Origin of the sequence: Sphingomonas citricola (assembly GCF_019429535.1) — a bacterium.
GTDB lineage: Bacteria > Pseudomonadota > Alphaproteobacteria > Sphingomonadales > Sphingomonadaceae > Sphingomonas > Sphingomonas citricola.
On the sequence record NZ_JAHXZM010000002.1, the window covers coordinates 1 to 230,686 of the forward strand.

General features: G+C 68.1%; 185 protein-coding genes, 1 tRNA gene, 1 pseudogene and 1 riboswitch (1 of these 188 cut by a window edge). Of the genes and pseudogenes, 92 read left to right on the forward strand and 95 right to left on the reverse strand.

Annotated features, from left to right (window positions below):
- Window positions 1-306 precede the first annotated feature (306 nt).
- On the forward strand, window positions 307-1,872 hold the full coding sequence (locus tag KZ810_RS04025; RefSeq protein ID WP_219767748.1) for a serine hydrolase domain-containing protein: 1,566 nt from the start codon (window positions 307-309) through the stop codon (window positions 1,870-1,872).
- 49 nt (window positions 1,873-1,921) lie between these two features.
- Entirely contained in the window at window positions 1,922-2,818 is an 897-nt protein-coding gene (locus KZ810_RS04030) for a crotonase/enoyl-CoA hydratase family protein (RefSeq protein WP_219767749.1), read from the forward strand.
- Here KZ810_RS04030 and KZ810_RS04035 read toward each other — a convergent pair.
- The 8 genes from KZ810_RS04035 to KZ810_RS04070 form a co-directional block, all read right to left on the reverse strand.
- A complete protein-coding gene (locus KZ810_RS04035) occupies window positions 2,815-4,347 on the reverse strand; it encodes a class I adenylate-forming enzyme family protein (RefSeq protein WP_219767750.1) in 1,533 nt (510 codons plus the stop codon). The genes KZ810_RS04030 and KZ810_RS04035 overlap by 4 nt on opposite strands.
- Window positions 4,348-4,363: 16 nt before the next feature.
- A complete protein-coding gene (locus KZ810_RS04040; RefSeq protein ID WP_219767751.1) occupies window positions 4,364-5,527 on the reverse strand; it encodes a thiolase C-terminal domain-containing protein in 1,164 nt (387 codons plus the stop codon).
- Window positions 5,524-5,988, reverse strand: coding sequence for a Zn-ribbon domain-containing OB-fold protein (locus KZ810_RS04045; RefSeq protein ID WP_219767752.1), 465 nt, complete (start codon window positions 5,986-5,988; stop codon window positions 5,524-5,526). Before KZ810_RS04045 ends, KZ810_RS04040 begins: the two co-directional genes overlap by 4 nt.
- Window positions 5,989-6,088: 100 nt before the next feature.
- Window positions 6,089-7,522 carry an NAD-dependent succinate-semialdehyde dehydrogenase gene (locus tag KZ810_RS04050; RefSeq protein ID WP_219767753.1) on the reverse strand — a complete coding sequence of 478 codons (1,434 nt, stop codon included), beginning with the start codon at window positions 7,520-7,522 and terminating at the stop codon, window positions 6,089-6,091.
- A 25-nt stretch (window positions 7,523-7,547) separates the two neighbouring features.
- Window positions 7,548-8,204 (reverse strand): 3-oxoacid CoA-transferase subunit B, encoded by a 657-nt coding sequence (locus KZ810_RS04055; RefSeq protein ID WP_219767754.1) that lies wholly within the window; start codon window positions 8,202-8,204, stop codon window positions 7,548-7,550.
- Entirely contained in the window at window positions 8,201-8,911 is a 711-nt protein-coding gene (locus KZ810_RS04060) for a CoA transferase subunit A (RefSeq protein WP_219767755.1), read from the reverse strand. The genes KZ810_RS04055 and KZ810_RS04060 overlap by 4 nt, the downstream gene beginning before the upstream one ends.
- Complete coding sequence (locus KZ810_RS04065; protein ID WP_219768337.1) at window positions 8,908-10,485, reverse strand: spinster family MFS transporter; 1,578 nt, start codon at window positions 10,483-10,485, stop codon at window positions 8,908-8,910. The genes KZ810_RS04060 and KZ810_RS04065 overlap by 4 nt, the downstream gene beginning before the upstream one ends.
- A gap of 10 nt (window positions 10,486-10,495) precedes the next feature.
- Window positions 10,496-10,666: a tautomerase family protein gene (locus KZ810_RS04070; RefSeq protein WP_219767756.1), complete on the reverse strand. Its 171-nt coding sequence runs from the start codon at window positions 10,664-10,666 to the stop codon at window positions 10,496-10,498.
- Window positions 10,667-10,930: 264 nt separating this feature from the next.
- Here KZ810_RS04070 and KZ810_RS04075 point away from each other — a divergent pair, with 264 nt between their 5' ends.
- Window positions 10,931-12,160 carry a cytochrome P450 gene (locus KZ810_RS04075; RefSeq protein ID WP_219767757.1) on the forward strand — a complete coding sequence of 410 codons (1,230 nt, stop codon included), beginning with the start codon at window positions 10,931-10,933 and terminating at the stop codon, window positions 12,158-12,160.
- 127 nt (window positions 12,161-12,287) lie between these two features.
- The gene (locus tag KZ810_RS04080; protein ID WP_258044420.1) at window positions 12,288-13,961 is read left to right on the forward strand and encodes a GMC family oxidoreductase; all 1,674 of its coding nucleotides are present in this window, start codon (window positions 12,288-12,290) and stop codon (window positions 13,959-13,961) included.
- Between the two features lie 47 nt (window positions 13,962-14,008).
- On the opposite strand, the gene KZ810_RS04085 is transcribed toward KZ810_RS04080, so the two are convergent.
- Both KZ810_RS04085 and KZ810_RS04090 read right to left on the reverse strand, forming a co-directional pair.
- Window positions 14,009-15,229, reverse strand: a complete 1,221-nt coding sequence (locus KZ810_RS04085) for an aromatic ring-hydroxylating oxygenase subunit alpha (protein ID WP_219767758.1) — start codon at window positions 15,227-15,229, stop codon at window positions 14,009-14,011.
- 392 nt (window positions 15,230-15,621) lie between these two features.
- Entirely contained in the window at window positions 15,622-17,205 is a 1,584-nt protein-coding gene (locus KZ810_RS04090; RefSeq protein ID WP_219767759.1) for a serine hydrolase domain-containing protein, read from the reverse strand.
- Here KZ810_RS04090 and KZ810_RS04095 point away from each other — a divergent pair.
- Window positions 17,198-18,823 (forward strand): TLP1 C-terminal extension domain-containing protein, encoded by a 1,626-nt coding sequence (locus tag KZ810_RS04095; RefSeq protein ID WP_219767760.1) that lies wholly within the window; start codon window positions 17,198-17,200, stop codon window positions 18,821-18,823. The two genes, KZ810_RS04090 and KZ810_RS04095, sit on opposite strands and share 8 nt — an antisense overlap.
- Window positions 18,824-18,832: 9 nt before the next feature.
- Here KZ810_RS04095 and KZ810_RS04100 read toward each other — a convergent pair whose 3' ends face one another.
- The 4 genes from KZ810_RS04100 to KZ810_RS04115 all read right to left on the reverse strand — a co-directional run bounded on the left by KZ810_RS04100 (window position 18,833) and on the right by KZ810_RS04115 (window position 25,869).
- On the reverse strand, window positions 18,833-19,642 hold the full coding sequence (locus tag KZ810_RS04100; protein WP_258044421.1) for an enoyl-CoA hydratase-related protein: 810 nt from the start codon (window positions 19,640-19,642) through the stop codon (window positions 18,833-18,835).
- Between the two features lie 14 nt (window positions 19,643-19,656).
- Window positions 19,657-22,119, reverse strand: a complete 2,463-nt coding sequence (locus KZ810_RS04105; protein WP_219767762.1) for a TonB-dependent receptor — start codon at window positions 22,117-22,119, stop codon at window positions 19,657-19,659.
- Window positions 22,120-22,148: 29 nt separating this feature from the next.
- Window positions 22,149-24,287, reverse strand: coding sequence for an acetate--CoA ligase family protein (locus tag KZ810_RS04110; RefSeq protein WP_219767763.1), 2,139 nt, complete (start codon window positions 24,285-24,287; stop codon window positions 22,149-22,151).
- Window positions 24,288-24,405: 118 nt separating this feature from the next.
- On the reverse strand, window positions 24,406-25,869 hold the full coding sequence (locus KZ810_RS04115) for an aldehyde dehydrogenase family protein (protein WP_219767764.1): 1,464 nt from the start codon (window positions 25,867-25,869) through the stop codon (window positions 24,406-24,408).
- 149 nt (window positions 25,870-26,018) lie between these two features.
- On the opposite strand from KZ810_RS04115, the gene KZ810_RS04120 reads away from it, so the two are divergent.
- The 9 genes from KZ810_RS04120 to KZ810_RS04160 all read left to right on the forward strand — a co-directional run bounded on the left by KZ810_RS04120 (window position 26,019) and on the right by KZ810_RS04160 (window position 35,653).
- Complete coding sequence (locus KZ810_RS04120; RefSeq protein ID WP_219767765.1) at window positions 26,019-27,512, forward strand: aldehyde dehydrogenase; 1,494 nt, start codon at window positions 26,019-26,021, stop codon at window positions 27,510-27,512.
- Window positions 27,509-27,823 carry a 2Fe-2S iron-sulfur cluster-binding protein gene (locus KZ810_RS04125; RefSeq protein WP_219767766.1) on the forward strand — a complete coding sequence of 105 codons (315 nt, stop codon included), beginning with the start codon at window positions 27,509-27,511 and terminating at the stop codon, window positions 27,821-27,823. Before KZ810_RS04120 ends, KZ810_RS04125 begins: the two co-directional genes overlap by 4 nt.
- Before the next feature lie 9 nt (window positions 27,824-27,832).
- Window positions 27,833-28,687, forward strand: coding sequence for an IclR family transcriptional regulator (locus tag KZ810_RS04130; RefSeq protein ID WP_219767767.1), 855 nt, complete (start codon window positions 27,833-27,835; stop codon window positions 28,685-28,687).
- Window positions 28,688-28,856: 169 nt separating this feature from the next.
- On the forward strand, window positions 28,857-29,603 hold the full coding sequence (locus KZ810_RS04135; RefSeq protein WP_258044422.1) for an SDR family NAD(P)-dependent oxidoreductase: 747 nt from the start codon (window positions 28,857-28,859) through the stop codon (window positions 29,601-29,603).
- 59 nt (window positions 29,604-29,662) lie between these two features.
- Complete coding sequence (locus KZ810_RS04140) at window positions 29,663-30,835, forward strand: acyl-CoA dehydrogenase family protein (protein ID WP_308461511.1); 1,173 nt, start codon at window positions 29,663-29,665, stop codon at window positions 30,833-30,835.
- Entirely contained in the window at window positions 30,832-31,914 is a 1,083-nt protein-coding gene (locus KZ810_RS04145; RefSeq protein ID WP_219767770.1) for a phosphotransferase family protein, read from the forward strand. Before KZ810_RS04140 ends, KZ810_RS04145 begins: the two co-directional genes overlap by 4 nt.
- Window positions 31,907-33,169, forward strand: coding sequence for an NAD(P)/FAD-dependent oxidoreductase (locus KZ810_RS04150; RefSeq protein WP_219767771.1), 1,263 nt, complete (start codon window positions 31,907-31,909; stop codon window positions 33,167-33,169). The genes KZ810_RS04145 and KZ810_RS04150 overlap by 8 nt, the downstream gene beginning before the upstream one ends.
- A gap of 45 nt (window positions 33,170-33,214) precedes the next feature.
- Window positions 33,215-34,879: a GMC family oxidoreductase gene (locus tag KZ810_RS04155; protein WP_219767772.1), complete on the forward strand. Its 1,665-nt coding sequence runs from the start codon at window positions 33,215-33,217 to the stop codon at window positions 34,877-34,879.
- 57 nt (window positions 34,880-34,936) lie between these two features.
- Window positions 34,937-35,653, forward strand: a complete 717-nt coding sequence (locus KZ810_RS04160) for an IS6 family transposase (RefSeq protein WP_219767773.1) — start codon at window positions 34,937-34,939, stop codon at window positions 35,651-35,653.
- Between the two features lie 48 nt (window positions 35,654-35,701).
- Here KZ810_RS04160 and KZ810_RS04165 read toward each other — a convergent pair whose 3' ends face one another.
- Together KZ810_RS04165 and KZ810_RS04170 are read right to left on the reverse strand one after the other, a co-directional pair.
- Window positions 35,702-36,673, reverse strand: a complete 972-nt coding sequence (locus tag KZ810_RS04165) for an alpha/beta hydrolase (RefSeq protein WP_308461482.1) — start codon at window positions 36,671-36,673, stop codon at window positions 35,702-35,704.
- Window positions 36,664-38,880 carry a beta-glucosidase family protein gene (locus KZ810_RS04170; protein WP_219767774.1) on the reverse strand — a complete coding sequence of 739 codons (2,217 nt, stop codon included), beginning with the start codon at window positions 38,878-38,880 and terminating at the stop codon, window positions 36,664-36,666. The genes KZ810_RS04165 and KZ810_RS04170 overlap by 10 nt, the downstream gene beginning before the upstream one ends.
- A 326-nt stretch (window positions 38,881-39,206) precedes the next feature.
- Between KZ810_RS04170 and KZ810_RS04175 the strand changes: the two genes are divergently transcribed.
- The 7 genes from KZ810_RS04175 to KZ810_RS04205 all read left to right on the forward strand — a co-directional run bounded on the left by KZ810_RS04175 (window position 39,207) and on the right by KZ810_RS04205 (window position 48,119).
- Window positions 39,207-41,390, forward strand: a complete 2,184-nt coding sequence (locus tag KZ810_RS04175) for a TonB-dependent receptor (RefSeq protein WP_219767775.1) — start codon at window positions 39,207-39,209, stop codon at window positions 41,388-41,390.
- 73 nt (window positions 41,391-41,463) lie between these two features.
- On the forward strand, window positions 41,464-42,084 hold the full coding sequence (locus KZ810_RS04180) for a TetR/AcrR family transcriptional regulator (protein WP_219767776.1): 621 nt from the start codon (window positions 41,464-41,466) through the stop codon (window positions 42,082-42,084).
- A 568-nt stretch (window positions 42,085-42,652) separates the two neighbouring features.
- Window positions 42,653-43,528 carry a cytochrome c oxidase subunit II gene (gene coxB, locus KZ810_RS04185; protein WP_258044423.1) on the forward strand — a complete coding sequence of 292 codons (876 nt, stop codon included), beginning with the start codon at window positions 42,653-42,655 and terminating at the stop codon, window positions 43,526-43,528.
- 22 nt (window positions 43,529-43,550) lie between these two features.
- Window positions 43,551-46,073: a cytochrome c oxidase subunit I gene (ctaD, locus tag KZ810_RS04190; protein ID WP_219767778.1), complete on the forward strand. Its 2,523-nt coding sequence runs from the start codon at window positions 43,551-43,553 to the stop codon at window positions 46,071-46,073.
- Entirely contained in the window at window positions 46,070-46,462 is a 393-nt protein-coding gene (locus tag KZ810_RS04195) for a hypothetical protein (protein ID WP_219767779.1), read from the forward strand. The genes ctaD and KZ810_RS04195 overlap by 4 nt, the downstream gene beginning before the upstream one ends.
- 5 nt (window positions 46,463-46,467) lie before the next feature.
- On the forward strand, window positions 46,468-47,049 hold the full coding sequence (locus tag KZ810_RS04200) for a cytochrome c oxidase assembly protein (protein ID WP_258044426.1): 582 nt from the start codon (window positions 46,468-46,470) through the stop codon (window positions 47,047-47,049).
- The gene (locus KZ810_RS04205; RefSeq protein ID WP_219767780.1) at window positions 47,046-48,119 is read left to right on the forward strand and encodes a c-type cytochrome; all 1,074 of its coding nucleotides are present in this window, start codon (window positions 47,046-47,048) and stop codon (window positions 48,117-48,119) included. Before KZ810_RS04200 ends, KZ810_RS04205 begins: the two co-directional genes overlap by 4 nt.
- Before the next feature lie 440 nt (window positions 48,120-48,559).
- On the opposite strand, the gene KZ810_RS04210 is transcribed toward KZ810_RS04205, so the two are convergent.
- From KZ810_RS04210 to uxaC, 4 genes are all read right to left on the reverse strand, one after another.
- Window positions 48,560-49,153, reverse strand: a complete 594-nt coding sequence (locus tag KZ810_RS04210) for a response regulator transcription factor (protein ID WP_373369138.1) — start codon at window positions 49,151-49,153, stop codon at window positions 48,560-48,562.
- A gap of 5 nt (window positions 49,154-49,158) precedes the next feature.
- The gene (locus tag KZ810_RS04215) at window positions 49,159-50,778 is read right to left on the reverse strand and encodes an ATP-binding protein (protein WP_219767782.1); all 1,620 of its coding nucleotides are present in this window, start codon (window positions 50,776-50,778) and stop codon (window positions 49,159-49,161) included.
- Between the two features lie 458 nt (window positions 50,779-51,236).
- Window positions 51,237-52,631: a mannitol dehydrogenase family protein gene (locus tag KZ810_RS04220; RefSeq protein WP_219767783.1), complete on the reverse strand. Its 1,395-nt coding sequence runs from the start codon at window positions 52,629-52,631 to the stop codon at window positions 51,237-51,239.
- Entirely contained in the window at window positions 52,628-54,040 is a 1,413-nt protein-coding gene (gene uxaC, locus KZ810_RS04225; RefSeq protein ID WP_219767784.1) for a glucuronate isomerase, read from the reverse strand. Before uxaC ends, KZ810_RS04220 begins: the two co-directional genes overlap by 4 nt.
- Window positions 54,041-54,170: 130 nt before the next feature.
- Here uxaC and KZ810_RS04230 point away from each other — a divergent pair, with 130 nt between their 5' ends.
- From KZ810_RS04230 to KZ810_RS04240, 3 genes are all read left to right on the forward strand, one after another.
- Window positions 54,171-55,106, forward strand: a complete 936-nt coding sequence (locus tag KZ810_RS04230; RefSeq protein ID WP_219767785.1) for a sugar kinase — start codon at window positions 54,171-54,173, stop codon at window positions 55,104-55,106.
- A 71-nt stretch (window positions 55,107-55,177) separates the two neighbouring features.
- Complete coding sequence (locus KZ810_RS04235) at window positions 55,178-56,455, forward strand: MFS transporter (protein WP_258044428.1); 1,278 nt, start codon at window positions 55,178-55,180, stop codon at window positions 56,453-56,455.
- Window positions 56,452-58,854, forward strand: a complete 2,403-nt coding sequence (locus KZ810_RS04240; RefSeq protein ID WP_219767786.1) for a glycoside hydrolase family 31 protein — start codon at window positions 56,452-56,454, stop codon at window positions 58,852-58,854. The genes KZ810_RS04235 and KZ810_RS04240 overlap by 4 nt, the downstream gene beginning before the upstream one ends.
- 12 nt (window positions 58,855-58,866) lie before the next feature.
- Here KZ810_RS04240 and KZ810_RS04245 read toward each other — a convergent pair whose 3' ends face one another.
- The gene (locus KZ810_RS04245; RefSeq protein WP_258044429.1) at window positions 58,867-59,652 is read right to left on the reverse strand and encodes a FadR/GntR family transcriptional regulator; all 786 of its coding nucleotides are present in this window, start codon (window positions 59,650-59,652) and stop codon (window positions 58,867-58,869) included.
- A 190-nt stretch (window positions 59,653-59,842) separates the two neighbouring features.
- Between KZ810_RS04245 and KZ810_RS04250 the strand changes: the two genes are divergently transcribed.
- The 5 genes from KZ810_RS04250 (at window position 59,843) to KZ810_RS04270 (ending at window position 67,930) form a co-directional block, all read left to right on the forward strand.
- Window positions 59,843-62,167, forward strand: coding sequence for a TonB-dependent receptor (locus KZ810_RS04250; RefSeq protein ID WP_219767787.1), 2,325 nt, complete (start codon window positions 59,843-59,845; stop codon window positions 62,165-62,167).
- Window positions 62,168-62,199: 32 nt separating this feature from the next.
- Window positions 62,200-63,567 carry an alpha/beta hydrolase family protein gene (locus KZ810_RS04255; protein WP_219767788.1) on the forward strand — a complete coding sequence of 456 codons (1,368 nt, stop codon included), beginning with the start codon at window positions 62,200-62,202 and terminating at the stop codon, window positions 63,565-63,567.
- Window positions 63,564-64,757 carry a mannonate dehydratase gene (gene uxuA / locus KZ810_RS04260; RefSeq protein ID WP_308461484.1) on the forward strand — a complete coding sequence of 398 codons (1,194 nt, stop codon included), beginning with the start codon at window positions 63,564-63,566 and terminating at the stop codon, window positions 64,755-64,757. The genes KZ810_RS04255 and uxuA overlap by 4 nt, the downstream gene beginning before the upstream one ends.
- A gap of 55 nt (window positions 64,758-64,812) precedes the next feature.
- On the forward strand, window positions 64,813-66,813 hold the full coding sequence (locus tag KZ810_RS04265) for a glycoside hydrolase family 2 protein (protein ID WP_258044430.1): 2,001 nt from the start codon (window positions 64,813-64,815) through the stop codon (window positions 66,811-66,813).
- A gap of 286 nt (window positions 66,814-67,099) precedes the next feature.
- Complete coding sequence (locus KZ810_RS04270; RefSeq protein ID WP_308461485.1) at window positions 67,100-67,930, forward strand: response regulator; 831 nt, start codon at window positions 67,100-67,102, stop codon at window positions 67,928-67,930.
- A 47-nt stretch (window positions 67,931-67,977) separates the two neighbouring features.
- On the opposite strand, the gene KZ810_RS04275 is transcribed toward KZ810_RS04270, so the two are convergent.
- A complete protein-coding gene (locus KZ810_RS04275; RefSeq protein ID WP_219767789.1) occupies window positions 67,978-70,800 on the reverse strand; it encodes a TonB-dependent receptor domain-containing protein in 2,823 nt (940 codons plus the stop codon).
- A 209-nt stretch (window positions 70,801-71,009) separates the two neighbouring features.
- Window positions 71,010-73,568, reverse strand: a complete 2,559-nt coding sequence (gene bamA / locus KZ810_RS04280) for an outer membrane protein assembly factor BamA (RefSeq protein ID WP_373369139.1) — start codon at window positions 73,566-73,568, stop codon at window positions 71,010-71,012.
- Between the two features lie 315 nt (window positions 73,569-73,883).
- Between bamA and KZ810_RS04285 the strand changes: the two genes are divergently transcribed.
- On the forward strand, window positions 73,884-74,213 hold the full coding sequence (locus KZ810_RS04285) for a hypothetical protein (RefSeq protein WP_219767790.1): 330 nt from the start codon (window positions 73,884-73,886) through the stop codon (window positions 74,211-74,213).
- 297 nt (window positions 74,214-74,510) lie between these two features.
- On the opposite strand, the gene KZ810_RS04290 is transcribed toward KZ810_RS04285, so the two are convergent.
- Window positions 74,511-76,157 (reverse strand): Na+/H+ antiporter, encoded by a 1,647-nt coding sequence (locus tag KZ810_RS04290; protein WP_219767791.1) that lies wholly within the window; start codon window positions 76,155-76,157, stop codon window positions 74,511-74,513.
- A 193-nt stretch (window positions 76,158-76,350) separates the two neighbouring features.
- Between KZ810_RS04290 and KZ810_RS04295 the strand changes: the two genes are divergently transcribed.
- The gene (locus tag KZ810_RS04295; RefSeq protein ID WP_219767792.1) at window positions 76,351-77,616 is read left to right on the forward strand and encodes a hypothetical protein; all 1,266 of its coding nucleotides are present in this window, start codon (window positions 76,351-76,353) and stop codon (window positions 77,614-77,616) included.
- Between the two features lie 105 nt (window positions 77,617-77,721).
- Here the strand turns inward: KZ810_RS04295 and KZ810_RS04300 are convergent, their stop codons facing one another.
- The 3 genes from KZ810_RS04300 to KZ810_RS04310 are packed head-to-tail and all read right to left on the reverse strand — an operon-like array spanning window position 77,722 to window position 78,576.
- A complete protein-coding gene (locus tag KZ810_RS04300; protein ID WP_219767793.1) occupies window positions 77,722-78,072 on the reverse strand; it encodes a DUF3147 family protein in 351 nt (116 codons plus the stop codon).
- The gene (locus KZ810_RS04305) at window positions 78,069-78,266 is read right to left on the reverse strand and encodes a DUF1289 domain-containing protein (RefSeq protein WP_219767794.1); all 198 of its coding nucleotides are present in this window, start codon (window positions 78,264-78,266) and stop codon (window positions 78,069-78,071) included. The genes KZ810_RS04300 and KZ810_RS04305 overlap by 4 nt, the downstream gene beginning before the upstream one ends.
- Before the next feature lie 34 nt (window positions 78,267-78,300).
- Window positions 78,301-78,576: a metal/formaldehyde-sensitive transcriptional repressor gene (locus tag KZ810_RS04310; protein WP_219767795.1), complete on the reverse strand. Its 276-nt coding sequence runs from the start codon at window positions 78,574-78,576 to the stop codon at window positions 78,301-78,303.
- Between the two features lie 267 nt (window positions 78,577-78,843).
- Here KZ810_RS04310 and KZ810_RS04315 point away from each other — a divergent pair, with 267 nt between their 5' ends.
- On the forward strand, window positions 78,844-79,419 hold the full coding sequence (locus tag KZ810_RS04315; RefSeq protein WP_219767796.1) for a manganese efflux pump MntP: 576 nt from the start codon (window positions 78,844-78,846) through the stop codon (window positions 79,417-79,419).
- A gap of 15 nt (window positions 79,420-79,434) precedes the next feature.
- Here the strand turns inward: KZ810_RS04315 and KZ810_RS04320 are convergent, their stop codons facing one another.
- The 4 genes from KZ810_RS04320 to KZ810_RS04335 form a co-directional block, all read right to left on the reverse strand.
- Window positions 79,435-80,757: a sensor histidine kinase gene (locus KZ810_RS04320; protein WP_219767797.1), complete on the reverse strand. Its 1,323-nt coding sequence runs from the start codon at window positions 80,755-80,757 to the stop codon at window positions 79,435-79,437.
- Between the two features lie 117 nt (window positions 80,758-80,874).
- A complete protein-coding gene (locus tag KZ810_RS04325) occupies window positions 80,875-82,383 on the reverse strand; it encodes an ABC1 kinase family protein (protein ID WP_219767798.1) in 1,509 nt (502 codons plus the stop codon).
- A 133-nt stretch (window positions 82,384-82,516) separates the two neighbouring features.
- Window positions 82,517-84,568, reverse strand: coding sequence for a TonB-dependent receptor (locus tag KZ810_RS04330; protein ID WP_219767799.1), 2,052 nt, complete (start codon window positions 84,566-84,568; stop codon window positions 82,517-82,519).
- A gap of 86 nt (window positions 84,569-84,654) precedes the next feature.
- The gene (locus KZ810_RS04335) at window positions 84,655-85,065 is read right to left on the reverse strand and encodes a hypothetical protein (RefSeq protein WP_219767800.1); all 411 of its coding nucleotides are present in this window, start codon (window positions 85,063-85,065) and stop codon (window positions 84,655-84,657) included.
- Between the two features lie 155 nt (window positions 85,066-85,220).
- On the opposite strand from KZ810_RS04335, the gene KZ810_RS04340 reads away from it, so the two are divergent.
- A complete protein-coding gene (locus tag KZ810_RS04340) occupies window positions 85,221-86,015 on the forward strand; it encodes a hypothetical protein (RefSeq protein ID WP_219767801.1) in 795 nt (264 codons plus the stop codon).
- A 188-nt stretch (window positions 86,016-86,203) separates the two neighbouring features.
- Here the strand turns inward: KZ810_RS04340 and KZ810_RS04345 are convergent, their stop codons facing one another.
- Together KZ810_RS04345 and KZ810_RS04350 are read right to left on the reverse strand one after the other, a co-directional pair.
- Window positions 86,204-86,407, reverse strand: a complete 204-nt coding sequence (locus tag KZ810_RS04345) for a helix-turn-helix transcriptional regulator (protein ID WP_219767802.1) — start codon at window positions 86,405-86,407, stop codon at window positions 86,204-86,206.
- Complete coding sequence (locus KZ810_RS04350; protein WP_219767803.1) at window positions 86,400-86,834, reverse strand: hypothetical protein; 435 nt, start codon at window positions 86,832-86,834, stop codon at window positions 86,400-86,402. Before KZ810_RS04350 ends, KZ810_RS04345 begins: the two co-directional genes overlap by 8 nt.
- A gap of 140 nt (window positions 86,835-86,974) precedes the next feature.
- Between KZ810_RS04350 and KZ810_RS04355 the strand changes: the two genes are divergently transcribed.
- From KZ810_RS04355 to KZ810_RS04375, 5 genes are all read left to right on the forward strand, one after another.
- Window positions 86,975-88,060, forward strand: coding sequence for a serine hydrolase domain-containing protein (locus KZ810_RS04355; RefSeq protein WP_219767804.1), 1,086 nt, complete (start codon window positions 86,975-86,977; stop codon window positions 88,058-88,060).
- Between the two features lie 101 nt (window positions 88,061-88,161).
- Window positions 88,162-88,524 carry a response regulator gene (locus KZ810_RS04360; RefSeq protein ID WP_219767805.1) on the forward strand — a complete coding sequence of 121 codons (363 nt, stop codon included), beginning with the start codon at window positions 88,162-88,164 and terminating at the stop codon, window positions 88,522-88,524.
- A 342-nt stretch (window positions 88,525-88,866) separates the two neighbouring features.
- Complete coding sequence (locus KZ810_RS04365; protein ID WP_258044433.1) at window positions 88,867-89,652, forward strand: response regulator; 786 nt, start codon at window positions 88,867-88,869, stop codon at window positions 89,650-89,652.
- A complete protein-coding gene (locus KZ810_RS04370; RefSeq protein WP_219767806.1) occupies window positions 89,636-90,928 on the forward strand; it encodes a sensor histidine kinase in 1,293 nt (430 codons plus the stop codon). The genes KZ810_RS04365 and KZ810_RS04370 overlap by 17 nt, the downstream gene beginning before the upstream one ends.
- Before the next feature lie 139 nt (window positions 90,929-91,067).
- A complete protein-coding gene (locus tag KZ810_RS04375) occupies window positions 91,068-91,739 on the forward strand; it encodes a peptidase associated/transthyretin-like domain-containing protein (RefSeq protein ID WP_219767807.1) in 672 nt (223 codons plus the stop codon).
- A gap of 39 nt (window positions 91,740-91,778) precedes the next feature.
- On the opposite strand, the gene KZ810_RS04380 is transcribed toward KZ810_RS04375, so the two are convergent.
- Both KZ810_RS04380 and KZ810_RS04385 read right to left on the reverse strand, forming a co-directional pair.
- Window positions 91,779-93,236 (reverse strand): carboxylesterase/lipase family protein, encoded by a 1,458-nt coding sequence (locus KZ810_RS04380; protein ID WP_219767808.1) that lies wholly within the window; start codon window positions 93,234-93,236, stop codon window positions 91,779-91,781.
- On the reverse strand, window positions 93,233-94,012 hold the full coding sequence (locus tag KZ810_RS04385) for an SGNH/GDSL hydrolase family protein (RefSeq protein WP_219767809.1): 780 nt from the start codon (window positions 94,010-94,012) through the stop codon (window positions 93,233-93,235). The genes KZ810_RS04380 and KZ810_RS04385 overlap by 4 nt, the downstream gene beginning before the upstream one ends.
- Window positions 94,013-94,259: 247 nt before the next feature.
- On the opposite strand from KZ810_RS04385, the gene KZ810_RS04390 reads away from it, so the two are divergent.
- From KZ810_RS04390 to KZ810_RS04445, 12 genes are all read left to right on the forward strand, one after another.
- Window positions 94,260-97,313, forward strand: a complete 3,054-nt coding sequence (locus KZ810_RS04390; protein ID WP_258044434.1) for a TonB-dependent receptor — start codon at window positions 94,260-94,262, stop codon at window positions 97,311-97,313.
- A 114-nt stretch (window positions 97,314-97,427) separates the two neighbouring features.
- Entirely contained in the window at window positions 97,428-98,933 is a 1,506-nt protein-coding gene (locus KZ810_RS04395; RefSeq protein WP_219767810.1) for a tryptophan halogenase family protein, read from the forward strand.
- A gap of 78 nt (window positions 98,934-99,011) precedes the next feature.
- Window positions 99,012-100,229: an ROK family transcriptional regulator gene (locus KZ810_RS04400; protein WP_219767811.1), complete on the forward strand. Its 1,218-nt coding sequence runs from the start codon at window positions 99,012-99,014 to the stop codon at window positions 100,227-100,229.
- Window positions 100,230-100,270: 41 nt separating this feature from the next.
- Window positions 100,271-101,215 (forward strand): ROK family protein, encoded by a 945-nt coding sequence (locus KZ810_RS04405; RefSeq protein WP_219767812.1) that lies wholly within the window; start codon window positions 100,271-100,273, stop codon window positions 101,213-101,215.
- Between the two features lie 52 nt (window positions 101,216-101,267).
- Window positions 101,268-104,678, forward strand: coding sequence for a glycosyl hydrolase 2 galactose-binding domain-containing protein (locus tag KZ810_RS04410; protein WP_258044435.1), 3,411 nt, complete (start codon window positions 101,268-101,270; stop codon window positions 104,676-104,678).
- A complete protein-coding gene (locus KZ810_RS04415) occupies window positions 104,675-106,129 on the forward strand; it encodes a sugar porter family MFS transporter (protein WP_219767813.1) in 1,455 nt (484 codons plus the stop codon). Before KZ810_RS04410 ends, KZ810_RS04415 begins: the two co-directional genes overlap by 4 nt.
- A 25-nt stretch (window positions 106,130-106,154) precedes the next feature.
- On the forward strand, window positions 106,155-108,164 hold the full coding sequence (locus KZ810_RS04420; RefSeq protein WP_219767814.1) for an HAD-IIB family hydrolase: 2,010 nt from the start codon (window positions 106,155-106,157) through the stop codon (window positions 108,162-108,164).
- Entirely contained in the window at window positions 108,161-109,309 is a 1,149-nt protein-coding gene (locus tag KZ810_RS17345; protein ID WP_219767815.1) for a glycosyltransferase, read from the forward strand. Before KZ810_RS04420 ends, KZ810_RS17345 begins: the two co-directional genes overlap by 4 nt.
- A 13-nt stretch (window positions 109,310-109,322) precedes the next feature.
- Entirely contained in the window at window positions 109,323-110,264 is a 942-nt protein-coding gene (locus KZ810_RS04430) for a galactosyltransferase-related protein (protein WP_258044436.1), read from the forward strand.
- A 10-nt stretch (window positions 110,265-110,274) separates the two neighbouring features.
- Complete coding sequence (locus KZ810_RS04435; protein WP_219767817.1) at window positions 110,275-111,345, forward strand: glycosyltransferase; 1,071 nt, start codon at window positions 110,275-110,277, stop codon at window positions 111,343-111,345.
- Window positions 111,342-112,256 (forward strand): polysaccharide pyruvyl transferase family protein, encoded by a 915-nt coding sequence (locus KZ810_RS04440; protein WP_308461486.1) that lies wholly within the window; start codon window positions 111,342-111,344, stop codon window positions 112,254-112,256. The genes KZ810_RS04435 and KZ810_RS04440 overlap by 4 nt, the downstream gene beginning before the upstream one ends.
- Window positions 112,211-113,188 (forward strand): glycosyltransferase family 2 protein, encoded by a 978-nt coding sequence (locus KZ810_RS04445; protein ID WP_308461487.1) that lies wholly within the window; start codon window positions 112,211-112,213, stop codon window positions 113,186-113,188. Before KZ810_RS04440 ends, KZ810_RS04445 begins: the two co-directional genes overlap by 46 nt.
- Before the next feature lie 53 nt (window positions 113,189-113,241).
- Here the strand turns inward: KZ810_RS04445 and KZ810_RS04450 are convergent, their stop codons facing one another.
- From KZ810_RS04450 to epsC, 5 genes are all read right to left on the reverse strand, one after another.
- Window positions 113,242-114,552: a dicarboxylate/amino acid:cation symporter gene (locus KZ810_RS04450; protein WP_219767818.1), complete on the reverse strand. Its 1,311-nt coding sequence runs from the start codon at window positions 114,550-114,552 to the stop codon at window positions 113,242-113,244.
- Window positions 114,553-114,637: 85 nt separating this feature from the next.
- Window positions 114,638-117,148, reverse strand: coding sequence for a TonB-dependent receptor plug domain-containing protein (locus KZ810_RS04455; protein WP_219767819.1), 2,511 nt, complete (start codon window positions 117,146-117,148; stop codon window positions 114,638-114,640).
- A gap of 193 nt (window positions 117,149-117,341) precedes the next feature.
- Window positions 117,342-117,599, reverse strand: coding sequence for a hypothetical protein (locus tag KZ810_RS04460; protein ID WP_219767820.1), 258 nt, complete (start codon window positions 117,597-117,599; stop codon window positions 117,342-117,344).
- Window positions 117,600-117,618: 19 nt separating this feature from the next.
- Window positions 117,619-118,401, reverse strand: coding sequence for a gamma-glutamyl-gamma-aminobutyrate hydrolase family protein (locus tag KZ810_RS04465; RefSeq protein WP_219767821.1), 783 nt, complete (start codon window positions 118,399-118,401; stop codon window positions 117,619-117,621).
- A 2-nt stretch (window positions 118,402-118,403) separates the two neighbouring features.
- Window positions 118,404-119,360: a serine O-acetyltransferase EpsC gene (gene epsC / locus KZ810_RS04470; RefSeq protein ID WP_219767822.1), complete on the reverse strand. Its 957-nt coding sequence runs from the start codon at window positions 119,358-119,360 to the stop codon at window positions 118,404-118,406.
- A gap of 281 nt (window positions 119,361-119,641) precedes the next feature.
- Between epsC and KZ810_RS04475 the strand changes: the two genes are divergently transcribed.
- The 3 genes from KZ810_RS04475 to KZ810_RS04485 are packed head-to-tail and all read left to right on the forward strand — an operon-like array spanning window position 119,642 to window position 122,804.
- Window positions 119,642-120,556 carry an ATP-grasp domain-containing protein gene (locus KZ810_RS04475; RefSeq protein WP_219767823.1) on the forward strand — a complete coding sequence of 305 codons (915 nt, stop codon included), beginning with the start codon at window positions 119,642-119,644 and terminating at the stop codon, window positions 120,554-120,556.
- Complete coding sequence (locus tag KZ810_RS04480; RefSeq protein WP_219767824.1) at window positions 120,553-121,587, forward strand: LLM class flavin-dependent oxidoreductase; 1,035 nt, start codon at window positions 120,553-120,555, stop codon at window positions 121,585-121,587. The genes KZ810_RS04475 and KZ810_RS04480 overlap by 4 nt, the downstream gene beginning before the upstream one ends.
- Window positions 121,584-122,804, forward strand: a complete 1,221-nt coding sequence (locus KZ810_RS04485; protein WP_219767825.1) for a dicarboxylate/amino acid:cation symporter — start codon at window positions 121,584-121,586, stop codon at window positions 122,802-122,804. The genes KZ810_RS04480 and KZ810_RS04485 overlap by 4 nt, the downstream gene beginning before the upstream one ends.
- An 84-nt stretch (window positions 122,805-122,888) precedes the next feature.
- Here KZ810_RS04485 and KZ810_RS04490 read toward each other — a convergent pair whose 3' ends face one another.
- The 4 genes from KZ810_RS04490 to KZ810_RS04505 all read right to left on the reverse strand — a co-directional run bounded on the left by KZ810_RS04490 (window position 122,889) and on the right by KZ810_RS04505 (window position 131,584).
- Window positions 122,889-125,972 carry a discoidin domain-containing protein gene (locus KZ810_RS04490; RefSeq protein ID WP_219767826.1) on the reverse strand — a complete coding sequence of 1,028 codons (3,084 nt, stop codon included), beginning with the start codon at window positions 125,970-125,972 and terminating at the stop codon, window positions 122,889-122,891.
- Window positions 125,960-127,381 carry a glucoamylase family protein gene (locus KZ810_RS04495; RefSeq protein ID WP_219767827.1) on the reverse strand — a complete coding sequence of 474 codons (1,422 nt, stop codon included), beginning with the start codon at window positions 127,379-127,381 and terminating at the stop codon, window positions 125,960-125,962. The genes KZ810_RS04490 and KZ810_RS04495 overlap by 13 nt, the downstream gene beginning before the upstream one ends.
- Window positions 127,382-127,442: 61 nt before the next feature.
- A complete protein-coding gene (locus KZ810_RS04500; RefSeq protein WP_258044437.1) occupies window positions 127,443-130,538 on the reverse strand; it encodes a TonB-dependent receptor domain-containing protein in 3,096 nt (1,031 codons plus the stop codon).
- The gene (locus tag KZ810_RS04505) at window positions 130,535-131,584 is read right to left on the reverse strand and encodes a LacI family DNA-binding transcriptional regulator (RefSeq protein ID WP_219767828.1); all 1,050 of its coding nucleotides are present in this window, start codon (window positions 131,582-131,584) and stop codon (window positions 130,535-130,537) included. Before KZ810_RS04505 ends, KZ810_RS04500 begins: the two co-directional genes overlap by 4 nt.
- A gap of 141 nt (window positions 131,585-131,725) precedes the next feature.
- Here KZ810_RS04505 and KZ810_RS04510 point away from each other — a divergent pair, with 141 nt between their 5' ends.
- On the forward strand, window positions 131,726-134,008 hold the full coding sequence (locus tag KZ810_RS04510; RefSeq protein WP_219767829.1) for a glycoside hydrolase family 3 N-terminal domain-containing protein: 2,283 nt from the start codon (window positions 131,726-131,728) through the stop codon (window positions 134,006-134,008).
- Here KZ810_RS04510 and KZ810_RS04515 read toward each other — a convergent pair.
- Window positions 133,969-135,279, reverse strand: a complete 1,311-nt coding sequence (locus KZ810_RS04515) for an MFS transporter (RefSeq protein WP_219767830.1) — start codon at window positions 135,277-135,279, stop codon at window positions 133,969-133,971. The genes KZ810_RS04510 and KZ810_RS04515 overlap by 40 nt on opposite strands.
- Before the next feature lie 142 nt (window positions 135,280-135,421).
- A complete protein-coding gene (locus KZ810_RS04520) occupies window positions 135,422-138,370 on the reverse strand; it encodes a TonB-dependent receptor plug domain-containing protein (protein WP_219767831.1) in 2,949 nt (982 codons plus the stop codon).
- A 135-nt stretch (window positions 138,371-138,505) separates the two neighbouring features.
- Here KZ810_RS04520 and KZ810_RS04525 point away from each other — a divergent pair, with 135 nt between their 5' ends.
- Genes KZ810_RS04525 through KZ810_RS04535 form a run of 3 tightly spaced genes read left to right on the forward strand, consistent with a single transcriptional unit; the run spans window position 138,506 to window position 141,521 of the window.
- The gene (locus tag KZ810_RS04525) at window positions 138,506-139,783 is read left to right on the forward strand and encodes an extracellular solute-binding protein (protein WP_219767832.1); all 1,278 of its coding nucleotides are present in this window, start codon (window positions 138,506-138,508) and stop codon (window positions 139,781-139,783) included.
- A complete protein-coding gene (locus KZ810_RS04530) occupies window positions 139,780-140,661 on the forward strand; it encodes a carbohydrate ABC transporter permease (RefSeq protein ID WP_219767833.1) in 882 nt (293 codons plus the stop codon). Before KZ810_RS04525 ends, KZ810_RS04530 begins: the two co-directional genes overlap by 4 nt.
- Window positions 140,652-141,521, forward strand: coding sequence for a carbohydrate ABC transporter permease (locus KZ810_RS04535; protein ID WP_258044439.1), 870 nt, complete (start codon window positions 140,652-140,654; stop codon window positions 141,519-141,521). The genes KZ810_RS04530 and KZ810_RS04535 overlap by 10 nt, the downstream gene beginning before the upstream one ends.
- Before the next feature lie 6 nt (window positions 141,522-141,527).
- On the opposite strand, the gene KZ810_RS17425 is transcribed toward KZ810_RS04535, so the two are convergent.
- Complete coding sequence (locus tag KZ810_RS17425) at window positions 141,528-142,112, reverse strand: TOBE domain-containing protein (RefSeq protein ID WP_373369143.1); 585 nt, start codon at window positions 142,110-142,112, stop codon at window positions 141,528-141,530.
- A gap of 90 nt (window positions 142,113-142,202) precedes the next feature.
- Window positions 142,203-142,532: pseudogene (locus KZ810_RS17430) on the reverse strand (ABC transporter ATP-binding protein); the annotation flags it as partial.
- A gap of 310 nt (window positions 142,533-142,842) precedes the next feature.
- Here KZ810_RS17430 and KZ810_RS04545 point away from each other — a divergent pair.
- The 6 genes from KZ810_RS04545 to KZ810_RS04570 all read left to right on the forward strand — a co-directional run bounded on the left by KZ810_RS04545 (window position 142,843) and on the right by KZ810_RS04570 (window position 147,732).
- On the forward strand, window positions 142,843-143,091 hold the full coding sequence (locus KZ810_RS04545) for a glutaredoxin domain-containing protein (RefSeq protein WP_258044441.1): 249 nt from the start codon (window positions 142,843-142,845) through the stop codon (window positions 143,089-143,091).
- A 78-nt stretch (window positions 143,092-143,169) separates the two neighbouring features.
- Entirely contained in the window at window positions 143,170-143,532 is a 363-nt protein-coding gene (locus KZ810_RS04550; protein ID WP_219767835.1) for a thiol-disulfide oxidoreductase DCC family protein, read from the forward strand.
- Window positions 143,529-144,023 (forward strand): DUF427 domain-containing protein, encoded by a 495-nt coding sequence (locus KZ810_RS04555; protein WP_219767836.1) that lies wholly within the window; start codon window positions 143,529-143,531, stop codon window positions 144,021-144,023. Before KZ810_RS04550 ends, KZ810_RS04555 begins: the two co-directional genes overlap by 4 nt.
- Window positions 144,017-145,492, forward strand: coding sequence for a deoxyribodipyrimidine photo-lyase (locus KZ810_RS04560; protein WP_219767837.1), 1,476 nt, complete (start codon window positions 144,017-144,019; stop codon window positions 145,490-145,492). The genes KZ810_RS04555 and KZ810_RS04560 overlap by 7 nt, the downstream gene beginning before the upstream one ends.
- 127 nt (window positions 145,493-145,619) lie before the next feature.
- A complete protein-coding gene (locus tag KZ810_RS04565) occupies window positions 145,620-145,955 on the forward strand; it encodes a hypothetical protein (RefSeq protein WP_219767838.1) in 336 nt (111 codons plus the stop codon).
- Window positions 145,956-146,076: 121 nt separating this feature from the next.
- On the forward strand, window positions 146,077-147,732 hold the full coding sequence (locus tag KZ810_RS04570) for a M28 family peptidase (RefSeq protein ID WP_219767839.1): 1,656 nt from the start codon (window positions 146,077-146,079) through the stop codon (window positions 147,730-147,732).
- Window positions 147,733-147,736: 4 nt separating this feature from the next.
- On the opposite strand, the gene KZ810_RS04575 is transcribed toward KZ810_RS04570, so the two are convergent.
- Window positions 147,737-149,920 (reverse strand): penicillin acylase family protein, encoded by a 2,184-nt coding sequence (locus KZ810_RS04575; RefSeq protein WP_219767840.1) that lies wholly within the window; start codon window positions 149,918-149,920, stop codon window positions 147,737-147,739.
- A 35-nt stretch (window positions 149,921-149,955) separates the two neighbouring features.
- Between KZ810_RS04575 and KZ810_RS04580 the strand changes: the two genes are divergently transcribed.
- Together KZ810_RS04580 and KZ810_RS04585 are read left to right on the forward strand one after the other, a co-directional pair.
- Entirely contained in the window at window positions 149,956-151,227 is a 1,272-nt protein-coding gene (locus tag KZ810_RS04580) for a metal-dependent hydrolase family protein (protein WP_219768355.1), read from the forward strand.
- A 142-nt stretch (window positions 151,228-151,369) separates the two neighbouring features.
- Window positions 151,370-153,199: a DUF885 domain-containing protein gene (locus KZ810_RS04585; protein ID WP_219767841.1), complete on the forward strand. Its 1,830-nt coding sequence runs from the start codon at window positions 151,370-151,372 to the stop codon at window positions 153,197-153,199.
- Window positions 153,200-153,313: 114 nt separating this feature from the next.
- On the opposite strand, the gene KZ810_RS04590 is transcribed toward KZ810_RS04585, so the two are convergent.
- The gene (locus KZ810_RS04590) at window positions 153,314-154,015 is read right to left on the reverse strand and encodes an anti-sigma factor (protein ID WP_219767842.1); all 702 of its coding nucleotides are present in this window, start codon (window positions 154,013-154,015) and stop codon (window positions 153,314-153,316) included.
- On the reverse strand, window positions 154,005-154,487 hold the full coding sequence (locus tag KZ810_RS04595; RefSeq protein WP_373369140.1) for a sigma-70 family RNA polymerase sigma factor: 483 nt from the start codon (window positions 154,485-154,487) through the stop codon (window positions 154,005-154,007). Before KZ810_RS04595 ends, KZ810_RS04590 begins: the two co-directional genes overlap by 11 nt.
- Before the next feature lie 218 nt (window positions 154,488-154,705).
- Between KZ810_RS04595 and KZ810_RS04600 the strand changes: the two genes are divergently transcribed.
- The 4 genes from KZ810_RS04600 (at window position 154,706) to KZ810_RS04615 (ending at window position 159,060) form a co-directional block, all read left to right on the forward strand.
- On the forward strand, window positions 154,706-155,698 hold the full coding sequence (locus KZ810_RS04600) for a ferritin-like domain-containing protein (RefSeq protein ID WP_219767844.1): 993 nt from the start codon (window positions 154,706-154,708) through the stop codon (window positions 155,696-155,698).
- 52 nt (window positions 155,699-155,750) lie between these two features.
- A complete protein-coding gene (locus KZ810_RS04605) occupies window positions 155,751-156,794 on the forward strand; it encodes a ferritin-like domain-containing protein (RefSeq protein WP_219767845.1) in 1,044 nt (347 codons plus the stop codon).
- Between the two features lie 216 nt (window positions 156,795-157,010).
- Window positions 157,011-157,685, forward strand: coding sequence for a response regulator transcription factor (locus KZ810_RS04610; RefSeq protein WP_219767846.1), 675 nt, complete (start codon window positions 157,011-157,013; stop codon window positions 157,683-157,685).
- A gap of 1 nt (window position 157,686) precedes the next feature.
- Window positions 157,687-159,060 (forward strand): sensor histidine kinase, encoded by a 1,374-nt coding sequence (locus KZ810_RS04615; protein WP_308461488.1) that lies wholly within the window; start codon window positions 157,687-157,689, stop codon window positions 159,058-159,060.
- On the opposite strand, the gene KZ810_RS04620 is transcribed toward KZ810_RS04615, so the two are convergent.
- The 11 genes from KZ810_RS04620 to KZ810_RS04670 form a co-directional block, all read right to left on the reverse strand.
- Window positions 159,050-161,608, reverse strand: a complete 2,559-nt coding sequence (locus KZ810_RS04620) for a TonB-dependent receptor (RefSeq protein ID WP_219767847.1) — start codon at window positions 161,606-161,608, stop codon at window positions 159,050-159,052. The two genes, KZ810_RS04615 and KZ810_RS04620, sit on opposite strands and share 11 nt — an antisense overlap.
- Before the next feature lie 417 nt (window positions 161,609-162,025).
- A tRNA-Pro gene (locus KZ810_RS04625) sits at window positions 162,026-162,102 on the reverse strand.
- A 131-nt stretch (window positions 162,103-162,233) separates the two neighbouring features.
- Window positions 162,234-162,884 (reverse strand): TadE/TadG family type IV pilus assembly protein, encoded by a 651-nt coding sequence (locus KZ810_RS04630; RefSeq protein ID WP_219767848.1) that lies wholly within the window; start codon window positions 162,882-162,884, stop codon window positions 162,234-162,236.
- On the reverse strand, window positions 162,881-163,423 hold the full coding sequence (locus KZ810_RS04635; RefSeq protein ID WP_308461489.1) for a TadE family protein: 543 nt from the start codon (window positions 163,421-163,423) through the stop codon (window positions 162,881-162,883). The genes KZ810_RS04630 and KZ810_RS04635 overlap by 4 nt, the downstream gene beginning before the upstream one ends.
- A gap of 35 nt (window positions 163,424-163,458) precedes the next feature.
- Complete coding sequence (locus tag KZ810_RS04640; protein WP_219767850.1) at window positions 163,459-165,372, reverse strand: pilus assembly protein TadG-related protein; 1,914 nt, start codon at window positions 165,370-165,372, stop codon at window positions 163,459-163,461.
- 125 nt (window positions 165,373-165,497) lie between these two features.
- A complete protein-coding gene (locus KZ810_RS04645; RefSeq protein ID WP_219767851.1) occupies window positions 165,498-165,860 on the reverse strand; it encodes a hypothetical protein in 363 nt (120 codons plus the stop codon).
- A 273-nt stretch (window positions 165,861-166,133) separates the two neighbouring features.
- Window positions 166,134-167,486, reverse strand: a complete 1,353-nt coding sequence (locus tag KZ810_RS04650) for an MFS transporter (protein ID WP_219767852.1) — start codon at window positions 167,484-167,486, stop codon at window positions 166,134-166,136.
- Complete coding sequence (locus tag KZ810_RS04655) at window positions 167,483-168,370, reverse strand: ROK family protein (RefSeq protein WP_219767853.1); 888 nt, start codon at window positions 168,368-168,370, stop codon at window positions 167,483-167,485. The genes KZ810_RS04650 and KZ810_RS04655 overlap by 4 nt, the downstream gene beginning before the upstream one ends.
- Window positions 168,367-170,178: an alpha-amylase family glycosyl hydrolase gene (locus KZ810_RS04660; protein ID WP_219767854.1), complete on the reverse strand. Its 1,812-nt coding sequence runs from the start codon at window positions 170,176-170,178 to the stop codon at window positions 168,367-168,369. Before KZ810_RS04660 ends, KZ810_RS04655 begins: the two co-directional genes overlap by 4 nt.
- Before the next feature lie 43 nt (window positions 170,179-170,221).
- A complete protein-coding gene (locus tag KZ810_RS04665; RefSeq protein ID WP_219767855.1) occupies window positions 170,222-172,735 on the reverse strand; it encodes a TonB-dependent receptor domain-containing protein in 2,514 nt (837 codons plus the stop codon).
- Window positions 172,736-172,873: 138 nt separating this feature from the next.
- A complete protein-coding gene (locus KZ810_RS04670; RefSeq protein ID WP_308461490.1) occupies window positions 172,874-173,893 on the reverse strand; it encodes a LacI family DNA-binding transcriptional regulator in 1,020 nt (339 codons plus the stop codon).
- 219 nt (window positions 173,894-174,112) lie between these two features.
- On the opposite strand from KZ810_RS04670, the gene KZ810_RS04675 reads away from it, so the two are divergent.
- The 3 genes from KZ810_RS04675 to KZ810_RS04685 all read left to right on the forward strand — a co-directional run bounded on the left by KZ810_RS04675 (window position 174,113) and on the right by KZ810_RS04685 (window position 175,777).
- Entirely contained in the window at window positions 174,113-174,508 is a 396-nt protein-coding gene (locus KZ810_RS04675; RefSeq protein ID WP_219767856.1) for a hypothetical protein, read from the forward strand.
- Window positions 174,509-174,995: 487 nt separating this feature from the next.
- Complete coding sequence (locus KZ810_RS04680; protein WP_258044444.1) at window positions 174,996-175,517, forward strand: SAM-dependent methyltransferase; 522 nt, start codon at window positions 174,996-174,998, stop codon at window positions 175,515-175,517.
- Window positions 175,514-175,777 carry a hypothetical protein gene (locus tag KZ810_RS04685; protein WP_219767857.1) on the forward strand — a complete coding sequence of 88 codons (264 nt, stop codon included), beginning with the start codon at window positions 175,514-175,516 and terminating at the stop codon, window positions 175,775-175,777. Before KZ810_RS04680 ends, KZ810_RS04685 begins: the two co-directional genes overlap by 4 nt.
- A gap of 13 nt (window positions 175,778-175,790) precedes the next feature.
- Here the strand turns inward: KZ810_RS04685 and KZ810_RS04690 are convergent, their stop codons facing one another.
- Complete coding sequence (locus KZ810_RS04690; protein ID WP_219767858.1) at window positions 175,791-176,204, reverse strand: hypothetical protein; 414 nt, start codon at window positions 176,202-176,204, stop codon at window positions 175,791-175,793.
- A complete protein-coding gene (locus tag KZ810_RS04695) occupies window positions 176,201-176,617 on the reverse strand; it encodes a hypothetical protein (RefSeq protein WP_219767859.1) in 417 nt (138 codons plus the stop codon). Before KZ810_RS04695 ends, KZ810_RS04690 begins: the two co-directional genes overlap by 4 nt.
- A gap of 159 nt (window positions 176,618-176,776) precedes the next feature.
- Between KZ810_RS04695 and KZ810_RS04700 the strand changes: the two genes are divergently transcribed.
- Window positions 176,777-177,790: a DUF6624 domain-containing protein gene (locus KZ810_RS04700; RefSeq protein ID WP_219767860.1), complete on the forward strand. Its 1,014-nt coding sequence runs from the start codon at window positions 176,777-176,779 to the stop codon at window positions 177,788-177,790.
- Window positions 177,791-177,837: 47 nt separating this feature from the next.
- Here KZ810_RS04700 and KZ810_RS04705 read toward each other — a convergent pair whose 3' ends face one another.
- Genes KZ810_RS04705 through KZ810_RS04715 form a run of 3 tightly spaced genes read right to left on the reverse strand, consistent with a single transcriptional unit; the run spans window position 177,838 to window position 180,664 of the window.
- Window positions 177,838-178,626 (reverse strand): acyl-CoA thioesterase, encoded by a 789-nt coding sequence (locus KZ810_RS04705; protein ID WP_219767861.1) that lies wholly within the window; start codon window positions 178,624-178,626, stop codon window positions 177,838-177,840.
- Complete coding sequence (locus tag KZ810_RS04710; protein ID WP_219767862.1) at window positions 178,623-179,651, reverse strand: methionine synthase; 1,029 nt, start codon at window positions 179,649-179,651, stop codon at window positions 178,623-178,625. The genes KZ810_RS04705 and KZ810_RS04710 overlap by 4 nt, the downstream gene beginning before the upstream one ends.
- Window positions 179,652-179,680: 29 nt before the next feature.
- Complete coding sequence (locus KZ810_RS04715; RefSeq protein ID WP_219767863.1) at window positions 179,681-180,664, reverse strand: DUF1852 domain-containing protein; 984 nt, start codon at window positions 180,662-180,664, stop codon at window positions 179,681-179,683.
- A gap of 124 nt (window positions 180,665-180,788) precedes the next feature.
- A riboswitch (cobalamin riboswitch) is annotated at window positions 180,789-181,009 on the reverse strand.
- A 130-nt stretch (window positions 181,010-181,139) separates the two neighbouring features.
- Here KZ810_RS04715 and KZ810_RS04720 point away from each other — a divergent pair.
- The 7 genes from KZ810_RS04720 (at window position 181,140) to KZ810_RS04750 (ending at window position 188,992) form a co-directional block, all read left to right on the forward strand.
- Window positions 181,140-181,460 carry a hypothetical protein gene (locus KZ810_RS04720; RefSeq protein WP_219767864.1) on the forward strand — a complete coding sequence of 107 codons (321 nt, stop codon included), beginning with the start codon at window positions 181,140-181,142 and terminating at the stop codon, window positions 181,458-181,460.
- Between the two features lie 65 nt (window positions 181,461-181,525).
- Entirely contained in the window at window positions 181,526-182,350 is an 825-nt protein-coding gene (locus KZ810_RS04725) for a 23S rRNA (adenine(2030)-N(6))-methyltransferase RlmJ (RefSeq protein ID WP_219767865.1), read from the forward strand.
- 188 nt (window positions 182,351-182,538) lie between these two features.
- Complete coding sequence (locus KZ810_RS04730; protein ID WP_219767866.1) at window positions 182,539-183,642, forward strand: alkene reductase; 1,104 nt, start codon at window positions 182,539-182,541, stop codon at window positions 183,640-183,642.
- A gap of 598 nt (window positions 183,643-184,240) precedes the next feature.
- Window positions 184,241-185,746, forward strand: coding sequence for a TolC family protein (locus tag KZ810_RS04735; protein WP_219767867.1), 1,506 nt, complete (start codon window positions 184,241-184,243; stop codon window positions 185,744-185,746).
- The gene (locus tag KZ810_RS04740) at window positions 185,743-186,747 is read left to right on the forward strand and encodes an HlyD family secretion protein (RefSeq protein WP_219767868.1); all 1,005 of its coding nucleotides are present in this window, start codon (window positions 185,743-185,745) and stop codon (window positions 186,745-186,747) included. The genes KZ810_RS04735 and KZ810_RS04740 overlap by 4 nt, the downstream gene beginning before the upstream one ends.
- A complete protein-coding gene (locus KZ810_RS04745) occupies window positions 186,744-187,880 on the forward strand; it encodes an ABC transporter permease (protein ID WP_219767869.1) in 1,137 nt (378 codons plus the stop codon). The genes KZ810_RS04740 and KZ810_RS04745 overlap by 4 nt, the downstream gene beginning before the upstream one ends.
- Window positions 187,877-188,992, forward strand: coding sequence for an ABC transporter permease (locus tag KZ810_RS04750; protein WP_219767870.1), 1,116 nt, complete (start codon window positions 187,877-187,879; stop codon window positions 188,990-188,992). Before KZ810_RS04745 ends, KZ810_RS04750 begins: the two co-directional genes overlap by 4 nt.
- Window positions 188,993-189,010: 18 nt before the next feature.
- Here KZ810_RS04750 and KZ810_RS04755 read toward each other — a convergent pair whose 3' ends face one another.
- From KZ810_RS04755 to KZ810_RS04810, 12 genes are all read right to left on the reverse strand, one after another.
- Window positions 189,011-189,628 carry a class I SAM-dependent methyltransferase gene (locus tag KZ810_RS04755; RefSeq protein ID WP_219767871.1) on the reverse strand — a complete coding sequence of 206 codons (618 nt, stop codon included), beginning with the start codon at window positions 189,626-189,628 and terminating at the stop codon, window positions 189,011-189,013.
- Window positions 189,625-190,302 carry a tetratricopeptide repeat protein gene (locus KZ810_RS04760; protein WP_258044448.1) on the reverse strand — a complete coding sequence of 226 codons (678 nt, stop codon included), beginning with the start codon at window positions 190,300-190,302 and terminating at the stop codon, window positions 189,625-189,627. The genes KZ810_RS04755 and KZ810_RS04760 overlap by 4 nt, the downstream gene beginning before the upstream one ends.
- A 35-nt stretch (window positions 190,303-190,337) precedes the next feature.
- The gene (locus KZ810_RS04765; protein WP_219767872.1) at window positions 190,338-191,093 is read right to left on the reverse strand and encodes an SDR family NAD(P)-dependent oxidoreductase; all 756 of its coding nucleotides are present in this window, start codon (window positions 191,091-191,093) and stop codon (window positions 190,338-190,340) included.
- Window positions 191,080-193,170 (reverse strand): AMP-binding protein, encoded by a 2,091-nt coding sequence (locus KZ810_RS04770; protein WP_219767873.1) that lies wholly within the window; start codon window positions 193,168-193,170, stop codon window positions 191,080-191,082. The genes KZ810_RS04765 and KZ810_RS04770 overlap by 14 nt, the downstream gene beginning before the upstream one ends.
- A complete protein-coding gene (locus KZ810_RS04775; RefSeq protein WP_219767874.1) occupies window positions 193,167-193,703 on the reverse strand; it encodes a thermostable hemolysin in 537 nt (178 codons plus the stop codon). Before KZ810_RS04775 ends, KZ810_RS04770 begins: the two co-directional genes overlap by 4 nt.
- A gap of 69 nt (window positions 193,704-193,772) precedes the next feature.
- A complete protein-coding gene (locus KZ810_RS04780; RefSeq protein WP_219767875.1) occupies window positions 193,773-196,115 on the reverse strand; it encodes a TonB-dependent receptor in 2,343 nt (780 codons plus the stop codon).
- A complete protein-coding gene (locus tag KZ810_RS04785; RefSeq protein ID WP_219767876.1) occupies window positions 196,060-197,010 on the reverse strand; it encodes a FecR family protein in 951 nt (316 codons plus the stop codon). The genes KZ810_RS04780 and KZ810_RS04785 overlap by 56 nt, the downstream gene beginning before the upstream one ends.
- Entirely contained in the window at window positions 197,007-197,621 is a 615-nt protein-coding gene (locus KZ810_RS04790; protein WP_258044449.1) for an RNA polymerase sigma factor, read from the reverse strand. The genes KZ810_RS04785 and KZ810_RS04790 overlap by 4 nt, the downstream gene beginning before the upstream one ends.
- Window positions 197,622-197,699: 78 nt before the next feature.
- On the reverse strand, window positions 197,700-197,867 hold the full coding sequence (locus KZ810_RS04795) for a hypothetical protein (protein ID WP_219767877.1): 168 nt from the start codon (window positions 197,865-197,867) through the stop codon (window positions 197,700-197,702).
- A gap of 117 nt (window positions 197,868-197,984) precedes the next feature.
- Entirely contained in the window at window positions 197,985-198,554 is a 570-nt protein-coding gene (locus KZ810_RS04800) for a phosphatase PAP2 family protein (RefSeq protein ID WP_258044450.1), read from the reverse strand.
- Window positions 198,555-198,656: 102 nt separating this feature from the next.
- Window positions 198,657-199,604, reverse strand: a complete 948-nt coding sequence (dapF, locus tag KZ810_RS04805) for a diaminopimelate epimerase (protein ID WP_219767878.1) — start codon at window positions 199,602-199,604, stop codon at window positions 198,657-198,659.
- A 100-nt stretch (window positions 199,605-199,704) separates the two neighbouring features.
- Window positions 199,705-200,178: a DUF6456 domain-containing protein gene (locus tag KZ810_RS04810; protein ID WP_219767879.1), complete on the reverse strand. Its 474-nt coding sequence runs from the start codon at window positions 200,176-200,178 to the stop codon at window positions 199,705-199,707.
- Window positions 200,179-200,332: 154 nt separating this feature from the next.
- On the opposite strand from KZ810_RS04810, the gene KZ810_RS04815 reads away from it, so the two are divergent.
- A complete protein-coding gene (locus KZ810_RS04815; protein ID WP_258044451.1) occupies window positions 200,333-202,408 on the forward strand; it encodes a S9 family peptidase in 2,076 nt (691 codons plus the stop codon).
- A 16-nt stretch (window positions 202,409-202,424) separates the two neighbouring features.
- Here KZ810_RS04815 and ligD read toward each other — a convergent pair whose 3' ends face one another.
- Window positions 202,425-204,860 (reverse strand): DNA ligase D, encoded by a 2,436-nt coding sequence (gene ligD, locus KZ810_RS04820; RefSeq protein WP_219767881.1) that lies wholly within the window; start codon window positions 204,858-204,860, stop codon window positions 202,425-202,427.
- 7 nt (window positions 204,861-204,867) lie between these two features.
- Window positions 204,868-205,764: a non-homologous end joining protein Ku gene (ku, locus tag KZ810_RS04825; protein ID WP_219767882.1), complete on the reverse strand. Its 897-nt coding sequence runs from the start codon at window positions 205,762-205,764 to the stop codon at window positions 204,868-204,870.
- A 122-nt stretch (window positions 205,765-205,886) separates the two neighbouring features.
- Between ku and pdxH the strand changes: the two genes are divergently transcribed.
- From pdxH to KZ810_RS04840, 3 genes are all read left to right on the forward strand, one after another.
- Window positions 205,887-206,465 (forward strand): pyridoxamine 5'-phosphate oxidase, encoded by a 579-nt coding sequence (pdxH, locus tag KZ810_RS04830; protein ID WP_219767883.1) that lies wholly within the window; start codon window positions 205,887-205,889, stop codon window positions 206,463-206,465.
- Entirely contained in the window at window positions 206,462-207,409 is a 948-nt protein-coding gene (locus KZ810_RS04835; protein ID WP_219767884.1) for a cation diffusion facilitator family transporter, read from the forward strand. The genes pdxH and KZ810_RS04835 overlap by 4 nt, the downstream gene beginning before the upstream one ends.
- A 62-nt stretch (window positions 207,410-207,471) precedes the next feature.
- Window positions 207,472-208,275: a PhzF family phenazine biosynthesis protein gene (locus KZ810_RS04840; protein ID WP_219767885.1), complete on the forward strand. Its 804-nt coding sequence runs from the start codon at window positions 207,472-207,474 to the stop codon at window positions 208,273-208,275.
- A 25-nt stretch (window positions 208,276-208,300) separates the two neighbouring features.
- On the opposite strand, the gene KZ810_RS04845 is transcribed toward KZ810_RS04840, so the two are convergent.
- Window positions 208,301-209,191 carry a prephenate dehydratase gene (locus KZ810_RS04845; RefSeq protein WP_219767886.1) on the reverse strand — a complete coding sequence of 297 codons (891 nt, stop codon included), beginning with the start codon at window positions 209,189-209,191 and terminating at the stop codon, window positions 208,301-208,303.
- Window positions 209,192-209,296: 105 nt separating this feature from the next.
- On the opposite strand from KZ810_RS04845, the gene KZ810_RS04850 reads away from it, so the two are divergent.
- Both KZ810_RS04850 and KZ810_RS04855 read left to right on the forward strand, forming a co-directional pair.
- A complete protein-coding gene (locus KZ810_RS04850) occupies window positions 209,297-210,004 on the forward strand; it encodes a c-type cytochrome (RefSeq protein ID WP_219767887.1) in 708 nt (235 codons plus the stop codon).
- Window positions 210,005-210,011: 7 nt separating this feature from the next.
- On the forward strand, window positions 210,012-210,710 hold the full coding sequence (locus tag KZ810_RS04855) for a hypothetical protein (RefSeq protein ID WP_308461491.1): 699 nt from the start codon (window positions 210,012-210,014) through the stop codon (window positions 210,708-210,710).
- A gap of 48 nt (window positions 210,711-210,758) precedes the next feature.
- Here the strand turns inward: KZ810_RS04855 and KZ810_RS04860 are convergent, their stop codons facing one another.
- The gene (locus KZ810_RS04860) at window positions 210,759-211,646 is read right to left on the reverse strand and encodes an LOG family protein (protein ID WP_219767888.1); all 888 of its coding nucleotides are present in this window, start codon (window positions 211,644-211,646) and stop codon (window positions 210,759-210,761) included.
- Between the two features lie 37 nt (window positions 211,647-211,683).
- Window positions 211,684-212,301, reverse strand: coding sequence for an extensin family protein (locus tag KZ810_RS04865; protein WP_219767889.1), 618 nt, complete (start codon window positions 212,299-212,301; stop codon window positions 211,684-211,686).
- Window positions 212,302-212,619: 318 nt separating this feature from the next.
- Here KZ810_RS04865 and KZ810_RS04870 point away from each other — a divergent pair, with 318 nt between their 5' ends.
- From KZ810_RS04870 to KZ810_RS04885, 4 genes are all read left to right on the forward strand, one after another.
- The gene (locus KZ810_RS04870) at window positions 212,620-213,786 is read left to right on the forward strand and encodes a phosphoserine transaminase (RefSeq protein ID WP_219767890.1); all 1,167 of its coding nucleotides are present in this window, start codon (window positions 212,620-212,622) and stop codon (window positions 213,784-213,786) included.
- A gap of 204 nt (window positions 213,787-213,990) precedes the next feature.
- Entirely contained in the window at window positions 213,991-215,568 is a 1,578-nt protein-coding gene (serA, locus tag KZ810_RS04875) for a phosphoglycerate dehydrogenase (protein WP_219767891.1), read from the forward strand.
- Window positions 215,569-215,618: 50 nt separating this feature from the next.
- On the forward strand, window positions 215,619-216,005 hold the full coding sequence (locus KZ810_RS04880) for an endonuclease domain-containing protein (RefSeq protein WP_219767892.1): 387 nt from the start codon (window positions 215,619-215,621) through the stop codon (window positions 216,003-216,005).
- Complete coding sequence (locus tag KZ810_RS04885; protein ID WP_219767893.1) at window positions 216,002-217,099, forward strand: ATP phosphoribosyltransferase regulatory subunit; 1,098 nt, start codon at window positions 216,002-216,004, stop codon at window positions 217,097-217,099. The genes KZ810_RS04880 and KZ810_RS04885 overlap by 4 nt, the downstream gene beginning before the upstream one ends.
- A gap of 21 nt (window positions 217,100-217,120) precedes the next feature.
- Here the strand turns inward: KZ810_RS04885 and KZ810_RS04890 are convergent, their stop codons facing one another.
- A complete protein-coding gene (locus tag KZ810_RS04890; protein ID WP_219767894.1) occupies window positions 217,121-217,711 on the reverse strand; it encodes a hypothetical protein in 591 nt (196 codons plus the stop codon).
- A 308-nt stretch (window positions 217,712-218,019) separates the two neighbouring features.
- On the opposite strand from KZ810_RS04890, the gene KZ810_RS04895 reads away from it, so the two are divergent.
- Both KZ810_RS04895 and KZ810_RS04900 read left to right on the forward strand, forming a co-directional pair.
- Entirely contained in the window at window positions 218,020-219,309 is a 1,290-nt protein-coding gene (locus KZ810_RS04895) for an adenylosuccinate synthase (protein WP_219767895.1), read from the forward strand.
- A gap of 77 nt (window positions 219,310-219,386) precedes the next feature.
- Window positions 219,387-219,764 carry a hypothetical protein gene (locus tag KZ810_RS04900; RefSeq protein WP_219767896.1) on the forward strand — a complete coding sequence of 126 codons (378 nt, stop codon included), beginning with the start codon at window positions 219,387-219,389 and terminating at the stop codon, window positions 219,762-219,764.
- Between the two features lie 225 nt (window positions 219,765-219,989).
- Here KZ810_RS04900 and aroC read toward each other — a convergent pair whose 3' ends face one another.
- The 10 genes from aroC to KZ810_RS04950 form a co-directional block, all read right to left on the reverse strand.
- Entirely contained in the window at window positions 219,990-221,057 is a 1,068-nt protein-coding gene (gene aroC / locus KZ810_RS04905) for a chorismate synthase (RefSeq protein WP_219767897.1), read from the reverse strand.
- A complete protein-coding gene (locus KZ810_RS04910) occupies window positions 221,054-221,575 on the reverse strand; it encodes a GNAT family N-acetyltransferase (RefSeq protein ID WP_219767898.1) in 522 nt (173 codons plus the stop codon). The genes aroC and KZ810_RS04910 overlap by 4 nt, the downstream gene beginning before the upstream one ends.
- A gap of 10 nt (window positions 221,576-221,585) precedes the next feature.
- Window positions 221,586-222,389 (reverse strand): enoyl-ACP reductase FabI, encoded by an 804-nt coding sequence (gene fabI / locus KZ810_RS04915; protein ID WP_308461492.1) that lies wholly within the window; start codon window positions 222,387-222,389, stop codon window positions 221,586-221,588.
- Window positions 222,386-223,363 carry a YihY/virulence factor BrkB family protein gene (locus KZ810_RS04920; RefSeq protein ID WP_219767899.1) on the reverse strand — a complete coding sequence of 326 codons (978 nt, stop codon included), beginning with the start codon at window positions 223,361-223,363 and terminating at the stop codon, window positions 222,386-222,388. Before KZ810_RS04920 ends, fabI begins: the two co-directional genes overlap by 4 nt.
- A 6-nt stretch (window positions 223,364-223,369) precedes the next feature.
- Entirely contained in the window at window positions 223,370-224,317 is a 948-nt protein-coding gene (locus KZ810_RS04925; protein WP_219767900.1) for a DnaJ C-terminal domain-containing protein, read from the reverse strand.
- 66 nt (window positions 224,318-224,383) lie between these two features.
- Entirely contained in the window at window positions 224,384-225,271 is an 888-nt protein-coding gene (locus tag KZ810_RS04930; protein ID WP_219768364.1) for a transglutaminase family protein, read from the reverse strand.
- Window positions 225,272-225,279: 8 nt separating this feature from the next.
- Entirely contained in the window at window positions 225,280-227,751 is a 2,472-nt protein-coding gene (locus KZ810_RS04935; protein WP_219767901.1) for a circularly permuted type 2 ATP-grasp protein, read from the reverse strand.
- A 98-nt stretch (window positions 227,752-227,849) separates the two neighbouring features.
- Window positions 227,850-228,881, reverse strand: coding sequence for a glycosyltransferase family 2 protein (locus KZ810_RS04940; protein ID WP_219767902.1), 1,032 nt, complete (start codon window positions 228,879-228,881; stop codon window positions 227,850-227,852).
- A 129-nt stretch (window positions 228,882-229,010) separates the two neighbouring features.
- Window positions 229,011-230,459, reverse strand: coding sequence for a M48 family metalloprotease (locus tag KZ810_RS04945; protein WP_219767903.1), 1,449 nt, complete (start codon window positions 230,457-230,459; stop codon window positions 229,011-229,013).
- Between the two features lie 85 nt (window positions 230,460-230,544).
- Window positions 230,545-230,686 carry the 3' end of a DUF885 domain-containing protein gene (locus tag KZ810_RS04950; RefSeq protein WP_219767904.1) on the reverse strand. Its footprint extends 1,703 nt past the window's final position, so 142 of the gene's 1,845 nt are visible here — the last part of the coding sequence; the start codon falls outside the window, past its right edge; the stop codon is at window positions 230,545-230,547.

Below are 230,686 nucleotides of genomic sequence, written 5' to 3' on the forward strand. Positions count from 1 at the left end.
GCAGCGTGTGCGAGGAGCAGCGACTGCGTGTCGGTGAGCTTCATGGATCTGGTCTCCGGTAGGAGCGACACCAGCGTCGCTTCCACCAGCCACAGCCCCGATGATCAGGGTCGATCAGGGCTGTGCCGCACACTCACCAGCAGCAGGGCACGCCCATGCTGTTGCTCTGATTGCAGGTGAAGTCGAGCGAGTCTAAAGCACGTTTGCAAGAATAACGTTCTCAGTAGAGAAGAATCCTTGCAATCAGGTAGGTAGACGATCTACCTTCGTCATACTGCGCAGAGAGACGTGGAGAGGAGAGTGACCATGAGGATATGGCACAATCGTGCGCTCGTGCTTTCGGCAGCATCAATCATCGGCGTGATTGGCATTGCATCGGCATCTCTGCTCGAGCCGAGCGATGCCGGCTTTGACGATCACACCGTGACGGTCGTTCAGGGAGCCCAACAACTACAGGTTCCATCAAATCTGATGCCGTCATTTTCGCGGTTGGCGTTGTCGGTTCTACCCACGGGAAACGCAACTTCCTGCGTCACCCGCCCTCAGGACGAATATCTAACCACCTCAGCAGCAGCCGTCGGTGTCGATGGTGCAAAGCTGCAGGCAGCGCTTGATTATGCCGCAGCGAACGGCTCGAATTCGATCAAGGTTTTCCGTCACGGCTGCCTTATCGGTCAGGGTGTCCGCGACATCGCGACTGATCGGGTGCCCGAGCTGAATGCCGGGCAGACCAAGGCGGTTGTCGCGTTGGTTGCCGGCATCGTGGCGGATCGCGGATGGATCGATTTGGATGCTCCGATCGATGCCTATCTGCCATCCGACCTCGGCGACACGGAACATCGCGCGCGAACGCTTCGTCAGTTCATGCAGCTGACATCCGGTGTGCAGGTCAATCACGTGACCGGCCTTAATTTCTTCACCGACATATCGAGAGCGAGAGAGTATTTCAGCACGGCCCTCCCGCATGCGGCTGGCTCGTATTACGAGTTCGACGAGATCACCCCATCCGTCGTCGTCTACATACTCGATCGCATCATCAAGCAGCACGAATCCAACCGGGACTTCCAGGCCTTCGCTCAGGCCGAGCTGTTCAACAAGCTCGGCATTCCGGCGAGCGCGTATTTCTGGCAGAAGGATCGGGCGGGAACGACCACCGGTTATTCCGGGCTCTGGCTACGGCCGCTCGAATATGGCCGCTTGGGCGAGCTGCTGCGCACGGGAGGAACGTTTGACGGACGACGGGTCGTGTCCAAGCAGTTCATCACCCAGATGCGGGCAGGATCAAACGCCAATTGCGGTTTCGGCCTTTACGTCTGGCTCAACTCCTGTCGTTCCGGCGAGACGCAGGTAAACACCGACTATCCCTCACGCCGGACCTATCCAGGCGAGGCATGGATACAGAGTGCACCCAGCGATCTCTACTATTCGCTTGGTCTGGGTACGAATACCTTCGTTATACCGAGCCTCGACATCGTGGTCACGCGAGCCGGTTACCAGGAACTAGACACGGTAACCGGGCTCGCGAACCTCGATCTGCATGGTGCATTTCCCGGCAACGCCGGCGGCCCGGGCGATCACGAATTCTTCCGTCTGCTGATGGACGCGATCACGGACATGCCTGTCAGCGTGCGAGCGACGATACAGAACAGCGGGCCCTATGATCGTCCTGCATCGCTCCGCGTCGACGTTGCGCCGTTCCTGCTGCCCCTGACGGCTCCGCTCGGCAGCTACACGGCGCTTGGACCGAATGGTGCGGAAGGGTGTAACGCGCTCCGATGTCGCGCCGAGCCGAACGACGGCATCCTCTGGGTTCTGCAAGTGCCGCCGGCACTGCTCGGCGTCATCGGCCTGGAGCAGCGTCCCTCAGGGTGAGGTATCGTGGCATTCGAGACGTGACCGGACGGGGGGCGAGGATGCGCGGATGATCTACGAGACGTTGTCGACCAGCCTGGACAGGCGCGTTCTCGTCGTCACGTTGGACCGTCCGACGCGATTGAATGCCTTTACGACCACCATGGCCGACGAACTCGAACACCTGTTCCGCGGCGTGAACGACGATGATGCGGTCGGAGCGGTCATCGTCACGGGCGCGGGAAGGGCGTTCTGTGCCGGCATGGAACTGGAAGGCGAAGGCAACGTCTTCGGCTTGGACGAGACGCTTGCCCCAACGATGCGCGACATGCGCGAACGCCTCGACGAACCGGTCATCAGGGATGGCGTGCGCGACACCGGCGGGCGCGTGACGCTGGCGATCTTCGATTGTGTGAAGCCGGTGATCGCGGCGATCAACGGCGCCGCCGTCGGTATCGGCGCGACGATGACGCTTGCGATGGATTTCCGTCTCGGATGCGTGCAGACCAGAATGGGCTTCGTCTTCGGTCGCTTGGGCGTCGTCCCGGAAGCGTGCTCGAGCTGGTTCCTGCCGCGGCTGGTTGGGGAGCAGACCGCGCTGGAATGGGTGTTGTGTGCCGACATCCTCGATCACGCAACGCTGCGCGCCGCGGGGTTGCTACGATCGGTCCACCGGGATCGCGATGCGCTGATGACCGAGGCGAAGGCACTGGCTCATCGCATCATCGATGGACGATCACCGCTCGCGATCGCACTCTCCCGGCAGATGTTGAAGCGCAACCCCGCGCTCGATCATCCGCTTCAGGCGCATCTGATCGACTCGCTCGGCATGTTCTACACCAGTCTGGGTGACGGAAAGGAGGGGGTTGCGGCTTTTCTCGAAAAGCGTGCGCCGGTCTTCACAGCCGATGCCGCGAATCTGCAATCGATACCCGGCCTGCGCGATCTGTTTGCCCGCCCCGGTTAGAGCTTAGTGCGTGCTACGGGTTCCGGACGATTGGCTGCATCGGCGTAGTGATGCTTGAGCGCCCGCCGGTCGATTTTCTGGTTCGAGAGCCGTGGCAGCGGCGTGTCGAGCGTGATCACGTAGCGTGGCAGCTTGAAGCCGGCGAGCAGCGCGGCGCAATGCCGATGGATCGCGTCGGACCGCACCGCGTCATGCGTGACGACACAGGCGCAGGGCACCTCGGTAAACTTGTCGTCCGACACGCCGAACACGGCGCATTCCTCAACGCCGGGCATCCGCATCAGAACCGCCTCGATCTCGGTCGGCGAGACGTTGAAGCCGCCAGACTTGATCATCTCCTTTGATCGATCAAGAAAAGTGAAATAGCCTTCGTCGTCGACCGCGCCGATGTCGCCGGTGTGCATCCAGCCGTCACGCAACGCCGCGGCGGTGGCTTCGGGATCGCGCCAGTAGCCGGCCATCAGGCCGGGTCCCTGCAGCAGGATGTGGCCGGGCTCGTCCGGTGCGCAGGGGGTACCGTCGTCTCGCACGATGCGGAAGCGAGAGAAGGCGAGGCCACGCCCGCACGAGGTCGGCCGGGCGAGCGCCTCGTCCTCTGTCGCGATGATCGATCCGCCGCCCACCTCGGTCATGCCGTATAACTGTCGAACGATTACGCCCTTCGCCCGCCATGTCGCCAGCATGTCCGGGCTCGGCGTCGCACCACCGACCCGCGCAAAGGTCAACGCCGACAGATCGGCTTCGGGGAAACCCGGCTCACGCGCGATCTGGTCGTAGATCATCGGAACGCCGAGGAAGAAGTTGATCCTTTGGTCGCGCAGGGTCCGAAGCGTCTGCGCGGCCTGATACTTCGTCGTGGCGTAGAGTGTGCCGCCAAGCGTGGTCGTGAACAGGATCCCCCATGGTGTGCCGGGGGACGAGTGGAGCCCCAGGGGCATGAGCGATCGCGTGTCCGGCCCCAACCTCGGGTCGAGCAACCGCATCTCCATGTATTTGGCGAGGTAGTTGCCGTGGGTCATCATCGCGCCCTTGGGACGTGCCGTGGAGCCGCTGGTGAAGATGATCATCGCCACAGCTTCCGATTCTATGCGGACCGGGGTCCAGCCAGCGGGTCCGCCCCCGCGATCCGCATCCAGTTCTTCGAATGCGAGGAGTGGAACCGCAACTCCCTCCTGCCGCAGCAGGGCAGCGCGGGTGTCGTCGGCGACGATGACGCGCGGATCGCTGTAACCCGCCAGATAGGCTAATTCGTCGCCGACCAGGCGGTCGTTGAACGGAGTGATGATTCCTCCCGCCTTTAGGATCGCGATCGCGACCGCCGGCCAGGCCAGGCAATTCGCAGCCGCGACCCCGACGCGATCGCCGGGCGTGACACCCATCGATTGCAGGCGGCACGCTATGCCGTCGCTCCAGCGATCAAGCGTGCCGTAGTCGAGCGGAGGCTGGTCATCGATGACGATCGCGGGATGCCGTGGCCTGCGTCGCGCCCAATACGAGACGCCGTCGTGGAGCAGGCCGTTTGTCGTCATTTTGTGTCCCCCGATCCTAAAGCGTCGCTTCACTGCCGAAAAGCGCGGTGCTGGTGACCGAGTCACCCGGGCCACCCGCCATCATCGACAGTTTCGCCCCCGGCACCTGATTGGTCGAAGTACCACGGATTTGCCGGACCGCCTCCAGCACCAGCCCCATTCCGTGAATGAAGCCATCGGCGATGTTTCCACCAGACGTGTTGATCGGGATCCCGCCATCGGGCGCGACGAGATTGTCGAGCTGCAGTACGTCGCCTGCCGTCTCCGCCGTGCAGAAGCCGTGATCGATCATCGTCCCCACGGCCATGCCGGTGAAATTTTCGTAGATTTGCGCGACGTCGACGTCCTCCGGTCCGTAGCCGGACTCACGCCACATGCGCTTGGCCAGATCAATGAAGCCCACGCTGGTGTAGGGCTCGTGATTGTCCTCGCGCGACCCCATCGTTGCCGATGCGCCCATCGGGCATGAGAGGAGATAGGCAGGCGTCTGCTTCAGCGTCCGAGCCCGTTCCGCCGAGACGAGAATGACCGCGGCCGCACCGTCGTTTTCGCGCGAGCAGTCGAAGAGGTGATATGGTTCGGAGATATAGCGCGACGCCTCGTAGGCATCGTGCGACAAGGGAGTACCGTAACCGACCGCTTGCGGATTTTGCTGCGCGTGGTGATACCCCGCTTGGGCGATCGCCTCGAGCGTTTCGCGAGGTACGCCCTCATGCTCGATCATGCGCTGTGTCCGCATCGCCGAGCGCTGAAGTACCATGTCGATCCCGTTGGCCAGGAACTGAGCGGGGGTGTCGTCCTGCGTGACTGCGACCTGCAATCGCTGATTGCTGCCTTCCGCCATGGCGCGGTAGACCACGACGACATCGGCTTGGCCGGCATAGATTGCCATGGCTGCGAGACCAACCGCAGCCGGGATGCCGCCGCCGTGTGTCCAGGCGAGGCCGGCGAAACGCAGGGACCGGGTGCCGAGGCCGGGCATCAGCTTCTGCCCGGTGTTACGCTCGGAGCCGTAGGAGACGAACCCGTCGATCTCCGCGGGATCGAGCCCCGCGTCTTCCGCCGCCGCGACGATGGCGCGGAGCGCCAGCTTCATCTCGCTGTCCGGCGAGGTGCCGCGTTTGTAATAGGGTGTCTGGCCGATGCCCACGACGGCGGCGGCGCCGCGCAGGCCGCTCATGCTTCCGTCTCCCCGACGCGGGTGGCGGGCGCGCTGTCGTCCTCGATCTGCCAGACCATGGTGGCATAGCCGCGCGAGCGCTCCTCGGGCGGACGGATCGTGCCGCGCACGCGTGCGCCGATGCGCAGGTTCGGCGGATCACCGACGATTACACCGGGGAGGCGGGCGCCACCTGCTTGTGGGAGTTCCACGAGCGCCGTCACGTAGGGTAGGGCACCACGTCGTTCCTTGAGCACGTCCGACACGGCGTGGTTTCGGGTCCAAGCGTAAATGATACCGGTTGCGTCCACCTCGTCCCAGCCGATATCCCACGACCCGCACGTGCCGCATCGGAAATGTGCCGGCATCAACCACTCGTTGCATCCGCGGCAACGCGCTATCCGGAATTCGCCCGCGTCTAGTGCGTCCCAGAACGGACCGTCCGCACCAATGCCGCCCCTGATCCGTGCCGTGGCCGCCACTTCCGTCTCCTCGTCTGCGCCCGTGTCCGGCTGCTGCCAGCGACTTATACCCTATACAAAGCCTGTCAACATGGAGAAAGATATTCTCTATGGCGGAAATTTACATGGCGTGGACGGTTTTGGTGATCAGATGGGCGGCGACCCCCTCGGGCCCGTCCTCCGATCCGAACCCGCTGTCTTTGATCCCGCCGAACGGACTGTCGGACCAGCTCAGGCGCACGTTGTTGATGCCGATCATTCCCGCTTCGATCTCGTCTCCCAGCCAGTTCTGCCTTCGCCCGTTCTCCGTGAAACAGTAGGCGGCGAGACCGAACGGAAGTCGATTGGCATGCGCAATGGCTTCATCCTCGCTGCCGAACGGACTCAGAAGCGCCAACGGGCCGAAAGGCTCGTCGTTCATCGCTCGCGCACTCAGGGGTACGTCTGCCAGCACGGTGGGGGTGAAGAAGAAGCCTTCTCCTTTGATTGGCTCACCACCGGTCAGGACCCGTGCGCCCGCGGACCGTGCGTCGTCGACCAGGTCTGCGATCGCGGTCGGTCGACGCCTGTTCGCCATCGGCCCCATCTGGGTCGCCTCACTCAAGCCGCTTCCAACCCTGATGCGCCGCGTCCGCTCCGCGAACCCCGCAGCAAAGCGTTCGTAGACGCCCTCCTGCACGTAGAAGCGTGTGGGGGCGATGCAAACCTGTCCCGCATTCCTGAACTTGTTGGCGACCAACAAGTCCAGCGTCTTTTCGAGATCGCAGTCGTCGAAGACCAGCACCGGACCATGCCCGCCGAGTTCCATTGTTGTCTTCATCATGGTTTCGGCGGCGAGCTTCGCGAGATGCTTGCCGACGGGCACGGACCCGGTGAAACTCAGCTTGCGTGTAACCGGTGACGCAAGGAGGTGTCGCGAGATACGGTCGGGGACGCCGAAGACCATCTGCGCGACGTCGCCGGGCAGCCCAGCGTCCTGAAAGCATCGCATGACCTCCACCGCCGTGCCCGCCGTCTCCTCGCTCGGCTTGATGATGATCGAGCAGCCGGCAGCGATCGCCGGACCCAGCTTTCGCACGACGTTGAGCGCTGGGAAGTTCCATGCGCAGAACGCCGCGACCGGGCCGATCGGTTGATGCAGCACGAGACTGCGGGTGCCAGCCGGTCGCGGCAGGACGCGGCCGTAGATGCGGACCGCTTCACCGGCGTGGAAGTCGAGCAGCGTCGCTGCCAAGCCGATCTCGCCCTTGGCCTCTGCCAGCGGCTTGCCCTGTTCGAGGGTGGCGATGCGCGCGATCCGATCCGTCCGATCGCGCAGCAGGGCAGCCGCCCTCGCCAGCACATGCGCCCTGGCTTCCGGCGCGGTCGCCCGCCAGCGAACGAACCCCCGCGCACTCGCGTCGAGCGCGTCGTCGAGATCCGCGTCAGAGGCGAGCGGCAGCGCCGCGTGCGTCAGGCCGCTCGCGGGGTCGAGCACGTCGTGCGTGTCGCGCGTCGCGGTGTCGCGCCATTCGCCGCCGACATAAAGGCCGAGGTCGGTATCATAGGCGTTCATGAGGGGCTCCGATGTTTCGAAAGGATCAGGCGATGTGCGAGAGGCGAACCTCAAAGTCGGCTCCGGTTCGTTCGCGCACGGCGTGGAGCGAGACGTCAGGGGCCAATTCGGTGAGCGTCAGCCCGCCACCGCCATGCCGGTCGCAGGTGAAGACGCCGAGGTTGGTGATGACGAGATCGACCGCTGCGACGCCCGTTAGCGGCAGGGTGCAGACATCCACGAGCTTGGGTTCGCCCGAAGCGTTGTTGTGCTCCATCGTGACCACGACGCGGCGCACTCCCGCCACCAGGTCCATCGCGCCACCCATGCCCTTCAGCATCTTGCCCGGGATCGTCCAGTTGGCGATGTCGCCCGCGGCCGACACCTGCATGGCGCCGAGCACCGTCAGATCGATGTGGCCGCCGCGCACCATCGCGAAGCTGTCCGCCGAGGAAAAGAAGCTCGATGTCGGCAGTTGCGTGACTGTCTGTTTGCCGGCGTTGATCAGATCCGGATCGGCTTCGCCACGAAAGGGAAAAGGGCCGGTGCCGAGCATGCCGTTCTCCGAATGAAGGACGACGTGGAAATCATCGGGGATTTGGTTGGCGACCAGCGTCGGTATGCCGATCCCAAGATTGACGTAAAAGCCCGACCGAAGCTCCTTCGCGGCTCGCGCCGCCATCTGATCGCGGGTCCAGCTCATCCGACATTCTCCCGGTCGCGTTCGGTCAGCTTCTCGATACGCTTCTCGTTGATCGTCGCTAGGACCACGCGGTCGACGTAGATGCCGGGCGTGTGGATCGCGTCGGCGTCAAGCGCGCCTGCGGGCACGACCTCCTCCACTTCGGCTACCGTCACCGCGCCCGCCGTCGCCATCATCGGGTTGAAGTTCCGCGCGGTCTTCCGATAGACCAGATTGCCTTCGGAATCGGCCTTCCAAGCCTTCACGATCGACAGGTCGGCGCGCAGCCAACGCTCCATCACATAGTCCACGCCCTCGAACGTCTGCAGCGGCTTGCCCTCGGCGACCACCGTCCCGACGCCGGTGCGCGTGAAGAAGGCCGGTATGCCTGCACCCCCCGCACGAATACGTTCCGCCAGCGTGCCCTGCGGAGACAATTCGAGCTCCATCTCGCCTGACAGATAGAGCTGCTCGAAGAGTAGGTTCTCACCGACGTAGGAGGAAATCATTTTCCTGACCTGCCGCGCGTTCAGCAGCGACCAAAGGCCGAAGCCGTCGGCGCCTGCGTTGTTTGAGATCACGGTCAGGTTCCGGACGCCCGCGCGACGGATCACGTCGATGAGGCTCTCGGGATTGCCCGAGAGCCCGAAGCCTCCGGACATCAGGGTCATGCCGTCGCGCAGCAGGTCGCGCAATGCGGCATCCGGATCGGGAAAGATCTTCGTCAAATCGGTTCTCCGGCAGAACGAGCGCGCTCGATCACCGTCGCTTCGGCGGTGGGCAGCACGCGGAAGAGCAGCGCCAACGCGATCACCGTCAGCGGAACGACCGACACCAGCGCGAGGACGCCCCCGCCGACGCCGTCGAACACGGTCGCCAGTCGTCCGGCGGCATAGGGGCCGAGCGCCAAGCCGATCATGGTGATGGCAAGAAACAGCGTGGCCGTGGCGAGTCCTCTCATACGAGGCAGCACCAGATCCTGCGACGTCGCGGCATAGGCACCCAGCGCGCAGCTCGACAGCAGAATCATCGGTAGGTGGAGCGCGTAGAAGACTACGAGGCTGGAGGTGGTGAAGCTTACGATCTTCAAGGGCACCGCCGCGGTCGCCGCGAACAGCATGACCATGACCCGTCCGGCGGGATGCCGCAGTTTCAGTCGATCGCTCGCGCGCGCCCCGAGTATAAGGCCGAGGAAGCCACCCGCAGCTCCCGCTCCGCCGATCAGCAGCCCGGCTTCAGCCTTGCTCGCGCTGAACGCCGTCTCGACATAGGGGAGCGACCAGAATGAGACGGCGTAGTTGACGACCGATTGCAACCCCTGCGCCGCCAGCATCAGCAGGAATGCGGGGGTACCCCAGATGAGCGCGAACGCCGGCGGATCGCGGGTTCGAAGCGCGCTCGCCCAGCTGAACACGGCATAGGTGCCGACAGCCACTGCCGTCCATTGCAGCGCGTCACCGGTCGCGACCGTCAGAATCAGCGCCGTACCTGCAATCGTCAGCGCCGCGACGAGGTTCACGAGGAGCGCGCCGCGCCCTCGTCGTGCCGCACCGATGAACGTCAGCGGCGGCAGGACGATCATCAACTCGGCAAAGAACGCGTGAAAAGGGTAAGGCGAGGGCGGCGTGATCAATCCGTCGGACATGCCGCGCGGGGGTTCACGCAGCGTGGCGATCACCGCGGCAAGCAGGATGCCCGGTAGACCGACCGCGAGGAAAGCCGCCTGCCAGCCCACCAGCCCCAACCATCCGTTCGGATAGGCTGCATTCCAATGCTGTACCACCAATCCACCGGCGAACAGCGACAAGCCGGCGCCGAGATACATGCCGGTCGAATAGATCGCGAGCGCAGTGGCCCGCCTCTCGCGCGGGAAAAAGTCGGAGAGGAGCGAGTAGGCGCATGGGCTGGCGGTCGCCTCGCCGATCCCTACTCCCACTCTCGCCGCGGCGAGCTGACCGCCCGTCCGGGAGAGGCCCGACAACGCGGTCATCGCCGACCAGAGGGTCAGGTCTACCGTAATCAGGCGCACCCGGTTCCAGCTGTCGGCCAGTCTACCCATGGGAATGCCGAACAACGCGTAGAACACGCCGAACGCTGTGCCGTACAGGAAACCAAGATCGGCATCGCTCAAACCGAGGTCGTGCTTCAAGTCGACCGCCAGAACGCTGAGAATCTGACGATCGATGAAGTTAAGCGCATATACCGCTACGAGGAGGGTCAGGACGTAGTAGCGGTAAGCGGAAGTCGGCTTGATCTTCTGATCGAGGCTCGAGGCGGGGGTTAAAGGGACCGTGACCGCCATCATCGACGTGTCATCGATCGCTCAGCGGCACACCGGCGACGCCCCATCCGTCCGCTGGGATCTCGGTTACCAGTACGCGCACCGAAGCAGGGGGCACCGCGAGGCTCGAAGACAGCGCATGAGTGACCGAGGCGATCACGTCGCGCTTTTGCTTGGGGGTAATTCCCTGCAGCGTGGACACGTTTGCTAGCGGCATTATCCTCTCCCGTCATGCCATGTGGGTGAGCCACACTCGTTTCCAATGAGAATAGCTTTTTCTATGCAGAATAAAAGGGGGAGGCAACCGCCATCTCGCTTGACCAATCCCTTTTCTCTCGAGAGAACGTCATTCTGCTATGTTGACTTGCTGGAAGCTGTATGGAACACCTCCCTCGCGGACGAACCACGACGCCGTCGCGGCGGCTGACGATAATGTTCGACGCACTGGTGAGAGGAAGTCGCGGTAATGCATAATCCGAGCACGGCAGAGGTCGAGATTCCGCCCCACGTGCATGCCGACCAGGTTTACCGCTTCGACATCTACAGCGATGCACGGCTTCTGCGCGATCTGCACACCGGTTATCGGGAGATGCAGCTGGAGGCGCCGGATATCTTCTATACTCCGCGAAATGGCGGCCATTGGCTCGTCACGCGGTTTGACCTGATCGAGAAGGTTATCAAGGACGCCGCGAACTTCTCAAATGCCGAACTGGAGGTGCCCAAAACGCAGAGTCCGTTCAAGGCGATCCCCATCAATCTGGATCCGCCCGAGCACACCCCGTATCGAAAGATGCTGATGCGTCACTTTACGCCGCGCATGGTGGCCGGGCTTGAGACGCAGATGCAGGACTGGGCTCAACGGCTGGTGGACAAGGTCTATGCCGACGGAAGCTGCGACTTCGCCGAGCAGCTCGGCGCCTTGTATCCGGTGACGGTCTTCATGGAGCTGGCCGGGCTGCCGCTCGACCGCTACGTCGAGTTTCGACAGATCGTCACCGAGTTCTTCAGTCACATACCTGCTGAGCGACGGATCGAGCTTCAGCGCAAGATATTCTTCGAGCTGGAGACGGTCCTTCGCGCGCGCATGGATGAGCCACGCGACGATCTGTTCAGCCGTCTGGTCGCCGAAGAGGTCGATGGGCGCAAATTGACGATGGACGAACTGCTTTCGATCGCGTTCCTGCTCTTCGTCGCCGGCCTTGATACAGTTGCCAACGCACTGACGTTCGCCTTCCACTTTCTCGCGCGTCACCCTGAAATCCAGGATCGACTGATCGCGGAGCCGGACGTCATTCCCAGCTTCATCGACGAATCCATGCGGCGCTTTCCCGTGACGAACGGGGTGCGCCTGATCCGTCACGATATCGAATTCGCCGGCGCTCGGCTGCGCGCGGGCGAGATGATCGTTGCGCCAATGACGCTGGCAGGCATGGATGATCGGCGCAATCCGGATCCCGAGCGCTTCGACATCGACCGCAAGCGCCGTCAGCACGTCAGCTTCTCCACGGGGCCGCACCTGTGCCTTGGTCATTATCTCGCCAAGGCGGAGATGCGAATTTTCATTACGGAATTCCTGCGGCGTATCCCTCGTTTCCGGCTGGCGGACGGGTTCCAACCCGAGTTCCGCGCCGGTGTGGTGATGGCGCTGGAGCGTCTGCCGATCGTCTGGGATGTAAGGGAACAGGCCGCCGCCTGATCGTCACTCGGCAGACTGGAAGTTCGCGTGAGCGCGTCACTCGCCAATATTGTTGAAGCTTGAGGCCGTATGGATGGTGAAATGAACCGGCCCGCCGGTCTGACTGCCTGTGAGACGTCGAGCCTGCATGACGGTGGGTCGCTCACCGAACGTCGTCGACGTGCGGTTGCGTTGGCCGCTCGCTGACATGCTTTCCGACGCCAAGGCACCTTTCGACTACATCATTGTCGGCGCCGGCACCGCGGGATGTGTGCTGGCGGAGCGGCTGTCCGCAGATCCGCAGCGACGCGTCCTCCTGCTGGAAGCAGGTCCGGTTGACCGGCATCCGTTCATCCACATGCCGCGCGGCGTCGCGAAGGTGCTCGGGGACGCACGATACGTTTGGCCGTTCCGAGCGACCGCAGGGGAGGGCAGCAATCAGCCCCCGGCGACGTGGGTGCGCGGCCGTACGCTCGGAGGCTCTTCGTCGACGAACGGGATGATGTATGTTCGCGGTCAGCCTGCGGATTTCGACGACCTCGCCCGTGTCGCGGGGGAAGGGTGGAGCTGGCGTCACATCGCTCCGATCTATCGCCAGGTGGAAACGCACCCCTTGGGTGGGGACGAAACGCGTGGTGATCGCGGGCCACTCAGCGTTTCGTTGCCAAAGCACCACCCGCTTATGGACCGCGTCATCGCCGCCGGCGCGGCGCTGGGGCTCGATCCGCAGATCGACGTCAATACGCCCGACGATCGAGCGAAGATCGGCTATTGTCCGGCGACGATCTCACGCGGACGGCGTCAGAGCGCCGCCGTTGCCTTCCTCCGGCCGGCTCGGCACCGCGCGAACCTGACGGTCATGACCGGGGTGACGGTGGACAGGATCGCGTTTGACGGACGCCGGGTAAGTGGCGTCGACTGCCTCATCGAGGGCGCGCGCCGGACCTTCGCGGCACGTCGGGTGATCGTGGCCGGCGGCACGCTGGCGTCGCCCGCGCTTTTGCAACGCTCGGGGATCGGACCGGCCCCGCTGCTTCAGAAACTCGGCATCCCCGTTATCGCGGATCGTGGGGAGGTCGGTCAGAACCTACGTGAGCATTGCGCCCTCGCCATGCAGTGGCGCGTTCGCCCAGGCTTCTCGCTCAACGCCCAGTTCGGTGGCTGGCGGTTGCTGCGCAACACGGCACGCTACTATTTGGCGCATGACGGGCCGATGGCGAGCGCCGCATATGACGTGCTCGGCCTGATCCGAACGCGTCGCGACCTGACAAGGCCAGACGCGCAATTGATCGCTGCACCGTTCAGCATCGACAAGACGGCCACGACGCTGCGGATGGAACGAGAGCCCGGCATGCAGATCGCCGTCTATCCGCTACGTCCGCGCTCGACGGGGTCGGTAAGCATCGGATCCGCTGATCCGACCGTTCTGCCGATGGCCTCACTAGACTTCTTCCAGAGCGAAGACGATCGGCGCACCATGGTCGGGGCCGTGCGGTTCGTCCGTAAGATGATGGCGCGAACGCCGCTCGCCGAGGCAGTCATCGAAGAGATCCGCCCCGGTAGGAATGCGCTCGACGAAGATGCGATACTGGACGCCTATCGCGCGATGGGCACGACGGCCTATCACGCCGCGGGCACCTGCCGCATGGGCCTGGACGAGGATTCCGTGGTCGATGCGCAGACACGCGTGCGCGGGACCGAAGGGCTGCACGTGGTGGATCTCTCCATCATGCCGGAGATTCCCGCCGGCAATACCTTCGCGCCGGTGATGGCCGTCGCGTGGCGGGCCTCGGAGCTGATCGCGGCGCTTGACCGCACCTGACGGCACGACCGAGCCATCAGGTGGGATCGTCTGAACGGTGAGTAGGCTTACTCGTTGGTCAGAAAATGGCTTTCCAGCTGGTCATAATAGGTCGGTATGGTGTTCTCCATCCCGCCGTAGGTGACGGTCTTCAACCCTCCGGAGGCGAGGCCTTCCTGCGTGATACGGGCTGCACGAAAGTCCTCTTCGCCGAACACCCGGAGGATCAGTTCGTAAGACCTCGAGGCGATACTCTCGGCCTTCTCGTTGTCGGGCTTCTGCGGCAGGAGCATGTAGTAATCGACGTTCGTGCGATCGACCGCGATCGGCATCAGAACCATCATGCTGATGTAGTAGGGGCTCGTGATGACGGTTGCATTGGGGAACACCTGATAGGCGTGCGTCACCGTTTTGTGGATGTTTTCTCCCGGGATATCGAGGTCGGATGGCTTGAACTGGATCTTGCCCGCGACCTTGCGTTGGTGCGGTCCCAACTTTGTGCAGATGCTCGCCATGTCGGTGAACAGATCGCCGATCGATGACGCATGGAGCCGCGTGACGTGATAGCTTTCCATGAACGGTTCGAGCACCAGCTTCCAATTGGCGTCGATCTGGAAACGTCGGTGATTGTAGACGTGGGCGGTGGGAAGGCCGAGATGCGCCATGTCCTCGGCAAAGCCGTCGTCCATCCCGCTCCAGTCGGGTTCGACTTCGGGGTCGAGCACCGCCCAGATCATGCCGGCATACTCCCGCGTCGGAAGCGAGGACAATCGGTATTCGCTTTTGTCGAAGTCCGTGAACATCTCCGACCGCGCCGCGGCCAGCAGCCGCCCGTCCAGTCCGTAGGTCCAGCTATGATAGGGGCAGATCAGGCGGGCGGCCTTGTGCACCTCGCACGTCTCGACAAGTTTCGATCCCTTGTGCTGGCAAGCGTTGTGGAAGGTGCGGACGACGCCGTCGCGTCCGCGCGCGACGATCAGGGCGGGACCGTAGCCGTCGAATGCGACGACGTCGCCGGCTTCCGGCAGACGGGCGGCCGGCATCAACGGCACCGGCAGGCGGCGAAAGACCGACCGTTGCTCCAGGTCGAAGCGGGCCGGGTCGAGGAAGATCGACGCAGGACGCGTCTTCTTGATCACGGGATCGAGCCAATCGGCGATCGGCACCGGTTTCTGTCCGGAGTCGTGAGCCGGTATGCGCCGGATGGCCTCGATCTGGCTTGGGCTGAGGGTGTCGAGTGTCGGCTTCTTGCGTGCGCTCGGCGCGGCGGTGTCAGCGGCGGATGCCATCAAATCTCTCCGAATACTGAAAAAATATTCGCCCGGCATCACGCTTTGTCAAGATGGAGAACGCTATTCTTCATCGCGAACGACCGTCATGGCTTTGAGAAATTTGGCATGGAGCGGCTACGCTATCGGTCGCGGGCCAGGATGCCATACCCCCGCTGCGTTAATTGAGCGGCAATCTCCCTGTCGTCGTCGCCGCCGTCATCCGATCCATCCGCGATCAACGCGTTACGGAAGAACGACCAAGGTCCAAGATCGATCGGAAGGTTCGCGCCATCTTCGTCGTGACTGAACCCCCACCATCGCGGGCCTATAAATACGTAAGCGTGCATGGCGTACTCGGCTGCGTCGTTGCGTGGATCGGCCGGCGGCGAACCGCCGGCCGACCGGTCATATCAGGCGCCGCCGTCGGGCCTCTGTTCGAGGCCGACAGTGCCGGGCACGACACGAGGTGCGTCGAGGACGAGGCGTGCGATGCCGTCATTGTCCTCGTCGGCGCAGCCCAGCGGATCGCACTGACCGGGGAGCAGGAAGCCGGAATAGCTCTCAATCGGCGCTGACGGCTGGTTGATGAACTGCAGGAGGTCGACGCCTGTCACTTCCGGCGGCTGGGCGTAGGGACCCGAATTCGCGATCGTCGCACGCACGGCGGCGGGCATGTCAGTGACCGCTGCCATCAGCAGTCGGAAGAAGTCGTGCGTGCCGCGCGCACCCGGCCGTCCGGGCACGACGTTGTCGACGTCGAGCGAGGAAGCCGAAGGTGCAGCATCGAATTCCTGCTCGCCCGAACGCGTGATGACCATGTCGAGTTCGGGTATGACCCAGATGCGCGTGCCGACGCCGTCGGTGAAGATCATGTTCGCCGGCGCGCTCGCGACCCATGGACGTCCATCTACCTCCACCCGCGTCGGCACACCGACATTGACCCGGCGCTGGCCGCTTCGGCAAGCGTTCGAGAAGGCCAGGAATGTGTATCCGCAGTTGGTCGGCGCCTGGGTCGCGAACTCACGCATGTATGCCGCGGACACCACCTGTTTGCCTTGAAAGACACCATTGCCGCGGATCAGCTCGCCGAAACGTCCGAACTCGAGCGGGCGAAGAAAGAGTTGCGAATAGCCCGACGTGGTGCCGCTTCGATCCCGCTGCCAGAAGTAGGCGCTCTTCGGAATGCCCAGGTTGTCGAACAGGAAGGATTGCGCGAAATCCTGGTAGTCCATCGGCTGGCCCTTGGCGGCCAATGCGCGTTCGATGACGTAGACGATGACCGAGGTCGCGGTCTGGTCATAGAAATAGTACGTCCCCGGCGCTCGCGTGATAGGCTGCGCGAACCAATCGCGAACCCGACTCACGTCGCCGAAGAAATTAAGCCCACGCACCTGGTTGACCTCCGCGCCGGACGATGCCCAGAGCAGCTGGCGCAGGGTGACCGCGCGATGGGCCGCATCCCCGAGATTGTTGGGGAGATAGGTGCCGATGGGCGCATCGATGTCGACGAAGCCCCTGTCCTGCGCGATGCCGGTGAGCAGCGCGACGACCGTCTTCGTGTTGCCCCAATTGTTGGCAGGCGCGCGTTCGAACGCGGCGTCGCGCAGCCCTTCGCCGACCAGGCAGCCGTGACGGAACACCTTGATCGTGAACGATCCGTTGGCGGAGGCGTAGGCGAGCGCATCCGCGAGTTTCTGGGGATCGAGGCCGACCGCGGCGGGGTCGCTGCGCGGATACTCGCCTGTCCGCGTGATCGCGCAGTGATCCGGACCTCCCGTCTGCGCAAGGGCGGGCAGAAGGGAGCCGACTGACGACGTCAGCGTGCCGGACGCGCCGTCCACGACCGTCACGCCGGTGCTGGTGCCGGCGGATGACGAGCCGTCAAACAACCCGAGGACCGCAGCCGACGCTCCGGCGATCGACAGGAGGGCGGGTGCGGCGAGTAGCGCCAGACGGACGCGTTTCGTCCGGAGGCGTGGCGGCAGATTGATCATCGTTCCTCTCCTCATGTCCGGCTGGTCGCCGACGTTCGTCCGGCTGCCGCCGTTTTCGGCGGATTACTTTTGCTTGGAGAACGACATTCTGCATATAGAATCTCGTTGGGCTTGGCCAGAGGGTAAGGCGATGGTGAAAGATGCAAGGCAACCGGTCATCGTCGGGGTTGGTGAGATCGCCGATCGGCCGGTTCACGTCATGGATGCGCTGGATCCGGCTGGATTGATGACGGCCGCGCTCGAGGTCGCGGAACGCGATGCCGGTGCTGCACTTCTGCCGATGCTGGACCGGCTCGACATCATCAACGAGATATCCTGGCCCTATCCCGACCCATGCCGCGAGATCACGGATCGCCTAGGCGTGCGTTCCGTTGACGCGCGCTATCGCCCGGTCGGAGGGCAGACCCCGACCCTTGCGCTTCACGAGGCGGCGCTCGCGATCCAGTCGGGCGAAATAGAGGTTGCGGCGATCTGTGGCGGCGAGGCCGAGCATAGCGTCCGCCGGGCAGGGCGCGAGGGCGTGACGTTACCTTGGCCAGAGCAGATCGCGAATTTCAGGCCGATACGCGGTGGTGACTTCCAATCACCGCTGGCGCGCGCGCTGGAGCTCACCACACCGGTCAACGTTTATCCCCTCTACGAAAATGCGACCCGGGCCGCGTGGGGTCAGTCGCTCGCTGAGGGACAGAGGGAAAGTGCGACCATCTGGGCGAACAACGCTCGCATCGGCGCGGGACGCGACACGGCATGGATCAGGGATGAGGTGGATGCCGACGCGATCCTATCCGATGCCGGAGGTAATCGCCTGATCGCCTGGCCATACCGCAAGCTGATGGTCGCCAATCCGATCGTGAACCAAGGTGCGGCCGTTATCCTGACAAGCCTCGGACGAGCGAGGGAGGCGGGGATCCCGGAACATCGGCTCGTTTACGTGCACGGTGGGGCTGCCGCGGACGAACCGCGCGACATCCTGGCGCGGGAGCGCTACGACGGCTCGGTCGTCATGACGGCCGTGCTCGATGCTGCGCGACGCCTATCGGGCGGCAATTTCGATGCGGTCGAACTCTACAGTTGCTTTCCCTGCGTGCCCAAGATGGCGCGGCGTGCGCTGAGTCTCGGTGAGGATGCCGACCTGACGGTTACCGGTGGTCTCACCTTCTTCGGTGCGCCGCTGAACGACTACATGACCCACGCGATCGTGGCGATGGTTGGGCGGCTGCGCGACAGGTGCGGCCTCGGGCTGCTCTACGGTCAGGGAGAGTACGTCACCAAGCATCACGCGCTCGTGCTGGGGTCCTCACCGCCGGCGTCGCCACTCGCGGACCAGTTTCGCTTGGAGGAGGTAGAAGCACGTGCCGCCACAGCTGGCCCGCCGCTGGCGACGTCGTATCTCGGTCCCGCGACGCTCGAAGCCTTTACGATACCGTTCGACCGCGACGAACGGCCCCGCTTCGGCGTGATGATCGGACGCAATCCCGCGGGCGAACGGGTCGCTGCGCGGATCGACGCGGACGATCACGCGACCATGACGCTGCTCATGCGGGACCAGCCTGCGGTCGGTATCAACGGTATCGTGGTCGAAGGAGAGAATGATGTTCCGTGCTGGCGCGTCAGCTAGTCGCGGCTCTCATCGTCCCTGCCAGCGGGGCTGGCGCTTCTCGGCGAATGCCAAAGGGCCTTCACGGTAATCTTCGGACGCGAGCATCGCATGAAGCGCCGCCCCGCTGCGTTGGCTGGCGATGGCCTGCTCGAGTGATGGTTGCGACAGTCCGTCGCGCGCGATTTCCTTGGCTGCGCGGATCGCCAGCGGGCTACACTCGAGCATCAACGTCGCCCAGCGACGCGCTTCTGTCATCACGTCATCGCGCGGCACGACCGCGTTGACGAAGCCGAGCGAACGGCCCTCTTCGGGCGTCACTCGGCGGCCAGTGAGGATGATGCCCATCGCCTGCTGCCACCCGATGGTGCGTGGCAGCCTGTGCAAACCGCTAGCCAGCGCCGCCAGACCGACGCGCGGTTCCGGCATTGCGAATACGGCATCGTCGGCGGCGATGACGATGTCGCAGGACAAGGCAATCTCGAAACCGCCCCCCATGGCTGCACCGTTGACCGCGGCGATGATGGGCTTGTTGAGGTCGAACCGACTCGTCAGACCGCCGAAGCCCGAGGGCGGGCGCTCTAGGCTCCCGCCTTCGGCCATGTACCTCAGATCGTTACCCGCACAGAACGCCCGACCGGCGCCCGTGATGATGGCTACCCACTGCGCCGGATCTGCGGCGAAGTCGTCGAGCACCGCCGCGACCTCGTTGTGTGCGGCAGTATGGAGCGCATTCAGTCGATCCGGCCGGTCGAGTGTCACGATCGTCAGAGGCCCGCTCCGCTCGACTCGGACGTAGCGGTGAGCGGGCGGGTCGGGAACCACCGACGGCGACGTCATACTTCCTGTCTCCATCAGAAGCGGAACGTCGCGCGCGCGCCATACATCCGGGGCATGCCGGCGTAGCGCACCAGCGTCTCACTCTGCCGCTGAGCGCTCGTCCAGTAATAAGTGTTGGTCAGATTGGATACGTAGCCCTCCACGCCCCAGCTGTCGTCCGCCGCGTGGATGCCTACCTTCGCACCGAGCAGGCCGTAAGCCTTGATCCCGAAACCGGCCTCGTCGCCAAGCACGCTGCTTGAACGAGACTGATAGCTGCCGAACACCGAGGTGAAGAGCATCAGGTCGTTACCCACGGGCATGTCGTTAATGATCGAACCGTTCGCCTGAAACTTTGGCGAATAGGGCAGGCGCGCACCGGCGTAATCCACCCGAGCGGCTGCGACCTGGTTGTTGAAGCCGGTATATTCCTTGACCTCGGCGTGGAGGTAGGAGCCCGATGCCTGCACGCGCAGCGTCTGCGTCAGGCGCGCCGTCACGTCCAGTTCCGCACCGTATACCTCTGACTTCGGGATGTTGACGATGCGTTGCAGCGTGCCGAAGATCAGGTCGGGGATGCGGCCAAACACCTGACGGTTGATATAATCGTAGTAATAGCCCGTCGCGTTCAACTGCACCCGACGATCGAGCAGGTTCAGCTTGACCCCCGCCTCGTAGGCGGTGAGCTTCTCCTGCGTCACTGGCAGCAATTGGCTGGCGTTCGACGCGGCGAGCACGGGGAAGGCGCCGGCCTTATAGCCCCGACTAATGCTGCCATAGAGCAACACGGTGTCAGACGGCGTAAAATCGCCGCGCACGCGCCAGCTGAAGTTATGCTGCTTCTGGCCCTGTTCGGCGAGCGCGAACCTGCTGTTGTCCGCGGTCAGCGTATAGCAGCCGCCACGAGTGATCCCCTGAAGCCCTGGATTGCGCGTCAGGATGGGATAAAGGAAGTTCACCAACGTCACGTTGTTGCCGTTGACGTCGCGACCACAACCACTGCCGCGAAGGCGGTCTTCCGTGTATCGTCCGCCGGCCGACAGCTTGAACAGGTCGCCGAAACGATATTCTACGTTGGCGAAGCCGGCGAGCACGCGGTTGGTGTAGTCTCCCACACCGGAATAATTGCGAAAACTCGTCGCCAGCGCAGTTGGGTTGACCGGGTTGCCGAGCCGCGTGTTGATGCCCGCCGCAGCGGCGCGCAAACCGACGATGGTCGACAGTTCGTCGACGAAGCCCGACACGAACTCGTGCGTGGTGTCGCGGGCGTAATAACCACCGACGGACCAGTTCAGGGCTCCGGTGTCACCCAGAAAGCGTAGTTCCTGCGCGAACGATTTGATGAGGCCGGTCGACGTCGCCGTCTGGCTCTCCGTCTGCACGCCGTTCGCTTCCGATACCGTATTGAACGAAAGGCGATTGTAGCTTGTGAGCGACGACAAGGAGACGGTGTCGCTGAGCTCGAGATTGGCCTTGACCATTCCCGCGGCGAATTTCGAATTGAGATCGTAGAACGGGCGAATGATCCCGGTGATGTCGCGCCGCGGCTGGCGCCCGATAGGCGTCCAGTCGGCCTGTCGATTGTTCGATGGATTGGGGATCAGGCTGGCGGTCAGCAGCGGGTTCTGCAGCGCGGGATTGCCGACATAGGCGATCGCCTGTGGCGCCTGCGGTTCTCCGCGTAGTTCCCAGTATGTCCCGCTCGCCGTCACGCTGAAGCGATCGGTCGGATCCCATTGGACGGTGCCGCGGACCGACTGGCGGTAGCGTTGGCCTAGCCGATCGTTGGGGCGGGTGACGCTATACTGCCAGCCCTTCGCGCGGTTCTCGCTCTGAAACGCCAGGCGTGCCTTCAACGTGCTGGATACCGGTCCGCTGACGAAACCTTCGGCCAGGAAGCTGTCGTAATTGCCGTAGCCGAGCGTGAAACCGCCTTGCGCGGTCGCCGTCGGCTTCGCGGTGATGAAGTCGACGAGGCCGCCGGTGGAGTTTCGCCCGTAGAGCGTGCCCTGCGGGCCCTTCAGCACCTCGACGCGCTCCAGATCGAAGTTTGCGCCCAGCGACATGTAAGGGTAGGCGTAGGCGACCTCGTCGACGTAGGTGCCGACCGGTGCGGTGGACGAAGGGTTTGGCGTATCGAACCCGACGCCCCGAAGGATGTAGACCGGCGATCCCGACAGTCCCGCGGTGGTGGCCTGGAAACCGGGCACGACGCGGGCGAGGTCGAAGGTCTGACGGATTTCCTGCGATTGCAGTTGGTCCGACGTCACGACCGAAACCGGGATGCCGACGCGCGAAAGCGCCTCCTCGCGACGGTTCGCGGTGACGATGATCTCACCGCCCGCATTTTGCTGCGCAGTGGGCGTCGGGGTGGCGGTGTCGGCGGACGTGGCCGCATCCTGCGCGGGCGCGGGCGGACCGGCCTGGGCGGACGCGAAACCCGGCGTCAAAGCGGTCAGTGCGCATGATCCGAGCAGGGACAACATGGTCGTCTTCATTGATCGATCCTCTTCCTGTCTCGCCGCTCTCAGGCGGCTTTGCTGGACGGTGCGGCATTCCGCATCTCGTCGGTCGTTTTACTCTCGATGACGGCGTCGAGACCGGTCGCCCCCTGACCGGCGGGATGCACGATCAAGGGATTGATCTCGACGGACGAGAGGTGATCACGGTGCCGGGCGGCGAATTGCGACAGCGCCGAAATCGCCTGGGCCGCGGCATGGACATCGGCGGAACGGGCGCCGCGTGCTCCGTCCAGGAGCGGCCACGCCTTCAAAGACCGAAGCAGTGCGAGCGCCCCCGCTTCATCGATCGGCGCCAGGCCGATCGCAACGTCGCGGAAAATCTCCACGAACACCCCGCCGAGACCAACCGTCACGATCGGGCCGAACGCGGCGTCCACCCGACAGCCGACGAGCAGCTCGACACCTCGGGCAGCCATCGGGCTCGCGAGGAAGCCGCGGAGTTCGGCGGTGGGGGCGGCTGCAGCGCAGCGTGACCACATCTGCGCGGCCGCGTCGTGGATCGCGGTCGCACCTTGCAGGTTGAGCGCCACGCCGCCGATGTCCGACTTGTGTGCGATGTCGGGCGACAAGATTTTCAACGCGACCGGCGTGTCGAAGGCCGCCGCGGCGCGTGCGATCCCCTCCGGAGTCCGTGCGGTAACGGTACGTGTCATCGGGACGCCCGCTTCCGACAACAGATTGCACGCCTGCGCCTCGTCGAGCCGATGAAGCGCGAGAGACGTCGACGCCGGAAGCGTCGGTACAGGGACGTTCGAGCGTGCGAGCGTTTGCCCGAGGCGACGCGAGGCGGCGAGCGCGTCGATCGCATGGCTGGGATCATCGAAGACCAGCATTCCCGCCGCGTCGAACGACCGCCGCGTCTCGTCACCTGCGTTCATCGCGACGGCGACGATCCGATCTTCATGGCCCTTCATGCCCTCGGCGATGGCGGCGCGCAGCGGCGGTCCGAGCAGCGGACTGTCGGGCCAATTCATGAAGAAGGTCGCGACCGCGTCGTAGCCGCCCTCATCCAGCATCGCGCGCGTGGCGTCGCGCACCAGGGTCGCGTCGTTCATCGCCTGCGCCGTCGTGTCGATCGGGTTGACCGCCGATCCAAAGGGAACGCGACGAGCGAGGCGCGCCTGCGCATCCGCCGGCATCGGAGGCAATGCGAAGCCGGTCCGTGCCGCCGCGTCCGCCATCAGCACGCCGGCCCCGCCCGACACGGTCAGCACGCCCAGGCGCTCGCCCGCGACAGGCGGCTTGCGTGCGAGCGTGTAGAGCAGGTCGACGAACGCCTGCGTCGTGTCGACGCGTTCGACACCTGCGGCGCGGGCGACCGCGTCGAAGACGGCGTCGTCGCCGGCAAGGCTCGCGGTATGCGACTGCGCGGCCTTCCGACCATCCTCGCTGCGCCCAACCTTCAACATGACGATCGGCTTGCCTGCGGATCGTGCCGCTTCGACGGCCGTCAGGAAGGCGCGACCGTCGGCGATGCCTTCCGAATAGCAGCCGATCACGCTTACGGCGGGATCGATCGCCATGTGGGCGATACAGTCCGCGACCGTGATGTCAGCCTCGTTGCCGGTGGTCACGAACCGCGCGATGCCGACACCGCGTGCGCGGGCAAGCATCGCCAGGTGCGCGCCATAGGCACCCGATTGCGATACGATGCCGAGCGGGCCCATCGGCACGTCACGGCTCTCCAGCAGGCTGCTGAACGTAGCGCACATCCCGGAGCCGTTGGCGAACACGCCTAGGCTGTTGGGGCCCAGAAGCCGAATGTTGGCGGCCGCCGCGCCGGCGAGCATCGCCTGCTGCAGTTCCGCTCCGGCGGCACCGACCTCCGCGAAGCCGGAAGAGAGGATAACCGCTGCGCGGACACCCTTGCGGCCCGCGGCTCGAACGGCCTCGGGGACGAGCTCGGGTGCGATCGCGATCACGGCAAGATCGATAGTGTCTACGGGGACGTCGTCGACGGTGGCGAAGGCAGGGAGACCCTGCACTTCGCTGCGGCCGGGATTGATGGGGTAGAGTCCGCCCGCGAAGCCGTCACGGATGCAGTAGGAGAGCGGGCGCCCGCCGATGCGGGTGGGGTCGCCCGACGCGCCGATGAACGCAATCGAGCGTGGGCTGAACAGTGATGCAAGCGGACCAGTGTCCACGCCTATCCTCTCCTTTAGCGGCGCCGCTGTGACGCGGTTCTGCTCGCCGACCGATCATCACACATTCAGTATTCTATATCAAGAACGTTATTCTCCATTCGGGCAGATAGTACAGTGATCAGTGAAGCTCCAGCCAGATCGCCTTCGTCTTCATGTATTTCTCAAAGCCCGATCGCCCCATGTCCTTGCCGATCCCAGACCGCTTGTAGCCGCCGAACGGCGCCGTGAAGTCGGTGCGGCGGCCCCAATCGTTGATCCACACGGTGCCGCTCTCGATACGTCGAGCGGCGCGGAACGCGCGCGATACGTCGCTGGTGTGGATCGAAGCGGTGAGACCATAGTCAGGGTGGTTGGCGAGTCCGACGCCCTCGTCCTCGTCATCGAATTCCTGCACCGCGAGCACGGGGCCGAAGATCTCATCACGAAAGGCGCGATTGGCGGTGGTGACCCCGCGCAACACCGTGGGGGCGTAGAAGCCGGCGCGATCGGCGTCGATCCGCGTGGCGCCGCATAGCGCCTCGGCACCGTCGGAGATCGCATCCGCGACGATCGCGTCAATGCGGTCAAGCTGCCGCTGATTGATGATCGGGGGAATAGTCGTATCCTCGTCCCACGTCGTCCCCGTCCGCCCACCGCGCATCTGCGCGAGGACGCGATCGAGAAGGTCGTCGGCAATCGGGCGGGCGACCACGAGGCGAGAGCCCGCGAAGCAGACCTGTCCCGAATTGTAGGTGATGCCACGCGCGATCGTGGCGGCCAAACGGTCGAGGTCGGGGGCGTCGGCGAAGACAAGCTGCGGCCCCTTTCCACCCAATTCGAGGCTCACCGGCTTTATTCCCGACAGCGCGGCGTCCGCCATGATCCGCGCGCCCGTGGCGCTCGATCCGGTGAAGGTCACGTAGTCGACTTGAGGATGTTTCACGAGCGCGGCGCCGACCGCGCCGCCGCCCTGCACGACGTTGAACAACCCAGCGGGCAGTCCGGCCTCGACCGCGAGCTCGGCGATGCGCACCGCTGCGAACGGGGTCAGTTCGGATGGTTTGAGCACCACCGCATTGCCTGCGGCCAGGGCCGGCGCGAACTTCCATGCCGCCAGGATGATCGGGAAGTTCCACGGCGCGATAGCGGCGACGACGCCGTACGGTTCGTGAACGGTAAAGGAGAAGGAATTCTGCGGCGTGGGCGTCACCGTGCCGTCGATCTTGTCGGCATATTCGGCGAAATAGCGCAGGACGCCCGAGACGACCTTCGCATCCCTCGACATGACCTCGGGATAGATCCGCGCCGATACCACCGCCTCGAGCCCCGCGATCTCCTCCGCATGTGTATCGACGAGGTCGGCCCAGCGATGCAGGATCACCGCCCGTTCACGCGGTGCGGACGAGCCCCAGCCGCTTCGCGACCACGCCCGACGAGCGTCGGTGACCGCCCGGTCAACCAGATCCTCGCTTGCCCAATCGACGGAGAACGCGATGTCGCTGTCCGACGGGCTCGGCACCGCGTGTGCTTCGCCCTCGCGAACCTCCTGGCCGCCGATGAACTGACCCGACATCGGACGGATCGAACGCGGATCGAAATACATCGCAGTCTCCTCGACGGGTCTTCCGCCCGTGATCTGCTCAGTATCTTTCGACAGCGCGTGATCTGTCAACATGGAGAAAAGCGTTCTTGATAAAGAATGATGATCTGCGTAGAGCGTCGATCGACCATAAACAATCGATGGGAGGGGTGATGGCCAGCGGAGTGATCGAGTCGCCAATACGACATCCCGACCGCTTCTTCATCGATGGCGAGTGGGTGTCGCCATCGAGCGATGCGACGATAGCGGTCGTAGCGCCCGCGACGGAGCAAGTGTGGATGCGCGTCGCCGAGGCTCAGGAAGCGGATATAGAACGGGCGATCGCGGCCGCGCGCACCGCGTTCGACGCCGGTCCATGGCCGCGGATGACCCATCGCGAACGCGGCGCCTATCTGCATGCGATCGCGGATGCGCTGGCACGCCGGGCGGACGACGTCGGTGCGATCTGGCCCAACGAAATGGGCGTCCTGCACGCGACCGCCCGCGCATTCGCCGGCGGCGTCGGCGGCATGTACGCCTTCTACGGTCGGCTTGCGGACACTTTCGAATTCGAAGAGCGGCGCCACAGTCCCGCGGGTGCCGCGTGCGGGCTGCTGGTCCGCGAGCCGGTGGGGGTGGTCGGCGCGATCATACCCTGGAACGGTCCAATCTCTCTCATCGCGTTAAAGCTGGCGCCTGCACTGCTCGCCGGGTGCTGCGTGGTCATCAAGGCTTCTCCGGAAGCACCCGGCCATGCGTTGCTGATGGCGGAGATTGCACAAGAGGTCGGACTGCCGCCCGGCGTGGTCAACGTCGTCACGGCCGACCGCGCCGCGTCGGAGCTGCTGGTGCGCGACCCGCGCGTGGACAAGATCGCGTTCACCGGCTCGACCGACGCAGGGCGAAGGATCGGTGCAGTTCTGGGCGGCCGCATCGCGCGTCAGACGCTGGAGCTCGGCGGCAAGTCCGCGGCGATCATCCTGGATGATTACGATGCCGAGACGGCGGCTGCGGCGATCGCAGGCCGCGCCTGCGACCTGACGGGTCAGGTGTGTGCATCGCTGACCCGCGTGATCGTCAGCGCGGATCGTCACGACGCGGTGGTCGCGGCGCTGGCAGACCGATTGGGATCGGTCCGCGTCGGTGATCCTTTCGACGCCGCATCGCAGATGGGACCGCTGGCAACAGCGCGGCAGCGTGATCGCGTGGAGGGGCACATCGCCGCCGCGCGTGCCGACGGCTTCATGCTGGCGACGGGCGGGGGGCGACCCAAACATCTGGACCGAGGCTGGTTCGTAGAGCCGACCGTGTTCGGCAACGTGGACAATCGTTCGCGGCTGGCACGCGAGGAGGTGTTCGGTCCCGTGCTCGCGGTGATCGCCGCACGCGATGAACGTCATGTGGTCGAACTCGCGAACGACAGTCCGTTCGGGCTCGCCGGCACCGTGTTCACCAACGATCCGGATCGCGCTTATTCGGTCGCGCGCGATTTGCGGACGGGAACGATCAGCCACAACGTGCTGCGGCTCGACTTCTCGATCGCCTTTGGTGGCTTCAAGCAGTCGGGCGTCGGTCGCGAGGGTGGGGTCGAAGGTCTGCTGCCTTACCTCGAAACCAAGACGATCCTGCTCGACGGGGCTCCGTCCCACCTGGGCGTGGCGCAATGACCCGGATCACGGTGACCACGCGGGAAGGCGTGGAGCATAGGCTCGAAGCCGGCGATGGATCGCTGATGGAGGCGATACGCGCCGCGGGCATCGACGAGCTGCTCGCGATGTGCGGCGGATGCTGCAGTTGCGCCACGTGCCACGTCTGGATCGAGGACGAGTGGATCGATCAACTGCCGCCCGTCAGCGTGGACGAGGATGATCTGCTCGACAGTTCCGCGCATCGGGATCGACGGTCGCGTCTGTCGTGCCAAGTGCCGCTGTCCGACGTCCTTGACGGCTTGCGCGTCACCATCGCGCCTGAGGACTGAGCCGAGCCGATGCTTCTGGACCGTTCCTCAGCGACAGCTTCGTTGACCCTGTCAGGGCTTCTCAATAGCCCTGTGCGGATGACGGAAGACAATGAAGCGCCCGGCAAGGGCAAGCTCGTGGGTGCGGTCGTGCAGACCGTAAGGCTGTTGCGCGTTCTTGCCGACAGCGGGGCGCCGATGGGCGTCAGTGCCGCCGCACGCACCGCGAAGGTGAACACCTCGACTGCGTTCAACGTCCTGCGCACGCTGACGGCCGAGGGGCTCACGACCTTCGACGAGGCGACGAAGACCTACCGGCTCGGTGCGGGGCTGTTCGAACTCGCCAAGGGGCTGCTCAACAGCAACCTGGCCGATCTGATCCGGGAGGAACTTCCACGTCTCGCGATCGAGACCGGACGGCTCATCGCGTTATGGGAAATCGTGGACGATCGCGTCGTGCTGATCGATCGTGCGCTGGTCGACAGACCCGTCCGTCTGGACCTCGCAGTGACGCAGCGTATGCCGCTGATGCTCGGTGCGGTCGGACGCGCGGCGGCGGCACGGCTTGAGCTCAAGGACGCTGACTTGAAGCGGTACTTCAAACCGCTGCGGTGGGCAGGGCCGATCGACGCGGCGCGTTACATCGGCGAGGTGCGGGCGGCCGAGCGGAACGGCTACGGCGTCGACCGCGAGACGCTCTATCACGGCATTGTCGCCATCGCGGCGATCATCACCGACGAGCAGGGCCGACCCGCATTCGGCCTCTCGGCGATCGATCTCGCCAACCAGATCGACGACGAGGATATCGCAAGGGTCGGTGAGAAGCTGGCCGAAGCGGCGCGTCGCTTCTCGCTCGGTTCACGCGGGGGGCGAACGAACGAATGACATGGGAAGGGTGATGGATGAGCGAAGACAGCAGTTTCGTAGCAAGGTGCGGGCGGCGACGACGGCTCGCACGTGACTTGATACAAGTTCGTCCTTCGTCACTCGCGCCGCGAGAGGTCGCCGGGAACTTCCGATTTCATCGCGGCGCAACGGCGCGATGAGCGGGGTTTTGACGGGCCGCACGGTGCTGATCACGGGAGCATCGTCCGGCATCGGTGCACGCTTCGCCCGGATCGTTGCGGCCGCAGGCGGGAAGGTGGTCGTCGGAGCCCGGCGCACCGAAAGGCTGGACGAACTTGTCAGTGAGATCGAAGCGAACGGTGGAGAGGCGATGGCGGTCCCGCTGGACGTCGCCGTCGAGGCGTCCGTGGAGGCCGCCTACGACGCGGGCGAGGCGCGCTTCGGACCGATCACGGGGATCGTCGCAAACGCCGGGATTACCGCCGAGGGGCGCGCGATCGACCTGCCGATCGAAGAGTTCGACAGGGTGTTCGCAACCAACGTCCGGGGCGTGTTTCTCACCGCCCGCGTCGGCGCGAGACGGCTGCAGGTGGCGGGCCACGGCGCCGAGGGGCGCATCGTGCTGGTCTCGTCCATCACCGCGGCGATGCGGACCAACGGCCTCGTCGCTTACAGCGCGTCAAAGGCGGCGGTGACGCACATGGGTGCACTGCTCGCCAAGGAATGGGCGCGGTCCGGTCCGAACGTCGTGACCTTGTCGCCGGGCTATATCCGAAGCGAGCTGGCGGGTGACTGGTTCGATACCGAGGGCGGGCAGCGGCAGATGGCGCGCTGGCCTCGCCGTCGCCTATTGGAAGAGGATGCGCTTGACGCGATGCTGATCTACCTTCTCTCCGACGCCAGTGCCGGCGTTAACGGGTCCGACTTCACGATCGACGACGGACAGTCGTTGTGAGCGAAGCCGCCAGCACCTCCACCGGGCGAACCGACGCTCCCAGCCACCGGGCCGCCGAGATCGGTGCCGCGGTCGAGCGTTTCGTTCGCGACGTGGTGACGACGTTCGAACGCGATCCTCGTCGCGGCGCACACGGGCCGTCCGATGAACTGGTCGACGAATTGCGCGGGCTCGCGCGCGCAGCCGGCGTGCTCACGCCGCACATCCTGGCGGACGGAAGCCATCTGTCGCAGTCGGAGACCGCATACGTTCTGATCCGGTCCGGCCTGTCGCCGCTCGGACCGCTCGCGTGCAACACGATGGCGCCCGACGAGGGCAACATGTATCTGATCGGCAAGGCTGGATCGCAGGCGCAGAAGGACCGCTTCCTCGCGCCGATGATCGCGGGCACGGCGCGCTCCGCTTTCTTCATGACCGAACCCGCGATCGACGGCGGCGCGGGGTCCGACCCCTCAATGATGCTGACGACCGCACGGCTCGACGGCAACCACTGGGTCATCGACGGGCGCAAGGCCTTTATCACCGGTGCCGAAGGCGCGACGGTCGGCATCATCATGGCCCGCACCGATCAGGGTGACGGCAAGATCGCGGCGACCATGTTCCTGGTCGACCTGATCGAGGCGTATGAGACGGGCGCGATCCGGATCGAGCGCGTGCTCGACACGATCGACAGCTCGATGCCCGGCGGCCACGCGGTCGTGCGGATTGAAGAGCTGCGGGTGACCGCCGATGCGGTACTGGGTGCCCCGCACGAGGGCTTCCGGTACGCGCAGGTGCGTCTGTCGCCCGCGCGACTGTCGCACTGCATGCGTTGGCTGGGTTCGTGCCGGCGCGCGCACGAGATCGCGACCGATTACGCCAACCGCCGCCACGCCTTCGGCAAGCCGTTGATCGACCACGAGGGGGTCGGCTTCATGCTGGCGGAAAACCTGATCGACCTCAAACAGGCCGAGCTGATGATCGACTGGTGCGCCGATGTGCTCGACACCGGCGCGCTCGGCACCGCCGAAAGCTCGATGGCGAAGGTCGCGGTGTCGGAGGCGCTGATGCGCATCGCCGACCGCTGCGTGCAGGTGATGGGCGGCACCGGCGTCACCGGCGACACGATCGTCGAACAGGTGTTCCGCGAGGTGCGGGCCTTCCGCATCTACGACGGGCCGACCGAGGTGCACAAATGGAGCCTCGCGAAGAAGATCAAACGTGATTGGAAGGCCGCGGAGCCGGTCGCATGAGCGAAGCGCATTTCGCGGGGAGTGGTCCGGTGCGCGCGGCGCACGCGTTCGACGAGGCTCGGTTAGGAGACTGGATGGCCGCGAACGTCTCGGATTTCACGAGGCCGTTGCGCGTCGAGCAGTTCAAGGGCGGCCAGTCCAATCCGACCTACCGCCTGATGACGCCGTCCCGTAGCTACGTGCTGCGCCGCAAGCCGCCCGGCGCGCTATTGAAGGGCGCGCACGCAATCGAGCGTGAGGCAACCGTCATGCGCGGCGTTGCGCCCAGCGGCTTTCCCGTGCCGCACATATATGGACTGTGTGAAGACGCAGAGGTCACCGGCACGCCCTTCTACGTCATGGAGCTGGTCGAAGGACGAATTTTCTGGGATCCCGAGCTGCCGAACACCCCCCGCGAGGACCGCGCCGCGGTGTTCGATGCGATGAACGCCACGATCGCGCGCCTGCACATGATCGATCCGGCGGCCGCGGGATTGGGTGAGTTCGGCCGATCGGGGCACTACTTCGAAAGACAGATCGCGCGCTGGACGCGACAATACAGCGAGGACGAAAGCGCCGGGCGTGATCCAAACCTCGATCGACTGATCGACTGGCTGCCCGCGCACATTCCGGCGGGCGACGAGACGACGATCGTCCACGGGGACTTCCGGCTCGACAACATGATTTTCTCACCAAATACAACCGACATCCTCGCGGTGCTCGACTGGGAGCTGTCCACGCTCGGTCATCCGCTGGCGGATTTTGCCTATCACCTGATGATGTACCGCATGCCGCGATTGTCGATCCCCGGCCTGCTCGGCGCCGATCTCCACGCGCTGGGTATCCCGAGCGAGGCCGAATACGTCGCTGCCTATTGCGCACGGACGGGGCGGGCGGGCATTCCGGACCTGGATTTCTATCTCGCCTTCAACTTCTTCCGCTTCGCAGCGATCTGTCACGGGATCAAGGGGAGGCTTGCGCGCGGTACCGCCGCCAGCGATCATGCGTCGCGGCTCGTCGCGGACCTGCCCGTGATCGCGGACCTCGGTTGGGCACAGGCGAGCGGCGCTCTTTCGCAGCGAGAATCCACCTATGCCTGATCGCACCTTCCACGACATCTTGATCGTCGGCGCGGGACATGGCGGAGCGCAGGCCGCGATCGCGCTTCGTCAGCGCGGCTTCGCGGGCTCGCTGGCACTGCTGGGCGACGAACCCTCGCTGCCGTACGAGCGCCCGCCGTTGTCGAAGGAATATCTGTCGGGCGAGAAGCCGTTCGAGCGTATCCTGCTGCGTCCCGCCGCCTTCTGGGAAGCGCGCGAGGTCAGTTTGCTGCCGGGCCGCACCGTGGTCGAGGTCGATCCGGCCGGACACCGGGTCGTTACTGCGGGTGGCGAAGCGATCGGCTACGGTACGCTTATCTGGGCGACGGGTGGCGCGCCGCGCCGGTTGGGTTGCGCGGGCCACGACCTGCGCGGCGTACACGGCGTCCGCACGCGCGCCGACGTCGATCGCATGATCGCCGAACTGCCCGATGTCGAACGGGTGGTGGTCGTCGGCGGCGGCTATATCGGGCTTGAGGCGGCCGCGGTTCTGACCAAGCTCGGCAAGCACGTCACGGTGCTCGAGGCGCAGGACCGCGTGCTCGCGCGCGTCGCGGGCGAGACGCTGTCGCGCTTCTACGAGGCGGAGCACCGCAGGCACGGCGTCGACCTGCGCACGGGGGTCACGGTATTGTGCATCGAGGAGAGGGAGGGTTCGGTCAGCGGCGTGCGCCTGGCCGACGGCACGGTGCTTCCGTGCGAGATGGTGATCGTGGGCATCGGCATCGTTCCGGCGGTGGAGCCTTTGCTCGAAGCCAGTGCGGCGGGCGGTAACGGCGTGACGGTCGACGCCTGCTGCCGCACCTCATTGCCCGACATCTACGCGATTGGCGACTGTGCCGCGCACGCCAATTCGTTCGCCGATGGAGCGATGGTCCGGCTTGAATCAGTGCAGAATGCGAACGATCAGGCGACAACGGTCGCGAAAGCGCTGACCGGGACCGTGGAGCCCTACCATACGGTGCCGTGGTTCTGGTCGAACCAATATGATCTGAAGTTGCAGACCGTCGGACTGTCGACGGGGCACGACGCGGCGGTTCTTCGCGGCAACCTCGACGAACGCAGCTTCTCGCTCGTCTACCTGAAGGAAGGACGCGTCGTCGCGCTCGACTGCGTCAATCGTGCGCGCGACTATGTGCAGGGCCGCGCGCTGGTTGCCGAGCGCGCCCGGATCGATCCCGCGCTGCTTTCCGATGCGTCGATCGCGTTGAGGGATTTCGTCCCGGCGAAGGAGGCGGCGCCCTCGCCGGGATGAGCCGTGAAGCGGATCGTGGTGCGATGACGAGGTGAGGGGATTGTGATGGCGCGAACCGACGGCAGGCATGACGAAGTGGATGTCGACTATGTCGTGGTCGGTGCCGGCTCGGCAGGGTGCGTACTGGCCAACCGATTGACGGAGAACGGCCGCCACACCGTGTTGCTGATCGAGGCCGGGGGTGATGACCGGCCCGGGCGCGAGCCGGGGCAGTTCCGGTCCAACATGATGATCCACGTGCCGGTAGGCTATGCCGAGACGCTCAAGGATCCGAGGGTGAACTGGCTCTACGAGACCGAGCCGGATCCCGGCACCAACGGCCGCCGTCACGTCTGGCCTCGCGGAAAGGTTCTCGGCGGATCGTCCTCGATCAACGGTTTGCTCTACGTACGGGGGCAGCGGGCCGATTACGATGGGTGGCGTCAGATGGGCTGCACCGGGTGGAGCGCCGAGGAGGTGCTGCCCTATTTCCTTCGCAGCGAACATCGCGACGGTGCCGACGATATCACGCATGGCACCGCCGGGCCGTTGCACGTCACCGATCCAACGATGAGGCACCCGGTCTCCGAAGCCGTGATCGAGGCGTGGAAGCAGTTCGGCTTGCCGCAGCGAGACTATAACGGCCTCGATCAGGAGGGCGTCGATTGGTTTCAGCTCACCGTCAGAAACGGGCGACGGTGCTCGGCGGCGACCGCTTATCTCGATCCGGCTCGCGGACGCACAAACCTGCGAATTCTTACCCGTGCCCAGGTGACGAGGCTGTTGTTCGAGGGACGGCGTGCCGCGGGGGTCGCCTATGTTCGCGGGGGCGTGCCGGGCGTCGCACGGGCGCGGCGCGAGGTCATCGTGGCGAGCGGCGCGATCGGATCGCCGCAACTGCTCCAGCTCTCGGGCATCGGGCCTCGCGATCTGCTCGCTGATCACGGCATCGAGGTGCTGCAGGATCTGCCCGGCGTCGGGAGAAATCTGCAGGATCACTTCATCGCCAGCATGATGTTCCGGCTCAAGCCGAAGGTCCCGTCGATCAATGCGATGTCGCGCGGTATCCCGCTGGCCGGTCAGGTCGTCCGTTACGTGCTGCGACGTCGCGGTCTTCTTGCGTTATCTGCCGCGCACGTCGCCGCGTTCACGAGATCGCGCCCCGGCCTCGCGTCGCCCGATCTGCAGTTCCACATCCTCCCCGCGACGATGGATCTGGAGGCGTTTGCGGCGCGCGGTGTGATGGAACTCGAACGTTCGCCGGGCCTGACTTTCGCTGTATGTCAGCTACGTCCTGAGTCGCGAGGGGCCGTCGAGATCCGCTCGCCGAACGCGACCATCCCGCCCGGCATCCAGCCCAATTATCTCGCGGATGCGCTCGACCGCGAGGTTCTGGCCGCGGGACTGCGCCAGGCCCGCGACGTCGCGGCGGAGCCGGCGCTCGCGCATCTGATCGAAAGCGAGCTGCTGCCCGGGCAAGCTGCGGCGAACGACGACGCTCTGCTCGACTACGCCCGAGCGGCGGGCGGCACGATCTACCATCCGGTCGGCACCTGCGCGATGGGGATCGGTCCGATGGCGGTCGTCGATCCATCGCTGCGTGTTCGCGGCGTTGAGGGACTGCGAGTGGTTGATGCGAGCATCATGCCGCGGATCACTTCGGGAAACACGAATGCGCCCACGATCATGATTGCGGAGAAGGCTAGTGATCTAATTCGAGCAGAAGTCTAAAGGGCTTCGTCAAACCAAATGCACCTGCTGGTAACTGGGATGGGGTAGAGCAGGTGCATGCCTCGTGCCCGCAAGCCAGCTTCGCCGTTTCGCTACTTCAACTCGTCACCTGAAGTGATCCGGTTGGTGGTGCTCATGTACGTACGGTTTCCGCTTTCGTTGCGAAACGTAGAGGACCTACTGTTCGAGCGCGGGATCGACATCTGCCATGAGACGGTCAGGCTGTGGTGGAACAGGTTTGGTCCGCTGTTCGCAGGCGACATCCGGCGTCAGCGTGTCAGCCGCATGCGTGGCTTTCGTCACTGGCGCTGGCACCTGGACGAAATGTACGTGAAGCTGAACGGCGAGATGGTCTACCTGTGGCGAGCGGTCGACCACGAGGGTGAGGTGCTGGAAAGCTACGTCACCAGAACGCGTGACAAGGGTGCGGCACTTGCTTTCATGAAGAAGGCGCTGAAACGCCACGGCTCACCTGAGGTGATCACCACCGACGGCCTGCGCAGCTACGGTGCGGCGATGACCGAGCTTGGCAACCGCGACAAGCAGGAGGTCGAACGCTGGGCCAACAACAGGGTCGAGAATTCACACCTGCCATTCAGGCGACGAGAACGAGCGATGCTCCGGTTCAGGCAAATGAAGACGCTGCAGAAGTTCGCTTCCGTCCACGCCAACGTCCACAACCACTTCAATCTCGACCGCCACCTCGTTGACCGCCAGACCTTCAAGGAACACCGCTCAGCCGCCTTGGCTGAGTGGCAGGTGCTCGCAAGCTAGACGTACGCCCTCAAAGACCCGAATGCATCGTGCAGAGAGCATTTCGCGTTAGACTGACAGCACCCTTTTGAGCCATCCATGTGCATCAAGCCAGCCCTGCAGAGCGTTGGTCCATCCCGCACTGGTCGTCCCCGGCTTGCCCTCGAAGCCGAAGCCGTGGCCGCCATGTTCGTAGACGTGCAGCTCGACAGGCTTTCTTGCACGTCGCCAGCTGTCTGGCAGACCGTAGCCCTGCTGACCGAAAAGTTCGTCGTCACTGGCGACCGCAACGAACAATGGCGGTGCGTTGCCCGCGACCGCAGTCGTCGCCATCGACGGGTAAATTGCGGCAAGCAGGTCGGGCATGGTGCCGGGATTAGCGGCCTTCACCACGTCGAGCCCCATGATCGCGCCGGCGGAGAAGCCGAGATAGCCGACGCGCTTTGGATCGATCGCCCATTCCGCTGCTCGCGCGCGAACCAGCCGCATGGCCGCCTGCGCGTCGGCGAGCGCTACGGCAGGCGATCTGATGTCGGCGCCGCCTTTCGCACCCGCCGCTATCGCCGCGGCGAAGCGGGCGAGCGCAGCCTGCTTAAACGCATCCATGTCCGCCGGCGTGGCATCGAGCCGGTACTTGAGCACGAAGGCGGCAATGCCATGATCGGCGAGCCAGCGCGCCGGCTTCATCGCTTCGGCGTCGATCGACTCCATCACGAAGCCGCCGCCCGGCGCGACGATCATCGCCGCTCCCGTCGCTTTGCCCTTGGGCGGCAGTACCGGCGTCAACGTGGCGACGGAGACATTGCGCACGGTTGCACGGCCGTTGAGCAAGAACCAGCTTTCAGCCGGCATATCCGCCACGCCGCCAGTTCCTAGCGGAATTGCACCCGCCTGTGCTGGCGTCGCCATTGGTTCGACCTTGATCACCTGCGCCAGCGCGGGGATCGGCACCACCGCTGCGTGGGCCAAAGCGAATGCGGCGGTCAGCAAGCGCAGATAGTTCATGACAGCAAATCCTCTCGGCTCACAGATCAGCGCCACGCACGCGCGGGCAGGGACAGGGTGATGACATCGCTCAGGTCGGCCGCCGAGCGCCCGAGCGCAAAGCCGTAGCGGCCTGCGGGCATGGTCCAGCGACCGTCCTTGCTGGTCGCCAGCACGCGCGGATCGATTGCGATCTCAGCCTCCCTGGAGGCACCGGGCTGGAGCGTCACCTTCGCGAACCCGGCGAGCCGCAGCGTCTTTCCGGTCGGCGTGGAGACGAGGTAGAGTTGCGCGACGTCGCTGCCCGTGCGCGCGCCGGCGTTGAGAATCGTAACACTCGCCCTCGGCTGCGCACCCCCGCTCATGCGCAAACGTCCGTGGTCGAAGTGCGTGTAGGTCAGCCCGTATCCGAACGGGAAGAGCGGCGCAGCGCCCGTACGGGCAAACCAGCGATAGCCGACGTCTGCGCCCTCAATGTTGTAGTCGATCAGGTAATGCTTGCCCGCGGCAAGACCGGTGGCAAAATCCCTTTCGCTCAGTCCCGCGTACGGTAACGCCGGGCGCGGCAACTGATCGAGTGACGCCGGAAATGTGATCGGCAGCCGACCCGACGGATTGTTGTCGCCGAACAAGGTTGCGGCAATTGCGTCGCCGCCGTGCACGCCGCCGTACCACGCCTCGAGGACCGCTCCCGTGTCCTCTAGCCACGGCATCAGCACCGGTCCTCCGGTTTCCAGCACCACGATCGTGCGCGGATTGGCGGCGGTGACGGCGGCGATCAGCGCATCCTGCCCGTCGGGCAGAGATAGGTCGGGCACGTCGGCACCCTCGGCCATCCACTGCGTCGCGAACACGATTGCCACATCGGCCGCCTTTGCTGCGGCGACCGCATCGGTCAGGTACCGGCCGTTGCGAAAGGTGATGCTCGCCTTGGGCGCGATCGCGCGGATCGCAGCGAGTGGGGCGGTGCCGTGATAGGTCTGATTGTTGTACCTGGCGAGCGGGCCTTCGCCACCCATCGGAATCGAAGCGGCAGGACCGCCCAGCGGCTGCACCTGCGTCGATCCACCGCCCGACAGCACGCCTGCGTCGGCATAGCCACCGATCACCGCGATCGAGCGCACATCTTTCGACAAGGGCAGCAGTGCACGCTCGTTGCGCAAGAGGACGATACCCTGTTCGGCGACGCTCTGCGCCACGCGCGCATTGGCGGCGACGTCAATCGGCCCGCGTTTCGGCGGGTTGGTGTCGAGCCCGAGCGCGTAGATTGAGCGCAGCACGCGGCGGTTCATGTCGGAAACCCGCGCCGCGTAAGCGGGATCGCGCGCGGCGGCGGCGGCAAGCGGCACGCCGAAGAACACCTGCTTGTCGATCTGCTCGCCCGATTGCTGGTCAAGCCCAGCGAGTGCCTGATCGACGCTCGTTACCGCGCCCCAGTCCGACATGACGAAACCCGGATAGTTCCAGTCGCGCTTCAGCACCTGGTTGAGCAGGTATTCGCTGCCGCACGCCGCGGCGCCGTTGACGCGGTTGTACGCGCACATGACCGCGCCGGGCTGCCCGCGCTCGATCGCAATCTGGAATGCGAGCAGATCACTCATGCGGAACGCGTCGTCGGCGAGGAGGCCGTCGACCGCGTGACGGCCAGTCTCCTGTGCGTTGAGCGCGAAATGCTTGACGGTGGAGAGCACGTGCTGCGACTGGACGCCCGCGATCGCCGCGCCGCCCAGCAGCCCAGAATGAAGCGGGTCTTCACCGAAATACTCGAACGTGCGGCCGTTTCGGGGGTCGCGCATCAGGTTAATGCCGCCACCCAGCAGCACGTTGAACCCTTTGGCGCGCGCCTCGCCCGCAATCATCGCGCTGCCCTGACGGATCAGTTCGGGGTCCCAGGTCGAGCCCATGGCGGTGGCGGAGGGTAGAGCGGTGTCGCCATCCTTACGCAGCCCAGAGATGTACGACACGCCCAGGCTTGCATCGGTTTCGGTCAACGCTGGTACGCCCAGCCGCGGGATGCCGGCGACGTAGCCGGCCCCGGTGATCGCCTCGGCCGGGATCTTGACGTTGGGGATGATCGGGATCGCCCACAGTCCATGGGTGAGGGTGGTCCGCTCCTCAACACGCAACGCACGTTCGGTCTGAGCAGCACGCGCGTCGGCTTTGCCCGCTTGCGTGCGTTCGGGTGGACGCCGCTGCGCCGTTGCTGATGAATGAGCCGCTGCCGCAGTCACGGCCGCGGTGATCATCAATGTCTGCCGGATCATCCCGAACCCTCTCCCCATCAGCAGCACATATTAGCAACAAAATGATACGTGCGTGCTTGACAGTATGTTTGTTGGTTATCATGATCCATGTCAAGCGGCGAGACCGCGTGATCAGGTGAGGATGGTAGCTTATGCGCGGATTGGTCCTGCTGGCAGGCAGCAGCTTGATGGCGATCGGAAATGCAGCTGTAGCGCAGACGGTGCCGCCGCCTGAGACGCCCAGCGCCAGCTCGGAAACGGCGCCTGCGACAGGTCAGGCAACCAGCGAAGGTATCGATGCCGCCGGCGGTGACATCATCGTTACCGCGCAGCGCCGGGCCCAATCCTTGCGCGACGTTCCAATCGCGATCACCGTCGTGAACGGCCAATCGATCCGTGAAACAGGTGCCAATCAGCTCGCCGACATCACGCAGCGAGCACCCAGCCTCAACTTTACCGCCACGCCGGGAGTACCCAATTTTGCGATCCGTGGCGTCGGCACCAACTCATTTGATTACGGCATCGAGTCGGCTGTCGGCATCGCAGTGGACGACGTCAACATCACGCTGCCACGCTACGTGCCGCTGAATTCGCTTGCGGACGTCGAGCGGGTCGAGGTGCTGCGCGGACCGCAGGGGCTGCTGTTCGGCAAGAACACGACGGCGGGGCTGATCTCGATCTCGACCACACGCCCGCAATTGGGCGAGTTCAGCAGCAACGGTCGCGTCCAGGCCGGCGAGCGCGGTCAGGTGCAGACTCAGGCGGTGGTCAATCTGCCGCTTGGCAACAAGGCCGCGTTACGCGTGGTGGGGGGGTATCAGTACCAGAAGCCTTCGACCCAGCTTGTCGGCCCCGGCCGGCTCGATCCGGTGCGCCGTTACTTTGGCACAGGTAAGCTGTTGTGGGAGCCGACCGACCGGCTGAGCCTGTACGCGATCGTCGATTACCAGAACAACAGTGGGATCGAGGCCTATTCGACGATCCGCAAGTTCGGGGGCAACGATCCGACGCCGATCCCGCCGCAGCTGCGCCCGTTCGCCCCGGCCAATTTCGTACGTGCGCAAAACACCGCCTTGGGGGTCGTCGCCTCGCCAACCAACAATAAGACCGCGATCGGCAGCACGAACGTCCTACGTGACGAGCGCAGCTTTGGTGCGCAATTGTCGGCGAGCTATGATGCGGGGCCGCTGACCGTCACGTCGGTCACCGCCTACCGCGACCTGCACGCGCGCGCAAACAACGACGTCGACCAGACTCCGGTCGCGTTTTTCGACACCAACATCGCCAACTCGCAATCATACCAATTGTCGGAAGAGTTGCGCGTATCGAACAACGGCTCCAGCACGATCGATTATACCGCCGGGCTCTATTATTTCCGCCAGCACATCGACGCGCAAATCCTGCAGGCGGGTACCTTCGGCATCTTCCCGGCCTCGGTGCCAGTCCGGCTGTCGCCGGTGCAGGGCCAGTCGAACTTCGACTATGGCACCAACAGCTACGCCGCCTTCGCGCAGCTGACGTTCAACCTGACCTCGTCGCTCAGGCTGATCGCGGGCGGGCGCTACACGCGCGACGAGATCGATTCCACCACCACGGTGACGCAGGCGCCGGGCGTGTGCAATCTGATCGTCTTCGCACTGAGCGGTGGACAACGCTGCATCGGGACACTGCCCGCACCGATCAACCGTGACCGCAACGCCGACGGCTTCTCCGCGCGCGGCGGCATCGAATATGCGATTGCACCGACCGCCAATCTGTATGCGACCTACACGCGCGGCTACAAAGGACCGGCGGTCAGCTCGGCAGCGGGCGTCGCGTTCGACGTCGATCCTGAGAAGGTCGACGCGTACGAGGTCGGCGGCAAGTTCGACCTGCTCGATCGCCGCGTCAGCCTGAACCTTGCCGGTTTCATCAACAACTTCCGCGATTTTCAGGCGCAGGTGTTCGATCCGGCGCTGAACGGCGGACTGGGCTCGTTCCGCACCGGCAACGCCAGCACGCTCAAGACGCGCGGCGTCGAGGCCGAAGCGTCGGTCCGCCCGACGCGCGGCATCAGCCTGTCGGGTGGTGTCACCTATCTCGACACCGAGTACGGCAACTACAACGTTGCCTGCTATTTCGGGCAGACCGCGGCGCAGGGGTGTAATCTGCCGGGACCGAGCTTCAACGCGCGCGGAACGCCGCTCGTCGGTGCATCGAAATGGACGACCAGCCTTGCCGCCAATGTCGAGCAACCGATCGGCGGCGACTTGAAATTCTTCGTCAACGCCGACTGGCGCTACCGCAGCCGTTTCCTCTACGCGATCAACGATCCCAACACGACTCAAGCCGGTTACTCGCTCGTCAATGCGACGGTCGGGATCGGTGACATCGGCGACCATGCGCGTGTCAGCGTGTTCGTGCGCAACCTGTTCGACAAGCGCTATGCCGCGGCCATCTTCCCCGGCAATTTCTCTGCTGGACAGTACGTTCAAACGCTTCCGGACAATGCGTTCCGGCGGATCGGCGGCGCGTTCGAGTGGCGTTTCTGAACGTGCTGGCGGGCAGGGCCGTCCGGTCTTGCCCGCCGCCGGCCGATCGGCCAGTGTCACCATTTGGTCCGGCATGAGCGAGGTAAACGTCCTGCGACGCACCCAGGAACAACGAACCGCGGAAACGCGCGCCGCACTGTTCGAGGCGGCGGTCACGACGATCAGCCGGCTGGGCTACAATCGCGCCAGCAACGCGGAGATCGCAGACGAGGCGGGCGTTAGCCGGGGTGCGATCACGCATCATTTCGCCACGCGCGCCGCGTTTATTGCGGAAGTAGTCAGATGGGTGTTCGATCAGGAGGTCGCCGCCTATCGTGAAATCCAGCGTGAGCGTCAGATCGGCGCGCGTGTATCCGACTGGCCAGAAATATCGTGGGAAGTGCTGTCGCGCCCTTCCGGCATTGCCGTGCTGGAGATCTTCGTCGCGTCGCGCAGCGATCCCGAACTGGCGAGCCTGATCAAACCGGCGCAGAATGTGATCGAAGAGGCTGCCGCGACGGCCTTTTTCGACCGGATCGGCGCCACGGTTCGCGATCCTGCGGCGATCCGGCTCGTCGTTTGGGCGGTCCGCGGCATGGCGCTTGGCCGCGACTTCATCGATGATCCCGACAGCATGCAGGCATCGGTTGATCTGCTGAGCAGCATGTTTGAACGCTTGTCGCCGAGCGGTAGGCTCGAAGAGTTGGTGGGCTAATGCTGTTCGTTAGGCAGGATATGCGCTCGTCTGCTCAGCTCAACCGGTCGCCGGGATCTCGTGCGAACTAAATATACTAATTTCCTGCCTACCTACTGTCTTTTATGACTCTATAGATCCGTGCTTCAGTGAGTGCTTTTGGGTATAACGCGAAGCTCTTGAATTCTTTTTGACTTTTCGGTCATACAGGGATCGGGCGGGATCGTTTCAGCAGGAACACCGCCCGGATGTTGACGGTAAAAGAAACCCTAGTCATGTCAGGTCTCCAATTATGCTGCTGTCACAGGTTATTCCGTCGCGGCTTTGATCCCTAACAGGTATTTCTCAATGCAAACATCGTGGGCGAATCGCGACAGGCTTATTCTTGTAGAATAGGCTTGATCCGATTCGAACTTGCTCGCGACCGTGCTTTATAAATTGCGAAATCATTGGGCAGAGAAGCTTACATATCGATGTAACATTCTGTTGCGCGAACTATGCCCGCTTGCGTCGGGGGAAATTTGCGGGCTCCATTACCACGATGTCTCGCCAGTCCGCCTTTTCGACCTTCGGCGTTGAAGCCGCGAAAATGCGCGATTTGACCATTTTAATGACGGTGTCGGGCTTCGTTATTTTCGTTATCGTCGCCGTGTTGTTCACATTGGCGATCAGGGCGCGACGCGACACGATCGGGCATCGCGGAGGCATGCGGCTCGTGCTTTGGGCGGGCGCGATGATCCCCACGGTCGTGCTTGCAGCGCTGCTGATCGGCACCTTGCCCGCGATGCGCCCGATACAGGCGAACCGAGATGCGCTCATTGTTGACGTCGCTGGAGAGCAATTCTGGTGGCGCGTCGGCTACCGTACGCCCGATGGCGGCACGATCACGGCTGCGAATGAGGTGCGTATCCCCGTCGGACGGACCGTCGACTTTCGTCTCAGCGCGGGTGACGTGATCCACAGCTTCTGGATCCCCGGACTGGCGGGCAAGGTCGACATGATCCCAGGCCGAACCAATCGGCTGGTGGCCCGTGCGACGAAAGCCGGACGTTATCGCGGACAGTGCGCGGAATTCTGCGGACTAAGCCACGCTTTGATGGCGTTTGATGTTGTGGCGATGGATCCGGCCGCGTTTGATCGCTGGCTGCTCGCGCAGCGAAGCGCCGCGCCCGCACCTACCACGCCGATCGCGCAGCGCGGCGCTGCCCTGTTCGCCGACAATGGCTGTGGCGGCTGCCACGCGGTGGCGGGGACCGTGGCGGCGGGCAAGATCGGCCCCGACTTTTCGCATATCGCCACGCGCACGACGCTCGGCGCGGGGATCATTCCGATGAGCGAGGTCAATCTGAGCCGTTTCATCGCACACGCGCCGTCCGTGAAGCCTGGCGCGCGCATGCCCGCATATACGCATCTGGCGCCCGCCGACGTCGCGACGATCGCGCGCTATCTGGAAACCTTGAAATGACCTGTTGCGCCGGAGCGGTCGCGTGAGCCTTCACGCACAGGACGACGCCAACTTGCGGGCCGCGCAGGAGGAGCGGCTGCGTGCGGTGTGGAAACCGCCGTCGGGTTGGTTCTTCCGCTGGACCGACGTCAACAACAATCGTGTCGGCATGTGGTACACGCTGACGGCGTTCGGCTTCATGCTGTTCGCGGGCGTGCTGGCGCTGATCATGCGCGCGCAACTCGCCGTGCCCGCGAATGACCTCGTTACCGCCTCGACCTTCAACCAGCTGTTCACGCTGCACGGGTCGATGATGATGTTCCTGTTCGCGGTGCCGATGTTCGAGGCGGTGTCGATCATCCTGCTGCCGCAGCTGCTCGGCGCGCGCGACCTGCCGTTTCCGCGCTTGTCGGCGTTCGGTTACTGGAGTTTCCTGATCGGCGGCGTGTTCGTCGCTGGGTCCATTTTCTTCAATGTCGCACCCGACGGCGGCTGGTTCATGTACCCGCCGTTCACGACGCGGACCGACCTGGCAGGGCTCGGCGCCGACATCTGGATGTTGGGGCTGAGCTTCATCGAAGTGTCGTCGGTTGCCGCCGCGGTGGAATTGATCGTCGGCGTGCTCAAATGCCGTCCGCCCGGCATGCGATTGAACCTGATGCCGCTCTACGCCTGGTATATCCTGGTCGTGGCGGTGATGATCCTGTTCGCATTCCCGCCGCTGATCGCGGGCGATGTATTGTTCGAGCTGGAACGGTTGCTCGGCTGGCCGTTCTTCGATCCCGCGAAGGGTGGCGACCCGCTGCTCTGGCAGCACCTATTCTGGATCTTCGGTCACCCGGAAGTCTACATCGTCTTTTTGCCGTCGATTGCGCTGTTCGCGATGATCGTCCCGACCTTTTCGCAGCGACACATCTTGGGTTATCCGTGGATAGTTTTGGCGGCGGTCGGCACCGCATTCCTGAGCTTCGGTCTGTGGGTCCACCACATGTTCGCGACCGGGCTTCCCAAGATCAGCCTGGCATTTTTCTCGGCCGCTTCGGAGGCCGTGGCGATCCCCACTGGTGTGCAGATATTCGTCTTTATCGCCACGCTCTGGGCGGGGCGCGTCGTGTTCTCCACGCCGCTGCTCTATTGCCTGGGCGCGATCGCGATCTTCGTGATCGGAGGGCTGACCGGTGTGATGGTGGCGGTCGCGCCGTTCGACTGGCAGGCACATGACACCTATTTCATCGTCGCACACCTGCATTATGTCCTGATCGGCGGTACGCTAATGCCGCTGTTCGGAGGGCTGTATTATTACTGGCCTCTGATCACGGGGAAGAAGCTGTCCGACCGGATGGGGCGCACCGCCTTCTGGATCCTGTTCGTCGGCGCGAACCTGACCTTCTTCCCGATGCACATCACCGGGCTGCTCGGGATGCCGCGGCGCGTGTTCACCTATCCTGCCGAACTGGGGGTCGATGGGCTTAATCTAGCGTCGACGATCGGCAGCTACCTCTTCGCTGCCGGCGTGCTGGTGATCGTGATCGATCTGGCGCTCAGCCCCAAGCGCGCGAAGGCACCACGCAACCCGTGGAACGCGGGCACGCTCGAGTGGCTGGCGCACCCCGATGACGAGGACTGGGGCATTCGGTCGGTGCCACTGATCGAAAGCCGCTACCCGATCTGGGACCAGAGAGATTTCGTCGCCAAGGTCGATGAGGGGCGCTTCTTCCTGCCCGACGCGGAAGAGGGGCGACGTGAAACGATCATCACGACGACGCTCGATGCCCGTCCGGCGCAGGTGATCCGGCTTGGTACGCCCAGTGTGATCCCGATGATCACCGCAGTAGCACTCGGCAGCGTGTTCATCCTGACGACCTACCACCTTTACTGGCTGGCGCTGGGCGGTGCGGTGGCGACGCTCGCCGCGGTACTCGTGTGGCTCTGGTCGACCGCGGAGATCCCCGAGAAGCCGGAGAAGCCGATCGGCCACGGCATCGTTCTTCCGCTCTATCGATCGGGCCCGGCGGCCCCCGGCTGGTGGGCGATGTTCATCACCATGCTCGCGGATGCGACGGCATTCTCGGGACTGGTGTTCGGTTACTATTTCTTCTGGACCGTGCATCCGAATTTCCCACCATCGGGCCCCGGCATGGACGGGCCCGGCGCGTTCTGGCCGATGGTGGCGATGGCGCTGACGCTCGTGTCATGGGCGACCACCGTGGCGGCGCGCGAGCTGAACGCGCGCGGGCAGGTCGGCGCAGCGCGTGCGTTGCTCAGCTTGGGCCTTGCAGTGACCCTCGCTAGCCTGTTCGCAGGGCTAGCGGGGCCGTGGTTCTCCGATCTCGCGCCCAAGCTTCACGTCTACCCCGCGATCGTCTGGACGCTCGCGATCTGGACCGCGGCGCACGCCGGTGTCGGCGTGATATGCCAGGCCTATACGCTCGCACGGAGCCTTGCTGGACGGATGACATCCGAGCATGACGCGGACATCCGCAACATTACCGTCTATTTCCACTTCCTAGCGCTGACCGCGATCGTCACCTACGCGACGATCGGGCTGTTCCCGTCGGCGTCATGAGCGAGGAGCATCAAAATAATCTTGCCGCCCGGCTCCGGTCGCGCCGCGTCACCTTGTGGACATTGATCGTGCCGCCGACCGTTTGGGCGGTGCACTTCATGTTCTGTTATCTGTGGGTGGCGGTATCGTGCGCGAAGCTGGGCGGGTTCGCGCGGTTTCCGGTCGCCTTCGTCATCGGCACGATCGTCGCGCTGGCGATCATCATCGCCTCGGGTGCGGTCGCGTTCGTCCAAAGCCGGACACCGGGCGACCCGCCGCCGCACGACGAGAGTACCGAGATCGATCGCACCCGCTTCCTAGCGACCGCGACGCTGTTGCTCGCGGGGTTGAGCGTCGTTGGCGTACTGTTCACCGCCGCGCCCGCGCTGATGCTGACTGATTGTCGATGATGCGCATGGCGGGCCTGTGCGTTGCGGGCATCTCGGTCGCGCTATCGGTCACACATCTCGGAATGACCGGGCATATGCTCGGGCACATGCTCGCGGTCGCGGTTGCGGCACCTTTGTTAGCGTGGCGAAACGACACGAATGCGGTCGTAGGTGCGGGTAGGGCGATAGGACAAGGCACGCCACTACTGCTCGCCGCGGTGGAACTCGTTGTGGTGTGGAGCTGGCACCTCCCCGCCGCGCGGGCGGCGGCAGACGGCTCGATTTCAATTACGCTGATTGAGCAGGCGATGTTCCTGGGCGTCGGCTACGCCTTGTGGCGCAGCGCGCTGGTGCGCCCGGCGGGCGGCGTCGCGGCGCTGCTGCTTACGTCGATGCATATGACGCTGCTGGGCGTGTTGATCGGGCTCGCGCCGCGCGTCCTGTACCCCGGGATGGCGATGCATCCGGCATTCGGACTTGATCCGCTCGCCGATCAGCAGCTCGGCGGCGTGGTGATGCTCGTGATCGGCGGGGCGAGCTACTGTCTCGGCGGACTATGGATGTTGACCGGGCTGCTTCGGCAGCGAGCGGAGGGGGTGCGCGCGTGACGATCCGGCTGACGTGGAAGCGGGTGATCGTCTCGCTTTTGGGGCTTGCGGCTTTCGGTATGGCGTTCGCCTGGTCAGGCATCTTCAACGTCGCCGCATCGAGCGGGCATTGGGCGATCAGCAACTGGTTCCTCCACTGGGTGATGCGCAATTCGGTGCGCACGCACGCAGCGGTATCGACCCCAGAGACAGTGATCGACCGCGGCGGGATGGTGAGCGCGGCGGGGCATTTCTCGCAGGCGTGCGCCTCGTGCCACGGCGCGCCGGGCGTCCGGCCGCTACCGGTCATGCAGCGCGCGACGCCGCACGCTCCCGACCTGTCGGTCAACGCGCGCGAGTGGACCGATCGGCAGTTGTTCTGGATCCTGCGTCACGGCGTCAAATTCTCCGGAATGCCGGCTTGGGGCAGCGACGGGCGCGATGACGAGATACGGCGCATGGTTGCGTTCGTCCGATCGCTGCCGACCATGACCCCGGCGCAGTATCGGGCATTGGTCGTGACCCCTGCCGCGCCTGCCAGTCTACCAGCATCGGACGCCGTGGTGATCGCGCGCTGCACCGGTTGTCACGGCGCAAATGGGCAGGGACGTGGGCAGCGCGACATTCCGATTTTGGGCGCGCAGCGCGTCGCCGCGCTCGAGGCAGCGCTCCGGGCCTACCGCGCCAATACCCGACACAGCGCCGTCATGCAGCAGGCGGCCGCGACGCTCGACGATGTACAGATCGCGATGCTCGCACGTCATTTTGCCGCCATGCCCGGGCTCATCGACCGACCGGTGACGCGGCCCGCCACGTCGCTTGCCGCACGGCGAGCGCAGCAGATTGTCGAGCGCGGCCTGCCCCGCGTCCAATTGCCCGCCTGCGCCAGTTGTCATGGCCCGGGCAAGCCGCAGCCGATCTTGGCCGGGCAGCGCGCGGCCTATCTCGCGGCGCGTCTCAGGAATTGGAAAGGGGACGGCAAGGAAATCGATGCGCGCCAGTCACAGGCGATCATGCCGGTAATCGCGCGTCGCATCCCGGAGGATATGATCGAGCCGCTGGCGGCGTATCTGGCTGAGGGGAGGCGTTGAACAGCGGCTGGTGGTTGCTGGGCTAAGAGACGGTATGACCGGGTCACCGTCAAACCGCCTGCATCCGTGTGCAAATAAAGCCGATAGAACAGACGGACGCCTCCTGCGCGTAAGCACGCGCTGGCTGGGGACCAAGTGCTCGCAAGTCTGGCGCACCCTCTCAAAAGGCGCTGGTGCATCGTCCAGAGAGCACTTCGCGCCAGACTGACAGCACCGCCACCTGCTTTTTTGATCTCCCCCGTCTCTTTATCCCGGTTGCATCCGGTAAGGTATCTTCCTTCGTCGGGAGGACTTGCGTGATTGCTGTAAAGCCGCCGTGGCTACCAGGAAAGGATGGCCTCACTCGGTCCGCTCGTGTATCGGGCAGACCTGCTCGCTTATCCAACTACGCACGCCGACCCTGCGCCACCTAGCGACGCTCAGATCACCGCACTCCACCCCTACCGCGAGAGCGCGATGAGGCCCGCCAGGCCATTGGCGCCCGTCTTGGCGAGCACCGCCGCACGGTGATCCTCCACCGTCTTGGGCGAGAGGCCGAGGCGGTCGGCGACGACCTTGTTGGGATGGCCTTCGACCAGCAGGTCGAACACCTGGCGCTCGCGCGCCGTCAGGCGCGCGGTCCGGCCGAGCGCTGAGCGTCGCCGGATGCTCCACGAGACGCCTTCGGTGACCGCGCGGACGAGGCGATCCTCGTCGATCGGCTTCTCGAGATAGTCGAGCCCGCCGTAGCGCCGCACCGAGTCGACGGCGTTCGCGGTCGTGGGCCAGGCGGTCATGAAGATGATCGCCACGCCCGGATCGATCACCCGGACGCGATCGGCGAAGGCGAACCCGTCGATGTCGCCCATCATCACGTCGGTCACGATGCAATGTGCCGGGCAGGTCGGCACCACGTCCGCGTAGACCGCGAGCAGCGGGGCAGGGTCGAGAAACGGCTCGGCGGCGAAGCCGTGGCGGCGCAGCAGTCGCGCGACGCTGGCACCGAGGTCGTGATCGTCGTCAACGACATAGACCGTGGCCAGGGAAGCGGGCACCTCCGTCACGCTGCGGTCCCTATCGCGGGCAGACTGATCACGGCACGGACCATGTCCTCCGCGCGTAAGAGCGAGAGGGTGCCACCGTGCGCCTCGACGATCGCGCGTGCGACCAATACGCCGACCCCCATGCCGGCGCTCGGCGCGGCCGTGCGGGCGCATTTGTTGGACATGGCGATGCAAACGGCTTCTTCCTGAGCGTCGACGGTCAGCAGAATCTCCCCCCCTTTGCCGCACGCCTGCGCCGCGTTGCGGATCAGGTTCACCAGTGCCTGCGACAATTCGATCTCCTGCGCCATGACCGTCGCGGAAGGGGCGAGCGGCGCGATGGTCAAGGTGACGTCGGCGGCCTGCACCTCCGGCTTCGCGAGCGCGACCACGCTCTCGATCAGCGTCGCGATCGGTAGTGGCGACGGCTCGTCCACCGCACGTCCGCCGTAGCGCCGCAGCCGCCGGACGAGGCCTGACAGATGCGCGGCCTTGCGGTCGATGAGCGCGGCGGTGGTCGCCACCTCGTTCGATGCATCGACCGTCAACTCGTGCAGGTGCCGCGCCTCGATCGCGAGCGTGGAGAGCGGCTGAGAAATCTCATGGATCACCGCGACCGACATCGCGCGAAGTGTCTTGAGCCGCTCGGCCTGGAACAGCAGGCGGTCGCGCCGCTCGACCTCGGCGCGGGCCCGCGCCTGCGCGTCGTGAAAACTGCCCGCGAGATAACCCGCCATCACGACGCTCGCGAGCCCGAGGTGGAATTGCAGCCGCTCGATCGTGTTCACCGCGCCGGCGGTGCGGGGGAGCGTGATCGCGCAGACGATCACCAGCGCGCACCACGCCGGCACGCGGCCGAAGCGCAGCCCGATCCACGCGACGCCGATCAGCGCGGGCGCAGACTGCGATCCGAGCCCCAGCCAGCGCAGCATCTCGCCCGTCAGCGCGGCGAGGCCAAGCACGAGCGCGCCTTCGACGATTGCCATGCTACCTGGCCGCGGCAGGCCGGTTCGAGGCACCCCCGACAAGCGATCGGCTACCCAGAGCATCGGCGGCGCGATCAGCAGCGTGCCGAGGAGATCACCCACCGTGAACGCCGCGATCGACAGTGCGACATCCCGCGCGGTCTCGACCCCGGTCAGGTCTCCGCGCCACAGCGCCTGCGGCAAGGTGAGAAGCGCGGCGAGCACCGGCGCCGCGATGCTGACGAGCGCTAGCGGCATGGGCGGGGCCAGCAGCGTCACACCCGCCGCCCCTGGCCGGGACACCAATCGCCTGACGCCCCAGACCGCCAAGCCGTAGGCGAGCACCGGTCGAACCGCGCCGATCCAGGCGATCGGAGCATCGGGTCCTCCGAGGGGAATTGCACCGAGAATGAGATCGATCGCCAGCTCGACCAGCGCGATCGGCAGCGTCCAACGCGGCCCCTGGTGCCACAGCAGCGCCAGCCGCCATCCGGCGACGGGGAACCACAAAGAGTAGAAACCGGCCCCGCCCCAGGCGCGCGCGAGCTCGTGCAGCAGCGTGAAGCCGAGTGCGTAGAGCGCCAGCAGCGCCGCGGCAGGCGCGATCGATCCGCTCCGCACATTCGCGAATGCGCGGCCATTCGCGTGGGCGGGGACGGCAACGGTGGTCACGCCGACGCTTGTGCGCGTCGCGCCTGCGCAGACCAACCCGGAAAATTCCCGGAAAGAGACGTACGCTTCCGGGAAATTCCCGGATGGGCAGACGATCGCTCGATGTCCATTGCCGCGGTCGACGGCAGGAAAGGTTGGGGGGCAGCCCTTCCTGTCGTCTCGATGCTCACGGGCGCGTTGGTGGGGGTAGCCGTTCGGTCAGGCACATCGTCGTGCCGACGATCACGACGGGGGCGATTGCGGCCACGCATGGTTCAATCAACCAGATTCGGCGGCTGATGTCCTCATGGATAGCGCAGGCGCTTACCCCGCGCCGCTAACTCGTCTCGCGCCCTGAGCTAATCCGGTCGGCAAATAATCTGCGTTCACTACGAGCCTTACGCGCGTCGGCATCGGCCATCGCAACGAAGCTTGGCGAAAGAGCCTCGGATCGACGCTCCCCCGACGATCATCGACGATCAACCGGCCGAAATCCGCGATCGTACCATCTGCGTCAGGATCGTGCGCCGTGCGTGGTCGAGTGCGGTGGGCGCGGGAAGCAGGCCGTCACCCGCGAACAAGGCGTCCACGATATTGTCCGTCCCCGCCTGCCGCCACGTCGCTGCGAGCCTGTCGGCAAGCGGGTCGGCGACGATCCCGCGATCACCGCGCACGAACACGATCCAGGCGGCGAGCGCCTGCAGCGTCGCCTCGCATGGCGTGTCACGCCCGCGCGCGCTCGCCAGTCGCTCCAACCAGCGCGGCCCGATCTTCTGCGACCCGTCGGTCGCGATCTGGTCCAGCCGGTGCGCGAGCGCCGGGTTGGCGAAGCGGTGCAGCAGCGCATCGATGTAAGCGGGCAGGTCCTGCCCGGCCGCGGCCTCGATCGTCGGCGCGGCCTCGACCCGCATCAGTCGCTCGACCAGTGGCCGTATCGCGGGATCGGCTACCGCCTCGTGAACGAACGACAGCCCGCGCTCGAGCCCGAGATAGGCGAGCGCGGAATGCGCGCCGTTGAGCAGCCGGAGCTTCGCGGTCTCATACGGGCCGACATCGGCGACGAACTGCGCGCCGCCGGCTTCCCAGCGCGGCCGCGGTCCCGCGAAGCGATCCTCGATCACCCACTGATGGAACGGCTCGGTGAAGACCGCGGCCTCGTCGCACAGCCCGATCCGCTGCGCGAGCGCGTCGAGCTCGGCCGTGGTGACCGCGGGGACGATGCGATCGACCATCGTCGAGGGGCACGCGCACTCGGCCTCGAACCACGCGCGCAGATCGGGCGCGGTGGCGTCGAGGAATTCCGCGATCGACCGGTGCAGCGCGGAACCGTTGGCGCTGAGATTGTCGCACGACACCAACGTCAATCCGGCATGCCCGGCCGCCCGCCGTGCGGCAAAGGCATCGCCCAGATAATAATAGATCGTGCGTGCGCCGCTGGTCGTCACGGCGGGATCGAGCGTCCCGTCGGGCCGGCGGTGATAGCCCTTCTCGGTGATCGTCAGCGTGACGACGTGCGTGTCGCGCGCGGCGAGCGCGGAGACGACCGCGGCAGGATCGTGCGGCGCGACCAGCACGTCGCGGATCGCACCGATCACGCGCGTCCGCTCGGCCGATCCGTCACGTTCGGTCAGCGTATAGAGCCCGTCCTGCGGTGCGAGCGCGTCGTGCACCTGCGGTGAGCGTAGCGACACGCCGGTGATCGCCCAGTCGCGGTCGCCCGCCGCCATCGCGCGGTCGGTATAGGCGGCCTGGTGCGCGCGGTGGAACGCGCCGATGCCTAAGTGGACGATGCCGCGGCGCTGGTCGGTCCGGTCATAGTCGGGGCGTGCGACGTCACCGGGCAGGTGCGAGAGCGTCGCGGGCGACAGCCTCACAACCGGTACGCCCGGCGCGCGAGCCCGACCGTCAGTTCGTGCGCGAGGTCGGCGGCCTCCCAGTCTTCGAGCCGGTGCTCGGCGACCAGCCGGGCGAGAAACGCGCAATCGACGCGGCGCGCGACGTCGTGGCGCGCGGGGATCGACAGAAACGCGCGCGTGTCGTCGTTGAACCCGACCGTGTTGTAGAAGCCCGCGGTCTCGGTCGTCATCTCGCGGTAGCGCCGCATCCCCTCGGGTGAATCGTGGAACCACCACGCCGGACCGAGCCGCAGGCACGGGTAATGGCCGGCGAGCGGGGCGAGCTCGCGCGCGTAGGTCGATTCGTCGAGCGTGAAGAGGATCAGCGTGAAATCGCGCTCGTTGCCGACCACGTCGAGCAACGGCTTCAGCGCGGACACGTAATCGACCCGCATCGGAATGTCGGCACCCTTGTCGCGGCCGTGGCTGGCGAATAATGCCGCATTGTGGTTGCGGAACGAGCCCGGATGCAATTGCATCACCATGCCGTCCTCCACGCTCATCCGCGCCATCTCGGTCAGCATCTGCGCGCGGAACAGGTCGGCATCCTCGGGCGAGGGATCGGGCGCCGTCACGCGCGCGAACAGCGCTTCGGCCTCGTGCGGGGACAGGTTGGCGGTGCGCGCCGATGGGTGGCCGTGATCGCTCGCGGTCGCGCCGGCGGCACGGAAGTCGGCGCGGCGGCGGCGATGCGCGGCGAGATAGCCCTTCCACGACCACACGTCCTCGCCGGTCAATTCGGCGAAGCGCGCCATCGCGGGGGCGAACTGCTCGTGCTCGACGTCGATCACGCCATCGGGGCGATAGGTGGTGACGACGCGCCCGTTCCATCCCGACCCGCGGATCGCGTGATGCGCCGACAGATCGGCTTCCGCGCCCTCGGTGGTGGCGAGCAGCTCGATCCCGAACCGGTCGAACAGCGCGCGCGGGCGGAAGGAGGGCGACGCGAGCTTCTCGGCGATCGCGTCAAAATACAGGTCGGCGGTCGCCGCCTCCAGCTGCACGTCGAAGCCCATGATTTCGGCGAAGACATGGTCGAGCCACAGTCGCGACGGCGTGCCGCGGAACAGATGGTAATGGTCGGCAAAGGTCCGCCACGCCGCGCGCGGGTCGGTCGCGGGTGCACCTTCGCGCGACGGTACCCCCAACGCCTCGAGCGGCACGCCCTGGCTGTAGAGCATGCGAAAGATGTAGTGATCGGGTGTCAGCAGCAGCTCGGCCGCATTCTCCCACGGTGCATCGGTCGCGAACCATTGCGGGTCGGTGTGCCCGTGCGGCGAGACGATCGGCAGGTCGGCGACCGCGGCGTACAGGGTGCGCGCGATGTCGCGCTGCACCGGGTCGCTCGCGAACAGCCGGTCGGGGTGGAGGCGGAGCGGGCGGGTCATCGCCGCGGATCGAGCGTGATGATCGGGGTGCTTTCTCGCATATCCTCTCTCCTTCAACGTTGCCGCTTGCTAGCCAAGCCTGACTCATTTTACCAGAGCCGCAACATTGGTCAGGCAAGATAGGCGCGCAATGACGATCGTCGTAGTGGGGGAGGGGATGATCGAGCTGTCGCCCGCGGGTCAGCCGCGCGCGTGGACGCTCGCCTATGGTGGAGATACGCTCAACACCGCGATCCATCTCGCGCGGCTGGGGCACGACGTTGGCTTCCTGACCGCGCTGGGTTCCGATCCGTTCAGCGACGAACTGCGCACGGCGTGGGTCGGCGAAGGGTTGCGGCGCGAGTTCCTGTTGACCGACCCGGCGCGCCTCCCGGGGCTGTACGCGATCAGCAACGATCACCGCGGCGAGCGGCAGTTCACCTACTGGCGCAGCGACAGCGCGGCACGGCAGATGTTCGCGCTGCCGGGCAGCCCTGGCGCGATCGCCGCGGCGGCGCGGGCCGACCTGCTCGTGTTCTCGATGATCACGCTCGCGATCCTGCCGGTCGCGGGACGCGCGGCACTGCTCGATCTCGCGCGCGCGGTGCGAGGAAACGGGGGACGGGTCACGTTCGACACCAATTTCCGCCCCGCATTGTGGCCCGACATCGATGACGCGCGCGCGGCTTACCGCGACGCATTGGCGGTCGCCGACATCGGGTTGCCGACGCTGGAGGATGAGGAAGCGCTGACGGGAGCAGGGGCGGCGGAGGCGATCCTCGACGGCTGGGCGCGCGCCGGTGTCGACGAGGTGGCGCTGAAACGAGGTGCGGACGGCTGCCTGGTCGACGGGGCGCTGGTGCGACCCGCGGCGGTGCTGTCCCCGGTCGACACCAGCGGCGCGGGGGATGCCTTCAACGCGGGCTATCTCCACGCCCGTCTCGGCGGGCAGGCGCCGCACGCCGCCGCACGCGCGGGGCATGAAGTGGCGGGATGGGTAGTGATGCAGCGTGGCGCCATCCCCGAGCGAACGCCTGATGCGCCTTATGGGCGGATGATTGGCCCGACCAATATGGACAGGCCATAGCCGATGCGCTAGTCGATCCGGCGACGCCGAACTCGGCGCGGGCCCGGAACCGACGGGGGAGGAGACAGGCGTTGCGCGTACGGAACCTGCGCTGGTGGATCGTGGCGCTGATCTGCGCCGGCACGATGGCCAATTATCTCGCGCGCAACTCATTGGGCGTGCTCGCCCCCGAATTGAAATCCGCGCTGCACATGACGACGCAGCAATACAGCTATGTCGTCGGCGCGTTCCAGCTCGCCTATACGATCATGCAGCCGATCGCGGGCGCGCTGGTCGACCGCTTCGGGCTGCGCATCGGGTTCGCGATGTTCGGGCTCGCGTGGTCGGCCGCCAACATGCTCCACGCGCTCGCGTTCGGCTGGATCAGCCTCGCACTGTTTCGCGGGCTGCTCGGCATCTTCGAGGCCGCGGCGATCCCCTCGGGGATCAAGGCGGTGGCGGAATGGTTTCCGGCGCGCGAACGCTCGGTCGCGGTCGGCTGGTTCAACGCGGGCACCTCGCTCGGCGCGTTGATCGCGCCGCCGGTGGTCGCCGCGGTCGCAATCTGGGCCAATTGGCGCTGGGCGTTCATCGTCACGGGGGCGGTCGGCGTGATCTGGGCGATCGCCTGGTACGCCTGCTACCGCCCGCCCGAGCATCACAACGCCATCACCGCGGACGAGCGCGACATGATCGCCGCCGACCGGCCCGCCACTCCGGCGGCGCGCGCCCGCCCGCGCGAGATCCTGCGCAGCCAGCGTTTCTGGGTGATCGCGGTCCCGCGCTTCCTCGCCGAGCCGGCGTGGCAGACGTTCAGTTTCTGGATCCCGCTGTATCTCGCGACCGAGCGCGGCATGGACCTGAAACAGATCGCGCTGTTCGCGTGGCTGCCGTTCCTCGCGGCCGATTTCGGCGGCATTCTGGGCGGCTATCTGTCCCCCTTTCTGATGCGCCGCGGCGTCGCGCTGATCCCGTCGCGCGTCGCGGGCATCGCGCTCGGCGCGGTGCTGATGATCGCGCCGGGCTGTATCGGGCTTGCCGCGAGCCCGTATACCGCGATCCTGCTGTTCTCGATCGGTGGCTTCGCGCACCAGATGATCTCCGGGCTGATCAACACGCTGTCGGCGGACGTGTTCGCGCCCGGCGAGGTCGGCACCGCCAACGGCTTCATCGGGCAGGCGGGCTGGATCGGCGGGCTGATCTTCTCGCTGCTGATCGGGCAGTTCGCCGACACGGTCGGCTATGGTCCGCTGTTCGGCGTGCTCGCGGTGCTCGACCTGATCGGCGCGGCGATCTTCATCATCTTCATCGGCAAGCTGACGGCGCCGACCCCCGCCAAACCGAACCCATCCAAGGAACTTCCCGCATGAGGCGCGCGACGCTTTCCCGCCCCCCGGTCTTCGCGCTGTCGGCACGCGCGCCGGGGCGCGTCACGCTCACCGCCGATACGGGCGCGATCGCGCACGTCTTCGTGCTGGAGGACGACGTGATGCGGCTACTGCTGCTCGCCGAGGGGCGCGTCACCAGCCCGCCGAGCTGGGCGATCGCCCCCGGAGCAAGCGACCTCGCCGAGCCGGGTCGCGACCGGATGGACACCAGCGGTTTCGCCTTGCCTGATTTCACCTGCGAGGAGCAGGACGGCACATTGATCGTGGCGACCGCGCGTATCCGCGTGACGATCGCGCTGAATGGGCTGCACTGCGTCTGGGAGCAGCGGGCCGCGCAAGCCGGCGACTGGTGCCTGATGGCGGCGGATCGCCCGACGCAGGCCTACGACTTCGGCTGGTGGGACGGGCGCGCGCATCATTATGTCGCGAGGCAACCGGGCGAGCGTTTCTACGGCCTGGGCGACCGCACCGGCGACTGCGACCGCGCCGGGCGGCGCTTCCGGCTGACCAACGTCGACCCGATGGGGTTCGACGCCGAGCACAGCGACCCGATGTACAAGTCGATCCCGTACCTGCTCGTCGCCGATAGCGCGGGTCGCTGCCACGGCGCATTCTACGACAGTGTCGCCGACGTGACGGTCGATCTCGGGCGCGAGCTCGACAATTATCACGGCCTCTACCGCCACATCGTCGCCGACGCAGGGAACCTCGACCTGTGGATGATCGCGGGGCCGGATCCGCTCGCGGTGACGCGGCGCTTCACCTGGCTGACCGGGCGTCCGGCGATGATGCCGCGCTGGTCGCTCGGCTATTCGGGCTCGACGATGACCTATACCGATGCGCCCGACGCTGCGGTGCAGATGGCGGGTTTCCTCGACCAATGCGCCGAACACGATCTGGGGTGCACGTCGTTCCACCTGTCGTCGGGCTACACGTCGATCGGCGACAAAAGGTACGTGTTCCACTGGAACCGCGACAAGTTTCCCGACCCCGCCGCGTTCGTCGCCGGTTATGCCGCGGCGGGCGTGCGGCTCGTCCCCAACATCAAGCCCGCGCTTCTGCGCAGCCATCCGCGCTACGACGAGGTCGCGGCCGCAGGGCTGTTCGTCGCCGACGAGGACGGCACGCCGGTCGAGGCGCAATTCTGGGATGAGGTCGGCAGCTACCTCGATTTCACCAAGCCCGCGGCGGCGGACTGGTGGCGCTGCGAGGTCCGCCAGGCCCTGCTCGATCACGGCATCGAGGCGACGTGGAACGACAACAACGAATATGAGCTGTGGGATGCACGCGCGCGTTTCGCCGGCTTTGGCACCGCACAGGCTGCGGCGGCGATGCGCCCGGTGCAGCCGATGCTGATGACGCGTGCGTCGCGGCGCGCGCAGGTCGAGGCGCGGCCCGACCTGCGTCCCTACGTCGTCACCCGCTCGGGGATGGCGGGGCTGCACCGCTACGCGCAGACCTGGTCGGGCGACAACCGCACCGCGTGGAAGACGATCCGTTACAATGCGCGCCAGTCGATCGGGCTCGCTTTGTCGGGCGTGTCGAACAGCGGGCACGATGTCGGCGGCTTTTCCGGCCCGGCGCCGTCGCCCGAATTGCTGGTGCGCTGGGTACAGGCGGGCATCCTGATGCCGCGTTTCAGCATCCATAGCTGGAACGACGATCGCAGCGTCAACGAACCGTGGATGTACCCGGAGGTACTGCCCGCGATCCACCGGCTGATGGCGCTCAGGCAGACGCTGATCCCGTTCTTCTACGACCTGCTCCACCGCTACGCGCGCGACTACGAGCCGATGGTGCGCCCGGTATGGCTCGATTTCGCGGACGACGCGCGAAGCTGGGACGAGTGCGACGAGCATCTGCTCGGTTCCAATCTTCTCGCCGCGCCCGTGATGGAGCCGGGCGCGACGACGCGGCGCGTGCGTGCGCCCGCGGGCGCGGACTGGATCGACGTGTGGGGCGGGCAAGGGGTCGCGGGCGGCACGGAGGTGACGCTCGATGCCCCGCTCGACGGCGCTCCGCCGCTGCTCGCACGCGCAGGAACGGCGATGCTGGTCGATCTGGCGCGCGGGGGCTGGCGGCCCGAGCCTTATCGCCGCGGATTGTGGCTGTTCCCGCCGCGTGACGGCACGTTCGCCTGCAATGCGGTGGAGGATGCGGGTGACGGCGATGGGCCGATCGACCGCTGGCTCGTAACCGGCAGCGCCGACGCGGACAGCGTGTCGGTGCAGGTGCGCCGCAATGGTCCCGGCACGTTCGGCGGCTCGGATATCACGCTGCTGCTGCCGCCCGGCGACACGCGTCGGCTGATCGTGAACGACGGTGCGGGCAGCGCGGTTCGGCACGGCGGCCGCGCGGGGGTGGCGATCAGTCTGGTCTGACCACCGCCGATGTCACACTGAGACGCGGCGTGCCAGCGCGCTGCGTTTCTCCTCCAGTTCGGCGCGCGTGCGTTCCATCGTATCGATCTCGGTCGCCTCGAGCAGCCCGTCGATCACGCGCGCCAGATGGTCGCGCATCGCGGTGCGCGCGGCGGCCGGATCGCGGTTGCGCAGCGCCTGGATGATGACGAGATGCTCGTCGATGCGCGGTTGCACGCCGACCTTGCGCGCGCGCTCCAGCATCTCGGCGCATAGGGGCGAGCTGTAGCGCGCATCCCACAGCGACTCGATCACGCCGACGATCGCCGAATTCGCGGTTGCGCGCGCGATGACCAGGTGGAACTCGCGATCGGCCCGCTCGCCCCCGACCTGCTGCTGGTTCTCGCGCTCCATCTCGCCGATCAGTTCTTCCAGCCGTGCGAGATCGGCCTCGGTGATCGACAAGGCGGCTAGTGCGGCGGTCTCGCCCTCGAACAACCGGCGCGCCTCGGTCAGCTCGAACGCGCCGATATCGAGGCTGAGCGACAGCGCGTCGCTGCTGGGATTGTCGACGACGAAGATGCCCGATCCGTGGCGTGATCGGACTAGCCCCGTGACCTCGAGCGCGATCAACGCCTCGCGGATCGTCGGGCGGCTGACCTTGTGCTCCTCGGCGAGGTGGCGTTCCGACGGAATGCGCTGCCCGGGGCGATAGTCACCGCGCTGGATCGCGGCGGCGATCGCGGCGGCGGCCTGCTGGTACAATTTTCGGCCGTCGGGCTGGAGGAGCGACGGCGACGCGCGAAGTGGTCTTATCAATGCAACTCTTCCCGGATGGCTACGCAGCCTAGCGGGTTGGCTACACCGCTGCAACGCGTCGAAACTCGCCAGGGTCGACACTACTGTCTTACCAACCGTAAATGCCGCTTGCCAATGGTAAGGCCAATTGGTACGCCTCCATCATGTCCAGCCGACCAAAGAGCGGCGACACGTCAAAGGGAGGATTTCGATGAACCTGCGCACGTCCGCCGCGACCATCGCCATTTCGGTCGCACTCGCCACCGCTGCCGCCCCGGCCACGGCACAGACGCCAGTGCCCCCGACCCTCGACGCGACACCGACTGACACCGCATCCGCGCAACTGACGCAGGACGGGCAGGGCGCACCCGGCGGCCCGACCGCCGCGGTTCAGGGCGAGGCGACCGCGGGCGAGATCATCGTCACCGCCAACAAGCGGGCCGAGAACATCCAGCAGGTGCCGCTCGCGGTCGCGGTAGTGACCCCGGCACAGCTCGCCAGCGCGGGCGTCCGCAACTTCACCGACATCGGCAAGATCGCGCCCTCGCTCGTCGTGCGCCCGGCCGAACAGCCGCAGAATTCCAACATCTCGCTGCGCGGCGTCGGCACGTTCGCGTTCGGCATCGGCGTCGAATCGAGCGTCGCGGTGCTGGTCGACGAGGTGCCGCTCGCATTCCAGGCGCGCGCCTTCACCGACCTGCCCGACGTCGAGCGGATCGAGGTGCTACGTGGCCCGCAGAGCACGCTGTACGGCAAGTCGGCGTCCGCCGGTCTCGTCAATCTGATCACGCGCAGCCCGACCAGCACGCTGCGCGTGCGCGCGAACGGTGTGGCGACGACCGACGACGAATACGGCCTGAACTTCAGCATCTCGGGGCCCGCAGGCGACGGCCTCGGCTACGTCGTCTCCGCCGCGTACAACAATTGGGACGGCAACGTGAAGAACCGCTTCAACGGCAAGACCGTGAACGGCCGCGAGACGCTCAACCTGCGCGGCAAGGTTCGGTGGGAGCCGGTCGACGACGCGTCGCTGACGCTGTCGCTCAACTACGTCAACGGCAACACCGATGTCGGCCGCCCCTTCGTCCGCTTCGGCCCGAATGCGCGGCTGCGCGGTACCGCCGGCCTCACCCCGGCGGTCGTCCTGCCCGGTGTCAGCGTCGAAGAGTTCAACGACGAGATCAGCAACAATTACAATTCGCGCACCAAATACGAGGGCGGGGGCGGCTATCTGCGCGGCGAGGTCGCGCTGGGCGAGATGAACCTCGTCTCGATCACCTCCTATGATCGCTTCCACCTCGACGATTTTCTCGACCACGACGACACCTCGGCCGCGGGCGCGATCGGCAACAACACCCAGGTCGGGCAGTTCGACTCCGAGCAATATACGCAGGAAGTCCGGCTACAGTCGCCGGGCGACAAGCCGTTCCGCTATACGGTCGGCGTGTATCTGGCGAGCAATGCATTCGAGCGGCCGTTCCAGCGCGGCCCCGTCTTCTCGCTCGCCAATTGGTTCGCGACGTCGAAGTCGCGCCAGATCGCGGGCTTCGCGCAGGTCGACTGGACGCTGACCCCGGGGCTTACCCTCACCGGCGGCGGACGCGTGCAGAACGAGCGGGTCGCCTATACCTACCGCGACAATCTGACCAACCGCTTCTATTCGGGCGACGCGAGCGACACCGCGGGTACCTACCGTGCGAGCGTCAAATACGACCTGACGCGCGACATCAACGCGTTCTTCACCTACGCGACCGGGTACAAGGGGCAGACCTACGATCTGACCACCGGGTTCAACCAGAACCGCGCCGCGGCCGGCCCGATCCGCCCCGAACGCTCGCGCGACAAGGAGCTCGGCATCCGCAGCCAGTTCTTCGATCGGCGTTTGACCGCGAACGTCACGCTGTTCGACACCAATTACCGCAACCTGCAGGCGCAGACGATCGAGACGCTGGCGGACGGCACCTCGAACTACCGGCTGACCAACGTCGGCAAGCTGAACACCCGCGGCATCGAGTTCGAAGGATCGCTGCGCCTGTCCGACGACCTGAACCTGAACGGCGCAGTTACCTACCTCGACGCCACCTACAAATCGTTCCCGGTCGCGCAATGCTATCCGCTCCAGACGACGGCGCAGGGCTGCACCGGCACGCCCGCGAGCCAGAACCTGAACGGCGAGCGCGTCGCGCAGGCGCCGGAATGGAAGTTCAACGTCAGCGGCGATTACTCGCCCTCGCTGACCACCGGGCTGCGCGGCGTCGCGCAGTTCAACTGGCAATATCAGAGCAGCCTGTACTTCGCCCCGCGCGATCCGCAGCTGTTCCAGCCCGCGTTCCACATCGTCAACGTCGGGCTCGGCGTGCGCGACGAGGAACGCCGCTGGGAGCTGGTCGCCTTCGTCAACAACGTGTTCGACCAGCAATATTACGGCGCGCTGGTCAACACCGCGGGCAATTTCGGCAACAACATCGCGACCCAGGCCGTGCTGCCGCGCGATTTCAAGCGTTACGCCGGACTGCGCCTGGGCCTGAACTTCTAGGGGCACCGGCGGGATACGAACGGGGATTGGTGATGACGATGAAGAAGGTGGTGCTGGCGGGTGCGCTGCTGGCGGTCGCGACCGGCACCGCGATCGCCGCCGGGGTGCCGCACCCCGGAACACCGCGCCCCGCCATCCAGCCCGCGGATGATGCGCAGGCCCGCCCACCGGTCGACGCGCCCGAACTCGCGCGGCTCGGCGCATATCCGGTGGGGCTCGCGCGCGTCGAGCTGGTGCAGCCGGCGCAGGCCGACCCGTTGCAAGGCGCGGACCGGCCGCTGGTGACCGCGCGGCGGCTGCCGACGCTGGTCTGGTACCCGGCGGCTCGCGGGGGGGCACGCACCGGGACCGGCACCACCTACCATGCCGCGATGTCGGGCGCGGACGGGCGCGACGTTCCGTTCACGCTCGCCGGGCTGGCCACACCCGGCGCGCGCGCAGCGGCGGGGCGGTTTCCGCTGGTCATCCTCGCCCATGGGTACGGCAACGCGCCCGAGGCGCTCGCCTGGCTGGGCGAGAATCTGGCGAGCAAGGGTTATGTCGTCGTCGCCCCCGCGTTCGGCGATCCACCGATCAGCATCCGCACCGCCGCGGCGCGGTCGGGTCCGATCACGCGGCGTCCGCTCGACATCGCGTTCGTGGCCGCCGAGGCACAGCGCCGCGCCGCGCGGCGCGACGGCGTGTTCGCCGCCGCCGATGCATCACGCACGGTGCTGATCGGTTACTCGATGGGCGGCTACGGCGTGCTGACCGCCGCGGGCGCGCTGCTCAACCCGCAGATGGGGTCGCTGTCGCGCGGGATCCTCGCCGATTACGCCGCGGGTGGCGCGCGCGCGGCATCGCTCAAGGTCGCGAACGTGAAGGCGGTGGTCGCGATCGCGCCCGCCAGCCGCTTCGGCGAGACACCGGCCTGGTCAACCTCCGGGGCAGGCGTCGGCGCGATCACGGCACCGACCTTGTTCGTCGCGGGCGAGCACGATCACGCGGTCGGCTATGACGCGGTGCGCGACCTGTTCGCGCGGGAGCGGCGCGCGCCGCGCTACCTGCTGACCTTTAAGGGCGCGGGGCACAGCATCGCGCTCGCCGGCGCGCCCGCGGAAATGCGCGGCACCTTCTGGGACATGGACTGGTTCGAGGACGCGGTGTGGCGCAAGGATCGCCTGCTGCCGATCCAGATGCACTTCATCACCGCGTTCCTCGACCGGTTCGCGAAGGGCGAGACGGCCAAGGCGGCCTATCTCGACGGGCTGGTGAGCGATGCCGACGCGGGCAACTGGCCGAACGCGCCGATCGGGCGCTACGACGGGTTCAGCCCCGGTGCGCCGGTCGCAACCGTGTGGAAGGGGTTCCAGCCAAGCCGCGCCACCGGCCTGCGGTTCGAGGCGGAGCCGGCCTCGTGAGCGACGACGTGAGCGGCGATGCGCCGCGGATGACGCAGACGATGCGCTGGTTCGGCCCCGCCGATCCGGTCAGCCTCAGCGACATTCGCCAGTCCGGCGCGACCGAGGTGGTGACCGCGCTACACGACATCCCCAACGGCGAGGTCTGGCCGCTCGAGGCGATCAGGGCGCGCCGCGCGACGGTGCAGGCAGCCGGGCTCGACTGGACCGTGGTCGAGAGCCTGCCGGTGCACGAGGACATCAAGAAGCGTGGGCCTGACTGGGACCGGCTGATCGAGGCGTACCGGACCAGCCTGCGCCACTTGGCCGCCGCGGGCATCCGCGTGATCACCTACAATTTCATGCCGCTGCTCGACTGGACGCGCACCGATCTGGCGTGGCCGATGCCCGACGGCGCGCTGGCGCTCAGGTTCGAGCTCGAGATGGTCGCGGCGTTCGACCTGTTCATGCTCGCGCGGCCTGGCGCACGCGACGATTACGCGCCCGACACGCTCGCGGCGGCGGAGCGTCGGTATCACGCGATGGATGAGGCGGCGCGCCACCGGCTCGAGCGGACGATCATTGCCGGACTGCCGGGCAGCGAGGAGAGCTTCACCGCCGCGGCGTTTTTGGACGCCGTGCGCGGCTATGACGGGATCGACGCCGACACGCTGCGCGCGAACCACGTCGCATTCCTGCGCGCGGTCTGTCCGGTCGCCGACGAGGTCGGCGTGCAATTGGTCGTCCACCCCGACGACCCGCCGTTCCCAATCTTCGGCCTGCCGCGCGTCGTCAGCACCGAACGCGACGTAGCCGCCTTGTTCGACGCGGTGCCCAACCGGTCGAACGGGTTGTGCATGTGCACCGGATCGTTCGGCGTCCGCGCCGACAACGACCTCGCCGGAATGGTCGATCGCTTGGGCGCGCGGATCGGCTTCCTCCATCTGCGCTCGGTACAGCGCGAGGCGAACGGCGCGTTCCACGAGGCGCCACATCTGGCAGGCGACGCGGGCATGGCGGCGGTGGTCGCGGCGGTGCACCGGCTGCAGCGACGTGAAGCGCGCGCGATCCCGATGCGCCCGGACCACGGGCACCAGATGCTCGACGACCTGAGCAAGGTGACCAACCCGGGCTATTCGCTGCTCGGACGGATGCGCGGGCTCGCGGAGTTGCGCGGGCTGGAAGCGGGGATCGCGCACGCGACGACCTGAGACGAGAGATGCGGCGATGAACGACCGCGCGCAATGGAGAGGCGGGAGAGGCGATATGTCGAACAGGTTCACGCTGATGGGCGCGGGGTTGGTCGCCGCGCTGGCGATCGCTCCGATCATGGCGCAGCAGGCCCCGCCGCCAGCGCCGCTGCCCGCCGGGACATCGGCTCCCGCCGTGCCGGATATTTCGCTGCCCGCCCCGGCGCCGCTCCTTGTCGCTGCCGATCTGCGCGACGGCACCGACCTGTCTGGCCCGTGGCATTATTCGATCGACCCGTTCCGGTCGGGCATCGCGGGCTTCCACGGCGAAGCCCCCGACAGCGGGCAGCAGCGCTGGCGCGACGTCGACGTGCGCCAGGCGATGGCGAACGACAGTCGCACCTTGTACGAATTCGATCTCGCGCGCTCGCCGCTCGCGTCGCTGCCGTCGTCGTGGCTGACCCACGCGGCCGAGCTACGGCACTATGACGGGCTGATGTGGTACCAGCGGACGTTCACGCCGCCCGCGAAGCGGCAGGGGCGATATTTCCTGCGCTTCGGTGCGGCGAATTACGCGACGCGCGTGTACCTGAACGGACAGGAAGTAGGCCGGCACGAAGGCGGGTTCACGCCCTTCGCCTTCGACGTGACGCGGCTGCTGCGCGACGGCATCAACCAGTTGACCGTCGGCGTCGATTCGCAGGCGACCGAGGCTACGGTGCCGCCGCCCGTCACCGATTGGGAGAATTACGGCGGCATCACGCGCGCCGTACGCTTGATCGCCACGCCCGACACCTATGTCGACGACGCGTGGATCAGGCTGACGCGCGACGGACGGCTGGCGGCCGACGTCCATCTCGACGGGCCGCAGGCGGCGAACTGCGCGGTGCGGTTGCGGATCGCGGCGCTGGATCTCGACCAGACCGGACGCACCGACGCCGCGGGCAACTGGCGCGCGACGATGGCCGCCCCCGCCGCGCTGGTACGCTGGTCGCCCGAGCGCCCGCAATTGTACGACGTCAACGTCGAGGCGGGTGCCGACCATTGGCGCGACCGCATCGGGTTCCGCACGATCGAGGTGCGCGGCGCCGACATCCTGCTGAACGGCAGGCCCGTCTATCTGCGCGGCATCTCGATGCACGAGGAGGAACTGGGCGCCGAGCCGACGCGCGCGATGACCCCGGCGGCGAGCCGCGCGCTCCTGTCGGAGATCAAGGACGGCCTGCACGGCAATTTCGTGCGGTTGGCGCATTACCCGCATTCCGAGGTGACGCTGCGGCTCGCCGACGAACTGGGGCTGATCGTGTGGAGCGAAGTGCCCGTCTACTGGCGCGTCGCCTGGGGCAATCCCGACACGCTCAGGCGCGCGCGCACGATGCTGGCGGAGAACATCCTGCGCGATCGCAACCGCGCCGCGATCGCGATCTGGAGCGTCGCCAACGAAACGCCCGTCAACGATCAGCGCAATGCGTTCCTGCGCACCTTGGTCGCCGACGCGCGGCGGATGGACGACACGCGGCTGGTCAGCGCGGCCTTGCTGGTGGAGCGTGACCGAGCCGCGGACCATCCGGTGATGACGCTCGCCGATCCGCTCGCCCCCGCGCTCGATGTGCTGGCGATCAACACCTACAACGGCTGGTACACGCCCGACCGGCTGCGCGACCTTCCCGCCAGCGAATGGCGCGTGCCCGCGGACAAGCCGCTGATCTTCTCCGAATTCGGCGCGGATGCGCGCGCAGGCTTCCACGATCCCGCCAACAAGCAGAAATTCTCCGAGGATTATCAGGCCGATTACTACCGCGCGACGCTGGCGATGGCGGCGCGGTTGCCGACCCTGCGCGGCATGTCGCCGTGGATCCTGAAGGATTTCCGTTCGCCCAGGCGGCAGAATCCCGATTTCCAGCAGGGCTGGAACCGCAAGGGGCTGATCTCGGAAACGGGCGAGCGCAAGGAAGCGTTCGGCGTCCTCTCCGACTTCTATCACGCGCGATCTGTCAGCCCGTCGATCACCGATCGCGAACGCGTCGAACCGGCATCGGCACGACGAGCGCACCCGGTGACGGTTCGACAGCGCTAGGATAGCCCGTATGTCGCGCACGCCCGCGTCGCCGCGCCGCTATCCTCGCCCGGTTTCTCGGGGTGAGGGCGTATCGAGCTACGTCGGAGCAAGATGCTGCGAAACGTTGCCGGCGGCCCGCCGTGACATGCCTGTGCGCGGTCGTTGCAACATGGTGCAATCCGCCTGAAATCTGACGCTGACACGGCAGTCTTGCTGCCCGTTACGGGCCCGTCAGCAAGGAGACGCCCATGTCGTTCGCGCACCCGTCGGTACGCCCCTTCCCACATGATGTGACGGGCGGTGCGTGTTGAACGCCGCCTGTTCGACCGCCGCCTGCCTGCCCCCCGCCGACGTGACCGGCCCGGGCCTGTCAGCGACCACTCCCGACGACGGCGCGCCGGTGGCGCCGCGGATCGTCATCGTCGACGACGATCCCGGCATCCGCGAATTGTTGACCGATTACCTGACCAGCCACAGCCTCGGCGCGGAGGCGGTCGCGAGCGGGGCGGCGCTGCGCGAGCGGCTGTCGTATCGGCCGTGCGACCTGATCATCCTCGACATGATGATGCCGGGCGAGGATGGCCTATCGATCCTGCGGACGTTGACGAGCGCGGCCGATCATCCGGCGGTGATCATGTTCTCCGCGGTGACGAGCGAGGTCGACCGCGTCGTCGCGCTCGAACTGGGTGCCGACGATTACGTGTCGAAACCCAACAGCCCGCGCGAGATGCTGGCGCGTGTGCGCGCCGTGCTGCGGCGGCGCGGGCTGGCGAACGGCGGCGGCGAGAAGGAGGAGACGGGCAGCGGCACCGCGCCCGCGCTGTTGTTCACCTTCGCCGGCTGGCGGCTCGACCGGCTGTCGCGCCGCGTCGTCAATCCGGCGGGCGAACTGGTGCCGCTGTCCGACAGCGAATTCGAGATGATGCTCCTCTTCGTCGAGGAACCGCACGTCGTCCACTCGCGCGAGAAGCTCGCCGATCTGCTCCACAGTCGCGAAGGGGGGATCAACGACCGCACCATCGACGTGAAGGTCAGCCGCTTGCGTGCCAAGCTGATGGCGGGCGGCGGCGACGAGATGGTGCGCACCGTGCGCAGCCGCGGCTATCTGTTCCTGCCCCAGGTCCGCGCCGCCTGACGCGACAGGACGGGGCGGCACGCGCGACGTGCCGCCCCCCAATCAGATCAGAACCTCAGCTTCGTCGCGACGAAGAAGGCGCGACCATATGGGTCGTAGGTCGAGGGATAGGTGTTCGCCTGTTCCTGATTGTCGCCCAGGATCGGCGGCTGGCAGTTGAACACGTTGTTGACGCCGACCGACCAGGTGAAGCCGCCCTCGGTCTCGAACGCGGCCGACAGGTCGAAGTAATTGTACGCCTTGATGTGGTTGACCGAATAGTCGCCCGAATCGTCGTCGACCGGCGACAGGTAACGGTGCAGCACCGACAGCGTCACCGGGCCCGATGCCCAGGTCAGCCGGTTCGACAGCCGCCACTTCGCGTACGGATTGCCGCACGAATTGCCGAATTTGCCCGCGCAGTTGATCGTCAGATCGGGGATCGCCGACAACGGGTTGAAGTCGAACGAGATCAACCGCGTTCCGCTCGCGCGTAGCGTCAGCCGGCTGTCGCTCGCCCCGAACGCGCCGAAACCGAGCGGCATGCTGTAGCGCGCCTCGAAATCGACGCCCTTGGTGACGACGCCGCCGGTATTGGCGAGCGTGCTGACCGCGTCGGTGATCGTGTAACTGTTGCCGTCGCGCGGCAAGGAGGCGCAGTAGCTGGTGTCGAATGGCACGTAACCGTTGCCCGAATTGCCGTAGCAGGCGTTGATCAGGTTCGCGGTGCCCGGCGTAGCGATGTAATTGTCGATCTTGATGCGGTAATAATCGGCGGTGAACGAGAAGCCGGGCAGGAAGCGCGGCTGCAGCACCACGCCGCCGGTCCAGGTGTTGGCGGTCTCCTCGCGCAAACTTGCATTGCCGCCTTGGATCGTCTGGATCTGCGTGCTGCCGCCGTCATAGGCGGTGCCGATCAATGCCGCGGGCACCCCGGTCGACAGGCAACTGGCGTTGAGCGTCGCGTTGGTCAGCGCGACCGCGAGCGTGCACGGATCGGTCGCGGCGGGGAAGTTCTGCGTTGATCCGCTGAACAGGTCCGACACGGTCGGCGCGCGCACCGCGCGCGAATATTGCCCGCGCAGGCTGATGTCCTTGATCGGCGCCCAGACGAGCCCGCCCGAATAGGTGCTGACCGATTTCGCCGCGGTGGAATAATAACTGTAGCGATACGCGCCGTTCGCCTCCAACCGGTTAAAGAACGGCTTGTCGGCGATCAGCGGCACGTCGACTTCAGTGTAAAGCTCCTTCACGTCGTATGCGCCGCTCAAACCCTCGCCCGCGTTGAAGCCGACGACGTCGCCCGACGACAGCGAGAAGTCGGGATTGTAGCTGCCCGCCTCCTTGCGATATTCGGTGCCGAACACGATGCCCGCGGGACCTGCGCCCAGGTCGAACAGGTTCTTGTTGGTGATCGACGCGCTCGCCACCTGTTCGCTGATCGTGCTGCTGTTCTGCACCGGGATGGTGATGAACGCGGCCGCTGCCGAACTGATGTTGCCCGCACCGAAGATGTTGAGCGGAACGCATCCGTTGGCGGTGTTCGAGCAGACGAGGTTGCCGCTCGCGTCATAGGTCGTGCGCAGCGCCTGCAGCACGCGGCTGCGCGACACGTTGCCCGTCTGCGTTTCCTGCGACTTGGTGCGCGAATAGCTGTAAAAAGCGTCGTACGACCAGTCGCCGCCCAGATTGCCGCGCCCGCCCAGCACGACACGGTAAGCGTCGTTGTCGATCGAGGAGATGCGCGGGCCGACCTCGCTCAGCCGGCGGTAGATCGTCGAGGTGACGTAACCGTCGCCGTCGGTGTCGAGCGACCGCAGCAGCGACTGCGACGAAGCCGACAGGAACGAGGAATCGACGTCGAGCGCGACCGAGCCGGTGAACGGCGTCGGTGCGAGCTGGTTGCGCACGCGGTTGTTGATGAACTGCCCCTCGGCATAGACGGTCAGCCTGTCGCTCACGTCGTAATGCGCCTGCGCGCTCATCAGGAAACGTTCCTGCGGCACCTGCAGGTAATTGTCCGGCGCATAATTGTACGCGTCGGTCAGCGAACTGTAGCCCGAATAGCTGCCGTCCTGCTCGAACTTCCGGTTGACCCCGCCGACCACGAAGCGCGTGCCTGGGATCGACCCCGACCCGCCCGCGATCAGCCCGCCCGACCCGTCATCGACCAGCGCTTGCTGTGAATAGCTGCGCGCATTCTGCCGCACCGCGTCGCGCTTGGTATAATCGAAATAGATCGTCGCATTGCCGCGGCCTTCGTCGAAATTGCCGCCGAGCAGCAGGTTGGTGTTGAACGTGCCGCCGTCACCCGCCTGGTTGATGCGGTAGTTCGCACTCGCCTTCGCGCCGGTGAAATCCTGCTTGAGCACGAAATTGACCACGCCCGAGATCGCGTCGGAGCCGTACACCGCCGACTTGCCACCGGTGACGATGTCGACCCGCTCGATCAGCGCGGTCGGGATCGTGTTCAGATCGACCACCTGGTTAGCGTCGTATGAGACGTAACGCCGCCCGTTGACGAGCACGAGCGTGCGCGTCGGGCCAAGCCCGCGCAGGTCGGCGGTCGCGACGCCGCCGCCGGGGTTGTTCGACGCCCCCGTCGTGCTCGGGATCAGTTGCGGCAGGTCCTTCAGCACGTTCTCAACGTTGACCTGTCCCGACAGCGCGAATTCCTGCGCGGTGACGGTCGAGATCGGCGCCGCCTGCGTCAACTCGGGCCGGGCGAGGCGCGAGCCGGTGACGACGATGTCGCCTTGCGCGGCGGCATCGGACGACGTGCCATCGGCCGCGACCGCATCGCGCGCGGGGCCGGTCTGCGCGAGCGCGGGCGATGTGACGGTGGCGAGCAGCGTCGACGCCAGTAACAACCGGCGGTTGATAGAATACATTAATGAACTCCCCGAAGACCACTCCGTGTCGAGTGGTTAATCGATATGTCGCGCAGCAAATGTCTGCGGTTCGCATCGGAGCACTTCGGGTCGATCGTATCAACGCGTGATCAGCGGGCGCCGATAGGTTGACCGTTGCAGTGTTGTGACGGGCACGCTTTGTTGCGAAGAGCTACACGTCATGTACCAAGCGTTGCTGTGGCCGTGCGTCAGAACGTCGTGCCGATATTGAACGTGACGAGTTTGGTGTCGTCCCCCGGCTGCTTGAGCAGCGGCTTGGCGATATCGATCCGCAACGGTCCGAACGGCGAGGTCCAGTCGATGCCGAACCCGATCGACAGCCGCGGGCTCGCCGAATTGCCGTAGTAACGCTCCTGATAGGCGCTGAGCGAATAGGTGTAGGGCGTGCCGGTGCTGGTCGTGGTCGAGGCGCCGCTCGAATCGAGGTACAACAGGTCCCCCGACGAGTTGGTATATTGTCTGGTCGCCGTCGTGCACGCGGTGCTCGCCGCATTGGCGACGGCGCAGCTGTCGATCAGCGTCGGCGTCTTGCCGCCGAACACCGCGCCCACGTCCATGTAGATCGACGGCCGAAGCCCCAGTTCGCGCGCGCCCGCGCCCAGTGGCAGCGCCAGTTCGGCGCGCGCCATGTAATAGGCCGTCCCGCCCAGCGCCTCGCGCGTCTGGTAATCCGATCCGGTGTACAACGTCGCGGGCACGGTCGAGGTGTCGTAGGTCGTGCGCGTCACGCTCGGCCCAATGCCGCGAATGTCGAACCCGCGCAGTTGCGGCTGGCCGAGGAAGAAGCGATCGGTCAGGCGTACGCCCTGCCCCAGCCCGTCGATATAGCCGCCCTCCGCGTGCGCGGAAAAGACGAACTGCTTGCCCAGATCCCAGTATTTCGTCGCCTTGGCAGTGGTGCGCAGATAGCGCGTGTCGCCGCCCAGCCCGGCAAAATCCTGGCTGAACGAGAAGGTCGTGCCGCGCGTCGGGCGCGTGCGGCTGTTCGTCGTGTCGTAGATGAACGAATAGCCCGCCGACGACGTCCAGCGGTTGCCGACCGCCTCGCACAGATACGTGCCCGCCAGCGCGGGGTCGCAGACGCCGTTGGTGTAATAGGTGTCCGCGTCGAGCGAGACCTGATCGTAGATCAAGCCGTAGCGGATCGCGGTTGACCAATATTCGTTGACCGGCGTGCCCGCGCGGACCTGAAATCCGGTGCTGACCTGCTGGTAGGTGGTGTCTTTGCTGGTCGTGGTATTGTACGACTTGTAGTCGCGCCGGAAGACGTCGCCGCCCAGGGCGATGTTCTTGTCGAACAGATAGGGTTCGGTGAACCCCAGCTCGATCGACTTGGAATAGGTCGAGTAACTGCCGTTCAACCGAAGTTCCTGCCCCATGCCACGGAAATTGCGCTGCGTGATACCCGCCTGGACGATGAAGTTCTCGAGCGAAGAATAGCCCGCCGACAACGACAGCTCGCCGGTCGACTTCTCCTCCACGTTGGTTTGCAGCACCACCGCGTCGGGGTTCGACCCCGGCACCTGTTTCACCTCCAGCTTGTCCTGGAAATAGCCGAGCGAATTGATCCGGTCCTGGCTGCGCTGGACCTGGACGCTGTTGAACGCATCGCCTTCCGCCAGCCGCAACTCGCGGCGGATCACCTTGTCGCGCGTGCGCGTGTTGCCCGTGATCTCGATCCCCTCGACGTAGCTGCGGCGGCGCTCGCCGATGTGGAACGACACCGACATGGTGCGCGCCTCGCCGTCGCGCCGAAAATCGGGCGACACGTCGGCGAAGGCGTATCCGAACAGCCCCGCGGTCTGCTCCAGGCTCTCCACCGTGTCCTCGACCAGCTTGGCGTTGTACCAGTCGCCGCGTTTGAGCGGCAGCGTGGCGGCGAGTTTCGTGCCATCGAAATCGCGGATGTCGCTTTCCACCCCCACGTCGCCGAAACGGTAGCGCGGTCCTTCCTCCACCACATAGGTGATGACGAAGTCGCGCTTGTGGGGCGTCAATTCCGCCACCGCCGAGGTGACGCGGAAATCGGCGTAGCCCTGCGTCAGATGGAATTGCCGCAATTTCTGCTGATCATAGGCCAGCCGGTCGGCGTCGTAGGTCGTGCTCGACGACAGCAGCCGCCACGCGCGCGCCTGCTTGGTCGCCAGCTGCGCGCGCAAGGCGTCCTCGCCGAACTGGTGTGCGCCGAGGATGTTGATCTGGCGGACCTTCGACTTCGGCCCCTCGCTGATTACGAACACAATATCGACGCGGTTCTGGTCGAGCAGCACCATCTTGGGGTCGACGCTCGCCGCGAAACGTCCCTGGCGGCGGTACAGTTCGACGATCCGCGCCACGTCGGCGCGCACGTTGCTGCGCGAGAAGACCTGCCGCGGCGCGAGCTTCAGCTCCTTGGTGATCTTGTCGTCCTTCAACCGCTTGTTGCCTTCCAGCACGATGCGGTTGACGATCGGGTTCTCGCGCACGCGGATCGTGATCGCGCCGCTCGTCACGCCCTCGATCGTCACGTCGGCGAACAGGCCCGAGGCCTGGATGTCCTTCAGCGCCTGATCCAGCGTCTCGTTCGAATAAGGGATGCCGACGCGCAGCTTGGTATAGGCGATCACCGTCTCGGGCTCGATCCGCTGCATCCCCGCGACGGTCAGCGACGCGATCACCTTGGCGCTCGGCGCCGCGTCGGGGGCAGGGTCGGGGGTAGGGCGCGGCAGCGCGGCAGCGGCTGCGGCGACGAATAGAGTGGCTATCAACGCGAACGATTCCTGTGCTGGCCCTGTTGAAGCGCTTCCCCCGTCGTCGATGCCTGTGCGGCGGGCGCGTCGCCGCCGGATGTCGCCGCGTCTCCGCTTCGTTGCCGATGTCGACCAAATGTGATGACGCCTTCACATTCGCGTCGCTGCCACGCGCGTATGGCGCGGACGCCACCGGCACGCCGCGGGCGCGCGCGTCATGTGTCACGCCCGCGCAGGTCCGACACACGTGCCGACACACCCTGGAGACACGGCGGCGCGACACGGCGGCGGTCGCCTCCCCATTCGCCGGGCGACGCCAGAAGGAAGTCGCCGATGTTCATCACCAGCAAGCAGCCGTCACTCCCCGCGCCGATGCTGCCGACGCCGCCCCAGCCCGCGCTGATCGACAATCCGTTCGCGCCCGAGATCTACGCCAACGGCCTTGCGGGGTTCGCCAACATCGGCGGGCTGATCGCGATCACGTTAGAGAGCGGACGCTGCGACCATTCCCGCGCCCAGCCGGAGATGGAACGCGTCGTCGTCGGCCGCCTCGTCCTGCCGGTGTCGACCGCGCAGGCGCTGGTCGCGGCGCTCAACAACTTCCTCGAGCAGCAAGGGCTGAGCCCCTCGGCGGCGATCGCCGCGGGCGCGACGTTCCAGTAACCGCACGCCCCCGCGTCGATCGCAGGTCCGCGAGGGACGCGGGGCGGCAGTGCGGGCCGCGTGGCAGGCGCGCGCTTCGCGTCAGGCGAACCGCACCGCCACCGCGACCGCTCGGCGGTTCCGATCACGATCGCTACCGGGATGCTGCTTCGCTTCCGCGGTAGTTGGACGTGGGCTCTCCACGCAGGCGACGCGGCCGGCGGCATCGCACCGATCAGCAGTGCGGTGGCCGGCCGCCGAACCTTGCGCGGAGCGGCTGTCGCGATGTCGGAGTCCAGATTGATGATGCGCCATCGCTCAGATCCCCAGCCGCGTCAGACGCGCGTCGGCGAGGTCGAGCTCGCGGCCGAGCTGCTCGGCCAGCGTGATGCTGATCGCGCGCTCGCGCGCGAGCGCGAAGATCGCGTCGCGCTCGGCGCGGATGCCCGCCAGTCGCAACTGTCGCTCCAGCCGTGTCTCCTGCGCCTGCCGCGTGCGGTCATCCGCGTCGCCCGCGATGCTGTCGATCCGTTCGCGATACTGGTCCATGATCCGCGCGGCGATCTCGGTCGGGCGATCGGCGTCGCCCTGTTCCTCGGCCATCCGGTGCTGGACGCGCTCGATCTCGGCGATCGCGGCCTTCGCCCCCTTGATCCGCGCGCGGTCGCGCTCGTCGACGGCGCCCTCGTCGTGGGGCAGGTGGAGGCCGCGCAGCAGCAACGGCAGCCCCAGCGACGCGATCGCGAGCGAGGAGAGGATCACGCCCGAGGCGAGCAGGATCGCCAGATCGCGCGTCGGGAACGGTGTGCCGTCCCCCATCGCCATCGGCAGCGTCAGCGCACCCGCCAGCGTGATCGCGCCGCGCGCGCCTGCCACCGACATCGCGCCCACGATCCGGCGCGGCGGGCTTCCGGCATCCGCGCCGCGTCGGCGGGCGCGCAGCAGCGTGAAGCGCAGCGACACCCAGACCCAGGTGTAACGCAGCATTCCCAGCGCGGCAGTGATCGCCGCGACATAGAGCAGCAACCACCACATGCTGCTGTGCCCGGTCGTCTGGATCGTCGCGCGGGCACGTGCGAGCAGGTCGGGGAATTGCTCGCCCAGCAGCACGAAGATGACGCCGTTCAGCGTGAACTGGAGCATGTCCCACACCGCGCGGCGCCGGATGCGCGTCGCGGCCCCCAGCGACACGCCGCCGCCCGCGAACGTCATCGCGATCCCCGACGCCGCCGCCGCGAGCACGCCCGACGCGTGGACGTGCTCGGCGATCAGATAGGCACCGAACGGGATCAACAGGCTGACGAGGATGTTCGAGCCCGTGTCGTCGCCGAACCGCTCGGCGAACGCTGCCTTGCCGCGCACGATCGCCCAGGTCACGCCGACGCCGATCGCGACCCCGGCGAGCGCCATCCACGCGAAGGTCGAGATCGCGCTGCCGAGCGAGAAGGTACCGCTCAGCGCGGCGGCAATCGCAAAGCGCAGGCACACCAGACCCGAGGCGTCGTTAAGCAGCGATTCGCCTTCGAGGATGTGCATCATCCGCTTGGGGATCGACACCTTCTGCGCGACCGCGCCGACCGCGATCGGGTCGGTCGGCGACACGATGGCGGCGAGCGCGAACGCGACCGCCACCGGCATCGCGGGGATCAACCAATGAATGAACAATCCGACGCCCAAGACGGTCAGGAACACGAGCCCCAGCGCCAGTCCCAGGATCGCGCGGCTGTCGCGGAACAACTCGTCCTTGGGGATGCGCCAGCCGTCGAGGAACAGCAGCGGCGGCACCAACAACAGGAAGAACAGCTCGGGGTCGAGCTCGACGCGAACTCCCGCGAACAAACCGATCAGCGCGCCGAGGCCGATCTGGACGAGCGGGCGCGGCAGTGCGGACGGCAGGATGCGCGACACGATGCTGCTCGCAACGACCGCCAGCAGCAGGAAAAGACACAGGGTGACGACGTTCAATACAGGCTCCGGGTGGCTCAGCCACCGCTTGTACCGACTTCGCGCCCGGGGTCACCCCGTCATCGGCCACCGACAAATGGCACCGCGCGCCATTATCCGGTGCGCGCGCTATTGCTTCGCGCACGCGCCACGCCTTGCGTAACACTGGCATGCTGTTTGCTGATAGGGGATCAGCAAACAGGGGGTGGATATGATGAAGAACCATGTCGCGCGGTTGGCAGGCATCGCTGCGGGATTGTCCGCGTTGGCGGGCAGCGCGTCGGCGCAAGACGCGAATGCGCCGTTCGCGACCAGACTGGAACAGGCGCGCTCGACGTTGCAGGTCGGCGCCGACGGCACGCTCGCGGGCGGCGGCGCCGCGGTCATCGCAGATGCTGTGACGAAGGCCCGCTACGTGCTGCTCGGCGAGGATCACCTCTCGCGCGAGATCCCGCGCTTCGCGACGGGCATCTGCCGGATCATGGCGCCGGGCGGCCTCCACGCCTTCGCGGTCGAAACCGGGCCCGAGGTCACCAGGGTCGTCAACGCCAACCTGCGCCGCGCCGACCGCCGCGCCCGCATCGCCGCCTTCACCCGCGCCCACCCCGATGTCATGGCGTTCCAGAACGGGCGCGACGAGAGCGACATGGCCGCGTCATGCGCGCAGGCAGCGGGTCCGCGCTTCCAAATCTGGGGATTGGATCAGGAGTTCTTCGGCGCGACCGGCTATCTGCTCGAACAGATGCTGGCGGCCCGCCCCGGACCCGTCGCGCGCGCCGCGATCGCGGACCTCGCGACGCTCGACCGCGGATTTACGGCGGCGGCGGTGCGCTCGGGGTCGGTCGGCGATTTCTTCATATATCAGATCGGCGACGCGCGAATGGAGGCGGCACGCAGCGCGATCGCGAGGGACGGCGGCGCGCGGGCGAACGAATTGTTCGCCGCGCTCGCCGAGACACGCGCGATCTACCTCGGACAGCAGACGGGCGGCTATGCCTCCAACGGCCAGCGCGCGCGATTGATGAAGCGGACGCTCGTCGCTTATCTCGCCACCGCGCCCGCCGCGTCGCGCGTGCTGTTCAAGTTCGGCGACGTGCACATGGCGAAGGGCATCAACGACCTGCGCCAGCGCGACGTCGGCAATTTCGTCGCCGAACGCGCCGAGGGGGAGGGGGCGTCGTCGCTCCACATCGCGGTCTACGGCGCGAAGGGTCTGCGCGCGACCTACGGCGGGGTCGGCCGGCCGCTCGGCCAGACGCCGTTCGTCATGACCGAGGATGAGGACTATGCCTGGCTAAAGGATGCGCTCGCCGTGCACGGGCGCGGTGCAGGCGCCAGCGACTGGATGCTCGTCGACCTGCGACGCTTGCGCACGAACACGCCCGCCGACATGCCCGCGGCATGGCGCAAGCTGGTGCTCCAGTACGACATGGTCGTGGTGGCGCTCGAACTCACGCCCTCGACGCTGCTCGCTCCGTGACGTCGGGCGAGCATCAACCACGCCACTCCGACGTGATCGCGATCACGGCGTCGATGACCGCTCGTCGCGCGGAGCGTTCGTGCGCGAGCGAAACGCCGCCGCTCGTCACAGCCGCAGGCCGAACCTCGGTCCGACGAGCGTCATCGCGGTGTAGAGCGCGATCGTCAGCAGGCACCCCAGCGTCAGCGCGAGCCAGAAGGGAAGGCCGTGGCGCAGCATCGCGGGGATCGCTAGGAACATCGGCAGCGACGGCAAGACGTACCAGAACGTCGCGGCAGAATGCGCAGCCATGTTCTCCGCGTCGGGTTTCGCGTTCCACAACCAGATCATGCCTAGCACCGAAACGAGCGGCAGCGACGCGATCAGCGCGCCGAAACCGGGGTAGCGCTTCGCCAGTTCGGAAGCGGCGGCGATGAGGATCCCGGAGATCGCCGCCTTGAGAGCCAGATAAATCACGATTTACTTCCCCGAGCCGGCGCGCCCGTCTGCGCCAGTTTCGTCAGCCGGCGCGGCAATTCGTCGAGCACGCGGCGCGCATCGCCGGCGCGCAGATTGCGCCAGCGTCGCACTTCGTCGCGCGACCGGCCGCACCCCCGGTACCAGCCACTGCGACCGTCGAAGCCGCACAATTCGGCGCAGGGCGACTTCATCGTTCCGCCCGTTCGATCAGCGTCATCGGTCGCGCTACTTCGCGTAGCGGCGGATCACCGCCAGCAGTTCGTCGGCGCCCTCGGCGCGTTCCGCGTCGGTCAAGCCGGCACGCGCGACATGCGCTTCCAAATGCTCGGCGATGATCTCGTCCATCAATCCGTTCACTGCCCCGCGGACGGCGGCGACGAGGTGCAGGACCTTCGTGCAGGAGGCATCGGCGGTGAGTTCGCGTTCGACGGCGTTTACCTGCCCCGCGATGCGGCGGACGCGCGCGACGAGATCGGCGTTGGTTCCACTAAGGTGCGACATAGGCATACCCCCTATAACTATTTGTTAGTTGATACAATCGGACGGTATTGATCTGATTACCCCGTGCCGCTAGATGCGGCCCCGTTCCTTGGGGAGTAGCCACCCGCCGCGCGGGGTCCTCGTCAACATGATCGCCGGCGTCCTCGGATTGCCGTCGTGGCGTGGACAGCAAGCCGCCCGGCTTGCCCGGCAAGACCAACGACGCGTCGCCTCTACGTGGCCGGAGGTGGGCTCGTCGTTGTTCATCAGGCCCCCGAGAGACGTTCAATGACCGGTATCCTCACGCTCGGCGCGCTCGGCGCCAGCCTGTCCGTCGACGCGTTCGCCGCATCGCTCGGCAAGGGCGCGACCGAACAGCGCAGCGGGTGGTCGAACGCGATGCGCGTCGGCATCGTCTTCGGCTTCTTCGAGGCGCTGACGCCCGCGATCGGCTATCTCCTCGGCTATCTGCTCAACGACTGGATCGCGAGCTACGACCATTGGGTGGCCTTCGGTCTCCTGCTCGTGGTCGGCGCGTACATGATCCGCGAGGCGGTCCGGCACGACGACGGGGCCGTCGCGGAAGGACCGTCGCGTCCGGGGTTCTGGCGGCTGGCGGCGACCGCGGTCGCGACCAGCATCGACGCCGCGGCCGTCGGCGTGTCGCTCGCGCTCATGGACGTCAACCTGTGGATCGCCTGCGCGGTGATCGGCGGGATCACGACCGTGGTCGCGACGAGCGGCATGATCCTCGGCCGGCACGTCGGCCCGTACCTCGGCCGCTACGCCGGTATCCTGGGCGGTTTCGTCCTCGTCGCGATCGGCGGTTCGATCCTGTTCCAGCATCTCTCCGGCGCCGCGTAAGGGCCGGCGCAGGCGTCACGCGCGGCGGGGAATCCTGACGGTGAAGCACGCGCCGCCGTCGCGCTCGACCTGCAACTGTCCGTTCAACTGCTGCGTCAGGCTGCGCACCATCTTCATGCCGAGGCTGGTGCCGGCCCGCGCGCCCGTGCCGAAACCCTCGGGCAGGCCGACGCCCTGATCGCTGACGCTCAGCACGAGTTCGGCCGGCCCCACCGTCAGGGCGACCCGCACCACGCCGTCGCCGCCCGGATAGGCGTATTTGAACGCGTTGGTGACGAGCTCGGTCACCAGCAACCCGATCGTGATCGCGCGATCGGCATCGATGATCAGCTGCTCTGCCTCGCACACGGCGTCGACCCGCGCGCTCTGCGCCTGCAATCGCCGGCACAGGTCGCACAGATAGGTCGACAGCTCGATCGAACCGCTGGTGCTCGTCCGCCAGAGCTGATCGTGCGCCTCCGCGATCGTCACGACCCGCGCCGCGGCCTCGTCGAGCGCGTTGGTCACCTCGTCGGAGGCGGCGGAGCGCGCCTGGAGGTGGAGCAGGCTATACACCATCGTCAGACTGTTCTTCACGCGGTGGCTCGTCTCGCGCACCAAAAGCTTCTGATGCTCGATCGCGGCGACCAGCTTCTCTTCGGCGCGGTGCCGCTCGATCGCGACGCCCAGCAGGTTGGCGAACCCTTGCATGAACGCGATGTCGGCGACCTCGAACCGGCCCTCGTCCGGGCTGTCGACCTCCAGCACGCCCCACGGCAGGTCGTTCGCCATGATCAGGACGTTGATCGCGCGCTTCACGCCGTGTTCGACCATCAGCGCTGGCGTGCGGAACCGTTCCTCGTTTTCCAGGTGGTTGGAGATGACGGGCTTGCCGGTCTTGAGCGCGAACCCGGCGGGCGAGGCGAGATCGGCACCGACGCGCGCGACGCCGACGGTTCCCGGGTTCCAGCCGACCCCGGCCGCCACCACCAGCACGTCCGCCTCGGCTTCGTAGCGCAGCGCCTTGGCAAGGCGTGCCTGCATCCCCTGCGCACACAGCGCGCATGCTTTCTGGAGCAGCCCGTCCAGATCGCGCGATTGCAGCGCCTCCAGCCCAAAGTCCGACAGGATCGCCTGCTGGGTCAGGCGATATTGCACCAGCGGCGTCGGCGCCGCATCGGCGAGGCTGTCGGCCATCGTGCTGGCATCCCCGGCCGTCATGTCCGCCCCGTGCTCGGTCGGCCCGCGCCCGGTCGGCCCACGCCCGGTCGGCCCGCGCTCGATATGCGACGCGGTCGCGTCGATCGCGGGATCGGGCTTCGTCGCCGGGCCATGTTCGCGCCGACCATTTTCACGCATGACAGATGCCTTCAACGCCACTGGGATGGTTGAAACAGCGGACCGTTCCGGTCGTTTCCTAGCGGGAGCGAACCGGGCACGACAATGCCCCCGGCAATCCCACTTCGATGTTCACCATCAGCGCGCGATCAGCGCGATCGTAATCATCACGCAGCCGATCAGAATCGCCGCCGCGATCAGCCTCGCCGCGCGCATCATGTGGGTCGGCCCCTGCTCGACCGGCGCGGCAGGTTCCGCCTCCAGCCGGCGCACGGCGCTGCGCAGCAGGCGCGGCGCGTCGTCGCCCAGCCGCGCGATCTCGATCCCCAGCGCGCGGACGAGCGGCAGCCAGTGATCGGGTGCCAGCCGCAGGCCCGCAACGCGCACCATCGCCCGCCGCATCGCGCCCAACAGGTCGAATTCGGGCTCGATCGCGGACAGCACGCCGTCCATCGTCAGCAGCGCCTTGAACATCAGCATCAGGTCGGGCGGCATGATCAGCCCTTCCTCACGCATCAGCGTCAGGAACGAGCGGATCAACGGCCCGATCATCAGCCGCCCGCCATGCTCACCGATCAGCCGCTCGCTGGCGCGCGCCAGGCTCGCGCGCGAGACGCCGCCCCCGGTCGACCACGTGCCCAGCACGTCGGCGAGAAGCGCGGCATCGCCGGTCGTCACTGCCTGCCCGAAGGCGAGGAATTCGTCCTGCCGCCGCCGCGAGACGTGCCCGATCAGCCCAAGGTCGAGCAGCGCGATCCGGTTGCGCGGCAGGCACAGCAGGTTGCCCGGGTGCGGATCGCCGTGGAACCGCCCGTTGATGAGCACCATGTCGAGGACCATGTCCGCCCCCAGCAACGCGATCACGGCGGGGTCGAGACCGGCCGCGCGCAGCGTCTGCGCATCTCGCGGTACGGCGCCGTCGACGAAATCCATCACCAGCAATGTCGGCGACGTGAGCGCGGCGTGGATCGCGGGCACCACGATCCGCGGATCATCGGCGAAGTCGGCGCGCAGCAATTCGGCGTTGCGCGCCTCGTTGGTGAAGTCGAGCTCGGCGAGCAACCCGTCGGCGAGCTGCCGCACCAGCGTGACCGGCTGGTAGCGCGGCGCCGCCGCACTGGAACGCTCGATCACCGCGGCGAGCTGGGTCAGCAGGCGGATGTCGGCTTCCATCCGCGGGCGGATGCCGGGGCGCTGGATCTTCGCCACCACCGCGGTCCCGTCCATCAGCGTCGCGCGGTGGACCTGCGCCATCGAGGCGGCCGCGAGCGGTTCGACCTCGAAGCCGGCGAACGCCTCCTCGACCGCCATGCCGAGCGCTGCCTCCACGAGCGGGCGCAATTCTGAGAACGGCAGCGTCGGCGCGCGGCTGTGGAGCTGCTCCAGCTCCGTGATCCATTCGGGACCTAGCAGGTCGGCGCGGGTGGCGAGGATCTGCCCCAGCTTGACGAAGGTCGGGCCGAGCTCCTCCAGCGCCTGCCGCAGCCGGCGGGGCAGGGTGTGCTCGTCGGTCTCCGTATCGCCGGCTCCGTTCTCCAGCCCGACGCGGGCGAGCAGCACCCCGAGCCCGAAGCGCGACACCGCCGCGCTGATCTCCTGCAACCGCTCGCGGTCCCGCACGGCGACGGCGAGGGTCGAGATCAGCATGACGCACCATGTCCTGTCGGCAGCATCGGGACGCTATGCCACACAGCGAGGCCCTTGTGGCAAGCCGGGCGTGTGGCAAGCGGGGCGCGCGGCCGACCATCACCTGCCGGACGCCCGACCCCGCCCCGACCCGCTATCGATCACCGATCCTCACCCGCACACCGGCGACGGCGGTGAACGGCTTGCCGTAGAGCGGCGCGGTGAACCCGTCGTTGGTGCCGATGTAGCGGCGGTCGAACAGATTCTCGATCTGGCCGAAGACCTCGACGTCGCGCCCGGCAGCCACGCTCGCGCCCAGATCGGCGATGAAATGGGCGTCGGTCCGATAGATCGCGTCGGGGTCGCCGTTGGTGCGTGACAGGTAACGGACACGCGGGCTGATCGTGATGCCATAGGGCCCGGTCCAGTCGATGCTCGCGCTCGCGCGGTGCCGGGGGATGCCCGGCTGCTGCCTGCCGATGCTGGCGGGGTCTTCTGGGTTCCGCGTGACGATCGAATCGGCGTAGGTGTAGGCGAGCGTGCCGGTAAGCGTCTCGCTCCGCCGCCACGTCAGCTCCGCCTCGACGCCGCGGCTGCGCGCGCGGCCGGCGTTGATCAGGCGCGCGCCGATATCGAACCCCGCGGGCAGTGTCGCAGGGTCGAGATAGCGATAGGTCAGGAAATCGGCGATGCGGCTGGCATAGGCGGTCGCCTGGACGCGCACGGCACCGCGATCCACGTCGAACCCCGCCTCGACGCCCTCCAGCGTCTCGGGCTTCAATGCGGCATTGCCGTACAGGATGTAGCCGGGGACGGATGCTCCCCGGTACAGGTTGTCGAGCGTCGGCGCGCGGAACGCCCGGTAGATCGCACCGCGCAGCGCGACCCCCGCGGGAAGCTGATACCGGATCGACAGGCGCGGATCGACGTCACTGTCGTGGCGGCTCGCCACCCGGCCAAGCCCGCCCGGCGTGTCGTCGACACCGTCGTCGCTGTAGAAATCCTGATAGCGGACGCTCAGCAGCAGCTGCAGGCGATCGACGGGGCGGATGTCGGCCTGCGCGAAGCCGCCGATGAACCGCTGTCGGCCCGACCCCGTGTCGACGCGGACCAGCGCCCCGGTCTCATCGAGGATGCGCGCGCGGTCGCGGCCGTGGATGGCGTGATAATCCGCCCCCACCGATAGTGCGCGGATCGGACCCGCGAAGGTCTGCGTCCAGATCAGCGAAGCGCCCCAGTCGTTCGCGCGGGTGCGGTGGCTGTTCTGGACGAACTCGACGTCGTTCGGATCGGCCCCCTCGGGCGCGCCGGGATTGTTGGTCACGAACCGCTCGTCGTTGCCGAACGCGGTCAGCTCGACCGAGCCACCCGCGCGCGGCGTCCAGCCGAGCGTCCCGGTGTAGCGCCACGTGCGCTGATCGTTCGTGTTCGCGCGCGTCAGGAACGTCTGGTTGTTGTCGTAACGGCTGACGCGCGCCCGCACGGTGACGTCGGGTGAAAGATCGGCGTTACCCGAGACGGCCACCGTCCGCGCGGTGAACGAGGTCGGCACGCTGGCCGCGCCACGCGCCTGTTCCACCTGCTCGACATAGCCGTCGCTGTGATTGACCCCCGCGTCGATGCCGATGCCATAGCCCGCGCCGGCCAATGCGGCGTGGCCGTCCGCCCGGTAGCTGCCGCGACTGCCGCCCGCGGCCTCCGCCACCATTGCGGTCCGGTCGATCGGGCGGGTCAGGATGTTGATGACGCCGCCCATCGCGTAATTGCCCCACAGCGGCGCGCCCCCGCCGCGCACGACCTCCACCCGATCGATCGTCGCGAGCGGCACCTCGCTCCATTGGACGTAGCCGAAGAAGGGATCGTTGATCGGCACGCCGTCTAACAGGACGAGTGAACGGATGCCCGACAGGCCGCGCATCGACACGATCGTGTTGGTCGGGTGCTGCTCGTTGGTGCCGGCGATCGGCAGGTCGACCGAGGGCACGCGGCGCAGCACGTCGTCGATCGTGCGCGCGGGTGTTCCCTCGATCTGCTCGCTGGTGACGACGGAAACGCTCGCGGGCACGTCGGTCAGCGCGCGCGCCGAGCGGGTGGCGGTGACGACGATCTCGTCCGGGGCGGCGGGCACGGCGGCCTCGCCGAACGCGGGTGCAGCCGCGAGCAGACACGACAGCGCGCCCCCCGTCAGCAGGTAGGATCGGAACATGGCAATACCTTTGACCGGCCGCGCGTTCGGGACGCCGGCCGTGAAACATGAATGCGCGCCGGCAGGGCAGGCGCGCGGTGGTCACGTCAAAGGCGCGCGGGTGGCCCCCGCAGCGGTGGTCGCAGATACGCCGGGTCAGCCGTGGCCGGCGGTATCGCCCATGTCAGCATGATCGCCATCACGAACGCGATCAGCGCGGCGAGCTGGATCGGATCGATCGCGCCCGTCATCGCCGCCGACAGGCCGGAAAAGGCGCACGGCATCTCGGTCTGGCCGTGGTCCTTCGACTTGCCGTGATCCGGCATCTCGCCGTGCATCCCCGGCATGTCCATCGCTGCCGCGGCCGGCGCGACACCGGGGCACAAGGTGATCGCGATCTGACCACGGGTGGTATCGATCATGTACCCGGTCGGTATCAGCAACTTCAACAGCAGCGTCGCCGCGCAGATCAGCACGGCCAGACGGCGTTGCGCCAGAAGATGCCGGACGGACTGCACCGCGGCTCGATATCCGCTGCCGTGGGCCATGTCACCGGGACAATCCGTCCCACCCCGACCGCCTCGCCGTCACCCTCACGCGGTTGGGCCCATCTTCCCGCTTGGAGCCGGCGCCGCCATCGTCCAAGCTCGGCAGCAATTGTCGGGGGGGATACATGCACCGCGTGATCGATCGCTTCACCATCGTCGGGTGGGCGATGTTTCTGATGCCGGTTCTGACGATGTGGCACGAAATCGGCGGCCACGCCGCGGCGTGCGCGATCCCGGGCGGGCACGTCCGCGAGATCGGGGCCTTCTACGTCCAGTGCACCGGGCTGACGGGCGTCGCCGACGTTCTCGTCGCCTGCGCCGGCGCGGGCGTGAACGTCCTCCTCTCGCTCGTCGCCTTCGCGCTGTGGCGGCGCGCGACGGGTGATGCGACGCGCCTCGTCCTGTGGCTGGTATGGTTGACGCAAGCCTTCGTCGCGGCCGGTTATCCCGCCTTCTCGGGTATCACCGGGGCGGGCGATTTCGGGATCGGGCGGGGCGGCGCGCTCGCGAACCACGGTATCCCGGTCTATTTCGCCTATGTCGAGGCGGCGGTGGGGATCGCCGCCTACGCGTTCCTCATCCGGCTGGGTGCGCGAACGCTGTCGTCGATGCTCGGCGATGGCCCCGCCACCTTGCCCGCGCGCAGGGAAGTGACGCTGGGCTATTATCTCACCGCCGGCGTCGGCGCACTGATCGTCGGCCTGCTCAATCCGATCGGCGTGTTCGTGACGATCATGTCGGCCGCGGCCTCGACCTTCGGCGGGCTGGCCGGGCTGCTCCGCGTCGGCGCGAAGATCGACCCGTCGGGTACGCCGAAGCCGTTCGCGCTGCCGCCCAACCGTCAGATGCTGCTCGTCGGTGCCGCAACGCTCGCCGCCTTCGCGCTCGTGTTCGGGCCGGGGTGGCGACCGACGCCGTGATGCCGCCGCTTGCCGCAGCGCCGGCGCGCGCGCATCATCGATAGCTGAGGGGGCCGCGATGATGACCGAGCGCACGATGACGTGGCAGAGATGGGCGATCGGCCTGCTGGTCATGCTGCCGATGGCGCTGATCGGCCTGCGGTGGCTGCTGGCACTGCTGCGCTAGCCTGACCGCGGCGGCGTGCGCATCACGCCGCCAGCGTGAACAACGCCTCGACCGTGGTGTCGAGGCTGCGCGCGAGCTTGAGCGCGAGGATGGTCGACGGCACGAACACGCCGTTCTCCACCGTGTTGATCGTCTTGCGCGACACGCCGACCCGGTCGGCAAGCTCCTGCTGCGTCAACCCGGCCGCGGTCCGATGTTCCTTCAGATGCGCGACGAGTTCACCCATCCCGTCGCTCCAGCCACGCGAACACCAGCGCGGTGACGACGACCGTGCCGGTGGCGAGCGCCGGGGCCGCCCACGCCGGAAAAACCGTGCCCGTGAACGCCGCCGACGACAGGATCGCCAGACTGGCGATCGCGACGCCCAAACCCACGCGCGCGGCGGCGGCCTGATGCGCGCGCACGCGTTCGTCGTTGACGATCGACCGCTCGATCTTCGACCAGCGGAGGTAACCCGGGATCCCGAACACCCAGATCAGCGGCACCGCCATCCACACCGCCCACAGCAATGCGAAGATCGGATCGCGCCCCGGATGAACACCGGCCCGGCCGATCGCCACGGTGGAAAAGGCGGCCGCCGCGAGCGCGTTCAGGAACACGATGGTGCCGCGCCGCGCCGACATCTGATCCGGTGATTTGATCCCCGCCTTCATCCCCGCCTCCCGTCTTCTCGTGTGAAGTCACCTTCGGGTTACAAGTAACCTGTGGGTTACACAGCGTCAAGCAATGGTCGTCGGCCTTCGGCCGCGGCGAACGATGTTGTCATGCGCCCCTCGGCCGGTTACTGTCATACATGACCAACACAGCAATCCGCGCGCTGACGTACGCCACCTTGATCGCACTGGCCGCCGGCGGCGGCGGCGGCGCGGCGCAGGCGGCAACCGGCCGCACGCCGTCGGATATCGTCCGCATCCTGCGCGAGCAGCGCGTCGAGAGCGCGTCGATCGCCGTGATCCGCGGCGGCCGGATCGTCCGGGTGCAGGCCTGGGGCACCGCCGGTCCCGGCCGCGCCGCGACCGTTGCCACGCCGTACAACCTCGCCTCGCTGACCAAGCCGTTGACTGCGGAGGTCATCCTGCGGCTGGTGTCGGCGGGCAGGCTGTCGCTCGACGAACCGTTGGATCGCTACTGGAGCGATCCCGACCTCGCGCGCGATCCCCGGCGGCTGACGCTGACCGCCCGCATGGCGCTCAGTCACCGCACCGGTCTGCCCAACTGGCGCGGCGCGCACGGACTGGCGTTCGATCACGATCCGGGCACGACGACCGGCTATTCGGGCGAGGGCTATCAATATGCGGCCCGCTATGCCGAGCGCCGTACCCGCCAGCCGTTCACGGCGCTGGCGGGGCAATGGCTGTTCCGCCCGGCGCACATGCGCGCATCGGGGTACGTGTCGGCGCAAGGCAGGACCACCGCGATCGCGGTGCCCTATGACGAGGCGGGCAGGCCGCTGCCGGTCGCGCGGGTGACGCGGTACAATGCGGCGGATCTCGCGCACGCGACGGCGCGCGACTATGCGCGCTTCCTGATCGACGTCCGCAACGACACGGGCATCACCGCCTCCGTCGCCGCCGCTCGCAGCGCATCGCAGGCCGACCTGACATCCAACATCTGCACCGGAACGAAAGCGCGCACCTGCCCGCCGTGGACGGGGTTCGGACTCGGCTGGCAGTTGCTCGGTTTCCCCGGCGGGACGACGATGCTCCACACCGGCAAGGATGCCGGCGCCTTCACCTTCGCCGCGATCGACCGCGCGCGCGGCGACGGGATCGTCATTCTGACCAACAGCGACAACGGCTGGCGGGTCATCCTGCCGATCCTCGCGCAGACGCGCAGCGACCCGAGGCTGATCGCCTTCCTTCGCGGGCAGATGAGCTGACCCGGAACCCGTCCCCCCCCTCCGCCGACCAGCCACCGATCGCGATGAACAATCAGCGATGCCGTCCATTCAACCTTGATATCGATCAAGGGATGCCTCGCATGTGCCACGTTCTGGTCATCGAAGACGAACCGCTCATCGCCGAGATCATCTGCGATTTCCTCACCTGCGAGGGGGCCCGGTCGTTCGATGTCGCGGCGAGCGAGGCGCAGGCGATCTGCATGGCCGACGCGCATCCGCCGACGGTCATCACCTCCGACGTCCGCATCAAGGGCGGGCGCGGGCCGCATGCGGTCGAGGCGATCAGGGCAGCGCACGGCGCGCTCCCGACGATCTTCATCACCGCGCTCGCGGACGAATGCGAGCCGTGCGATCACGCCGTCGCGATCCTGACCAAGCCATTTTCCTACGACGACCTCGCCACCGCCTTCTCGCTCGCGAAGGAAGCATCCCCCAATCCCTGACGCCCGCGCCGCACGGGGCCGACGCCGCGGCGAGCCGCGGGGGGCAGATTGTTCGTCATCCGGCGTTCCGCCTCGGACGACGGTCGGCGCTGTGATCACGCGCGGGACCGGTCGAGGCGGATGTCGGGGCCATGCGTGTCGACCGCGCCGGCGTCCGCCGCTGCGCCCCACCGCCGGTCGCTCACGCGTTGCCATCATGTCACGGCGTCATCGATCGCGCGTCCGCGGTCGCTCAGCCGAAGACCCCGGCAGCATGTGCCATAAACGTCACACCGGATCGTCTTTTGGTCATATTGCGGGGCTGCAACGCGCGCGATACGCCGTGATGCAAATGTCGCCAGCATGTTCCAGACCCACATCGGTGTCGACGATCTGATGGATCGCGGCGCGCGCCTCCTCATCGTCGATGACGATCCCGACATCCGCGAGCTGACGCGGCAATTCCTCCACGCGCACGGCTACGACGTCGACGCGGTCGAGGACGGCGTCGCGATGCGAAAGGCGCTCGAGCAGGAAAGCTACGCGCTGATCGTCCTCGACGTGATGATGCCGGGCGAGGACGGTCTGTCGATCCTGCGCTCGCTCGACCGCGCGACCGCGCCCGCGATCATCGTCATGTCGGTGATCGGCGAAGAGGTCGACCGGATCGTCGGACTGGAGATGGGCGCCGACGATTATATCGCGAAACCCGCCTCGCCGCGCGAACTGCTCGCGCGCATCCGCTCGGTGCTGCGCCGGCAGGGCGAACGGCCGGCGACGTCCGCCGCCGCCCCCGGTCGCCATTTCCAGCGCTTCGCGGGCTGGCGGCTCGACGCGATCGCGCGGCAGCTGTTCGATCCCGACGACGTCGTCATCAACCTGTCCGACGGCGAATTCCGGTTGCTGATGACCTTTGTCGATCATCCGCGCCGCGTGCTGACGCGCGATTTTCTGCTCGACCATTCGCGCGGGGCCAATGCCGAGCATTTCGACCGCGCGATCGACGTGCAGGTCAGCCGGCTGCGCCGCAAGCTGATGCGCGACGGCGGCAGCAGTGGCGGCGGCAGCGCCGGGGGGCGGGGCGACGAACTGATCCGCACCGTCCGCAACGAAGGCTATATGTTCGCGGCCGATGTCGAGCGCCGCTGAGCGCCGCGTCGGCGGCCGCACGATCGCGTGGCCGATCTTCGCACTGGTGATCGCGTCGGTCGTGGTCGTCGCCGCGACGATCTTCGCCGTGACCTTCAGCGGCCCGCCGCCGCGGCGCACGGGGCAGTCGCTCGCGACGGTGACGCAGGCGCTGCGCACCGGTGAAGCGCCGCGTGCCGCCGGGCGCAATCTCGACGTGTCGATGCGCGACGCCGCCCCGGGGCCGTTCCGCAGCCTGCGCGTCGACCCCGCCGCGCGGCGGGCGCTGGCGACCAGCCTTGGCGTGCGCGCGGACGACATCGTCGCTTATACGCGGCGGCCCTCGCCGCAGGAGATGGGCGCGTTCGGTCCCGATTTCGTGCTCGCGCGGCGCACCCCGTCTGGCTGGCGCGTGGTCGAGACGGCGCGGCCGTGGCTCGCGCCGTGGCACATGAAGACGCTGTTCGCGATGCTGCTCGCGGTGGTCGCGCTCGCGATTCCGGCCTGGATGATCGCGCAGGCGATCTCGCGCCCGGTACGCGCGGTCGCGCGCGCTGCGGAACGCGCACGCGCGGGTGCCGAACTCTCGGAACTCCCGAGCGGCGGCGCGCGCGAGGTGCGCGCGCTGTCGAGCGCGGTCGCCTCGATGCACGCGCGGCTGGCGAAACACGCCGAGGGGCGCACCACGATGCTCGCCGCGATCGCGCACGATCTCGGCACGCCCCTGTCGCGGCTCGCCTTCCGCGTCGAGCAATTGCCCGAGGCCGCGCGTGACCGCGCCGCCGCCGACATCGCCGAGATGCGCGGGCTGATCGCGGCGGCGCTCTCGTTCGCACGCGACGAGGCGGTCGGCGCGCGCGAACGTCTTGATCTCGGCAGCCTCCTCGAAAGCCTCGCCGACGACGTCGACGTCGCCGACGCCGGCGGCGCGGTGACGGTGGCACCGGGACCGCGCGCGATCGTCCGCGGCGACAGCGTCGCGCTGCGCCGCCTGTTCGGCAATCTGGTCGAGAATGCGGTCCGCTACGGGCAGCAGGCGGCGATCGCGTGGCGGATCGATAGCGGGCTGGTCGAGGTCACGATCGACGATCACGGCCCCGGCGTCGACGTGGCGCAGGTCGAGCGGCTGTTCGAGCCGTTCGTACGCGGCGACCCGTCGCGCAACCGCGCGACCGGGGGGACGGGGCTCGGCCTCGCGATCGTACGCTCGATCGCGGCGCGCCACGACGGCGAGGCGCTGCTCGAGAACGGGCCGACCGGTGGCCGCGCGCGCGTGATCCTGCCGCTCGCGGTATGAACGCCGCGGTATGAACGGATGTCGCCGTCGCAACCGTGTCGCTGTGGGTGGTCACGTCCAGTAACATTGCCGCCGCCCGACGACATACGCGCGTGAGCCGCGGTGCCCAGAAGGACATTCGACCTTCCGGGAGACCGCCATGCATCACGACCCCATCACCTCCGGCGATCACGATCACGATGACAGCCACGGCCACGGTCACGGCATGACCGACGACCTGCCGCGGTTGAACCGGCTGCTCGAGCGGCGTCGGGCGCTGCAATGGTTCGTCGGCGCGGGCACCGCCGCGCTGGTCTCGGGCTGCGGCGGAAGCGACGGCGATGCCGCGACGTCGACCGCCACCACCACGACGGCAACCCCGACACCTACGCCGACCGCGACGACGACATCATCCGCCACCGCTGCCTGTATCGCCGACCCGGCCGAAACCGCGGGCCCTTATCCCGGCGACGGCACCAACACCGCCAGTGGCTCGACCTCGAACGTGCTGACGCTCAGCGGGATCGTCCGCTCCGACATCCGCTGGCCGCACTTCCATTTCGAGGTCTTCTCCAGTCTTTCGAATGCCTTGTCGGGGCGTTACGCGGTGCTGACGTCACAGCTCGCCATGTCGGCGGCGGCCTGCACCGCGGTGTACTCGGACACCGCGATCTATCCGTCGAGCAGCACCAATTTCGCGCGCGTCTCGCTATCGTCCGACAATGTCTCCGGCGGCAATACCGCAGCGCAGATCGCGCAACAGACGCCGACCCTCACCGGCACTGCCTCCGCGGGCTACCCAGCCAGCGCCGTTATCGGCATCGCGCGCTGAAGTGCGGCCTATTCCGTGATAGCGCCGTGAGGGTCGCGCTTAGGGCATCGTCCGCCAGCGGCAGATCGCGTCGCGCAATCCGGTACGCGCGATCGTCTTGCGTTGCTCGAAGGCGAGATAGCGTCGCGTGATGCCATTGAATCGCGGCCAGTAGGTCAGCCCGTTCCGGTTCGGGTCGCCGCGCCGAACAAAGTTTGACCAATAGTCCTGCAATCGCGGCGCGCCGGGCGGCGGCGTGTTGAGGATCAGGCCGATCTCGCTGCCGTGCGCTACTGGGCTGCCGGGGCGGGCGTAGTCGAACTGATATTGCCACACTGGCGCCCCCGCCACGGCTACTTGGCGTGCCACCGCGAGCGTAGGGCAGCGAAAGACCAAGTCGGTACCCAATTGCATCGCCGCATCGCCCAAGCGGGAAGCGGATACAGGCCCTCCTTCCAGCCCGTAAGCCTTGGCGACGGCGGCCGCGTTTCGGGGGAACTCGCGCATGATCACTCGCGCGAGATCACGCTCGCGATAATTGCTGAATTCCTGTGCGTTGACACCGATCAGCAGTGGCACCCGCGCGATACGGCCCGCCGCTAGCGCCTCCGCTGGCGTTTCGCGCAGGACGCGACCGTCGACGATCGCCTGCAGCCAGATGAAGCTCGGATCGTCGATGTTCGGGACCGCGACCTGCTCCTGCGCGTCGAGGATCGCGGACACCGGCAGCGCACGGAGAGCTCCCGCGGTTACGGGACTGCGCACGCCGGCGCGCGCGACGATCGCGGCACCCAGGCGTTCGTTCTGCGCCAGCGTCCGCGGCGGGACGCCGAACCCCGGCGTTCCGCTCTGCTCGATCGCACCGGCGAACAGCCCGCGCGCGGCAGGCGAGAGCATCTGCAATCCGACGTCTTGCGCGCCGGCAGACTCGCCCGCGAGTGTCACCCGCGCCGGGTCGCCGCCGAACCGCGCGATATTGTCGCGGACCCAGCGCAGCGCCGCCTGCTGGTCCATCAGCGCGTAATTGCCCGATCGCCCGCGTTGCTCGGCGCTGAGCGCAGGGTGCGACAGGAAACCCAGCGCACCGAGCCGATACTGGATGCTGACCAGCACGATTCCGCGGTCGGTGATGCGCGATTCAACGGTGCCGCCGCCCGCGCCGCCGCGGTTACCGCCACCGTGTATCCACACCATCACCGGCAGCTGCGCTCGCGCGTCGAGCCGAGGCGAGCGGACATCAAGGAATAGGCAATCCTCGCTCGACGACCGCGCGGCGCGGCTGTTCCACGCGCCATAAATCGGCTGCGCGCAGGCGGCGTGCTCGGCGACCGCCGCCGCGGGTGTCCGCCACGCGCGTGGCGCAACCGGGGGGCGCCAGCGCAGCGCGCCGACCGGCGGGGCTGCGTAGCGAATGCCGCGGAAAACACCGCCGCCGTGCGGCAATGCCTCGCCGCGCACCGGTCCATATTGGGTTGTGACCACCGGCGTCGTGGCGAGCGCCAGCACGAGCGCGATCACCGCGCCAGGCCGCGCGGCACCGGTCGCGACAGCGCCGCGCGGATCGCCCGCTCGGCTACCGGCGCCATCACCGCATAGCCCGCCTCGTTGGGGTGGACACCGTCATAGGTCAGCGCGCTGCTCAACGCCTCGCCATCGTGCAACGCCCCCCAATAATCGGCGTAGGTCGCGCCGCTGCGCGCGGCATAGTCCCTCAACCATGCATTCATCGCCGCGATCTTCGGCGCAGTGCTGAGCCCGGGACGCCAGGGGAAGTTCGCGGCGGGCGGGATCGACGCGAGGATCACGCGGATGCCGTTGGCGCTCGCCAGTTCGGTCATGGTCATGATGTTGGCCTTCGTCTGGTCGAGCGTCATCGGGCCGGTGTTGCCCGCGATGTCGTTGGTGCCGCCCATGATCTGCACGGCGGCGGGTGCCAGATCGATCACGTCCTGCCGAAAGCGCAAGAGCATCTGCGGCGTGGTCTGGCCGCCGATGCCGCGATCGATCCGCCCTTCGACGAAGAAGCAGGGTGCCTTGTCGATCCAGCCCTGCGTGATCGAATCGCCGATAAAGACGATGCGCGGCGCGCGCGTGGGGCGGAGCGCGGCATTCGCGGCCTGATACCGCGTCAGCCATGCCCAGTCGCGGTGCAGCCGCTCCTCCGCCTCGCGCTCGCCGCGGGCCTGCGGGGTTTCCGCGGCCGGCACGGCGCGCGGGGGCGCGGGCGGGGGCGGCGTCTGCGCGGCGGGGACTGCCGCGATCGAGGCGAGCAGCAGGGTTGCGAACAACGACATGGCGATCCTCCCGATGGGCTTGTTGATCGCCCGTCGCCACATAGGACGCGAATGGTGCAATTTGAAAGCTCAATTAGAGGCGGCCTGCATTGAGCGCCTGCAGTCGAGTGACGGTGGTGCGGGTAAGCCTCGCAACAAACCAGTTGACAGCCAATCCGCCTAATAGATAAATCAATTCGTCTAATTAAAAACGAACAATCGTACAGGGGAGGACTGACTGGTGATGATCACTGCCTCGCGTCGTGCCATGCTCACGGCCGTATCGCCGCTCGCGCTCGTGATGATGAGCGGCGCCGCGCACGCGCAAGCCGCCGGAAACGCCGGGCCGGAGGCGACCACCACCTCGGCCGATCCCGTCGCGGCACCGACCCAGGCCGACAATGCGGGCGACGACATTGTCGTGACCGGCATCCGCGCGTCGCAGGCGCGCGCGATCGAGGTGAAGCGTAACGCCGACAGCGTCGTCGAGGCGATCAGCGCGCAGGACATCGGCAAGCTGCCCGACGTCACCATCTCTGATTCGCTCCAGCGCATCCCCGGCGTCCAGATTCGCCGCGAGGCGGGCGAGGGCGGCGCGATCAACATTCGCGGCCTGCCGCAGGTGACGACGCTGTTGAACGGCGAGCAGTTCCTGGGCGCCAATTCGGTCACCACGGTGCAGCCGAATTTTACCGACATTCCGTCGCAGCTCTTCTCGGGTGCGACCGTGTTCAAGTCGCCGACCGCGTCGCTGCAACAGGCCGGGCTGTCGGGCACCGTCGACCTGCTGACCCGCCGCCCGTTCGACCTGAAGAGCGGATTGACCGTCGCTGCCGCGGCCGAGGGTCAGTACGGCGACAAGACGAAGAAGTGGAATCCGTCGGCCAACGGGCTCGTCTCGTACAATTCGGGTCGCTTCGGGATCCTCGCGTCGGCTTCCTACGCCAACCTCGATCTGTCGAACAGCTTCCGTGGCATCCAAGACTTTGGCATCGGGCTGCGCAGCGAGGCGGGCAGCGCGACCAATCCGGGCGATTTCGCGGTCGGCAACAACGGCGTCAGCCGCGGGCAACCGGTGCGCAACGCGGCGGGCGTCATCACCGGCTATGACGTCAACGGCGACGGCGATGCGAACGACATCTTCCTCGCGCCGCAGGCGCATACCGCGTGGAACCGCATCACCAGCCGCGACCGGTTCGGCGCCAATGCATCGATGCAGTTCGAGATCAACGACGCGCTGCGCCTGACCGCCGACGGTTTCTACACCCGCCAGACGCAATATGACCGCACCGCCGGGTTCCAGCTGCAATCGGTCGACTGGCAGTCGTCGCCGTATCTGCCGACCTCGACGCGCGACACCGGCGCGATCGTGAACGGCTATCACCTGAACACCATTCAGACCTACGCCTACGATCTGCCGAACTTCGACAGCTATTCGGAGACGTTCCGCACCAAGAGCGAGTCGCAGAACTACAACCTGCAACTCGATTGGAAGCCAAGCGACACGTTCAAGGCGACCGTGCGCGGCATCTACGGCAAGGCCTCGCGCGAGCGCGACCAGTCGTACACGCAGTTCAGCCTGACCAACGGCGCGCAATGGGCCTATAACGGCGTCGGCAATTATCCCGCCTCGCTCGGCGGCGACGTGCGCTTCAACCCGACCGGCTACGCGATCTACAGCCAGAAGGCGACGGTCGATTATTCGAGCGGCGCGCCGGTGTTCGGTTTCTCGCCCGCGTTCCTGGCGCAGGCGAGCGACGCGTCGCGGTACGGGCTGAAGACGATCTCGTCGGAGGGCAACCAGTATCAGAAGGGTGACCTCTGGGCGCTGCGCGGCGATGCCGAATGGTCGCCCAACGACCAGCTGAACATCAAGTTCGGTGGCCGCTACGGCGAACGCAGCGTCGACCAGTTCACGTTCGAGCGCGTGTCGCCCTTCTATGCCGGCAACCGCGACAATGCGGCGAACCCGGCAGCGGGCTGCCTCGTCAAATGGAAGGCGTTCGACGTCAATCTGAACGACCCCAAATGCTCGGTGCTCGACGCGCAGGGCAACGCCTACACCGCGGGCTATACGCGTCAGGCGAACGACCCCGTCTTCGCCGGACTGGTGAAGCAATTCTCCACCCCCGCGGCGGGCGTGCCCAAGCTGTTCGTCCTCGATCCCAAGGCGATGGACAACAGCGAGGCGTGGCAGAACAAATTCTACCCCGGCAGCATCAACAACGTGAACCCGGCGGACTCGTTCAGCATCAACCTGCAGCAGATTTCCGGCTACGCGCAGGTATCGGGCGAGGGTGAATTGCTCGGTATGCCATATCGCGCCAACGGCGGGTTGCAGGTCGTCAACACGCGCTTCCAGGTGCGCCAGAACCTCGTCGGCGCGCCCCAGCCCTATGGTTTGTCGGGGCTCGATACCGGCGATGTCGTGACCAAGCGCGATTTCACCGACTTCCTGCCGTCGTTCAACGTCGCCTTCGACGTGACGAGCAAGCTGCGCGCGCGCGCCTCGTTCTCGAAAACGATGACGTTGCTCGACTTCCTGCAATGGGGCGGCGGTCTGAACGTCAATTACGCGATCAACACGACGATCCAGCCCAACCGGTTCGAGGCGAGCAGCGCCAATTCGCGCGGCAACCCCAACCTCGATCCGTGGCGCGCGACCAACGTCGAGGCGAGCTTCGAATATTACACCGGCCGCTCGAGCCTCGTCGCGGTGGGCGCGTTCCACATCGCGGTCGACAAGTTCATCACCAACGCGACCGTCATCCGCAACGACATCCCCGACAATGACGGCGTGATCCGGCGCGCGGTGCCGACCACCACCGTCGTGCAGGGCGAGGGCGGCACGCTGAAGGGCCTGGAGGCATCGGCGCGCCAGTCGCTGCGCGATTACGGTGTCAACGGCTTCTTCGGCGGGTTCGGCATCGATGCGAACTACACGCTGTCGCTGGGCGAGACCGGGCGCGTCGATCTGGCGGGGAACAAGGAACCGTTCCAGGACAATTCGAAGCACCAGGTGAACGCCGCGCTCTGGTACGAGCAATACGGCCTGCAGGCGCGCGTCGCGTACAATTACCGCTCGAAGCGGCTGGCCGCCTCCGATTACGGCGGCATCACCGGCCTCGCGCAATATCAGCAGCCGACCAACTATCTCGACGCGTCGATCAGCTACGACATCCTGCCGTATCTGACGCTGTACGGGCAGGCATCGAACCTGACCGCGGAGACCGAGCGTTATTACCTGACGTTCAAGGACGAGGTGTTCAACGAGAACATCTACGAGCGTCGCTTCATCGCGGGCGTACGCGCGCGCTTCTAGTAACCCGATACCCTGTTCCCCCCTGCCTGCCGCCGTGCCCGGTTCGACCGGCACGGCGGCCCTTTACCGCGGGCCCGCCGCTACGCGAGGAAGGGGATGTGAGGAGAGGATGTGATGCGGGATCAGATACGATCGATTGTCATCGTCGGTGGCGGCACCGCGGGGTGGATGGCCGCGACATTCCTCGCGCGCCGGCTCGCGCATCTGCGCATCGTGATCACCGTGGTCGAGAGCTCCGCGATCGGCACCGTCGGCGTTGGTGAGGCGACCGTGCCCGCAATCCGCGACTTCTTCGCCGCGGTCGAACTCGGCGAGACCGAGCTGCTGCGCGAGACCGAAGCGACGATCAAATACGGCATCCGCTTCGCCGACTGGAAAACACGCGGGCACGCGTTCTTCCATCCCTTCGGCCTCTACGGCGTGCCCGCGCGCGGCGTTCCCTTTCACCAGATCTGGCTGCGGCAGCGCGCCGCCGGCGACACGACGCCGATCGGCGACTATTGCCTCGCGACGCAGCTCGCCGAGCGTGACCTGTTCCTGCCGCCGAGCGACCGCCCCGCCAACGACCTGGGCGTGTTCAATTTCGCGGTGCATTTCGACGCGTCGAAATTCGCCGCGCTGCTGCGTCGGTTGGCGCTCGCCAACGGGGTCGCGCACCGCGACGCGCGGATCACCCGCGTCGCGCTCGATCCCGAGAACGGCCACGTCGCGGGTGTCGACCTCGACACCGGCGAGCAGGTGACGGGCGATCTGTGGATCGACTGCTCGGGCTTTCGCAGCCTGCTGCTCGGCGAAGCGATGGGGGTGGAATATCGCGACTGGCGCCACTGGCTGCCGTGCGACCGCGCGGTCGCGGTGCCGTGCGCGAGTGACGCGATGCATCGCCCGATGACGACCGCGACCGCGATGGAGGCGGGCTGGCGCTGGCACATCCCGCTGCGTCACCGCGTCGGCAACGGTTACGTCTATTGCTCCGACTTCATCGACGATGCGGCGGCGGAGGACGCGCTGCTCGGCGCGCTCGAGGGCGCGCCGATCGCGGCGCCCAACCGCATCCGCTTCACCCCCGGCCACCGCGACCGGTTCTGGGAGCGCAACGTCGTCGGGCTGGGGTTGTCGTCGGGCTTTCTAGAACCGCTCGAGTCGACCAGCATCACGCTCATCCAGTCGGGGCTCGAACGGTTGCTGCCGCTCTTTCCCGATCGCGGCTTCGATCCCAGGCTGGCGGCGGTGTACAACCGGCAGTCGATGCTCGAGTTTGAGCGGATCCGCGATTTCCTGATGCTTCACTACCGCGGCAACGCGCGCCACGGCGAGCCGTTCTGGGACCATGTCCGCGCGATCGAGCCGACCGCGGGGCTGCAGCTGAAGCTCGACGCGTGGCGGTCGGCGGGCGAGTTCGTGCGCAACGAATGGGACACGTTCCAGGACGCGAGCTGGCTGAGCATGTACGCCGGTTTCGACGACTTGCCCGCGCGCCATTCCCCGCTCGCCGACCAGTTCGACGCGGCGGGCCTTAGCGACAGCCTGGCACGGATGCGCGACGCGATTGCGGGGACGCTGCGCCACGCCGAGCCGCACGGTCGTTTCCTATCGCGGGTGGTGGGCGAGTGCGCATGACCGTCCCCCTCAAATCTGCCAGTGGTGATAACGCAAGACGTTTGATTTATTGGCGGCGGACCCTAGGATCGCGATCAGATGTCCTCTGATCCCTTCACCGCCCGCACGCAGCCCCGATTGGTCGGCGCCAACATCGAACATGCCGGGCTGCACAACCAGCGTGTCGTGCTCCACGCGATCCGGGTCGCGGGCACCGCGACGCGTGCCGAGATCGCGGACGTGACCGGGCTCACCCCGGCGACGATCTCGAACATCACCAACCGCCTGCTCGACGAAGGGCTGCTCGAACGCGCGGGCCAACGCCGTGGCGGGCGCGGACAGCCGGCGACGCGGCTGGTGGTCAACCCCGCCGGCGCGTTCGCGATCGGCGTCAACATCGACCGCGATCACCTGACGCTGGTCGCGGTCGATTTCGACGGCGCGATGCGCGCGCGGATCAGTTGCGAACGCGCCTTTGCGACGCCGGCGCAGGTGCAGGAATTCTATCGCAGCAACGTCCACGACCTGTTGCAGCAGGGCGGGGTCACCGTGTCGTCGCTGACCGGGATCGGCGTCGCGCTGCCCGACGATCTGGGGCGCATCGATCTGCCGGGGCGGCCGAGCGATTACGACCAATGGTCGACCGTCGATGTCGCGAGCCTGTTCGTCGAACCGTTCGCGCTGCCCGTCCTGGTCGAGAACGACGCCGCCGCAGCCGCGATCGGCGAGATGCAGTTCGGGCTCGGGCAGCATTATTCGAGCTTTTTCTACCTGCTGATCGCGTTCGGGCTGGGCGGCGGCGTGGTCGTGAACTCGCTCTACAATCGCGGGGCCGACGGGCGCAGCGGCGAGATCGGTTTCATGCTGGTCGACGACCGCGACGGCCAGCGCGTGCAGTTGCAGAGCATCGTCTCGCTCGCGGGGTTCGCGCGCGCGCTGGCGGAGGCCGGGCTCGAGCCCGCGAGCATCCGCGACCTCGACCTGCGCGATCCGCGCGTCGCGCAGGTCGCGCACGACTGGGTCGCGCGCGCCGCGCAGGCGCTGGTCCAGCCGATGATCGCGGTCAGTTGCCTGCTCAATCCCGGCGCGGTGCTGATCGGCGGGCGGCTGCCCTTCGCGCTCGTCGAGCAACTGGCGCAGCGCACCAACGTGCTGATGCGGCGGGTCGGCGCGCACGCGCCGGTGCTCGCCCCGATCAAGGCCGCGGCGATGGCGGAAGATTCGCCCGCGATCGGCGCCGCTCTGCTCAGTTTCGGGCATCTGATGCTCCCCGCCGACAGCATCGCGGGCGGCACGCGTGCCGACGCCGCGGCATGACCACGCACGCGCCGACACCGGCATGAGGAAAGACTGACGCCATGCGCGACGAGAAAACGCAACGCATCGCCGGGGTCGAGCTGGGCGGCACCAAATGCATCGTCGTCCTGTCGGACGCGTCGGGCGCGATCCTCGAGCAGCACGCGGTCGCGACGCAGGCGCCAGGCGAGACGCTGGACGCGATCACCGCGCATCTGGCGCGGTGGTGGAACGCGGGCGGGTTCGACGCGCTCGGCATCGCCTCGTTCGGGCCGCTCGACCTCGATCCGCGCTCACCGGGCTACGGTACGATCACGACCACGGCGAAGCCCGGCTGGCGCGATGCACCGGTGCTGGCGACGCTGACCGAGCGGTTCGACGTGCCCGTCGCGTTCGACACCGACGTCAACGGCGCGGCGCTGGCGGAAGGGCGCTGGGGCGCGGCGCAGGGGTTGCGCGACTACGCTTATGTCACGGTCGGCACGGGCGTCGGGGTCGGATTGATCGTCAACGGCGCGCCGACCCGCGGGATCGGGCATTGCGAGGCGGGGCACATGCGCGTTGCGCGGCTGCCGCACGACGACTGGGCGGGCGCGTGTCCGTATCACGGCGCGTGCGTCGAGGGGCTCGCCGCTGGCCCGGCGATCGCGGCGCGCGTCGGTGCGCCTGCCGAAACACTGCCGCGCGACCATGCGGTGTGGGAGAGCGTGGTCGAGGCAGTGGCGCATATGCTGCAGGCGCTCGCCGCCGCAACCGGCCCGCGCCGGTTCCTCGTCGGCGGCGGGGTGCTGGGCGCGCGGCCCGATCTGACCGCGCGGATCGACGCGCGCGTGCGGGCGCTGGTCGGCGATTATCTCGCCCTGCCGCCGGCGAGCGCGACCGCGCCGTACGTGTCGGCGCCGGGGCTGGGTGCGGCGGCGGGGCCGCTCGGCCCGATCGCGCTCGCCTTGTCGGTGGTGCCCGCCGCGACCGCCAACCCGGTACAACCCGTCACCGCCTGCCACTGAACGACACGCTCGCCCGCGCCGACGAGCGCGGCGACCAAAGGGAGAGAGACAGATGAACGCGTCAAGCAAGATCGCGTCGATGCTGCTGGCGGGCGTCGCGCTCGCCGCATTGCCGGCGACCGGCCAGACCCCCGGCAACAGCGGTCCGTACAACGCGCACGTGCTGACGGGGGGCATCGGGATCGAGCGTCCGCTCGAGCAGGCCGATGCGCTGATCGCGGGCGGCGCGCCCTATACGCTCATGACATGGGTGCGCGTCGATGCGCGCGACGCGGGCGAGGTCGTATTGGTGCAGGTCGGACGCGATGCCGCGCGCCGCGCGCTGGTGCTGGCGGGCGGGCGCCTGGCCTTGCGCGACGGCGCGACGCTGCTGCGCGGTGCGGCGGTGGGGCAGGGCTGGCACCATCTCGCGGCATCGTCGGACGGCGCGCGCGTCACATTGTTCCTCGACGGGCAGGTGGTCGGCGGCGGGCGCGCGGCGGCAACCGCGGTCGCCCCGGTGATCGCGGTCGCGCCGGCAATCCCCGGCGCGCCGCATTTCGGCGGGGATCTGGTCGACGCGCGCGTCGAGGCGGGGGCGCTCCATAGCGCCGCAATCGGCGCGATCGTTCGCGCGCGACCCGATTTCGCATTGGTGCAGATGACCGAGGTCGGCGTCGGCTGGCCGTTCCAGAAACAGGCCAACATCGGACTGACGACACAGCAGGACGCGTGGACGCTGCCGCAGTCGCGCGACAGCGCCTATACCGCCCCCGTCGCGAAGCCGGTGTCGAGCGCGCCTGTGATGCAGCCGACCGTGCCGGGGCACTGGCAGGTCAACGGCTGGACGCTGGCGGCGGCGCCCGACGTGGCGGGCGACGGCGCGACGCTGTCGCGCGCGGGTGCCCCCAAGGGCACGTGGCGCGCAGCGACCGTGCCGGGCACGGTGCTGCAGACGTTGGTCGACCGCGGCGTCTATCCCGACCCGTATTACGGGCTCAACAACCTCAAGATCCCCGAGACCCTCGCGCGGCAGGATTACTGGTACCGCACCAGCTTCACCGTGCCCGCGCAAGCCGCGGGGAAGCGGCTGACGCTGGTGTTCGGCGGGATCAATTACGCCGCGGAAATCTGGGCCAACGGGACGCGGCTGGGCGAGACGCACGGCGCATTCGTGCGCGGGCAATTCGCCTACACCCCGGTCGCGGGCGAGAACGTGATCGCGGTCAGGGTATCGCCGCCGCCGCATCCCGGCATCCCGCACGAACAATCGGTAAAGGCGGGCGTGGGCGAGAACGGCGGACAGCTCGCGATCGACGGGCCGACCTTCGTCGCGACCGAGGGGTGGGACTGGATCCCCGGCATCCGCGACCGCAATACCGGGCTGTGGCGCCCGGTCGAGCTCGTCGCGACCGGCGCGGTCAAAATCGGCGATCCGCACGTCGTCACCGACCTGCCGCTGCCGCGCACCGACAGCGCCGACGTCTACGTGACGGTGCCGATCGACAATGCGGGCGCGGCGGCCGACGTCACCGTGCGCGTCGCGTTCGAAGGCGTGACGGTCGAGAAGCGGGTGGTCGCGCCCGCGGGCCATAGCGAGGTTGCCTTCACCCCGGCCGAGTTCCGGCAGTTGAGTGTGGCCAACCCCAAGCTGTGGTGGCCGAACGGCTACGGCGAGCCGCATTTGTACGACGTGAACTATGAAGTGGCGGGGGCGGACGGCGTGTCGGACACGCGCCGCGACCGGTTCGGCATCCGCGAGGTCAGCTACGACCTGTCGCTGTTCGATGCCGCAGGCGCACTTCGCCGTGTCAACGTGCAGACGACCGACGGCGCGCTCGCGCACACGCCGCTGATCGACGTGCGCCACGCCGCGATCAAGCAGACGCCGACCGGCTGGGCGGAATCGCTCACTCCCGCGGGCGAGCGGTCGCGCGGGGTGACGCCGATCACTGAAACGCTGCCCGAGCCGCATCTGACGATCCGCGTCAACGGCGTGCGGATCGCGGCGCGCGGCGGCAACTGGGGCATGGACGACGCGATGAAGCGCGTCAGCTACGACCGGCTCGCGCCGTATTTCCGCCTCCAGCGCGAGGCGCACATGAACATCATCCGCAACTGGATGGGCAACAACAACGAGGAGGAGTTCTACGATCTCGCCGACGAGAACGGCATGATGATCCTGAACGATTTCTGGCAGTCGACGCAGAACTTCCAGGTCGAGCCCGAGGACGCGTCGCTGTTCCTCGATAACGCGCGCGACACGATCGCGCGCTACCGCAACCACCCCTCGATCATCCTGTGGTTCGGCCGCAACGAAGGCGTGCCCTATCCGACGCTCAACGAAGGGCTGGCGAAGGCGGTGTTCGACCTCGACGGGACACGCTGGTTCACCGGCAGCTCGAACATGGTCAACCTGCAAGGCTCGGGGCCGTACAATTACCGCCCGCCGGTCGGTTACTTCACCGACCTCGCCACCGGTTTCTCGGTCGAGACCGGCACGCCGTCCTTCTCGACCGCGGAATCGATCGCGAGCTACGTGCCCGCGGGCGACCGCTGGCCGCTCGGCGACGTGCTCGCCTACCACGACTGGCATTTCGCCGGGAACGGCGACACGAAGACGTTCATGGCCACGCTCGACCGCATGTACGGCGCTGGCACCAGCTTCGCCGATTTCGAGCGCAAGGCGCAGATGATGAACCTCGAAACGCACAAGGCGATGTACGAGGGCTATCAGGGGCATCTGTGGACCAAGAATTCGGGCCGGCTATTGTGGATGACGCATCCGGCGTGGCCGTCGAACGCGTGGCAGATCTATTCGTGGGATTACGACACCCACGCCGCTTACTACGGCGCGAAAAAGGCGGTCGAGCCGCTCCACGTCCAGCTCAACCTGCCCGGTAACGAGCTGGTGGTGCTGAACACCACGCGTGACGACGCGCGCGGCCTCATCGCGCGTGTGCGCGTCGTCGGGCTCGACAACCGCGCGCTCTATTCGCACGACACGAAACTGGACGCGCTCGCCAATCGCGCGACCGCGCTCGACGCGGTGCCGCTAGCCGGTCTGTTCGCGGCGAACCCGATGCTGCTGGTCAAGCTGTCGCTGCTAGGCCGCGACGGCCGATCGGTGTCGGAGAATTTCTACTGGCGCGGGCGCGACGAGGGCGCGTACCGCGCGCTCAACACGATCGCGCCCGTCGCGCTCACCGCGAGCGCGGGGGCGGTGACGACGAGCGGCAGCGATCACGTCGTCGAGGTGACGCTCGCGAACGACAGCGCGGTGCCCGCGCTCAACGCCAAGCTGACGTTGGTGGACGAGGCGGGCAAGCGTATCCTGCCCGCGTTCTACGACGACAATTACGTGTCGATGTTGCCGGGCGAGCGCCGCGTGATCGCGATCCGTTATCCCGCCAGTATCTCCGCCAGCCCGCGCGTCACGCTGTCGGGGTGGAACGTCACCGCAGCGACGGTGGCGACGCGATGAGCGCGCCAGGCGTGATCGAACCCTCCGACGACGCCGAAGGCGACGCGCGCGTCACGCCGGCGATCGTGCTCAGCGCCCTCGGTGCGGCGCTCGGCGGATTGCTGTTCGGGTTCGATACCGCGGTGATCTCGGGCACGACCGTCGCGTTGCAGGCGCATTTCGCGCTGAGCGATGCGGCACTGGGTTTCACTGTGGCGGCGGCGCTGATCGGCACCGTGATCGGATCGCTCGTCGCCGGGGCGCCCGCCGATCGCTACGGGCGCAGGCCGATGCTGCTGGTGATCGCGATCGCTTATGTCGTCTCGTCGATCGGCGCGGGGCTCGCCGGCGGCTGGACCGCGCTGCTGCTGTTCCGGTTCCTCGGCGGGCTCGCGATCGGGGCGGCGTCGGTCGTGACCCCGGTCTATATCGCGGAGGTGTCGCCCGCGCGGTTCCGCGGGCGGCTGGTCGCGCTCAACCAGCTCAACATCGTGCTCGGCATCCTGCTGGCGTTCCTGTCGAATTATCTGGTGGCGCAGGTCGCGCCGCCGGCGGTGGCGTGGCGATGGATGCTCGGCATTGTCGCGGTACCCTCGGCCGTGTTCCTGCTCGTCACGCTGCTGCTGCCCGACAGTCCGCGCTGGTATGCCGCGAGGGGCCGCGACGCTGAAGCGCTCGCGGTCCTGCGCCGGCTCGGTTTCGGCGACGCGGCGGGGTCTCTCGCGCAGATGCGCGCCGCGCAAGCTGGCGTGGGCGCGGACACGATGCGGGATAGGCCGCGCTTGTTCGATCGCAGATACTCGGTGCCGGTCTCCTGCGCGATCGCGATCGCGATGTTCAACCAGCTCTCGGGCATCAACGCGCTGCTTTATTATGCGCCGCGCATCTTCGCGCTGGGCGGTGCGGGTGCGGACAGCGCCCTGCTGCAGTCGATCGCGGTCGGGGGCACGAACCTCGTCTTCACGCTGCTCGCGCTTTCGCTGATCGACCGGTTCGGCCGCCGGCCATTGCTGTTCGTCGGCTCGATCGTCTGCGCCGCCGCGCTGATCCTCGTCGGGATCCAGCTCGAGCAGGTGCGCCCCGACGGTACGCTGATCCTCGTCGGGCTGCTCGGTTTCATCGCCGCCTTCGCGGTCAGCCAGGGCGCGGTGATCTGGGTCTTCATCGCCGAGATTTTCCCGAGCGAGATCCGCGGCAAGGGACAGGCGCTCGGCTCGACCACGCACTGGGTGATGGCGGCGGCGATCACCTGGACCTTCCCGGTCGTCGCGACCGCGCTCGGCGGCTGGGTGTTCTTCGCCTTCGCGGGCGCGATGCTGCTGCAGTTCCTGTGGGTCGCGCGGTACATGCCCGAGACGAACGGGGTCGCGCTGGAGAACATGCGATACGCGCCCCGTGCGACGACGCGAAACCAGACTGATGCAGATCAAGGTCGGTCGAAGAAGAGAGACACAACGGTTTACCCATTGTAGACGAACCCGATAACACGGGGTCCTCTTGTTCATCTTGCATCTGGCGCTGGGTGGCTGCCTCAAGGCGCCCCCGATCGATTTCGGTATCACGGCCGATTCCGGCGGCCATCTCGCATACGTGCTGGCCGCCGCGACGATGCAGGCGACGTTGCCCAGCACCGACCAGGTCGTGATCGTGACGCGGCTTTTCGCCGAGCCACATCTGTCGGATGAACATGCGCTGGCGTCGCAGGTGATTGCGGACGGCGTGACGATCGCGCGGCTGGCGACGACCAACCCTGGCTATCTCGAAAAGGAAGCGCTGGCGGACGAGCTGCCGTCGTTCATGGCTGCGTTTCGCGACTATCTTCGTGCCTTGCCGACCTTGCCCGACGTCATTCACGCGCATTTCGCGGATGCCGCCGCGATCGCGATCGACGCGCGCGCGCAGTTCGGTATCCCGGTCGTCTACACGCCGCACGCGCTCGCGATCGACAAGCGCGCGCAGGGGCTCGACAGCGCGGGGCTGCACGCCCGGATCGAGGCGGAGCGTACCGCCATCGCCGCGGTCGACGCGCTGATCGTGTCGAGCCGCGACGAGGCCGAGCGACAGCTTCCCGCCTACGCGACCTCGCTCGGCGAGCGTGTTCACCTGATCGCGCCGGGCGTACCGCAGCGGGCGGTCGATACCTCGGGGGCGACGCGTTCGACCGCGCTGGCGCAATCGTTCGACCGACCCGATCTGCCGATCATCCTCGCGATCGCGCGGCCCGTCAGGAAGAAGAACCTTGCCGCGCTGATCCGCGCCTATGCCGGCGACGCCGCGTTGCAGCGATCCGCCAATCTGATCATCCTCGCGGGGCAGGACGATGGTCACGCCGGCGCGGAGGAGCACGCGGTGCGCGCCGAATTGCGCACGCTCGCCGACGCGCCCGCGCTGCGCGGTCGCATCGCCTTGCCCGCGCGGCACGACGAGGCCGACGTGTCCGCGCTCTACCGCCGTGCGGCGGCGGGCGGCGTGTTCGTCAACCCCGCGCTCCACGAACCGTTCGGGTTGACCGTGATCGAGGCGGCGGAGGCGGGTGTGCCCGTCGTCGCGACGCGCAACGGCGGCCCGGTCGAAATCGTCGATCGCATCGGTCACGGCATCCTGGTCGATCCGCGCGACGACCGCGCGATCGCCGCGGCGTGCCGGGCGATCATCGACGATGCCGACGCGCACGCGCGCTTCGCCGCCGCCGCGCGCGCCAATGTCGGGCAATATGACTGGCAGCGCTACGCCGCGCGATCGGTCGAGGTCTATCCCCACCTGCGCCGCCGTCCCGCGCTGCTCGCGTGCGATATCGACGGAACGCTGACCGGATGCGTGCGTGGGGCGGCCGCATTCTCGCGCTGGCGCGGCGACAGCGCGCTGCCGTTCGTGGTGGCGACCGGGCGATCGTTCGACGACGCGCGCCGCGTGCTCGCCGACTGGGATTTGCCCGAGCCCGACGCCTTCATCACCGATGTCGGCACGCGGATCATGCTGGCCGGGGCGGACGGCACGTGGGCGCCGTGCTCGCGCTACGCCGCGACGCTCGATGACGGATGGGACCTGCGAGCGATCCGTGCCGCGCTAGTGCCGCTCGCGCTTCGACCGCAAGGGGCGGAGACCGCGAGTGCGCACAAGCTCAGCTTCTTCGGCACGGCGGGGGATGCGGCGGCGATCCGCGACGCGCTGGAGGCCGCGGATTGCGCGGCGCGCGTCGTCTTCTCGCACGGGACGCTGATCGACGTGCTGCCGGTGAACGCGGGCAAGGCAGCGGCGATCGCTGCCTACGCCGACCGGATCGGCCTGACGCTCGCCGATTGCGTTACCGCGGGCGACAGCGGCAACGACGAGGATATGCTGGACGCGAGCGGCAGCGCGATCGTCGTGGGGAATGCGAGCGACGAACTCGCCGGGCTCGCCGCGCGCCCGGGCCTCCACCGCGCGCGCGCGCATCATGCCGCGGGGGTGATGGAGGGGCTGGCGCGGCTCGGGCTCGCGCCGCAGACGGAGGAAGTGGCCGCGTGAAGCGTCCATTCGGCTATTTCGTTCATCACCAGGGGCGCGGCCATGCCGAGCGGTGCGCCGCGATCGCGGGCGCGCTGCCACCCGATCGCCCGCTGACGATCTTCTGCGCCGCCGACGACATCTTTCCTGCGATGCCCGCCACGGTGTCGATCAAGCGCATCCCGTCGCTGTTCGAGCCGACCGGGCAGGAGGCCGCGACCGCCGATTGGGTGCCGACCCCATCAACGCTCCACTGCGCGCCGCTCGGCTGGCCCGGCATCCGCCAGGCGATGGCGGCCATGGCGAACTGGTTCGCAGACGCCGACCCCGCGTTGATGATCTGCGACGTGTCGGCCGAGGTCGCGCAGCTCGCACGCATCTGCAGCGTGCCGCACGTGAAGGTGTTGCAGCACGGCGACCGCAGCGACGCCGGCCACCGCGCGGCCTATGACGGCGCGGCGGGGATCCTCGCCCCGTTCCACGCCGATCTGGCGCAGCCCGAATGGGATGACGCGATGCGCGCGCGGACGTGTTTCGCGGGCGGGCTGGGCGTCGACACGCGCGTGCCCGATCGCGCCGCGGCACGCGCGCGGATCGGCGTCGGCGCGGAGGAGGAACTGATCCTCGTGATGGCGGGGGGCGGGGGAGCGGGCTTCGCGCAGGCGCCGCTCGGCGTCGGCGCCCGCACGCGGCCGTCGGCGCGCTGGATCACGATCGGCCCGGTGGTACGCGACTGGCACGCGACCGAGCCTGCCAACATCGAACATCGCGGCTGGGTCGACGATGCCGCCGATTACGTCGCGGCCGCCGATCTGGTCATCGCATCGGTCGGCAACACGACGTGCCAGCAGATCATGGCGGCGGCGCGGCCGTGGCTCGCGGTGCCCGAATGGCGCTATTTCGACGAACAGCACCGCAAGGCGGAGGCGCTGGCCGCCGCGGGCGTCGCCTGCGTCCGCCCGCATCTGCCGTCCTCGGCGGACGCGTGGGCGCAGGCGCTCGACGACACGCGCGGGTCGCACGATCCCGACCGGCAGCGCGCGATGATCGCGGTGGATCCGGCGGCCGATACCGCGCGTTGGCTGGAGGGTCTCGCGGATCGTTTATGGTCCGTACCGAGCACCACCGAACCCGTGTCCCCGATCCCCTCGCCCGCATCCGCCTGACTGGAGCCCGTTGATGTCCGTTTCCGTCGTCACGCTGGCCGGTGGCCGGCCCGATCACCTTCGCAACCTCGTCACCGGGCTGTCGCGGCAGACGCAATTGCCCGCCGAATTGATCGTCGCGGTGATGCAGGATGCGGAATACGACCTGCCCGACGCGCCGTTTCCGGTGACGCAATTGCTGGTCGAGGGCGGTGACCTTCCGCTGGCGCAGGCGCGCAACGCCGCGGCGCAGGCGGCGCGCGGCGACGTGCTGGTCTTCCTCGACATGGATTGTATCCCGACGCCCACGTTGGTCGCGGATTACGCGCGCCACCTGGACGCGCTCGACGGTCTCTTGATGGGGGAAGTCATGTACCTGCCCGGCGGCGCGACCGCGGGTGATTGGACGAGCGAGGATTTCACCGCGATCGCGGTGCGCCATTCCGACCGCCGCGGGCCGCCCGCCGACGGCGTCGAGATCTGCACCGATTACCGGTGCTTCTGGTCGCTCAACTTCGCAATGCGCCGCGATACGTTCTTCCGCGTCGGCGGCTTTCACGAGGGTTACCGCGGCTACGGCGGTGAGGATACCGACTTCGGCAAGGTACTCGACACCGCGGGCATTCCGATCGCGTGGATTAGGGGCGGGCTGGCACACCACCAATATCACCCGCATCACATGCCGCCGGTCCATCACCTCGACAGCGTGGTGCGCAACGCCGAATTGTTCGAGCGGCGCTGGGGCTATCGCACGATGGGGCATTGGCTCCACGCGTTCCGCCTGATGGGGTTGATCGATGACAGCGCGGGGCGGCCGATCCGCATCCTGCGTCGCCCCGACGCCGACGACCTCGCGCTGACCGGGCAGCAGAGCCACCAGCCTTATGCCAACACCACCACCGTGATCCGCATCTTGGAGGCGCGCGCCGCATCGCAGGACGCCGCCCCGACGCCCGCGGAAACGATCGCCGCGTGACGGTCGCGGCATGAGGATCGCGCTGCTCGCGCACGTCCGGCAACCGATCGCCGAGCCGTTCATGGGCGGGATGGAATCGCACAGCTGGCATCTGGCGGACGGGCTGGTGCGGCGCGGGCACGACGTCGTGCTGTTCGCCTCGGGTGACAGCGACCCCCGTTTCGCGATCGATCCGGTGCTCGATCAGCATTACGAGCGCACGTTTCCCTGGGCCGAGCACAAGGGATCGGCGCCGCTGATCGCGCACGTCGATGCAGGCTATGCCGCGGCGTGCGACCGGATCGCGCAGGGCGGGTTCGACGTCGTTCACAACAACAGTCTGCACCGCTTCCCGCTCGAGCCCGCGCGAACCGCGAACGTGCCGACGGTCACCTCGCTCCATGTGCCGCCGTACGACGCACTACACTGGTTCGTTAAAGCGAGCCCGGCGCCCACCCACCGGCTGACGGTCACCTCCGCCGAGCAGATGCGGGCGTGGTTCCCCGGCGGCGCCCCGCCGGAGGCGCGCGTGCTCCACAACGGCATCGATCCGGCTGCCTGGCCCTTTCACGCGGCAGGCGAGGGCGCGGTCTGGTGCGGTCGCGTCACGCCCAACAAGGGGACGCATCTGGCGGCGCAGGCCGCGCGCGCCGCGGGTGTGCCGCTCACGATCTACGGTATGATCGAGGATCCCGATTACTGGGAACAGTTGGTGGTGCCGCATCTGGACGCGACGGTCCGCTACGGCGGACACCTGCGCGGGGCCGAACTCGCCGCGGCGATCGGGCGGGCAGCGGTGTTCCTCTTCACGCCGTGCTGGGACGAACCGTTCGGCCTCGTCGCGATCGAGGCGATGGCGTGCGGCCTGCCGGTTGCGGCAATCGACCGCGGTGCCGCGCGCGAGGTGATCGGCGAGGCGGGCTGTTTCGCGGCCCCTGACGACGTTCCCGCGCTCGCCGCCGCGATCCGGCAGGCAGTCTCGATCCCGCGCCGGATTCCGCGCGAGCGGGTCGAGCGACTGTTCTCGCGCGATCGCTGGCTCGATCGCTGCGAGGATTTGTACGCCGAGGTCATCGCCGCGCGTACCGCGCGCGCCGCGTGACGGCATCCGCGATGGACGTCATCGCGCCGCAGCAGCGCGCGCTCGAGGCATTGTACCGCACCCATGTCGGACCGGGCGACCGCTACGCGTTGCTCGATTTCCCCGATCACGCCAACGTCGGTGACAGCGCGATCTGGCTGGGCGAGGTGACGCTGCTGCGTCGCATCACCGGCCGCGATCCCGATCACGTCGCGACGTGGGACGGTTTCGACATGGAGGCGTTTCGCGCCGACAGCCCCGAGGGCGTCGTCTTCCTGCACGGTGGCGGCAATCTCGGCGATATCTGGCCGCACCATCAGCGGTTCCGCGACCGTATCGTGCGCGATCTGCGTGATCGCCGCGTCGTGCAACTGCCGCAATCGATCCACTTCCGCGACGCAGCAGGGATAGCCGCGTTCGGCGACACGCTGGCGCGCCATCCCGACTTCCACCTGTGTGTCCGCGACGAACCGAGCCTGTTGCTCGCGCAGGCGCACTGGTCGTGCCCCGTCACGCTCGCGCCCGACAGCGCCTTCGCGCTCGGACCGCAGCCGCGCGGGACGGCGGACTTCGACGTGTTGATGCTGCTGCGCACCGATCAGGAGGGGGTGCCGCACGAAGCGACGGTGCGCGCCGACGCCGGCGACGCGGCGATCGTCGACTGGCTGGTCGACGACGATCTGCCGACGCGTGCGGCGGGGGAGAGCCTGGCGAGCCATTACCAGCGGCTGGCCGACGCGCGCGTCGCGCGCGGGCTGACGCTCCTGTCGCGCGGTCGGCGGATCGTGACCGACCGGCTCCACGCGCACATCCTCGCGGTCCTGCTCGGGATACCGCACCGCGCGCTCGACAACGAATACGGCAAATTGTCCGCCTATATCGCGGCGTGGACCGCGGCCTCGCCGCTGCTGGAGCCGGCCGCGCCGCGATGATCGACGTCAGCCTGATCATCTGCACGCGCGACCGCGGTGCGTCGCTCGCGCGGACGCTCGCCTCGATCACTCATGCAGTCGGACAGGCGTGCCGGATCGAAGTGGTCGTGGTCGACAACGGCTCGCGCGACGACACCCCCGCGCGTCTCGCATCGTGGTCCGCGCAGCAGGCGTTCCCCGTCATCCTGGTCGACGAACCGCGCGCCGGGCTGGCGCGCGCGCGCAACGCCGGTCTGGCGTGCGCGTCGGGGCGGATCGTCGCGATGACCGATGACGATTGCGTCCTCGACCCAGGCTATTTCGCGATGCTGACAGCGTGTTTCGCGCATCTTCCCGGCCCCGTCGTGGTCGGCGGGCGCATCCTGCTCGGCGATCCCGCCGATCTGCCGGTGACGATCAAACTGGAGGATCACGCGATGCGCGCCGATCCCGACGGCTTCCCCGGCGGGTTCGTGATGGGGGCCAATCTGGCGTTCACGCGCGATGTCGTGGACATGGTCGGCGCGTTCGACGACCGTTTCGGCGCGGGCACGCCGTTCCTGGCCGCGGAGGATACCGACTTACTGGTGCGTGCGCTCGACCGCGGCATCGCGGTGCGTTACGATCCCCACTTCGTCGTCCTGCACCACCACGGCCGGCGGACGCGGGCGGAACTGCGCCGGCTGCTCGCGGGCTACGCGTTCGGGGACGGCGCGCTCTACGCGAAGCATTGGCGCAGTCGGCGTAGCAAGCGCGCGTTCGGCATCGACGTTCGCGCCGCCGCAGCGGACGTTCGCGGAAACGAGCAGCCCGGTACGTTGCTCAGGCGGTTCCACCTGTTTCGGCTTCGGCATCTGTGCCGGGGTTTCCTATCGTACCTGTGGCACACCCGTCGTGCGGCGGGGCCGCGGCGCGCGCCCGCCGCCCGGTCAGTCGTGTTCGACAACGCCTAGGACGCGGGCCTCGGTCACCGCCGGACGAGAGGTGCTGTTGCGAGCGCCGCCGCTCAGACCATGTACCCGCGCTTAGTTTGCTCCGCATGCGTCGCCTCGGCCGATAGAATGCCCTCGCGCTTGGCGACGATCAGCGGGACCAGCATCTGCCCCGCGACATTGACCGCGGTGCGCCCCATGTCGAGGATCGGATCGATCGCGAGCAGTAGCCCCGCACCGCTCAGCGGCAGGCCAAGCGTCGAGAGCGTCAGCGTCAGCATGACCGCCGCGCCCGTCAGCCCCGCGGTCGCCGCCGACCCCAGTACCGAGACGAACGCGATCAGCAGATAGTCGCCCAGGTGCAGCGGCACGTTGAAGAATTGCGCGACGAAGATTGCCGATACCGCGGGATAGACCGCGGCGCACCCGTCCATCTTGGTGGTGGAGCCGAGCGGCACCGCGAACGCCGAATAGGAGCGTGGCACGCCCAGCGCGCGCTCGGTCACTTCCTCGGTCACCGGCAAGGTGCCGACCGACGAGCGCGACACGAAGCCGAGCTGGATCGCGGGCCAGGCACGGCGGAAGAACCATGCCGGGCTGATCCCGTGGACGAGCAGCAGCGCCGGGTAGACGACGAGCAGCACGAGCGCGAGGCCGAGATAGACCGCGCCCGCGAACGCGCCGAGCGAGGCGAGCGTGTCCCAGCCGTAGCGGACCACCGCGTCGCCGATCAGCGCCGCCGACCCGATCGGCGTCAGCGCGATGATCCAGCGCAGCAACCGGCGGAAGACTGCGAGTGCGGAGGTGTTGAACGCGAGGAACGCCGCGCCCGCCTCGCCGACGCGGACCGCCGCGGCGCCGATCGCGATCGCTGCGACGATGATCTGCAGCACATTGAAGCCGAGCGTCGTCGTGACCGCGCCGTCCTTGACGCTCGACGATGCCGCGAGCCCCAGCATGTTCGCGGGCACGATCCCGGTGATGAAGTCGAGCCACGACCCGCGCGTGCTCGGCATCACCGCCGCCGCCGCGCTGACGTCGGACCGGATGCCCGGCTGAATCACGAGCCCGAGCGTGATGCCGATCGTCACCGCGATCAGCGAGGTGATCGCGAACCACAGCAACGTCTGCGTCACCAGCCGCGCGGCGTTGTTGAGATCGCGCAGCGCCGCGATCGACCCGACGATCGCGGTGAAGACCAATGCGGGGACGAGCGCCTTCAGCAACTGCACGAAGATCTTGCCGACCGTCTGGAGTGTCACGGCGAGCGCGGTGTCGGCCCCGCCGGTCTCGCGCGCGATCAATCCGAGTGCGAGCCCGGCGGCCATGCCGACAAGGACCTGGATACCGAACGAGGGCAGGCGACGCGACGCGAGACTGGTCATCGTGCCGAGATGGTCCGCGCGCGGGCGCGGACCAAGCAAGCAAATGTGTGGGGCGCCCAAGCCAGGGCAGACCCGGGCAATCGGCTTACCAGTTCAATCCGGCGCGGACGTACAGGAACCGCCCGTTGAACCCGAAGGGCGAGTAATACGGGAAGCCGAGCGTGCCGGTCGAATTGTTCGCGACGCTCGTCGCACGCGGATAGACGTCGAACACGTTGCTGACCCCGAGCCCGATCTGCGCGCCGCGCGTGGCATTGTAGCGCAACTCGAGATCGGTGATCGCGCGGTCGCCGCTGTGGACGTCGCCCGCCGGCGTCGTACCCGGCTGGTTGACGTCGCCGTAATAGGTGACGCGTGCCAGCGCACCGATCTGGTCGAGCGACCAGTCGATCGTACCCGTCACCTTCTGCTGCGGCGTGCCGTCCTCCAGCGTCAGGATACGACTGCGCGCGAACAGCGTCGGCGCGGGGTTGAGCGTCGCGGTCGAGGTCGGGACGCGCGTGACCTTCACGTCGTTGATGTTGCCCGCGACCGTGAAGTCGAACGCGCCCGCGCCCGTCGTGCGCCAGCGGTAATGCGCGACCGCGTCGATCCCCTTGGTGGTGGAGGCGAGCCCGTTGATGAAGAAACGCGCGGCGGACACGCCGGTCCCGGTGCTCGCGAGGATCGCGGCGACCTGCGGGCTGCTCGCGGCGCTAATGTTTTCCGACAATCCGATCTGGTCGCGGATGTGGATGCGATAGGCATCGATCGTCAGGTCGAACCCGCCCGCGCGGATCACGGTGCCGAGCGACAGGTTGGTCGACTTCTCCGCTTGGAGCGGCAAGCCGCCGAGCGCGCGTCCCACCGGATCGACCGAGGGCAATGTGCCGGTCAGCACGGGAACGCCGTTGGTAACGACCGAGGCGACCTGCGTGAAATATTGCTGCTGCAGCGACGGCGCGCGGAAGCCCGTCGACGCGGTACCGCGCAGCGCGAACCAGTCGGCGAAGTCGTATCGGGCGGATAGCTTGCCGTTCACCGTACTGCCGAAATCGGAATAATCCTCCGCGCGGCCCGCGATGCCGAGCAACAGCTTGTCGGTCATCTGCGCCTCGACATCGGCGTAGACGCTGCCGCTGCGCCGGTTGCGCTTGAGCGCATTGCGCGGTGCGAAACCGCCGAAGCCCTGCGCGCCCGGTGCCGACCCGGCGACCGCGTCGGTCGTACCCGTCGGATAGCCGTAGGACGCCTGCTCGCCGGGGCTGATCTTATACCCCTCGCGCCGTCCCTCGATCCCGAAGGCGAGGTTGAGCGACTGAAACACGTCGAACTTGCGCGTCACGTCGAGCCCCGCGACATATTGATCGTAGGCGACCGATCCGTCGTCGAAATTGCGCGGGCTGGCCGAGCCAAAAGCGTAGTTGGTCGAGTTGAGCGTGCGGAAGTCGACCGTGTTGCGCCCATAGCTGACCGACAAGTCCAAATCGAACCCGCCGAACGTGCCGCGCAGGCCCAACGCCGAATTGATGTCCTTGGTCTTGGTATTGATCAGCGGCAGGAAGCCGTCGGGATAGCCTGCCAGTGCCAGCCGCTGACGGGTCAGCGTGTTGGCGGCGCTGTTCGCGGCCGGGTTGATCCGCGGGAATGCCGCGCTGCGCGTATCGCGGTCCTGGTAGCCGCCGAATGCGTAGAAGCTGAGATTGTCGGTGAGCGAGGTGCCCGCGTTGACGAACCCGGTGTACTGCTCGACCGCCGGGTCGCCGTAGCGACCGGTGACGCGCGCGGGTGACACGCGGGTGTCGAGGTCGGCGCGGTTGGTCGGGCGGCGGTTGGTGTATTCGCCGGTCACGGTGACGAAACCGTCGTCGCCGAAGGCGAACCCCTGCCACGCCGATGCGGTGACGGTGTGCTCACCGGTCACGTGGCGGCTGTTCTGCGCGGTGTCGACCTGGGTGTCGTAGAAGCCGTAATTGACCTGCGCGCCGCCTCCCGAGCGGGCCTCGCGCAGGCGCAGGTTGATGACGCCCGCGATCGCGTCCGACCCGTATTGCGCCGACGCGCCGTCGCGCAGCACCTCGATCCGGTCGAGCGCGAAGGTCGGCACCGTATTGAGGTCGACCGCCGCCGACCCGCGTCCGACGGTGCCGTTGGTGTTGAGGTTGGCCGAGGTGTGCCCGCGGATCCCGTTGATCAGCACCAGCGTCTGGTCGGGCGACAGCCCGCGCAGCGTCGCGGGGCGGATCGCATCGGTCGCGTCGTTCGCCGACGGGCGCGGGAAATCGATCGACGGCGCGATGGCGGCGAGTGCGGTGGCGACCTCGGTCGTCCCCTGGCGTTGCAGGCTCGCCGCACTCAGCACGTCGACCGGCGCGACGCTGTCCAGCCGCGTGCGCCCGGCAGTGCGCGTCCCCGTCACGATGATGTCGTTGCCCTCGTCCGCGGTCGTCGCGGCATCGGCCGTAGGGGCCGCCGCGGCGGGTTCGGGCGCGCCCGTCTGCTCCTGCGGCGTCGGCTGATCGGTGTTGGCCGGGGGGCCGGCCACCTGCGCGCGGGCGACGGGGGCGAGCAGCGCCAGTGCGGAAGCACCGGCGAGCGCGAGGGGGCGAAACGTCATGAGATGATCCCTGTTGGTCGGTGGCTTGGCCACGCATTATTGTTCGCACATCAAGCAGCGGCGCAGTCGCCGGTTCCGCTCGGCCCGTGCCCGGCCATCGTTGGCAAGAAAGAGTGGCTCGCCGGTCACACCGGCGAGCCCGAGGTTTCGCCTAGGGAGCATCCTGGCGAGTTGGTTGGCGGGGCGGCGGTTTCTAGTAACCGTTGCCCGGCAAAGTGGTGGCGGACGCGCCGTTCCCGGCCGCCAGCGCTGCATCGGCGCTCGTGTTGCCGAGGTCGGTCGCGCCGTCGTTGCCGAACGCGTCGGTCGACAGGTTCTCGCTGGAGAGCGCATCCTCGTCGTTCAGTACGACGTCGCTGCCCGCGCCCGTATTGGCCGCCTCGTCCGACTTTCCGCACGCGGCGGTGCCGAGCGCGAGCGACAGGGCGAGGGGTACGAATATCTTCTTCATGCTTCCTCCTGGTTGAACGTCATGATCCCGTCGGCTCCACTCCGCGGTGGACCGCCGCGCTGCGATGGAGCGCGCGGCCGAGCAGGGTGAAGAAACCGCGATTGGCCGCGTTCGCCGCGACGTCCCATTCGGGATGCCATTGCACCGCCAGCACCTCGGCCCCGCACGGTCGTGCGGCGATCGCCTCCACCACCGCGTCGCCCGCCGACCATGCCTCGATCGCCAGCCCGCCGCCCAGCCGGTCGATCGCCTGTTCGTGGACCGAATTGACCGATAGGCAGCGGCATCCCGTCTCGCGCGCCAACATGCCGTCCGCCGACAGCTCGACGTCGTGGTGGTGGTCGAACAGCTCGGCATAAGGCCGCGCGTCCCACCCGCCGCGCAGATGCTGGTCGCGGCACGGCTCGCGCGACAAGGTGCCGCCGAACAGCACGTTCAGCTCCTGCAAGCCGCGGCAGATGCCGAACACGGGTTTTCCGCGCTCGATCATCCGACCGGCGAGCATCAGCGCGACCTCGTCGCGGTCGTCATCGCGCGTGCCGCACCGGTCGTCGTCGGCGGCGGTTCCGCCGTAGCGGTGGACGGCGACGTTGGAGCGCGATCCGGTCAGCAGCAGCCCGTCGAGGTGATCGCTGAGGGCTGCGGCGTCGCTCGCTTCGGCGACCGCGGGGACGAGCATCACGCACGCGCCCGCGTGCTGCGCGAGCGGGGTCACGAACCGGCTGGCGACCGCCTGGATCGGACGCTGCGCGACCTCGTTGCAGCACAATACCCCGATCAGCGGCTTGCGCGGCGCGGCCATCATCAGCGTTCCGCCAGCCGTTCGCGGACCGCGTCGGCCGCGATCCTGCCGAGGACGCGTGCCTCCGGCTGCGAGACGATGCTGCCCGCGGGCACGTCGCTCAGCAGCCATACGTTGCCGCCGATCGTCGCTCCTCGACCGATCGTGACGCGCCCGAGGATCGTCGACCCGGCGTAAATCACCACGTCGTCCTCGACGATCGGGTGCCGCGCCAGCCGACCGCGAACACCGGGCGCGGCGTCACCCGCGGGCGTTCGCGCGCCGAGCGTGACGTGCTGATACAATCGCACGCGCGCGCCGATGATCGCGGTTTCGCCGATCACCACGCCGGTGCCGTGGTCGATGAAGAAGCTCGGCCCAATCGTCGCGCCGGGATGGATGTCGATGCCGGTACGCTCGTTGGCGAGCTCGGAGATGATCCGCGCGACAATCGGTACGCCGAGCTGAAACAATTGGTGCGCGACGCGGTGGTGCAGGCTAGCGATCGCGCCGGGATAGCACAGCAGGATCTCGTCCTCGCTGCGCGCCGCGGGATCGCCAAGAAACGCCGCGGCGACGTCGCTGTCGATCAGCGCGCGTATCTCGCCCAGCGTCGCCATGAACAGCCTGACGACGTGCGACGCCTGATCGGGATCGAACGTCGTACCGCGTGCTTCGCCCTCCCAGTAAGCGAGTTCGGCCGCGACCTCGCGCTCGAGTTCGGTGGCGAGCGCGATGAACTTGGCTGCGACAAAGGCATCTTCCCCGCGCGGGTCGCCGAGGAAGCCGCCCAGTCGGCGCGGAAACAAGGCGGCCGCGATCAGGTCCAACGCCGCCGCGACGTGGCGGCGCGACGGAAAGGCGCCCACCGGCTGGTGAACCGCGCGCTGCCGCGCCTGCTCGCGCACGACGCGCAGTGCAGCGACCGCACTGTCGATCACCGAGGTGCCGGTGGGCCCGGCGGGCGCGACGCCGCTCACGCCATCGGCCCGCGCGACGGGCGTTGCCGGCGCAGCAGGCGATCGCGTGTTTCAGATTGGCCGACAGGCATGGGTACGGTGATCTCCCTCCCCGCAACGATATCCTACTTGCCTGATGGGAGTTGCAACAATTGCTTGATCGGCGACAAGCCGGCCTTTCGAACGCGACGATCGACCATGACAACCGGTTCGGGGGCGGACGCTTGCGCTGACAAGTTCGCCTGTCAGCGGGCCAAGCGAAACTTCGCTCACCTCTGCGAATAGTGCGCTAGCTCGGCGATATGACCGATCTCGCTATCCTGTACGAACATCCGCAGTGGTTCGCGCCGTTGTTCGCCGCGCTCGACCGACGCGGTGTCGATTACCGTGCCATCCATGCCGACGGGCTTATCGTCGACCCCGCCGCGACCGAGCCGCCCGCGCGCGTGATCTTCAACCGGATCGCGATGTCGAGCTTCCTGCGCGCGCCCGAGCATCCGATCTTCTTCGCCTCGGCCGCGCTGGCGCAGTGGGAGGCGCAGGGGGCAAGGGTATTGAACGGCGCGCCTGCGCTGACGCTCGACGCGTCGAAGGCGCGGCAATTGGCGCTGATCGCACGGCGCGGGCTGTCGATCCCGGCGACGCGCGTCGTCCACCGCGCGGCCGACCTGGCGGCGGCGGCGGGCGAGTTGCGGTTCCCGATCGTGGTCAAGGCGAACATCGGCGGGTCGGGGGCGGGGATCGTGCGCTACGACGATCCGGGCGCGCTCGCCGCCGCGGTCGCCGCGGGGCAGGTGCCGGACAGCATCGATCGCGTCCTGCTGGTGCAGGAATATGTGCCCGCGCGTGGCGGCACGATCACGCGGATCGAGACGCTGGCGGGTCGTTTCCTCTACGCGTTGGAGGTCGACGGCGGCGGCAGCTTCGATTTGTGCCCGGCAGACGCGTGCGCGCTGCCCGGACGGCCGACGATCACGATGAAGGCGGTTCAACCCGACGCGGCGTTGATCGCGGGTGCGGTGGCGATCGTCGCGGCGGCGGGGATCGACGTCGGCGGGGTCGAGGTGCTGATCGACGACCGCGATGGGACGCCGCGCTTCTACGACGTCAACGCCTTGTCCAATTTCGTCGCCGACCCGCTCTCGGTGCTGGGATGGGACCCGCACGAGCGATTGGTCGACTGGCTCGAACAACGCATCGCGGAGGCGCGCGCATGAGGTACGGTTACTGGATGCCCGTCTTTGGCGGCTGGCTGCGCAACGTGCCCGACGAGGGGATGGAGGCGACGTGGGATTATGCCAAGCGGCTGGCGCAGTCATCCGAGCGCTGGGGCTATGATCTGACGCTGATCGCCGAGCTCAATCTCAACGACATCAAGGGCGTCGAGCAACCCGCACTCGATGCATGGTCGACCGCTGCGGCGATCGCCGCGGTGACCGAGCGGATCGAGCTGATGGTGGCGGTACGCCCCAACTTCCATCATCCGGCACTGTTCGCGAAAGCCGCGGCGAACATCGACCGGATCGCGCGCGGACGGCTGTCGCTCAACGTCGTATCGAGCTGGTGGGCCGACGAGGCACGTCAATACGGCCTGCAGTTTGATCAGCACGACGACCGCTACGCGCGCACGTCCGAGTGGCTGGACGTCGTCGGCGGCCTGTGGCGCGAGGACCGTTTCAGCTACGACGGTCGATTCTACACGACCGACAACGCGATCTGCGCGCCCAAGCCGTTCAGCCATCCGACGATCTACGCCGGTGGCGAAAGCGACGCGGCGAAGACGATGATCGCGACGCAGTGCGACGCCTATGTCATGCACGGCGACCCGGTGGCGGCGATCGCTCCCAAGATCGACGACATGCGCGCGCGCCGTACGCGGGCAGGAGGCGCGCCGATGACCTTCGGCATGGCCGCCTACGCGATCGTGCGCGACAGCGAGGCGGAGGCGAAGCGCGAGCTGGATCGCATCACCACCGTCACCGAACTGCCCGCGGGCTACGCCAATTTCGACCAGTGGCTGTCTGGCACGCAGCTCGAACGCGAGCTGAAGCTGCAGGAATATTCGGTGTCGAACCGCGGCCTGCGGCCAAATCTGGTCGGAACACCCGAGCAATTGCGCGAACGGATCGCCGAATATGAGGCTGCGGGGCTCGACCTGCTGCTGCTCCAGATGAGCCCGCAGGAAGAGGAGATGGAGCGGTTCGCGGCGCAGGTGATGAACGTGGAGACAGCGCAGGCGCCCGCGTGAGGGTGCCTCCTGCCGCGCGCATCCTGTCGGCGCTGATCGTCGGATTGGGGGCGGGTTATCTTGCCGGGCCACGCACCGTCGTCCTGCCGACGATGCAGGTGATCGGTGGGCTGTGGCTCGACGCGCTTCGGATGCCGATCGTCCCGCTCGTCTTCGCGTTGGTGGTCACCGGGCTGGGTAGCGGCGGCGACGCGGGGGCGACCGGGGGGCTCGCGCGGCGGGCGATCGGCGCATTCGTGATTTTCCTGTTCGGCTCGGCGCTGCTCGGGGTGGTGCTGGGCACTACGATGTTCAGGGGCTGGACGATCCCAGACGCGTCGGGGCTCCGCATCGGTGGCGAGAAGCTGCCGGCGCTGCCCCCGCTCGCCGATACGCTGCGCGCGTTGGTGCCGGTCAATCCGATCGCCTCCGCCGCGGCCGGGGCGATCGTGCCGATCGTCATCTTCGCGCTGCTGTTCGCGCTGGCGCTGCGCCGGATCGAGCCCGCGCGCGCCAAGGCGATGACGGGGTTCTTCCGAAACCTGCTCGACCCGCTGTTAGTGATCATCGGCTGGGTGTTGCTCGCCGCGCCGATCGGCGTGTTCGCGCTGTCGTTCGACGTCGCGGCGCGCAGCGGGTTCGCGGTCGGCGCGCTGCTGGCCTGGTACGTCGCGGCGCGGGTGATCGCGGGCGTGACGCTGCTGGGGGTGTTCCTGCTTCTCGTCGCACTCGCCTCGCGCACGCCGCTGCGCGCGTTCGTGCGCGCGGTGCTGCCCGCGCAATCGGTCGCGTTCAGTACGCAGTCCTCGCTCGCCTCGCTGCCCGCGATGCTGCAGGCGGTGCGGACATTGGCGCTGCCCGAGCAGGCGGCGGGCACGATCCTGCCGCTCGCGGTGGCATTGTTCCGCATCAGCGCGCCGTGCGCCATCACGCTCGTCACGCTGGCGCTCGCGCGATTGAACGGGATCGAGCTCGGTGCGGGGCAACTGGTTCTGGTGGCGATGCTGGCCGTGCTCAACAATCTGGTGATTGCGGGACTTCCCAATCAGATAAGCTTCTTCGCCGCCTATGCGCCGGTGGCGCTCGCGGTGGGCGTGCCGGTCGAGTTGCTGCCCCTGTTCCTCGCGGTCGACACGATCCCGGACATGTTCGCGACGGCGGCGAACGTGACCGCCGACGTCGCCGTGACCACGCTGCTGACGTCGCCGGCCGGCGACGAGGATGCGCCCGCGGTCTGAGGAGGCGATCAGCCTGCCGCTACAACGTGTTTCGTCGTTCCGGCGGTGGGGCAGGGGTCGTCGCGACGAGTGCGGACGTCGTTCCTATCGTGTCGCGGATCGCCACGTGATCGCGGCCGGCATGGTCGGCAGGTAGAGCACATCGCCCGACGGGCGTACGACGCGACCATCGACCGTGGCGATCCCCGGTGCGCCGTCGAGTGGCCAGCGGAGCGCGAAGCCTTTGGGCGGCGCGGCCTTCCCCGATACGCTCAGGTGCAGGCCTTGCTGATCGGCCCGCGCGACCAGGTTCAGTGTTCCCCAACGCGTCCCGAGCCCCTGGACGCGGACGCCCGGTCCGTGCAGCCACTCTGGTGTCAGGCCGGCTGCGAGCACCAGGCGATCGTTGCCGACATCCTCGAAGGCGAAGAGGTCGAGCGCGGAGCGGATGAAGTCGGATGCGACCCAGGCGTGGGGCATGTCGCCGATGAAGCGGACCTCGCGCGGGTCGTGCCCGACCACCTCGGCCCAGCCGTTCCACGCCGCCGGGCGACGGTCGGCCATATAGGCGTCGAGCAGGTCGTTCGCCCGGCGCGGTTCGCCCAGCCGCACCAGCGCGGACACGTTGCGTAGCTCGTAGGGCGTATAGTCGGCCCAGGCGGCGCCGGGCGCGCCGCGCGCCATCACGCGCTCGTACTGCCGCACGAAGGTGCGGCGCAGCAGTTGCGGATCAAGCCGGTCCTGCTGGCCGGCGGGGTCGAGCGCGATCGTCGTCGAGGTGGCGTCGAAATCACCCAGGCTCGTCGCACCGGGGATAAAGTCGATCTTCCAATATTTGACCGACGCGGTGATCGCGGCGTGAATGTCAGCCGCGAATTGATCGTGTTCGGCAACGATCTCCTTTGCCTCGGACTTGCCGAGAACGCGCGCGGCATCAGCGGCGTCGTTGTAGCCGGTGAGGGCCCAGAAGTTGTCCCACAAACTGTACTGCGGTTTGGCGGAATAGGCCTCGTGGCTGATCGAGGGTGGGAGGAGGCCGTAGCGCATCCGCGTGGCGGGGGTCAGGTTCACGGGCGTCCGCTCGGACCGGCGCTGCGCGTCCATGTAGCGGCGGGCGGCGTCGAGGCGTGGCCAGTCGCGCGCGAGCGCGACGCGGTCGCCGGTGTAGCGATAGAGCTGCGTGACGAGGTGGATATACTCGCCCTGGCTGTCGTTCTCGGGCACCGGATCGGGCCCACGCGCGTCGACGCAGCATGGCACCTTGCCGTTGTCGAACAGCTTCGTCCCGTACCAGTTGGCGAATTCGCGCACCGGCTGCGTCCGCCCGAGCCGCAGGAGCGTGTCCCCCATCATCGCGCCGTCGCGGATCCAGCTGCGGTCGTACGAGCGCGTGCCGGGTTTGAACGCAGCACCGTCGCGGCTCATCAACACGTGCGCGAGCGCGGTGCGGATCGTGTCGGCGATCGCCTGCTTGGCGGGGGGCACGCTGACCGAGACGCTGTTCAGCGCATCGCGCCAATAGGCCGCGGTGCCGGCGACCGCGGCGTCGAAACCGGCCACGCCCGCTGGCGCGAGGTCGCCGGTGCCGGGGGTGTTGTTGCCGAGCGGGTCGATGCCGAGCGGAACGTCGGCGCTGGCGCCGGGCGCGAGCGTCACCGTCCAGCGCATCGTCGCGCTGGCGAGCGCGGCGGGATCGGTGACGGCGGCCGAACCGGTCGAGGCGGCGGGCGTCGCCAGCGCGCCCTGATCGAACGGGCGCGCCGCGACCGCGTCGGGGCGGGTAAGCGGGATCACGTGCCGGGTGATCGACGGATCGCCCGCGATCGCGGGGGCGCTCGTCACCGACAGGCGGCGGCCGTCCCACGCGATCCGCTCGATCGGGCTGACGCCGCCCTGCTGGCTGAGGAACTGCGCGGGCGGATTGACCTGGAACGGCCGCACCGCGAGCGCGAGCGTCAGCGTGCGCGGGGCGGTGCCGGTGTTGGTCAGGCGGTAGCGCGCGAGCAGTCGCGGCGTCGCCTGATCCGCGACCAGCGCAGTGTCGAGCGTCCAGCCGTCGCCGACCCAGCCGACGTGCGGCAGCGGCAGGTAACCGTCCTCCAGCCGCTGCGTCGCGCGGACGTCGGCCCAGCCGATCGTGCGTGCGCCGTCGATCACGAACGGTTCGATCGAGAAGCCGCCCTTCGCGACCTCGATCGCACCATCCTCGCCGATCAGCCCCGACACCGCGCCGCCGTCGCTCGCGACCAGCGTCCAGTAGCTTTGTTCGGTGAACCCGCGCGGGTAGCGACCGCGCGGCATAGTTTTGGCGAGCGCGGCGATCGTCGCGTTCGGGGTGGCCGCCCAGTCGCGTAACATCACCGCGACCTCGGCGAGCGCGCCGCCGCGCTCCGCCGTGATCCGCAGGTAGCGGACCTCGCTGCCGGGGAGCGGCAGCGGATCGTCGCCGCCGTCGCCCTGATCGACGACGCGGATCGTCTGCCAGCGGCGGCGGTCGTCAGACGCCTCGATCCGGTAGCGGGGCGCGAAGCGCGATCCCCAGTGGAGCGTCAGCCCGCCGATCTCACGCGGCTGGCCGAAGTCGATCACCAGCGGGTGGGAAAGGTCGGCGGCGGTGTCGCGGCGTCCGTCGAGCGCGCGCGGGTCGCTGGCGACGGGATCGCGCAGCGGGGCGGGCGGGGCGAGCGGCTGGAGCCGCAGGTCGTCGACCTCGACATAGCCCGCGCCGCCGTCGCGCCCGCGCACCACGACGATCTCAACCGCCGCGGTCGCGCGCAGCGTCTTGTCGGCTGTCGGGCCCCAGGCGAAGGCGATGTCGCGCGGGCGGATGGTGAGCGTCTGCCACTCGGACGTCAGGCGGCGATTGGGATAGGGTGCCCACCAGACGTTGTCGCCGCTCGCGTCGGTGAACTTCAGCTGGAGGTCGTTGACGCTGCCCGAGCCGCGGACGCGCAGCGTGAGCACGAAATTGGCGGGCCAATTGATCGGCAGCGGACGCCGCACGAACGCGTAGCCCGCGACCCGCGCGAAGTCGTAATTGAGCCGCAGCGCGCCGTCGTTGACGGACACGCGCGACGAAACCCCGTCCGATGCCGACGCCTGCCACGCGGCCACGGTGTCGAACGTGTCGAGCGCCCGGACCGGTGTCGCCCCGGCGAGCGCCAGCGCGAGTGCGATCACGCCAGCCATCCCCCGGTGAAGCCCGCGCGTTCCAGCCCGCGGCGGATGTGCGGATTGCGGCGCAGCGTCTGCCACACGAGCCCGCTGCGCTGGTTCTCGATCCCGATCAGGATCGGTCCCTGATCGATCCCGAGATAGTCGCCGTCGACCCAGCCGATGCCGGGTACGACGCGGCCGTGCTTGAGCGGCGCCGCCGCGTCGGTCAGCGTCGGGTTGAACGAATCGAGGAAGCCGTAGCGGGCGTAGATGCCGCGGCCATAGCGCGCGTGCATCGCGCCGATCGCGCGGGCGGCGAGGTCCGGCTCGAACGCGATCGAGGCGGCGGCGGCGGTGGGCGCGACCGTGCCGTCGTCGCGGTCGCCCGGACCGCGCGCGGAATAGCTGAAGAATTCGCGCCGGCGCCCGCTGATGTCGCGGGTAAAGTCGCCCGGCCCGTCGCACGCGGTCAGGCCCCATATGTCGGGGCCGTAGCCCGCCCAGCCGCCCGGATTGGCGATCGCGTAGGCGCGTTGCGCGCGCACCGCGCGGCGGCTGTTCTCGAAATAATCGCTCCCGCGCCGCGCCATATAGGCGTCCTGTATGCCGCGGAAGTCGATGAAGCAGTGGCTGTACTGGTGGATGAACAGCGGCGGGAATTGCAGGTGCGCCTCGCCGCCGTACTTGTTGCCCCATTGCGCGTCGAACCGGTCGGTCCACGCGGTCCACGTCTCCGCCGGCAGCGCATGCGTCGGCGAACCGAGCGCGAGCACGTAGAGCAGCAGCCCTTCGTTGTAGATGTTCCAGTCGCTGGCGATGAAGCCGCTCTCAGGATGCCAGCCCATCGACAGGAAGGGCTGGCGCGGCGTGATCCACGTCCACTCGACCGCGCGATAGAGCTGTTCGGCGAGGCGGCGGATTTCCGCCTCCGCCGCATCCTCGCGATCGAACCAGCTCTGTGCGAACAGCACGCCGCCCATCAGGAGCGCGGTGTCGATCGTGCTGAGCTCGGTGCGGCCGAAGCGGTGGCCGTTCGCCATGTCGAGGAAATGGTAGAACAGGCCGTGGTGCCTGGCGGTGCCGCTCGCCGCCGGGCCCTGCGGCGCGGTTGCGAAGAAACGCAGCGTGGCGAGCGTGCGGTCGCGTGCCTGGGCGCGCGTGATCCAGCCGTTCGCGACGCCGATCGGGTAGGCGGTCAGTGCGAAGCCGACCGCGGCGATCGATGCGAAGGAGGGGGTCGGCCAGCGATCGGGGGCGAGCCCGGTCGCGGGATCGGTCGTGTCCCAGAAATAGCGAAACGTCCGCTGCTGCAGGTCGCGCACCAGCACGTCGGCGCGCGCACCGTCGCTGCGCGCGGGCGTCGCGCATCCGTCCAGTAGTCCGGCGCCGATGGCGGCGAGGCCGACCGTGCCCGCGCCGAGCACCTGCCTGCGATCGATCATGATGGTTCCAGTCCGGGCAAGGGGCGCGGGGCAGGCGATCCGTCGCCGCCCCGCGCCGGCATCAGAAGGAGAAGCCCGCCGACAGCTTCACCGTGCGCGGCGGGTTGCCGCCGACCGAGTAGCCGACCTGCTGACGGAAGGTCGCACTGTTCGGGTTGTTGTCGAAATCGACGTAGTTGCGGTCGTTCATCACGTTGATGACGTCCAGCCGCAGCCGCACGCGCGCCTGGTCGTTGACGAAGCCGAACGGGATGTACTTCGTCACCGCGAGGTCGAGCTGGCGGCGGCCCCACAGGTCGCCGTTGCCGAGCGTCGTGCTTCCGATGATCACGCGCTGGAACGGCTGCGACTGGTCGAGGAACGCCTTCTGATAGGCGGGCGACTCGATCTGGAACTTGCCCGACAGCGTGACGCCGATCGGCAGGTCGACGCTGCCCGCGGTGACGAAGCGGTGACGCGGCACGCCCGAGGACCGCAGCGTCGGATAATCGTCGAGCGATTCGTAATCGAGCGAATAAACCTCGCCGAACTGCCGGTTCTCCTCCGCCTGCGTGTAGGTGTAGGTCGCGTCGATGCTCCACGGCGAGGCGGCGGTGTAGGGCTTGGTCAGCTTGAAATAAGCCGCGTCCGAATTGGTCTTGAGCCCGTTGGTGCCCAGGATCAGGTTGCCGTAGCCGTTGGGGGTGAAGCTCCACGGGTTCTGCGGCACGTCGGTCGCGCTCGCGGGATCGTTGAAGAAGAACGAGCCGTCGGGGCGGCGGTTGCCGAGCAGGAAGGCGAAGCCGTCGCGGCTCTTGATGTGGGTGTAACCGATTTCAAGCTCGAGTGCGGCGAAGCGTCCGCGCAGGCCGAGGCTGAACTGATCCGAATAAGGCACCTTCAGATCGTTGTTCATGAAGATCAGCTCGCGACCGCCGCCGACCGCGGTGTTCAGCAGCGACTGGCGCCCCTCCGCGGTCAGATAGGCGGGGTTCCACTGGATGCAGGTCGTGGGATTGGCGCCCGCATCGCACGGATTGAGTGAATCGTTGCCGATGAAGTTGAACGTCCGCGTCTGGAACGCGCCCTGGCTCAGCTCCTGCTGGAGGAAGTCGAACTGGTTGCGGTCGTAGGAACGGCCGTAGCCACCGAACATCGAGAAGCGCCCAGCCTCGTCGAAGCGGTAGGTGAAACCGATCCGCGGCTGGAACGCGCCGGTGAACGCCTTCCGCTCGCGCCCGGTCGAGATGTAGTCGTTGATCGAATAATTGGCGCCGGCGAGGTTCGGGTAGTTGGTCGCCGACACCGCGTTCACGATCTCCGCCGGGGTGACGTAATCGAGGTAGCTCGGCGTACGCTCGTAATCCCAGCGCAGCCCGAGGTTGAGCGTCAGCCGGTCGGTCACGTCCCAGTCGTCCTGCGCGTAAAGCCCGAGCTGGAAGTTGTTCGACTGGATCAGCGCGTCGCCCGACGCGCCGACCGCGCCGAATTGCAGGCGGTAGGGCTGGGTATCGTTGAAGCCGGTCTGGCTAAACGCGTTGACGTCATAGGTGAACAGCGGGTTGGTGAGGTTCTGCTGGAGCGAGCGCAGCTTCACGAACTTGGTCTTGAACCCGACCTTGATCGTGTGGCCCTCGAACCCGGTCCAGGTGAAATCGTCCTGGACGGTCCAGCCCTTCTGGCCCTTATTCTGGAAATTGGTGCCCGCGCCGAACTGGAGCAGGTCGGTGCGCACCGTCGATACGCTGCCGTCCGCGGCGACCGAGCGCTGCGTCGCCTGGAACAGCGTCGCATTGCCGTTGACCGCGGGCTGCGGGCTCCACGACGCATCCTCGTAGCTGACGCGCGCGTCGTTGATCCACTTGTCGGCGGTGTGCTGCCAGCGCAGCAGCCCGCGCTTGTCCTGCACCTTGTTGAGCGTCGCGCCCGACGGCGCGAGCGTGCCGGTGCCGTTCTGCAACCCACTCTCGTCGCGGTACTTGCCCGACAGTTCGATCAGGTCGGCATCGGTCGGCACGATGTCGATTTTCCCGAAATACAGGTCTTCCTTGAAGCTGTTCGAGAAGGTGCCGAAATTGTTTTGGTACTGCGACGGCAGCAGCGTGGTCGACAGCCCGTTGTTGGGGCGGACGTCATATGGGTTGTCGAGCCGCTTGCCCTCGTAGCTCGCGAAGAAGTGCATCTTGTCCTTGATGATCGGCCCGCCGAGCGCGCCGCCGAACTGCTTCTGCGTGGTCTGCACCTTGTCGATCGTGGTCGGGAAGATCTCGCTCGGGCGGCGATCGCGCAGGCTCTGGTCGGTATAGTCGAAGAAGCCCTCACCGTGAAATTCGTTGGTGCCCGACTTGGTGATCGCGGTGATCGCGACCGAGCTGACCTGGTCGAACTCCGCCTTGTAATTCGACGACAGCACCTGATACTCACCGATCGCGAGCTGCGGGAACGGATTGCCCTGCGAGCTGTCCTGGCCGGTGATGCCGCTTTTCAGCACGTAATCCTTCTGACTGACGCCGTCGATGAACACGTTGACGGTGCGGCTGTCCTGCGCGCCGCCCTGGATGCGCGAATTGCCGCTCGAATCCTCGAGGAAGCGGACGCCGGGCGCCAGGTCAGCGAAGGCGAGGAAGTTGCGGTTGTTCTGCGGCAATTGCTCGATCAGCCGCGGGGTGATGTTGATGCCGACCTGTCCGCCCGAGAGCGAACGGATGCGGCTGCCCGTCACGATGATGTCGCCGTCGCCCGCTGTCTCCGCGCCGGTCGAGGGCGTGCCCGCGGGCTCGGTCCCGGTCGCGCCGCCTGCCTTGGGCTCGGTTGTCGTGGCGGGTGCGGCGGGGGCAGTGCTCAGGTCGAGGTCGAGCCCCGCGGTCTGGCCGACGCGCAGGGTGAACGTGTCCGAGTTGCGGACGCCGGTCTTCTGCCGGATCTCCAACCGGTAGGTGCCCGCGCGCAGCGACGCGAAATTGTAACTGCCGTCGGGTCCGGCCGGCACGCTGCGGCGGATGCCGGTCGCGACCTCGACCGCGGTCACCTCCACCACCGGATTGTCGGCGGGCGCGGTGATGGTGCCGCGCAAGGACGCCTGACCCACCTGTGCGCTCACGGATGCGGGCGCGAGCATCGCGCCGCCCGCGAGGGCGGTCGCCGCCGCGAAGGCGGCGCGCAACATCGTCTTGTTCATGCTTCTTCCCTGTCTGCCCGGTCGGCCGGGGTCGTTGTGCTGGAGTTGGAACGGGTGGATTGCCGCACGACGAGGACGGGCCTGCGCTGTTCGAGCGCGGCGTCGTCGTTGCCAGCGATGACCTGGGCGAGCCGCGCGACCGCGCTGCCGCCGAAATCGGCGATGTCGATGCTGGCGGTGGTGAGCGACGGCGAGATCAACTGCGCGAGCGGGATGTCGTCGAACCCCGCGATCGCGACCTGCTCAGGCACCGGGACGCCATCTCCGCGCAGCCGCATCATCGCGCCGATCGCCATCATGTCGTTGGCCGCGAAGATCGCGTCGACGCCGTCACCGTCGCGCAGCAATTGCTCGGCAGCACGCGCGCCCGACCCTTGCGTGAAGTCGCCGCGGATGACGCGCAGCGGGAGAGCGGCGCGCGCGCAGGCGGCGCGCGCACCCGCCAGCCGTTCCTCCGCGTCGACGTTGCCCTCGGGCCCGGTGACGTGGACGAGCGCGCGCCGCCCGCTCGCGATCAGATGTTCGACCAGCGCCTGCGCGCCCGCGTGATTGTCGAGCCGCAGCCGCGCGCGGCCGGGCGCCGCACCCGACCCGTTCAGCAGCACGACCGGCATCCCCGCGGGCAGATGCGCGAGCAATTCGCCGGCAGGGACGTGGGGGGCCATCACGACCAGCCCGTCGACGCGCCCGCGCATCGTCTGTAGCGCGGTGACACCCCGCGCGGCTTCGCCGTGCATCACCATCAGCATCAGGTGGAGGCCGCGCACCGACGCCTCATTGTCCATGCCGCGTAGCAGCTCGGAATAGAATTCGCCGTGGAGGTCGGGCAGGACGACGCCGATCGTCCCCGACCGCGACAGGCTCAGGTGCCGTGCGCCGGCGTGGGGGACATAGCCGAGTTGCGCGGCCACGTCCTCGATCTGCCGGCGCAGTTCGGGGCGGATCGTCGCCAGACCGTTCAGCGCGCGCGACACCGACGCGACCGATACGCCGGCAGCGCGCGCCACGTCGCGGATCGTCGCATTGGATTTCGGCGCCTCAGCCAAATCGCGTCCCCTCCCGTCACGAGAGGCTGATCCGCCTTTCGCTTGATGTAACCGGTTACATCGCGCACAAGCGCTTTTCAATAACCTTGTTTATGTGGCCATAACCGGCATGAGCCGGCCTCGGTGCGAGGGGGAGAGACGATGACGAAGACGGTTTCGCGGCGCGCGATGTTGATGGGCGCAGGCGCGGCTGCGGCCTGGGCGGTAAGCCCGGCGCGGGCATTGATGGCACAGACGCGCGGGGCCGCGCTGCCGGCCCCGGTCGAGGCATTGCTGGCGCAGATGACCGTGGAGGAGAAGGCGGGGCAGTTGACGCTGATGGCGGCGGCCTGGGCCGGCGGGGCGGCGACCGCGCTCAACCCCGCGGGCGCGGCGTCGAGTTTCGACGAGCAGTTGGCGCAGGTGCGCGCGGGGCGGCTGGGCGGCGTCTTTAACGGCAACGGCGCGGTGATGGCGAAGCGGATGCAGACCGTCGCGATGCGCGACGCGCGGGTGAAGATTCCGCTGATCTTCGCCGCCGACGTGATCCACGGGCTTCGCACCGTGTTCCCCGTGCCGCTGGCGGAAGCCGCGAGCTTCGATCCCGATCTGGCGCGCCGCACCGCGCGCGCGGCGGGAATGGAGGCGGCTGCGTCGGGGATCGACTGGACGTTCGCCCCGATGGTCGACGTCGCGCGCGACGCGCGCTGGGGCAGGGGGGTCGAGGGCGCGGGCGAGGACGTATTGCTCGGCCGCATGATGGCGGAGGCGCGCGTGCGTGGGTTCCAGGGGACGCGCGGGCTCGCCGCCCCCGACGCGGTCGCCGCGTGCGCCAAGCATTTCGCAGCCTATGGCGCGGGGGAAGCGGGGCTCGACTACAACAGCGTCGACGTGTCCGAGCGAACGCTGCGCGAGGTGTATTTCCCGCCGTTCCAGGCCGCCTTTGCCGCGGGGGCGCCGACCGCGATGGCGTCGTTCAACGAGATCGCGGGCATTCCCGCGACCGCCAATTCATGGCTGCTGACCGACGTGCTGCGGCGCGAATGGGGCTTCGACGGGCTGGTCGTGTCGGATTACACCGGCGACGAGGAACTGATCGCGCACGGTTTCGCCGCCGACGCGCGTGAGGCGACGCGGCTCGCGTTCATGGCGGGCGTCGACATGAGCATGCAGAGCGCGTTCTACATAACGCATCTGCCCGATCTGGTCGCCAAGGGCGAGGTGCCGATGGCGCGGCTGGACGAGGCGGTGCGCCGCGTGCTGGCGCTGAAGGCTCAGCTCGGCCTGTTCGACGACCCGTTCCGCCGCATCGACCCCCGCCGCGAAAAGACGCGCGTGCGGATGCCCGCGACGCTCGCGCTCGCGCAGGAGGCTGGCGCGCGCTCGGTCGTGATGCTCAAGAACGACGGTGTGTTGCCGCTGCCGACCGGGGGCAGGAAGATCGCGCTGATCGGACCGTTCGCGGGCGGGCGGCACGATCTGATCGGGCCGTGGAACGTCTATGGCACCGATGCCGAGGCGATCGATCTCGAGGCGGGGGTCCGCGCGGCTGTCGGCGATGCCGCGTCGATCAGCGTGACCGCGGGAAGCGGCGTCGACGACGCGTTGCCGGGCGGGATCGACGCCGCGGTCGCCGCGGCGCGCGCCGCCGACGTCGTCGTGCTCGCGATCGGCGAAAGCCAGCGCATGTCGGGCGAGGCGCAGTCGCGCGCCGACGTGGTGGTGCCGCCCGCGCAGATGGCGCTCACCGAGGCGGTCGCGGCGACCGGGAAGCCCGTTGTCGTGCTGCTGCGCACCGGGCGCGCGCTGGCCCTGACCGGCCCGGTGCTGGGAGCGTCGGCGATCCTCGTCACCTGGTTCCTCGGGTCGCGCGACGGTGCGGCGATCGCGGACGTGCTGTTCGGGCGCGTCTCGCCCTCGGCGCGGTTGCCGGTGTCGTTCCCGCACGCAACGGGGCAGGAGCCGTATCATTACGACCACAAGAGCACCGGCCGCCCCAATCCGCCGGGGCCGCTCGCCGAATACAAGGCGCATTACCGCGAATATGCGAACGAGGCGCTGTTCCCGTTCGGGCATGGGCTGACCTACGGCGCGATCGAATATTCGGCGCTCGAGCTCGGATCGGCGCGGATGGGGGCGGAGGCGCCGCTCGGCGTGGCGGCGACGATCCGCAACACCGGAACCCGCGCGGCAACGGAGGTGGTGCAGCTCTACGTCCACGACGTCGCCGCCAGCATCACGCGGCCGGTGCGCGAGCTGAAGGCGTTCGAGCGCGTGACGCTCGCCCCCGGCGAGGCGAAGGTGGTGCGTTTCACGCTGCGCCGCGACGACCTGCTGTTCGTCGGGCAGCGGATGCAGCGCGTGGTCGAGCCGGGCGCGTTCCGGCTGTGGATCGCGCCGTCGGCTCAGGCGGAGGGCGTGTCGGGGACGTTCACGCTCGCCTGACGCGGGGCGGGGTGGCGGCGCAGCGGGATGGCGATCACTGCCGCCAGCATCGCCGCGACCAGCAGCGCTGGGCCGGCGAGCATCAGCCAGCGGATTGCGGCCACCGCGGTGTCGCGCTGCGGTGCGCCGCTGCGAAACCCGGCAAACTGATACACCGCGCCGATCGCGAAGCCCGCCGCGGCGAGCGCGACCTTCTGCACCAGCGCGAAGGTCCCGAACGCGAGCGACTCGACCCGCTCGCCGCTGCGCGCCGCGCCCCAGTCGACCGCGTCGGGCAGGAGCGTCCATGCCGCGAGCCAAACGCCCGCGAACGCCGCCTGCATCGAGAGGAGGAAGACGGCGGTCGAGACGCTGGTCGTACCCCAGGCGGCGAGGATCAGAGGTAGGGCCAGCGCCACCACCGCCGCGCTCGCCCAGGCGACACGCGCACCGCGCGCGCGAGCGAGTGCGGTCCACGCCGGCACCGCGGCGAGGCTGACCAGCGCCATGCCCGCCAGCGCGCGCGGACCACTCGCCGCGTCGTTCAGCACGTAGCGGAAGAAATACAGCACCGACTGGCTCGTCAGCGCCGCGGCGGCACCGCCGAGCGCGACCGCTGCATTCACCATCACGAAGGCGCGGTTGCGCGCGAGCAGACCGAGCGCGCGTCCGATCGGAACGGGCGGGCGCGTCCGCGTCGGTGGCAGGCGTTCGGGCACGCGCCAGGCGATGACGAGCAGCAGGGGCGTCGCGAGCAGGGCGAGCAGCGCTGCGGCGCGCGCGTAGCTGCCGAGCGTGCCGACCAGCAGCGGCAGCGACCAGGCGACGATCACGCCCGCCGCCGCGCCGAATGCCATCCGCCAGCCCGCGATCGTCGCACGCGCGCGGCTCGATGCGGTCAGCCGCGTCGTCCAGGCGGCGTAGGGGACGTTGGTAAAGGCGTAGAGCGTGCGGAACGTGACCTGCGTCGCCAGCGCCGCGAGCGCGGCGCCCGCCTGCACCGCGAACATCGCGGCGAAGCCGAGCCCGAGCGGCAGCGCGCCCCAGCCGACCAGCCGGCGGTAGGGCGTCCGCGTCCGTTCGGCGACCGCGCCCGCGCAGAAATCCGCCGCGCCGTCCCAGATCGTGCCGATCATGAAGATCGTGCCTGCGACCGCGGGGGCAAGATGCAGCGCATCGATGTAGAAGAACAGCAGGTAGAGGCTGATCACCTGCCAGTAGAGATTGAACGCGAAATCCCCCGCGCCGAACAGCACCAGGATGCGGCCGTCGGGCTGTTTCTCACCGGTCACTGAGTGCGCGCCGCCTTCTCACATGGGCCCCGCGACGGGCCAGCCCGGCCCCGTCCCCGTCCCCGTGGCAGTCGAGGTGCCGACCGGAAACTCCCGCGCAACGCCAACGCGCCGCGCGGGAGTTTTCCGGGGGCGTCGATCCTTACCGTTTGTCCAGCCGCACCTTCGCGCCGGCGTAGAAATAGCGGCCGACTGGCGAGATCGGGACGTTGGTCTGGAACCCGATGTCGGGTTTCTGATCGGCGAGATTATTAACGCCGGCGTAGAAGGAGAAACCGTCGTCAACCTCCAGCTGCGCCTGCAGGTCGTGCTGCCACAATTCCTTGTAGCGGAAGTAGCGGGGGTCGACGTAGCTGGGGTTGTTGTCGGTTTCGAACCGCGTGAAGCGGCGCACGCCGTCCTGCCAGCGCAGATTGTAGCTGAGCGTCAGCGGACCGTTGATCCACGTCGGCGAGAAGGTCGCATTCCAGCGCGGGCGGAAGATCTGGTCGACGTTGTTCTCGACCTGCGCGCCGGGTGTCGCGACCTGTTCGAGCTTGTCGAGGTAGCCGCCGACCAGGCGGAGGTCGAACGTGCCCGCGCGCGCGGTGGTGAAGCGGTAGGCGACGTTCAGCTCGGCCCCCGCGGTGCGGAACGCCGACACGTTCGCCGGGCGGATCGTATAGCCGTTGATGTAGCCGCTGCCCTGCCGCCGCGTGATCTGCGCGCAGAACGGATTGTCGAGCGTCGGCTGGTCGACGCACAGTTCGGCGATGCTGTTGGCAGCGCCGCCGTCGGGATTGTTGATCGCGCCGCGCAGGTTGATGTTGTACCAGTCGACCGCGATTGACAGCCCCGGCACGAAATCGGGACGCAGCACGACGCCCGCGGTCCAGGTACGTGCGACCTCCGCTGCCAGATCGGGGTTGCCCGACACCGAGCCGGGGATGAAGATGTTGGCGTCGGGATTGTTCTGCGCGGTGAAGGTCGCGGGGTTGCCGCCGAGTCCGTTGATCAGAGCGACGCAATTGGCGGCGCGCGACGCGCTGCCCGCGTTGCGGTTGCCGAGGTAGCACGGGTCGGAGAAGAACGCGCTCGACCCCGTGCTCGGGCGGAACAGCTCGCCGATGTTGGGCGCGCGCACCGAGCGGCCGTAGGAGCCGCGGAAGCTGATCGCCGCGATCGGCGCCCAGATGCCGTTGAACTGGTACGCGCGGGTCGAGCCGACCGTCGAATAATCGGAATAGCGCCCCGCCGCGCCGACCGACAGCAGGTGAAAGAACGGCCGGTCCTTGACCAGCGGCGCGTTCAGCTCGCCGAACGCTTCCCACACGTCGAACTTGCCCGACGAGGGCGTCGGGATGATGTATTCGTCATATTGGTAGAATTGATTGTCGACGAGCGCCTGCGCAGGCGAGAAGCGGCTCGTCTCGCGGCGGTATTCGCCGCCCGCCGCGAAGGCGACTGGACCGCCGGGCAGCTCGAGGAACTGGCCGAAGTCGCCGGTCAGCGAGGCGTTGACGACGTTCTGCGTGATCCGCGCGTTGCTCTGCGGATTGCTCAGGTAATAATCGAACGAGGCCGGGTCGACGGTGTCGCCGCCGAAGGTGTTGACCGGCAAACATCCCGCCGCGCGCGCGCTCGCCGAGCGGCATACGATCGTGCCGTTCGGCCCACGCACCGCGTCGAGCGCCTCGAGGAAGCGGGTGTTGAGACGGTCGTTCAGCTTGTTCGCGCGGACCTCGGTCTGGCCGTAGGTGTAATAGACGTCGTAGCTGGCATGGTCGCTGATCCGCCCCGCGACGTCGATCACGCCGCGATAGGTGCGGCGGCGATCGGTCTCGCCGCGGCGCGGAATGTCGAAATTGTTGCGGTTGACGTCGATTGAGGTCAGCCCGGCGGCGAGCGCGGCATTCAGGATGCTCGCGGGGATGTACGGATTGTCGAGCGCGATCGTCGCGGGGTAATTGCCGCCGTAACCGCTGAAGCTGGTGACGGTCGACTGAACGAACTTGCCCTCCAGGCTGATCTTGAACGCATCCGACGCATCGTAATGCGCGAGCGCGTTGACCGCGTGGCGGCGCGTGCGCGGATAGATGTCGCCGATATAGCCCGCGACCGGCGTGTCATCGCCGCCGATCGTGTAGCCGTCGTTGGCGAGGAAGCGCCCCGGCGTGTAGATCGCGCCGTCGCCGCGGAACGTCTGGTCGCCGATGTACACGATGCCCTGGTTCGAGCTGTACGGGTAGCGCAGGTCGCCGACCGGCCCCTTCTGGTAGCTGCCCGCGCGGATCGGATCGTAGCCGTCGACGTTGACGAAATACTGCCGCTTGCCCTGCGCGAGGTAATCGCGGTCGTCGTTGGCGAGCGGCTGGTCGGCGTTATATTCGTAGGCGAGCGTCACGTTGCCGCGGCCGTCGGCGAAGTTGCGCCCCGCCACCAGCGAGGCGAAGCGGTTGGCAGCGTCACCGCGCTCCGAGATGCCGAATTGCGAGCGGGCGGCGACGCCGTCGAAGTCGCGCTTCATCACGAAATTGACCACGCCCGAGACGCCGTCGGCGCCGTAGACCGCGGATGCCGCGCCCGTCAGCACGTCGACGCGCTCGATCAGGTCGACGGGGATCGCGTTGATGTCGACCGCGGCGGTGTCGGGCTGGCCCGCGACGTGACGACGGCCGTTGACGAGCACCAGCGTGCGCGTCGGCCCGAGCCCGCGCAGGTCGAGCAGGTTGAGCCCGACCTGGCCGAAGCTGCCGTCCGACTGGTTGCTGCCCGCGGTGCGGGTGTTGTCGAGCGAGTTGGTGAGCGCGGGCACGCGTTGCAGGAACGCGGTGACATTGGTGTTGCCCGACTGTTCGAGCGCGGCGGCACCGAACGACACGATCGGGGTCGGCGCCTCGTAATCGGGGCGGCGGATGCGCGAACCGGTGACGACGATATCGCCGTCCGTTGATGCGGCGGGATCGGTCGCTGGATCGGCGGGGGGCGCCGGATCGGCGGTCGATTGCGCGGCGACGGGCGCGGCGCTCGGTGGAACGGCTTGCGCGTAGGCGAGCGGCGACACGAAAAGCGCTGCGCCGGAAAGCCAGCGGCAGCGGTGGAAACGCGACATGATAATCTCCCTGTTGCCCCGTGGGCGCGCCGGCTTGTCCCCCGCCGGCATGTTGCAGTGATCTTACGCCGGTCCCGCTGTGGAGAACATAGATTAAATTGTGCCACCGGGTGGTGCGCGCCGGGGCAATGCGCCATGGTCGCGGTGATGGGGGAAGGGACCGGATGGACGCGGCGTGCCGCGCTTGGGCTGATCCCCGCGCTAGGCCTCGCGGGATGCGCCGGGCGCAGCGATGATGCGGGCACCGCACCGCTCAGCATGTGGGCGATGAGCTGGGAAGGCGATTATTCGCCGTTCCTGATGCCGCGCTTCACCGCGCGGACCGGGATCGACGTCGACGTGCAGTCGCTGCCGACGACCGCGAGCCACGAGAAGCTGCTGACCGCCTTCGCCGGCGGCGCGATGCCCGACGTGCTGATGCTGTTCAACACCTGGGTGAAGGAGTTCGCGACGATCGGCGCGCTCGCGCCGGTGACGGCAGCACCGCTGGTCGCGGACGTGTTCCCCGCGCTGCGCGCCTCGACGCGGGTGGGCGGACATGATTACGCGGTGCCCTGGTCGGTCGCGCCGCAGGTGCAATTCTACCGTCGCGACATTCTGGCGGAGGCAGGCTACGACGCGCCGCCCCAGGATTGGGCGGGGTGGCGAACGATGGCGCGCGCGATCAAGCGGCGGCGGCCCGACGATTACGTCTTTTTGATGCTGCTCAACTGGCCGACTGCGCTCGTCACGATGTTGTCGCAGGCGGGCGCGGCGATGTTGCGCGATCACGACACGCGCGGCGATTTCCAAACGCCCGAGGCACGGGAAGCGTTCGCTTATTACGTCTCGCTTTACACCGACGGTTACGCGCCGATGGTGCTGTCGACCGAGATGCAGGACCCCGTCGCCGCGTTCGCGACCGGTTACTGCTCGGTCTGGCCGAGCAGCCCGCCGACGCTGAAGGATTTCGCGCGCCGCGCTGATCTGATCCCGGCCGACAAATGGAGCACCGCGCGGCTGCCGGGCCCCAACGGTTACGGCGCGGTGTCGGGGTTGAGCGCGAGCCTGTGCGTGTCGACGCAGACCAGGCGCCCGCGCGAGGCGTGGGCGCTGGTGCGCCATCTGACCTCGGTCGAAAGCGAGCTCGACTATCAGCGGCTGATCGGCAATTTGCCCGCGCGCACCGACGCGTGGGGCGCGCCGCAGCTCGCGCTGCCGGTGTTGCGCCCTTTCGCCAAGCAAACGCGCGCGCTGTCGGTGACCCCCAACGTCATCGAGTGGGAGCGTATCCAGATCGAGATCCAGTCGGCGGCCGAGCGCGTGATCCGCGGCGTCCAGACGCTCGACGCGGCGCTCACCGCGCTCGACGAGCGGGTCGATCGCCTGCTTGCCAAGCGGCGCGCGCTGTTGAACCGGGGCGTGATCGCGTGACGCGGCAGGAACGCGCCGGCTGGCTGTTCGCCGCCCCCGTGCTCGCGATCATCGCGCTGGTGTTCGTGCTGCCGACCGCGCTGGCATTGTGCCTGTCGGTCACCGATTATTCGATCTACGCGCTCGCCGACTGGTCGAACCTGCGTTTCGTGGGGCTGGGCAATTTCACCGACCTGCTCTCGACCCCCCTGTTCTGGCGCGCGCTCGCCAACACGCTGATCTTCGCGGCGCTGGGCGTGCCGATGGCGATCGGCACGTCTTTGTTCGTGGCGCTGCTGCTCAACGACGCGACGGTCCGGTGGAAGCCGTTGTGGCGCGTGTTGCTGTTCGCGCCCTACGTCACCAGCATCGTCGCGACCGCGGTGGTGTGGCGGTTCCTGTTCAACCAGCGGTTCGGGTTGATCAACCGCGCGCTGGGGGCGATCGGCGTCGCGCCGGTCGACTGGCTCGGCAACCCGCACCTCTCGATCCCCGCGATCCTGATCTTCGTCACGTGGAAGGTGTTCGGCTACAACATGATCGTCTTCACCGCCGCGCTGGCCGCGGTGCCGCAGGACCTGATGGAGGCGGCGCGGCTCGACGGCGCGTCGCGCTGGGCGCGGTTCCGCCACGTGACGCTGCCCGCGATCGGTCCGACGCTGCTGCTCGCGACCGTGATGAGCGTCGCGGGGTTCCTGCAGATCTTCGCCGAGCCGTACGTGATGACGATGGGCGGACCCGCGCAGAGCACGACCACGCTGCTCTATTTCATGTTCGACGAAGGCTTCAAATGGTGGAACCTGGGGCAGGCGAGCGCAGTCGCGTTCGTGTTGTTCGTGATGACGCTGGCGGTCACCGTCGTGCAGACCCGGCTGGGGCGGCGGCGCGAATGGCTGTGACTCGGCGAATGGCGGTGACGCGGCTGCGGCCCTTCCTCGCGACCGCAGCGGTCGCGCTGCTGACTGCGCTGACGGTGCTGCCGCTCGCTTACATGGTGATCGTGTCGTTCATGCCGCGCGGTGAATCGACGACGCTGCCGACCCCGCTATGGCCGTCGCGCTGGAGCATCGAGAATTATTACGAGCTGCTCGTCCGCCGGCAGTTCGACGGCGCGTGGTTCGATTACCGCATCTTCCCCGCGCTGCTGAACAGCCTGCTGGTCGCCGCGATCTCGACCCTGCTCGGGCTCGTGCTGACGGTGCCGGCGGGATATGCGTTCGCCAAGCTGCGCTTCCGCGGCCGCGCGCGGTTGCTGCAAATGCTGGTCGCCGCACTGGTGGTGCCGGGGCAGGTCGCGATGCTGCCATTGTTCCTGATCTTCAAGGAGCTACGGCTGGTCAACAGCTACGCCGGGGTGATCCTGCCTAGCCTCGCGGGCATCTTCGCGGTGCTGTTCGTGCGGCAGGCGACGCTTGCCATCCCCGACGAGATGATCGACGCCGCACGGATCGACGGCGCGAGCGAGCTGCGCATCTTTGCGCAGATCGTGCTGCCGCTCCTCACCCCCGTCGTCGTGACGCTGGCGGTGTTCATGTTCCTGGGGAGCTGGAACGATTTCCTGTGGCCGCTGATCGTGCTGGTCGACCAGCATCTCTACACGCTGCCGGTCGCGGTCGCCGCGATCTCACGCGAGCATGCCGCCGACGGCGAGTTGATGATGGCCGCTGCGGTGGTGACGACGATGCCGGTGCTGCTGCTATTCCTCGCACTCCAGCGTTATTACCTGACCGGGCTGCTGGGCGGCAGCGTCAAGGGTTAGAGGGTTTCAGGGGGTGCACGCGTTCGGTGGGTAGGCGCGGCCGTTGGGCGCGAACAGGTGGGTGTTGGCGGGATCGACCGCGAAGCGCAGCCTCTTACCCAGCGTCACCGCGCGCTCGCCGGGCAATTGCGCGACGAGCGTATCCGCTGCACCCCCCGCACCCAGATGCGCGAAGGACAGCGGGCCGAGCCGCTCGAACAGTTCCACCGTGCCGGCGAAGGGGCCGTCGTCGGCGGCGAACAGATGCTCGGGGCGGACGCCGAGCGTGGCGGGCGCGCCGAGCGCCGATCGGGGCACGGCGGCCGCGGTTCTGACCACCGCGCCGTCGGGCAGCCGCACCGACGTCCCCGCGTCGTCGCATGCGTCGATCGTCACCGCGACGAAGTTCATCCCCGGCGATCCGATCGCGGTCGCGACAGCTAGCGTCGCGGGGCGGCGATAGACGTCGAGCGGTGCGCCGACCTGCTCGATCCGCCCCTCGCTCATCACCGCGATCCGGTTCGCGAGCGTCATCGCCTCGAGCTGGTCGTGCGTCACGTAGATCATCGTGCTGCCGAGCTGCTGATGGAGCCGCGCGAATTCGTGCCGCATCCGTGCGCGCAGCGCCGTGTCGAGGTTCGACAAGGGTTCGTCGAGCAGCAGCACGCGCGGATTGCGCACGACCGCGCGCGCGATCGACACGCGCTGGCGCTGCCCCCCCGACAAGGCGCGCGGGCGCCGGTCGAGCAAGGCGTCGAGGTCGAGCATCGCGGCGACCGACGCCACGCGCTCGGCGATCTCGCGCTTGGGAACGCCCGCGACCTTCAGCGGGAAGGCGATGTTCTGCGCGACCGAGAGGTGGGGGTAGAGCGCGTAGGACTGGAATACCATCGCGACGCCGCGGTCGGAGGGTGCCGCGTCCGTGACGTCGCGCCCCGCGATCGAGATCGATCCCGCGCTCGGCTCCTCCAGCCCCGCGATCATCCGCAGCAGCGTCGACTTGCCGCATCCCGACGGCCCGACGAGGACGAGGAATTCGCCGTCCTCGATGTGCAGATCGGTCGGGTGAAGGACGACCGCGTCGCCGAACCGCTTGGTCAGGCCCGAAATCTCGACAGCGCTCAATCCGTATCCTCTCCGGCGCGGGCAGCAGCGACTGCCGATCGTCTGGTGACTGTCCTAGGATAAGAAGCGCGCCTTGTCTCGAACGCCGGATGCGGCCCGCGCGGTTTCGCGACACGCGGGTCGACGGGCGGTGGTGGCGGGTGCGTGCCGGCCGGGAACGACGTGCCGTCTCGCTCGCTTCAACCGCACGGACGCCGATGTTCGACGGAGATTCCCAATGGCCGATCGCTTGGCTGCAACGCTGTACCGCATGGTGCTGCCCGATCATGTCTGCCCGTTCGGCGTTCGCGCCAAGGAGATGCTCGACGACGCAGGGTTCGCGGTCGACGATCGCATCCTCCGCTCACGCGACGAGGTGGAGGCGTTCAAGGCGGAGCACGGCGTCGCCACCACGCCGCAGGTGTTCATCGACGGCGAGCGGATCGGGGGCAGCGACGACCTCGAACGCTATCTGGCGAAGGGGTGAGCGCGTGGTGCGGGACGGATGCGACGTGGCGAGCATGGCCGGTCGCCGTGATCGCCGTCTTGCACGGGGCATCGCGCGGTGAAGCGCGTCACCGTCTGGCATGACGGAAGCTGCCCCTTGTGCCAGCGCGAGATCGCGCTGATGCGTCGGCTCGACACACGCGGGGCGATCGATTTCGTCGATGTCGCGGGCGCCGGCCACTGCCCGCTCGATCGCGCGGCGATGCTCGCACGCTTTCACGCGCGCGAGGAGGGCGGGCCGCTCTTGTCGGGCGCCGCGGCCTTCGCCGCGATGTGGCGCGCGATCCCGCTGCTCCGTCCGCTCGGCGAGTTGGCTAGAAACCACGTCATCCTGTGGTTGCTGGAGCGTTCGTACCGCGGCTTCCTGCGGGTGCGCCCGCGACTGCAGCGCTGGCTGACGCGGAAGGTCGCACGGGCATGAGGCCGCGGCCCGCCCCCGTGGCACCCGGCCAGGAAAGCGTGTGGGACTATCCCCGCCCCGCGATCGCCGAGCCGAGCGGCCGGCACGTCCGCATCGAGCATCGCGGCGTGGTGGTGGCGGATACGAGCGCCGCGATCCGCACGCTGGAGACCAGCCATCCGCCGACGTGGTACCTGCCGCCCGCGGCGCTGACCCCGGGATTGCTGCGCCCGTCGTCGCGCCGCTCGTTCTGCGAGTGGAAGGGGGAGGCCGTCTATTGGCACCTCCACGTCGGCGACGCGGTGCTGCGCGACGTGGCGTGGAGCTACCCCGATCCGACGCGGGACTTCGCGATCCTGCGCGACCATGTCGCCTTCTATGTCGCGCCGCTCGACCATTGCAGCGTCGACGGCGAGCAGGTGACCCCGCAGCCCGGCGGCTTCTACGGCGGGTGGATCACGTCCGATCTGGCTGGCCCGTTCAAGGGCGTGCCCGGCAGCATGGGATGGTAGACGCACTGCCGGCAGGATTGCGCGATTGGCGCGAGGCGCCGCGCGTCCGCGTGCTGAGGGACGGGCGGCCCGACGAGGCGGGGCGCTTCGTCCTGTGCTGGTTGCAGCAGGCACTGCGCGCGCGCGACAATCCGGTGATCGACGCGAGCATCGTGCTCGGCAACGCGCTGGGGTTGCCGGTGCTCGTCTACCACGGCCTGCGCGAAGATTATCCCTACGCCTCGGATCGGCTGCACCATTTCATCCTCGGCGCGAGCCGCGATCTGGCGCAGGGATGCCGCGAGCGCGGCCTCGCCTTCGCCCACCATCTCGATCGTGCGGAGCGGCGGGAGAAGGGGCTTGTCCACCGGCTGGGCGCCAACGCGGCCGCGATCGTGCTCGAGGATCAGCCGACCTTCGTCGCGCGCTGGCAAGCCGACCGCGTCACCCGGCGCGCGGCCGTGCCGGTCTACGCGGTCAATGCCGCCTGCCTCGTGCCGCCCGCCGTGCTGGGCGACGGCATCCGCGGGCGATCGGGCTTCCTGCGCCAGCACGAACCGCGACGCGCCGAATGGCTGGCGACCGACGGGGCCGAGCCGACGCAGCCGGCCTATGTCGGCCCGCTGCCGTTCACGCCCGACCGGCTCAAAGAGATCGACACCGACGCGCTCGTCGCCGATCTGGCGATCGATCACACGCTGCCGGTCAACCCGGTGTTCCAGGCCGGGCGCGCGGCGGCCGAGCGGCAGTTGCGCCGCGCGGTGGCGGAGGTGTTGCCCGGCTATGCCGCGACGCGGAACGACGCGACGCGGCCGGACGGCGCGAGCGGCCTGTCGCCGTACCTCCACTTCGGTGTGTTGGGCCCGCGGGAGGTCATGGCGGCGGTCGAGGCATCGGCGGCGGGGGCGAAGCACAAGACGAAGTTCGCCGACGAACTACTCGGCTGGCGCGAATGGTTCCATTATCAGGCGTGCGCGCTGGCCGCGCCCGAACGCTACGACCGCGTCGCGGGCTGGGCCGTCGACACGCTCGCGGCGCACGCGCGCGATCCCCGCCCCGCGATCGAGACGCTCGACGCGCTGCTCCACGGCGAAACCCGCGACGAAAGCTGGAACGCGTGCCAGAAGCAGTTCCTGCTCGACGGCTGGATGCACAACAATCTGCGGATGTACTGGGCCAAGCGCATCATCGCGATGACGCCGAGCCCGGAGGCGGCCTGGGCGACGGCCTGTTACCTCAACGACCGGTTGAGCCTCGATGGCCGCGATCCCTCGACCTACGGCAATATCGCCGCGATGTTCGCGGGCACGCCGTCGGAGCATGAGCGGCCGATCTACGGCCGCGTCGCGACGCGCGGCGACGGATCGACCCGCAGCAGGAGCGGCGGCGACCGATGGCTCGCGGCAGCGGCGGCGCGCGCGGTGCCGCGGGTATCGGTCCCGGCGGCCGTGCCGGTCGACCCGTATCTGACCGGCGAACCCGCGGCCTGAAGCGGTGCCAAAGGTGAGCGAGCGGAGGCGGCACGCCGGCGGCGCTTCCCTCGGGTCCGCATCCGCCGCTATACGCGGCCACCGCAGCGTGCGCCGGCTCTCTCCGCCGACGCCACCGGATTGAGCAATGGCCAGACGTTCGAAACACGATCCCTACGACCACCTGCCGCGCGAAGACGAGGCACCGGCCACCGCGGTGCCGTGCTGGCTGTGCAGCCGTCCGACCGGCGCGACGATCGTGTGGCACCATCCGGTGCCCAAGAGCCGCGGCGGGCGCGACGTCGTGCCGATGCACCCGATCTGCCAGCAGACGCTGACCGCCAACTTCACCAATTCGGAACTGCAGCGGCACGGAATGGACGTGACCGGACTGCTCGACAATCCGAACGTCCGCAAGTTCGTCGACTGGGTGGCGAAGAAGGACCCCGATTTCACGGCCACGATCACGAAGAAGCAGCGCTGAGCATCCGCCGCGGCCGCTCCTTTTTCGCCCGCGCGAGGGTGATGAGAAAAAAGCGCATTTTCTCCTGCGTTTGACGTCAGCCTCGCTTGCGCGTTGCCGAGGTCGCGGTCACGATGCGGCCATGATCCGCTGGCTCCCGCTCGTTCTCCTCGCCACCACCACGCTCGCCACCACCACGCTCGCCACCACCACGCTCGCCGACGCCGCCGAGCCGCGACCGCCGATCCTGTCGCCCGCGCGGATCAAGGCCGACGTGAAGACGCTCAGCGCCGATGATTTCCACGGCCGCGGGCCGACGCAGGCGGGCGAGCCGATCACGCTGTCGTTCCTCGAACAGCGTTTCGCCGCACTCGGGCTGAAACCGGCGGGCGATAAGGGTTTCCGCCAGACGGTGCCGCTGCTGCGCTGGACGCGCGACGCGGCGCGGTTCCAGCTGTCGTTGAACGGTGCGACGCGCGCGCTTCGCCCCGGTGTCGAGATCGCGGCATCGTCGCGGATCGTCGGCGCGACCGCACTGGACCGCGCGCCCGTCGTGTTCGTCGGGTACGGCGTGGTCGAACCCAGGCTCGGTTACGATCCGTATCAGGGCGTCGACGTGCGCGGGAAGGTCGTCGTCGCGCTCGCGGGCGATCCCGATGTCGAGGCGGGGCGCGACCTGGGGTTCGGCGGCCGCGCGTCGAGCCCGGCCGCGCGCACCAAGCTGGCCGAGGCGCAGAAGCGCGGCGCCGCCGCCTTTTTCCAGATCCACGATACCTTTCCGTCGAGCTATCCGTGGCTCCAGCTCGCCAACAGCGACGCGGTGCCGGGCTACGCGCTCGACACCGGAACCGTGCCGCCCGCCTTCGGCATCCGCGGCACGTTGCGGAACGACATCGGCGTCGCGATGCTGAGGCAGGGCGGTCTGGATTACGCCGCCGCGAAACGCGCCGCGCAGGCGGCCACCTTTCGCGCGGTCGAGCTGAAGGGCGTGAGTTTCTCGGGCGAGGTCCGCACCAGCCTCGACCGCGCGGTCAGCCACAATATAGTCGGCGTGCTGCCGGGGACCGACGCGAAGGCGGGGAGCATCCTCTACGGCGCGCACTGGGACGCGTACGGCGAGAATGCGTTCGACCCGCCCGCCGATCGCATCCGCAACGGCGCGGTCGACAACGGTAGCGGCACCGCAACGCTGCTGGAGATCGCGCGCACGTTCGCGAAGGCGCCGCGGTTGCGCCGGTCGGTCGTCTTCGCGCTGTGGACCGCGGAGGAGAAGGGGCTGCTCGGCGCGAGCTGGTACGCGGACCATCCGGCATTGCCGCTCGCGACCACCGCGGCGCAGTTCAACCTCGACCCGCACGTCGTGCTCGGGCGGACGCGCGACCTCGAGCTGATCGGTGTCGGGCGAACGCCGCTGGAGGCGGACCTGCAACGGGTGGCGGCAACGCAGGGGCTGCGGATCGTGCCCGAGGAGAATACCGAGGCGGGCTGGTATTACCGCTCCGACCATTATGCGCTGGCGCAAAAGGGCGTCCCCGGCGTCTATTTCCGCGCCGGGCACGATCTGGTCACCGGCGGCATGGCGGCGGGCGAGCGCGAGCGGTCGCGCTACAATGCCGAATGCTATCACCAGACCTGCGACGAATTCAAACCTGGGTGGGACATGACGGGCGCGGCGCAGGAAGGCAGCGTCGCTTACGCGCTCGGCCGCGAGATCGCGGGCGGGGCGGCGTGGCCGACGTGGAACGCATCCGAGCCGTTCCTCGCCGAGCGCGCCAAGAGCGACGCGGAGCGGCGCTGACGCGCTACTGGCCCGGCCGGTAGCGTCGCTCGACGTGCCCCGCCAGTTCGTCGGGGTAGAAATAGATCGGGCGCAATTGCCCCCTCGCGTAGCGGTCGATCTGATCGGCGAAATGTGGCGAGGCGGGATTGCCGCTCTGCCCGCCCGCCATCACCGCGCTCGCCTTCACGCGCGGACCGAACTCGACCACCGCGACGAAGCTGTTGCCGCTGGTGCCGTAGTAGCGCTTCGTGCCCGGCCACGTCTTCGCGCCGAACGAGGCAAGACTGCCCCATTGCGCCGAGGTGAAGGGCACCGGGATCGACGCGCGCGCGTCGTTGAAATGCGGCTGGATCGCGTCGTCGAGCCGCTGGAACCGGTTGATCGCGCGCCACGGCGTCCGCCAGTCACCGAAATCGCGCGTCAGCCGCGCGACCGCCGCATCGAGCGCGGCGAGCCTGGACGCTGCGTCCACGCGCGTGGCGATGTAATCGGGCACGTTGACGCGCTCGGCCTGCGCGACGCTGCCGACCTCGCGCCAGAGCTGGTCGCCCCAGAAGACCGCGAGACTGGTCGCGACCGAATCGTACGCCCAGCGGTGATCCCAGCGCGCCAGCGTCGCGACCGGTGCCGCCAGCCGTGCGCGTTGCGGATCGCGCGGGGGCAGCGCACGCCATGCTGCGACGAGCCCCGGCAGCAGCCGCGCGAAGGCGGGGAGGTACGGATCATAAGCGGCGTCGCGAAGCCGGCCGGACGTCCAGCCACGCTTGCCGGTCAGCAGCAGGTCGGCGTGCTCCCCCCGCGCATTGCCGCCGACCTGATCCATGTAGTGCGGGTAATCCTTCGCCCTCGGGCTGTCGGGGCCCGCCGCGCTCCACGGCCAGTCGTTGGTGTTGTGGACCCAGCCGACGCGCGGGTTGGCGACGCTCGGCAGGCTCGGCAGCGAATGCAGCCCGCGCCAGTCGGTCGCGGGATCGCTGCCGTCGACCGGGCGGGTATAGTCGAACCGGTCGTCGCGCACCGGCATGAACTGCGGCATCAGAAATGCGATTTCGCCGCGGTCGTCTGCAAACAACGTGTCGTTCGACGAATTCGCCTTGCGCTCGGCGACCGTCAGATAATCGGCGAGGTTCGTCGCCTTGGTACGCAGCCAGCTCTGCTCGAGCGCCGGGATCGGTCGCCACATCAGCGCGGTCGCGATCCAGCGCCCGTCCTTCGCCGCGACGACCGGGCCGTGGTGCGTGCGCCACGTCGTGAAGCGACGTTCCCCGATGCTGCCGTCGGCGCGGCGGACGCGGATCGTGACGACGCGCGGCGTGAGCGGGCGCGTCTCCGCTCCGTAGCTATACGTCCAGCCACCCGGGCGCCGCGTCACGCGTTCGGCGAACTGATCGACATTGTCGACGGTCGACGAGGTATGCATCCACCCGGCGTGCGCGTTGAACCCCTGATAGACGAAGAACTGCCCCCAGGTGCTGGCACCGTAGGCATTGAGCCCCGCGTCGCTCGTAATCTGCGCCTCCGAGCGGAAATAGAAGCTGGTGTGCGGGTTAATCAGGAGTAGCGCGTGGCCGTCGCGGGTCAGTTTGGGCGCAATCGCGATGCCGTTCGATCCCGACGGTTCGCGCGGGATCGTGCCGCGCTCCTCGGGCGTGGGCGGGGTCGGCTGGCCGTAGAAGGTCTGCAGCTCGGACAGTGAGATCCGCTCGATGTCACCGCCGATGCTGCCTTCGGTGAAGCTGAGCGCCATCCACGGCTCGAACCGCGTCAGCACCTTCGGTTTCGTCGCGGTGTGCGTCGCGAGATAATAGTTCAGCCCATCCGCCCACGCCTGCATGAGCGCGCGCAGCCACGCGGGGCTGGCGGCATATTGCGCGCGCAGCTCGGCCTCGTCGACAAACAGGCGCTGGCGCAGGTCGGCCCAGACCGCCGTCTCGCCCTCGGCCTCGGCGGTACGGCCGAGCGCGGTCAGGTAATTCGCCTCGACGCGCGCGAAATCGTCCTCGGCCTGCGCGTAGGACATGCCGAACACCGCGTCGGCGTCGCTCTGCCCGTGGATATGCGGGATGCCCCAGTCGTCGCGCGTGATCGTCACCCGCGCGGCTTGTGCCTGCCAGCGCGCCCGATCCGGGTCGGGCGCGGCTGCCACATTCGTCATCGCGACGGCGAGAAGCAGCGGATTGCGCGCGCGGCGAAGGAGCCTATCCATGACGTGAAGTCTAGGACGGGGAGAGCGCGATGACCATGCGGTGGCTGTTGATGGCGGCGACGCTGCTGCTGGGCGGCGCGGCGGCAGCACCGAGTGATCCGCCCGCGCTGCTGCTGCGCCCCGCGGGCGTGTTCGACGGGGTGGACGGCATCGTCCATGCCGGGTGGCAGGTGCTGGTGCGCGGCGACCGGATCGCGGCGGTCGGCCCGTCGCTGTCGGTGCCAGCGGGTGCGCGCGTCATCGATCTGGCGGGCGCGACGCTGATGCCGGGGATGATCGAGGGGCACGGCCACCTGTTCCTCCACCCGTACGACGAGGCGAGCTGGGACGATCAGGTGCTGCACGAGCCGCTCGCGCTGCGTACCGCGCGCGCGGTGGCGAACGCGCGCGCGACGCTGCGCGCGGGCTTCACCAGCGAGCGCGATCTCGGAACCGAAGGCGCGGGCTACGCCGACGTCGGACTGAAGCAGGCGATCGACCAGGGGATCGTCGAGGGCCCGCGGCTGAGCGTCGCGACCCGCGCGATCGTCGCGCTCGGCGCGTATGGCCCGAAAGGGTTCGAGCCCGGCGTCGCGATCCCGCAAGGGGCGGAGGAAGTGTCGGGAACGGACCAGATGGTCGCCGCGGTCCGCCGGCAGATCGCGGCGGGGGCCGATTGGGTGAAGCTCTACGCCGACTATCGCTGGCGCAGCGGCGAGGACGCGCGCGCGACGTTGAGCGTGGACGAGATCAAGGCCGCGGTCATGGCGGCGCACGATGCCGGGCGTCCGGTCGCGGTCCACGCCTCGACCGCGGAGGGGATGCGTCGCGCGGTCGCGGCAGGCGTCGACACGATCGAGCACGGTTACGGCGGGACGCCCGCGATCTTCGCGAGCATGGCCGCGAAGGGGATCGCGCTGTGCCCGACGCTCGCCGCGGCGGACGCGAGCGCGCGCTATCGTGGCTGGACCGGCGCGGAGCCTGCGCCGCCCGCGGTTCGCACCGCGCGCGATAGCTTCCGCGCCGCGCGCGCGGCGGGCGTGCCGATCTGCATGGGCGGCGACGTCGGCGTCTACGCGCACGGCAGCAACGCGCGCGAAATGGTGCTGATGGCGGCAGGCGGGATGACGCCCGCGCAGGTGCTGATCGCCGCGACCTCGGGCAACGCGCGCTGGATGCGGATGGGCGACCGGCTGGGTGCGGTGAAGCCGGGGTTGCTCGCCGATCTGGTCGCGATCGCGGGCGATCCGACCGCCGACATCGCCGCGGCCAAGGCCGTACGTCTGGTGATGAAGAACGGCGCGGTGGTCGCGCCGAACGTCGAATGACGGGTGGTTCGAGCTGACGTCGCGCGGGATATTGCGGTGCGGGGCGGGACCGCGCGCGATCGTCGCGTCGACGGACGCTTTAGCGCTTCACCGCGGATCACCGCGCCACTAGGCTCCCCCCGATCATCATCGGGGGACCAGAATGCGCAACCTGCCTTGGCTCATCGCCGCCGCTCTCGTGGTCGCGGCACCCGCAGGGATCGCGGCGCAGACGCCCGCGGCGCTGGCCGTCCCCGTCGAGGACGCGCGCTTCTACGCATTCCTCGACCAGGAATTCGCCGCGGCGCTGCGCGATCGTCCGCAACTGGCGACGCAGCTGGGCATGAAGGACGGGCAGGACCGGCTCGACGACATCAGCGACGCGGCTGAACTGCGCCGGCTGGATTGGCGTCGCGGCAGCGTTTCGCGGATGAAGGCAGCGTTCGACCGGGCGAAACTGTCGCCGGGCGCCCAGGTCAATTACGACATCTGGGCGCTCGAACTCGACCGCGCCGAACTCGGCTACCGCTTCCGGTTGCAGGCGCCGCCCTTTTATTCGTTTCTCTATTCGGCGCACGCGCAACTGCCGAACTTCATGATCAACACGCATACGGTGCAGGATGCGCAGGACATGCGCGCCTATGCCGCCCGGTTGCGCGCGATGCCCGCTGTGCTCGACACAGCCATCCAGCAGAGCCGCGTGTCCGACGCCGCCGGCGTGCGTGCGCCGCGATTCCAGATCGAGCGCATCATCAGCGGAAGCCGCGCGATCGTGACCGGCGCGCCGTTCGATGGCGGTCCGGCCTCGCCCTTATGGGCCGACGCGCAGGCGAAGGTCGCCAAGCTCAAGGACGGCGGAAAGGTCACCGCTGCCGAAGCGACGACCCTGCTCGCCGACACGCGCGCCGCGTTGCTGACGATCAAGCCGGCGTACGACCGCGTGATCGGCTGGGCCGAGGCCGACCTGCCGACCGCGCCGAGCGGCCGCGTCGGCGCGCTGACCCTGCCCGATGGGGCTGCGTGGTATGCCGCGGCGCTGAAGCTCAACACCACGACCGACCTGACCGCGGATCAGATCCACAAGATCGGTCTGGCCGAGGTGAAGCGGATCGAGAACGAGCAGGACGCGGTCGCGCGCGCGGCCGGACTGAAGGACCGCCACGCCTTCTACGCGCAAATCGCACAGCGTTTTCCCGTCGTGCCGTGGAACGACCAATTGCGGGCGAAATATCTGCGCGACGCGAATGCCGCGCTCGCGTTCAATCGCACCTTGCTGCCCAAATACTTCGGAAAGCTGCCGGTCCACGCGATGGAGGTCGTTCGCGAGCCGTCGTTCAGCGAGGTCGCGGGCGGCGCGGCGCACGCCGCCGGACCAAGCCGCGACGGCGCGCGTCCGGGCCGCGTCTACGTCCACCTGCTCGGCACCACCGACGCGACCCCGCCGTCGGCGCTGCGCGACCTGATGTGCCACGAAGGCGTGCCGGGTCACGTGATGCAGGGCGATATCCAGGTCGGCCAGAGCGGCGGGCCGAAGTTCCGGCAGAGCACACGTTACGTCGCGTTCGGCGAGGGCTGGGGCCTGTATGCCGAGGCGTTGTGCAAAGAGATGGGAGCCTATCCCGAGCCGTCGGACGATTTCATGCGGCTCGACGCCGAGCTGTTCCGCGCCGCGCGGCTGGTCGTCGACACCGGCATCCATGCCGAGGGATGGACTGAGCAACAGGCGATCGATTATCTCGTCAACACCGGGCGCGCCGCTCCCGATCAAGGGCGATCCGAGGTACGCCGCTATATCACGCTGCCGGGGCAGGCGACGGGCTACAAGATCGGGATGATCAAGATCGTCGAGCTGCGCCGCCGCGCTGAACGCGAACTCGGGGCGAAATTCGACATCCGCGGCTTCCACGACCTGCTGATCGGATCGGGCTCACTGCCGCTGCCGATCCTCGAGCGACAGGTCGACGGCTGGATCGCGATGCGTCGACGTAGCTGAGCGGCGGGGTCGGCAACGGTTCCGGCGGGGCGGCTATCGGCGGTGCGTCGTCGTGCGGGGGGCAGGGGGCGGCGATGAACTCGAGTCGTCTTACGAACCGCGCCGATCGCCGCGCTAGACGTGTGACAGCGCGCCGGCGAGGATGACCGGGCCCGTCGGCTGACCGGTCGGCGAGCCGCCCGCGGGCTCGACCGAAACGGCGAGCTGGTCCCCGGCGGCGAGCCGCTGCGACCGCGATACCGTCAGCCGAGGGTCGCCCGCTTCCGCGAGCACGCCCAGCGAGACGGGCTTGCCGCCCGCGGGGATGCGCCACAGCTCACCCGCCCGCCCGCCGGGTACGGCGACGCTGGTCGACAGGCGCAGCGTCGCCGTATCGCGGTCGAACACCGCGACGATCGGCTGCGCCGCGGCCTTGTCGGTCGGGAGCAGCGACGCGACGAGCAGGTCGGGCGATGTCGCGACCGTCGGCGGGGCGGGCACTTGGACCGTGCGCGTGACGGGATGCGTCCACGCGATGATCGAGGCCGCCAGCGCGCCGAGCGCGCCGCCGATGCCGATCCACCGCCAGCGCGACCGACCACGCGGTTCGCCAGGCAGGGGGATCGTCAGCCGCTGTTCGATCCGGTCGCGCAGTGCCGCGGGCGGTTCGACCTCCTCCGCGGCGTCGAGCAGCGGTGCCATCTGTTGGTGCCACCATTCCACCTCGCGCGCGAAGGCGACGTCGTGCGCGGCACGCGCCGACGCGCGCGCGTGTTCGTCGCCGGTCAGGAGCCCGATCGACAATTCCGCGGCGAGCAGACGATCGTCATCCGTCATCGCGCAGGCACTCGCGAAGCCGGATCAGGGCGCGGCGGATCATGCTCTTCATCGTCGGCAGCGGCGTCGCCGACCGTTCCGCGACCTCGGCGTAGGTCAATCCGTCGACAAAGGCGGCGCGAATGGCCGCGCGGGGTCGGTCGTCGAGGCTGTCGACGCAGTGCCGCAGCCGCGCGTGCTCCTCCGCGATCACGAGCAGTTGCTCGGCGAGGAGGCCGTCGTCGGGGAGGGTCGTGGCGATCGCGTCGCTCGCGCCGTCGCTCGCCACGAGGTGGAGCGGACGCGCGCGCCGCCAGTCGAGCGCGCGGTTGCGCGCGATGGTGCACAACCACGTCACGGGATTGCCCCGCGCCGGCTCGTACGCGCCCGCGCGCCGCCAGATGATGAGATAAACTTCCTGCAACACGTCCTCGGCTGCCTGTCGTTCACCGCAGATACGTAGGCAGATGCCAAATAGCTTCGGTGCCGTCATGTCATAAACATGACGAAACGCCCGCCGGTCACCGCCCGCGCTTTCGGCAAGTGCGGTGATCAGCGCCTTTCGGCGTGCCAGCGCGTCAGTTTGATCGACCGTCACTTTTTTATGACCGTGCCCGCATCCTATCCCGGATTAACCCCGTACCTCCAAGCGCCCACGTGATGGAAGCCGTTGCGTGACGATTTTCCGTGGGCGGGAGGTGCCTAGTGACGATGCAGGACGTTCGAGCCGAGCAGGATCAGTTGATCGAGACCTTTGACGGGCGCGCCCGTCGCCGCGCGGATCGACGCGCGTTCTTTACCGCGGCACTCGGCGTCGCCGCCGCAGGGAGCGCGTTCGCCTACGCCGATCCGGCGCTGGCGCAGACCGCCGTGACCGACAACGACGTGCTCAATTTCGCGCTGAACCTCGAATATCTCGAGGCGCAATTCTACCTCTACGCGGTCAACGGCAGTGGCCTTGCCAGCACCCTGACCGCGAGCGGCAGCGGCGCGGCCGGCGGCACCGTCACCGGTGGCGCGCAGGTCAATTTCTCCGGCGATCCGCTGGTGGGCGCCTACGCGCGTGAGATCGCGGAGGACGAGCGCGCGCACGTCGCGTTCCTGCGCACCGCGCTCGGTTCGGCGGCGGTGGCGATGCCCAACATCAACATCAGTGGCGACGCGAACGGTGCGTTCACCGCGGCGGCGCGCGCGGCGGGCGTGGTCGGCGCGACCGAGACGTTCAACCCCTATTCCTCGCCGACCAACTTCCTGCTGGGCGCGTTCATCTTCGAGGACGTGGGCGTTACCGCCTACAAGGGCGCGGCGCCGCTGCTGAGCAACAAGACCTTCCTGGAGGCCGCGGCTGGCATCCTGGCGGTTGAGGCGTATCACGCCGCGATCGTGCGCACGACGCTCTATTCGAAGGGCGTGCAGGGGTTGATCGACGCGACCGAGAAGATCTCGAACGCGCGCGACACGCTCGACGGCAACCCGACGCTCGACGCGGTGCGCGGCATCGGTCCCGACGACGATCAGGGCATCGCGCCCTCGGGTAGCGGGACGACGCTGACCGCCAATCTGGCGCCGCTCAACAGCAACGGCCTCGCCTACAGCCGCACGCCCGGGCAGGTGCTCAACATCGTCTACCTGAACGCCGGCACCGCCACGATGGGCGGCTTCTTCCCCAACGGCGTCAACGGAAACATCAAGTCGACCACCTGATGGGTGTCGTCCGGCTGATGAATTCCACCGACGTTCTCAAGGAAAGTTTCACATGATCGACCCGTTCAAAGCCATCGAGATCCTCTCGGCCGCCGAAAACCGCCGTGCCGCGCGGCGCGGTTTCCTGAAGGCCGCAGGCGGCGGCGCCGTCCTGCTCGGCGGCGCGTCGCTCCTTTCGGCGTGCAAGGAAGACCAGAACTACCCGCCGACGCCGCAGCCCACCCCGACGCCGACCCCCACGCCGACGGCGGTGAGCGACAGCGACATCCTGAACCTCGCGCTCAACCTCGAATATCTCGAAGCGCAATTCTACCTCTACGCGGTCAACGGTACCGGTTTGTCCGCCGCGCAGACGGCGAGCGGATCGGGCGCTGCGGGCGGTACGGTGACGGGCGGCGCCAAGGTCGACTTCACGGGTGACCCCGTCGTCGGCGCCTATGCGCGCGAGATCGCGGCGGACGAGGCCGCGCACGTCGCGTTCCTTCGCACCGCGCTCGGCTCGGCGGCGGTGGCGATGCCCAACATCAACATCGACGGCGGTGCGAACGGTGCCTTTACCGCCGCGGCGCGTGCCGCCGGCGTGATCGGTGCGAGCGACACGTTCAATCCGTATTCGTCGCCCGAGAACTTCCTGCTCGGGGCGTTCATCTTCGAGGACGTGGGCGTCACCGCCTACAAGGGTGCAGCCCCGCTGCTGTCGAACAAAACCTATCTCGAAGCGGCCGCGGGTATCCTCGCTGCCGAATCGTACCACGCGGGGATCGTCCGCACGGTACTCTACGCGAAGGGCATGTCGACCACCGCGCTGATCACCGCGACGACCAAGATCTCCGACGCGCGCGATCTGCTCGACGGTACGCCGACGAACGACGACATCCGCGGCATCGGGGCGGATGACGATCAGGGGCTGGTCGGAGCGAACAACACCGCTAACCTCGTGCCCGCCAACACCAACGGGCTCGCCTACAGCCGCAACAGCCAGCAGGTGCATAACATTGTGTACCTGAATGCGACCGGTGCCAACCGGACCGGTGGCGGCTTCTTCCCCAACGGCACCAACAACCCGAACGCATCGCTGCGCGTCGGTCTTTCCTGAGCAAACAGGGCGCTCGAACCGGCTATTCGGTTCGAGCGCCCGTCCCTTTGATCACGTCGCAGACTGACGTGATTCCGGCCTGAGCGCGTTCGGATCGCGTACCGCGGCACCCCAGATCGTCCGTCGAACAAGACATCTCCTTTCGCGACCGCTACCAATGCGCAGCAGGTCGGGCGCGCAGCCGCGTGTGCGAACGGTAGCGAGGGATCGGATGTCATGAAGCTGCTGCTGGTCGAGGACGATGCCGAGTTCGCCACCACATTGTCGCAATCGCTCGAGGCGCTCGACCATCAGGTGACCGTCGCGGCGGACGGACTGGCGGCGATCGATGCCAACGATCGCGAGCGTTTCGATGCGGTCATCCTCGACCGGATGCTGCCGCACATGGAAGGCACGACACTGGTGGAACGGCTGCGCGAGCGCGGACAGACGCTGCCCGTGCTGATGCTCTCCGCGCTCGGGCATTCGATCGACAAGGTCGACGGTCTGAAGGCGGGGGCGGACGATTACATCGTCAAGCCGACGCCGGTCGGCGAGATCGACGCGCGGCTGACCGCGCTGGTACGTGCGCGGGGGTGGAAGGGGGAGGGGGCCAACACCTTGCGCGCCGGACGGATCCTCGTGAACCCGGGTAAGCACCGCGCGTGGTACGGCGACGACGCGCTCGACCTTTCCAATCTCGAGTTCAAGCTGCTGAGCGAACTGGCGCGCAACGCGGGCAGCTTCGTCACCCGCACGATGCTGCTGGAGCGGGTGTGGGGATATGATTTCGAGCCCGCCACCAACATCATCGAGGTGCAGGTCCGCTCGCTGCGGCGAAAGCTGACCGCGAACGGCGCCCCCGACCCGATCGTTACCAAGCGCGGCGTGGGATATATGCTGGAGCAGTGAGGTGACCTCGCTGCGGTCGCTGCTCTTCGCTTTTCTGGCGCTGTTCGCCGCGGCGACAGCGCTGACCGGTTACGCGACGTACAGCGCGTCGCACGCCGCGATCACGGGTCTGGTCGACGCGCGGATCGATCTGGTCGCCGACGCGATCACCGACGGCGTCAGGCCGGGCGACGCTGCCGCGATCCTCGCGCGGATCGATCGCTTCGCGCATCGCCGCGACACCGGGGATATCGGGTTCGAGCTCGAGGATGTGCGGGGCCGCCGGCTGGGAGGGAACGTCGCGCTCGCGCGTGCGATCGCACCGGGTTATTCGAGCGTGTCGGGTAGCGACGGCATCGCCGGGCTGACCGCCGGGCGGGCCGAACGGCGCGACGTGGGCGGGGGGCTGCGCCTCATCACCATCGCGGAGACCGAGCCGGTCGACGGTTACGCGTTCATCCGCGCGCGCAATTACATGATCGGCTTCGGCGCGATCATGCTGATCGTGCTGACGGGCACCGCGACCTTCGCACTGATCGTTCGGCGCCGCATCGGCGAAGTGCGCGCGACGGCGGCGGCGATCGTCAACGGCGACTTGCAGCACCGCGTCCCGGTCCCCGCGCGCGGCGGCGCCTTCGCCGCGCAGGCGGAGGCGTTCAACCACATGCTCGACCGCGTGGCGGCGCTGATGGATGGGCTGCGGCAGGTCAGCAGCGAGGTGGCGCACGATCTGCGCACCCCGCTCGCGCGGTTGCGCGGGCGTCTGGCGCTCGCCGCCGATGCGCCGACCGCGGCGGCGATGCGACACGAGATCGAGCAGGCGACCGAGCAATGCGACATGCTGCTCGCGACCTTCTCCGCGATCCTGCGCATCGCCGAGGTCGAGGGCGGAGACAGGCGCGCGCGCTTCGCGCCCGTCGATCTCGCGTCGCTGATGGGGGAGGTGATCGAAACGCTGCGCGACGCGGCGGCGGAAACGGGGCACCGCCTGACCGGCGCCGCGACGCACCCGGTCCAGATCATCGGGGACCGGGGGTTGCTCGCGCAGGCGCTGGTCAATCTGGTCGAGAATGCGCTGACGCATACGCCCGCGGGATCGGTCGTCACGGTCGCGGTCGCGCAGGATCGCGGGCGCGCGAGTGTCTGCGTTGCTGATAATGGGCTCGGGATCGCTCCCGCGGATCACGCACGCGCGCTCAGGCGATTCGGACGGCTGGACCCCAGCCGACACCGGCCGGGGCACGGTCTGGGGCTGCCGCTGGTACAGGCGATCGCGCACCTGCACGGGGGCGCGCTGACACTCGGTGACGCGGGGCCGGGGCTCGCCGCGACGATCAGCCTGACGGTCGCGCCGCGGGGCGTCGAGGGCCCCGCGACGGCCGACCTCAGAAGTTGACCGTGCCTTCGACGCCGAAGGTACGCGGCGCATTGAAGTTGCCGTAGTCGCCCAGCACGTTGTTGATGCTGCCGCTGGTCACGTTGGTGGTCGGCGCGCCGGGCAGGCTGTTCGAGGGATCGCGGCGATAGACATATTGCTCGTCGAACAGGTTGCGCCCCCAGATCGCGACGGTCAGCTTCTGCCCGTTCGTGCCCAGCGGAATGTCGCCGAGCGCGACGCGGCCGTTGAAGATCAGCGATGCGTCCGCCTTGGTCGCGAACTGGTCGAACGACTGCGTCGCCTGCGCGTAATTGCCGTTGAGGTGGAAGGTCAGGCGGTTGCCGTCGCCGACCGGCACCGCGTAATCGATCGCGCCACTCGCCGCGTTGCGCGGGGTGAACACGATGTAGAATTGCTGCGGCACGGTGGTCGACGTGGTGACGCCGTTGGTGGTCACCGAGTTGACGATGTTGACCTTCGGGATGCGGGTGTAGGTATAGGCGTAGGACGCATTGAGCGTCAGCCCCTCCATCGGATTGACCGTCAGGTCGGCCTCGACGCCGCGAATGCGCGTCGTGCCGGGCGCGTTGATCGTGACGAGGTTGTTGAAATTGCCCGTCGCGGTCACCTGGATCGAACTGATGTCGACCTGGCTGTTGTCGCGGTCCATGATGTAGCCCGCGAGGTTGAAGCGGACGCGGCGGTCGAACAGGTCGGACTTCATGCCGACTTCGTAGGAGCGCACGTCCTCGGGATTGAACGCCTGATAGTTCGACGTCCGCGAACTCGCGCCGCCCGCGCGGTAGCCGGTCGCGTATTTGGCGTAGAAGTGCAGGTCGCGCGTCGCGTCATAGGCGACCGTCACCATCGGGTTGAAGCGGTTCCACGTCTTGTCGAGCGGCTGGTACCCGTTGCGCGCGACGATCGCGGCATTGGCCGGATTGTCGTAGTTGATGTTGCGCGAGAAGTGCAGCACGCCGCGCTTGGTATCGTGTGTGTAGCGCCCACCCGCGGTGATGTGGATCGCGTCGGTCGCGTTCCAAGTGAGCTGACCATAAGCGGCATAGCTCTTCGACCAGACCTCCGAGGCGCGGTCGATCTGGCGGCAGCCGATCTGCCAGCCCGCGGGCGCGGCGACGCTGCCGCCGCCGATGCACGGGTCGAGTGTCGTGATGACGCCGGTCGCCTGATTGTATTGCTGCGAATTGGGCGTCGCCGCGTCGTCGCTGACGTGTTCGTTGAAGTAATAAAGTCCGCCGACGAAGTCGAACGCGTCGATCGTCCCGACCGCTTGGAATTCCTGGCTGAACTGGCGCTGGCGCAGGTCGGCGATGCTGTAGCGGCTGAAATTGCACGTGGCGGCGGTGCAATTGAGCAGCGGCACGCGGTGCGCGCCACCCGAATTGTCCCACTGCGCCACGTCGACACCGCGCCATGCAGTGAGCGAGCGCAGTTCGATATCGGGCGTCGCCTTGTACTTCAGCACGTTGGTGAAGCCGTGCGTCTGGTCGACGCTGGGCTGCTGCACCACGCCGATGTCGGCGCGGCGCATCCGCGAGGAACCGTTGACCTGGACCACCGGCAGCACGGGGCGCACCGCGCCGGTCAGCGTGGTATAGGCGGTGCCGGGCAGGACGCAATTGGGCGAGGCGGACTGCGCACCCGCGACGCAATTGTTGGGGTTGGCGTTCAGCAGCTGGCTGTAGAAGGGCGAATTCTTGTCACGCCCGTAATCATAGGCGAAATCGTTGGTCAGCCCCTGGATCGGCTGCCAGCGGATCGCGCCGCGCACGGCCTCGCGGTCGTAATAGCCGAACCCGACCTGCCCCGGCAGCGGGTTCTGCGTCACCGCGCCCTGATATTGCTTCACCGCGTCGAGCTTGACGCTGAAATTGGCGTATTCGGGCAGGTCGAGGTGGACGTCGCCATTATAGCCGCCGAGGTTCGCGACCCCGAGGCGGACGCGCCCGCCGAACTCGCCCGACGGCGCGCGCGTGACGATGCTGAGCGCACCGCCCTCGGTGTTCCGGCCGAACAGCGTGCCCTGCGGACCTTTCAGCACCTCGATCCGCTCGACGTCGAACAAGGCGGCGTTCAACCCGTGCTGGCGGCCGAGATAGATGCCGTCGACGTAGATGCCGACACCCTGCTCGCGCGCGGGCTGGTTGGCGTCGAGCGGCACGATGCCGCGGATGCCGATCGTCAGCGCGCTCTGCCGTGCCTCGAAGGTCGCGACGCGCAGGCTCGGCACCGCGCCGTCGGCGAGATCGTACAGGCTCTGGACGTGGCGGTCCTGCAGCGCCTGCGTGTTGAGCACGTTGATCGCGACCGGGGTTGATTGCAGGTTGGTCTCACGCCGGGTCGCGGTGACGACGATATCGGCGAGGCCGCCGGCGGGAGCGGCCGCGGTGGCATCGCTCGCGGCCGGCGCCGGCGTCGTCTGATCAGCAGCCGGTGCCGATGCAGCGGTCGCGGGCGCAGCGGGCGCCGCCTGCGCCGAAACAGGCACGACCAGCGCGGCGACACCGCAGAGAAGTTGCAGCCTGGCGTGCGAAACCTGTAACACGTGATGTCCCCTTACTTGGCGTTTGCCGTTGCGGGGGCGATAGAGACGATCGAATACTGTGCCGTGACAATTGGTTTACACGCGAATACTTGCGTCGCTCATTCAATTCTCATTTATCCTCGTGGCGGCGCATGGCGCCTTCGGAGCGACACGGGGCGGCGCCGGGCATGATCGCCGCTCATAGACTATTGAAATGTCAGTTTGGCGCAGGTCGCCGGGTGTCGGGCTCAAACGTCGTATCGAGGCGAACCGCGGCCTCCGGGGAATTGAATACTGGAGCGTGGATGAGCGATGCGGGCGGCGCTGGCGATCATGCCGTATGGGTCGCTGACTGAGCCATGCCACGACGACGGACGCGAACGAGCCTTTCCCTGAAGGGAAGTGCCAACACGCGTCGATTACCAGCAAAAAGGAAATTGGTCGGGGAAAGAGGATTCGAACCTCCGGCCCCTGCCTCCCGAAGGCAGTGCTCTACCAGGCTGAGCTATTCCCCGACCATGTGCCGACCCGACGAGGTCGGGGGCAGGCGGCGGCTTATATCAGCGATTTCGGCGACCGCAAGCCGCTGTCGCTGCTATTTCGCGGTCATATCATCGACGGCAGCCTCGCCGCGCGACGGATGGTGTCACAGACCCGTCGCGCTGGTGCAGTTCTTCTTCGGCGGAAACCGGCTGTCCTCATTGGGCGTGGTGAAATCCTTCGACCGCGCGCGGAACATGACCGAGCGGGTGATCGCGGGCTGGACGTTCAGCATCCCGAACGGGATGACGGTGAACAGCGGTTCGTAATTGTACGACACTTGGACATGGAACATGACCTCGTCGAGCAGCAGCGAACGGTTGTTCGGCAGCGTGGCGACGGTGACCTTCTGCGCGCAACCGACCGCGGGGGCCGCCTGCACGTAGGCGCCGTCGAAGCGCTGCCACAGGATCGTGTTGTCGATCGTCCCGTTATTGTCCTTGTCGGTGCCCTGCACCCCGGTGATGACGACGCGGCCACGATTGCGCAGGTCGAACGGCTTCGCGGTCAGGTCGATCGCGTTGAACAGGTCGTACACCTGCTTCTCGCTGATCCCGACCTCGCCGGTGCCGCTCTGCGCGACGAGGTCGCTCGTCATCGCCGCCATGCGCTGGACCCGGTTGGTCGCCATCACGAAATTGCCGAATTCGAGCGCGGTCAGCGTCATGCCGAGGAACAACGGCAGGCCGAGCGCGAATTCGAGGAATGCGACGCCGCGGCGATCGCGCGCGAGCGAGAGGAGAGGCGCGGCGCTCACGAATTGCGCCGCAATGCTTCGTTGCGCACGACCGTCGTCGCCGACAGCGGCTCCACCCCATTGGCGAAGCCGATCGCATTGCCGACGAACTGGAACAGCACCGCCTTGGGATAGGTGACGGTGTAGCTGACGACGTCGCCCGCATCGCCCATCGTCCCGGTCTTGGGCGTGCTCGGGTCCCATTTGCCGTTCTTGTTGCGATCGACGAACGGCTCGTTGGCGTCGTATTTGCCGTTCTTGTTGACGTCGGTGTAGATTTCCGGCGTGACCGAGGCGAAGTCGGCGAAGACCTTGGTCTCGATCGTGATCTTCTTGCCGGGCGCGGCGGGGAACAGCGACATCGCGTCGGTCACGCTCTTGCGCATGATCGTGCCGCGGTCGGCCTCGCTCGTCTCCATGCTCGCGGTCGCGGTGCGTGCCGCCTCGATCATCGCACCCTCGAGCGTCTGCCGCGCGAAGGTGAGGTGGCCGAGCTCGATCGCGCCGCAGATCAGCAGAAACAGCGCGGGCGCGAGCATCGCGAACTCGATCACCGTCACGCCGCGCCTGCATCGCACTATCTGATGGATGCGCATCACTTGACCAGATGCAGGTCGACGAGTTCGGACGCGATGTCGTCGAACGCAGCCTTGAGCGTCGCCGCGTCGGACGTGCGGTACACGTGGCCGGGGGCGCATTGCTCGAACATGTTGAGCGTCGCCTTGTCGGTGGTGGTCAGCGCGACGATGTAGACCTTGGGCGGATTCTTCTCGGCCTGAAGCGACGCGCACGTCTTGGAAAAGCGCAGTTCGGACTGCTTCGTCAGGTCGCCGACGTTCTTCGAGATCGGTGCGTCGCCGTAATTGCCGTAGAAGGTCCAGGTGCGGTTCGCATAGCCGTTCGGCGCGGTGCCGAGTGCGGTCTCGCCGTCGGTCATGAAGACGAGCGCTCGCTTCGCATCCTCGTTCACCGGGTTGGTACGCTTGAACACGTCGTCGCGCACCAGCAGGCGGTATCCCCACAACAACCCGGCGTGGTGCAACGTGCCGTTGGCGGGATAGATCGCGGCGTTCTTGTTCTGGACGACGTTCAGCCAGTAGCTCTTGCTGCGGCCGTAGGTGACGGGTTCGGCCTCTTCCGGGCACTGCCAGTTGGGCGAGGGGACGTCGGTCTTGTTGGCGCCGCCGTTGTTGGTCGAGCCGCCCTGCGGGTTGACGCGGTAGACCGCCGCGTCCTTCCAGTCGGCCTGGAAGCGCGGGATGCGATCGTAATTGACCCGGAACGCGGTGCCCGAATTGGTGTCGAAATCCCAATCCATCGTGTCGGGGTCGAAGTAGCTGCCGTTCGGCTGCGTGATGACGTCGTCGCCGACACCAGCCGCGCCGTTGTTGAGCCCTAGATAATATTGGTAGAACCAGCGGCGATACGGGTTGGAGGCGAACCGGTCACCATAGGCGTCGTAGTTGAGCATGGTATCGGCAAATTGTGGATGCAGCTTGTACAGGTTGAAGTCGGCTTCCCCGCTCGAATATTTGTAATATTCGCTGTTCGGGTCCGCGGCACTGTCGTTGCCGGGGCGGCCCTTGCCGGGCTTGTTGGTCGGCTTGTCCGCCTTGAATTTCTCTTTCGGCGTGTAGAACGGCGGGATGAAATAGGGCTCGAGCTTGGGGTGCGCGCCTTCGCCCGGTAGCGAGCGGTCGATGTCCCACGCGCCCGGATCGCGATAGGTCAGCGTGCTGTTCAGGTCGGGCACGGTCGCGTCGTCGAAGACGCAGCCCTTCCAGGCGAGCGGCTGCGTCGGCCAGCCGCCGCCGAACTGCGTCGCGAGCAGGTCGTTGAAGCCGAACCGCTGCTCGACCATCGACGACGGCAGCAATTTCCCGACGTTCGCGGTGATGTCGTACATGACGAACCCGAGCGCCAGGTCCTCGCGATTGTCGGCGCCCTGGTACAGGATGTCGAGGAAGCTGCGCGACGCGTCCTTGAGCGCGGTGATGCGGGTCTTCGACGCGCTGCCCTTGCTCGCCGGCAGATCGGCCTTGAGCGATCCGGTGTTGTCGAGCACCATCATGATCTCGAGCGGGTGCGGCTGGATTTCCGCCACCGCGACGGCGGAGATCGCCTGCTGCTGGATGCCGAAGGTCCGCATGAACGTCATGGGGATGTTGACCGTGGCGGTGACGCTGGTCTGGTTGCGCTTGTTGACCGTGCTGAATTTCGGGGTCAGCACCAAGCCGCTCGAATCGAGCGTGTTGAGCGGGAAGTTGCCATAGAAATAGGCGTTGACCTGCGCGCCGCGCGAGGTCGGGCCGTCGTCGGTCACGGCGAAGGCGCGTGCGCCAGCGAGCGCCGCCGCGTCGACCCCGGCCTGCAGCGCGGACTTGGCGACGTAGACGCGCCCCATGTCGATCGCCGAGCCGAGCGCCGCCAGTGCGGGCAGAAGCCCCAAGGCCAGCATTGGCAATGCCGCGCCACGGCGGTGGCGCCCGATGCTACGTAGTTTGCGCACGTGACTATCCCCTTTGGAGGGGTGTCATGTCAGCCGAGCGTGAAAAGCTGATTAAGAATGGCAAACGTTCTGCCATAATGCGTAAACATCGCGCGGTGCGACGTAACCCGATGTCATGCGGTGCGTCAGTCGGGTACGTTTACGCTCGCTTTCGCGGTAGGGCGTGTCGACGCCTTGGGCAGGTCCACCGGGCGATCCGCGAGCTGCGACGCCGCCGCCTTCGATTCCAGTGCCTCGACCCGCTTGGTCAGCAGATCGAGGTCGAGCTTCTCGGGCGTCGCCTCGAGTTCACCGATCCGCCGCTCGAGGTTGTCGAGGCGCTTCGTCAGCGTTTCACGGTTCACCCGGTCCTCGACCCCCGCGATCTCGTTGCGCATCGCCGCGACGCTCGCGCCATTGGGGTTGGCGGGCACGTCCTGCGACGTCGCCGGCGATCGCTCGCATCCCGCGAGCAGGCAGGCGACGGATAAGAAAATTGCGTACCGCACCGGTCGATCCACTCCTGTCATCAAGCGCGTCCGAGCGGGACGCGGGGACCCCGCCATGTCGCGGCGCACCCGGACGGGCAATAGCGGTGGTGCGCGACGTCGTCATCCCGCCGACCGCTCATCGCTGCGCGACCGGCAACCCGTTCGCATCGATCTTGAGGGGGCGTGGCACGACCCGCGCGGGATCAAGTAGCGAAAAGCTCGCGGGATAACGGGCGCGGACAAGCGGCTTCGAAAGCGGCGGGGATGCCGCACCGCCCGGCGAAAGGCGACCTAGCCCACGTCGCTCGACCGCGCCCTGCCGACCCGCATCGTCGCTGCGGCGCCCGCGATCATCAGCGCGCCTGCGAGCAGGAGGACGTGTCGCGCGTCGCCGCCCAGCAGCGGGCGATAGATGAGCGGGATCGTTAGGCTTTCCACCATCATCGGGATGACGATGAACATGTTGAAGATCCCCATGTAGACGCCGTTACGCTCTGGCGGGATCATGTCGATCAACATCACGTACGGGTTGCCCATCATGCTCGCCCAGCCGATGCCGATGCCGAGCATCGCGACGAACAGCCTGGCCTCGTGTCCGATCGCGGGAATCGCGAGCATCGCTGCGCCCGAGGCGAGCAGGCAGGCGGCGTGCGCGCGCTTCGCCCCGTACGCGCGCGCGACCGGCACCAGCGCGATCGCGGCGACGAAGGCGATCGCATTGTAGAACGCGCCGAGCTGCCCGACCGTCAGCGCGGTGTCGCGGAACGCCGCGCTCTTCGCGTCCGCGGTGCCGTGGAGCGAGCGCGCGAGCGCGAAGGTAATGAACTGCCAATAGGCGAACATCGCGTACCATTGGCACAGCATCGCGAGGGCGAGCTGCCGCATCGGCCGCGGCATCTCGACCAGCGCGGTGCGCAGGTCGGCGAGCGCGGCGGCGAGCGTCAGCGGCTCGGCCGCCAGCCGCGCGCGTTCCCCGGCGGGCAGCGGCAGTTCGGGCACGCGCACAACCGACCACAGGATCGTGGTCAGGCTGAGCACCGCGCCGATCACGAAGGCGATGCGCGTGATGTCGGGAATGCCGTTCGCGTCGACCGCGTCCTTGCTGAACCCGATCCAGACGAGCAGCGACGGCGCGAGATAGGACAATGTCTGCGCGAGCCCGGTGAACGCCGACTGCGTCAGGAACCCGGTCGCGCGCTGTTCGGGCGCGAGCCGGTCGCCGACATAGGCGCGGTACGGCTCCATCGTGACGTTGTTGGCGGCGTCGAGGATCCACAACAGGCTGGCGGCGACCCATAACGCCGGGCTGTACGGCATCGCGAACAGGCACAGGCTGCACAGCACTGCACCGACGAGGAAATAGGGCGTGCGCCGCCCGAGCCGCGAGGTCGTGCGATCGCTCATCGCGCCGATCAGCGGCTGGATCAGCAGGCCCGTGACGGGACCGGCGAGCCACAACAGCGGCAGCGACGCCTCGTCGGCGCCGAGATAGCCGTAGATCGGCGCCATGTTCGCCTGCTGGAGCCCGAACGAGAATTGTAGCCCCAGAAACCCCAGGTTCATCTCGATCAGCCGGGCGAGCGACAGGCGCGGCTTGCGCGATCCGTCGATCGAGCCGGTGATGGCTTTAGCGGGCGCGTTCATCGGGCCGCCCGCTGTGCGAGCGCCAGTGCACCGAGCAGCCCGGCGCGGTCGCCCAGCCCCGGCGGCACCACCAGCGCGGCGTAATCAGGCGTGCCGAAATACCCGCCCGCGAGCCGAGCGGCCTCGTCACGGACGCGCTCGATCAGCCCCGGCGTCGCCATCACGCCACCGCCGAGCACGATGCGCCGCGGCGAGAGCAGGGCCTGCTGCGTCACGAACAGTTGCGCGAGATAGGAGGCGATGATCGCGTGGGCTTCGTGGCCGGACGGCAGATCGGAGAGCGAACACCCCCAGCGCGCCTGGATCGCGGGCCCGCTCGCCAGCCCCTCCAGGCAATCGCCGTGGAACGGGCAGATGCCTGCGAAGTCGCGGTCATCCGCGTGACGTCGCGGATAGACGTGCCCCATTTCCGGGTGGCGCGCGCCGTGTAGCGGGCGTTCCTCGACCAGTGCGCCGCCGCCGATCCCGGTGCCGACCGTGACATAAGTCGCGACATCGGCCCCGACGCACGCGCCCCACAGATGCTCGGCGAGCGCCGCGCCGTTGACGTCGGTGTCGAACCCGACCGGGCAATCGAACGCTGCGCCGAACGCGCCGGCGAGGTCGGTCCCGCTCCAGCCCGGCTTGGGCGTATCGGTGATGCGACCCCAGTCGAGCGAGCGGCGATCGAGGTCGACGGGACCGAACGAGGCGATGCCGAACGCGGTGTACGCGCCCCATTCGCGCGCGGCCTCATCGAAAAAGGCGAGCGCGGCGTCGATGGTTTCGCGCGGGCCGGTGGTCGGGACGCGATGCGTGCGCAGCACCCGGTCGTGTGCGCGCGCGACGCCCAGCACGAACTTGGTCCCGCCCGCCTCGATGCAGCCGAACAACGGTTCGCTCATGCGTCCTCCCCCAGCCAGACGGTCTGCCACGGCGCGAGGGTCGCGGCAACGGGCGCGCCCGACAGGCGATCGAACCCGTGCGCGGCGATCCCTACCGCGTCACCCGAGAAATTGAGAAACACGCGGTCGCGCCCGCAGGCGATGCCGAGCACGCGCGCGTCGCCGCTGTCGAGCGGGGCAGGGGCACCCGCGCCGCCGCTCGCGATCCGTGCGCGCCGCAGCCGCGCGAGGTCGCGCGTGATCCGGCGGGCGGCGTCGCTGCCGAGCGCGTCCCAGTCCATCCGCGGCCGGTGGAGCCAGCGTCCCTCGTGCGCGTGCTCGGGGTCGTCGCGGTAAACATGGTCGTTGAGCAGCCCCGCCTCGTCACCCATGTAAGTGGTGGCGAGTCCGCCGCTTGCGATCGCGAGCGCGTTCAGCAGCGTAATGCGCCGGAACGCCATCTCGCGCGCGTCGGGGTCGTCGCCCGCGGCCTCGAGCCCGGCGAGCGATGCCATCGTGCCGTTGCTGCCGTGGAGGACCGATCCGTCCGACTGGAACGGTTCGCCGCGTGCCCAGCTGCCGGGCGTCTGCCCGTCGCTGAACCGCGCCGCCGCCCGCAGCCGGGCAACCGGATCGACCTCTGCGGGTAGATCGGCGAGGTCGCCCAGCACCGTGCCCCAGCCGATGTCGTCGTGGCAGCGCGAATAGCTCAGCCAGTTGGCGCCGCGCGGCAACCCGCCGCTCGCCGCCAGGATCGCGCGCGGCAGCGCGGCCGACCCCTCGGCGAGCGCGACCCAGCCCGCGACCATCAGCGAATTGTTGTAGACGAGGTGGCATTCGGGCTCGAAGCCGCCCGCATCGTCGATCGCGCCGTCGTCCGCGCCGAAATAGGGCGGCACGAACGCAGTCGGCACGATCGCCTCGGCCTTGAGCAAGGTCGCGGGCGCGGCGATGTCGAGCGCGGAGCGGAGCGCACGGACGATGTAATGCGCCTCCGGCCGGTTGCGGCAATCGGTCCCCGCTTCCTTCCACAGGAACGCGGTCGAATCGAGCCGGAACGCCTCGAACCCGCGATTGGCGAGCGTGAGCATCACCTCGATCATCGCCAGCATCACCGCCGGGTTCGCCCAGTTCAGATCCCATTGGAACGGGTAGAAGGTCGTCCAGACCTCGCCGCCAAGCTCGGGCGCGCGGGTGAAATTGCCCGGTGCGGTGGTCGGGAACACTTGGCCGAGGTCACGTTCGCGCGCGGCGGCGTCCTCGGGCGAGAGGACATGGTAGAAGGCGCGGTAGTGCGGGTCGCCCGCCTTCGCGCGCCGTGCCCATTCGTGATCGTCGGCGGTGTGGTTGAGCGCGAGGTCGACGCACAGGCTGATCCGCGCCGCGCGCAGCCGTTCGGCGAGTGCCTCGACTTCGTCCATCGTGCCGAGCCGCGGTTCGACCGCGAGATAATCCGCGACCGCGAAGCCGCCGTCGCTGTCGCCCGCGCGTGCCTTCAGCAATGCGAGCAGGTGGAGGTAGCGCACCCCCAGCGCCTCGAGGTGATCGGCCCGCGCGGTCAGCCCCGCGACACTGCCGGCGAAGCGATCGACATAGGTCGAATAGCCGAACATGTCGGGGGCGACGAACCAGTCGGGATCGGCGAGCCGGGCTTCGTCGAGCGCGACGAGCGCGGGCGCGCGCGCCGCATGCGCGCGGCGCAGCACATCCTCGATCTGCTGCCACAGCGGCCCGACCGCCGCGTCACCGTACAGCCGGCGCAGTTGACGCCGGAGCCGCGGGCCGACTGCGCGCAAGCGTTGCTCAAGGGGGGAGAGAGCGTCGCTCACGCGCGGTCGACCTTTGGCTCCGGGGAGATCGGGAGAAGGGCGATCAGAAGTCGAACTTGACCGCGGCCGAGATCGTCCGCCCGGTGATCGAGCGCGCGCGCACGATGCCGCCCGCGGGGATCGCGCCTTCCTCGACCTCGGTGATGCCCTTCACGTCGAACAGGTTGTTGCCGTTGACCGAGATCGTGACGTCGTCGGCCGGATGGACCGCGACGAACGCGTTGATCTGCGTATAGCCCGGCATCTTCAACTGGTTGTTGTCCTGCGCATAGCTCGCGCTGGTGCCGATCACGTTGGCGCCGAGCGTGAAGCGCTGGAAATCGACCTGCGGCGTCACCTGGTAGATGAACTTCGCCTGCCGCCGTGGGCGATTGCCCTCGACCGCGGGGTTGAGCACGTCGCGCGTGATCTGCGCGTCGGTGTAGGTACCGCCCGCCGACAGGCTGAATATACCGCGCGCGACGCGACCCTCCAGCTCGACGCCCTTCGCCTCGTAATTGCGATTGAAGAAGCGCTGCGTCGTCGCTTCGAAATTCTGCTCCTCGGTGCGTGCCCAGAAACCGGTCGCGTAGAAGGAGACGCCGTTCTGGCGGAACTTGAACCCGCCTTCGAGCTGGCGGACGAAGTCGACCGCGGCGCCGTTGTCGGTCAGCGCGCCCGTCACCGGGTTGATCGACGGGCCGAACAGTAGGCGATCGGCATTGGCGCGCCCGCCGCGGCTGTAGCGCCCGAACAGCGCAGTCGCGTCGGTCAGGCGGAAATTCACGCCGCCCGAATAGGACAGGTAATCGTAATTGTAGTTGAGCGGGGAACGCCGGCCCGGGATCACCGCGACCTGCCGCTCGGCCGCCGAGATCACGCCGTCGCCGTTGATGTCGAACGTCGTGATCCCCGCACCGAAGCCCGCGCCAAGATCCGAGCCCGCGACGCTGCCGCGCGCGCGGCCGAAATCGTAGCGCAGCGATCCGTCGAGATTGAACCGCCCCAGGTCGAGGCCGACCTGCGCGAACGGCGCGTAGGTAGTGTAGTTCAGGTCATAGCTGCGGCGGCAGCAATTGCCGAAAAAGCTGGCGGAATACCCCGGCACGCCGGCCTGCGTGACCGCGGCGCCCGCGGCGGTACGCACGTCGACCAGCGCGGCGCGGCCGTGATCCTCCACCGTCTGGACGAACGAGGTCCACAGCCAGTCGGTCTGGATATCCTGCCGCGAGGCGTAGAAGCCACCGGTCAGCGACAGGCTGCCCGACCCTAGGGGCACGTTGCCGTTCAGGCGGATGTCGTTGGTGACGTTGTTCAGGCTTTTCAGGTCGACGTCGAACAGCACGACATTGGCGAGCAGGCCGTTGCCGCCGAGCGCGGCGGGGTTGGCGATCCGCTGCCCCGACAAGGGGCCGCTGGCGTAGAACAATTGCGCGCCCGCGCCGCCCAATGCGTTGGCGACCGCCTGCGCATTGCCGACGCTCGCGGGGAAGGGCGAGGTGAACCCGCCCGAGATGTCGGCGTAGCGGAACCGTTCCACCACGTTCCACCCCTCGCTGATCGGCAGCTTGCTCTCGAATCCGACCGCGGCGACGACCGGATGCTGCCCGTCGCTGATCTGGCGGCGCACCGGGCGATTGTTGCCGTCGAGCGTCAGCGCGGTGCCGATGTTGGCGCTGTGAAGCGTGCCGTTGTTGATCGAGAAGCCCGGCAGGCTGATGTAGTCGGGGTCGCTGTCGCTGCCCGTCACGCGAACGGGGTTGGGCAGGTAACCGATCGCGCGATCGTCGAGATATTTGCCGTACAGGCGGACATAGCCGCCGCTCGAAAACGACTTGGTGATGTTGGCCTTGATCTGCCCGCCCTTCACCGCATCGTAGCCGACCGCGCGCTGTCCGTCGCCGGCGCGGTAGAACCCGCCGAGGTGATAGGTCACGTCGTCCGACAGCTTGCCACCGTAATCGAAATCGGCGCGATATTCGCGGTAGTCGAGCCCGCCCGAGAGCTGGAACGATCCGCCCTCCTGCTCGCCCGTCTTCGAAATGAAGTTGATGACGCCGCCCGGCGAATTCGAGGCGAAGGTCGAGGCGGAGCCGCCGCGGACGCTTTCGACCGTGCGGACGTTGAAGTCAGCGCGCAGGAAGATGTCGGAGTTGCCGAAGGTGATGTCGCCAAATTCGAGGATCGGCAGCCCGTCTTCCTGCAATTGCAGGAATTTCGACCCGCCCGAGGCGACCGGAAGCCCGCGCACCGAGATGTTGGCGTTGCCGTCGCCGCCCGACGCCTCGACGCGGATGCCGGGCAGGTTGCGCAGCAGCTCGCCCGAGGTCCGCGGCGCCAGTTGCGTCAGCGCGGTCGAGTTGATCGAGCTGGTCGTGATCGAGGAGTCGAGCCGGTTCGTCCCCTGCGCGACCGCGGTGACGACGATGTCCTCCTCCGCGCCGGCTGCGGGGGCAGCGGCGGCGGTGGTCGGGTCGACCGGCGCCGCATCCGCCGGCGGGCGCGGCGTGACCTGCGCCTGTGCCGCGGTGGCGGCGAACAGCGCGGCGGTGGTCAGCAGGTAGCGGCGGGCGTTCATCTTGATCCTCCCTGGCAAGCGACCCTCTCGGGGAGTCGACGAGGAATGGATATCAGCAGTGCAATCGATTGCAAACAACTTTGCGCAATCGATTGCAAAAGACGACTCGGGTGTTGCGCGATGGCGACAGGAGCGCGTTTAGGCGGAGGCGCGTGCGACGAGTTCGGGGGGGATGATCGCCGACGAAGCGTCGTCGCCCGCGATCCGCGCGAGCAGCGCGTCGACCATCATCTGCGCACCCGCCTGCAGATCCTGGCGGATCGTGGTGAGCGGGGGCGAGGTGTGCGCCGCGAGCGTGACGTCGTCGTACCCGATCACCGCGGCGTCGCGCGGCACGTCGATGCCCGCTTCCGCGAGCGTCCTGAGCGCGGTCATCGCGACGATGTCGGACGCAGCGAAGATGCCGTCGGGCACGGCGCCGCGCGACAGCTGCTGTGCGAGCGCGGCGTGCACCGCGTCGGGCGTCATCGCGGTTTCGAGCACGTCGACGGCGAGGCCCGCCGCGTCCGCGCCGCGGCGAAAGCCCGCCAGCCGGTCGGCGAATTCGGGTGGGGCGGGGTCGCCGACGAACAGCAGCCGCCGTCGACCGTGCGCGATCAGCCGCGCGGCCGCGATCCGCCCGCCCTCGACATTGTCGGACCCGATCGTCACCTGCTGCTGCCCGGGTCGGTTCGCACCCCAGACGACCAGCGGGCGATACCGCGCCGCCGCCCGCTCGATCACCGCCGATTGATCGGATTGCCCGACCAGCAACAGCCCGTCGATCCGCCCGCTGTCGATCAGCCGGTCGAGCCAGTCGTCGCTGTCGGGAATGACGCGCGACAACAGGATGTCGTAGCCGCGCTCGACCAGCAGATCGGCGAGGAAGCCGAGCAGCGTCAGGAAGAACGGATCGGTCAGATGCTGCGTCCGCGCGTGCCCCAGCGGCAGCGCGAGCCCGATCGCGCCGGTGCTCTTCAACCGCAGATTGCGCGCGAGCTGGTTGGGACGCACGTCGTGCTCGCGCGCCAGTGCTTTCACGCGCGCCTGCGTTGCCGCGCTGATCGAGGGATGTCCGGCGAGCGCGCGTGACACGGTGGACGTGGATACCCCGGCCAATGCGGCGAGATCGGCGAGCTTCATCGCGCCGACGTACCGCGCTTTCGCCCGATGCGCCACGCCGCGCGTTGCCGTAGCGAGGCCGCCGTTCTCGGAAATTTACGCGCGGCAGCCGGTGCAGCACGGCCCGGCGCGCTGCCCGAGCCTTTCCGCGAGTGCGATCATGCTGATCCTGCCGCGCGATCGCATCTTTATGCGCGCGCTATGCGATAAGCCGGAATCGATCTCGCAATGCTACGTCGTGCGCGATAGCTGGATCGCCACATCGGGGATTGTGGCATGGCGGCGTGGCATCGGTCGCGGCGCGCCGACGTCGGTCTGCGCGCCGCGGGACTTCTTTTCGGCTGGATCGGTTACGCCGCGATCGCGCGGCTGATCGCGATGCACGTGGCGCCGCGCGAGGCGGGCCTGCCCACGCTCGCGATCGCCGCGGTCGGTTTCATGGCGGCGAGCGCCGGTAGCGCGATGGCCGCGCTCGGCCGTCATCTCTTCGATGAGGTCGAGGTCAGCGCGCGCTGGCGGGGGCGGGCCGATCCGAGCGTGTCGATCGCGGCGGCGCGCAAGGTCGGTATCGACGCGATCCACGCGACGAGCGGGGTCGCGTCTCACGGGCAGGGGCAATGGTCGGCGGCGTCCGCGGTCGTCCGCCCGTCCTACGCGGGTTCGGTGAGCTGACCGAACCGCGGCGCGATCCGCCGCGATCGCGCGCAGCACGCCGGTCACCGGACCGGACCGTGCCGCACATACAGACCGCCGCCGCACCGCCGCTGCGCTCGGTCTGCTCACCCTGTCGGATGCGACCAACCGAGCGTCCCACTACGCGCACACTATGCGCTTTCCGGGAATCGATCTCGAAACGCTATGCGCCAAATCGTAGCTCGTGCGTCGAGCGACGAACGCTCGGTCATTCGAGGTTGAAGAGGCGACATGGCGTCCGTATCCGATCAGGAGCCCGATGAACGCGGGACGATCACTCATGTGAGGCAGCGGGCGGGCCGATGGCTCGAGCGGGAGCAAGGCATCGCCGCTATCAGCGTCGCCAAGGCGGGGCGAGCGATGCTCCGCACGCGCCGTCCGGTCAGTCCGGTACCGCGGTTCACCCCGATCGCGGATGGCGCGATCGACGTAGTCGCCGCCGTGCGTGCTGCCTGAGGATACCGACATGGCAAACATGCTCGAAGTCGTCGTCGCCCTCCCACGTCGATGCCCGACGATGCCCGTCCGCGCATCGCACGCGCCGGACAACCGCGCCGCGCGCCACGACGCGCGCTGGAATGCGATCTGCGCGGCGCTCGCCGAGCTGCGGCGGCAGCGCCGACGAAGCGTCCGTATCGTCGACGCCGAGTGCCGATGCGGCACGCTGCTGATCGCAGCGGTCCGCCATGCCGGCGCGCTCGGCTTCACCGCGATCGAGGGGCGCGGCATCGACCGCGCGCCCGCGATGATTGGGCGCGCCCGCGCCGCCGCCGCCAGGCTTTGCGATCCCTCGATCGGGCTGTCGTTCGAGGTGGGCGACATAGTCGACGCACTCGCGAGCGAGGCCGATTTCCCCGCCGACATCGTGCTGTGGCACGGCGGCCGCGCAGGCGACGACCGCCCCGAGGTCCACCGGCGCGTCGCGGCGGCGGGTGAGCGCGTCATCGCCGACGCTCCCACTGCTCCAGCGCAGGCGAGGGCCGCGTGACGCGCCGCGACCTGCAATGGAAGGCCGGCGGCTTCGCGTTGCTCGCCTCGTGTTGCGCGATCTGCCTCGCGCTCGACGGTTCGCCGGCGCTGATCGTGTTCTTCCCGCTCGCGCTGCTCGGCCTGCCGCTGATGATCCACGGCAAGCGCGTCGGTCAGGTGCTGCGCGCCGAGCGGCGGGGGCATAGCCACACCGTCGACGTCGTCCACGCCGAGCGCGTCCGCCGCCGCGGGCAGGGCGACGACGGGTTCGGTCATTGACGACCGTTCGCGTTTATCCGGCGGGGTGCGTCGCGGTCGCCTCGCCGGGCAGCGCCAGGATCGCGGTCGCGCGGCTGACGCGGGATGGATCGAACCCGTCCGGCGCGTCGAGCGGATAGGCGGTGCCGAGCGCCCAACGATTGCGCGAATCGAGGAGAATCGCGTTCGCGCCCATTCGCGCGGCCGACTGCGCCAGCGCGCGCTCGATCGCGGCGCGTTCGCGACCGTCGTTGGCGATCTCGACCCGGCCGAGCGCGCGCATCGGCGCGGGGATTTCGCCCATTCGCGTATAGATCGCGACACCGCCCTCATGCCGCACACGTGGTTCGGCGAGCGCGATGCCGCGCGGCGTCGCGGGGCCTACCGCGCACGCGGCGAGCGATATCGCGATCACCCCCAGCGCGATCAGGCCGCGCCGCGTCGTCATCGTTCGCCGCCCCGCGTCCCCAGATCGGTCACCGGTCGCGCGCCGTCGCCGATCCAGATCGCGGTGCCGCGGAAATGCGCGAACGGATCGTCGAGCGTCAGGCCGGTGACGACGCGCGTGCCGTTGGGTTTGCGGTTCAAGGGATCGAGAATGATCGCGTTGGCGCCGCGGCTGCCCGCCAGCTCGCGCAGCCGCTTCTCGAGCACGTCGGGATAGTCGCTGCCGTCATCGCGGATGTCGAGGTCGTCGACGAACGAGAATCGCCCGGGGACAGCCGATGCGCTCTCGAACACGCGGACCTCGCGCGCTTTCACGCGAACGGGGCGGGTGAGCGCAACACCGGGCGGCCCGACCCGCTCGACCGTGCACCCCGCCAGCGACAGCGCCACGACCCCGACCGCCAGTTTCCCCATTCATCCCCTCCCGCTCGTATTTCCCTCGACCTAGCGTGCGCAGGTTTGACGACCGGTGAACGCCCGGCGGCCGACCGGCAAGGGGCGGTGCGGTGAACCCGCGCGAGCGTGGGCGCGACAAAGCGGTGGCGCGGTGATCGGCGCGCGCTATCGTGCGGCATGATCGTATCTTTCGTCATTGCCGGAGTGCTCGCCGCCGCCCGGCCCGCGCCCGATCTCGCCGCGCGTGCCGCCGACGGCCGGCCGGTGTCGTTCGATGAGGTGGCCGACGCGCGGTTCGATCGCGATCACGCCGACCGGTTCGACGCGCTGCGCGGATGGGCCAAGGCGATAACGCCCGCGGAGCGCGCGCGTCATTACGTCGAGGTAGGCGTCGATCCGCTCGGCAAGCCGCGCTGGCGCGAGCGCACGCGGTGCTGGAACGCCGACCACAAGAGCCTGGTGCGCGCGATGACGGTCGCCGCCGCGCACGCGAACGACCGCGCCCAGGCCGACCGGATCTGGCGCGATGTCGAGCGCAACTACGCCGACGCGGTCAGCCTGGAGGCGGCGCGGACCAGGGCGGCGCGGACCAGGGCGGCGCGGGGCGACGCCGCATCGCGCCCGACGCCACTCGGCCGCGCGCTCGCCACGCGCGTCGCGGTCGATCAGGCGTGGCGCGAGGCCGAGTTCGCGCGCGAGCACGACGCCGCGACCGCAGAGGCGATCGGGTGGCGGTTCTGGAGCCGGATGTGCCACGTCGATCGCGACAACACCGCGTTCCTGCAAGGCGTGGTGGCGCGCAAGGAATGGCCGACGGTATCGCGCGACGGGCGCGAGGCCGCGAACGACGCCTGGCTGCTCGCGCAGCACGCCGACGACGAACCCGCGTTCCAGCGCGCGGTGCTGACGCTGATGGAGCCGCTGGTGGCGGCGGGCGAGGCATCGGGGTCGAATTACGCGTTGCTGTGGGACCGCGTCGCGCTCGCCGAGAAACGACCGCAGCGATACGCGACGCAGTTCGACACGACCAAGGACGGCTGTCTGGCGGCGAGCCGGACCGAGGATCACGCTGGCGTCGATCGTCGGCGTGCGGCGATGGGGCTGAAGCCGCTGCAACGCTACGCCGATGAGCTCGCCGCCTTGTACCACGGCAAACGCTGTCCCGACCTGTTCGCGCCCGACGAACAATGACGATTGCCGCTTAAGCCCGCCGGAACTCGACCACCCAGCCGACTAGCTCACCCGCGGTCGATCGGCTTGGCGCGGCCGTCGGGGCCGACGCTCACCATCGTGAACAGGGCGGTCGCTGCGTGACGCCGGTCGCCGCGCAGCAGATCCTCGGCCCATAGCGCGACCTCCACCCGGACCGAACTGCGTCCCGTCATCCGCACCGCGGCGATGAGTTCCACCATCTCCCCCTCGCGGATCGGTGAGGTGAAATCGACGCGGTCGGATGCCGCCATCACCATGACCGCGCGCGCGTGCCGCGTCGCGGCGATGAACGCCGCCTTGCCCATCATCTTGAGCGCATCGCCGCCGTAGAGCGTGCCGTAATGATTGGTCTGGCCGGGAAAGACCATGTCGGCGAGGTGAAGCGGCGTGCCCGCATCGTCCGCCTCCTCGGCCGCGCCCGGCTCGATCGGCGGGAGCGGCAGGCGGGTCTGCGGCCCCTTCTGCGCGACCAATGTGAAGCGACCCCGCGTGCACAACCGCCGCTCCCCCGTAACGGGCGCTTCGGCCACCAGCTCGACCTCGACGTCGAGCGCGCTGGTGCCGACCCGGATCACGCGGCCGGTAACCTCCACCATGTCGCCCGCGCGCGCCGGCGCGGCGAAGTCGATCTTCTCCGATGCTGCGGTGACGAACGGCGCGCGACCGTGGCGCGACGCGGCCAGGAACGCGACCTTGTCCATGTGCGCCAGCGCCACCCCGCCGAACAAAGTGCCGTGGTGGTTCGTGTCGCCGGGAAACACCATGTCGATCAACCGCACGCGGCGTGCGGTCGCGTGCGCCGCGGCGGTCGTCATGCGCCGAGCTCGCGGCGGACGATCGCCGCGCCCGCGCCGAGCGCGCGCAGCTTGCCCAGCGCGACGTCGCGCGACAGCGGCGCCATGCCGCAATTGGTCGCGGGCATCAGCTTGTCGGCATCGACGAAGCGCAGCGCCGCACGCAGCGTCTCCGCGACCTCGTCGGGCGTCTCGACGGTGTCGGTCGCGACGTCGATCGCGCCGACCATCACCGTCTTGCCGCGGACGAGCTCGATCAGGTCCATCGGCACGCGCGAATTTCGGCATTCGAGCGAGATGATGTCGATCGTCGATCGCTGGAGATTGGGGAAGGTCTGCTCATACTGGCGCCATTCCGCGCCCAGCGTCTTCTTCCACTCGGTATTGGCCTTGATGCCGTAGCCGTAGCAGATGTGAACCGCGGTCTGCGCCTTCAGCCCCTTCGCGGCGCGCTCCAGCGTCGCGATCCCCCAGTCGTTCGCTTCGTCGAAGAAGACGTTGAACGCGGGTTCGTCGAACTGGATGATGTCGACGCCCGCGGCCTCCAGCTCGCGCGCTTCCTCGTTCAGGATGCACGCGAACTCCCACGCCAGCCGCTCGCGGCTGCGGTAATGCGCGTCGTAGAGCGTATCGATCATCGTCATCGGCCCTGGCAGCGTCCATTTGATCGGCTGATCGGTCTGCGCGCGCAGATAGCGCGCGTCGTCGACGAACACGGGGGCGGGGCGCGATACCGCGCCGACGACGCTCGGCACGCTTGCATCGTAGCGGTCGCGGATGCGGACGGTGCGGCGCTGCTCGAAATCGACGCCGGCCAGATGCTCGACGAACGTCGTCACGAAATGCTGGCGCGTCTGCTCGCCGTCGCCGAGGATCGTGATGCCGGCCTGCCGCTGATCGTCGACGGCAAGGCGCAACGCGTCGCGCTTGCCCGCGTCGAGGTCGTGGCCGGCGAGCTTCCACGGCGACCACAATGTCCCGGGCTCGGCGAGCCACACGGGCTTGGGCAGGCTGCCCGCGGTGGTGGTGGGCAACAACGTCGTCATTGATCGGGTACCTTTGTCGAAGGGGGGTGTCAGGCCGCGGCGGTCGCGGACCAGCGCGCGAGGAGCGCGGCGTGGGGCCTGATGAAATGCTCCTCGGCGAAGCGCCCCTGTTCGAGCGCCAGCCGGCTGCGCTCCTCGCGGTCGTAGACGATGCGCGTCAGCGAGAAGTCCTGGTCGTTCAGGCTCGGTCGATAATCGTGCGCCGCGACCGAGTTCGCGTTGTAGATCTCGGGCCGGTAGATCTTCTGGAACGTCTCCATCGTGGCGATCGTGCTTGCCAGTTCGAGATGGGTGTAATCGTCGGGCAGGTCGCCGACATGGTAGAAGGCGAGCGGTGCGACCGCGTGGGGTGGCATGAAGTAGCGCACCGTCATCCCCATTTTCGCGAAATACGCGTCGGTGGCGGAGTGGCGGTCGTTGCGATATTCGATCCCCAGCACCGGATGCGCGTTCGCGGTGCGGTGATACACCTCCCGGCTCGATACGCTCAGGCAGATGACGGGGGGCTTCGCGAACCGGTCGCGGTACGCGCCCGCGCGCAGGAAATGCCGGAACAGGTTGCCGTGGAGATCGCCGAACCCCGCCGGGGCGCTGCTGCCGGGGTGATCGCGCAGATGGTCGGGCAGGACCACGCTGAAATCATAGTCGCGGATGTAGGACGAGAAATTGTTGCCGACCATGCCGCCGATCCGCGCGCCCGAGCGCCGGTCGGTGACCACCGTCTCCAGCATCTCGATCAGCGGAAAGCGCTCGTCCGCGCGTGCGTCGTCCAGCCCGAGCTCGACCGTGACGATCGACAGGGCGACCGCGTACCGGTCCCCTGCGGGGTTGTCCCAGTGCATCAGCGAATTGAAGCGGTTGTTGATCATCGCCAGCGTGTTGCGCAGGTTGGCCTGCCGGGACGCGCCGCGCGCCAGATTGGCAAAATTGGTCGTGATCCGCGTGTTGTCGGCGGGCCGATAATCCTCGTCGAACGGGATGCTGCTGATCGTGAACGTGACGTCGCCACTCATGTCTCACCTGCTTCTTGTCGGGCAGGGGGGCAGAGGAGCGCGCACGGCGAGGCCCCGCGGACGCGCACCGACGCCCAGGCCTTGCCTTTCAAGCGCGATCCGTCGGAGGAACCCCCGTCCGAGGAACGTTATCGCGCCGAAGGCAGGTCTCCTGGCTCACGGGTCAACACGGTGGCTCCGGCCTTCCCAGGCTCGGTGCAGAGCCCAGTGACACATGATGGAGCCGCCGCTCGCCGCTTACAGTTGCGGGGGCAGCGCCGGATTCTGTCCCTGGGGACACCACCGGCTTCCCGTCTTAGCCCCACCGCCATGCCTGGGATGGGGAACCTCGACGCCCTGATCCAACACCACCGGAGCACGCCTGTCAACCGAGATATAAAGAATTCTTTATATGTTGTGCCGACGGTGAGAAGGGAAAGCATCCGATTCCTCCCGCACCGTGCGTGGATCTCACCGGCGTGCTACGGGCGCCGTGATGTCGAAAACCCACAGCACCGACGGCACCGTCGACGTCGACGGCGCCGCGTACGAATGGCACCTCCAGCGCGAACCGCATCAATCGGACGACGAAGGCTGGAAGGGCATGACGATCGCGCTGGTCGCGCAGGGTGGCAAGCGCGCGGCCTGGGTCGAATTCCCGCCGCCCAAACGGTTGCTGAAAGGTCTGCCGCGCGGGCGGCTCCAGTTGGACGATGCGACGATCGCGCGCTGCGTCCGCGCCGCGCTGTCGGCCGGGTGGGAGCCGATGTCGCGCGGCAAGCCGGTCGTGTTCACGGTCGACGCGCAGGGTAATTGACGCGCGCGCGCCTTGCCGGCGCGCGCGATACGTCACCGATTAATCAGCAGCATTTCGGGGTTGCAGTGAATTATCGTCATTCCTTTCACGCGGGCAACAGCGCCGATGTCGTCAAGCACGCGCTGCTGATCGCGATCGTGCGTGCCTTGCAGTTGAAAGAGGGCGCGCTGACGCTGATCGACACGCATGCGGGGTGCGGGCTGTACGACCTGGCGGGCGACGAAGCGCAGCGGACGGGCGAGGCCGTCCACGGCGTGGTGCGCGCCTTTGCCGAGCCGGACGTGCTGCTCGACGATTACCGTGCTGCCGTCCGCGCGGTGAACGTCGCGGACGACCCGAAACTCTACCCCGGTTCGCCGCGCTTCCTCGCGCAACTGCTGCGCGCGCAGGACGCGCTGATCCTGAACGAGAAACACCCGGCCGATGCGCAGACCCTGCGCGGTGCGATGCGCGACACCCCGGCTGCGGTGCACGAGCGCGACGCGTACGAATTCTGGCTCGCGATGGTGCCGCCGCGCACCGCGCGCGGCGTGGTGGTGGTCGACCCGCCGTACGAGCAACTCGACGAACGCGCCCGCATCGTCACGACGCTGGGGCTCGCGCAGCGCAAATGGGGGCACGGCGTCACCGTGATCTGGTACCCGCTGAAGGATCGCGGGGTGCATCAACGGTGGAAGGAGCAGTTGCGCGCGCTCGCGATCCCCAAATTCCTGAGCATCGAACACTGGCTCTACGACGCCGACCTGCCCGGGGTGTACAACGGCGCGGGGCTGTTCATCGTCAACCCGCCCTACGCGTTCACGCAAGCGCTGCCGCCGCTGCTCGAGGCACTACGGCGCACGCTCGCGCCCGAGGGGCATCGGGGCGAGATTTCCGTCCACTGGCTTTGACCGAACCTCTGGAGGGGGCGGCACCGGTCGCGCGGGAGTAGGACTGGGGCGAGCGATCGTTCAGCGGCACGTCGGTCATGCCCGCCTCGACGGGTCGTAGATTCACGGCGACGTATTCATGGGACCGATGTGGTCGCTCGTCCGTTCCTGTCGACCGTTCCACCCCTGTTCGACGGATAACAGCGACCATGCCCGACCATTCCTCGTCCCCGGTATTGCAGCCCGTGCAGATCGGCGATCTCTCGCTGCGCAACCGCATCGTCATGGCCCCGCTCACCCGCAGCCGTTCCGACGACAACGGCATCCCGCCCGACTTTGCCGCCGACTATTACGCGCAGCGCGCCGATGCCGGGCTCATCATCACCGAGGCGACCAACATCTCGCCGCAGGCGATCGGTTACGCGATGACCCCGGGGATCTGGAACGATGCGCAGGTCGAGGCGTGGCGTCCGATCGTCCAGGCAGTGCACGATCGCGGCGGACTGATCTTCCTCCAGCTCTGGCATACCGGGCGCATCTCGCACCCCGATCTACAGGGCGGCGAGCCTCCGGTCGCACCGTCCGCGATCAAGCCGGTCGGGCAGGCCTTCACCAAGGACGGGATGAAGGATCACGTCACCCCGCGCGCGCTCGAAACCGACGAGATCCCGCAGATCGTCGAGGATTACCGCCGCGCCGCCACCAATGCCAAGGCGGCGGGCTTCGACGGGGTCGAGGTCCATTCGGCCAACAATTACCTGCTCGAACAGTTCGTGCGCGACAGCACCAACCAGCGCGATGACCGCTACGGCGGGTCGATCGAGAACCGGCTGCGCTTCCCGCTCGAGGTGGTCGACGCGGTGGTCGGCGTCTGGGGCGCGGGGCGCGTCGGCATCCGCCTGTCGCCAGCGACTACGCAGCCGGGTGAGACGCCGCTCGACAGCCAGGTGATGGAGACCTTCGGCCGCTACGTCGACGAACTGTCGCAGCGCGGGCTGCTCTACGTCCACGACATCGAGGGCGTGACGCAGCAGACGCGCGACGCCGACGGGGTCGATTTCGCCGCGCTGCGCAAGCGGTTCGACGGCGCCTATATCGCGAACAACCAATATACGCTCGACCTCGCCGAGGAGGTGCTCGCGCGCGGCGGCGCCGACCTGTTCAGCATGGGGCGCCCGTTCATCGCCAACCCCGACCTGATCGATCGCCTGCGTACCGGCGCACCGCTCGCCGAGGCGCCGAAGGACTATTGGTACGGCGGCGGATCGGTCGGCTATTCCGACTGGCCGACGATGCACGGCGACCGCGACTGAGAGCGGGTGGGGGGCGTATCGCTCCCCCAATGCTGAGGCGTGATTTCGGCGCGGTATGTCCGTGCCGCGACGACAAAGGGTGCGCGGGGTCGAGAAATCGGCCTCACGCGCTGGTCGGCCCGCGTTCGCATCGTCTGTGATGCATCGCCCACTCCTTCGGATTGGGCAGGACGGACGCGACGGCGGCTGAACGGCTCGTGCCGCTGGCGCGCTGGGTTAATATGCGGCGGCAATGCTCGACGTCGGCCGCCGCCGCGTCGTCGGGTAGTTACCGATCTCCGCTGATCCACACCCATCGCTTGTCAGCCCGCGCGCCATCAGGCGGCGTGCGCGGACGGTCCGATCAACACCGCCAGCCAGGACGCACGCACAGCCCGACGGGCCGGTCGACCCCGTCGCATCGAACCCACCCGACTCTCCCGAAACGTGACGCCGGGGTGGATCGATCGCTCTTGTCATCGCCGCCGATGCTTGAGAAGATTCGGTCGCTGGCAACGATGCCCACGGAGTTCGACCAAATGCTCGGCAATGGCAGGAAACGACGTCGTCGGCCGAACGTCGTCAGGACCGCGTGCGTGAAGCCCCGCGGGGCGGCGTGATGCGCGGCGTGGCGGTCGCGACCGCGCTGCTTTCCTGCGCGGCGGGCGCGCAGGCGCAGGCCCCGGCTTCTGCTCCGGCCCGATTGACCCAGCCGTCACCGCAATCGCTCAGCTTCGATGCCGCGCTCGCCCGGATCGACGGCACGTTGCCGGGGCTCTCGGGCGAGGATCACGCGGTCCGCGCGAGCGAGTTGATCGCGGACGCGACGCGGACGCTCCGTCGCCCGGTCGTCAGCGCGTCCGCCAGCGTGATCGAATATCAAAAGACGCTGTCGCTCGATCTGACGGGTGCGCGCGACGATGCGGCGACCGCGGCGACGGGGTTCCTGTCGCAACTGCCGGGTCAGTTCCCCGATGGGTTGCAGCAGATCGTCGGGCAGGTCGTGCAGCGCGTCGGCGCGGCATTGCCGACGATCTTCGGCGCGATCCCCGATACGCTGCGCTTCCAGACGCGCGACACCGTGTTCCGCCCGACCGTCACCGCGGCGATGCCGCTCTACACCGGTGGTGCGATCCCCGCGGTGCAGGCGGGGGCGGACGCCGCGGTCGGGGTCGCGCGCGCGAAGCAGGCGGGCGCGCGCGACCTGTCGCGCGTCGGGCTCGTGCGCGGCTATTTCGGTCAGCAGGTCGCCGCGCAATTGACGCGATCGACGCGCGAGACGCTCGCCGGGTTCGAGCGGCACCTGTCCGACGCGCAGCAGCTCGAACGCAACGGCGTGATTCCGCGCGCGCGCACGCTCCAGGTCCAGGTCGCGCGCGACGCCGCCGAGCGCGCGTTCCTGCGCGCGCAACTGGAGGAGGCGAGTGCGGCCGACGCCCTCGCGCGGCAGCTCGACCAGCCTTCGGGCGTGATCGCGGCGACCCCGCTGTTCGTCAATTCGTCACCGCTGCCGCCCGTCGGCGTCTTCCTCGACGGGGTCGATGCCACGCCGCGCGCGCAGGGCGCCGACGCGGCGCGCGACATCGCGCGCGCGGGCGTGGGGCTGGCCAAGTCACGGTACCGTCCGCAAGCCTTCGCGTTCGGCAGCTACAACGCCAACCGCGGCCACGCGCTGCCGACCGAGCCCGATTGGATCGCGGGCGTCAGCCTGCGCTACACGTTGCTCTCCAATTTCGATCGGCGAAAATCGCTCGATGCCGCGCGCGAGCAGGAACGCGCCGCGTCCGACGCGGCGGCGCAGGCGCGCAAGGACGTCGCGGTCGAGATCGTGCGCGCGTGGAACCTCGCCGAAACCGCGCGGCGCTCGTTCCTGCTGCTCGATAGCAATCTGGCGGCCGCACGCGAGAACTTACGGGTCCAGCAGATCTCGTTCGCGGAGGGCGAGACGCCGTCCTCCTCACTCGTCGACGCGCAGGCGACGCTCGCGACGACGCAGACGCAGCGGATCGCGGCGGCGTACGAATATGACCTCGCCCTCGCAGGCTTGCTCGCCGCGAGCCACCGCGTCGATGATTTCACCACCTATCTGGCGCGCGCCGACCGGCGTCTGGGGAACGAGCAGTGAGCGACGAGCCGACCACATCGCCAGCGCGCCGCGCGCGTCCGATCGCGATCGCCGTCGCCCTGATCGTCGTCGCCGTCGTCGTGCTGGGGCTATGGCTGGCGAGCCGTCCCGCGCCCGAGCAATTGCAGGGCATGGTCGATGCCGACGAGGTGAATGTGGGGACCAAGGCGCTCGCCCGCGTCGAGCGACTGATCGCGCAGGAGGGACAGCGGGTCCAGTCGGGCACGCTGCTCGCCACGCTGTCGAGCCCGGAGATTGCGGGCGGACAGGCGCAGGCGCAGGGCGCGCTCGACGCGGCGCGCGCGGTCGCGTCGGAGGCGAACGAGGGCGCGCGCGCCGAGGATATCGCCACGCTGCGCGCGACGTGGCAGGCCGCGCAGGCCGCCGCCAACCTCGCGGCGGTCACCAGCCGGCGCACCGCCAATCTCTACGCCGAGGGAGTCGTCGCCGCGCAGCGCCGCGACGAAGCGGCGGCGGCGCGCGACAGCAGCGCGCGCAACGCCGAGGCCGCGCGCCAGCAATACGTCAAGGCGCTGTCGGGCGCGCGTCCGCAGAGCAAGCAGGCCGCCAACGCGCAGGTCCGCATCGCCGAGGCCGGACTGCGCACCGCCGCCGCGCTGGGGCAGGAGACGCGGCTCGTGTCGCCGATCGCGGGCGAGGTCGCGCGCAAGCTCGTCCAGCCTGGCGAGGTCGTCAGCCCCGTCATCCCCGCCTATCAGGTGATCGACATCGATCACCCCTGGGTCGCGCTCAACCTGCGCGAGGATCGCTTTCAAGCGATCGGGATCGGCTCGGTGCTACGCGGGCATATCCCGGCGTTGCAGCGCAACGCGGACTTCAGGGTCTATCTCGTCGCGCCGCGCGGCGACTTCGCGACGTGGCGCGCGACGCGCGAGGCGTCGGGCTACGACGTGCGGACCTTCGAGATCCGGCTCCATCCCGCGGCCCCGATCGCGAAGCTGCGCCCGGGCATGAGCGTGCTGTTCGACTGGCCGCAATGACCGCGTTCCGCCGGGCGTGGTCGCGCGAGGTCGAGCACCTGCGCCGCGATCCCTGGGACCTCGCCGGGATCACCGTGCTGCCCGGACTCCTCATTTTCGTCGTCGCCGCGCTGTTCTGGCAGGGTCCGCTGCGCCAGATCCCGCTCGGCATCGTCGACGACGACGCGGGCACCGCCGGCCGCGCGGTCGTCCGGGCGCTCGCCGCATCGCCGATGATCCGCGTCGAGGGACGCTATCAGGGTGAGGCCGCCGCGGTCGGCGCGGTGCGCGCCGGGCGGATCATGGGGTTCGTGCACATCCCGGCGGGGCTGGGCGACGGCATCGCCCGGCACCGCGGCGCGGTTTTGCGCATCCTCTACAACGGCAGCTTCCTGACCGCGGGCGGACAGGTGGCGAGCGCGGCCGAAGACGCGGTGACCGCTGCCTTGCCCGACATCGCCGCGGAACGCCTGCCCAATCACGCCGTGCCCGCCAGCCGTGTGCGTCGCTTCGCGGTCGAGGCGACGCTGCTCGGCAACGCGCCGATCAGCTTCGAATGGTTCCTGGGGCTGTTGATCTTCCCCGCGGTGCTGCACCTGAACGCCGCCTGCGTCTGCGCGATGGCGCTCGGGCGCGAGCTTCGGGACACGTCGCTCTCGGCCTGGGCACGCGCCAGCGGCGGGGTCGTGCCCGCGATGGTGGGAAAGATGCTGCCCTACGTCCTCGCGATCAGCGCGTGGGGGCTCGTCTGGCTGCTGTACCTGACGCTCGCGCGCGGGTGGCGCGTCGAAGGGAGCCTGACCCTGATCGCGGGCGGGCAGGCGCTGTTCTACGCCGCGACCGCCGCGATCGCCGCGCTGCTGGTCGCGGCGACGCGCGAAACCGCGACGGCGCTGTCCGCGAGCGCGGTCTACGCCGGATCGGCGCTCGCCTATTCGGGTGCGACATTGCCGCTGAACGGCGGGCACGCGTTCGCGCGGATCTGGAGCAACGTGCTGCCGCTCACGCATTATGTCGCGCTGCAGACGGGGCAGGTGAGCGGTCAGGCGCTCGCCGCCGCCGTCGCACCGATGGCGTCGCTCGCCGCCTATGTCGTCGTCGCGGGCGGCGGCGCGGCAGCGATCGTCGCGGCGGCGGGGCGGCGGCGGGCATGACCTTCGACCGCGCCTTTGCCGCGACGTGGCACGCGATCCTCACCTCACGCACACTTCTAAGCATGATGCTGCTGTCGGTCGTGCTCTACGCCTTCTATTACCCCGCACCCTACGCGCACGAGGCACCGCAGAAGCTGCCCGTCGTCGTCGTCGATCAGGACAACAGCGCGCTCAGCCGCGCGATGATCCTCGACCTCGATGCCACCCGCGCGGTCAGCGTCGTCGCGGTCGTCGCCGACCCTGCCGCCGCGCGCGCCGACATGCGCGGGGGCAAGGCCGACGGGATCGTCCTGATCGCCGACGGGCTCGAGCGGCAGTTGCGCGCGGGCACGCCGGGGTCGGGCGTCGCGATCTGGGTAAACGCGACCTATCTGCTGCGCGCGAGCACGATCGGCGAGGCGGTGAGCGCGGTGATCCGCAACATCGCGCAGACGCGGCTGCTGCCGGGCGGCCAGATCACCCGCGCCGGCGCACCCGTCACGATCGTCAGGGAGCCGCTGTTCAACCGGACCGGCGGCTACAAGGGGTACGTCTTCCCCGCGGTCGCGATCATTATCGTCCAGCAGACGCTGCTGTTCGGCGCCGCGACCTTCATGGGCGGGCGGCGGCGGGCGGGGACGTGGCGGATGCGCGCCGCGGAGTTCGGCGGCACGCTCGCGGCCTTTTCCTCGGTCGGTGTGCTCGGCTGCTGCTTCCTCTTCGGGCTGGCGTTCTGGATCCAGGGGGTGCCCGTCGACACCGGCATCGTCGGCACGGTGATGGCCGTGCCGGTCTTCGCCACCGCGGTCGCCGCGCTGGGGCTGCTCGCGGGTAGCGCGATGGACCGGTCGGAGCGCGCGATGTACATGCTGGGGCCGACGTCGGTCCCGTTGTTCTTTCTCACCGGGGCGACCTATCCGCTCGATCAGATGCCTTGGTTCGTCGCCGCCTTCGCGCGCCTGGCTCCCTCGACCGCGGGCGTCCACGCCTTCGTGCCGCTCAACCAGATGGGCGCGACCGTTCGCGAGGTTGCGCTGCCGCTCGCGACGCTCGCGGTGCTGGCGGTCGGATATTCGTTGCTCGCTTATTGGCGGATCGTCGCGTCCGCGCAACCCGAGCGTGCCGGCGACTGACCGCGACGCAAATCGCGATCAGGTCTTAGCGCCCACGTCGCGCGACATCGTGACGATGAAGCCGGGGCCCGCCACCCGGCGCGCGACGGTCGCCTGCGGGCAAACCGCGGCGAAGGCGTCGGCTAGTTCCTCCGCACTCCACGCGCGGTGCGTGCCGGCGCGGATCAACCCGGCGCGGTGGAGATAGGTCGCCTCGGTGCAATAGACCGCGACCATGCCACCGGGGCGGAGCACGCGGGCTAGCTCGCGCAGCACCGGCGCGGCGTCGTGCCAGAAATAGGCCACGTTGATCGCAACGACCCGGTCGAACGCGGCATCATTGTAGGGAAGCCGGTCGAACCGCCCCTCCAATACCGTCGCGCGGGGGTGCCGACGCTGCGCGCGCGCGACCATCAGCGGCGCGTGGTCGAGCCCGTGGACGCACCCGTCGGGGGCGAGGGCGAGCAACCGGTCGAGCGCCTCGCCGCCCCCGCATCCCAGATCGAGCACCGCGCTGTCGCGGCGGATGTCGGCGGCGGCGAGCGTCTGGCGGATCACCGACCGGTTGGCCTGCGCCATCACCCACGCCAGCGCCTGCCCCGCCAGCCCGCGCGGGCGGCGCAATTGCCGGCCGAGCGCGGTGGCGAGTGCCCTCACGCCTTCAGCTTGGTGTTGATCTTCGCGAGCAGCGTCCGCATCTCCGCGCGGCGCCCTGCATCCCAGACCGGGCGCGCGCCGTTCACCGGCGCGGCGAGCCCGCGCAGCACATAGGTCCGCGCTTCCGCCGGATGGCCTTCGTCCTTCAGGAAATCGGCGTAGAAGAAATTATTGTCGAGCCCGCGCGGATCCTGCTTCAGCGCGGCCTCGAGCAGCCCGCGCGCCTTGGCGGTATTGCCGAAGCCGATCGGGAAGCCGGGCACGCGGTAATACAGCACGCCCAGGCTCATCTTCACGCCGCCGTCGGCGACGTTCGGGTCGATCGCCTGCGCGCGCTCCAGGATGGTGCGTGCCTGTTTCGCCAGCCCCAGTTGGCGTAGCACGCTGGCGCGCGCAGCTTCCTCGCTGACGACGATGCCCTGCCACAACAGCGGCTCGGCACGATTGGGGTAGCGCGCCGACACCTGCGCCGCGCGCGCCGCCAGCGCGTCGAGCTCGCGATATTGCTCGCCGCGATCGGCGACCTGATAGCGGATGTGCGCCCATTGATCGTTCACCTGCTGGACCGCGCGATCCATCGCGGGATCGTTGCTCGCGAGCGCGGGGGCGCTGGTCCACGCGAGCGCGGCGGCGGTCAGCACGGTGACGATGGTGGCGATACGGGTACGAACCATGATTGCGTCCAGCTCCGTTGTGAAAGGAATGGGGATCAGGCGAACAGTGCGCGCGCGGTGGCGATCTGCTTGGTCAGCCCCTGGTCGACCACGCGCGGCATCAGCGCGTTCAGCTGCGTGAACAGTCGCTCGGGCATCCCGATCGACACGTCGTGCGCGCGCTGCTCGACCGCGCGCATGATCCGGTCGGCGACCTGTTCGGGCGCGTCGGCGTTCATCCTCGATGCGGCCATGAAGCGTTCGATCAGCGGGGTGTTGAACCCGGTGCGCACCGCGCGCGGGGCGATGTGGGTCACCTGGACGCCGCGGCCGTGCAACTCGCGCCGCAGCGCCTGGCTCAGCCCCTTCAGCCCCGCCTTGGCGCTCGAATAAGCGGTGAAATAGGGGTAGGGCACCGCGCCCATCACTGACCCGATGTTGACGATCTGCCCCTCGCCGCGCTCGATCATCTGCGGCACGAGCGCTGCGGACAGGATCGCGGGCGCGACGAGATTGACCGCGTAGCCGAGCGCGATCCCCGTCGGCCCCTGGCGCTCGATCGGCCCGAAATACTGCAGCCCTGCGACGTTGAAGAGCACGTTGACGCGGCGGTTGCGCAGCCGGTCGGTCAGATCCTCCAGCGCGGCGATGCTCGACAGGTCGCACACGATCGCCTCGTTGCAGCCCGCCGCGCTCTGCCGGTCGATCCCGGTCACGCGCGCGCCCGCGGCCCGCAGCCGCTCGGCGAGCAGGCCGCCGAGCCCGCCCGCCGCGCCCGTCAGGACGACGTGCTGCCCCTCAAGCCGCGACACGCGGCTGCTCCAGCTCGATGCTCGCGAACATGCCGCCGAACAGCGCGAAGATCGCGCGCGCCATGTCGATGATCGCCTGTTGATCGGCGGGATCGTCGATCGTGTTCATCAACCGCTCGAAAAAGACCATGTGCTCCTGGTCGAGCGCGCCGTGCGAGGTCAGGTAGCGGAACGCGCCCGCGGGCAGCCCCAGTGTCTGCTGCACCGCGCCCGCACCCTGGCTCGCCATCGCGATGCTCGTCCCCTCCAGCACATAGACCATGCCGAAGAACGCGGCCGGGTTGCCCTCGCGGATCGTGCGATAGGCGTGGTCGACCATCGCCTTGGTCGCGGGGGCGGGCTCGCTCGCCGCAACCGCGTCCGCGTCGCCGCCCGCGGCCGCGATATCGGCGAGGATCCACTGCTCGTGCCCGGTCTCTTCCTCGATATATTCGTCGAGCGCGTGGACGAGACCGGGGCGATCCCCCAGCCGCGCGCGCGCTTCCTCCATCAACGGCACCGTGTGGCGGACGTGGTGGTATGCCTGCGCCAGATAGGCGATGTAATCGGCGACGGTGATCCGCCCGGTCAGCCCGGCGATCAGTTGCGGCGTCACCGCGAAACGCGCCTGCGCCTCGCGCGTCTCGGCGACGAGCCGGTCGAAGAAGGGTTGCGGCATGGGGTCCTCCGATGGAAAGGCTTGGTCGATCGCGGCGCGGCGCAGCCGGCCGTTGCCGGTCAGCAGCCCGGCGGACGGGGTGAACGGCGGCACGACGCGCCACTGCTCGACCCGCGCGTAGGGGGGCAGCGTCGCATTCGCCGCGGCCACCGCGGCGGCGACGTCGGCGTCGGGCCGCGCAGGGACGATCAGCGCGTCGAGGCGCGCGCGCCCGTCGCCGCGCACCATCGCCTGCGCGATCGCGCCCGTCGCGGTCAGCGCGCCCTCGACCCATTCGGGTGAGACGTTGCGCCCGTGGCTCGTCACGATCAGCGCGGACTTGCGCCCGTCGATCCACAGCCGCCCCGCCGCGTCGATGCGCCCGATATCCCCGGTCGCGAGCGGGCCGGGCGCCCGCGGCGCACCGATCGTGCCCAGGTGGACCGGGCCGTCGATCATGATCTCGCCGTCCGCGGCGAGCCGGATGCGGTTGGTGCCGATGCTGTGCCCGACGCTGCCGCGCCCCGCCGCGCCGCCGTCGTGCAGCGTCACCACCGACCCGCACTCGGTCATGCCGTACCCCTGCCGCACCGGCAGTCCGACCGCGTCGGCGGCGTCGAGCAGGTCGGTCGAGACGCGCGCGCCGCCGACCGCGACCAGCGTCAGCCGCGGCAGGCGGACGCCGCGCGCGCGCATCATCGCAACCAGCCCGGCGAGCAGTTCGGGGACGAGGATCAGCGACGTGATCGCCTGTTCCTCGATGACCTCGAGCATCCGCGCGACGTCGGGGCGGAACGGGTCAGCCATCCCGACGCCCGCCTGCGGCAGCGCGACATAGGTCCCGCCCGCGATGATCGTCGCGTACAGGCCCGCGACGGTTTCCAGCAGGATGCCGGGCGGCAGCAGGGGGAGATGCCGCCCGGCGTGGTGGACACCGAGGTGATCCACCACCCCGCTCGCCACCTGGGAGATGTGCGCGAACGAGAGGCAGACGCCTTTGGGGGTGCCGGTCGACCCCGAGGTGAAGGTGATGCGCCCGGTCCCCTCCGGCAGCGCGGCGCGCGCGTGGGTGAGCGGCTTCACCGACAGGCGAAGCGCCGGCGTGCCCGACTGCCGGTCGACCTCGACCGCGCCCGCGATCAATCGGCCCGCGCCCGCTAAGGCGATCGCGCCTGCTGCCTGTTGCGGCAGAAAGAACGGCGGCAGCGCGATTGTCGCGATCCCGGCGTGGGCGGCGGCGAGTTCGAGCACCGTTTCGCCGACGCCGTGGTCGAGCTGCGTCGCGATCGGTCGCCCGTCGTCGCCCGCGCGCAGCTCGTCCGCGGTGCGCGTGACCAGCGTGGCGAGATCGCGCCAGCAAAGCGGCGTCGCGCCGTCGATCGCGATGTCGTCGGGCCGGTCGTCGGCATGGCGCCGGATCGCGTCGAGGAGCAGGCTCATGCCCGGCCCCGCGGCAGTGCGGCGTCGAGCGCGGTGCGGCAATCGGCGATCGACCCGGCGCAGACGCGCGGGTCGCTGTCGTAGTAACGGCCCCATGCCGCCGGGTCGTCGACCGCGTCGCGCAACGCGGGCGCGATGACCGTCAGCGGCAGTGCCAGGCGCGCGAACATCGCGCGCAGCGGGCGGGTCATCACCGCGACCGCGACATCGGCCTCGTCGCTCAGCGTTTCGGCGGCCTCGCGCCACAGGGCGATCGTCGCGTGGCAGTGCTGCGACGCGTGGCAACCGATCTCGACGATGCGCGCCCGCGGGACAGGGCGGGCGAGCCACGCGCCCAGCACCTGCTCGATCGGCGCGTCGAGATAGCGTTCGAGGAACAGCGTCGCGGACCCCGCGCGTCGCAGCCCCAGCACCGCCTTCGGCGCGTCATCGTTCGCGACGCACAGGTAATCGGGATAGTCGCTCGTCGGGGTCGCGCCGTGGATCGCGCCGTAGCGGGATCTGATCAGCGACTGGATCGCGGCATCGTGCATGAAGCATCCTCGGCAGATGCTCCAAGGACGCCGTGCCCGCGCGCCTACCCCAGTCGTCGCGCGGATATTTTACCAGCGGCGCGCGATCGACACCGTCAGCGTGCGGGGGCGGACCGGCGTGTGCTGCGCCGACTGGTCGATGGTGAAGGGATTGCCGAACGCGAAACTGTCCGCGCGCGTGTCGAGCAGATTGTCGACAATTGCCTGCCACGTCCAGTCGCCGCGCTGCGCGGTCCACGACAGCGTGGCAAGCGGCACCGGTTCGCTCTCGCGATCGAGCCCGGGATCGAAGCTCAGGCGGTTTTCCCCGACATAGCTCGCGCGCATCGCGGCGCGGTGGTGCCACTCGCCGCCGGCGAAGGCGTATTCGACGGTGGCAAATCCGCTCAGGTCGGGCACGACGGGCAGGCGGCGATCGCCACCTGCGGCCGCCGCGGACGTCTGCTCCAGCCGCGCGCGCTGCGCCAGCACCCCTGCCGCCCACGTCCAATGATCGTCGGGTCGCCACCGCAGCGTCGCCTCGCCGCCCAGATTGTGCGCGTCGCCCGCGTTGCGGGTCGAGATCAGCCCGGTCGCACCGATCAGATCGGCCTGCACGTCCGACCAGCGCGCGCTGAACAACCCGACATCCACACCCAGGCGATCGTCGGCACTGCGCCAGCGCACGCCGAGGTCGAAGGTCGACAGATCGTCGGGGCGATAGCGCGACGCGGCACCGCCCGGACCGATCCCGCTCTCGACCCCGCCGGGGCGAAATGCGGTGGCGTAGCGCGCGAACGCCACCAGCCGCGGGTCCGGGGACCAGGTCAGCGACAGCGATGGCGTCGCGCGAATGACGGTCCGGTCCGCGATCGCCTGGTCGCCGCGTTCGCGCCGGCGGTCATCGACTGCCGAGCGCGACGCGCGCACGCCGCCCGTTACATGCCACCGCGACGCGAAACGCCACGTCGCCTCGCTAAACAGCGCCGCCTCGCTGATCTCGCGGCGGAAACGCAGCACGTCGCGCGCGTTCGCGCCGTCGCTGAGCGTACCCGTCGCGATCGTCTGCGCCGACAACAGCGATCCCCCCGCGAGCCAGTCGATCGCCCCCGCGCTGCCGGCGAGACGCCCTTCGTAGTTCATCACGCGATACTCGCGACGATCGCGATAGGTCGCCGGGGCGGTGCCGCCGAGCGCCGCGGCCTTGCTCGACGCGTCGTAGCGCGCGCCCAGTTCCTGCCACGTCCCGCTCGCCGACACGGTCGCCGTCATCGCGCCGACCGGGCCCGTCGCGGCGAGGTGCGCGATTGCGACGTCGGTGTCCTGCGGCTCGGGCAGCCGCGCGCGTCGGGTCAGGCTGTCGCGCTTCTCGCTGTACTGGCTGTCGGCGATCCGCGCGGCCTGCGTCACGCCTTGCGCGTCGATCGTCCAGTTCGCGCCGACGGCCGCGCGCACTGCGACGCGCCCGCCGCTCGTCACCCCGTGATTGATGTCGCGCGCGCGCGCGTCGGTGTCGATCCAGCCGCCCTGCCCGACGCGGTAGGCGACCGCGCGCACCGCCAGCGTATCGGCGATCAACGGTACGTTGACCCACGCGTCGAGCGTGCCCGCGGGCGCGCCGTGCTGGGTGGCGCTGGCGCCGATCCGTATCATCCCCGCGCCCGTCGTCAGCTCGGGCTTGTTGGGCACCAGCCGCAGCACACCGCCCAGGGCGCCGGTGCCGTACAACGGTCCCTGCGGGCCTTTCAGCACCTCGACCTGCGCGATGTCGACCAGCCGCAGATCGGGGTCGGGCGCGTCGTAGGTCAGCCGCGCGTCGTCCAGTTGCACGCTGACGCTCGCCTGCCCGAACCCGTCGAACGGGCTGTCCGCGACCCCACGGATGAACAGCCGGTCGCGACCGGGGCCGAGGTTCGTCGCCGACAGCCCGACCACCTGACGCGCGATCGTCTGCGTATCGGGGGCGAGATCGAACCGGGTCAGCGCCGCGCCGCCCGCGACCGCGATCGCCGCGTCGACGTCACGCGCGGGCTGCTCGCGCTTCAGCGCGGTGACGATGATGTCGCCGCCGCCGACGGACGTCGGGGGAGCACTCATCGGCCGCAGACGAGGCGCCCCTCGCGTGACGGTTGGCGCCCGCTCGATCCGCCACACGCCGGGGGACAGCATCCGCGCGCGCCACGGCGTTCCGTGCAGCAGGCGACCCAGCGCGGCGTCGGGCGTGAACCGGCCGCGCAACCGCTTGACCGGGATTTGGGGCAACGGGGTCGGCCAGCCGAGCGAGATGCCGGTCTGCCGCGCGAGCGCGGCAAGCGCGGCGGGCAGGGGCAGCGCGGGCAGGTCGATCGCGCGCGCAGCCTCGCGCGCTGCGGCCGGTTCAGCGGCCGCTGGGTTCGAGGCGCACGCCAGCGTGATCGCTGCGAACCGCGACACCTGCGATCGACGCCACGTCCTTGGCCAACCTCTGACCGTCACCGATCGTCAACACCCCCGAGAAGCGGCGATCGGCGATGCGGGGATCGACCGTTACCGGACGCCCCGTATAGCGGGCGACATCGGATGCCACCAGCGAGAGCGGTGCTTGGTCGTAGACGAGCTGCCCCTGCCGCCAGCGCGCGACGTCGCCGCGATCGACCGGGGCGAGCGTCACCGTGTCGCCGTGCGCGACGAGCGCGCGGCCCGCGGCCAGCGTCACGGGCCGGTCGAGCCCGGCCGAGCCGACCGACACCTGCCCCTCGGCCACCGCGACGCGTGCGTCGCCGTCCGCGCCCGTCACCTCGAACCGCGTGCCGATGTCGCGCACCTCGATCGCGCCCGCGGTGATGCGCAGCGTCCGCGCCGGGTCGTGCGCCACGTCGAAGAACGCGCTGCCATTCAGCGCGAGTTCGCGCACGTCGCCGCCGCGCGCGACCAGCCGGCTGTGCGGCGCGAGCGTCGCGCTGACCCCGTTCGACAAGGCGACCTGCCGGACGCCAGCGTCGCTCGTCCAGCTCCGGTCGCTCGCCGCCTCGGGTAGCGCGAGCGCGACCGCCAGCGCGGCGGCGATCGCACCGCCCGCGCCCATCGCCCAGCGCCAGCGGTTCGGGGCGCGGCGGTGGCCGTATTCCGGCGCTTGCGCCTGCGGCTCGTGCGGCAGCAGCGCGCCGATCGCCGTGCGCTGCCGGGCGACGGCGTGGTCGATCGCGGCGAGCGCGTCGATCGCCGCGCGGTGGCGCGGGTCTGCCTCCAGCCACGTCGTGAAACCGTCCCAGTCCATGTCGTCGGCGTCCTGCGCGGCGAACCAGGCGGCAGCGGCTTCGCCGATCTCGGGGTCATCGTGCCTGTTCATGATGCGTCGCCTGTCACCTGATCATGACGCCGCCCGCGCCGATCACCCCAGTTGCCGTCCGCCGCCGGGGCATCATTATCGTCGTTCAGCATCCGCCGCAGGTGCGCCATCGCCACTGCCATGTGTTTCTCCACGCCCTTGCGGCTGATCCCCAGTTGCGCGGCGATCTCGGCGTGGCTCAGCCCGTCGATCTTGTGCAGCCGGAACGCACGCCCCGCACCCGGCGGCAGCGCCGCGATCGCGGCGGCGAGCCTGGTGACATTCTGCGACAACATCGCCGCCACCTCCGCCCCCGGATCGGCCAGATCGGCCTCACCCGCGCGCTGGTCGAGCGCGACGTCGGCCCAGTCCCGCTCGCGCGCTGCGCGTCGTCCACGCTCGCGCACATGGTCGAGCACCAGATTGTTCGCGACACGGAACAGATATGCGCGGCCGTTCGCGATCGGGCCGCTTCGCTCGGCCTCGATCCGCAGCCACACGTCCTGCATCAGATCCTGCGCCTCGGTTGCGTTGCCCGTTCGCGCGACGAGGAAGCGTTTCAGCTCGGCACGGTGTTCGATGTACAGCGCACGCAGTCCGGTTTCAGCGTTCGGGGTCATCGGCTCCGTCATGCGCTGCGACAAGGGTGGCCGATAAGAAGGCGCGACTGGCGGCATTCGTCAACGTTTGCCGGCCGCGACCGCGCGCGTTCAGTTGTCGAGCCGCTGGAACGGCAGGCTGAGCACCGACATGATGATCAGCAGCACGCCCCAGGTCGCGTAATAATAGAATTCTCGCGGGAACGACGCTGAAACGGCTTCGTCATCGACCCAACTGAGGTCGAGCGTCGATCGATCACGTTGATCCCGGTACGGCATCGGCAAGTCTCCCGTCTGCCAAGACGCCGGGGAGAGGCCCCCACCCTACCTTCGATTTTTCGGACGAAAGTAATCTACTGCTTCTCGGCCGGGGCACCCAGCACGCGGGGGTCGGCTTCAGAAACGGAAGGCGACGTCCACCCCGCCGCCGCCGCGCGCGCTCCACGGCGTCAGCCGAACCCGGTCGTCGCGTGACGCGGTCAGCAGCACTCCGCTGGCGATACCGATCCCCGCGCCCGCCAGAACATCGTGGACGTAATGTTTCGACGCGGCGACGCGCGCGGCGCCGACGAACGTCGCGACCGTATAGGCGGGCAGCCCGGCCTGCCAGCCGTAGCGTTTCTCGAGCGTTGTCGCGGCGGCGAACGAGATCGACGTATGTCCCGACGGGAAACTACGATCATCGCTGCGATCGGGGCGGCGTTCGTGCACCAGCTCTTTCAGGACGAACGTCGTCGCGCCCGCCGCCGCCATGCTGCCCGCCGCCATCGCATCGCCGCGCCAGTCGCCCTGCACCGCGGGCACGCCGAGCGCCGCCGCGACCAACACGTCGCGCGCGATGCCGCTCGCCCGGTCCCAGTCGCGGTCACGCGCCTGAGCGGTGGCGGGAAGCAGCAGCGCACTCGTCGCGATCAGGTAGCGCGCATGCCGCGTCATGCCGCGCGGTCCGTTGAGGCCATGCTTCATTCCCCTGGCTCGTCCACGCCGATCGTCGCGACGACGGGGTGGATCATAGCATTCGTGTCGAAGTCGTCGAGACGGCGATGCAGGGGGCCGGGACAAGCGACGCTAGCGCTGGACGTTCTCCGCGACCGCCTGCCACGCCGCGACCTCGTCGTCGAAGCGCCGCAGCACTTGGACGTCGCCCGCGCGCTCGGCGCCCAGGTCGACGTCGACTTCCCCCTCCCATTCCCAGGTCGCATTGCCGTGCAGCGTCACCATCGCGTCGACCTCGGCGCGTGCGCGTACCATGCCGCCGCGATTGAGCACCGCGATCTCGCGCCCGAACTCGATCCGCCCGGTCACGCACGCGGCATAGGTCGACGCCGCCATCGCGCTGCCGCAACTGCTGGTCAGCCCGACGCCGCGTTCGAACGTGCGCACGAACAGCGTGTCGTCCCCGCGCCGTTCGACGAACGAGACGTTGGCGCGGTTGGGCAACCACGCGGGTGCCGCCTCGCACGCCTCACCGACCGCGACCAGTTCGGCGTCGTCGATGTGCTCGATGAAGGTAACGAAATGCGGGTTGGGGATCGACACCGCGGTGTATGCGCGCGTGCCGGGCAGCGACGGCACGGGCGCGTCGATCAATCGCTCCGGCGCACCCAGGATCGGCCAGTCGGCGGTGGCGAGTGAGGCGGGACCCGCGGTCTCCGCCACCGTATAGACGCCGGGCGCCAGATCCCCGACGTGCTCGACCTGCGCGTGCGAGGTCTTGAGCCGCACGGTCGCCGTCTCGACCCCGAAGGCGGCGAAGCCCGCGCGCGCGACGCAGCGCAGGCCGTTCAGGCACGTCTCCGCCTCCGACCCGTCGCTGTTGAACATCCGCATCCCGAACGCGGACGCGTCGTCGCCCGGCACGAGCGCGAGGATACCGTCGCCGCCGACCGGCCCACCCCGCGCGGCGAGCACGCGCGCGAGGCTTGCCCATTCGGCATTCGACAGCGTCCAGTCGCGCGCGTCGACCAGCGGGAAATCGTTGCCCGAGCCGTGGCACTTGATGAAGCGCACCAGCATCAGCGGATACGCGCGGCGGCGAGGGTGATGGTCATGTCGGCTCCTATCGTCACGAACCGTCAACCGGCGCAACCCCGCCGCGGTTGCGCGACGCGCCTCCTCAATGCAGCCCGTAATGATCCGCGAGCCGATCGAGCGCGAGCCCGAGCACCAGCCGCCCGCTGCGCGCCGGCCAGCCGAGATCGCGCTCGGCCGCGGGCAGCCCTTCGCCCGCGCAGATGACGCGCCACAGGATGTCCGACAAACCGCGCCCCGCACCGTCGATCGCCGCGTCGAAGCGGCGCTTCGCCGCCACCTGCCGCTCGCCCGGCGTCAATCCGTCGCGGGTGCCGCCATCGACGCGCACCGCCCAGCGCATCGTGACGGCGGGGGCGATTGCCGCGGCCTCGTAATCGGCGCGCAGCCGCTCCCCGGCTTCGGCCTGACGGGCGGTCACCAATCCGCGCGCCAGGAGCCAGGCGAGCGGGGATTCGCGCAGGTTGACCGACACGCTGCGCCCGCCCGTGCGTGTTTCGGGCAGAACGGCACACTGCCGTCCGTTCGCATCGATCGTGCGCTCCACCAATTCACGCATATCGCCATCCCCCGTATCTGATCCGCGGTGGCCGATGGCACGATACGCGACGTGTAGGACAGCGACCGGCGTTCACGGCGGGCGAGGCCGCTCCCCCTCTTGCACGCCCCGCGGGTTCGGGCATGTTCGCGCCCTCTCGATCACGGAGTTCGTCTTGCGCACGATCCTCACCGCCCTCGCATCCACGGCGCTCATCGCGCTCGCCCCGCCGCTCCACGCGCAGGACAAGCCCGTTCCCGCCGCCGATGCCGCCAATCGCGCCTTCACCGGCAACGATCTGTTCGGGTTGCAGATGGCGAGCGATCCGCAGATCAGCCCGGACGGACGCACGATCGTCTATGTCCGCCGGTCGGGCGACGTGATGACCGACCGGATGCAATCGTCGCTATGGCTGGTCGACGTCGCGAGCGGGCGTCAGACGCCCTTCGCCGCCAGCGGATCGTCGCCGCGCTGGTCACCCGATGGCACGCGCATCGCCTATGCCGCGGGTGACGGCGACAACAGCCAGTTGTTCGTCCGCTGGCTGGCGAGCGGCAGCAGCGCGCGGATCACCGCGCTGCCGGGCGATCCCGGCGCGCTCGCCTGGTCGCCCGATGGCCGCCGGCTCGCCTTCACCGCGACCGTCATGGGGGAGGGGACGAAACTGGGCCGCGCGCCCGACAAGCCCGAGGGTGCGAAATGGGCCGAGCCGCTCCAGGTGATCGACCGCATTACCTACCGCGCCGACGGTCCGGGCTATATCAAGCCGGGTCGCGACCATGTCTTCGTCGTGGCGGCCGATGGCGGCGCAGCGCGGCAACTGACCTTCGGCGGCTACGACGATGCCGGGCCGCTGTCGTGGAGCGCGGACGGATCGCGCATCCTGTTCTCCGCGATCCGCGGCAAGGATGCCGACCGCCGCGTGATGGACAGCAATCTTTACGCAGTCGACGCAGGGTCGGGCGTGTTGACACAACTGACGATGCGCGACGGCCCCGATGCGTCCCCGCGCTTCTCCCCCGATGGTTCGCGCGTCGCGTGGCTGGGGTTCGATGACAAACGGCGCGCGTACGAGAACAGCGAGCTCTACGTCGGCGATCGCGGCGCCGCGAACGCCCGCTCGCTGACGCGCGCGCTCGATCGCTCGATCGAGGACGTGCAATGGGCCGGAAACACGCTCTACGCCTCGTACGACGACGACGGGATGCGCAAGGTCGCGCGCGTGGGTGAAGGCGGCGGCGTCACCGTGCTCGCCGACAATCTGAAGGGCGGCGGGCTCGACCGGCCGTATACCGGCGGCGATTTCTCGGTCTCGCGCGGCGGCGTCGTCGCCTACACCGGCGGCGATGGCAGCGCGCCCGCCGACATCTGGGTCGTGACCGGCGGCAAGTCGCGGCGGCTGACGAACCTCAACGCGACGATGCTGGAGGCGAAAGCGCTCGCGCCGATCCGCAAACTCTCGGTCACCGCGCCCGATGGGCGCGCGATCGACGCCTGGATCGCGACCCCGCCGGGGTGGCAGCCCGGCCGCCGCGTGCCGCTGATCCTCGAAATCCACGGCGGCCCGCAATCGGCCTATAGCCCGAGCTTCGCGAGCGATGTGCAGCTCTACGCCGCCGACGGCTACGCCGTCTTGTGGACCAACCCGCGCGGCTCGACCAGCTACGGCGCCGAGTTCGCCAACCTGATCGACAAGAACTACCCCAGCGCCGATTACGACGACCTGATGGCCGCGGTCGACGCCGCGATCGCCGACGGCACCGCCGATCCGGACAATCTGTTCGTCACCGGCGGGTCGGGCGGTGGCGTGCTGACCGCGTGGATCGTCGGCAAGAACAACCGCTTCAAGGCCGCGGCGACGCAGAAGCCCGTCATCAACTGGATCAGCGAGGCACTGACGATGGACGCGACGCTGTTCACCTCGCGCTACTGGTTCAACAAACTGCCGTGGGAGGATCCGATGGATTACTGGCGCCACTCGCCCTTGAGCCTCGTCGGCAACGTAAAAACGCCGACGCTGGTGGTGGTCGGCAGCGAGGATTACCGCACCCCGGTGTCGGAGGCGGAGCAATATTACGCCGCGCTCCAGATCCGCGGCGTGCCGACCGCGCTGGTCAAGGTGCCGGGTGCGAGCCACGGCGGCTTCACCGCGCGGCCGAGCCAGTCTGCGGCGAAGGCGTCGGCGATCCTCGCCTGGTTCGACCGTTATCGCGGCGCGGGCGCACCCGCGCAGGCGACGCCCGCGCAGTGATGCGAGCCGCCCGGTCTTACAGGTCGGGCAGCATCTGATCGGCGACGCCCCATCCCGACAGCGCCGGCGAATTGGCGCGCGCGATCAGGTCGGCGGCGTCGCCGACGTGCCAGTTCGCGGCGGTGTCGAGGTCGCGCAGCTCGCTCCACGTCACCGGTGCCGCGACCGGCGCCTCGGCGCGCGCGCGCGCGGAATAGGGCATGATCGCGGTCGACCCGCGCTGGTTGCGCAGATAGTCGATGAAGATGCGCCCCTTGCGTTTCGCCTTGCTCATGGTGGCGACGAAACGGTCGGGGTGGCCTTGCGCCAGCGCCTTGGCGAAACGCTCCGCAAAGTCGCGTACCGCGGGCCATTCGGCGCCCGGCGTCAGCGGAACGACGACGTGGATGCCCTTGCCACCCGACAGGAGCGGAAAGCTGGCGAGGCCGATCTCGCCGAGCTGGTCGCGCACGAACTCGGCCGCCTTCTTCGTGTCGCCGAAGTCTAGCCCCTCGTCGGGATCTAGGTCGAAGATCATCCGGTCGGGTCGTTCGAGCGCGTCGACGCGCGATCCCCAGCCGTGGAATTCGATCGTTCCCATCTGCACGCAGGTCAGCAGCCCGGCGGCATCATCGACCCACAGATATTCCTCGCTGCCGCCGTTCTTCTCGGAAATGGCGACCTTGTGCACCGCGTCGCCGAACGAGCCCGCGTCGTGTTTCTGGAAAAAGCATTGCTTCGCGCGTCCCTGCGGGCAGCGCACCAGGCTGATCGGGCGGTGCCCGCTCCACGGCAACATCACCGCGGCGATCGCGGCATAATAGTCGGCCAGGTCGCCCTTCGTCACGTGCGCGTCGGGGTCGATCACGCGGTCGCGGTTGGTAATCGTGATCGTCGTCGCGGCCGCGTCGGAAACGGTGTGGGGCTGTTCCAGCACCACCTCGCGCGCGGGCTTGTCGCCGCGCAGCCCCACGAAGCTCGGGTGGCGCAAGAGGCCGTCGGGCGTCGTTTCGGTAAAGGCGATCTCGGCGACCAGGTCGGCGCGGACCCAGTGCGCGCCGCGCACCATCGCGCGCGGCGCATCGACCGGCGCGGTCTTGCGCGCGCGCTTGTCGAGTTTCTCGCGCAATTCGTTCATCAGTGCTTGCGTAAAGCCGGTGCCGACCTTGCCGGCGTAGCGCAGCGTGCCGTCCTCGTGCACGCCGAGCAGCAGCGACTTGAACCCGCGCTTCTTGTCCGACGGCAACCAGCCGACGATCACGAATTCCTGCCGCCGCGTGCACTTGATCTTGCGCCAGTCGGACGACCGCCCGGCGCGGTAGCGCGCGTCGGCGCGTTTCGACACCACCCCTTCCAGCCCCTCGGCACACATCTTCTCGAGCAATTGCTCGCCGCTGCCGACGACGTGCTCGGCATATTGCAGCCGCGCATCGTCGCCGATGATCGATCTAAGCCGCGCCTTCCGCTCGACCGTGGGCAGCGCCCTCAGATCGGCGCCGTCGAGCGACAACAGGTCGAACGCGAACATCGTCATGTCGCCGCCCGACGAAATCGCGTCCTTGAGCGTCGAGAAATCCGGCCGTCCGTCCTTGAACGCGACGATCTCGCCGTCGATCAGCGCGGACGTAACGTCGAGCGCCGCCACGGCATCGGCGATGCCGGGGAACTTGTCGCTCCAGTCGAGCCCGTTGCGGGTGAACACCTTTGCCCTGCCACTCGCAACCGCGACGATCGCACGGTAGCCGTCATACTTCACTTCGTGCAGCCATGCCGGGCCGATCGGCACCGTGTCGACCAGCGTGCAAAGCTGCGGTTCGGTGAAGGCGGGGAGGGTGGCGGACCTGCTCGCCTTCTTCGATGGAACTCTGTTGCGCGTGGGCTTCGCCTTTTTCGCCGCCTTGCCCTCGGCGATCTGCTGCATCGTCCGCCCGGTCGCGACGCTCGTCAACGCGGTCTCGACCAGCGTGTCGGTGCCCCCGGCCTCAGCGTCACCGATCTTGCGCAGCAGCCAGTTCTCGCGCTTCTCCTTCGCGCGCGGCCTCAAGCGGATCAGCAGCCACTCGCCGCGCATCCGTTCGCCCTCCAGCACGAAATGGAGGTGCCCCGCCTCCAGATCCTTCGCGCTCTTGCCCTTGATCGGCGACCAGGTGCCGCGGTCCCACAGCATCACGGTGCCGCCGCCATATTCGCCCGCGGGGATCGTCCCCTCGAACGTGCCGTAATCGAGCGGATGATCCTCCGTCCTGACCGCGAGCCTTTTCTCGTCGGGGTCGAGGCTGGGGCCGCGCGTCACCGCCCAGCTTTTCAGCACGCCGTCGACTTCCAATCGGAAGTCCCAGTGCAGCCGCGTCGCGTCGTGCTTCTGCACCACGAAGCTGTTGCCGTGACCGCTCGCGAGCGTCCCTGCGGGTTCTGCGGTGCGCGTGAAATCGCGCTTGGCATTGTAGCGGGCGAGGGGGTCGGCAGCAGCCATCGCGCGGTCAGGCGCGCTTCTTGGCCGGTGCGGCCTTCTTCGCCGCCGGCTTCTTGGCGGCGGGCTTCTTCGTCGTCGCCTTGGTCGCCGATTTCTTCGCCGGCTCGCCCCCGGATTTGCCCTCCATCGACTTCTTGAGCGCCGCCATCAGGTCGACGACGTTGGAGGCCGAGCGGCCGCCCTCGTCCTTGTCCTCGATGATCTTCGTGTTCTTCTTCGCCTTGCGCTTGCGCTCGATCAGCGCTTTCAGCGCGTCGACGTAGCGGTCGTGGAATTCCTGCGGGTCGAACGCCGCGGTCTTGCTGTCGATCAGCGCCTCGGCGAGGTCGAGCAGCTCGGGGTCGGGCTTGCTGTCGCCGATCTCGCGAAAATAGCCCTGCGCCTTGTTGACCTCGTCGGCGTAGCGCAGCGTTTCCAGGATCAATCCGCGCCCGCACGGTTTCAGGCTGACGATATATTCGCGCCCGCGCATCGCGAGCTGCCCGAGGCCAACCTTCTTGGTCCGCCGGAGCGCCTCGCGCAGCACGATGAACGCTTCCTCCGCCAGATCGTCGGCGGGCACGACGAAATACGGTTTCTCGTAATAGAGTACGTCGATCTCGGACTGGTCGACGAATTGCGTCAGCTCGAGTGTCTTCTTCGACTCAAGCTTCACCGCGTCGATCTCGTCCTGTTCGAGCAGGACGTACTCGCCTTTTTCGACCTCGAACCCCTTGATGATCTCGTCGGCGTCGACGGGGCCGATGCCGGGCGCGACCTTCTCGTACTTGATCCGCTCGCCCGACGGCTCGTGGATCTGGTGGAACGCGATCTGCGCGCCCGATTTGGTGGCGGAATAGATCTCGACCGGGATCGAGACGAGCGCGAGGCGTACCTGCCCCTGCCAGTAAGCGCGCGCGGCCATCTTCCACCCCCGTCGTTTCCGTAAGCGACTCAAATCACGGGCGAAGGAGTCGTTCCGCGCGCCCGGTGACACCTGGCGACGCGGTTGTTCCGCCTTGATGCAGGTTGCGCTATGGAGCGCGGATGAGTGACGATCCCTTCGCGCTGTTCGACGCCTGGTATGCCGAGGCGCGCGCGAGCGAACCGAATGATCCCAATGCGATGGCGCTCGCCACCGCCGACGCCGCCGGTCGCCCGTCGGTGCGGATGGTGCTGTTGAAGGGACACGGGCCCGACGGCTTCGTGTTCTATACCAACCGCGGCAGCCGCAAGGCCGAGGCGCTGGCCGAGAACATGCAGGCGGGGCTGCTGTTTCACTGGAAGTCGCTGCGCCGTCAGATCCGCATCGACGGCCCGGTCAGCTTCGCCAGCGACGCGGAAAGCGACGCCTATTTCGCGACGCGCGGCCGCGATTCGCAGCTCGGCGCCTGGGCGTCGGATCAGTCGCGCCCGCTCGACGCGCGCGAAACGTTCGAGGCGCGGTTCGAGGAGATGAAAGCGCGCTTCGACGGGCAGGACGTGCCGCGCCCGCCCAATTGGGGCGGCTACCGCGTGACGCCCGAACGGATCGAATTCTGGCAGGACCGCGCGCATCGCCTCCACGAGCGCCGCCTGTTCACGCGTGAGGGCGACGCCTGGAGCGAAGGATTGCTGTTCCCATGACCGAGAGCGAACGCCGCCGCGTGATCCCGATCGCGATGCGCGCCGCATTGGCGAGCGTCGCGATGGCGCTGAGCCTGCTCGTCGTGAAGGGCTATGCCGCGTGGCATACCGGATCGGTCGCGATGCTGGGCAGCCTCGCCGACACCGGGCTCGACCTGCTCGCCAGCCTCGTCACGCTCTACGGCGTCAAGCTCGCCGCCGAGCCCGCCGACCACGACCACCGTTTTGGTCACGGCAAGGCGGAGGCGCTCGCCGCGCTGTTCCAGGTCGTGCTGATCACGGCCTCCGCGATCGGCATCGCGTGGCGCGCGGTGGAGCGGTTTTCCGCGCCGCAGGTCAACGAGGATGCGGGGCTCGGCATCGGCGTGTCGGTGCTCGCGATCGCCGCGACGCTGGTGCTGCTCGCCTATCAGCGTAGCGTCATTCGCAAGACGGGGTCAGTCGCGATCCTCGCCGACAATGTGCACTATCAATCCGACGTGCTGTTGAACGTCGCGGTGATCGCGGCGCTCGTGATCGACCAGTATCTGGGCATCAAGGGCGCCGATCCCGTATTCGGCATCGCGATCGCGGCGTGGCTTGCCTGGGGCGCGTTCCAGGCGTCGAGCCAGGCGATCGACATGCTGATGGACAAGGAATGGTCGGAGGACCAGCGCGCCGCCTTCATGGAGGTCGCCGCGCGCCAGCCCGGCATCCGCGGCATCCACGATTTCCGCACGCGCCGCGCGGGCAGCCACGATTTCGCGCAATTCCACATGGAGGTCGACGCCGACCTGACCGTGCGGCAGGCGCACGATATCGTCGAATCGGTCGAGGTCGCGCTTCGCCGCAGCTTCCCCAAGGTCGAGACGCTGATCCACCTCGACCCCGAGGGGCACGAGGATACCGACAATCCGCTGGTCGAGGCGGAGGCGACGCCGCACTGGTTCGGCAAGCGGCTGTAACGACGCCCCCCGCCGGGCGGCGTTCCCTCACATCGATCGCCGGGTGGCGGTAAGGAAATCAGATGCGCATCCCCTTCACCCAGGTCGACGCCTTCGCCGACGAAGCGTTCAAGGGTAACCCGGCGGCGGTGATGCCGCTGACGCGGTGGCTCGACGACGACACGCTGCTCAGCATCGCGGTCGAGAACAACCTGTCCGAAACCGCCTTTCTCGTCCCCGACGCGAGCGGCGCGGCGGATTACGAACTGCGCTGGTTCACGCCCGGCGCGGAGGTCGCCCTGTGCGGCCACGCGACGCTGGCGAGCGGGCACGTCGTGCTGTCGTCCGACACCGACCGCGCGAGCATCCGCTTCGCCACGCGGCAGGCAGGCGTGCTCGAGGTCGCGCGCGACGGGCACCGCTACGCGATGGCGCTGCCCGCCTGGACGCCGCACGCGAGGCCGCTGCCCGAGATCGTCGCCGGGCTCGAACTGCCCGCCGGCGCGGTGCGGGAGACGCTGTGGCACGACAAGGGTTACGCGCTGATCATCGTCGAGAACGAACGGCAGGTGCGCGAGTGTGCACCCGACATGCGCGCGCTGGCACCGCTCGGCCCGTACGTCATCATCGTCGCCGCACCCGGTGAGGATACCGACATCGTCAGCCGCGTCTTCGTGCCCGCGTTCGACATCGACGAGGATCCCGTCACCGGCAGCGCGCATGCGGTGATGGTGCCGTACTGGGCCGCGCGGCTGGGGCGCGACCGGATGAGCGCGTATCAGGCCTCGGCGCGCGGGGGGCGGCTGTCGTGCCGGCTCGACGGCGACCGCGTGGTGCTGGGCGGTGCGTGCGTGACCGTCATCGAGGGCACGTTCCTGCTGCCCTGACGCGCGGCGATCCTTCGCCGCCGATCTAACCCCGGCGGCGCGCCTGGGCATAGGTGCCGAGCACGCGAACCCATTTGGCGTGGAAGCCCAGTTCCTCCATCGCGCGGTCGAACCCGGGCTCGCCCGGCTTGCCCTCGACGTCGCAGAAGAACTCGGTCGCGGCGAAGCTGCCGCCGCGCTGATAGCTTTCCAGCTTCGTCATATTGACGCCGTTGGTCGCGAACCCGCCCATCGCCTTGTAGAGCGCGGCTGGCACGTTCTTCACCGCGAAGACGAAGGTCGTCATCCACGCCTCCGCCCCCACCGCCGGGCGGCTGCCGCGCGCGAGTGCCACGAACCGCGTCATGTTGTGGTCGGCGTCGGCGATGTCGACGCCGAGCAGGTTCAACCCGTAGAGCGCGGCAGCCCCCGGTGGCGCGAGCGCGGCGACGCGGGGGTCGGCCATCTCGGCGACGATCGCGGCGGCGCCCGCGGTATCGGGATAGTTTACCGGCTGGATGCCGTGCGCACGCAACCAGTGGCGGCATTGGCCGAGTGCCTGCGGGTGGCTCATCGCCTCCACCACTTCGTCGCGCGCGCCGACCCCCATCAACGCGTGGCGGATCGGCAGGAAATGCTCGGCGGTGATGACCAGCCCCGATTCCGGCAGCAGGAAATGAATGTCGGCAACGCGGCCGTGGAGCGAATTCTCGATCGGGATCAGCGCGTGCGCCGCGCGCCCGTCCTTCACCGCGTCGAGCGCGTCGTCGAACGAGAAGCACGGCAGCGGCAGCGCGTCGGGAAATGCCTCGATCACCGCGACGTGGCTGTTGGCCCCAGGCGCACCCTGGAACGACACCGCGCGATCGGGTTCGGCGGCGGCGGCGGCGATCATCGCGTCGACGATCGGGCGGGCGGGGGCGGCGTAGGTCTGCATGCGTCGCGGTCGCGGGTAGGGTGCACGCACGCGCCGCTCAAGTGCGCTTGCAGCGTCGCGGATGCTTTTCTATGGGTTGAACACAATTAGGGGCGGTTTCACGACATGGACGATCGGAACAACACGATTGCGGGCTGGGTACTGGCGGGCTGCGGTGCGGCGCTGGGGCTCTCGATCGTGGGCGGCATGATCTTCCACGGCGAACGCCCCGAGAAGATGGGCTACGCGATCGAGGGCGTCGAGGAAGCCGGTGGCGGCGGTGAAGCCAAGGCCGTGCCGATCGCGTCGCTGCTGCCGACCGCCGACCCGGCGAAGGGCGCCGAGGTGTTCAAGAAGTGCGCCGCCTGCCACACGATCAATCAGGGAGGCGCGAACGGCGTCGGCCCGAACCTGTACGGCACGCTGGGCGAGGGGATCGGACAGGGCAAGGGCGGGTTCGCCTTCTCGGACGCGCTGAAGGGCGTCGGCGGCAATTGGGATTTCGAGCGGATGAACGCGTGGCTGACGTCCCCACGCAAGTTCGCCAACGGTACCAAGATGACCTTCGCGGGCCTGTCCAATCCGCAGGACCGCGCCAACGTGATCGCGTACCTCAACCAGCAGGGCTCGAACCTGCCGCTGCCCGTCGCCCCCGCACCCGGTGCCGATCCAGGCGCGAAGGATGCCGCGGTCGCGAACGTCACCGACGCGGCGAAGGGCAACACCGCCGACATCGCCAATACCGGCACGCCCGCCTCCGGCGCGCCTTCGGTTGATCCGAACGCGTCGAAGGACAAGGCGCTGGCGGTCACCCCGCCGCCCGCCAAGCAGTAAACCGACCGTGCGCTGCCTGCCCGTCGGCCGGATCGTCGGGTGGGCAGCGTTCCTGCTCGTCCCCGCCACCGCGGCGCACGCCGACGCCTTGCAGGAGCGGTTGCTCGCCGGGATGCGCGCGACGCGCAGCGACGGTTTCGCGTTCCGCCAGACGACGACGATCGAACGCAGCGGTGCCGACCGCAAGACGCTGGTCGAGCAATATGACCCGCGCCGCGCCGAGCCCGACCGCTGGTCGCTCGCCTCGGTCGACGGGCACGCGCCGACGCCGAAGGACCTGTCGGGCTGGCGCAAGATCAAGCGCGACCGCGTGCCGTCCTACGGCGAGAATACGAAATGGTTCGCGGCGCCCGCGACCCGCGTCGACGCGAACGGCGTCACCACCTACCGCTTCGCGCGGCTGCCCGCGGGGACGCTCAAGATCGGCCCGCACGACGCTTCCGCCGATGCGCAGGCCGAGGTGGTGGTCAACACGCGCGGACGCGCGCCCTTCGTCGAGCGCGTGCGCTTCGTGACGAACAAGCCGTTCCGCATCATGCTGGTCGCATCGGTGCAGAATCTGGTCGCCGACGCGCGCTACACCTCGCTGGCGAACGGCGCGGTCGTCCCCGCCGAGGTCGCCAGCCGCACCGCGGGATCGCTGATGGGGAAGTCGGGCACGCTCGCCACGCGGACGACGTTCGATCAGGTCCAGCCGGTCAGGTGATGCCGGACGATCCCCTCCCCGGTGGGGGAGGGGGGCCACGTGCTCACCTCAGCGCGGCGGTTGCGGCGTCTTTTCCTGACGTTCGCGGTAGAAGTCCTGCACGACCGCCCAGCCCTCGGCCGCACTCTCGACGTAGCGGAAGATGCCGAGATCGCGCTCCGACACCACGCCTTCTTCGACCAATGCGTCGAAATTGACCACGCGCTGCCAGAATTCGCGCCCGAACAGCAGCACCGGCATCGGCTCGATCTTGCCGGTCTGGATGAGCGTCAGCAGCTCGAACAATTCGTCGAACGTGCCGAACCCGCCTGGAAACGCCGCCAGTGCGCGCGCGTGGAGCAGGAAGTGCATCTTGCGCAGCGCGAAATAATGGAACTGCGTCGACAAGGACGGCGTCACATAGGGATTGGGCGCCTGCTCGTGCGGCAGCACGATGTTCAATCCGATCGACTCGGCGTGCACGTCGGTCGCGCCGCGGTTCGCGGCTTCCATGATCGACGGGCCGCCGCCCGAGCAGACGACGAAGTGACGCTTCCCTGCCTCGTCGCGCGGAAAATTCGAGCAGAGCTGCGCCAGCTCGCGCGCCATGTCGTAATATTTCGACTTAGCGACCAGGCTCTCGGCGATGCGGCGGCTCTTGTCGTCGGTCGCCATGTCGAGCAGCGCCTGCGCCTTGGCGGGCTCGGGAATGCGTGCCGAGCCGTAGAAGACGAAGGTCGAGCCGATATGCGCTTCCTCGAGGATCAGCTGCGTTTTCAGCAACTCGAGCTGGAAGCGGACCGGGCGTAAATCCTCGCGGACGAGAAAGTCCATGTCCTGGAACGCCAGCTTGTACGCCGGGCTCTCGGTCTGCGGGGTGGAGATGCTCTGACGGGCGGCGTCGGCATCCTGCTTGGCACGCGGGAAGACGCGGCTGGGTACGCGGGTTTCTGTCATCCCGGGGCGATAAGCCGCGCCGATGACGGCTGCAAGACTAACGACAGAAGCTGGTGCGATCGTCCTCGAGGTGGAGGTGGTCGTGGTGCGCGGCGTTGTAATCGGGCGACAGTACGGTGCCGAAGCGCCGGCATGCCGAGGTGTGGATCGTCTGCAGGAACCGCCGCACGTCGGCGTCGGGCGAGTTCCAGTCGCGCTGAATGCTGATGCGACGCCCGTCCTTCAACTCGAACGTCGCGACATCGATCGCGTTCGCGACCGCGTGCCCCGACCGGCGCGCCGGCCCGCTCGTCCCGACGGTGTTGCGGCAGGCGTAGCTGCCCATGCTGACGATCCGCGACAGCTCCGATCCGAGGATCTGGTACGCCGCCGGCGCGACGCCATTGCGCGCCCATCCGGCGAACGCGCGCGCCTCGCCGCAGCGGACGGCGCCCAGGTTCGCGGTCGGCACGCCGATGTCGAGCAGTTTGACCGTCCCCGTCAGCCCGCAACCCGGCCCCGTCTGCCTGTCCGGCAACGGCTGAAAATCGACCCCCATCGCGCGCAGGTCGGCGAAGCAGCGCTGCGTTTCGCGCACGCCGGGCGCCTCGGTAATGCGCGGCGCGGTGGTGGGTCGTTCGGTGCGACCGCACGCGGCGAGTGCAGCCAGCAGCATCGTTGCAGCGACCAGACGCGAGCGGACGCCGCGCTCGCGCGCGCTTCGCCTGCATCGTCCCATCATCTGCCGCCTGTGCAACGCTTGTCCGCTCCCGTGTCGAAGCGCAGGCGTAGGGCGCGCTTTCCTGCCGTCGCGTTAACGATGTTGCGCGCTGCGACGGGCTGGTGCGCGCGCCCGACGAGGCGTGCCATCCGCCGCGCCGTCATGGAGCGTTGATCCATGTGGGCGGTTGACGCCCGCCGCCATTTGCTTCAGCGCGGTCGACGGGCCACGCGGTCCCAACGCCGCGCGTGCTCTCTGTGAGGAGAGTTGACATTGACTGATACGACTGCCGCCGACGCCACCCGTCCGTCTGCCGACCAGACGCCCGCGAAACCCGCGACCAGGCCGGCGCGCCCGCATTTTTCGTCCGGCCCCTGCGCGAAGCCGCCGGGCTATGACCCCGCGAAACTCGCCACCGACGTACTCGGACGCTCGCATCGCTCGAAGCTCGGCAAGCAGCGGCTGCAATATTGCATCGACCTGATGCGCGAAATGCTGCGCCTGCCCGACACCCACCGGATCGGCATCGTCCCCGGCTCCGACACCGGCGCGTACGAGATGGCGATGTGGACGATGCTGGGCGCACGCCCCGTCACCGCGCTCGCGTGGGAAAGTTTCGGTGAGGGCTGGGTGACCGATGTGGTCAAGCAACTCAAGATCGACCCCAATGTGATCCGCGCCGATTACGGGCAATTGCCCGACCTCAATCAGGTCGATTGGTCGAACGACGTGCTGTTCACCTGGAACGGCACGACCAGTGGCGTGCGCGTGCCGAACGGCGACTGGATCGCCGACGACCGCGAGGGGCTGTCGTTCGCGGACGCGACCAGCGGCGTGTTCGCCTACGACCTGCCGTGGGATAGAATCGACGTCGCGACGTTCAGCTGGCAGAAGGTGCTGGGCGGCGAGGGCGCGCACGGCGTGCTCATCCTGGGGCCGCGCGCGGTCGAGCGCCTGGAGAGCTACACGCCGGCCTGGCCGCTGCCCAAGGTGTTCCGCCTGGTGAGCAAGGGCAAATTGTCCGAAGGCATCTTCAAGGGCGAGACGATCAACACGCCGTCGATGCTCGCGGTCGAGGATGCGATCTGGTCGCTCGAATGGGCGAAGTCGCTGGGGGAGGGCGGGCTGATCGCGCGTTCGGACGCAAACGCGGCCGCGCTCGACTGGATCGTCGCCGAGCGCGACTGGCTCGGGCATCTGGCCGGGGACGAGGCTTCGCGCTCGAAGACCAGCGTCTGCCTGACGGTCGCGGGCGCGGACGAGGCGCTGATCAAGAAGATGGTGTCGCTGCTCGAAGCCGAAGGCGCGGCGTTCGATATCGCGGGCTACCGCGACGCCCCGCCGGGCTTGCGCATTTGGTGCGGCGCGACCGTCGACACCGCCGACATCGAGGCGCTCGGGCCATGGCTCGACTGGGCCTACGCGAGCGCGAACGCGTAATCTTCTAAAGCCCTCTCCCCTGTGGGGAGTTTGCGGTCGGTCGTGCCCCCGGCACGACCTAAATATTACGGGGTAATATTTACCCCAAACTGGTTGGGAGAGGGGCTGCCCGAGACGCTGGTCTTGGTGAAACACACGCCCCTCACCCCGCCCCTCTCCCCAAGGGGGACAGGGAGCTAATTCACCCCATACCGGAGCTTCCCCATGCCCAAGGTACTGATTTCCGACAAGATGGACCCGCGCGCGGCGCAGATTTTCCGCGAACGCGGCGTCGAGGTGGACGAGATCACCGGCAAGACCCCCGACGAGCTGAAGGCGATCATCGGCGACTATGACGGGCTCGCGATCCGCAGCTCGACCAAGGTGACGGCCGACCTGCTCGAACACGCGACCAACCTGAAGGTCGTCGGCCGCGCCGGGATCGGCGTCGACAACGTCGACATCCCCGCCGCGAGCGCGAAGGGCGTGGTCGTGATGAACACGCCGTTCGGCAATTCGATCACCACTGCCGAGCACGCCATCGCGCTGATGTTCGCGCTCGCCCGCCAGCTGCCCGAGGCGGACGCCTCGACGCAGGCAGGCAAGTGGGAGAAGAACCGCTTCATGGGGGTCGAGCTGACCTCGAAGACGCTCGGGCTGATCGGCGCGGGCAATATCGGCTCGATCGTCGCCGACCGCGCGCGGGGTCTCAAGATGCGCGTGATCGCGTTCGATCCGTTCCTCACCCCCGAGCGCGCGGTCGAGATCGGCGTCGAGAAGGTTACGCTCGATGATCTGCTCAGCAGAGCCGACTTCATCACGCTCCACACGCCGCTGACCGAGCAGACGCGCAACATCCTGTCAGCGGAAAACATTGCCAAGACCAAGAAGGGCGTCCGCATCATCAACTGCGCGCGCGGCGGGCTGATCGACGAGGCGGCGCTGAAACAGGCGCTCGACAGCGGCCATGTCGCGGGCGCGGCGCTCGACGTGTTCGTCGAGGAGCCGGCGAAGGCGTCGCCCCTGTTCGGCACCCCCAATTTCGTCTCGACCCCGCATCTCGGCGCGTCGACCACCGAGGCGCAGGTCAACGTCGCGATCCAGGTCGCCGAGCAGATGGCGGATTATCTCGTCTCGGGCGGGGTCACCAACGCGCTCAACATGCCGAGCCTGTCGGCGGAGGAGGCGCCCAAGCTGAAACCGTACATGGCGCTCGCCGAAAAGCTCGGCAGCCTGGTCGGGCAGCTGTCGCACGGCGCGATCGACCGCATCTCGGTCCATACCGAGGGGGCGGCCGCCGAGCTCAACCAGAAACCGATCACCAGCGCGGTGCTAGCTGGGTTCCTGCGCACGCAGACCGCGACCGTCAACATGGTCAACGCGCCCCTGCTGGCGCGCGACCGCGGCGTCGAGGTGCGCGAGATCAGGAGCGAGCGCGAGGGCGATTATCACACGCTGGTGCGCGCCGCGGTCCGCACCGCAGACGGTGAGCGCTCGGTTGTCGGTACCCTGTTCGGCGACGCCGCGCCGCGGCTGGTCGAGCTGTTCGGGATCAAGGTCGAGGCCGATCTGGCGGGCCCGATGCTCTATGTCGTCAACGAGGACGCGCCCGGTTTCATCGGTCGGCTCGGCACGCTCTTGGGTGAGGCGGGCGTCAACATCGGCACCTTCCACCTCGGCCGACGCCAGGCGGGCGGCGAGGCGGTACTGCTCCTCTCGGTCGACGAGGCGGTCGAGGGCGAGCTGCTCCAGCGCGTCAAGGCGCTGCCGGGGGTCAAGACCGCGATGGGCCTGACGTTCTGATCCATAAAACCCTCTCCCCGCCGGGGAGAGGGTTGGGAGAGGGGATCGACATGTCGGCGGACGAGACGTTGCGGCGGGCGAAAGCGATGCGATCGGAGATGACCCAACCCGAACGTGAACTCTGGACTGCGCTCAGGGCTCACCGGTTCAACGGCGTCAAATTCAGTCGTCAGGTCGTCGTCGGTCCCTACATTCTCGACTTCGCCGCGCGATCACGCAAACTCGTCATCGAGGTTGACGGCGACAGTCACGCGGGCAACGAGGCGCGGGACGAGCGGCGGACGGCGTGGCTCGAAGAACAGGGCTACCATGTGATCCGGTTCAGCAATGCGGATGTAATGCGTAATATGGAGGGAGTGCTGTTTGTGGTTGAGGAGGCGCTGCGGGCAGCCCCTCTCCCAACCCTCTCCCCTCAGGGAGAGGGTTTTTCACGATGACCGCGCTCCTCCCCGAGGGTCTCCGTGACCGTCTGCCGCCGCACGCCGATGCCGCCGCCGCGGTCGAGGCGCGCCTGCTCGCCGCGGTCGGCTCGCACGGCTACGAACGCGTCGACCCGCCGCTCGCCGAATACGCCGAGAGCTTGGCCACGCGGCTCAAGGCCGGTGGCCTCACCGACGCGGTGCGGTTCGTCGACCCCGTCTCGCAGCGCACGCTCGCGGTCCGGCCCGATCTGACCGCACAGGTCGCGCGGATCGCCGCGACGCGGATGGCGCATCACCCGCGCCCGGTGCGATTGAGCTACGCCGGATCGATCCTCAAGCTGCGCGGCGGGCAATTGTCCCCGGCGCGCGAATTGCGCCAGATCGGTGCCGAACTGATCGGGCTCGATTCGGTCGCCGCCGCGCGCGAGGTCGTGACGGTCGCGGTCGATGCGCTGGAGGCTGCGGGCGTGTCGGGCGTGTCGATCGACTTCACCTTGCCCGATCTGGTCGACGCGCTCGCTGCCGGACCCATGCCGGTCGCCCCCGAAAGCCTCACGGTCCTGCGCGACCGGCTCGACGCGAAGGACGCGGGCAGCGTCGCCCAGATCGCCCCCGCTTACCTGCCGCTGGTCGAGGCGGCGGGCCCCTTCGATCAGGCACTCGCGCGGCTTCGCGCGTTCGATACCGCGGGCGTGCTGGCATCGCGGTTGGGCGGCCTCGCGCAGATCGCGCACGCGGTCGACGGGCGTGTCGCGCTGACGCTCGACCCGACCGAGCGGCACGGCTTCGAGTATCAGACCTGGCTCGGCTTCTCGCTATTCGCGCGCGGCGCGGTCGCGGAGATCGGCCGCGGCGGCACCTACACGATCGTCCACGAGGGCGGCGCGGAGGAAGCCGCCACGGGCTTCTCGCTTTACGGCGACCGGCTGGCAAGCGAGCCCGCCCCCGAACGCCGCCGCTTGTTCCTGCCGCTCGGCACGCCCGCCGAAGAGGGCGCGGCCATGCGCGCGGCCGGCTGGGTCACCGTCGCGGCGCTGGAAGAAGGCGACACGCCCGCGGCACAATTGTGCACCCACGTTTGGGAGGCAGGTAACATCGAGGAACTCTGAGGCAAGACACGATCTTGCTTTCTAGCCCTGAACAGATTTGTGGTTACGTCCCAGTCGCCTGTCGATCTCGGTCGCCAAGTCTGGGTCATGGCGATTGTCGATCAACGCCTGTCGGGCCTCGGGTCGCTTGGACCGTCTGAGATTAGCGATGAGGAAACAGCGTGTGTTGCCGATCGAACGGTCTGCAAGTAAGTCGATCAGACAAGGAACGTCGGCTGGTCGAGCCATCGCGCATATGGCGGCCATGATCCCTTCTGTTACCCCACCGGGTAGCGAACCGTTGCGCGCCAATGAAGTGAGCGTATCCCAAGCTAACGGCCGCGCTGCCTTAACCGCAAGCGCGCGGGCTATGCCTTCTCTTGTGTTGGCGGAATATGGACGTTGTAGGTGATTGAGGAGGACGGGAAGGGCCGTCGGGTACGGCATACTAGTGTTGACCAGATCCCAGACGCTCTCGATCTTTAAGCCTACTGACTGAATATCGCTTATAAGTTCGGCTTGCTCCCGCCTGAACTGTAGCTTCAATGCTGCCAATTTAGCCGCTTGTGTCGCCTGCATCGCCATCCAGTTTGGATCAGCTTCAAGTAGAAGGCTATGTTCGGCAAGGGTCATTGCCCTTCTACGTGCCGGCATACCCCTATCCTTCATGTGGGAACCGAAAGCATAGCATTAACGCTCCCGCTCATGGCCGTGCATATTATCCGGGCAATCTACCAGCAGTCGTATTTGAACGATAGCGGTCGATCAAAGCCTGCTGGGGAGTCCGTCGAGAGGTACGCTCACTGATTGACCTTCCACCGCCCGGTTGACCCGCGCCCGCCGGGCCGCTACCCGCGCCGCGGACAATTCGGAACCGTTCGCGCGCCGAGCCCTGTCGAAGGGCGCGCGGACTGCACGCGGCAGGCGGAGTTCTGTATCTCATGGCGAACGTAGCAGTGGTCGGCGCCCAGTGGGGCGACGAGGGCAAGGGCAAGGTCGTCGACTGGCTCGCCGAGCGCGCCGACGTGGTGGTCCGCTTTCAGGGCGGCCACAATGCCGGGCACACGTTGGTGGTGGGCGAGAACGTTTACAAATTGTCGCTGCTGCCCTCGGGCATCGTTCGCGGCACGCCTTCGGTGATCGGCAACGGCGTGGTGCTCGATCCCTGGGCGCTGCGCGACGAGGTCGAGCGGCTGGGGGAGCAGGGCGTCGAGGCGACACCCGACACGCTGCGCATCGCCGACACCTGCGCGCTGATCCTGCCGTTCCACCGCGATCTCGATGGTCTGCGCGAGGACGCGAGCGGTGCGGGCAAGATCGGGACGACGCGTCGTGGCATCGGGCCGGCGTACGAGGACAAGGTCGGCAGGCGGGCGCTGCGCGTCTGCGATCTCGCGCATCTGGACGATCTCGGGCCGCAGCTCGACCGTTTGTGCGCGCATCACGACGCGCTGCGGGCGGGCTTCGGCGAGGCACCGATCGACCGCGACCGCCTGCTCGCCGACCTGCGCGAGATCGCGAATTTCGTACTGCCGTTCGCCAAGCCGGTGTGGCGCGACCTGAACGCAGCGCGCAGTGCCGGGCGTCGCATCCTGTTCGAGGGCGCGCAGGGGGTACTGCTCGACGTCGACCACGGTACCTACCCCTATGTCACCTCGTCCAATACGATCGCGGGGACTGCCGCGGGCGGATCGGGGCTCGGGCCGTCGGCGGTCGGCTTCGTGCTCGGCATCGCCAAGGCCTACACCACGCGCGTCGGATCGGGGCCGTTCCCGACCGAGCTCGACGACGAGACGGGTGAGCGGCTCGGCACGCGCGGGCGCGAGTTCGGGACGGTGACGGGGCGCAAGCGCCGCTGCGGCTGGTTCGATGCGGTGCTGGTGCGGCAATCGGCGGCGGTCAGCGGCATCACCGGGATCGCGCTCACCAAGCTCGACGTGCTCGACGGGTTCGAGACGATCAGCATCTGCACCGGCTACCGCCTGCGCGGGGAGGAACTCGATTACTATCCCGCGCACGCCAGGGATCAGGCCGAGGTCGAGCCGATCTACGAGGTGATGGAGGGATGGTCGGGCTCGACCGCGGGCGCGCGCAGCTGGGCCGACCTGCCCGCGCAGGCGATCAAGTACATCCGCCGCGTCGAGGAGCTGATCCGATGCCCGGTCGCGCTCGTCTCGACCAGCCCGGAGCGCGAGGACACAATCCTCGTACGCGACCCGTTCGCGAATTGAGCGGGCGCGAAAACGAAAAAGGCCCAGGCGTGAACCCGGGCCTCTTTGATCGGCGATCAACCAGCGCTTAGCGCGGCGTGCTGCCGGTTGCGTTAGGCGTCGTGCTCATCGGATCGGTCGACGGCGTCATCGTCGAATCGGTAGTCGACGTGGTGCTCGAGCTCGAGTTCGGCGAGGTCGTCGAACGGTTGCGCGAGCTGCGGCGCGACGACCGCGTCGTGGTGGTGGTCGACGGCGTGCTCATCGTCGAGTTGGTCGACATCGTGCTGTCGGTCGTAGTGGGCGACTGCATCGATCCCATCGTGCCCGATTGCGTCCCCATCGTGCCGGTCTGGGTGCCCATCGTGCCCATCGTCGAGCCGGTACCCGTCGTGCCACCGGCGGCCCCGCCGGTCGTCTGTGCCGAAGCGATCGCGGGAAGTGCCAGCGCGATCGCGGCGAGCGGAATAACGTAACGCATCTTAGTCTCTCCTTCGTATCGGGGCAGTGAACGAGACGAGCTGCAAGTTGTTCCGCTGGGTTACAGGCGGGAGACTGTCGGTATCATCATGCAAGAGAGCAGGGCGACTTTGCGACTGCGGTAGATTAGTAGGTTTTCATCCTGATGCCGAGTAGAAGGATCGGCGAGAAACTTGACAGGTGCCGCATGGTCATTGCCGGCCCGTTACGACTTCAAGCCGTCACCCGCATTGTGCGCGGTGGAGCAATGCCTGATCGGCTAGCACCAGCGCGACCATCGCCTCGACCACCGGTACGCCGCGGATACCGACACACGGATCGTGCCGGCCGCGCGTCGCGATCTCGGCCGCGGCACCGTCACGCGTGATCGTCTCGACCGGCGTCAGGATCGAGCTGGTCGGTTTGAACGCGACGCGCAATCGGATCGGCTGCCCGGTCGCGATCCCGCCCGCGATCCCGCCGGCATGGTTGTCGAGAAACTCGGGCCCGTTCGCGCCGGGTCGCATCCGGTCGGCGTTCTGTTCGCCGGTCAGCGTCGCGGCGGCGAAGCCGTCGCCGATCTCGACGCCCTTGACCGCGTTGATCGACATCGCGGCGGCGGCGAGTTCACTGTCGAGCTTGGCGTAGAGCGGCGCGCCCCACCCGGCGGGGACACCGGTCGCCTCGCATGCCACCACCGCGCCCAGCGACGAGCCTGCCTTGCGCGCGGCGTCGACCTTTTCCTCCCAGCGCACCGCCGCGGCGGCGTCAGGGCAGAAGAAGGAATTGGCGTCGATCTGCGCGTCGTCGAACCGGGCGGGATCGATCGCGTCCCCCCCGATCGCCTCAACCCAGGCCCGGACGCGGACCTGCGGCACCACCAGCCGCGCCACCGCGGCTGCGGCGACGCGCGACGCGGTCTCGCGCGCCGACGATCGTCCGCCGCCGCGATAGTCGCGGAAGCCGTATTTGGCGTCGTAGGCGTAGTCGGCGTGGCCGGGGCGATACGCCTGCGCGACGTCCGAATAATCCTTCGATCGCTGGTCGACGTTCTCGATCATCAGGCTGATCGGTGTACCCGTCGTTCGCCCCTCGAAGACGCCCGACAGGATACGCACCTGATCGGGTTCGCGGCGCTGCGTCGTGAAGCGCGACGTGCCGGGGCGACGCCAATCGAGCCACGGCTGGATATCATCCTCGCTCAGCGCAATGCCCGGCGGGCAACCATCGACCACTGCGCCGATCGCGGGCCCGTGGCTTTCACCCCAGGTGGTGAAGCGAAATACGCGTCCGAAGGTGTTGAAGCTCATGACTGTGACAGGTTCGCGAAGGCGGATGCATGATGCGCGTGCTCGCGGACCCCGCATGGCATCAACCCGCCCTGGAGTGGCAGCGCCAATAGGTAATCGCCCGCGTAGGGTGAGGCGAAATTGCGCGCGAAATCGGCGTCGAACCCGAAACGCGCGTAGAAGGCAGGCTCGCCGAGCGCGAAGCACAGCACAACGCCTGCCTGTTCCAGCCGATCGATCCCGGCCTGGATTAGCGCCTCGGCAACCCCTTGGTCGCGGTAATCCGCCGCGACCGCGACGGGGGCAAGCGCCACCGCGGCGATCGCCTTGCCCGCGACCGCCACATCCATACGGCTGAACGCGATCGCACCGGAGAGTGCGCCGTCATCCTCGTCGTGCGCGGCGAGCATTAGCACCATGTCGCCCGCGATGCACAGGTCGCGCACCAGATCGGCTTCCGCCGCGCGCTCGAAGTTCGTTCGCAGCAGCGCATCGATCGCGGCGACGTCGTGGCCGGTGGCGGGCGCGATCGTGATCATGCGCGCCTGCTCAGGCCAGCGCGATGTCGGGCGCGTCCTCGGCCTTCATGCCGATGACGTTGTAGCCGGCATCGACGTGGTGGATCTCGCCAGTCACCCCGGAGGCCAGATCGGACAGCAGGTACAGTCCCGCGCCGCCGACGTCGTCGATCGTCACGTTGCGACGCAGCGGCGAGTTGAGCTCGTTCCATTTCAAGATATAGCGGAAATCGCCGATCCCGCTCGCCGCCAGCGTCTTGATCGGCCCCGCGGAGATCGCGTTGACGCGGATGTTCTCCGGTCCCAGGTCCATCGCGAGATATTTGACGCTGGTCTCCAGCGCAGCCTTCGCGACGCCCATCACATTGTAGTGCGGCACGACCTTCTCCGCGCCGTAATAGCTGAGCGTCAGCAGGCTACCGCCCTCAGGCATCATCGCGCGCGCGCGCTTCGCCACCGCGACGAAGCTGTATGCGGAGACGTTCATCGTCAGCAGGAAATTGTCGAGGCTAGTGTCGACGTATTTGCCGCGCAGTTCGTTCTTGTCGGAGAAGCCGATCGCGTGGACGACGAAGTCGAGCGTCGGCCAGTCGGCGGCGAGCGCGTCGAATGCCGCGTCGAGCCGCGTCATGTCCGACACGTCGCAGTCGATCAGCTTGGTCGAGCCGAGCTGCTCGGCGAGCGGACGCACGCGCTTCTCGAGCGATTCACCCTGGTAGGAGAAGGCGAGTTCCGCCCCCGCCTCGCTCAGCTTCTTCGCGATACCCCATGCGAGCGACCGATCGTTGGCGAGCCCCATGATCAGCCCGCGTTTGCCCGCCATCAATCCATTCACGCCGTCGCCGTCCCTGCTATCTTCCCGTCGATTGCCCCCTCTACAACCGCTTCGGTCGGTTCCGCCAGTGCCGCGTTCAGATGCGCGCCGAATACAAGGCCCAGACCGATCAGGTAGAAGAACAACAGCATGACGACCACCCCCGCGAGACTGCCGTAGGTCAGGTCATATCCGCCGAGCCGGGACAACACCCAGGGCAGGCCCGCGGTCATGCTGACCCACCAGATCGCAGTGAACAGCGCGCCGGGCCATTTGCGATTGTCGCTGTGACGGTATTTTCCGGGCGTAACCGAATAGAATAGCAGATAGAGCGCGCCGAACATGATGGCGGCAGGGACGAACCGTGCCAGTCCCAGCCATCCAGCGACGTTTTGAGCAAACGGTAGCAGGCGGTAGATGAACTGTTCGGCTGCGGTAAGTAACCCCTGCACGAAGAACGAGACGAGAGCGACGAATACCGAAGCGACGATTGCTAAACTCAATCCCAGGCGCGCACGCCACAGCGATTGTGTTGCGCGGGTGCCGTAGGCGCGGCGGAAGATGTCCCTGATCGTCTCGACGAAGCTGCCGACGGTCCACAGCCCGACGAGCGCGCCGAGCCACAGAAGCGACCCCGTCCGTGCCTGGAGCACGTCGGCGATCGGCTTTCGCAGCAAATCAGCCGATTCAGGGGGCAGCACCGATAGGAAGCTGATTACCGCACGCTGCGTCTCCGTGCTCTGTCCGACGAGTGACAAGACCGCCGCCGCGACGATGAAGAACGGGAACAGCGTCATCAGCGCGAGATAGGCGAGGTTGCCCGCGTGGATGAACCCGTCGTTGTACACACCCAGCCCGGCACGTTTCACCACCTCGAAGAAGGCGCTGCCGGGTTTCACTCGCGCATATTCCTTCGACACCACGGCGCGCGCGCGGCCGTGGTGCCTGGCGCGGTCCTCGGGGGTGAGCGCGGGCAGTGCGTCAGTATCGATCACCCTTCCTCAGACTCCCATCGCGTCGCGCGGGTTCCGCTCATCGCCTGCCCAATCCGCGACGAACGCCTTCAACGCGGCATCGTCGGCAGGAACGTCGACCATCAGCGTGACCAACTGGTCGCCGCGGCCGCCGCCCTTCTTGTGGAAGCCCTTGCCCTTCAGGCGCAGCACCTTGCCGCTGGTCGCGCCGGGCGCAATCGTCAGCATGACGGGTTTCTCGACCGTCGGCGCCTTGACCGCGGCGCCCAGTACTGCCTCCTTCAGCGTGATCGGCAGGTCGACGCGCACGTCGTCGCCGTCGCGGGTAAAGAACCGGTGCGGCACGACCTCGATGGTCACGATCGCGTCGCCCGCGCCACCCGGACCCGGCTCGCCCTTGCCCGATAGCCGCATCTGCGTGCCGTCCTCGACGCCCGCGGGCAATTTCAGGTCGATCGTCTTGCCGTCGCCCAGCGTAATCCGCTGAGCTGCGAGCGCGGCCGCGTCGACGAAGGGGACGCGCAGGCGATATTGGACGTTCGCACCCTTCGCGCGGGGCTGCTGCCGGCGACCGAAGCCGCTGGCGAAACCGCCGCCCGCCTGCCGCCCGCCGAACAGCCCTTCGAAGATGTCGGACATGTCCGCACCCTCGCCGCCGAAGTCGAACTGCTGCCCCTGAAAGCCGCCGCCCATGCCGCCCGGGCCACCGCCGGGCCGCGGCCCGCCGCCGCCGAAGCCGAACGGCGCGGTCGGGTTGCCGTCGCCGTCGATCTCGCCGCGATCGAAGCGCGCGCGCTTGTCCTTGTCGGTGAGCAGGTCGTACGCGCCCGTCACCTGGCTGAACCGCTCGGACGCCTTGGGATTGTCCTTGTTGCGGTCGGGATGCAGCTCCTTCGCGAGCTTGCGATAGGCTTTCTTGATGTCGGCCTCGGACGCGCCCCGCGCGACGCCCAAGGTCTGGTACGGATCGGCCATTGATTCCCCGTTTGGTGTGTTACCCGACTATGTGGGGCAGGTTGGGGGTGAGTGCAATCGGCGTGCTCACGCGGGTACGTCCTGCGGTGCGACGTCGACGCTGACCTCCATCGACTGCGCGCCCGAGCCGAGTACGACGCCGTCGACCGGCGCGATCTCGGCGTAATCGCGGCCGACCGCGACGACGACGTGATCGCCCGCCATCCAGATGCCGTTGGTCGGATCGAGCCCGACCCAACCGTGATCGAGACCGCACCACAACAGTACCCAGGCGTGGGTCGCATCTGCGCCGACGAGTCGAGGTTGTCCGGGCGGCGGGATGGTGCGGATGTAGCCCGAGGCGTAGGCCGCGGGCAGACCCGCCGCGCGCAGCCCGGTAATCATGATCTGCGCGAAATCCTGACACACACCGCGCCGCTTCGCGAACGCCTCGTGCGGGGGGGTGTCGACCAGCGTCGCGGTGGCGTCGAACGCGAAGTCGCGCTGGATCCGCCGCGCCAGCGCGATCCCCGCCTCCAGCGCCCCGCGCTCGGGCGATAAGTCTGGCGCGCAATAATCGGCGATGTCGCGGTCGAGCGGGATCAGCGGCGAGGGGAAGAGGTAATTGGCCGGGCTCGCCGCCGATAGGTCGTTCGAGGCGCGCGCCCAGGCGGCGATCTGGCCGAGCGTCGGGTCGTCGTCGGCGGGTATCGGCACCAGCCGGTCGACGCTGATCCGCGCCATCGACTCGATCGTCAGCCGTCGCACCGGTTGCTCGACCACGAGCCGCGTCACGTTGGCGAGCCCGGCTTCGGCGACCGCGGGGTAGGTGCGCCCGAACGGGCTGACGCGCAGTTCGTATTCCTCGACCGTCTGCCCCGGCCATTCGATCGGGCGCAGGCGCAGGTTGCAGCGCGCGAACTTGACCGCATTGCCGTAATCGAAGCGCGTGACGTGGACGATGTCGTAGATCATGCCGCTGGTCACGCTAACGTCAGCCCGCTCGCGCGCAGCGGCTCCGCACCTTGCAGGAAATAGCGTCGCGCCACCGCGTCGGAGATGCGTGCCAGCCGCCGCTCGATCTCGTTGAGCGTATCGACCTCCAGCGTCGCCGCGCGCGCGGTCGAGACGAGCGCCTTCAACTCGGTCGCCTCGATCTGCTGCGGCTCGGCCATGCCGTCGTCGCCGAGCACGGGCAGCGCCGCCAGATGCGCGCAGATCGCCTTGACCTGATAGGCGAGCGCGCGCGGATTGCCCGGGTCGAGCAACGTCAGGTCGACCGCGGGCACGCGCGCGATTCCCGTCAGGTAGCGCTGGCGATAGCTGATCTGGCTGTTGGCAAGGTCGAGCAGCGTCGAGACGTCGTCCTGGCTGGCGCCGACCATGCCGAACGCGCGGCCTGCGCGCACGATCGCGCCCGCGCGCTCGATCCGGCGGCCAAGGTCGTGGAATCGCCACGACGCGGTGCGCCCCATATGTTCGGCGGACAGTCCCGCGATCGCGGCGTAGCGGCGCTGGAGCGAACCCGCGCGGTCGAGCATGCCGCGATTGGTCGGGAACGGCGCGTCGAGCAGCCGTACCATGTCGGCGGACAGGCGATCGCGGCATCCGCCCGCGATGCGGTTGGTCTGCGCGTTGATCGCGAACACCGACTGCCAGTCGGGCGCCTCCATCGCGGTCCGCGCGAACTGCGTCAGGTCGGGCCGGCGCAGCGACGGCGGGGAGGGGGCGGCACCCGTCGCGACGATCTCCGAGACCAGTCGCGCGACGGTGTCGCTGCCGAGCGCGGCGCCCGCGTCGGCGTCGATCGAATTGCCCAGCATGACGCGGATCGCGGTCAGCAACGCCTCGCCGCGTTCGAGATAGCGGCCGAGCCAGAAGAAATTGTCGGCGACGCGGCTGGGCAGCGTGCCCGGATTGCGCCGGATCTGGTTCGTGTCGGCGGCGGGCAGCAGCGACACGGGCGCGACCGGTTCTGGCCCGTGGACGCAGACGTCGGCGGACCACATCCCCTCGCCCATCACCGCGGCGCGGTTGTCGGGATGCTCGCCGATCTGCGCGAACCCGCCCGGCATGACCTGCCAGCGACCATCGCCGTCGCGCGCGGCGAACACGCGCAGCGTGAAGGGGCGCGGAACCAGCGCGTCGCCGACGACGACGGGCATGGTCGACAGCCGCACCACCTCCTGCCCGACATAATCCTGCGGGCGCTGGGCCAGGTCGGCGAGGAAGCGCGCGCGCGCGTCGTCGTCGAGATCGCTGCCCGCGATGCCGCGGTCGCCCGGCAGCCCCAGCGTAGCGCTGCCGAACGCCGAGCACAGCAGCATCGAGCGATATTCCTCCGCGACGTGCGCGCATTCCGCCGGTTGCCCACACCACCAGGTGGCAATCTGTGGCAGGCGAAGCTCGTCACCGGTCAGGCGCGTGCACAATTGCGGCAGGAACGCCCCCATTGCGGGGCTTTCCAGCGCACCTGCGCCGGGCGCGTTGGCGAGGACGACATTGCCGGCGGCGTAGGCGTCGATCAGCCCGGGTACGCCGATCCGCGAATGGCTGTCGAAGGCGAGCGGATCGAGCAGCCGCGGGTCGACGCGGCGCCACAGCGCATCGATCCGCTTCAACCCCGCGATCGTGCGGACGTAGACCTTGTCCTCCAGCGCGGCGAGGTCGTCACCCTCGACCAGCAGCAATCCCAGATAGCGCGCGAGGTGCGCCTGTTCGGGATAGCTGACGTTGTAGCGCCCCGGGGTCAGCAGTCCGATGCGCGGGTCGCTGCGCCGGCACGCGGCGGCGAGCCCGTCGCGGAACGCGGCGAAGAAGGGCGCGTGGCGGCGGACGTTCAACCGCGCCTGCAACCCGCCGAGCGTGCGGCTGACCGCCAGCCGGTTCTCGAGCGCGTAGCCCGCACCTGTCGGCATGCGCAGGTGATCGCGCAGCACGCGCCACTCGCCCGACGGCCCACGACCGAGCTCGACCGCGACGAAATGGAGGTGGTGCCCGCCCGGCGGGTCAAGCCCGACGAGCGGCCGCATGAAATGCGGGCTGCCCGTCACCAGCGCGGCGGGCAAATGCCCGCGCGAGACGAGATTGCCGGGGCCGTAGAGGTCGCCTAGAATCAGCTCGAGCAACTCGGCGCGCTGCGTGACCCCGCGCTCGATATGCGCCCACTCATCGGTGTCGATCAGCAGCGGTACGGGCGACAGCGGCCAAGGCCGCTCGTTCGCTTCGCCGATGACGCGGAAGCCCGTGCCGATGTCGATCGAATGGCGCTGCACGCGTTCGCGCGCGTGGGCGAGATTGTCGCCTGCGACCGCGGCAAGCTCCTCCAGCATCGCGGTCCAGGCGAGGTCGCCCGACCCGCACAGCACGTCGGCGCCGCCGGTGGCCGCGCAATAATCGCCGACCCAGCGGCGTGCGTGGGTGCCGGCGTCGAACAAGGCGGGCTGTGTCGCCAATGCGGTCCCCAGGCAGTGCGTCGCGTGATCTAGGTCAAGCCGGGTGGCAACACAAAGGGAAAGCGCCGCGGCGCCGGCTTCCGCCGACGTCCGGCCGGTCAGGCGGCGCGGTCGCCCGCGACCTGGGCCTGCGGGATGATCGTCGTCTCCGCCTGGAAGCCGAGCGTGGCGCGGCCGTGAACTGGGCCTGCAATGTCGGCGACGAGGTAGAGCGGGCGTCGCTTCGATTCGATGTACAGCCGGCCGAGATATTCGCCGATCATGCCGAGCACGAACATCTGGATCGAACTCAGCACCACGACGACCAGCATCGTCGAGGTCCAGCCCTGCACGCGGTCGCCCGCGAAATAGCCCCAGGCGATGTAGAACAGGAGCAACAGCGACACGCCCGCGAGCACCACCGACAAATGGCTCGCCCAACGAAGCGGCGCGGTCGAGAAGCCGGTCACCGCGTCGAGCGCCAGGCGCACCATCTTGCCGAGCGGGTAGTTCGTCTCGCCAGCGTGACGCTCGGCGCGATCATAGGGGAACGGGACTTGGCGGAAGCCGACCCAGGCGACCATGCCGCGGATGAAGCGCGCCTGTTCGGGGAGCGACAGCAGCGCGTCGAGCGCGCGGCGCGTCATCAGGCGGAAATCGCCGGTGTCGAGCGGGATCGGCGTGTCGGTGACGCGGTCGAGCACGCGGTAGAAGGCGGCCGCGGTCGCCTTCTTGAAGATCGTCTCGCCCTGGCGCTTGCGGCGCACGGCGTAGACGACGTCCGCACCCTCGCGCGCCATCACCTCGCACATGTCGCCGAGCAGTTCGGGCGGGTCCTGCAGGTCGGCGTCGATGATCAGGATGTATTGCCCCGCGCACAGGTCGAGACCCGCGGTTAGCGCGAGCTGGTGGCCGTGGTTGCGCGACAGGTTGATCGCGACGACGTGGCGATCCTCGCTCGCCAGGCGCTGCATCACCGGCCAGCTGCCGTCGCGCGAACCGTCGTTGACCAGCACGATCTCATGGTCGTCGCCGACCACGCCGCGCACCGCCGCCGACACGCGCGCGTGAAGCAGCGGTAGCGTCGCCTCCTCGTTGTAGCACGGGATGACGACGGAAATTGCGGGGCGTTTGACGGGGAGGGAGGGCATGGCTGCGCGGGGTAAAGCACTGCCGCCGTTAAGGCAAAGGGCGAGCGCGGGCGATCCGTCGCGTCGCCCGCCCGGTCAGCCGCCCTCCCGGTGAGCCGCCAGCCCCGTGAGCCGTGCCGTACCGCCTCCTCAGGCGGTGACGACCAGCTTGACCAGCATTCCCGGGGTCAGGCGTGCGTCACCGGCGAGGCCGTTCAGCGTCAGGAAGCGCTCGCGCTGGTAATCGCCATAGGCCATCTGGCGCGCGAAGGTGTCGACGGTGTCGCCCGCCTTGACGGTCGCGATGCGGATGCGCTTGCCCTTAATCGTGGCGGCCTCGCCCGCCGACAGCGCAGCGACGCTCTCGACCAGCGGCGCGAATGCACCGATCCCGGCACCGCCCTGCGTCACCAAGGTGAAGCTGTAGGTCGCCGACGGGAAGCGGTAGGCGACGATCGTCGCGTCAACGGCGCGTCCGCTCGCCGACGCCGGCACCGTCGAATAGGCATAGGTTATGCCGCCCGCGCTGCCGGTGCGGACCTCGCCGGTCACCGACGCGCCGAGGCTGGTGAACCGCTGCGTGACGAAGCCCGACAGGTCGCTCGTCGTGGGGGCGGTGCGGAACTGGGCTTGTCCGGCAGCGCCGGTGACGGTCACCGCGTCGGTGCCGTTCGCGATCTGATAGCCTGCGGGCGCGGTGAAGCGGACGCGCAATCCAGGGTGGCGGAACGTCTGGCCGTCGATCACGCCCTGTTCGGGATCGTCGTCGTAGCGCAGGCCGTCGAGCCGGCGCAGGAAGGCGGTGTCCTGCGCGGGCGCGTCGTCGGGCTTGCCCGTCGCCTGCGCCAGCGCGCGTGCGCGGCGGATGCGGTCCGCGCCGTTCGGGTGGGTCGAGGCCCAGGTCGGCACCGCATTGGCATCGCGCCCTGCAATCTGCGACTGGAGCCCGGTCGAATCGTTCAACTGCGCGAGCATTTCGGCAGCGGCATAGGGATCGTACCCCGCGGCGGTAATGTATTTCACTCCTAGCCCGTCGGCGGCATATTCCTGATCGCGCCCGTATTTGAGCGTGTAGAGCCCCGCTGCCTGCCGCGCGCCTGCGCCGAGCAACTGCCCGATCGCGCCGTTGCCCGCGACCGCACCGACGACGCCCGACAGGAGCCCCCCGATCGACGAGGTACGGTTGCGCGCGGCCGAATGTCGCGCGGCGACGTGGCCGACCTCGTGCCCCATCACCGAGGCGAGTTCGGCCTCGGAATTCATCAACGCCATCAGCTGCCGGGTGACGTAGATATAGCCGCCGGGGATCGCGAAGGCATTCTCCACCGACGAGTTGAGCAGCGCGACGGTGAAATCGTTTTGCGCGTTCGACAGCCCGGATTGCACCGCGACGCGCTTGCCGACCTGCTCGACATAGGCGGCTTGCGGGCCGTCGTACTTGCCGCCGAATTCCGCGAGTAACTGCGGGTTCGCCTGCGCGCCCTGCGACCGTTCGCTCGCCGAGATCGCGCGGACGCCGCCCGATTGCGCCACCGCAGGCGCGGTGGTCGTGGCGATGGTTACCGCGGCGAGCGCGGTGGCGGCGAACAGATAACGCATGATGGTCCTCCCGATGCGGACACAATGCGGGAGGAGCCATCAGGGTTGCAAGCGGGCGCCGCCTCGCGCGTCAGGCACCCATGCGTCAGGCGATCGCGCGTGCGCGCTCCGCGACGATGCGTTCGAGCATCGACAGCGGCATCGCGCCCGATTCGAGCACGTCGTGAAAATGTCTGATGTCGAATTTCGCGCCCGCGATTCGCTTCGCATTGTCGCGCGCGCGCAGC

Excerpts from the sequence above, each read along its gene's own strand:
- KZ810_RS04030 (WP_219767749.1), top strand. The coding sequence starts at position 1,922 with ATGATCTACGAGACGTTGTCGACCAGCCTGGACAGGCGCGTTCTCGTC.
- KZ810_RS04360 (WP_219767805.1), top strand. The coding sequence starts at position 88,162 with ATGTGCCACGTTCTGGTCATCGAAGACGAACCGCTCATCGCCGAGATC.
- KZ810_RS04610 (WP_219767846.1), top strand. The coding sequence starts at position 157,011 with ATGAAGCTGCTGCTGGTCGAGGACGATGCCGAGTTCGCCACCACATTG.
- KZ810_RS04305 (WP_219767794.1), bottom strand. The coding sequence starts at position 78,266 with ATGAAGTCGCCCTGCGCCGAATTGTGCGGCTTCGACGGTCGCAGTGGC.
- KZ810_RS04160 (WP_219767773.1), top strand. The coding sequence starts at position 34,937 with ATGCCTCGTGCCCGCAAGCCAGCTTCGCCGTTTCGCTACTTCAACTCG.
- KZ810_RS04475 (WP_219767823.1), top strand. The coding sequence starts at position 119,642 with ATGACCGATCTCGCTATCCTGTACGAACATCCGCAGTGGTTCGCGCCG.
- KZ810_RS04750 (WP_219767870.1), top strand. The coding sequence starts at position 187,877 with ATGACCTTCGACCGCGCCTTTGCCGCGACGTGGCACGCGATCCTCACC.
- KZ810_RS04250 (WP_219767787.1), top strand. The coding sequence starts at position 59,843 with ATGAACCTGCGCACGTCCGCCGCGACCATCGCCATTTCGGTCGCACTC.
- dapF (WP_219767878.1), bottom strand. The coding sequence starts at position 199,604 with ATGCTGGTGCGCTTCATCAAGTGCCACGGCTCGGGCAACGATTTCCCG.
- uxaC (WP_219767784.1), bottom strand. The coding sequence starts at position 54,040 with ATGACCCGCCCGCTCCGCCTCCACCCCGACCGGCTGTTCGCGAGCGAC.
- KZ810_RS04560 (WP_219767837.1), top strand. The coding sequence starts at position 144,017 with ATGGTAGACGCACTGCCGGCAGGATTGCGCGATTGGCGCGAGGCGCCG.
- KZ810_RS04295 (WP_219767792.1), top strand. The coding sequence starts at position 76,351 with ATGAAGAACCATGTCGCGCGGTTGGCAGGCATCGCTGCGGGATTGTCC.
- KZ810_RS04350 (WP_219767803.1), bottom strand. The coding sequence starts at position 86,834 with ATGAAGGCGGGGATCAAATCACCGGATCAGATGTCGGCGCGGCGCGGC.
- KZ810_RS04795 (WP_219767877.1), bottom strand. The coding sequence starts at position 197,867 with ATGCCGTACCGGGATCAACGTGATCGATCGACGCTCGACCTCAGTTGG.
- KZ810_RS04465 (WP_219767821.1), bottom strand. The coding sequence starts at position 118,401 with ATGGCCGCGCCGCGCAAGCCGCTGATCGGGGTATTGTGCTGCAACGAG.
- KZ810_RS04705 (WP_219767861.1), bottom strand. The coding sequence starts at position 178,626 with ATGACGACCGCCGCGGCGCACGCGACCGCACGCCGCGTGCGGTTGATC.
- KZ810_RS04480 (WP_219767824.1), top strand. The coding sequence starts at position 120,553 with ATGAGGTACGGTTACTGGATGCCCGTCTTTGGCGGCTGGCTGCGCAAC.
- KZ810_RS04370 (WP_219767806.1), top strand. The coding sequence starts at position 89,636 with ATGTCGAGCGCCGCTGAGCGCCGCGTCGGCGGCCGCACGATCGCGTGG.
- KZ810_RS04865 (WP_219767889.1), bottom strand. The coding sequence starts at position 212,301 with ATGCTGCTGGCTGCACTCGCCGCGTGCGGTCGCACCGAACGACCCACC.
- KZ810_RS04845 (WP_219767886.1), bottom strand. The coding sequence starts at position 209,191 with ATGCAGACCTACGCCGCCCCCGCCCGCCCGATCGTCGACGCGATGATC.
- KZ810_RS04520 (WP_219767831.1), bottom strand. The coding sequence starts at position 138,370 with ATGTCGCGTTTCCACCGCTGCCGCTGGCTTTCCGGCGCAGCGCTTTTC.
- KZ810_RS04790 (WP_258044449.1), bottom strand. The coding sequence starts at position 197,621 with ATGACGGAGCCGATGACCCCGAACGCTGAAACCGGACTGCGTGCGCTG.
- KZ810_RS04690 (WP_219767858.1), bottom strand. The coding sequence starts at position 176,204 with ATGACGACGCGGCGCGGCCTGATCGCGCTGGGGGTGATCGCGATATCG.
- KZ810_RS04800 (WP_258044450.1), bottom strand. The coding sequence starts at position 198,554 with ATGAAGCATGGCCTCAACGGACCGCGCGGCATGACGCGGCATGCGCGC.
- ku (WP_219767882.1), bottom strand. The coding sequence starts at position 205,764 with ATGGCCGCGCGCGCTTACTGGCAGGGGCAGGTACGCCTCGCGCTCGTC.
- KZ810_RS04405 (WP_219767812.1), top strand. The coding sequence starts at position 100,271 with ATGCGCGACGAGAAAACGCAACGCATCGCCGGGGTCGAGCTGGGCGGC.
- KZ810_RS04940 (WP_219767902.1), bottom strand. The coding sequence starts at position 228,881 with ATGCCCTCCCTCCCCGTCAAACGCCCCGCAATTTCCGTCGTCATCCCG.
- KZ810_RS04655 (WP_219767853.1), bottom strand. The coding sequence starts at position 168,370 with ATGAGCGAACCGTTGTTCGGCTGCATCGAGGCGGGCGGGACCAAGTTC.
- coxB (WP_258044423.1), top strand. The coding sequence starts at position 42,653 with ATGCGCGATTTGACCATTTTAATGACGGTGTCGGGCTTCGTTATTTTC.
- KZ810_RS04510 (WP_219767829.1), top strand. The coding sequence starts at position 131,726 with ATGACGAAGACGGTTTCGCGGCGCGCGATGTTGATGGGCGCAGGCGCG.
- KZ810_RS04585 (WP_219767841.1), top strand. The coding sequence starts at position 151,370 with ATGCGCAACCTGCCTTGGCTCATCGCCGCCGCTCTCGTGGTCGCGGCA.
- aroC (WP_219767897.1), bottom strand. The coding sequence starts at position 221,057 with ATGAGCTTCAACACCTTCGGACGCGTATTTCGCTTCACCACCTGGGGT.
- KZ810_RS04715 (WP_219767863.1), bottom strand. The coding sequence starts at position 180,664 with ATGAGTGGCGACGTCACGTTCACGATCAGCAGCATCCCGTTCGACGAG.
- KZ810_RS04555 (WP_219767836.1), top strand. The coding sequence starts at position 143,529 with ATGAGGCCGCGGCCCGCCCCCGTGGCACCCGGCCAGGAAAGCGTGTGG.
- KZ810_RS04545 (WP_258044441.1), top strand. The coding sequence starts at position 142,843 with ATGGCCGATCGCTTGGCTGCAACGCTGTACCGCATGGTGCTGCCCGAT.
- KZ810_RS04040 (WP_219767751.1), bottom strand. The coding sequence starts at position 5,527 with ATGAGCGGCCTGCGCGGCGCCGCCGCCGTCGTGGGCATCGGCCAGACA.
- KZ810_RS04100 (WP_258044421.1), bottom strand. The coding sequence starts at position 19,642 with ATGACGTCGCCGTCGGTGGTTCCCGACCCGCCCGCTCACCGCTACGTC.
- KZ810_RS04170 (WP_219767774.1), bottom strand. The coding sequence starts at position 38,880 with ATGATCCGGCAGACATTGATGATCACCGCGGCCGTGACTGCGGCAGCG.
- KZ810_RS04500 (WP_258044437.1), bottom strand. The coding sequence starts at position 130,538 with ATGAACAAGACGATGTTGCGCGCCGCCTTCGCGGCGGCGACCGCCCTC.
- KZ810_RS04055 (WP_219767754.1), bottom strand. The coding sequence starts at position 8,204 with ATGAGCTGGACCCGCGATCAGATGGCGGCGCGAGCCGCGAAGGAGCTT.
- KZ810_RS04025 (WP_219767748.1), top strand. The coding sequence starts at position 307 with ATGAGGATATGGCACAATCGTGCGCTCGTGCTTTCGGCAGCATCAATC.
- KZ810_RS04315 (WP_219767796.1), top strand. The coding sequence starts at position 78,844 with ATGACCGGTATCCTCACGCTCGGCGCGCTCGGCGCCAGCCTGTCCGTC.
- KZ810_RS04125 (WP_219767766.1), top strand. The coding sequence starts at position 27,509 with ATGACCCGGATCACGGTGACCACGCGGGAAGGCGTGGAGCATAGGCTC.
- KZ810_RS04710 (WP_219767862.1), bottom strand. The coding sequence starts at position 179,651 with ATGACGACGTTGTTGCCCACCACCACCGCGGGCAGCCTGCCCAAGCCC.
- KZ810_RS04285 (WP_219767790.1), top strand. The coding sequence starts at position 73,884 with ATGTTCATCACCAGCAAGCAGCCGTCACTCCCCGCGCCGATGCTGCCG.
- KZ810_RS04890 (WP_219767894.1), bottom strand. The coding sequence starts at position 217,711 with ATGACCCTTGCCGAACATAGCCTTCTACTTGAAGCTGATCCAAACTGG.
- KZ810_RS04785 (WP_219767876.1), bottom strand. The coding sequence starts at position 197,010 with ATGAACAGGCACGATGACCCCGAGATCGGCGAAGCCGCTGCCGCCTGG.
- KZ810_RS04390 (WP_258044434.1), top strand. The coding sequence starts at position 94,260 with ATGCTCACGGCCGTATCGCCGCTCGCGCTCGTGATGATGAGCGGCGCC.
- KZ810_RS04565 (WP_219767838.1), top strand. The coding sequence starts at position 145,620 with ATGGCCAGACGTTCGAAACACGATCCCTACGACCACCTGCCGCGCGAA.
- KZ810_RS04760 (WP_258044448.1), bottom strand. The coding sequence starts at position 190,302 with ATGGTTCGTACCCGTATCGCCACCATCGTCACCGTGCTGACCGCCGCC.
- KZ810_RS04695 (WP_219767859.1), bottom strand. The coding sequence starts at position 176,617 with ATGGGGAAACTGGCGGTCGGGGTCGTGGCGCTGTCGCTGGCGGGGTGC.
- KZ810_RS04745 (WP_219767869.1), top strand. The coding sequence starts at position 186,744 with ATGACCGCGTTCCGCCGGGCGTGGTCGCGCGAGGTCGAGCACCTGCGC.
- KZ810_RS04835 (WP_219767884.1), top strand. The coding sequence starts at position 206,462 with ATGACCGAGAGCGAACGCCGCCGCGTGATCCCGATCGCGATGCGCGCC.
- KZ810_RS17425 (WP_373369143.1), bottom strand. The coding sequence starts at position 142,112 with ATGCGGCACGAATTCGCGCGGCTCCATCAGCAGCTCGGCAGCACGATG.
- KZ810_RS04895 (WP_219767895.1), top strand. The coding sequence starts at position 218,020 with ATGGCGAACGTAGCAGTGGTCGGCGCCCAGTGGGGCGACGAGGGCAAG.
- ligD (WP_219767881.1), bottom strand. The coding sequence starts at position 204,860 with ATGGCTGCTGCCGACCCCCTCGCCCGCTACAATGCCAAGCGCGATTTC.
- KZ810_RS04415 (WP_219767813.1), top strand. The coding sequence starts at position 104,675 with ATGAGCGCGCCAGGCGTGATCGAACCCTCCGACGACGCCGAAGGCGAC.
- KZ810_RS04085 (WP_219767758.1), bottom strand. The coding sequence starts at position 15,229 with ATGGCATCCGCCGCTGACACCGCCGCGCCGAGCGCACGCAAGAAGCCG.
- KZ810_RS04770 (WP_219767873.1), bottom strand. The coding sequence starts at position 193,170 with ATGAGCCTGCTCCTCGACGCGATCCGGCGCCATGCCGACGACCGGCCC.
- KZ810_RS04340 (WP_219767801.1), top strand. The coding sequence starts at position 85,221 with ATGCACCGCGTGATCGATCGCTTCACCATCGTCGGGTGGGCGATGTTT.
- KZ810_RS04595 (WP_373369140.1), bottom strand. The coding sequence starts at position 154,487 with ATGACGGCACCGAAGCTATTTGGCATCTGCCTACGTATCTGCGGTGAA.
- KZ810_RS04200 (WP_258044426.1), top strand. The coding sequence starts at position 46,468 with ATGGCGGGCCTGTGCGTTGCGGGCATCTCGGTCGCGCTATCGGTCACA.
- KZ810_RS04680 (WP_258044444.1), top strand. The coding sequence starts at position 174,996 with ATGGCAAACATGCTCGAAGTCGTCGTCGCCCTCCCACGTCGATGCCCG.
- KZ810_RS04945 (WP_219767903.1), bottom strand. The coding sequence starts at position 230,459 with ATGCGTTATCTGTTCGCCGCCACCGCGCTCGCCGCGGTAACCATCGCC.
- KZ810_RS04700 (WP_219767860.1), top strand. The coding sequence starts at position 176,777 with ATGATCGTATCTTTCGTCATTGCCGGAGTGCTCGCCGCCGCCCGGCCC.
- KZ810_RS04450 (WP_219767818.1), bottom strand. The coding sequence starts at position 114,552 with ATGACCAGTCTCGCGTCGCGTCGCCTGCCCTCGTTCGGTATCCAGGTC.
- KZ810_RS04145 (WP_219767770.1), top strand. The coding sequence starts at position 30,832 with ATGAGCGAAGCGCATTTCGCGGGGAGTGGTCCGGTGCGCGCGGCGCAC.
- KZ810_RS04580 (WP_219768355.1), top strand. The coding sequence starts at position 149,956 with ATGCGGTGGCTGTTGATGGCGGCGACGCTGCTGCTGGGCGGCGCGGCG.
- KZ810_RS04880 (WP_219767892.1), top strand. The coding sequence starts at position 215,619 with ATGTCGGCGGACGAGACGTTGCGGCGGGCGAAAGCGATGCGATCGGAG.
- KZ810_RS04320 (WP_219767797.1), bottom strand. The coding sequence starts at position 80,757 with ATGCGTGAAAATGGTCGGCGCGAACATGGCCCGGCGACGAAGCCCGAT.
- KZ810_RS04490 (WP_219767826.1), bottom strand. The coding sequence starts at position 125,972 with ATGGCTGGCGTGATCGCACTCGCGCTGGCGCTCGCCGGGGCGACACCG.
- serA (WP_219767891.1), top strand. The coding sequence starts at position 213,991 with ATGCCCAAGGTACTGATTTCCGACAAGATGGACCCGCGCGCGGCGCAG.
- KZ810_RS04195 (WP_219767779.1), top strand. The coding sequence starts at position 46,070 with ATGAGCGAGGAGCATCAAAATAATCTTGCCGCCCGGCTCCGGTCGCGC.
- KZ810_RS04155 (WP_219767772.1), top strand. The coding sequence starts at position 33,215 with ATGGCGCGAACCGACGGCAGGCATGACGAAGTGGATGTCGACTATGTC.
- KZ810_RS04730 (WP_219767866.1), top strand. The coding sequence starts at position 182,539 with ATGCCCGACCATTCCTCGTCCCCGGTATTGCAGCCCGTGCAGATCGGC.
- KZ810_RS04930 (WP_219768364.1), bottom strand. The coding sequence starts at position 225,271 with ATGATCTACGACATCGTCCACGTCACGCGCTTCGATTACGGCAATGCG.
- KZ810_RS04535 (WP_258044439.1), top strand. The coding sequence starts at position 140,652 with ATGGCTGTGACTCGGCGAATGGCGGTGACGCGGCTGCGGCCCTTCCTC.
- KZ810_RS04850 (WP_219767887.1), top strand. The coding sequence starts at position 209,297 with ATGGACGATCGGAACAACACGATTGCGGGCTGGGTACTGGCGGGCTGC.
- KZ810_RS04265 (WP_258044430.1), top strand. The coding sequence starts at position 64,813 with ATGTCGAACAGGTTCACGCTGATGGGCGCGGGGTTGGTCGCCGCGCTG.
- KZ810_RS04910 (WP_219767898.1), bottom strand. The coding sequence starts at position 221,575 with ATGATCACGATCGCGCCCGCCACCGGCCACGACGTCGCCGCGATCGAT.
- KZ810_RS04430 (WP_258044436.1), top strand. The coding sequence starts at position 109,323 with ATGTCCGTTTCCGTCGTCACGCTGGCCGGTGGCCGGCCCGATCACCTT.
- KZ810_RS04605 (WP_219767845.1), top strand. The coding sequence starts at position 155,751 with ATGATCGACCCGTTCAAAGCCATCGAGATCCTCTCGGCCGCCGAAAAC.
- pdxH (WP_219767883.1), top strand. The coding sequence starts at position 205,887 with ATGAGTGACGATCCCTTCGCGCTGTTCGACGCCTGGTATGCCGAGGCG.
- KZ810_RS04275 (WP_219767789.1), bottom strand. The coding sequence starts at position 70,800 with ATGTATTCTATCAACCGCCGGTTGTTACTGGCGTCGACGCTGCTCGCC.
- KZ810_RS04455 (WP_219767819.1), bottom strand. The coding sequence starts at position 117,148 with ATGACGTTTCGCCCCCTCGCGCTCGCCGGTGCTTCCGCACTGGCGCTG.
- KZ810_RS04600 (WP_219767844.1), top strand. The coding sequence starts at position 154,706 with ATGCAGGACGTTCGAGCCGAGCAGGATCAGTTGATCGAGACCTTTGAC.
- KZ810_RS04860 (WP_219767888.1), bottom strand. The coding sequence starts at position 211,646 with ATGACAGAAACCCGCGTACCCAGCCGCGTCTTCCCGCGTGCCAAGCAG.
- KZ810_RS04885 (WP_219767893.1), top strand. The coding sequence starts at position 216,002 with ATGACCGCGCTCCTCCCCGAGGGTCTCCGTGACCGTCTGCCGCCGCAC.
- KZ810_RS04735 (WP_219767867.1), top strand. The coding sequence starts at position 184,241 with ATGCGCGGCGTGGCGGTCGCGACCGCGCTGCTTTCCTGCGCGGCGGGC.
- KZ810_RS04255 (WP_219767788.1), top strand. The coding sequence starts at position 62,200 with ATGACGATGAAGAAGGTGGTGCTGGCGGGTGCGCTGCTGGCGGTCGCG.
- KZ810_RS04310 (WP_219767795.1), bottom strand. The coding sequence starts at position 78,576 with ATGTCGCACCTTAGTGGAACCAACGCCGATCTCGTCGCGCGCGTCCGC.
- KZ810_RS04080 (WP_258044420.1), top strand. The coding sequence starts at position 12,288 with ATGACGGTGGGTCGCTCACCGAACGTCGTCGACGTGCGGTTGCGTTGG.
- KZ810_RS04130 (WP_219767767.1), top strand. The coding sequence starts at position 27,833 with ATGCTTCTGGACCGTTCCTCAGCGACAGCTTCGTTGACCCTGTCAGGG.
- KZ810_RS04075 (WP_219767757.1), top strand. The coding sequence starts at position 10,931 with ATGCATAATCCGAGCACGGCAGAGGTCGAGATTCCGCCCCACGTGCAT.
- KZ810_RS04035 (WP_219767750.1), bottom strand. The coding sequence starts at position 4,347 with ATGACGACAAACGGCCTGCTCCACGACGGCGTCTCGTATTGGGCGCGA.
- KZ810_RS04460 (WP_219767820.1), bottom strand. The coding sequence starts at position 117,599 with ATGAAGAAGATATTCGTACCCCTCGCCCTGTCGCTCGCGCTCGGCACC.
- KZ810_RS04375 (WP_219767807.1), top strand. The coding sequence starts at position 91,068 with ATGCATCACGACCCCATCACCTCCGGCGATCACGATCACGATGACAGC.
- KZ810_RS04325 (WP_219767798.1), bottom strand. The coding sequence starts at position 82,383 with ATGCTGATCTCGACCCTCGCCGTCGCCGTGCGGGACCGCGAGCGGTTG.
- KZ810_RS04525 (WP_219767832.1), top strand. The coding sequence starts at position 138,506 with ATGGTCGCGGTGATGGGGGAAGGGACCGGATGGACGCGGCGTGCCGCG.
- KZ810_RS04050 (WP_219767753.1), bottom strand. The coding sequence starts at position 7,522 with ATGAACGCCTATGATACCGACCTCGGCCTTTATGTCGGCGGCGAATGG.
- KZ810_RS04345 (WP_219767802.1), bottom strand. The coding sequence starts at position 86,407 with ATGGGTGAACTCGTCGCGCATCTGAAGGAACATCGGACCGCGGCCGGG.
- KZ810_RS04400 (WP_219767811.1), top strand. The coding sequence starts at position 99,012 with ATGTCCTCTGATCCCTTCACCGCCCGCACGCAGCCCCGATTGGTCGGC.
- KZ810_RS04650 (WP_219767852.1), bottom strand. The coding sequence starts at position 167,486 with ATGAACGCGCCCGCTAAAGCCATCACCGGCTCGATCGACGGATCGCGC.
- KZ810_RS04720 (WP_219767864.1), top strand. The coding sequence starts at position 181,140 with ATGTCGAAAACCCACAGCACCGACGGCACCGTCGACGTCGACGGCGCC.
- KZ810_RS04365 (WP_258044433.1), top strand. The coding sequence starts at position 88,867 with ATGTTCCAGACCCACATCGGTGTCGACGATCTGATGGATCGCGGCGCG.
- KZ810_RS04065 (WP_219768337.1), bottom strand. The coding sequence starts at position 10,485 with ATGGCGGTCACGGTCCCTTTAACCCCCGCCTCGAGCCTCGATCAGAAG.
- KZ810_RS04240 (WP_219767786.1), top strand. The coding sequence starts at position 56,452 with ATGAGGCGCGCGACGCTTTCCCGCCCCCCGGTCTTCGCGCTGTCGGCA.
- KZ810_RS04575 (WP_219767840.1), bottom strand. The coding sequence starts at position 149,920 with ATGGATAGGCTCCTTCGCCGCGCGCGCAATCCGCTGCTTCTCGCCGTC.
- KZ810_RS04435 (WP_219767817.1), top strand. The coding sequence starts at position 110,275 with ATGAGGATCGCGCTGCTCGCGCACGTCCGGCAACCGATCGCCGAGCCG.
- KZ810_RS04180 (WP_219767776.1), top strand. The coding sequence starts at position 41,464 with ATGAGCGAGGTAAACGTCCTGCGACGCACCCAGGAACAACGAACCGCG.
- KZ810_RS04395 (WP_219767810.1), top strand. The coding sequence starts at position 97,428 with ATGCGGGATCAGATACGATCGATTGTCATCGTCGGTGGCGGCACCGCG.
- KZ810_RS04590 (WP_219767842.1), bottom strand. The coding sequence starts at position 154,015 with ATGACGGATGACGATCGTCTGCTCGCCGCGGAATTGTCGATCGGGCTC.
- KZ810_RS04385 (WP_219767809.1), bottom strand. The coding sequence starts at position 94,012 with ATGTCGTTGTTCGCAACCCTGCTGCTCGCCTCGATCGCGGCAGTCCCC.
- KZ810_RS04120 (WP_219767765.1), top strand. The coding sequence starts at position 26,019 with ATGGCCAGCGGAGTGATCGAGTCGCCAATACGACATCCCGACCGCTTC.
- KZ810_RS04355 (WP_219767804.1), top strand. The coding sequence starts at position 86,975 with ATGACCAACACAGCAATCCGCGCGCTGACGTACGCCACCTTGATCGCA.
- KZ810_RS04330 (WP_219767799.1), bottom strand. The coding sequence starts at position 84,568 with ATGTTCCGATCCTACCTGCTGACGGGGGGCGCGCTGTCGTGTCTGCTC.
- KZ810_RS04115 (WP_219767764.1), bottom strand. The coding sequence starts at position 25,869 with ATGTATTTCGATCCGCGTTCGATCCGTCCGATGTCGGGTCAGTTCATC.
- KZ810_RS04410 (WP_258044435.1), top strand. The coding sequence starts at position 101,268 with ATGAACGCGTCAAGCAAGATCGCGTCGATGCTGCTGGCGGGCGTCGCG.
- KZ810_RS04675 (WP_219767856.1), top strand. The coding sequence starts at position 174,113 with ATGGCGGCGTGGCATCGGTCGCGGCGCGCCGACGTCGGTCTGCGCGCC.
- KZ810_RS04230 (WP_219767785.1), top strand. The coding sequence starts at position 54,171 with ATGACGATCGTCGTAGTGGGGGAGGGGATGATCGAGCTGTCGCCCGCG.
- KZ810_RS04090 (WP_219767759.1), bottom strand. The coding sequence starts at position 17,205 with ATGATCAATCTGCCGCCACGCCTCCGGACGAAACGCGTCCGTCTGGCG.
- KZ810_RS04570 (WP_219767839.1), top strand. The coding sequence starts at position 146,077 with ATGATCCGCTGGCTCCCGCTCGTTCTCCTCGCCACCACCACGCTCGCC.
- KZ810_RS04105 (WP_219767762.1), bottom strand. The coding sequence starts at position 22,119 with ATGAAGACGACCATGTTGTCCCTGCTCGGATCATGCGCACTGACCGCT.
- KZ810_RS04495 (WP_219767827.1), bottom strand. The coding sequence starts at position 127,381 with ATGATCGATCGCAGGCAGGTGCTCGGCGCGGGCACGGTCGGCCTCGCC.
- KZ810_RS04810 (WP_219767879.1), bottom strand. The coding sequence starts at position 200,178 with ATGCGTGAATTGGTGGAGCGCACGATCGATGCGAACGGACGGCAGTGT.
- KZ810_RS04775 (WP_219767874.1), bottom strand. The coding sequence starts at position 193,703 with ATGCACGATGCCGCGATCCAGTCGCTGATCAGATCCCGCTACGGCGCG.
- KZ810_RS04150 (WP_219767771.1), top strand. The coding sequence starts at position 31,907 with ATGCCTGATCGCACCTTCCACGACATCTTGATCGTCGGCGCGGGACAT.
- KZ810_RS04665 (WP_219767855.1), bottom strand. The coding sequence starts at position 172,735 with ATGAACGCCCGCCGCTACCTGCTGACCACCGCCGCGCTGTTCGCCGCC.
- KZ810_RS04840 (WP_219767885.1), top strand. The coding sequence starts at position 207,472 with ATGCGCATCCCCTTCACCCAGGTCGACGCCTTCGCCGACGAAGCGTTC.
- KZ810_RS04925 (WP_219767900.1), bottom strand. The coding sequence starts at position 224,317 with ATGGCCGATCCGTACCAGACCTTGGGCGTCGCGCGGGGCGCGTCCGAG.